Below are 229,824 nucleotides of genomic sequence, written 5' to 3' on the forward strand. Positions count from 1 at the left end.
CGTGCCAGCAGGTCCAGGCCACTGGCGCCGGGCATGCGAATGTCGGAAATGATCACGTCCGGGGCCTGGCGGGCCAGGCGGCTCATCACCCCATCGGCGCTGTCGAAGCTCTGGGTGGTCATCCCTTCCTGCTGCAAGGCTTTTTCCAGGACCCAACGGATAGAACGGTCGTCATCGACGATCCACACGGTTTCACTACGGCTCATGTCGATGGGGCTCCTTGTTCCAGTGGCAGAAAGATCGAGAACGTGGTGTGGCCGGGATGGCTGTCACATTCGATCAGACCCTGGTGCTGGCTGATGATGTTCTGGGTGATGGCCAGGCCCAGCCCGGTACCGTCCGGGCGGCCGCTGACCATGGGGAAGAAGAGGGTGTCCTGCAGTTCTGCGGGGATGCCCGGGCCGTTGTCGATGATCTCGATCTTGCTCACCAGGCGATGGCGCACGTGGCCGATGGTGAACTGGCGCATGGTGCGGCTGCGCAGGGTGATGCGCCCCAGGCGCATTTCATTCTGGCTGCTGATGGCCTGCATGGCGTTGCGCACGATGTTGAGCACCGCCTGGATCATCTGTTCGCGGTCGATCAGCACATCGGGAATGCTCGGGTCGTAATCGCGCACCAGGGTGATACAGCCCTGGCTTTCGGCTTCCACCAGGCTGCTGACCCGCTCCAGCACTTCATGGATGTTGGTCAGGGCCAGGGATGGCAGCTTGTTCGAGCCGAGCATGCGGTCCACCAGGTTCCGCAGGCGGTCGGCTTCTTCGATGATGACGTTGGTGTAGTCCTTGAGGCTTTCCTCGGGCAGCTCCCGGGCCAGCAACTGTGCGGCGCCGCGAATGCCCCCCAAGGGGTTCTTGATTTCATGGGCCAGGCCGCGCACCAGCATCTTGCTGGTTTCCTGCTTGGACAACTGGGCCTCTTCCTTGGTGATCCGCAGCAGCCGGTCCCGGGGGTGGACTTCCAGTAGCAGCAAGGTGTCGCCGTTGCTGAGGATCGGCGTCACCGCGTAGTCGACGGTCAGGGTCTGGCCGGTCAGTGCGGTGAGCATGGCTTCGCGCTTGGTGAAGGGGTGCGCCTGCTCCACCGCCTGGCGCAGGGAGCTCAGGGCCTCGGCGGATTCGGTGAACAGCTCGCTGATGAATTGCCCATGGCTGCGCTGGCCGCTGATGGCCAGGAGCATTTCCGCCGCCGGGTTCATGTACTCAAGGCGCAGGTCGGCATTGAGCAGGATGGTGGCGGTGGTCAGGTTGTCCAGAAGCAGGCGGTGCAGTGGGTCGCTGATGGTCATGGGTAGATGGTGACCTCTTTTGAAGCAAGACAATCCGGGGCCGGTCCCGAAGTGCGCGCGCGGCTAAGGCGCTGTGGTGGAGAAAATGCAAAAACCAAACCAAGGCTCCGAAAAGAAGCGCGCATGCCCTGAAACAGGCGTTTGAAGCCTGGTTCTGTGGCGTTTTGCCAGCTCTGGCGGGTATTTTCGAACCAAAATGGGCTGGTATTGGCACCTGAGTGCAAGGCATTGCACCAATATAGTGCATGAATCTAAGCGGCGCTCGATGGGCGCGCGTTGATAGAAGAATCAACGCCCGTTTTTCAGCGGCGCGGGGCAAAGGGCGGGTTTAGAGTGCTCGAACCCGATGCTTCAAGGTTTAGGATGCGGCCATGGAAAATGCCCCTCTGCTGTTCCAGCTTCCCGATGACGACACCCTGTACCAGGCGCTGCTGGCACGGGACCCGGCCTATGAAGGCTTTGCCTTTGTCGGGGTGAAGAGCACCGGCGTGTTCTGCCGCCTGACCTGCGCTGCACGCAAGCCCAAGCGCGAGAACACGGTGTTCTTCGGCTCCATCAAGGGTTGTGTCGAAGCAGGGTTCCGCGCCTGCCTGCGCTGTCGTCCGCTGGAGCGGGCCGGGGTCCAGGAGCCCTGGGTGCAGACCTTGCTCGAGCAGTTGGGCCGCGACCCGGAACGCCGTTGGTACGAGGACGACCTGGTCGCCCAGGGGCTGGACCCATCCACCGTGCGCCGTGCGTTCAAGCGCTATTTCGGCGTCACCTTCCTGGAAATGGCGCGCCTGCGTCGCATGGGCCAGGGCATGCAGCAACTGGCCTCGGGAGAGCCGGTGATCGAGGCGCAGATCAGCGCCGGCTTCGACTCCGACAGCGGCTTTCGCCACGCCTTCAGCCGCCTGGCGGGCCAGCCGCCGTCGAACCTGCGGGGGCGGGAACTGCTCAAGGTCGATTGGTTGCAGACCCCGATCGGCGTGATGCTGGCGGTGGCCGACGCCCAGGTCCTGCATCTGCTGGAATTCTTCGACCGCCCGGCACTGGCCAATGAGTTGCAGAACCTGCAGAAGAGCAGCGGTTCGAGCATAGGTTTCGGGCGTTTTGCCCCCATCGACCAGATCGAGGCCGAACTGCAGCGTTACTTCGCCGGCGAGGCGGTGCACTTCGCCACACCGCTGGCGATGAGCGCCTCGCCCTTTACCCGTACCGTCTGGCAGGCGTTGCGGGCCATTCCCCTGGGTACCACCTGCAGCTACGCCGAGGTGGCGCGGCAGGTCGGCTCGCCCTCAGCGGTGCGCGCGGTGGCCCGGGCCAATGCCGCGAACCAGATTTCCATTGTCATTGCCTGCCACCGGGTGATTGGCGCCGATGGCTCCCTGACCGGCTATGGCGGTGGCCTGTGGCGCAAGCGCTGGCTGCTGGAGCATGAGCGGCGCCTGCACCACTTGCAGGGTGCATCAGCGAGCGGGCTGTAGCTCGCTGCCGGGCACCGGGTCGGGCCGGGAAACCTTGTCCACAGGTGGCTGGGCGCCAGTCTGGCGCGCCAGTTCGTCGGCATCCGCCTGTTCCGCCGTGGACAGTTCGGCGGCGTTATGGCCGATGCGCTTGAGCAGGGCCAGCATGCATGCCAGCGAGACCAGGGCGTAGCAGGCCGAGGCGATGGCCACGCCGATGATGCTGCCGGTGCCATTGAGGATGCTCTGGGCCAGCACCGGCGTGGCGCCGCCCACCAGCAGTGAACACAGCTGATAGGAGATCGACAGCCCGCTGTAGCGCACCCGGGTCGGAAACGCCCGCGCCAGGATGCCGCCCACCGCGCCATAGAACATCGAGTGCGGCACCGTGGCCAGGCACATGCCCAGCACCGCGATCCAGTAGTGCCCGGTCTCCACGGCGAAGAACATCGCCGGCATCAGCAGCAGCTCGGGCACCACCATCAGCACCATGGCCTTGCGCATGTCCATGCGTGAAACCAGCACCGCACCCAGGGGCTGGGTGATGAACTGCACCACCAGGGCGATGACGATCACGCTGAGGAAGCTGCCCTGGCTGTAGCCCAGCTCCTTGGTGGCCCAGGACAGGGCGAAGGTGCTCTTGAAATAGGTGACGTGGATGATCGGCAGCACCCCGGCCCCCAGCAGTACCAGGCGCCAGTGGTCGCGCAGGACTTCGAGAATCGGCAGCTTGACGGTCTTTTTCTGCTCCATCAGGCGCTTCATGTCATCGGATTCTTCCAGCTTGAGGCGGATGACCATGCCGATGATCACCAGCACCGCCGACAGCAGGAACGGAATGCGCCAGCCCCAGAGCAGAAAGTCCGGAGTCGGCAGGGCGCTGAGGCCGAAGAACACCAGGGTTGCCAGCAGGTTGCCGGCCGGCGAACCCTGCTGGGCGAAGGCGGCATAGAGAATGCCCTTGCCCTTGGGCGCGCTTTCGCTGGCGATGAGGATCGCCCCGCCCCATTCACCGCCCACCGCGATGCCCTGGATGATGCGCAGGGTCACCAGGGCAATGGGGGCCCAGACGCCGATCTGCAGGTAGCTGGGCAGCAGGCCGATGCAGGTGGTGGCCAGGCCCATCATGATCAGGGTGATCACCAGGGTGGTCTTGCGGCCGATCTTGTCGCCCATGTGGCCGAAGATGATGCCGCCGACGGGGCGGGCGATGAACCCGGCCCACAGGGTCAGGAAGGACAGCAGGGTGGCCGTGCCGGGGGGCAGGTCGGCGGGAAAGAACACCTTGCCGAACACCAGGGCGGCGGCGATGCCGTAGGCGTAGAAGTCATACCACTCGATGGTGGTGCCGATGAATGAGGCGATACCCGCCTTGCGGGCTCTCTTGTGGGCAGCGGCATCCTGGGCAGCGTTCATGTTCAATTCCTGCGTTTTTATTGTTATATGCGCCCCTGATCGGGCGCATGGGCCTCTGGCAAGGTCCGACCGCTGGGAGCCTATACAGGCAGGAATCGAAAAATATAATGATTAAATCTTATGGTTTGATACGTGATTGCGTATCGCGCCCCAACGCTCAGCGCCCTCCGGCGGCCGGTTTGATCAGGGACTTGAGCAGCCCGAGAAAGCTTTCGGCCGCCGCCGAAGGCTTGTCCTCCAGGCGGATCGCCTGGATCTGCGAAGGCGCGCCGGAGCCTTCGAGCTCGCCGTAATGCACGCCCGGCTGGCCGAGCATGGCCAGGGTCTGTGGCACCAGCGCCACGCCCATCTCGTGGGCCACCATTGCCACCACCGTTTGCCATAGCCGCGTCTCGTGGCGAATGCGCGGGCTGAACCCGGCCGCCACGCAGCGGGAAATGATCAGGTCGTGGTAGTGCGGCGAGACCGCCCGCGGAAACAGGATGAAATCGTCATTGGCCAGTTGCGCCAGGTCGATCCGCGCCTGGGTGGCCAGCGAGTGGCTCTGGGGCAGGCAGCAGAGGAACGGCTCGGCCAGCAGCGGTTCGCTGTGGATGCCGGCGGCAAAGGTGCTGCCATGGACGAAACCGATGTCGATCTGGCCGCGTTGCAGGGCCTGGGTCTGGTCGGCACTGTTCATTTCCATCAGCACCACTTCGGTTTCCGGGTATTGCTGTTCGAAGGCCTTGACCGCCTCGGGCAGCCCGCGGTGCAGGATCGAATTGACGAAACCCAGGCTCAGGCGCCCGGCAAAGCCTTCTGCCGAGCGCTGGGTCAGGTGCCGCGCCTGGTCGGCACGCAGCAGCAGGTAGCGGGCCTCGTCCAGCAGAACCTGGCCGGCGTTGGTCAGGCTCACGGACTTGTTGTTGCGATTGAGCAGTTGGACTTCCAGTTGCCCCTCAAGCTTCTTGATGTCGAAACTCAGGGCCGGCTGGGAAATGCACAGACGGTTCGCGGCCCGCCCGAAATGCAGTTCTTCGGCTACCGCGACGAAGTAGCGCAACTGTTTGAGGTCCATGGCGACTCCGGTTCTACGATATGGATTTCTTATCGTAGTTGATTGATTTTGTATTAGATACTTATCGATGGCGGCTCTAGTCTCGGCCTACAAAAAACAGGAGACGCGCCATGACCGCCGAGCCCCGCCCCATTGAAGACAGCCTCAACATCCCCGACAGCCGCGGCATCAACCTGTTCGAGTGCGACGCCGGCCTGGCCGCGCTGCTCCAGGTCTACCTGCCCTCGGCGGTCTACCAGCAGTGGTTGCCCACCTTGCAGCGCCTGGGCGCCCGGGCCGGTGGCGAGCTGGATGTGCTGGCCCTGAGCGCCGACAAGAATCCCCCGGTGCTGCAACCGCGTACCCGCCGCGGCGAGAACCTGCAAAGCATCGCCAAGCATCCGGACTACGTCACCCTGGAACGGGTGGCCTTTGCCGAACTGGGGCTGGCTGCCATGAGCCACCAGCCCGGAGGCCCGCCGCCGCTGATCAAGTACGCCCTGACCTACCTGTTCGTCCAGGCCGAGTTCGGCCTGTGCTGCCCGGTGAGCATGACCGACTCCCTGACCCGCACCCTGTGCAAGTTCGGTACGCCGGAACTGGTGGCGCGCTACCTGCCGCAGTTGCAGTCCCAGGAGTTCGAGACGCTGTTCCAGGGGGCGATGTTCATGACCGAACAGGCCGCCGGTTCAGACGTTTCACGCACCGAAACCCGGGCCCGGCTGGAAGATGGCCAATGGCGCCTGTTCGGTGAGAAGTGGTTCTGCTCCAACCCGGATGCCGACCTGGCCATGGTCCTGGCGCGCCCGGAAGACGCACCACCGGGCATGGCCGGGGTGACCCTGTTCCTGTTGCCCAAGGTGCTGCCCGACGGCTCGCGCAACCACTACCGGATCCAGCGCCTGAAGGACAAGCTGGGCAGCCGCTCCATGGCCAGTGGCGAGATCACCCTGGAAGGCGCCACGGCCTACCTGATCGGTGAGGTCGGCCGCGGTTTTCAGCAGATGGCCGACATGATCAACATGTCGCGCCTGTCCAATGGCGTGCGCGCGGCGGGGCTGATGCGCCGGGGGCTGAGCGAGGCGTTGTACATCGCCCGCCAGCGCCGGGCCTTCGGCAAGCACCTGATCGAAATGCCGCTGATGCAGCGCCAGTTGCTGAAGATGATGCTGCCCACCGAACAGGCGCGCTCGATGTTCATGCAGATCGCCAGCTTGCTGCCCCGGGCCGATGGCGGCGATGAGACGGCGCGCAAGTGCGTGCGGATCCTCACGCCGCTGATCAAGTTCCGCGCCTGCCGTGATGCCCGCCGGGTGACCGGCGATGCCATGGAAGTGCGCGGCGGGGTTGGCTATATCGAGGAGTGGAGCGATGCCCGGCTGGTGCGCGATGCGCACCTGGGGTCGATCTGGGAGGGCACCAGCAACATCGTCGCCCTGGACATTGCCCGGGCGGTGACTCGGGAGCAGGCGCTGGAGCCGTTGCAGGGCTATCTGGCCGGGCTGCTGGCCGAGGCCGATTTGCCACCGGCGAGCCGCCGGCTGTTCGATTCGGCCCTGTTGCGCACCGTGACCGGCTTCCATGCCGTGGCGCAGCAGCGCCGGGACGAGCAGGTACGGCAGGTGGGCAGCGTTCTCTATCACCTGGCCAGCGCCATCTTCATGGCCTGGGAGGCCGCGCGCCAGGGTGCGGACCATCGGCGCCTGGCCCTGGCTCACCTGGTGCTGGTGCACAAGGTATTGCCGCGCGATCCGTTGGGCCTGGAGCCGGTGATCGATGCCGAGCTGCTGGCGCGCCTGGCCAATGAAAGCCCGCTGTCCCAGGCCCAGGCCATGCAATTGCTGCCGGCCTGAATGGCCGTCCTTGTCCGATCTGCCGGAGTACATCCATGACGTTTGCCCAAGGCGCCCTGGCGGGCGTGAAAATCATCGATCTCAGCCGTGTGCTGGGCGGCCCCTACTGCTCCCAGGCCCTGGCCGACCACGGCGCCGAGGTGATCAAGCTGGAACCTTTGAGCGGTGATGAGACCCGGGGCTGGGGGCCGCCTTTCGAAGGTGATGACGCGGCGTATTTTCGCGGCATCAACCGTAACAAGCAGGGGATCGCCGTCGACCTGTCGCGCCCCGAAGGCCTGGAACTGCTGATGCAGTTGCTGGAAGGCGCCGACGTGCTGATCGAGAACTTCAAGCCGGGCACCCTGCAGCGTTGGGGCATCGGTTACCAGGAGGTGCTGAGCCAGCGTTTTCCGGCGTTGATCCACTGCGGGATTTCCGGCTTTGGCGCCGATGGCCCGCTGGGCGGGCTACCGGGTTACGACGCGGTGATCCAGGCCATGGCCGGGCTGATGAGCGTCAACGGCGAAGGCGACGGCGGGCCGTTGCGCATCGGCCTGCCGATTGTCGATATGGTCACCGGCCTGAATGCCCTGGCGGGGATTCTCCTGGCCCTCAACGAGCGCCAGCGCAGCGGCCTCGGGCAGTCACTGGACATCTCCCTGTACGACTGTGGCGTGTCCCTGCTGCACCCGCACCTGCCGAACTACTTCGCCGCCGGCAAGACGCCCAAACGCACGGGCAACGCTCATCCCAACATTGCTCCCTACGACAGCTACCGCACCGCTGGCGAGCCGATTTTCCTGGCGGTGGGCAACGACCGCCAGTTCGCCCGGCTGTGCCAGGAACTGGGGGCCGGCGCGTTGCTGGAGGACCCGCGCTTTACCGACAACGGCAAGCGCTCGGTCAACCGCGAGGCCTTGAAGCAGCAACTGGAGCATTACCTGTCGGCGCACGACGGCGCGTTGCTGGCCCCGCGGCTGATCGGCCAGGGGGTGCCTTGTGGTTCGATCGCCACCGTCGACCAGGTGGTGGCTCATCCCCACACCCGGCATCGCGGGCTGCTGGTGGAACTCGATGGCTACCGGGGCATAGGTTCGCCGGTGAAGTTGTCACGCACGCCGGCCAGCTACCGTACGGCGCCGCCGAGCCTGGGGCAGGACACCCGGGCGGTATTGCAGGGGCTGGGCCTGGATGACCCGACCATCGCCGCTCTGCTGGCCAGTGGAGTGGTGCACGGTTGAGGCTCAGGGGCGGCGGGCCCGCAGCAGAGTGAAGCTGATGGCCGGGCTCTGTTGCAGGACCTTGTCGCCAGCCAGCACCTGCACCGCCAACCGGTGCTGGCCACGGTCGATATTCACCAGCTGCAGCTCGGGCCCCTGGCCGGCCTGGCCATAGGGCTGGCCATCCAGCAGCAGGCGCAGACGGTGGCCGGGCCGCAGGCTGGGCTGCAACTCCACCTGCACGCTGAAACTGCCGTTGTTGGCGCGCAAGGCACCGTGCTCCGGTACGCCGCTCAGTTGCAGCCGTTCGTAGGCCAGAAGGGTGCTGGCAGGTTGTGCTGCCGGCGTATGTGGCGCCGGTGTGGCCGGGCTGGGGAGGCGATTCGGCGCGGGTGTTTCAATCTGCCGGTACGAGGTTCCCGGCGGCTGGTCGCTATAGGCGCGATTCCCGGCCGAATCGGTGTACTGGTAGATCTGCGCGCCGGCTGGCAATGCGCTGATCCACAGCAGGCAAGCAATGAAGAGGTGCATCTCGCAGATCCTGGCGGGTGCCTGAAAGGCTCCAGCATAGGGCGCTGCTGCGCGTGGCGCAGGCGCCGTTAACCTTTGAACACACATAACTCTGCCGTGGCACGAACCATCGCCAGTCGTCGCAGTGGGTCGCTGCTGCTGGCCTGATTGGCCCGGGCCAGCCATTGCGGGCATTGGCGGTCGGTGCGCTGCGGGCTGAAGTCGGCCAGTTGCTGCAGCAGGCGTTTTTGTAACTGATCAAGTTGGGGGCGGATCTGCCCGGCCAGGTCCTGGCGCGGAGTGTCCGGTGCCCTGCCTTGCAAGTGCCAGGCCGAGAGTCGGGCGTATTGCACCAGCTTGTTGGCTTCGATCTGGGCGGCGAAGAACTGCCCAACCGTTTCTTCGCTCAAGTGATAGGTTGCGGCCTGGGCGGTTGCCCCGGCGATCACCTGTTGTTCCCGCGGGCGGTCTTCCACGGCCTTGTGGCTGTCCCATTTGCTCAGGGCCACCTGATCGGCAATCGCCAGGCGTTCGCCGATGCTCTGCAGCAGCGGGGCGAGGGCGGGCGGGGCGTCACTGGCGCAGGCGGCGGTGGCGAACAGGCTGCAAGTCAGGGCGAGGCACAGGTTGAGGCGCGAAGTCATGGGCGGGCTCGGCTGCTGATGGGGAGACGGCGCCCATGATGCACGCAACCACCCCGGGCAGGGCAAATGCGCGGGCATAAAAAAGGCCTCCCGAAGGAGGCCTCTTGATCACGCGGCTTGCGCCGGTGCTACCGGATCAGCAGCTGTAGTACAGCTCGTATTCCAGTGGGTGTACGAAGGTACGTACCTTGATTTCTTCTTCGCTTTTCAGGGCGATGTAGGCGTCGATGAAGTCGTCGCTGAAAACGCCGCCTTTGGTCAGGAACGCACGACCTTTGTCCAGCTCTTCCAGGGCTTCCTTCAGGCTGCCGCAAACTTGTGGGATCTCTTTGGCCTCTTCAGGCGGCAGGTCGTACAGGTTTTTGTCAGCAGCGTCGCCAGGGTGGATCTTGTTCTGGATACCGTCCAGGCCGGCCATCAGCAGGGCAGCGAAGGCCAGGTACGGGTTGGCAGCCGGGTCCGGGAAACGGGCTTCGATACGGCGGGCCTTAGGGCTCGACACGTAAGGAATACGGATCGAAGCGGAACGGTTGCGCGCCGAGTAGGCCAGCATGACCGGGGCTTCGAAGCCTGGCACCAGACGCTTGTAGGAGTTGGTCGCCGGGTTGGTGAAGCCGTTCAGGGCCTTACCGTGCTTGATGATGCCGCCGATGAAGTACAGGGCGGTATCGGACAGGCCGGCATAGCCTTCACCTGCGAAGGTGTTCTTGCCGTCTTTCCAGATCGACATGTGGACGTGCATGCCCGAGCCGTTGTCGCCGTACAGAGGCTTGGGCATGAAGGTGGCAGTGCGGCCGTAGGCGTCAGCCACGTTGTGCACCACGTACTTCAGGGTCTGGGTTTCGTCGGCCTTCTTCACCAGGGTGTTGAACTTGACGCCGATTTCGTTCTGGCCGGCAGTCGCCACTTCGTGGTGGTGAACTTCGACGGTCAGGCCCATTTCTTCCAGTGCGTTGCACATGGAGGTACGGATTTCGTGGTCGTGGTCGAACGGTGGAACCGGGAAGTAGCCGCCCTTGACGCCTGGACGGTGGCCCTTGTTACCGCCTTCGATGTCCTGGTCGGACATCCACGAACCTTGTTCGGAGTAGATCTTGAACATGGAGCCGGAGATGTCGGACTTGAATTTCACCTGGTCGAAGATGAAGAACTCTGGCTCTGGGCCGGCGAATACGGTGTCGCCGATACCGGTGGCTTTCAGGTGCTCTTCGGCGCGCTTGGCGATGGCACGTGGGTCACGATCGTAACCCTGCATGCTCGAAGGTTCGATGATGTCGCACACCAGGATCAGGGTCGGTTCTTCGGTGAACGGGTCCAGTACGGCGGTTTCGTCGTCCGGCATCAGGATCATGTCGGAGGCTTCGATGCCTTTCCAGCCAGCGATGGAGGAGCCGTCGAACATCTTGCCAGCTTCGAAGAAGTCTTCATCCAGCGCATCACGAGCCGGCATGGTCACGTGATGTTGAGTGCCCTTGGTGTCAGTGAAGCGCAGATCAATCCATTTGACGTCATGATCTTTGATGAGTTGAACCGACTTCGACATAGTGTCCTCCGGGTGGCTTCGGGCTTGGTGTTGGAGTGCCCTTAGAATGTGGGTGATGCCGGCGCGAATACTCTGCCATGGCAACCTGCCTCACAAGGGAGCAAATTGCATGCCAGTGCCCCGAGATGGGTTTTCTGCCCCAAAATCACGCTTTCTGCGCCGTATTGGGTTGAATGCCGGCATTCGACGCACTGCAATGTAGCGTCTTTGCCAATAAATGACCCGTTTTGGTGCATCGAAAACCTTCTGCACATAAACTGGTTAAACCTTGAGCAATTTCCGCTATAATCCGCGCCCCCCTTTTTCGGCTGGCCCAGCGCGCGCTGTTTTCATGAAACTAATCGTTAAAGTTTTCCCGGAAATCACCATCAAGAGCCGCCCGGTTCGGACGCGTTTCATCCGTCAGTTGGCGAAGAACATCCGTGCCGTGCTCCGCGACCTGGACCCGGCCGTGGTGGTCAATGGTGTGTGGGACAACCTCGAGCTGGAAACCGCCGTCAGCGAGCCCAAGGCCCTGAAGGACATGACCGAGCGCCTGAGCTGCATGCCCGGCATCGCGCATTTCCTGCAGGTCGACGAGTACCCTCTGGGCGACTTCGACGACATCGTCGCCAAGTGCAAGCAGCACTTTGGCGAAGCCCTCCCGGGGAAGGTTTTTGCCGTGCGCTGCAAGCGTGCCGGCAAGCATGAATTCAGCTCCATGGACGTGGAAAAATACGTCGGCAGCCAACTGCGTCGGCAGTGCGGCGCCGCCGGAATTTCCCTGAAAGAGCCTGAAATCGAAGTGCGGATGGAAATTCGCGACCAACGGTTGTTCGTGATCCACAGCCAGCACAACGGCATCGGCGGCTACCCGCTGGGCGCCCTGGAACAGACCCTGGTCCTGATGTCCGGCGGTTTCGATTCCACGGTGGCGGCGTACCAGATCATGCGCCGCGGCCTGATGGGGCATTTCTGCTTCTTCAACCTGGGCGGGCGTGCCCATGAACTGGGCGTGATGGAAGTCGCGCACTATATATGGAAGAAGTACGGCAGCTCCCAGCGCGTGCTGTTCGTCAGCGTGCCGTTCGAGGAAGTGCTCGGGGAAATCCTCGGCAAAGTCGACAACAGTCATATGGGCGTCATTTTGAAGCGTATGATGTTGCGTGCCGCGTCGAGCATCGCCGACCGCCTGCACATCGATGCGCTGGTGACCGGCGAGGCGATTTCCCAGGTGTCCAGCCAGACCCTGCCGAACCTGTCGGTGATCGACTGCGTGACCGAGAAACTGGTACTGCGCCCCCTGATCGCCAGCCACAAGCAGGACATCATCGACCTGGCCGTGGAGATCGGCACCGCCGACTTCGCCAAGCACATGCCGGAGTACTGCGGGGTCATCTCGGTGAACCCCAAGACCCATGCCAAGCGCCATCGCGTCGAGCATGAAGAGAAAGAATTCGATATGGCGGTGCTCGAGCGTGCGATCGAGCGGGCCAAACTGGTGCCGATCGATCGAGTGATCGACGAGTTGGGCCAGGATGTGCAGATTGAAGAAGTCAGTGAAGCGCTGGCCGGTCAGATCGTCATCGACATCCGTCATCCGGATGCCGAGGAAGACCAGCCGCTGGAGCTCGCGGGCATCGAAGTAAAAGCGCTGCCGTTCTATGCATTGAACGCCCGCTTCAAGGAACTGGACCCTACGCGCCAGTACCTGCTGTATTGCGACAAAGGCGTCATGAGTCGCCTGCATGCTCACCATCTGCTCAGTGAGGGACATGCCAATGTGCGCGTTTATAGACCGAGCTAAGTGCCCGGGGATGTTCGCCTGTGGCTTGCGTCACCGGCCCCCCGACGCCGCCGTCCAGCTGTAACGGCCAGGCCTGAATCTATTGTTAATCGCTGCCAGCATTTGTCAGCACACCGAATCCTCTGATCGAGATACACAAGTGATCGAAAATCTACGCAACATCGCCATCATTGCCCACGTTGACCATGGTAAGACCACCCTGGTAGACAAACTCCTGCGTCAATCCGGCACCCTGGAGCGCAACGAGCTCAACGACGAGCGCGTGATGGACTCCAACGACCAGGAAAAAGAGCGCGGCATTACCATCCTGGCGAAAAACACCGCCATCAACTGGAACGGCTACCACATCAACATCGTGGACACCCCGGGCCACGCCGACTTCGGCGGCGAAGTTGAGCGCGTAATGTCCATGGTCGACTCCGTGCTGCTGCTGGTCGACGCTCAAGACGGCCCTATGCCGCAAACCCGTTTCGTGACCAAGAAGGCTTTCGAAGCCGGCCTGCGTCCAATCGTGGTGATCAACAAGGTCGACCGTCCGGGCGCGCGTCCTGACTGGGTTCTGGACCAGATCTTCGACCTGTTCGACAACCTCGGCGCCACCGAAGAACAGCTGGACTTCAAAGTCGTCTACGCCTCGGCCCTGAACGGCATCGCCGGTCTGGACCACACCGAAATGGCCGAAGACATGACCCCGCTGTACCAGTCGATCGTCGACAACGTGCCAGCGCCAAGCGTTGACCGTGACGGTCCGTTCCAGATGCAGATCTCCGCTCTGGACTACAACAGCTTCCTGGGTGTGATCGGCGTTGGCCGTATCGCTCGCGGTCGCGTCAAGCCCAACACCCCGGTAGTGGCCATCGACGTCGACGGCAAGCGCCGCAACGGTCGTATCCTCAAGCTGATGGGCCACCACGGTCTGCACCGCGTAGACGTTGAAGAAGCAGCTGCCGGCGACATCGTCTGCATCAGCGGTTTCGACGAGCTGTTCATCTCCGACACCCTGTGCGACCCGACCGCTGTTGAAGCGATGAAGCCGCTGACTGTCGACGAGCCAACCGTTTCCATGACCTTCCAGGTCAACGACTCGCCATTCTGCGGTAAAGAAGGCAAGTTCGTGACCTCCCGTAACATCAAGGAGCGTCTGGACAAGGAGCTGCTGTACAACGTTGCTCTGCGTGTCGAAGAAGGCGACTCGGCCGACAAGTTCAAGGTTTCCGGCCGTGGTGAGCTGCACCTGTCGGTACTGATCGAAACCATGCGTCGCGAAGGTTTCGAAATGGGCGTTGGCCGTCCTGAAGTGATCATCCGTGAAGTTGACGGCGTGAAGCAGGAACCGTTCGAAAACGTCACCATCGACATCCCTGAAGATTCCCAGGGCAAGGTCATGGAAGAAATGGGCCTGCGTAAGGGTGACCTGAGCAACATGGTTCCGGATGGCAAGGGCCGTGTACGCCTGGAATACAACATTCCAGCCCGTGGTCTGATCGGTTTCCGTAACCAGTTCCTGACCCTGACCAACGGTGCAGGCATCCTGACCTCGATCTTCGATCGCTACGCTCCGATGAAGTCCGGCCACATGTCCGGCCGTCAGAACGGCGTACTGGTATCGGTAGAAACCGGCAAGGCCCTGACCTACTCCCTGGAAACCCTGCAGGCGCGCGGCAAGCTGTTCGTCGAGCACGGCCAGGAAATCTACAACGGTCAGATCGTTGGTCTGAACAGCCGTGACAACGACCTGGGTGTGAACCCAACCAAAGGCAAGAAGCTCGACAACATGCGTGCTTCGGGCAAGGACGAAACCATCGCCCTGGTTCCGCCGGTCCGTTTCACCCTGGAACAGGCTCTGGAATTCATCCAGGACGACGAGCTGTGTGAAGTGACTCCTAAGTCCATCCGTCTTCGCAAGAAGATCCTGGACGAAGGCGAGCGTACTCGCGCTGCCAAGAAAGCCAAGAACTGAGTCTTTAGTTCCGGCTGAATGAAAACGCCCCCGGCCTTGCGGCCGGGGGCGTTTTTTTTGATCTGTGAAAAAGCTCGGGTCCTGTCGCCACTGCCGAGCCTGCGAGGCTGCGCTCGACCGCGTAGCGGTCGTAAAGCGGTGTATCTGAAACTCTGCAGTAGCCCGTACTGCGGCGGCTTTGCAGCCGTTCGCAGCCTCGCCAAGGCTCGGCTGCGGCTACAGGGCGGCAGGGTTACATGGGGAACGGGGTTGCAGGCGCAGGCCGGGGCTCAGAAACGTTCCAGGGTCCGGCTGCTGGTATTGGTCGGGCGCACCTGGGGCTTGGGCTTGTAAGCGCAGTAACCCGGGCGCGGGCCGATCTTCGGATGGTTGCGGCAGGTGTCCGGGCGCTTGTCATAAATGGTGCACAGGCGGCTTTTACGATCCAGATACAGGCAGTCGTTGTTGCTCATGCGCTGCAGGGTGAAGATTTCCGACTTCTGGTTGTAGCGCTCGACGATGCCTTCCTTCTGCAGGCGCTTGGCGATGTTCTTCGCCGGCTCGCCGCGTTCGAACTCATCGACGATGCCGATGCGGATCAGGTCCTTGATCTTCACTTCCACCGGCAGTGTGCAGCAGCTGGACATGCAGGAGCCGCACATGGGGGCGGTGTACTTGGCCCAGGTATCGAGACGATCGATTTCCGCGGCGGCGATCAGGTTGGACTTCATCAAGGTCATTTCCGGCAGGTGTTCCAGGGCGCGCGATCATACCGGGACTGGTGGATTTTTGAACGACTTTAGGTCGGATTTTTCTTCATGTGGCGCCGAACAATACCTGGCGGCACGGCAACTGCATCCTTTTCTCCCGCTGGCGCAGAAGACTCCCTGTTTAGCCGAGCCATTTGAAATAGCGCCGAACCAGAGCCTTCGCCTCGTGTCAGACCGACTAGGCTCAGACAATTCCATGCTCACTGTGTATCTCGTCAGAGGTCGTATCGATGACTCAGGAACCCCTTGTTCGCGACGCTGAGGTGGCCGCTTTTCGCGAAGCCGTCTTGACCAAACTCACCTACGCGGTAGGCAAAGACCCGGATCACGCCTTCGACCACGACTGGTTCGAAGCCATTGCCCTGGCCGCGCGGGACCACATGGTCGACCACTGGATGGATCACACGCGGCAGATCTACCGCAAGGGCCAGAAGCGGGTGTACTACCTGTCCCTGGAGTTCCTTATCGGCCGCCTGCTGTTCGACAGCCTGAGCAACCTCGGGCTGCTGGAGGTGGCCCGCGAGGCCCTCACCGACCTGGGGGTGGACCTGGAGCGCATCCGCCTGCTGGAGCCCGATGCGGCTTTGGGCAACGGTGGCCTGGGGCGCCTGGCGGCGTGCTTCATGGAAAGCATGTCGACCCTGGGCATCGCCGGCCACGGCTACGGCATCCGCTACGAACACGGCCTGTTCCGCCAGGCCATCGTCGATGGCTGGCAGCAGGAGCAGACCGAGCACTGGCTGGATTTCGGCAACCCCTGGGAGTTCGAGCGCCCCGAGGTGATCTACTCCATCGGCTTTGGCGGCAGTGTCGACACCGTGACCGACGAGGCGGGCAACACCCGGCAGGTCTGGTGGCCGGCGGAAACGGTGCGCGCTGTGGCCTACGACACCCCGGTGGTGGGCTGGCGCGGGGCCAGCGTCAACACCTTGCGCCTGTGGCGGGCACGAGCCATGGAAGACCTGCACCTGGAGCGCTTCAATGCCGGTGATCACCTGGGCGCGGTAGCCGAAGTGGCCCGGGCCGAGAGCATTTCCCGGGTGCTGTACCCGGCCGACAGCACCGAGGCCGGCCAGGAGCTGCGCCTGCGCCAGGAATATTTCTTCGTCTCGGCGTCGCTGCAGGACCTGCTGCGCCGCCACAAGAACATGCACGACTCGGTGCTCAGCCTCGGCGAGCACGCGGCGATCCAGCTCAATGACACCCACCCGTCGATCGCCGTGGCCGAGCTGATGCGCCAATTGGTCGACCTGCACGGCATCGCCTGGGACGCGGCGTGGCAGATCACCGTGGAAACCCTCTCCTACACCAACCACACCTTGCTGCCCGAGGCCCTGGAAACCTGGCCGGTGGGCCTGATGGAGCGCATGCTGCCGCGGCACATGCAGATCATCTACCTGATCAATGCCCAGCACATCGACTCGCTGCGGGCCAAGGGCCTGCACGATTTTGACGTGCTGCGGGCGGTGTCGCTGATCGAGGAAGACAACGGCCGCCGGGTGCGCATGGGCAACCTGGCGTTTCTCGGCTCCCACAGCGTCAACGGCGTGTCCGGGCTGCACACCCAGCTGATGCGCAGCACGGTGTTCTCCGAGCTGCACAAGCTGTACCCCGAGCGCATCAACAACAAGACCAACGGCATCACCTTCCGCCGCTGGCTGTACCAGGCCAACCCGCAACTCACTGAAATGCTGGTGGAGGCCCTGGGCCTCGAACTGCTGGACAGCCCCGAGGAACTGCTCAGGGGGCTCGAACCCTTTGCCGAGAAACCGGCCTTTCGCAAACAGTTCGCCGAGCAGCGCCTGCACAGCAAGCGGGCCCTCGCGGCGATCATCCATGAGCGCCTGGGAATCGCGATCAACCCGGCGGCAATGTTCGATGTGCAGGTCAAGCGCATCCACGAATACAAGCGCCAGTTGCTCAACCTGTTGCACACCGTGGCGTTGTACCAGGCGATCCGCGCCGAGCCGGAAACCGACTGGGTGCCGCGGGTGAAGATCTTCGCCGGCAAGGCTGCCGCCAGCTATCACCAGGCCAAGCTGATCATCAAGCTGACCAACGACATCGCCCGTACGGTGAACAATGACCCCACGGTGCGCGGCTTGCTCAAAGTGGTGTTCTTGCCCAACTACAACGTCAGCCTGGCGGAAAGCATCATTCCTGCCGCCGACCTGTCGGAGCAGATCTCCACCGCCGGGTTCGAGGCCTCGGGCACCAGCAACATGAAGTTCGGCCTCAATGGCGCGTTGACCATCGGCACCCTGGACGGCGCCAACGTGGAGATGTGCGAGCAGGTCGGCGCGGAGCACATGTTCATCTTCGGCCTCAGTGCCCAGCAGGTGGAGGCGCGCAAACGCAATGGCGAGTTCAGCGCGGTGCCGGATATCGCCGCCTCCCATCGGCTGAACGACGTGCTGCAGGCGATTCGCGGCGGGGTGTTCTCCCCGGACGATCCGTCGCGCTATACCGCGCTGATCGATTCGCTGATCGATTACGACCGGTTCCTGGTCTGCGCCGATTTCGACGCTTACTGGAACGCCCAGGCTCGGGTCGAGGAGCGCTGGCACGACTCCAAGGAATGGTGGCGTTCGGCGGTGCTCAACACTGCGCGCATGGGCTGGTTCTCTTCGGACCGGACCATCCGTGAATACGCCACGGAGATCTGGAAGGCCCTGGAATGAGGCCCCTGAGAAAATTCTAGAAGTGTGCACAAGGCCCAGCGTTTGTTGGGCCTTGCCGATATACTGGGCAGCGTTTTGCTTCCCCGGCGGTGTCTTTTGGCTGGTGTCCGGCTTCCAAGCGGGGAGGGGCCTTTACCGGTTTACCGGCGCGGGCACCCATACGGTTGCACCCGTCCGTCAATGGACTGCTTAGGGATATCGACACATGCAATGGATATTCATGCTGCTGGGAGGGGGACTGGGCTGGCTCCTTGACGAGTCCTTCAGCGACGCCCTGATTGGCGCGGTTTCGGGCTTGGCCATCGGCCTGGCGATTCGTTCCGACGCCTTGCATCGACAAGTTGTCGACCAGCATCGTGAGCTGGAGAAGGCAAAGAAGGCCCTCGCTACCCTGGGCCAGCGCCTTGCCCTGCTGGAAAGCATCGGCGGCCCCGCTGCTGAACCCGCCTCAGAACCCCAGGCCAGCGCCCCGCTGGCCGAGGCAGGCAGCGGCATGAGCGCCGCGCCGGAACTTGCAGACCTTCCCGAATTCATTCTTGAGGAAGTCCAGCCCGTGGAGCCGGCGCCGGCTGCCCCCGAGCTGGTCTGGGAATTGCCCGCGGCAGCGAGCCCTGCCGCCTCCGTGGAGGCCAGCCAGCCGGTGCCGGAGTCGGTGTGGCAACCCCAGCCCCAGGCGCCGGCCCGTGAGTCCGTAGCTGCGCCTCGGGAACCCAACCTGATCGAGCGCGCTCTGAGCGGCGCGCGCAACTGGCTGTTTGGCGGCAACACTGTGCTGCGGGTCGGCGTGGTGCTGTTGTTCCTAGGCCTGGCTTTCCTTCTGCGCTACGCCACCGAAGGCATGGTGGTGCCGCTGGAGCTGCGCTACGCCGGGGTTGCGGCCTGCTCCCTGGGCCTGCTGGGCCTGGGCTGGTGGTTGCGGCGGCGCAACAGCAACTACGCCCTGATGCTCCAGGGCACCGGTATCGCCGTGCTGTACCTGACGGTGTTCGCGGCGATGCGCCTGCATCCGTTGCTCGACCCTTCCGCGGCCCTTGGCCTGTTGGTGGCGGTCACGGTGTTTTCGGCGATCCTGGCCATTACCCAGGACGCCCTCAGTCTGGCGGCCGCTGCAGCCCTGGGCGGCTTTGCCGCACCGATCCTGACGTCCACCGGCGCCGGCAGCCATGTGGCACTGTTCAGTTACTTCGCCCTGCTCAATGCCGGCATCCTGGCCATTGCCTGGTTCAAGGCCTGGCGCCTGCTGAACCTGATCGGCTTTGTCGGCACCTTCGGTATCGGCTTTGCCTGGGGCCTGCGCTCCTACACGCCGGAGCTGCTGTGGAGCACCGAGCCCTTCCTGATCCTGTTCTTTGTCATGTACCTGGCCATTGGCCTGCTGTTCACCCGGCGCAAGCTGCTGGAAATGCCCGACGCACCGGCGGATGACAGCCGCCAGGCGCTGCTGCACTGGTCTGCGCGCAAGGGTGACTACGTCGACGGCAGCATGCTCTTCGGCCCGCCCCTGGTGGGCTTCGGCCTGCAACTGGCGCTGGTCCAGCACCTGGAGTTCGCCGCTTCCTTCAGTGCCCTGGCCCTGGGCCTGACCTACATGGTCCTGGCCCGGCTACTGATGGGCGGCCGCGCCCTGTTGCTGGGTGAAACCTGCCTGGCCCTGGGCGTGATCTTCGCCAGCCTGGCGATCCCTCTAGGCCTGGATGCGCGCTGGACCTGCGCTGCCTGGGCCGTGGAAGGGGCGGGAATCTTCTGGCTCGGCCTGCGCCAGCAACGGCCGCTGGCCCGGGCGTTCGCCCTGCTGCTGCAACTGGGGTCGGCCCTGGCCTTCCTCAGTAAGCTGCAGCCCGGCGCTACCAGCCTGCTGGACGGCGCGCCGCTGGGGGCGTTGCTGCTGGGCGTCGCGCTGCTGTTCAGCTTCGATCAGTTGCGGCGGGCGCAGAAGACCCAGGTAGCGAGCTGGGAGCAGGGCATTGCGCCGATCCTGGCGGTGGCCGGGCTGGCTTTCCTGTACCTGCTGGCGCCGTTGTTCCTGTTCACCCAGGGCACCGCCATCAGCTGGGCGGTGGCCGGGTTGGCGACGCTGTTTGTCGGCCTGCGCCTGCAATCGCGGACGTTCCTGTTCACCGCCTTCGCCGTGCAGCTGTTGGGCGGTGCGCTGTTCCTGATGCGCCTGCAAGGTGCGGACGGCGATGCCGGTGCGGTGTTCAACGCCGGCTGGAGCGGGCTGATGAGCGCTTCGCTGATTGGCCTGGCGCTGATCGGCGGCATGCTCCTGGCGGCCCGCAATGACATGGTGCGCAGTGATCCGCGGCTGCTGCGGGGCTTGTCCCTGGTACTGCTGGCCGGCCTGATGATGATCAACCTGGCGGTGCTGTTCGTCCTGCCCTGGAGCACGGCCAGCGGCGTCTGGGCCGCCAGTGGCCTGCTGATCATCTGGCTCAGCCTGTATCTGCAGCAGCGGGCCAGCTTTGTCTTCGGCCTGGTGCTCCAGGTGATTGGCGGCAGCACTTTCCTGCTGGCCGGTTCGGGTTGGTATTTCGTGACGGCGGACGCTGCGCGGCCTCTGGCCAATGGCGATTTCTGGACGCCGATGGTCCTGGCCCTGGCGGCCCTGGTGGGCGCCTGGCGCCTGCAGCGGGGCAACCATGGTTCGGCCTTCGATACCTTGAGCCTGGGCCACCTGTCCGATCTGTTGCTGGCCTGGGGCGCCTGCTGGTGGGCCTTTACCTGGCTCAAGGAAGTGCTGCGCTTCGCCCCGGCCCATTGGCAGGCCAGCCTGCTGTTGCTGATCAGCGCGGCTAGCGTGTTGCTCTGGGCGCTGCTGGCGGTACGTTTGAAATGGTCGTCCCTGGGCCTGTTGTGCAGCCTGTTGATACCGGCCGCGGGTCTGGTACTGCTGGCTTCCTGGGCTCCGCGCTATCACCCGGCGGCGGATTTCGGCTGGCTGGCCTGGTCCCTGTTGTTCGCCGTGCACTTCTTCAGCCAGCGGCGCCTGGTGTCGCAGCTGCCGGCACGGGTGGCGAGCATCGCCCATGTGCTGGGCTGCTGGTTGCTGATCGACGTGCTGGCGCTGGAGCTGCGTTATGGCCTGCTGCTGTTGTCCGAGCAGTACAACGCCTGGCGCTGGCTGGGCTGGGCGATCCTGCCGAGCCTGTACCTGGTGGCGATGGCCGCGCCGCGCGCCTGGCCGTGGCCGGTTTCTGCCCACTCCCGCGAGTACCGCCTGTATGCCGCGCTGCCCCTGGCGGTGCTGATGCTCGGCTGGTTCTGGCTGGCGAATATCTTCAGCGATGGCCGGGCCGAACCACTGCCTTACCTGCCGCTGCTCAACCCGCTGGAACTGGGGCTGCTGTTCGCGCTGTTCGGCGTCTATGTCTGGTCGCGCAGCGCGGTGCGGGAACTGGCGATCCGTGCCGACTATGCCGAGCGTGCCACGCAACTGGTGGCGGGGCTGTCGCTGTTCGCCTTCTTCACCGTGCTGGTGATGCGGGCGGCCCACCATTGGAGCGGCGTGCCGTTCCAGGCGGATGCGTTGCTGGAATCGATGATGGTCCAGGCCGGGCTGTCCATCGTCTGGACCCTGATTGCCCTGAGCCTGATGATCGGCGGCCACCTGCGTCATCGCCGTGAAGTCTGGCTGATCGGCGCAGTGCTGATTGCCGTGGTGGTGGCCAAGCTGTTCCTGGTGGAGTTGAGCAACCGTGGCGGGCTGGCGCGGATCGTCTCGTTCATCGGGGTGGGAGTATTGCTGCTGGTGGTGGGCTATTTCGCCCCATTGCCGCCCAAGCGCGCCGAGGCGCAAGCCGAGCCCGGCAAACCGTTGAATGAAGGAGTGTCATCGTGAGTGCGAAGCTGAGCCTGGGCTGGTTGGGGGCTGTGGGCCTGTGTGTGGCGTTGTCCGCCGTGGCCCAGGACAAACCGGGGGACTTCAAGTCCCTGGCACCCCTGAGCCTGAGCGGCGAGGGGCCCTGGTATCGCCTGGAACTGCCGTTGGCGGTGCAACTGCACGCCAGCCAGACCGACCTGCGGGATATCCGTGTGTTCAACGCTGCCGGTGAGCCCCAGGCCTATGCCCTGGCGCGCCAGCAGGCGCAGACCACCGAGCAGCACACGCTCAGCGATGTGAAGTGGTTCCCGTTGTACAGCTCGGCAGATGCCGCCGACAGCACCCCCAGCGTGCGGGTGCAATCCACCACCAATGGCACGCTGGTGGAGGTTCAGCCCTCCACTCAACTGGAGGCCGGCGAGGAGGTCCTGCGTGGCTGGTTGCTGGATGCCAGCGCAATCAAGGCACCGTTGCAGCAACTGGTGCTGGACTGGACCAGCGAACGCGACGGCTTCCAGCGGTTCAGCATCGAAGCCAGCGACGACCTGCAGCACTGGCAGCCCTGGGGCGAAGGCCAGGTGGCGCGCCTGTCGTTCGCCGACGAGCGGGTCGAACAGCATGAAGTGGCGTTGCCCGGGCAGACGGCGCGCTACCTGCGCCTCTTGTGGAACACCCCGCAAACGGCGCCGGTGCTGACTTCGGCGCAATTGCAAAGCAGTACCACCAGCAGCCTGCCCTCGCCGCTGGTGTGGTCGCAGCCCCTGAAGGGCAGCAGTGCCAAGGCCGGCGAGTACACCTGGCAGCTGCCCATGGGTTTGAACCTGGAACGGGTGCGCATTGCCCTGACCCAGGCCAACAGCCTGGCTCCGGCCACGCTTTATGGGCGCCGAGAAAGCAGCCTGCCGTGGCAGCCCCTGGGCAATGGCCTGCTGTACCGCCTGACCCAGAATGGCCAGGACGTGCAGCAGAACGAACTGCAACTGCCGGGGCAGACCGTGCAGCAACTCAGGCTGGTGGTGGATGAGCGTGGTGGCGGCCTGGGCGCCGAGGCCCCGAGCCTGGAGTTCGCCGTGCGTGGCACCCAACTGGTGTTCCTGGCTCGGGGAGCCGGCCCTTACACCCTGGCCCTGGGCAACCCCACCGCGAGCGCGGCCAACCTGCCGCTGGCGACCCTGATCCCCGACTACAGTGCGCAACGCCTCAAGCAGTTGGGCCAGGCCAAGGTCGAGGGCGCGGCGCAACTGGCCTCGGCCACTGTCGCTCCTGCCGCTGCCGTGGCGGCAGGCGGGCCGGACTGGAAGAAGATCGGCCTGTGGGCCGTATTGCTTCTCGGGGTGCTGGCCCTGGCCGGCATGGCCTTCAGCATGTTGCGCAAGCCCGCGGCCTGAGGCGGGCAGGTGTGGCGAGGGAGCTTGTTCCCTCGCCACCAAGGTCCATCGTGCCCGGGGTTTTTGACTACGCTGGAACCGGCGCCTGAACTCTAACTGGCGGTTCCCTGTCTGAGAGGAGGAAATGCGCCCCGACTCGCGTTAAACTGCGCGGGTTTTTAGCCCCCCATTCCTCCGGAGCCTTCCATGTCCCGCGTTACCCTGAGTCGCTATTTGATTGAGCAGACCCGCAGCAACAACACTCCTGCCGATCTGCGCTTCCTGATCGAAGTGGTGGCGCGTGCTTGCAAGGAGATCAGCCACGCCGTTTCCAAGGGCGCCCTGGGCGGTGTCCTGGGCAGCATGGGCACGGAAAACGTGCAGGGCGAAGTGCAGAAGAAGCTCGACGTGATCTCCAACGAGATCCTGCTCGAAGCCAACGAATGGGGCGGCCACCTGGCCGGCATGGCGTCCGAGGAAATGGACAATGCCTACCAGATCCCGGGCAAGTACCCCAAAGGCGCCTACCTGCTGGTATTCGACCCGCTGGACGGCTCCTCGAACATCGATATCAACGCACCGGTCGGCACCATTTTCTCGGTACTGCGCTGCCCCAACGAGTACCTGAGCCAGAACGAAGCCCTGAATGAAAAGGCCTTCCTGCAGCCGGGCACCCAGCAGGTCGCCGCCGGTTACGCCATCTACGGCCCGCAGACCATGCTGGTGCTGACCCTGGGCGACGGCGTCAAAGGCTTCACCCTGGACCGCGAAATGGGCAGCTTCGTGCTGACCCACGAAGACATCAAGATTCCGGAGTCCACCCAGGAATTCGCCATCAACATGTCCAACGAGCGTCACTGGGAAGCCCCGGTCAAGCGCTACGTGGAAGAACTGCTGGCGGGCGACACCGGCCCGCTGAAAAAGAACTACAACATGCGCTGGGTCGCGGCGATGGTGGCTGACGTGCACCGTATCCTGACCCGGGGCGGTCTGTTCATGTACCCACGTGACAGCCGCGAGCCGGAAAAACCGGGCAAGTTGCGCCTGATGTACGAAGCCAACCCGATGTCGTTCCTGGTGGAACAGGCCGGCGGCGCGTCCACCGATGGTCACAAGCGCATTCTCGACATTCAGCCTGAAGGCCTGCACCAGCGTGTGGCGGTGTTCCTCGGCTCGAAGGAAGAAGTGGCCCGCGTGACCGGCTACCACAAGGAATAAGCCATGAGCGCGCCCTGGCAGCCTCTGCTTGATTGGTGGTTCGGTTCAGCCGAAAAGCCGGCGGAGATTGTCGCTGCCAAGGGCCGGTTGTGGTTTGGCAAGCGCGACAGCCAGGACCTCGAAGCGCGTCAGCGTTTCGCCGGCCTGGTGGAGCAGGCCCTGGCTGGCGGTTTGACCGAATGGGCGCAAAGCCCCCAAGGTTGGCTGGCCATGGTGCTGTTGCTCGACCAACTGCCACGGATGATCTATCGCGACACTCCCAAGGCATTTGCCGGCGACCTGTGTGCCCAGGCACTGGTGGCCCAGGGTATCGCCGCGGATTTTGACCGGCGCCTGCCGGCCATGCAGCGCTGCTTCATCTACCTGGTGTTCGAGCACTGCGAAAACCTGGCGGTGCAGAACGAGAGCGTTTCACGCTTTACCGCCCTGCACGATGAACAGCCAGCGGACGAGCGTGCAGTGTTTGCCGACAACCTGGACTACGCCGAACGGCACCAGAAAGTCATTGCCCGCTTTGGGCGCTTCCCCCATCGCAATGCCATCCTGGGCCGCGAATCCACGGCCGAGGAACTGGCTTTCCTGCGCGAGCCCGGTTCGCGTTTTTAAGGGCACTTTCGCCGGCAAGCCGGCGAAGCTGTTACTCAGATACGGAAACTGCCCACCAGATGCTGCAGGCGCTTGGCCTGCTGCTCCAGGTCGGCGCAGGCGCGCAAGGTGGCCTGGAGGTTTTCCACGCCTTCCTGGTTGAGGGTGTTGATCTCGGTGATGTCGACGTTGATCGACTCCACCACGGCGGTCTGCTCCTCGGTGGCGGTGGCCACCGACTGGTTCATGCCGTCGATCTCGCCGATGCGCTGGGTCACGCTGCCCAGGCGCTCGCCGGCCTGGTTGGCAATGCCCACGCTGTTCTCGCTCTCGCGCTGGCTTTCGGTCATGGTGCCCACCGCTTCACGGGCGCCTACCTGCAGTTCCTCGATCATCTTCTGCACTTGCTGCGCCGAATCCTGGGTGCGGTGGGCGAGGTTGCGCACCTCGTCCGCTACCACTGCGAAGCCGCGCCCGGCTTCACCGGCGCGGGCGGCTTCGATGGCGGCGTTGAGGGCCAGCAGGTTGGTCTGCTGGGAGATGCTGGTGATCACTTCCAGAATCTGCCCGATGTTCACCGTGCTGCTGTTGAGGGTTTCGATGTTGTCGCAGGAGCTGCTGATCTTGGCCGACAGCTGGTGCATCGCGGCGATTGTCTTGTCCACTACCTGCTGGCCGTCTTCCGCCAGGCTGCGGGCGTCGCTGGAATGCTGCGAGGCCAGGGCTGCGTTCTGGGCGATTTCCTGGGCGGCGGCGCCCAGCTGGTTGATGGCTGCGGCCACGCTGCTGGTGCGCGAGGCCTGCTGGTCGGAGTTGAACATCGACGAGTTGGAGGCAGCCACGACCCGCAGGGCCACTTCGTTGACCTGGCCGGTTGCCGAGGACACTTCGCGGATCGAGCTGTGGATGCGTTCGACGAAACGGTTGAACGACACTCCCAGGGTGCCGAATTCGTCGTGGCCGTGGATCACCAGGCGTTTGGTCAGGTCGCCTTCACCTTCGGCGATATCGTGCATGGCCCGGCCCATCAGGTGCAGGGGCTGCATCAGCATGCGGATCAGCATGCCCAGCAGGCTGATGATGATCACCACGGCAATGGCCATGGCGATGATGGCCGAGGTGCGGAACTCGCTGAGCATGGCGAAGGCGGTGTCCTGGTCCAGGACCAGGGCCACGTACCAGTCGGCCGAGGGCACGCCATTGACGTGGGTGAAGGAAATGAACTGGGTCTTGCCGCCCTGCTGCACTTCTTTCAGCCCTGGGCTGACGTTCGGCGCTGCGTTGGGGTAGGCCTCGCTCAGGTTCTTGAGCACCAGCTTGCTGTCAGGGTGGATGAGGATCTTGCCCTCGGCACTGACGATGAAGGCATGGCCGTGGCCGCCGAAGTTCAGTGAGTTGATGATGGCGCTGACGCTCGACAGGTCGATGTCGGCACCGGCCACGCCGATCATCTGGTTCTGGTGCTGTACCGGGGTGGCGACAGTGATCACCAGCTTGCCCGACGAGGCGGCGATGTAGGGTTCGGTGACGATGGTCCGCTGGGCGCCGGTGGCTGCCTTGTACCAGCCGCGGGCGCGGGGGTCGTAATCGGCGGCGCGGTTGCCGGCCGGTACCGAGAACATCACGCCGTCCTGGCCCCCGAAGTAGCTGAGCTGGAAGTTGCCGGTGTAGGCGGGCAGGCCGACGCTGCGTTTCAGGCTATCGGCGCCGCTGCCGTCCACGGCGATCTGCTGGGCCAGGGATTGCAGGAGCTGGATGCGGCTTTCCAGCCAGGTCTGGATGTTGCTGGTGGTCAGGCTGCCCAGTTCCTGCATCGAGGCTTCGGTGCTGCTGCGCAGGGCCTCTCGCTGTCGATAGTCGTTGAACAGAATAAAACAGGCGAACGCAACGGCAACCACAAGGGCGGCTGCGAGCAGGATCTTGTGGCTGAACTTCATATTTCTGGTCATTAAATGAACTACCGCGAGGGGCTGGTCAACGAGGGGCGTCAATTTGCCACAGTGGAGGGCTTTGCGCTGCATCTTATGTCGACTGGCCACCACTGAAAATGAGGGGCAGATGCACAAAGCCGACGAACTGTCAGGTGCGGCAAAAAGGTCCTTGATTTACGAGGCAATTGCCCGGTTTGCCAGGCAAGAAATACCCGTCTCCCCGGGGAACCAGAAGGGGGTTTTCTCTTCTAAGCTTCTGGTTGGCTGACAGGCCTTCCCCCTTTTGTTCAGGAGTTCACCATGTCCCTGCGTTCTCTCGCTCTGTTGTCGTTCTGCGTGCTGCTGGCCGCGTGCAGCAAGGTCAATCAGGAAAACTATTCCAAGCTGTCGGCGGGTATGCCCAAGGCCGAGGTCGAACAACTCCTGGGCAAGCCGACTGACTGTTCGGGCGCGCTGGGCATGTCCAGCTGCACCTGGGGTGACAAGAACAGCTTTATCAGCGTGCAGTACGCCGGTGACAAGGTTCTGATGTTTTCCGGGCAAGGCCTGAAGTAAAAAAAACCGGGGCTTCGGGCCCACGGGAGAAAAATAATGATGCGTTTTGTTGTCACTCTTCTGGTCGGCCTGCTCTTGGCCGGCTGCGCCACGTCCCGGGACGATTCGCTGGCGCCCAAGACCGTCAACCACGTCGATCTCAAGCGTTATCAGGGCACCTGGTACGAGCTGGCGCGGTTGCCCATGTACTTCCAGCGCAACTGTGCGCAATCCGAGGCTCGTTATACCCTGCTGCCGGAGGGCAACGTGGCGGTGCTCAATCGCTGCCTGACCCCGGAATGGAAATGGGAAGAGGCCCGTGGTACGGCCACGCCTCAAGTGCCGGGCAAGACCGACAAGCTGTGGGTGGAGTTCGATAACTGGTTCTCGCGGCTGCTGCCGGGCGCTACCAAGGGCGACTACTGGGTGTTGTACGTCAGCGATGACTACAAGACCGCGATTGTCGGCAACCCGAACCGCCGTTACCTGTGGCTGCTGTCGCGGACCAAGGAGGTCAACGAAACGGTGCGCGAGGAACTGCTGAGCAAGGCTCGCCAGCAGGGGTATGACACCACGCGGCTGATCTGGCGGGTGTCGGACTCGGCCATGGCCAAGACCTCGAAATAAGCTCATCCGCAGGAGCCGGCTGGCCGGCGAAGGCGCTCGTGAGAATGCTTTCGCCGGCCAGCCGGCTCCTACAGGTCGGGATTAGTTGAGCAGGTCACGCAGGACCTGGGTAAAGGCCCGGCTGCTGTCTTCTTCGGCGGCGTGACGCCCGTCGCGCACGACCCACTGCCCACCCACCATCACATCGCGCACCTGACGGTCGCCGCCGGCGAACAGCCAGCGGTTGAGAATCCCGTCGCCGTCGGCGGTGGCCAGGTAGGGGTCGTTGCCATCCAGCACCAGCCAGTCGGCGCGGGTACCCACGGCCAGGGCGCCAATGCCTTGTCCCAGGGCCTGGGCACCGCCATCCAGCGCGGCGTCGTACAGGGTCCGGCCGACCATGGGCTGGTCGGCGCGGTACAGGCGGTTGCGGCGCTGGTCCCGCAGGCGCTGGCCGTACTCCAGCCAGCGCAGTTCTTCCACCACGCTCAAGGACACATGGCTGTCGGAGCCGATGCCCAGGCGCCCGCCCTGGGCCAAGAAGTCCACCGCCGGGAAAATACCGTCGCCCAGATTGGCCTCGGTGGTCAGGCACAGGCCGGCGATGGCCCGGCTGCTGGCCATGAGGCTGACTTCCTCGGGGTTGGCGTGGGTGGCGTGGACCAGGCACCAGCGCTGATCCACCGCGACGTTTTCATACAGCCACTGCAATGGACGCCGGCCGCTCCAGCTCAGGCAGTCGTCGACTTCCTTCTGCTGCTCGGCGATGTGGATATGCACCGGGCAATGGCGATCACTGGCAGCCAGCACTTCGCTGATCTGCTGTGGCGTGACCGCTCGCAACGAGTGAAAGCACAGGCCCAGTTGCTGGTTGGCCTGCTGCGCCAGCAGCGGCTGCAAGTGCTGTTGCAGCTTGAGGTAGTTTTCCGTGCTGTTGATGAAGCGGCGCTGGCCGTCATTCGGTGCCTGGCCACCAAAGCCTGCGTGGCTGTAGAGCACTGGCAGCAGGGTCAGGCCGATACCGCTGCCGGCGGCGGCCTGGCTGATGCGTCGGGACAGTTCGGCGGGGTCGGCGTAGGGCTTGCCGTCGCTGTCGTGATGCACGTAGTGGAATTCAGCTACCGAGGTGTAGCCGGCCTTGAGCATTTCGATATACAGCTGGCGGGCGATGACTTCCAACTGCTCGGGATTGATCTTGCCCACCAGGCGGTACATCAGGTCGCGCCAGGTCCAGAAGCTGTCATTGGGGTTGCCGGCCACTTCCGCCAGCCCGGCCATGGCCCGCTGGAATGCATGGGAGTGCAGGTTGGGCATGCCCGGCAGCAGCGGGCCCTTGAGCCGTTCCGCGCCGTCTGCGCTGGCGTTGGCCTGGATCTGTGTCAGTTGGCCGTTAGCGCTGACTTCAAGGCGTACATGGTTGGCCCAGCCATCAGGCAGCAGTGCACGTTCGGCGAAAAAGGCGGACATGGTTCAAGCACCCTATCGTTTGTTATTTGTATATACATATACAGACGTTTGCCTGCCCGGTAAACTCCGGCAAGCTAGCCACCTTTATCGATCAACAAGGATTTCCTGTGCCGACTCCGCCTGCCAAATCGCCGCTGGCTGCCCACTTGGGCGATAGTCCGGCGCCCTTGTACGCCCGCGTCAAACAGATGATCACCCAGCAGATCGAGAGCGGAAACTGGCCGCCGCACTACCGTGTTCCCTCGGAAAGCGAGCTGGTCAATCAGCTGGGTTTCAGCCGCATGACCATCAACCGCGCGCTGCGCGAGATGACGGCCGAAGGCATGCTGGTGCGGATGCAGGGCGTGGGCACGTTCGTCGCCGAACCCAAGAGCCAGTCCGCCCTATTCGAAGTGCACAACATTGCCGACGAGATCGCGTCCCGCGGTCATCGCCACACCTGCCAGGTGATCACCCTGGGCGAGGAAGCCGCCGGTTCCGAGCGTGCCCTGGCCCTGGACATGCGTGAAGGGCAGAAGGTCTTCCACTCGCTGATCGTGCATTTCGAGAACGACATCCCGGTGCAGATCGAGGACCGTTTCGTCAACGCCCTGGTGGCGCCGGAGTACCTCAAGCAGGACTTCACCCTGCAGACTCCCTACGCCTATCTGTCCCAGGTCGCGCCCCTGACCGAGGGCGAGCATGTGGTGGAGGCGATTCTCGCCGAAGCCGAAGAATGCCGGCTGCTGCAGATCGAGCGGGGCGAGCCTTGCCTGCTGATTCGCCGTCGCACCTGGTCCGGGCGCCAGCCGGTGACCGCCGCGCGGCTGATCCACCCCGGTTCCCGTCATCGTCTGGAAGGGCGCTTTCACAAATGATCCAGCTCACCCATCTGCGTGCCGCCGACTACCCACGCATGCCCTGGAAAAACGGTGGAGGCAGCACCGAAGAGATTGCCCGGGATACCGGTGACGGCCTGGACGGTTTCGGCTGGCGCCTATCGATTGCCGATATCGCCGAGTCCGGCGGGTTTTCCAGTTTTGCCGGTTACCAGCGGGTCATCACCGTGCTCCAGGGCGCGGGCATGCAACTGACCATCGATGGCGAGGATGTGCGGCCGCTGTTGCCTCTGGACGCCTTTGCCTTCAGCGGCGCCAGCCAGGTCGATTGCACACTGCTGGAGGGGGCGATCCGCGACTTCAACCTGATCTATTGCCCACAGCGCTACGTCGCCCGTTTGCAGTGGCTCGATGGCCAGCAGCGGTTTTTCACCCAGGCGCACACCTTGTTGCTGTTCAGTGCTGCCGAGCAAGCCTGGGTGGATACCGGTAGCGCACCGGTGCAAGCACTGGGGCGTTATGACTGCCTGCGCCTGGAAGGCAATCGCGGGCTGCTGGAAGTCGCCCTGGACGGGCTGTGCTGCGTGATCGAACTCACCGCCCGCTGATTCATCGCGTCTTGCCGCAGGCCGGGATACGGCCTGCGGATGCTGCAAACCTCCTTTCTTTATTCGTGCTTGGTTGCCCTCGGCTTCGTGCGGGGTCCTGCGTGCCTGCGCCGGCGCGCCTGCTGTTTCTTGCGCGCACTCATTTGTTACCGAACGCCCCAGCTCGGCGCAAAAGCCCATCCTGGTAACAGCTGCGCGCGTGGCCAAAAACCTTCGCTGAAAATTTATCTTTGGTTGAGAGCCCCGTTCTACAAGGCCTGCGATGTGTTCGTCAGGTTTGTGAGAATGATCTTGAGGGAGTTGGCCGCTTGATTGCATATGCTTGTATGTACAAGTAAATATGTGTGCGTAAGAGTCGATGGAATCCTCTTCGCACCTTGGACTCATCGCCGAGGAGTTTTTCCGTGACCGACAGCAAGCCAACTAAATACCGTAACGTCGAAATCCGTGCTGCACGCGGCAACAAGCTGACCGCCAAGAGCTGGCTGACCGAAGCGCCGCTGCGCATGTTGATGAACAACCTCGACCCGGAAGTTGCCGAGAACCCCAAGGAGCTGGTGGTGTACGGCGGCATCGGCCGCGCGGCGCGCAACTGGGAGTGCTACGACAAGATCGTCGAGGCCCTGACCCATCTGAATGACGACGAAACCCTGCTGGTGCAGTCCGGCAAGCCGGTGGGCGTGTTCAAGACCCACAGCAACGCCCCACGGGTACTGATCGCCAACTCCAACCTGGTGCCGCACTGGGCCAGCTGGGAACACTTCAACGAACTGGATGCCAAGGGCCTGGCCATGTACGGCCAGATGACCGCCGGCAGCTGGATCTACATCGGCAGCCAGGGCATCGTCCAGGGCACCTATGAAACTTTCGTCGAAGCCGGCCGCCAGCATTACGATTCCAACCTCAAGGGCCGTTGGGTGCTGACTGCCGGTCTGGGCGGCATGGGCGGTGCCCAGCCACTGGCCGCGACCCTGGCCGGAGCCTGCTCGCTGAACATCGAGTGCCAGCAGACCAGCATCGACTTCCGCCTCAAGACCCGCTACGTCGACGAGCAGGCCACCGACCTGGACGACGCCCTGGCGCGGATCAAGAAATACACCGCCGAAGGCCGTGCCATCTCCATTGCCCTGTGCGGCAACGCTGCCGAGATCCTGCCGGAACTGGTACGCCGCGGCGTGCGCCCGGACATGGTCACCGACCAGACCAGCGCCCACGACCCGCTCAACGGCTACCTGCCCAAGGGCTGGACCTGGGAGCAGTACCGTGACCGCGCCCAGACCGAGCCGGCGGCGGTGATCAAGGCGGCCAAGCAGTCCATGGCCGTGCACGTACAAGCCATGCTGGACTTCCAGAAAATGGGGGTTCCGACCTTCGACTACGGCAACAACATCCGCCAGATGGCCCAGGAAGAGGGCGTGGAAAACGCTTTCGACTTCCCCGGCTTCGTCCCGGCCTATATCCGTCCGCTGTTCTGCCGTGGCATCGGCCCGTTCCGCTGGGCGGCGCTGTCCGGCGATCCGCAGGACATCTACAAGACCGACGCCAAGGTCAAGGAACTGATCCCCGACGACGCCCACCTGCACAACTGGCTGGACATGGCGCGCGAGCGCATCAGCTTCCAGGGCTTGCCGGCACGGATCTGCTGGGTTGGCCTGGGCCTGCGCGCCAAGCTCGGCCTGGCCTTCAACGAAATGGTCCGCAGCGGCGAGCTGTCGGCACCGATCGTCATCGGTCGCGACCACCTGGACTCCGGTTCCGTGGCCAGCCCGAACCGTGAAACCGAATCCATGCAGGACGGTTCCGATGCCGTATCCGACTGGCCGCTGCTCAATGCCCTGTTGAACACCGCCAGTGGCGCGACCTGGGTTTCCCTGCACCACGGCGGCGGCGTCGGCATGGGCTTCTCCCAGCATTCGGGGATGGTGATCGTCTGCGACGGCACCGATGAAGCGGCCGAGCGTATTGCCCGGGTGCTGCACAACGACCCGGCCACCGGGGTGATGCGTCACGCCGATGCCGGTTACCAGATCGCCATCGATTGCGCCAAGGAACAGGGCCTGAATCTGCCGATGATCACCGGCAAGTAACCACCGTTCTCTGTAGGAGCCAGCTTGCTGGCCAAGCATGCACCGCGGTGCATCAGGCACACCGCCTCGCGAGCCCGCTCGCTCCTACAGGGGAAATCGTCTGCAGTGCCCACTAGAGGTTCGACGTCCATGGCTTTAGCGAATGATCGTGCAAGCAACAAACCGTTGATCGAAAGGCGTTCGATCGACTACATCCCGGAAGCGGAAAGACACGGTCGTCTCTTGAGTCAATTCACCCTGTGGTTGGGCGCCAACCTGCAGATCACCGCCATTGTCACCGGCGCCCTGGCAGTGGTCCTGGGCGGTGATGTGTTCTGGTCGCTGATCGGCTTGCTGGTCGGTCAGTTGCTGGGGGGCGGGGTCATGGCCCTGCATGCCGCCCAGGGCCCGCAACTGGGGCTGCCGCAGATGATCTCCAGCCGCGTGCAGTTCGGCGTGTACGGTGCGGTGATTCCCCTGGTGCTGGTGTGCCTGATGTACGTCGGCTTTTCCGCCAGCGGTTCGCTGCTGGCGGGGCAGGCGGTGGCGCAACTGCTGCACGTCGAAGACTGGGCCGGCATCCTGCTGTTCGCCGGCTCGATCATGGTCTTCACCATTTTCGGCTACCGGGTCATCCACGGCATCGGGCGGATCGCCAGCGTGCTTGGCGTGGTGGCCTTCATCTACCTGTTCTACAAGCTGCTGGCAGGCAACGACATCGCGGCCCTGCTCGGCAACAAGCATTTTTCCCTGGCCAGCTTCCTGCTGGCGGTATCGCTGTCGGCTTCCTGGCAGATCGCCTTCGGCCCTTATGTGGCGGACTACTCGCGCTACCTGCCGCGCAGCACCTCGGCGGCGAAAACCTTCTGGGCCGTAGGCCTGGGTTCGGTGATCGGGGCCCAGGCCGCGATGGTCTTCGGGGTCTTCGCGGCGGCCCTGGCCGGGTCCCAGTTCGCCCACCACGAGGTGTCGTTCATCGTCAGCCTCGGCGGTACCGGTATCGTCGCCGGCCTGCTGTATTTCGCCGTGGCCTTCGGCAAGGTCACGGTGACCACGCTGAATGCCTACGGCAGCTTCATGTCGATCGCCACCATCATCAGCGGCTTTCGCGGCAGCCGGCATATCGGCAGCGGTGTGCGCCTGTTCTACATCTTCATCATGGTCTCGCTTGCCGCCACCCTGGCACTGTTGGGCAAGGATTCGTTCCTCAAGGATTTCTCCGCCTTCATCCTGTTCCTGCTGGCGTTCTTCACACCCTGGAGTGCGATCAACCTGGTGGATTTCTACTGCATTACCAAGGAGCGCTATGACATCCCCGCGCTGTCCAATCCGGACGGTCGCTACGGCCGCTGGAATGTCATGGGCATCAGTATCTATGTGTTCGGCGTGCTGATTCAGATGCCGTTCATTTCCACCCACTTCTACACCGGCCCCCTGGTGGCGAGCCTCGGAGATACCGACATCTCCTGGATCATCGGCCTGGTGGTGCCCGCGGCGTTGTACTACGCCTGTGCGAAGAAGTGGCATGGCGCGGTGCCCGAGCACCTGATCCTGCCAGTAGAGCAGGGCGCGCCCACCGAACAAAAAACGAGTGGGACCACCCGCGCTGCAGCGGTATGAGTCTTGATTGGACGTGGACAGGGCTGGATGCCTCTTAACTGCCGTAAGCCAACTCATGATTAGGAGCGTCACACAATGAAAATGCATAAGACCCTGCTGACCACGTTGCTGTCCATGGGCCTGCTGGCCGCTTCCGGCGCCCAGGCCGCGGGCTGGTGCGAGTCGGGCAAGGCGGTGAAGTTCGCCGGCCTGAACTGGGAAAGCGGCATGTTGCTGACCGACGTGCTGCAGCTGGTCCTGGAGAAGGGCTACGGCTGCAAGACCGACAGCCTGCCGGGCAACTCCATCACCATGGAAAACGCCCTGGGCAGCAATGACATCCAGATCTTCGCCGAAGAGTGGGTGGGCCGCAGCGAGGTGTGGAACAAGGCCGAGAAGGCCGGCAAGGTGGTGGGCGTCGGCGCGCCGGTGGTGGGTGCTGTCGAAGGCTGGTACGTCCCGCGCTACGTGATCGAAGGCGACGCCAAGCGCAAGCTCGAAGCCAAGGCCCCGGACCTGAAGAACATTGCCGATCTGGGCAAGTACGCCAGCGTGTTCAAGGACCCGGAAGAACCGAGCAAGGGGCGTTTCTACAACTGCCCGGCGGGCTGGACCTGCGAGCTGGACAACAGCGAGATGCTCAAGAGCTACGGCCTGGAAAGCAGCTACACCAACTTCCGCCCGGGCACCGGCCCGGCCCTGGATGCGGCGGTACTGTCGAGCTACAAGCGCGGCGAGCCGATCCTCTTCTACTACTGGTCGCCGACCCCGCTGATGGGCCAGGTGGACCTGGTCAAGCTCGATGAGAAACCTGGCGTCGACAAGAGCGTGAGCATCAAGGTCGGCTTGTCCAGAGTCTTCCACGACGAGGCCCCGGAGCTGGTGGCGGTACTGGAAAAGGTCAACCTGCCGATCGACCTGCTCAACCAGAATCTGGCGCGCATGAGCCGTGAGCGCATCGAGTCGCCGAAACTGGCGAAACTCTTTCTCAAGGAACATCCTGAAGTCTGGCACCCATGGGTCAGTGAAGAGGCCGCCGGGAAAATCGACGCGGCCCTGTAGCCCGGGCTTTTCCGGCGGCTCCAAGGGCCGTCGGCAACCGGACAGCAACCTCCTTTGAGCGAGAGTTTCCTATGTTTCCAGAAAGCTTCACGTTTTCCATCGCCGATTGGGTCAACGGCTGGGTTGACGCCCTGGTGACCCATTATGGCGATGTGTTCCGGCACATTTCCGACACCCTGCTGTGGGCCATCGTCAACCTCGAAGGCCTGCTGCGCATGGCGCCCTGGTGGCTGATGCTGGCGATTGTCGGCGGTATCGCCTGGCACGCCACCCGCAAGCTGCTGACCACCGCGGTGATCGTCGGCCTGCTGTTCCTGGTGGGCGCGGTGGGGCTGTGGGACAAGCTGATGCAGACCCTGGCGCTGATGCTGGTGGCGACCCTGATCTCGGTGCTGATCGGCATCCCCCTGGGGATCCTCTCGGCCCGCAGCAACCGCCTGCGCTCAGTGCTGATGCCGCTCTTGGACATCATGCAGACCATGCCCAGCTTCGTGTACCTGATCCCGGTGCTGATGCTGTTCGGCCTGGGCAAGGTGCCGGCGATCTTCGCTACGGTGATCTACGCCGCGCCGCCCTTGATCCGCCTCACCGACCTGGGGATCCGCCAGGTGGACGGCGAGGTGATGGAGGCGATCAACGCCTTCGGCGCCAATCGCTGGCAGCAACTGTTCGGTGTGCAACTGCCCCTGGCCCTGCCGAGCATCATGGCCGGGATCAACCAGACCACGATGATGGCCCTGTCGATGGTGGTGATCGCCTCGATGATCGGTGCCCGTGGCCTGGGCGAGGATGTGCTGGTGGGGATCCAGACCCTCAACGTCGGGCGCGGCCTGGAAGCGGGGCTGGCGATCGTGATTCTGGCGGTGGTGATCGACCGCATTACCCAGGCCTACGGTCGTCCGCGCCATGAGGTGAGCAAATGAGCAGCGCTGCCATCAGCAAGATCGAAGTGAGGAACGTCTTCAAGATTTTCGGCAGTCGCCCTGCCGATGCCCTGGCGATGATCCGCCAAGGCAAGGGCAAGGACCAGGTGCTGGCCGAGACCGGCTGTGTGGTCGGGGTCAACGACCTGTCCCTGAGCATCGGCACCGGCGAGATCTTCGTCATCATGGGCCTGTCCGGCTCTGGCAAGTCGACCCTGGTGCGCCACTTCAACCGCCTGATCGACCCCACCAGCGGCGCGATCCTGGTGGACGGCGAGGACATCCTGCAATACGACATGGAGGCCCTGCGCCAGTTTCGCCGGCACAAGATCAGCATGGTGTTCCAGAGCTTCGGCCTGCTGCCCCACCGCAACGTGCAGGACAATGTTGCCTACGGCCTCAAGGTGCGCGGCGAGAGCAAGGCACTGTGTGCCGAGCGTGCCTTGCACTGGATCAACACCGTGGGCCTCAAGGGCTACGAGAACAAGTACCCGCACCAGCTGTCCGGCGGCATGCGCCAGCGGGTCGGCCTGGCCCGGGCCCTGGCGGCGGACACCGACATCATTCTCATGGACGAGGCCTTCAGCGCCCTCGACCCGCTGATCCGCGCAGAAATGCAGGACCAGTTGCTGGAGCTGCAGAAGACGCTGCACAAGACCATCGTCTTCATCACCCATGACCTGGACGAGGCCGTGCGCATCGGCAACCGCATCGCGATCCTCAAGGACGGCCGCCTGATCCAGGTGGGCACGCCCAGGGAGATCCTGCATTCACCGGCGGATGAGTACGTCGACCGTTTTGTCCAGCGTCGTGCCGCGACGGTGTAGTTCAACAGCCCACAAGCCCCGGGCCCGTAGAGCTGGCTTGCCAGCGAAGAGGCCCCCGGATTTCACCACGAGGTTAACGATGTTCCAGGCTGAAAAGATCGTAATCGCCGACGCCCCCCTGGGTTGGCAGGATGTTGTCGCCGTCGCCCGCCACGGTGCTGAGCTCGAACTCTCGGAGCAGGCCTGGGCGCGGATCGACAATGCCCAGGCCATCGTGCGCAAAGTGGTGGACAGCGGCGAGCGCGCCTATGGCATCAGCACCGGCCTTGGGGCCTTGTGCAATGTGTTGCTGGCCGGCGAGCAGCTCAGCCAGCTGTCGCGCAATACCCTGCTCAGCCATGCCTGCGGAGTTGGCCCGGTGCTGGCCGACGAACAGACCCGGGCGATCATCTGTGCGGCCATCATCAACTACAGCCACGGCAAGTCCGGGATCCACCGGCAGGTGGTCCAGGCGCTGCTGGCGCTGCTCAATCGCGGGATCACCCCGCAGGTGCCGTCGCAGGGTTCGGTGGGCTACCTGACCCACATGGCCCATATCGGCGTGGCGCTGCTCGGCGTCGGTCAGGTCAGCTATCGCGGGCACATCGTCAGCGCCGAGCAGGCCCTGGCCGAGGAAGGGCTGCAAGCGGTGCAACTGGGGGCCAAGGATGGTCTGTGCCTGGTCAACGGCACGCCGTGCATGACCGGCCTCGGTTGCCTGGCCCTGGCCGATGCCAGCCGCCTGTTGCAGTGGGCCGACGTGATCGGCGCCATGAGCTTCGAGGCCCTGCGCGGCCAGATCGCCGCCTTTGATGCCGAGATCATCGCCCTCAAGGCACACCCCGGCATGCAGGTGGTGGGCAGCAACCTGCGGGCCTTGCTCGACCGCAGCGAGGTGATCGCTTCCAGCAAGGGCATCCGTACCCAGGACGCCCTGAGCATCCGCTCGATTCCCCAGGTGCACGGTGCTGCCCGGGATCAACTGGCCCACGCGGTCAGGCAGGTGGAAACCGAGCTCAATGCCGCCACCGACAATCCGTTGCTGCTGGGCACCCCGGACAACTATCGGGTGGTGTCCCAGGCCAACCCCCACGGCCAATCGGTGGCCCTGGCGGCGGACGTGCTGGCGATTGCCATGGCCGAGATCGGCTCCATCGCCGAGCGCCGCCTGGACCGCCTGATCAACCCCCATGTCAGTGGCCTGCCGGCGTTCCTGGTGGCCGAGCCCGGGGTCAACTCCGGGATGATGATCGTGCAGTACGTGGCGGCCTCGCTGTGCGCGCAGAACCGCCAGCTGGCACAGCCGGCGGTGCTCGACAACTTCGTCACCTCGGGCCTGCAGGAAGACCACCTGAGCCTGGGCACCAACGCCGCCCTGAAGCTGCTGCAGGTGCTGGAAAACTGCACCCAGATCCTCGCCATCGAGTACCTGCTGGCGGCCCAGGCATTCGAATTTCTCAAGGAGCAGCGCTTCGGCACCGGCACCGGCATTGCCTGGTGCCTGCTGCGCGAGCGGGTTCCGGCCTACGACCAGGACCGCTGGCTGGCCCCGGATATCGCCAGCGTGGCGGCCTTGCTCAAGGACCCGCGATTGCTCAACAAACGCTTTTCCAAGGTGCAATAAAACGGATTTCCCCATCGCCAGCGTGCCAAGGCGCCACCTGCTCAAGCTGCGGGTGGCGACGGACAACGGAAGCTTCCGGAGCGACTGGCTAGTTATTACAAAACTCTCAAAAGGAGCATGAATGTGACTGCGCTAAACCTGATTCCCGGCCAACTGACCCTGGCCCAACTGCGGGCCATCTATCAGCAGCCGCTGACCCTGACCCTGGATGGCAGCGCCTCGGCGCAGATCGACGCCAGCGTCGCCTGTGTCGAGCAGATCCTCGCCGAGAATCGTACTGCCTATGGCATCAACACCGGTTTTGGCCTGCTGGCCTCGACCCGCATTGCCAGCGCCGACCTGGAAAACCTCCAGCGCTCGCTGGTGCTGTCCCACGCCGCCGGTGTTGGCGAGCCTATCAGCGATGACCTGGTACGCCTGATCATGGTGCTCAAGGTCAACAGCCTGAGCCGTGGCTTCTCCGGGATCCGCCGCCAGGTGATCGACGCCTTGATCGCCCTGATCAACGCCGAGGTCTACCCGCACATCCCGCTCAAGGGCTCGGTGGGTGCTTCCGGCGACCTGGCGCCTTTGGCCCACATGTCCCTGGTGCTGCTGGGCGAGGGCAAGGCGCGCTACAAGGGGCAGTGGCTGGAAGCGACAGCGGCCCTGGAAGTGGCCGGCCTCAAGCCGTTGACCCTGGCCGCCAAGGAAGGCCTGGCGCTGCTCAACGGCACCCAGGTTTCCACCGCATACGCCTTGCGCGGTCTGTTCGAGGGCGAAGACCTGTTCGCCGGCGCCCTGGTGTGCGGCGGCCTGACCGTGGAAGCGGTGCTGGGTTCGCGCTCGCCATTCGACCCGCGGATTCACGCCGCTCGTGGTCAGTGCGGGCAGATCGATACCGCCGCGGCCTATCGCGCGTTGCTGGGGGACAGCACCGAGGTATCCGCGTCGCACAAGAATTGCGACAAGGTCCAGGACCCGTATTCCCTGCGTTGCCAGCCACAAGTGATGGGCGCCTGCCTGACCCAGTTGCGCCAGGCTGCCGAAGTGCTGGTGGTGGAAGCCAACGCCGTGTCGGACAACCCGCTGGTGTTCGCCGCCGAAGGTGACGTGATTTCCGGTGGCAACTTCCACGCCGAGCCGGTGGCCATGGCCGCCGACAACATGGCCCTGGCCATCGCCGAGATCGCCTCCCTGAGCGAACGGCGGATCTCGCTGATGATGGACAAGCACATGTCCCAGCTGCCGCCGTTCCTGGTGGCCAATGGCGGGGTCAACTCCGGCTTCATGATCGCCCAGGTCACCGCCGCGGCCCTGGCCAGCGAGAACAAGGCCCTGGCCCACCCGCACTCGGTGGACAGCATCCCTACCTCTGCCAACCAGGAAGACCACGTCTCCATGGCCCCGGCCGCCGGCAAGCGCTTGTGGGAAATGGCCGAGAACACCCGTGGTGTCCTGGCTGTGGAATGGCTGGCGGCCTGCCAGGGGCTGGACCTGCGCGAAGGCCTGAAAACCTCGCCGACCCTGGAAAAGGCCCGTGCCACCTTGCGCGAGAAAGTGGCGTACTACGAGAAGGACCGCTTCTTTGCACCGGACATCAACGCCGCCAGTGAGTTGCTGGCTTCGCGTTGCCTGAACGGGCTGCTGCCAGCCCGGTTGTTGCCGAGCCTGTAATGCACGCCGGGCCGCCAGGCAGCTTCGCGCTCGGCGTGGAGCTGCGGCCCGTGCTGGTTGGCTTTACCTGCAAGACAGGCGCGGAGCGTCTGCTTCCTTCGCCCCGCACCCCTGCGCGGGGCGGACTTGTCCGATAACAATAAAAGGGACGATGACATGCAATCGCAAGACAGTGGACTACGCCGAGGGCTGACAGCCCGCCATATACGCTTCATGGCCTTGGGGTCGGCCATCGGTACAGGATTGTTCTACGGTTCGGCCTCGGCCATCCAGATGGCCGGGCCCGCCGTGTTGCTGGCCTACCTGATCGGTGGCGCGGCGGTTTTCATGGTGATGCGCGCCCTCGGGGAGATGGCCGTGCACAACCCGGTGTCCGGTTCGTTCGGGCATTACGCCAGCCAGTACCTGGGGCCGTTGCCGGGCTTCATCCTGGGGTGGACCTACGCCTTCGAGATGTTGATCGTGTGCCTGGCGGACGTGACTGCCTTTGGCATCTACATGGGCTTCTGGTTTCCCGAAGTGGCGCGCTGGATCTGGGTGCTGGGCATCGTGCTGTTCATCGGCGGCCTGAACCTGTGCAACGTCAAGGTGTTCGGCGAGATGGAGTTCTGGCTGTCGCTGCTCAAGGTCGGGGCGATCGTCGCGATGATCCTGGGGGGCCTGGGCATCATGCTCTTCGGTATCAGCAGCGCCGCGCAGGACCAGGCCACTGGCGCCGCCAACCTCTGGGCCCACGGCGGCTTCATGCCCAATGGCATCAGTGGGGTGATCGCCTCGTTTGCCGTGGTGATGTTTGCCTTTGGCGGCATCGAGATCATCGGGGTCACTGCGGGCGAGGCCCAGGATCCGAAGCGGGTCATTCCCAAGGCGATCAATGCCGTGCCGCTGCGTATCCTGCTGTTCTACGTGCTGACCCTGTTCGTGCTGATGTCGATTTTCCCCTGGCCGCAGATCGGTACCCAGGGCAGCCCGTTCGTGCAGATCTTTGACAGCCTGGGCATCAGTTCGGCCGCCACTATCCTCAATATCGTGGTGATTTCGGCGGCGGTATCGGCCATCAACAGCGACATCTTCGGCGCTGGCCGGATGATGTATGGCCTGGCCCGGCAAGGGCAGGCGCCCAAGGGCTTTGCCCAGGTGTCCAAGCACGGGGTGCCGTGGATGACTGTGGTGGTGATGGCCGTGACTCTGTTGATCGGGGTGGTGCTGAACTACCTGATCCCGGAAAACATCTTCCTGCTGATCGCGTCCCTGGCCACGTTCGCCACGGTCTGGGTGTGGCTGATGATTCTCCTGACTCACGTGGCCATGCGTCGTTCGATGACCGCCGAGCAGGTGGCCCAGTTGCAGTTCAAGGTGCCATTCTGGCCTTGGGCCCCGGCGGCGGCTATTGCCTTCATGCTGTTCATCTTTGGCGTGCTGGGCTATTTCCCGAAAACCCAGGGAGCGCTGATCGTCGGCGTAGTGTGGATCGCTCTACTGGTCGTGGCCTATATGCTGTGGGTCAAGCCCATGGCGGGGCAGGCCCAGGCGATCATGAGCGACGCTCCTTTACCTACTGACCATTAATGGAGGTTGGATGAAAACTCTTTGGCAACACTGCAACGTCGCCAGCATGGCCTCGGGTGTTTACTCGATCATCGAGGATGCGGCCATGGTGACGTCAGGGGCGCACATCGAGTGGATCGGCCGGCGCTCGGAGGCGCCGGCCGGCGACTACGCCCAGGTCAATGACCTGGCTGGAGCCTGGGTAACCCCGGGCTTTATCGATTGCCACACCCACACGGTATTTGGCGGCAACCGCAGTGGTGAGTTCGAGCAGCGCCTGCAAGGGGTGAGCTATGCCGAGATCGCCGCTGCCGGCGGTGGTATCGCCAGTACCGTACGGGCTACTCGGGCCGCCACCGAGGAGGAGCTGTTCGGCAGCGCCCGCAAGCGTCTGCTGAGCCTGTTGTGCGATGGCGTGACCAGCGTCGAGATCAAGTCCGGCTACGGCCTGGACCTGGCCAGCGAGCGCAAGATCCTGCGGGTGATCCGTCGCCTGGGCGAAGAGTTGCCGGTCAGCGTGCGCAGCACCTGCCTGGCGGCCCACGCCCTGCCGCCGGAATACGCCGAGCGCAGCGATGCCTACATCGAGCATATCTGCAGCGATATGCTCCCGGCCCTGGCGGCCGAGGGGCTGGTGGACGCGGTGGATGCCTTCTGTGAATACCTGGCGTTCTCCCCGGAGCAGGTGGAGCGGGTGTTCATTGCCGCGCAACAGCTCGGCCTGCCGGTCAAGCTGCACGCCGAGCAACTGTCGTCGCTGCATGGTTCGAGCCTGGCGGCCCGCTACCATGCGCTGTCCGCCGATCATCTGGAGTTCATGACCGAGGAGGATGCAATAGCCATGGCGGCGTCCGGGACCGTGGCGGTGTTGCTGCCGGGGGCCTTCTATTTCCTCCGGGAAACCCAGCTGCCGCCAATGGAAGCCCTGCGCAAGCACGGGGTGAAGATCGCCGTGGCCAGCGACCTCAATCCCGGTACGTCACCGGCGTTGTCGCTGCGGCTGATGCTGAACATGGCCTGTACCTGTTTCCGTATGACCCCCGAGGAGGCCCTGGCCGGGGTTACCCTGCATGCGGCCCAGGCCCTGGGCATGGAAAAGACCCATGGTTCGCTGGAGGTGGGCAAGGTGGCGGACTTCGTCGCCTGGCAGATCGATCGTCCTGCCGACCTGGCCTACTGGCTGGGCGGCGATCTGGAAAAGCGCGTCGTGCGACACGGCGTTGAAGTGACTGTGTAGGAGAAGGGTTGTGGATAAGGTTCTGAATTTCAAACAAGGCCGGGTGCCGCTGCTGATCAGCATGCCTCACGCCGGTACGCGCCTGACCCCGGCGGTGGCGGCCGGGCTGGTGCCCCAGGCGCAGAGCCTGCCGGACACCGACTGGCACATTCCACGGCTGTACCAGTTCGCCCAGGAGCTGGGGGCCAGTACCCTGGCGGCCGAATATTCGCGTTTTGTCATCGACCTGAACCGCCCGTCCGATGACAAGCCCCTGTACGTGGGGGCCACCACTGGCCTGTACCCGGCCACCCTGTTCGACGGCGAGCCCTTGTTCGTCGAAGGTCAGGCGCCGTCCAGTGAGGAGCGCGAGCAGTACCTGCACGAGGTGTGGGGGCCTTACCACCGCACCCTCCAGGAAGAGCTGGCGCGGCTGAAGGCCGAATTCGGCTATGCCCTGCTGTTCGATGCCCACTCCATCCGCTCGCTGATCCCGCACCTGTTCGAAGGCAAGCTGCCGGACTTCAACCTCGGCACTTTCAATGGCGCCAGCTGCGATCCGCAACTGGCCAGCCGGCTGGAGGAGATCTGCGCCGGCCACGGCGGCTACACCCATGTGCTCAACGGGCGCTTCAAGGGCGGGCATATCACCCGCCACTACGGCAACCCGGCCGAGCATATCCATGCCGTGCAACTGGAGCTGGCACAGAGCGCCTACATGGAAGAGTTCGAACCGTTCCGCTATCGCGAGGATCTGGCAGCACCGACCCAGGTGGTGCTCAAGGAATTGCTCCAGGGGCTGCTGGCCTGGGGGCAGGAACGTTACGCCTGACAGCAAGCGCTCCTACAGCGGGTACACGCCTTTGTGTAGGAGCGCGCTTGCTCGCGAAGCGCCTTCGACCCCCGCGCAAAACCTGCAAACAACCCTGTTTTCTCCAAGGACATGCTCATTGCGTAATTCGGGTTTATGATGCCGGACGGCAGAATAAATGTAGTCCCCGCCAGGGATGAACCCGACCTCCACGGAGCGCGTAATGCAGACTTTGTACCCGCAGATCAAACCCTATGCCCGGCACGATCTGGCCGTCGACGAGCCGCACGTGCTGTATGTCGACGAAAGTGGTTCACCGGAAGGTTTGCCGGTGGTGTTCATTCATGGCGGTCCGGGGGCGGGCTGCGATGGGGCCAGCCGCTGCTACTTCGACCCGAATCTGTATCGCATCGTCACGTTCGACCAGCGCGGTTGCGGGCGTTCCACCCCTCACGCCAGCCTGGAAAACAACACCACCTGGGACCTGGTGGCGGACCTTGAGCGCATTCGCCAGCACCTGGGCATCGACAAGTGGGTGCTGTTTGGCGGCTCCTGGGGTTCGACCCTGGCCCTGGCCTATGCCCAGACCCACCCGGAGCGCGTGCTCGGCCTGATCGTGCGGGGCATCTTCCTTGCCCGGCCCCAGGAGATCCAGTGGTACTACCAGTGTGGCGCCAGCCGCCTGTTCCCCGACTACTGGCAGGACTATGTGGCGCCGATTCCCCTGGAAGAGCGGCATGACCTGGTCAGCGCCTTCCACAAGCGCCTGACCGGCACCGACCAGATCGCCCAGATGCATGCGGCCAAGGCCTGGTCGGGCTGGGAAGGGCGCACCGCGACCCTGCGCCCCAACCCGTTGGTGGTGGACCGTTTCTCCGAGCCGCAGCGGGCGCTGTCGATTGCCCGGATCGAATGCCATTACTTCACCAACAACGCCTTCCTCGAACCTGACCAGCTGATCCGCGACATGGGCAAGATCGCCCATCTGCCTGGGGTCATCGTCCATGGCCGCTACGATGTGATCTGCCCGCTGGACAACGCCTGGGAGCTGCATCAGGCCTGGCCCAACAGCGAGCTGCAGGTGATCCGCGACGCTGGCCACGCCGCCTCCGAGCCGGGCATCACCGATGCTCTGGTACGCGCCACCGACCAGATGGCGCGCCGTCTGCTCGACCTGCCGCCCGAAGAAGCATGAAGGGCCTGTTGCAGCGCGTGCGTGGCGCGCGGGTGGAAGTCGCCGGGGAAATAGTCGGCGCGGTGGACCAGGGATTGCTGGTACTGGTGGCGGTGGAGCCCGAGGACACCCGGGCCAGTGCCGACAAACTCCTGCATAAGCTGCTTAACTATCGGGTGTTCAGTGATGCCGAGGGCAAGATGAACCTGTCCCTGGCGGATGTGCAGGGCGGCTTGCTGCTGGTGTCGCAATTCACCCTGGCGGCGGACACCAAGAGCGGGCTGCGCCCGAGCTTTTCCACAGCCGCGCCGCCGGCCCTTGGCGAAGAGCTTTTTGACTACCTGGTAGTGAAGGCGCAACAGTTGCATGGCAAAGTGGCATCAGGGCGTTTTGGCGCGGACATGCAGGTGCACCTGGTCAATGATGGCCCGGTAACCTTCCTGTTACAGACCTGAAAACGCCTGAAACAGCTTTTTCCACCGATTTGGGCCGGAAACTGCTGTTTTTCGCGATAAATACTTTGTTACCCCTGATGCGTTGTAACGCGGGCTACTAGATAATCGCGCGCTACGGGGATCAGCGTTCGTTGGTCCATTTTGACTTAAGTAGAGACTTGTCCACGGCCGTTTGGGGAATCATTTAGCCCCATCGGAGTCGGAACAATGCTCGCCAACCTGGCATATAGATAGCTGGCCGTTGGTTTTTTGATCTGTTTTCGGCGAGGGTTGCTCGTGATTGTTAGTCCCTGTAATGCACCAAACTTGTTTGCCAAACGGTTACGAAACGCACTGGTGACGGGCTCTGCGCTGGTCTGCCTGCTCGGCGCCGGTCAACTCATGGCATTCAATCTGGATGATGTATCGGTCAAGGCCAAGGACCTGGCCGGGCAGAAGTACGAGGCCCCGCGCAGTAACCTGCCGAACGAGTTCCGTGAGATGAAGTTCGCGGATTACCAGAAAATCCGCTTCCTCACCGAAAAAGCCGAATGGGCCGACCAGAAGACCCCGTTCAAGCTGTCGTTCTACCACCAGGGCATGCACTTCGACACGCCGGTGAAGATCAACGAGATCAGCGCCAACACCGTTACCGAGATCAAGTACGACCCGAACCGTTTCGATTTCGGCGACGTGAAGTTCGACCCCAAGGCCACCGAGAAGCTCGGCTACGCCGGTTTCCGCGTGCTGTACCCGATCAACAAGGCTGACAAGCAAGACGAGATCATGACCATGCTCGGCGCGAGCTATTTCCGCGTCGTTGGCAAGGGCCATACCTATGGCCTGTCCGCCCGGGGCCTGGCAATCGACACCGCCCTGCCATCCGGCGAGGAATTCCCGCGTTTCAGCGAGTTCTGGATCCAGCAGCCCAAGGCTACCGACAAGCACCTGGTGATCTACGCCCTGCTGGATTCGCCACGGGCCACCGGCGCCTATCGCCTGACCCTGCGGCCGGGCGCCGACACCATTGTCGACGTCAAGGCCCGGGTGTTCCTGCGTGACAAGGTCGGCAAGCTGGGCCTGGCCCCGCTGACCAGCATGTACCTGTTCGGCGCCAACCAGCCGTCGAAGGTCCTCAACTACCGTCGCGAACTGCACGACTCCAGCGGCCTGTCGATCCACGCCGGCAATGGCGAGTGGATCTGGCGCCCGCTGAACAACCCGAAACATCTGGCCGTGAGCAACTTCTCGGTGGAGAACCCGCGTGGTTTCGGCCTGCTCCAGCGTGGCCGCGACTTCAGCCACTATGAAGACCTCGACGACCGCTACGACAAGCGCCCAAGCGCCTGGATCGAGCCCAAGGGCGACTGGGGCAAGGGCACCGTCGACCTGGTAGAGATCCCGACCGCGGACGAAACCAACGACAACATCGTGGCGTTCTGGAACCCGGAAAAGCAGCCTGAGCCAGGCCAGCCGCTGGATTTCGCCTATCGCCTGCACTGGACCATCGACGAAGCCGCCCTGCATTCCCCTGACAGCGCCTGGGTACAGCAGACCCTGCGCTCCACCGGTGACGTCAAGCAGTCCAACCTGATCCGTCAGCCCGACGGCAGCGTGGCCTACCTGGTGGACTTCGAAGGCCCGTCCCTGGCGGCATTGCCGGAAAACGCCGACGTTCGCAGCCAGGTCAGCGTGGGTGACAACGCCGAGCTGGTGGAAAACAGCGTTCGCTACAACCCGGAAACCAAGGGCTGGCGCCTGACCCTGCGGATGAAGATCAAGGACGCGAGCAAGTCCACCGAGATGCGTGCCGCTCTGGTCCGCGACATTGCGCAGCCCGAGCCGGCCAAGGCCTCGACGCCGAACTCCAACTCCTCCATCGCCAAGGCCGACAAGATCGCCGCCAAGCAGCAGGAGAAGAAAGAGAAGGAAGCCGCAGCGGCAGCCGCCAAGCAGGCGCAAGCCCAGCCGGGCAAAGAGGCTAAAGACGCCAAGAACGCCAAGGACAAGGACCACAAAGACGCCAAGCAGCCTGCTGCTGCGGACGCGGCCCCAGCCACACCGGAACCGGTTAAAACGGAGCAAGTCCTGACCGAGACCTGGAGCTATCAGTTGCCTGCCGATGAGTAACTCTCAACTACAGCCAGAGTCTCTTGCCGAGTACCTGGCGCATTTGCCGATGTCGGACCAGCAGCGCGCGGAACTCGCGGGCTGCCAGTCCTTCAGCGAATTGCACCAACGCCTGTCGTCCAGCACCTTCGATGGCCCCACCGATGCCGCCCAGGTCTCGGTGGGCCAGCGCCTGACACTGAGCACCGCCGCTGAGCTGGAAGAAGCGGAAATGCTCGCGGTGGACGCCGAGGGCCGGGTCTGCCTCAAGGCCACGCCGCCGATCCGCCGCACCAAGGTGGTCCCGGAGCCGTGGCGCACCAATATCCTGGTGCGCGGCTGGCGGCGCCTGACCGGGCGTACCAACCCGCCAGCGCCGAAGAAGGACGAACGGGTACTGCCGGCCGCTCGCTGGCGTACCGTCGGTTCGATTCGCCGCTACATCCTGCTGGTGCTGATGCTCGGCCAGACCATCGTCGCCGGCTGGTACATGAAAGGCATCATGCCGTACCAGGGCTGGTCCTTCGTCGACCTGGAAGAGGTCATGCACCAGCCGCTGATGCAGACCGCCCAGCAAGTGCTGCCCTATGCCCTGCAGACCAGCATCCTGATTCTGTTCGGGATCCTGTTCTGCTGGGTCTCGGCAGGTTTCTGGACCGCGCTGATGGGCTTCCTGGAACTGCTGACCGGCCACGACAAGTACCGCATCTCCGGGGCCAGCGCCGGCAACGAGCCGATTCCCAAGGATGCGCGCACCGCACTGGTAATGCCGATCTGCAACGAAGACGTGCCCCGGGTGTTTGCCGGCCTGCGCGCGACCTTCGAGTCGGTGGCGGCCACCGGTGACCTGGACCGCTTCGACTTCTTCGTCCTCAGCGACAGCAACGACAGCGATATCTGCGTGGCCGAGCAGCAGGCCTGGCTGGATGTCTGCCGCGAAGCCAAGGGCTTCGGCAAGATCTTCTATCGCCGCCGTCGCCGCCGAGTGAAGCGCAAGAGCGGCAACCTCGACGACTTCTGCCGTCGCTGGGGCGGTGACTACAAGTACATGGTCGTGCTCGACGCTGACAGCGTGATGAGCGGCGAATGCCTGACCAGCCTGGTACGCCTGATGGAAGCCACGCCGGACGCGGGGATCATCCAGACCGCGCCACGGGCCTCGGGCATGGACACCCTGTATGCGCGCATGCAGCAGTTCGCCACCCGGGTCTACGGCCCGCTGTTCACCGCCGGCCTGCACTTCTGGCAGTTGGGGGAATCCCACTACTGGGGGCACAACGCGATCATCCGCATGCAGCCGTTCATCGAGCACTGTGCCCTGGCGCCGTTGCCGGGCAAGGGTGCCTTCGCCGGTGCGATCCTCTCCCACGACTTCGTCGAAGCAGCGCTGATGCGCCGTGCCGGCTGGGGCGTGTGGATTGCCTACGACCTGCCGGGCAGCTACGAAGAGCTGCCGCCGAACCTGCTGGACGAACTCAAGCGTGACCGGCGCTGGTGCCACGGCAACCTGATGAACTTCCGCCTGTTCCTGGTCAAGGGCATGCACCCGGTGCACCGCGCGGTGTTCCTCACCGGGGTGATGTCCTACCTGTCGGCGCCGCTGTGGTTCTTCTTCCTGGTGCTGTCCACGGCCCTGCTGGCGGTCAACACCCTGATGGAGCCGCAGTACTTCCTCGAGCCGCGGCAGCTGTATCCGCTGTGGCCGCAGTGGCACCCGGACAAGGCCATCGCGCTGTTCTCCACCACCATCGTGCTGCTGTTCCTGCCCAAGCTCTTGAGCATCATCCTGATCTGGGCCAAGGGTGCGAAAGAGTTCGGTGGCAAGTTCAAGGTGACCCTGTCGATGCTCCTGGAGATGCTGTTCTCCATGCTGCTGGCGCCGGTGCGGATGATTTTCCACACCCGTTTCGTACTGGCCGCGTTCCTGGGCTGGGCCGCGACCTGGAACTCGCCACAGCGTGACGACGACTCCACGCCGTGGAGTGAAGCGGTCAAGCGCCACGGTCCGCAGACCCTGCTGGGCTTCTGCTGGGCGCTGCTGGTGATCTGGTTGAACCCGAGCTTCCTCTGGTGGCTGGTACCGATCGTCGGTTCGTTGATGCTGTCGATCCCGGTGTCGGTGATCTCCAGCCGCGTGGGCCTGGGCCTGAAGTCCCGTGACGAAAGCCTGTTCCTGATCCCCGAGGAATACGCTCCGCCACAGGCGCTGCTGGCAACCGACCAGTACACCCATGAAAACCGCTGGCACGCGCTCAACGACGGCTTTGTCCGGGCCGTGGTGGATCCGCAGCAGAACGCCCTGGCCTGTGCCCTGGCGACCTCGCGCCACACCCAGGCCGAGCCCATCGAGTGGCTGCGCCAGGAGCGTGTACGGCATGCCCTGAAAGTCGGCCCGGCGGCCCTGAACAACAGCGAGCGGCTGGCGCTGTTGAGCGACCCGGTAGCCCTGGGGCGCCTGCACGAGCAGGTCTGGAGCGAGGGGCACAGCGAATGGCTGAGCGCCTGGCGCCAGTCGGTGGATGCCGATCCCCATGCACCGCTGCTGCCGTTGCAGCCGTTGAACGCGGCGCCGCAACCGGCCTGAAGCCAACGCCCTTGAGCTCTTGCTCAAGGGCGTTTTGCTTTATGGCGCCAATGGCCGCCTACGCCTTGCCGGAGGCTGTGGCAGCGGCCACCGGTCGCTCCCCCTGAAACAACAAAAATCCTTGTGCAAATGGCCGAGTGCGTTAGCATCGCACCCGCAAATTTCTGCGCGCAATCGACAACGGCCTGCCATTCGAAGCACTCAAGCAGATGACCGCCGTGCGCAGACACCACAATAAAATGGCTTCAGGGGACTTGAGATGAAGAAGTATCTTTCGCTGCTGCTGGCGGGTGCCGCGGCCCTGCTGGCGGTCAACACGGCCCAGGCCGGCGCTATCGACGACGCGGTCAAGCGCGGCACGCTGAAAGTCGGCATGGACCCGACCTACATGCCGTTCGAGATGACCAACAAGCGTGGCGAAATCATCGGTTTCGAAGTCGACCTGCTCAAGGCCATGGCCAAGTCCATGGGGGTCAAGCTGGAGATGGTTTCCACTGGCTACGACGGCATCATCCCGGCCCTGCTGACCGACAAGTTCGACATGATCGGCAGCGGCATGACCCTGACCCAGGAACGCAACCTGCGCCTGAACTTCAGCGAACCCTTCATCGTGGTCGGCCAGACCCTGCTGATCCGCAAGGACCTGGAAGGCACCATCAAGTCCTACAAGGACCTGAACAGCGCCGACTACCGCATCACCTCCAAGCTGGGCACCACCGGTGAGATGGTCGCCAAGAAGCTGATCGCCAAGGCCAAGTACCACGGCTACGACAACGAGCAGGAAGCGGTGCTGGACGTGGTCAACGGCAAGGCCGACGCCTTCATCTACGACGCCCCGTACAACGTGGTGGCCGTCAACAAAGTGGGCAATGGCAAGCTGGTATTCCTCGACAAGCCGTTCACCTACGAGCCCCTGGCCTTCGGTTTGAAGAAGGGCGATTACGACAGCATCAACTTCATCAACAACTTCCTGCACCAGATCCACGAAGACGGCACCTACGATCGCATCCATGACAAGTGGTTCAAGAGCACCGAGTGGCTCAAGGACATGGAATAGGTGTCAGGCAACTGACTTCTGGTTGATCGCGAGCAAGCTCGCTCCTACAGGGCGCATAGCGTTTTTGTAGGAGCGAGCCTGCTCGCGACAATGCCCACCCGGGCTCTGCCGAACCTCCCCGCTGCAAACCGCTGGAACCTGCAAAGTGAACAAACACAAGAAAGCCCAATGGCCCTGGCACGTGCTGACCGTGCTGGTGCTGATCGGTCTGGCTGGCGCGCTGTACTACGCCACCTCGTTGATGTCCTACGAGTGGCGCTGGAACCGTGTCCCCCAGTACTTCGCCTATCAGGCCGAAGAGTCCCAGCGGGCGGCGGAAATCTCCACCGTCGCCGAGGTGGTGCGCCAGGGCGGCAAGGCACAAGTCACGCTGCGCGGTGACTCGGGTGCCGAGCAGCATCTGAGCGTCGATGAAAGCAGCTTGCAGGTGGCTAGCGGCGATGACGTGGCCGAAGGCGATGTCATCGGCGTGACCCGGCACTGGGCCGCGGGCCCGCTGTTGTGGGGCCTGTGGACCACCTTGTGGCTGTCGGTGGTGTCCGGCGTGCTGGGGCTGCTGATCGGCCTGGGTACCGGCCTGTGCCGGTTGTCCAGCAACCCGACCCTGCGCGACCTGTCGACGATCTATGTCGAACTGGTGCGAGGCACGCCGCTGCTGGTGCAGATCTTCATCTTCTATTTCTTTATCGGCACGGTGCTCAATCTGTCCCGGGAGTTCGCCGGGATCGCCGCGCTGTCGCTGTTTACCGGGGCCTATGTGGCGGAAATCGTTCGCGCCGGGGTGCAGTCCATCGCCCGCGGGCAGAACGAAGCCGCTCGCTCCCTGGGGCTCAGCGCCGGCCAGTCGATGCGCCATGTGGTGCTGCCCCAGGCCTTCAAGCGGGTGCTGCCGCCGCTGGCCGGGCAGTTCATCAGCCTGGTCAAGGACACCTCCCTGGTGTCGGTGATCGCCATTACCGAACTGCTCAAGAGCGGCCGGGAGGTCATCACCACGTCGTTCTCGCCATTCGAGATCCTGTTCTGCGTGGCAGGCCTGTATTTGTTGATCAACCTGCCGCTGTCGAAGATGGCCAGCCGGCTTGAGCGGAGGCTCGCGCAAAGTGATTGAAGTCCGCGATCTGGTAAAAGTCTTCGACACCCGCGGCCAGGTGGTGCGCGCGGTGGATAACGTCACCACCCAGGTGGCCAAGGGCGAGGTGCTGGTGGTGATCGGCCCGTCCGGCTCCGGCAAGTCGACCTTCCTGCGTTGCCTCAATGGCCTTGAAGAGTTCGATTCCGGCTCGGTGAGCATCGACGGCCTGCAACTGGCCGACCCGAGGACCGATGTGAACGCCTACCGCCGGGAAGTCGGCATGGTGTTCCAGCACTTCAACCTGTTCCCGCACATGACCGTGCTGGAAAACCTCTGCCTGGCGCAGAAGGTGGTACGCAAGCGCGGCAAGCAGGAGCGCGAGGCCAAGGCCCTGGCGTTGCTGGAAAAGGTCGGGATCGCCCAGAAGGCCCACGAGTTTCCTTCGCGGCTTTCCGGTGGCCAGCAGCAGCGTGTGGCCATCGCCCGGGCCCTGGCCATGGAACCCAAGGTGATGCTGTTCGACGAGCCGACCTCGGCCCTGGACCCGGAAATGGTCGGCGAGGTGCTGGATGTGATGAAGACCCTGGCCCTGGAAGGCATGACCATGGTCTGCGTGACCCACGAAATGGGCTTTGCCCGGGAAGTGGCGGATCGGGTGCTGTTCTTCGATCACGGCAAACTGCTGGAAGACGCGGCGCCGCAGGTGTTCTTCGACGCGCCGCAAGACCCGCGGGCCCAGGCTTTCCTGCGCCAGGTGCTGTAAGGCCGGCTCCTGCATTTCCCGGTAGGAGCCGGCTTGCCGGCGAAGCGGCTCAGACCCGGAAACGCCCCACCAGGCTTTGCAGGTGAATCCCCAGCCGCGCCAGCTCGGCGCTGGACGCGGCGGTTTCCTCGCTGGCCGATGACGTCTGTTCAGATACATCCCGCACATTCAACACGCTGCGGTTGATCTCTTCCGCCACCGCGCTCTGCTGCTCTGCTGCCGCGGCGATCTGCTGGTTCATCGCCTGGATCGCCGACACGGTACGGGTGATGTTTTCCAGGGAACCACCAGCCCGGCGTGTCAGCTCGACACTGCTGTCGGTCAGGCTGCGGCTGGTATCCAGGGTGCTGGCCACCTGCTGGGTGCCGCTTTGCAGGCCAACGATGAGTTCAGCGATTTCTTCGGTGGATTGCTGGGTACGTTGCGCCAGGCTGCGTACTTCATCCGCCACCACGGCAAAACCCCGCCCGGCTTCACCGGCCCGGGCGGCCTCGATGGCGGCGTTCAGGGCCAGCAGGTTGGTCTGCTGGGCCACCGACTTGATCACATCCAGGACGCTGCCGATCTTGTCGCTTTCCTGCTTGAGATGGCCCATGGCCTCGGTGGAATGGCCCACCTCGCTGGCCAGGCGCTCGATCTGGGCGATGGCTTCGTTCACCACCCGGTCACCCTCGCGGGCCTGCTGGTCGGCCGCCACAGCGGCCTCGGAGGCCTCCTCGGCGTTGCGCGCCACTTCCTGCACGGTGGCGGCCATTTCGTTCATGGCCGTGGCCACCTGGTCGGTCTCGACTTTCTGGCTGTTGACCCCGGCGCTGGTCTGCTCGGTCACCGCGGACAGTTGCTCGGCGGCGCTGGCGATCTGGGTCACCCCGTCGCTGATGCCGCCGATCAGTTCCCGCAGGCTCACCGTCATGCGCTGCATGGCTTTCTGCAGTTGGCCCAGTTCGTCGCGGCGCTCCACGGCGAGGTTCTGGCTCAGGTCCCCGGAAGCCACGCGCTCGGCGGCCTTGAGGGTCTGCTGCAGCGGCTGGGTGATCTGCCGGGTGATGGCCCAGGCGGCGATCAGGCCGAACAGCATGGCCAGCAAGGTGGCGATCAGCAGGGTGCTCTTGGCCTGCGCGGCGTCGCTGTCACGCTTGGTGGTCTGGGCCACGGTCAGCTGCTTGCTCAGGTCCATCAGCCGGTCGCCCTGGGCGGCCATGCGCTTGAGCGCAGCCGCGCTGGCTTCTTCGGCGTCGCTGTAGGCGCTGACGGCCATCCGGTAGGCCTTCAGCGAGTCGCTGGCCTGTTGCAGGTTGGCAACGTGCTGCTCGGGCAGGCGCGAAGGCAGGCTGGTGAGGTTGTTCAGGGCGTTGTCGATGGCGTCCAGCGCCGGCTGCTTGGCCTCGGGCTTGGCGCTGTAGGTGTAGCCGCGTACCTGGAAGCGTGCCTGCTGGATCAGCTTGGACAGGTCGATCACGCTATTGAACTGCGCCACGCTGTCGCCTTGCAGCAGTGAGTTCTCAACCTCCGCGACCCGGGCCACGGCATTGTCCGCGGTGGCGCCAAGCTGGGACCTCGCGGCCTCGCGGTTGGCGGTGGCGCGAGTCATGTCGGCAAAGGCCTTCTGGTATTCGGCCACGGCGTCCAGTTGCTGGTCGACCATGGTGATGCTTTCCGGTTGCTGCAGTTGCGCGCGAGCGTCCTGCAGGCCGTCGTTGAGTTGCTTGAGGAAGTCGTTGACCGCGGCCGGGCCGTGTTCACCGCGGCTCATCTCGTAGTTGAGGCGGGCGATGCGCAGGTCCTTGGTCAGGGCGTAGATAACGGAAATATTGCCCAGTTTGTCGCCCCGGTCGATCACCCGGCCCAGGCCGGTCCAGCCGGTGGCGGTGATCAGCAGGGTCAGGAGCAGTACCAGGCCGAAGCCGATACCCAGCTTGAGGCTGACGCTTACGTTTCCCAGGTTTCTGGCTAGCCAACGGTACATTCTGCGAACTCCCTTTTAGCAATGTGCGCTTAACCATAGGCTATCGGCGGGAGTGGGGGATTCTGTAGCTTGACTGGCTAGTTGCCATTACGACCGTGAGGTCCGGCTGGCCACTTGGCCAGCACGCACATGGGGGCTCAGAACAGGCGCGAAAGCAGTGCGGTGACCGCGGTTTCGACCCGCAGGATGCGTTCTCCCAGTTGCACCGGTTGCAGGCCGGCCTTGCCCAGAAGATCGATCTCGTAGGGAATCCAGCCGCCTTCCGGGCCAATGGCCAGGGTGACGGCCTGGTCCAGCCCGCGAGGGCAGGGCGGATATGGGCCAGGGTGGCCCACCAGCCCCAGGGTGCCAGCGCTGAGGGCCGGCAGGCGGTCTTCGACGAAGGGCTTGAAGCGTTTTTCGATCAGGACGTCGGGCAGCACGGTGTCACGGGCCTGTTCCAGGCCGAGCACCAGGTGTTCGCGAATCGTTTCGGGTTCCAGGAACGGGGTCTGCCAGAAGCTCTTTTCTACCCGGTAGCTGTTCACCAGCACCAGCCGCGGCACGCCCATGGTCGCTATGGTCTGGAACACCCGGCGAAGCATTTTCGGGCGCGGCAGGGCCAGCACCAGGGTCAACGGCAGCTTGGCCGGTGGCGGCTGATCGAGGGTCACTTGCAGTTCGGCTTCAGCAGGCTCCAGGCGCAGTACCTGGGCACTGCCCATCAAGCCGCCAATGCGCCCGACCCGCAGGCTGTCGCCGACCGCCACCCGATGCACGTCCTGCATGTGGGTCAGGCGTCGGTCGCGCAGCACTACCCGGTCGGCCGCAATGAAATCGGCCTCTTCCAGAAGCAGCAGGTTCACGCTTGGGTCGCTGGCGGCTGGTCGTTGTGGTCGTCGGCCGGTTCATCGTCCGGGTGCTCGCCACGTTTGCTGATCAGCCCGCCGAACAGTACGCCGATCTCGAACAGCAGCCACATGGGCACGGCCAGCAGGGTCTGGGAGAAAATGTCCGGCGGGGTGAGGATCATGCCCACCACGAAGCAGCCGATGATCACGTAAGGGCGGATCTTGCGCAGGTACGCCACGTTGACCACGCCTATCCACACCAGCAGGACCACGGCCACCGGGATCTCGAAGGCCACGCCGAAGGCGAAGAACAGGGTCATGACGAAATCGAGGTAGCTGGTGATATCGGTCATCATCTCCACGCCGGCCGGGGTGGCGGCGGCGAAGAACTTGAAGATCAGCGGGAACACCAGGAAGTAGGCGAACGCCATGCCGATGTAGAACAGCAGGATGCTCGACACCAGCAAGGGCACGGCAATGCGCTTTTCATGCTTGTACAGGCCGGGGGCGATAAAGCCCCAGATCTGGTGCAGGATCACCGGGATTGCCAGGAACAGCGAGACCATCATGGTCAGCTTCAGCGGCGTCAGGAACGGCGAGGCGACGTCGGTGGCGATCATCGTCGCGCCGACCGGCAGGTACTGGCGCAGCGGTGTGGAGACGATGGTGTAGATCTGCTGGGTGAAGGCGAACAGCCCGGCGAAGATGATGAAGATCGCCGCTACGCAGCGCAGCAGGCGGGTGCGCAGCTCGGTGAGGTGCGACACCAGCGGCATGTGTTGGTCGTTCTCTGGGATATCGCTCATGGTGCTCGCGGCGGCAAGGTGGAGTCGTGGGGGGGCGTGGTGGCGGGTGTTGCCACTGGGGCTGCGGGCTCTGCGGTCGGTGCCGGTGCTGGTGTCGATGGCAGAGGCGCGGGCACTTCGCTGGCTGGCGGCGCTTCGGCGACCGTAGCGGCGCCTGGCGCGTGAATCGTCTGCTCGGCCACAGGCTCTACCGGAGTCGGTTGCTGCTGGGTCGGGGCGAGGATTTTCCGCGCTTCCTGCTCCAGGGACAGAATGTGCTCGTTGTGCAGTTGCCGGCGGATCTCGTCGGCACCGATTTCACGTTCAACTTCCTGTTTTATCGCGTTGAAGCTGCGCTTGAGGCGCCCGACCCACAGGCCGGCGGTGCGCGCAGCGCCGGGCAGGCGCTCGGGGCCGAGCACCAGCAGGGCCACCAGGCCCACCAGCAGCAGTTCAGAGAAGCTGATACCAAACATTAGTCAGTGCTCACGAGTCTTTGCGGGTCGGCTCTTCGACTTTCTGCGCCTGCACATCGATGGTGTGCGGCTGGTTCAACGGCGCGCTCTGCTGCGGCTGAACCGGTGGCACAGGCTGCGCCGCTGGCGGGACCACGGGTTCGGCAGGCTTTTCGTCGTCATTCATGGCCTTGCGAAAGCCCTTGATCGATTCGCCGACGTCGGTGCCCAGGTTCTTGAGCTTCTTGGTGCCGAATACCAGTACCACGACCACCAGGATGACGATCCAGTGTTTCCAGTCAAAAATGCCCATGCTGCGTTTCCTCTTAGAAAGTTGTTCAGGCGGACGGACGCGAGGCTTTCTCGGCGTGTCCGGACAAACCGAAGCGGCGGTCCAGCTCATCGAGCACGGCCTGGGGATGCTGCCCCAGCTGCGCCAGCATGACCAGGGTGTGGAACCACAGGTCCGCGGTTTCGTAGATCACATCGCTGCAGTCGCCGCTGATGGCAGCGTCCTTGGCGGCGATGATGGTTTCCACCGATTCTTCGCCGACTTTTTCCAGAATCTTGTTCAGGCCCTTGTGGTACAGGCTGGCGACGTAGGAGCTGTCGGCTGCGGCGTCTTTACGCTCTTCCAGCACCTGGGCCAGACGGGTGAGGGTATCGCTCATGTCAGTGTCCTGCAGAATAGATCGCGTGCGGGTCCTTGAGGACCGGTTCGACGGTTTTCCACTCGCCATCTTCATAGACGCGGTAGAAACAGCTGTGGCGGCCGGTATGGCAGGCGATGTCGCCGATCTGCTCAACCATCAGGATGATCACATCGGCGTCGCAGTCCAGGCGCATTTCATGAAGCTTTTGCACGTGCCCGGATTCTTCGCCCTTGCGCCACAGCTTGCCACGGGAACGTGACCAGTAGATGGCGCGATTCTCGGCAGCGGTCAGGCTCAGGGCCTCGCGGTTCATCCAGGCCATCATCAGTACGCGCCCGGTCTTGTGATCCTGGGCGATGGCCGGCACCAGGCCGTCCGCATCCCATTTGATCTGGTCCAGCCAATCTTTCATTTTCGACTCCGACAACCGGGCTCTACCCGCTGGTGACGCCTCGGCGATTTCGACAGTTTGCCAGCAGGTCGCGCCACTGGCTATCGGCGAACGATCAGATACAAACCGACCGCAATCATGATGCCAGCAGGCCAGTGCCCCAGCTCATGCAATGGACCGCCGGCGGCCAGGACCGCGCCACCGCCCAGGTGGGCAGTGCCCAGCAGGCGCAGGAACCAGTCGTCCTTGCGCTTGTGCCAGGGCGCCGGCGGATCGGCGGCATGGGGCTGCGACATGCGCTCCAGCAGGTCGCGGGTCATGTTGGCCAGGTGCGGCAACTGTTCGATCTGGCTGTGGATGTTGCCGAGCACGGCCTTGGGGCTGACCCGTTCGCGCATCCAGCGTTCGAGGAAGGGTTGTGCGGTGTTCCACAGGTCCAGGTCCGGGTACAGCTGGCGGCCCAGGCCCTCGATGTTGAGCAGGGTCTTCTGCAGCAGCACCAGTTGCGGCTGCACTTCCATGTTGAAGCGCCGGGCGGTCTGGAACAGGCGCATCAGCACCTGGCCGAAGGAAATATCCTTCAGCGGTTTTTCGAAGATCGGCTCGCACACGGTGCGGATCGCCGCCTCGAATTCGTTGAGCTTGGTTTCCGCCGGGACCCAGCCGGAATCAATGTGCAACTGGGCCACGCGGCGGTAGTCGCGCTTGAAGAAGGCAAACAGGTTGCGGGCCAGGTAGTCCTGGTCTTCCGGGGTCAGGCTGCCGACGATGCCGCAGTCGATGGCGATGTACTGCGGGCTCCAGGGCTGCACGGTGCTGACGAAGATGTTGCCCGGGTGCATGTCGGCGTGGAAGAAGCTGTCGCGGAACACCTGGGTGAAGAAGATCTCCACGCCACGCTCGGCGAGCATCTTCATGTCGGTACGCTGGTCGGCCAGGGTGGCCAGGTCGGTGACCTGAATGCCGTAGATGCGCTCCATCACCAGCACTTTGGGCCGGCACCAGTCCCAGTAGACCTGGGGTACATAGAGCAGCGGCGAGCCTTCGAAGTTGCGCTTGAGCTGGCTGGCGTTGGCCGCCTCGCGCAGCAGGTCGAGCTCGTCGTAGATGGTTTTTTCGTAGTCGCTGACCACGTCCACCGGGTGCAGCAGGCGCGCGTCGGCGGAGAGCTTTTCCGCGGCCCGGGCGAGGATGAACAGCCACGCCAGGTCCTGGGCGATGATCGGCTTGAGCCCGGGGCGGATCACCTTGACCACCACTTCTTCGCCGGTCTTGAGCTTGGCGGCGTGCACCTGGGCCACCGACGCCGACGCCAGGGGCTCGATGTCGAAGCGGCTGAACACGTCGCTGATCTTCTTGCCCAACTGCGCTTCGATCAGGGCCACGGACTTTTGCGAGTCGAACGGCGGCACCCGGTCCTGCAGCAGCATCAGCTCGTCGGCGATGTCTTCCGGCAGCAGGTCGCGGCGGGTCGAGAGGATCTGCCCGAACTTGATGAAGATCGGCCCCAGGTCCTGCAACGCCAGGCGCAGGCGTGCACCGCGGCTCAGGTCCAGCGGCTTGCGCGGGAACCAGCGCCAGGGCAGGGCGAAGCGCAGGGCCAGGAGGAACCAGGGCAGGGGCAGGTCGAACAGCAGGTCATCGAGGCGGTAGCGGATCACGACGCGCTGGATGCGCAACAGACGGCGGACGGCAAGCAGCTTCATGCGTTATCGCTTGGGTCAAGGGATCGGGAAAGGCGCTCCAAGCGCGCCTCGAGACGTTCCAGGTCGAGTTTGGCCTGATCCAGCTCGCGAAAGCGCGCTTCGGCTTCGCGCTGACCCACCAGGGTCCGCGATTCTTCGGCGAGGAATTCGGCGAGGTTCTGGTTGAGGCTGGCAAATCCTTGCTGATACCAGCGGGCGCGGCTGCGCACATGGCCACTGAACAGCTGGGTGGCCACGGGGCCCAGCCAGCGCGAGAGCTCGTATTCCCAGTCCAGCTCCAGGTCCTGAAGGGTTGCTGCCAGGTCCAGCAGCACGCCGCTATCGCCTTCCAGTTCCACTTCGGGGCCGTGCAGGACCGCGGTCTTGTCCTTGCTCAGGGCCAGGCGCAGCAGGCTCGAGGCCGGTGCGCGCAGGTTGCAGTCTGGGTCCGCGGCCCACTGGCTGGCGAGCATCAGGCCTTCATCGCTGGGCAGGATGAACAGCTGCAGCGCCGGGTTGCGGCATTCCACGGCGATCACCTTGCCATTGAGGTGCTGCAGGCGCGGCAGCGCCGTGCTGTCCAGACGCAGCACCCGATTGATGCCGGTCTCGACGCTGGCGAGCAGGCCGCTGAGCAACATCAGGGCTTGATGCCGCGGTGCAGGGCGACGATGCCTGCGGTCATGTTGTGATAGGTCACGCGGTCGAAACCGGCCTCGACCATCATCGACTTCAGGGTTTCCTGGTTGGGGTGCATGCGGATCGATTCGGCCAGGTAGCGGTAGCTTTCCGAGTCGTTGGTGATCAGCTTGCCGGCCAGGGGCATGAAGGCGAACGAGTAGGCGTCGTAGACCTTGGACATCAGCGCGTTGGTGGGCTTGGAGAACTCCAGCACCAGCAGGCGACCGCCGGGCTTGAGCACCCGCAGCATGGAGCGCAGGGCGTCTTCCTTGTGGGTCACGTTGCGCAGGCCGAAGGCAATGGTCACGCAGTCGAAATGGTTGTCCGGGAACGGCAGTTTTTCCGCATCGGCCTGGACGAACTCGACGTTGCCGGCCACACCCAGGTCCAGCAGGCGGTCACGACCGACCTTGAGCATGGATTCGTTGATGTCGGCCAGTACCACTTGGCCGGTCGGGCCCACCAGGTGGGAGAAACGCCTGGTCAAGTCACCCGTGCCGCCGGCGATGTCCAGTACGCGATTGCCGGCGCGCACGCCGGACAGCTCGATCGTGAAGCGTTTCCACAGGCGGTGCATGCCACCGGACAGCACGTCGTTCATCAAGTCGTACTTGGCCGCTACCGAGTGGAACACCTCAGCGACTTTTTCCGCTTTCTGGCTTTCAGGAACATTCTTGAAGCCGAAGTGAGTGGTGGGTTCGGCATCGCTGCCTTTGCGCTGATCAGTCATATCGCTGTCACCAAAAGAGAATGCGGGACATTCTAATGCCGGTGGCGGTCTTTGTCTTGGCAAGGCTGAATGTAAGATAGCGATCCGCCGGGACGTTTTGACGCACGCAGGGTCAAGATGCTTCAGGCAAGTCCCGAAACAGCAGGAGACCTTCAATGGCCCGTATTAGTGTTGAACGTGCCCATGGCCTGGGCAAGCAGGCAGCCCGTGAAAAGGCCGACAAACTGGCGCAGAAACTCGCCGATCAATATGGCCTGGAGCCGCAGTGGGCAGGCGATACCCTGAACCTCAAGCGCTCGGGCGTCAAAGGCGCGGTGCATGTGGGTGAAGAGTCGATCCGCATCGACGTGGAACTGGGGATGTTGATGTCGGCCATGAGCGGCACCATCAAGTCGGAAATCGAAAAGGCTCTGGACAAGGCTCTGGTCTGAACCGGCTCCTACATGAATTCATGACAGTCGTTAGGGTGCCGATTCTAATTTTTCTCTCTAGGTTGTGCCTCAGGTCCTCTTTCCGAGGGCAGTTCCTCAAACCTTCTGCGCGTGAGGTGCACCATGGCCAAAGTAATTCTGAAGAAAAAAGTTGATGCCCAATCGACTGCTCTGAGTGAAGTCAAATCCTATGCCCGCAAGATCTGGCTGGCAGGCCTGGGGGCCTACGCCAAAGTCGGTCAGGAAGGCAGCGAGTACTTCCAGGAGTTGATCAAGGCTGGTCAATCCGTTGAAAAGAAAGGCAAAAAAGTTGTCACTGAACAACTTGAAGCAGCCAACAGTCAGATAGATGGCGTTAAAGGGGATGTCAGCACTCTTAAAGGCAAAGTCGAAGTGCAACTGGACAAGGTCGAGAAGGCTTTTGACACGCGCGTCGCCAGTGCCTTGAATCGTATCGGCATTCCGTCTAAACATGACGTTGAGACACTCTCTGCTAAGCTCGATGAGCTGACGGCGTTGCTCGAACGTGTCGCGCGTAAACATTAAGGAGAACGGGATGGCTGGTAAAAAGAATACTGAAAAAGAAGGCAGCTCGTGGATCGGGAAAGTCGAAGAGTACTCCCGTAAAATTTGGCTTGCTGGTTTAGGCGTGTACTCGAAAATCGACTCTGACGGCAGCAAGCTTTTCGAGACATTGGTCAAAGATGGTGAGAAAGCCGAGAAACTGACTAAGAGCGTAGTCGGCAAGAAAGTTGATGCGGCCAAAGATTCCGCAACTTCGGCCAAGTCGCGTATCAGCGACGTCAAGGATCGCGCCCTGGGTAAGTGGGATGAACTGGAAGGCGCTTTCGACAAGCGCTTGAACAGCGCCATCTCGCGTCTGGGCGTGCCTAGCCGCAACGAAGTCAAGGCCCTGCACGACAAGGTCGATACCCTGACCAAGCAGATTGAAAAACTCACAGGTGCCAAGGTTGCGCCGGTTGCAGCCAAAACTGCGGCTGCCAAACCTGCTGCAAAACCCGCAGCCAAGCCTCTGGCCAAGCCTGCCGCTAAGCCTGTCGCCAAGGCCGCCGCTAAACCCGCAGCCAAGCCGGCCGCGAAAACCGCAGCCGCCAAACCAGCGGCCAAACCGGCTGCCAAGCCTGTAGCGGCCAAGCCAGCAGCCAAGCCCGCGGCGAAAACCGCAGCGGCCAAGCCAGCGGCCAAACCGGCCGCCAAGCCTGCAGTGGCGAAAAAGCCTGTGGCCAAGAAGCCTGTGGCTGCCAAGCCAGCGGCCAAGCCAGCGGCCAAACCAGCAGCCAAGCCCGCTGTTGCGGCCAAGCCTGCAGCCCCGGCCCCGGCCAGCTCGGCGAACTCCGCCGCAGCCCCGAGCCCGGCTGCAACCCCGACTGCCGCGCCAGCTCCAGCGACGCCAAGCAGCCAGTCCTGATCCCATCAGGAACAAAAAAACGCCCGGCCTGGGAAGGCCGGGCGTTTTTTATTGAGGCGTTCTAGCCCTGCTCATCCAGGTAGCGCAGCGCCATCTGTTCGGTGGCCATCTTTGCCGGCGGCAGCAGGTGTGGCGCCACCAGCATCATGATCTGGTAGACCACCAGCCGGACTTCGCCTTCGCGATCGAGAATCCGCTGGTAATCCAGAGAGAACAGCAGGGTCATGGTGATCTGTTCCACCAGCTGCCCCAGGGCCTGGGTGCCGCTGACCAGTTGCCCCTGAGCCTTGAGCCGGGCCAGCAACGAGGCCAAGGTGCGTTTCAAGGCATTGAGCAGGTTGCGAATGCCCTTGGCCAGTTTTGGCAGGCGCCCGGCCAGGTTGGACAGGTCCTGAAACAGAAAGCGGTAGTGGGCCAGGCGCTCGACGATCAGATGCAGGAACAGCCAGTAGTCTTCCGCCGCCAGCTGGACGTCGGACGGTGGGTCCAGCAACGGCGTCAGTTCGTTCTGAAAGCGCTCGAACAGGCCGAGCACCAGCGGCTCCTTGCCATGGAAGTGGTAGTAGAGGTTGCCGGGGCTGATCCCCATTTCATTGGCCACCTCCATGGTGGAGACATTGGGCTCGCCCTTTTGATTGAACAGTTGCAGGGCACATTCGAGTATCCGGTCGCGGGTCTTCATCCTGACTTCTTGTCGGTCCATTGAAGGGGCACGGCTCCGGCGTGGAACCGTGGTGCAAAGTGTCTTCAGCGCACGCGCACGTAGGTGCCGGGCGCAGCCTCCATCGGCGGATAGTTCTGGTTGCCCAGGGTGGTGAGGGTTTCCCGCTGCGCCCCCGAGCGCTCCTGGACCCAGGTCAGCCACTGGCTCCACCAGCTGCCGTCCACATGCTCGGCGTCGTAGTACCAGGCCCGCGGGTCGCTGCTGAGCTTGCGGTTCTCCACGTAGTTGGCCTTGGGATTGCTCGGCGGGTTGAGGATGCTCTGCACGTGGCCGCTGTTGGACAGCACGAAGCGCCGTTCGCCGCCCAGCAGCAGGGTCGAACGGTAGACCGCGTCCCAGGGCGTGATGTGGTCGTTGATCCCGGCCACGCTGAAGCTGTCCACCGTGACCTTCTGCAAATCGATCGGCGTGCCGCAGACTTCCAGCCCGCCGACATGGCTCAGGGGGTTGTGCTTGAAGAAGTCCAGCAGATCGCCGTGCAGGGCGGCCGGCAACCGGGTGCTGTCGTTGTTCCAGTAGAGAATGTCGAAGACCGGCGGCTCCTTGCCCAGCAGGTAGTTGTTGACCCAGTAGTTCCAGATCAGGTCGTTGGGGCGCATCCAGGCGAACACCTTGGCCATGTCGCGACCGTCCAGTACCCCTTGCTGATAGGAGCGACGCTTGGCCGCTTCGAGGGTCTTCTCGTCGGCGAACAGCGTTGCCGGGCTGTCCATCTGGCTGTCCAGCAGGCTCACCATGTAGGTCGCGCTGGATACCCGGCGCAGCTGGCGCTTGGCCTGCAGATGGCCTTGCAGGGCGGCGATGGTCAGCCCTCCGGCACAGGCTCCCACCAGGTTGACTTCGCGACTGCCGGTAATCGCCCGGGTGACGTTCAGCGCTTCTTCGGCCGCCTCGACGTAGGTCGACAGGCCCCACTCGCGGTGCCGCACATCCGGGTTGCGCCAGCTGACCATGAACACCTGCAGGCCGTTTTTCAGCGCGTACTGGACGAAGCTGTTGGTCGGGCTCAGGTCGAAAATGTAGTACTTGTTGATTTGTGGCGGCACGATCAGCAGCGGCTTGGCGTACTGTTTTTCGCTCATGGGGCTGTACTGGATCAGCTCCAGCAATTCATTGCGAAACACCACTGAGCCCGGGGTGACCGCCAGGTTCTTGCCCACCTCGAAGGCGTGCTTGGTCACCTGGCTGGGCAACCCGTTGTTGTGCAGCAGGTCATCCAGCAGGTTGCCGATGCCCCGCACCACGCTGTTGCCCCCGGTGTTGAAGATCTCCTTGAGGGCCAGGGGGTTGAGCAGGGTATTGGAAGGCGCAACGGCATCATTGAGCAGGGAAAAGGCAAAGTGTGCCCGGGCCCGGTCGTCTTCGCTCATGCCGCTGTCGTCGATCCAGTGGCGCACCTGCTTCTGCCAGCTCAGGTAGGCCTGCAGGCCGCGCCGGTAGAAGGGGTTGAGGCTCCAGGCCGGGTCGGCGAAGCGGTTGTCCTTGGGGTTGGTCTTGTGCAGGGTTTCCCCCAGCAGCACACGCCCCAGCTGGCCGCCCAGGGCCAGGGTATGCCGGGCACTGTGCAACGGATTGCGCAGGCTGTGGGCCGCCAGGCTGCGCAAGGTGGAGAACAGATCCCGGCCGCGCAGGCCGGTGATCGCGCTCTGCGCATTGATATACGCGGCGGGTGACGGCAATGAGCCCGTCGCAGGTTTGTCTTGCATGAGTCAACACTCCTTCGTCAAACCACTAACAAGCAGACCAATCCAAGACAGACAACATAGTCGGTCCTGGCCCTTCTTGCGCGCGACGATCCTGTCGACAGGTATCTTTTACTTGGTAGGGCGCACAGGTTCGGGATGCGGGTGCATCACCGCCCTTTGGCGTTCTTCCTGGAGGAACTTCATGATGATCGGGGCGACGGCCTCGGCCCGGGTGATCAGGAACAGGTGGCCATCATCGATGATGTGCAACTGGGCATTGGGTATGCGCCAGGCCAGCATGCGCATGTTGATCAGGGGAATCAGCGGGTCGTCATCGCCGGCCAGCACCAGGGTCGGCTGATGGATCTTGTGCAGCCAGTGAATGCTGGTCCAGCCCAGGCCCGCGAACAGCTGCCAGTAATAGCCGAGCTTGCCGGCCGAGCGCACCTTGGCTGCGTGTTCCGCTGCCAGGCTCGGGTCGCGGCGGAAGGAGCCGCCATAGATCAGCGGCGCAATGCGCATCACATGGGAGGGCTGCACGTAGCGCCGTGGGCTGGCCATCATCCACAGCACCTTGGGTTTGCCCGGGACCATGAACGCCCCGGCCGCGGTGGCGGCCAGCACCAGCTTCTTGCAGCGCTCGGGGTAGTCGTAGGCGAACTGCTGGGCCAGCGCGCCGCCCCAGGACACACCCACTGCATTGACCTGGCCGTAGTCCAGGTAGTCGAGCATCCGCGCGGTCAGCTTGGCCAGCCCGGGAAAGCGGTAGGGCCGGCTCGGCGTGGAGGAGCCGCCGACACCGGGGACATCGAAGGCGATCACCTCGAGGTCCGGATCCAGGGCCTGGACAAAGGGAAACACCAGCTCCAGGTTGGCGCCGATGCCGTTGAAGATCAGCAGCGGCGTCAAGTGCGGCTTGCCTGGGCGTACCGCGGTGCGGATGGTCTGGCCATCCAGGTCGACGGTGCGGAATATGAATGAGTGTGGCATGCCGTAGCCCTGTGAATTAAACCGTCGCAGCCGCCATCCCGGGCGTCCTGCGGATTTCCTGAGGCCGAGCCTCTTGTCAAGAATAGGGCTTGGCGGAGCCTCCTGGCGCCGCCGTGTCGATGGCCGGGGCTCAGCGCTCGTGGACGTAGGTCCCGGGCGCCGCCTCGGCGGCTGCGAACTTCTTGTTACCCAGGCTGGTGGGCGCCGGCTTCAGGTCACCTGAGCGTTCCGCCTGCCAGGCCTGCCAATGCAGCCACCAGGAATCAGTGTGCTTGATCGAGTTTTCCTGCCACTGGTCGGGGCAGGCCGGAATGTCGGTGCTGGTCATGTAGCGCGCCTTGGGGTTGCCAGGCGGGTTGAGGATGCTCTGGATATGGCCGCTGCTGGAGAGCACGAACTCGACGTTGCCGCCAAACAGCTGCGCCGACTTGTAGCAGGACTTCCACGGGGTGATGTGGTCGTTGGTGCCGGCCAGGGAGAAGATATCGGCGGTCACCTGCTTGAGGTCGATCGGCGTGCCGCACACTTCCAGTGCATTGGCGCGCACCAGCGGGTTGTTCTTGAACATTTCGATCAGGTCGCCGTGGAAGGCGGCAGGCAGGCGGGTGGTGTCGTTGTTCCAGAACAGGATGTCGAACACCGGCGGCTCGTTGCCCAGCAGGTAGTTGTTGACCCAGTAGTTCCAGATCAGGTCGTTGGGGCGCATCCAGGCGAACACCTTGGCCATGTCGCGCCCTTCCAGGACTCCGGCCTGATAGGAGTGGCGCTTGGCCGCTTCCAGGGTCTGCTCGTCGACGAACAGCGCTACCTGGGTGTCCAGGGTGGTGTCCAGTACGCTGACCAGCAGGGTCAGGGCGTTGACCTTCTTCTGCCCCAGCGCCGCGTAGTGGCCCAGCAGCGCGGTGCAGGTGATGCCGCCGGAGCAGGCACCGAGCATGTTCACGTCCTTGCTGCCGGTGATCGCGGTCACTACGTCGACCGCTTCTTTCAGGGCTTCGATGTAGGTGGACAGGCCCCATTCGCGCTGGGCCTTGGTGGGGTTGCGCCAGCTGACGATAAAGGTCTGCACGTTGTTGCGCAGGCAGAAGCGCGCCAGGCTCTTGTCCGGGCTGAGGTCGAAGACATAGAACTTGTTGATCTGCGGTGGCACCACCAGCAGCGGGCGCTCATGCACCTGCTCGGTGATCGGCCGGTACTGGATCAGCTCCAGCACGTCATTGCGAAACACCACCGCGCCTTCACTGGTGCCCAGGTTCTTGCCCACTTCGAAGGCGTCCATGTTGACCTGGCTGGGCATGCCGCCGTTGTGCACCAGGTCCTTGGCCAGATGGGACAGACCGTCCAGCAGGCTCTTGCCGCCGGTTTCGAAGAAGCGCTTTACCGCTGCGGGGTTGGCCGCGCTGTTGGTCGGGGCCATGGCTTCGGTCATCAGGTTGATCACGAAGTGGCCGCGGCTGATGTCCTGCTCGGACAGGCTGCTGTCGTCGATCCAGTCGTGGAGTTCCTTGCGCCACGCCAGGTAGGTTTGCAGGTAGCGTTTGTACAACGGGTTCTGGCTCCACGCGGGGTCGTTGAAGCGACGGTCGTCGCTCTCCGGCTGCAGGGTGGATTTGCCGAACATCACGTTCTTAAGTTCGATGCCGAAATGGGCGACGTGCTTGACGCTGTGGATGGGTTGTTTGATGGCCTGGGCAAGCACCATTCGAGCGGAAGTAAGCAGGTCCTTTCTACGCAAGCCAATGACCGGATTGAGCCCCAGGGTGTTTTCCGAGGCTTGGCGTTTCAGGTCATCGTTATTCTTGTTACTCATCTACGACGCTCCATTGTCCTGAGACGAGTACCGGACCTGCTGTGCAGTCACACAGCACGATGCCAGGTACTACTGCTCGGGTGACCGTTGATTGCGCACCGCTGCTTTTTTGTTCCTAAAGCTCTGCAGGGAACTTGCCAGCTCCATTGGTTACCCGAGTTTAATTTTTTCCGCAAGCAGGCCATTCATTGGCCATACAGCCAAGCATTCAAACAGATGAAATTAGAAAATGCCCTCTAAACCATCGGAGCCTTGAGCTAGAGCATCAGCTTGACGATGGACTCGTTCGGATCGCGGGATTTTCCGGCAGCCTTGAGCTCCGCCAGATAGTCGTTCCACAGCTCGTCCTGGCGCAGCGCCAGTTGGTAGAGGTAGTCCCAGGTGAACAATCCGCTGTCATGACCGTCGTCGAAGGTCAATTTCAGTGCGTACTGGCCCGCCGGTTCAACCTTGGTCAGGCCGACGCCGAGCTTGCCGAATTGCAGGATGGGTTTGCCGTGGCCCTGGACCTCGGCGGAGGGGGAATGCACCCGCAGGAGTTCTGCAGGCAGGTGATAGACCTCGTCCGGCCCATAAGTCAGGGTCAGGGTTTTCGAGGCTTTGTGCAGGTTGATACCGGTGGGAAGTTTGCTCATGACCTGTAGTCCTTCCGGCAGGAGCCGGCTTGCCGGCGATCGGGGGAGGCCCTATCGCTGGCAAGCCAGTCCCTGCATGGGTGGCGAAGGTTTACAGGATATAACGGGAAAGGTCTTCGTTCTGCGCCAATTCGCCCAGGTGGCTGTTGACGTAGGCGGCGTCGATGCGGATCGGCTCTTCGCTGTGGGCGCTGGCCAGGTCACCGGCACTGAACGACACCTCTTCCAGCAGGCGCTCGAGCAGGGTGTGCAGGCGACGGGCACCGATGTTCTCGGTCTTCTCGTTGACCTGCCAGGCGATTTCCGCCAGGCGCTTGATGCCTTCGGGCAGGAACTCGATGTTCAGGCCTTCGGTCTTCAGCAGCTCGCGATATTGCTCGGTCAGCGAAGCGTGCGGCTCGCTGAGGATGCGCTCGAAGTCTTCCGGCGACAGCGCCTTGAGTTCCACGCGGATCGGCAGACGGCCTTGCAGCTCCGGTACCAGGTCGCTGGGCTTGCTCAGGTGGAAGGCACCGGAGGCAATGAACAGGATGTGGTCGGTCTTGACCATGCCCAGCTTGGTGTTGACGGTGCAGCCTTCGATCAGCGGCAGCAGGTCACGCTGCACGCCCTCGCGGGAGACGTCCACACCGCCGGCGTTGCCGCGCTTGGCCACCTTGTCGATCTCGTCGATGAACACGATGCCGTGCTGCTCGACGGCTTCCAGGGCCTTGGCCTTGAGTTCTTCGTCGTTGACCAGGCGGCTGGCTTCTTCGTCGCGTACCAGTTTCAGCGCTTCCTTGACCTTGAGCTTGCGGTTCTTGCGCTTGCCCTTGCCCATGTTGGCGAACAGGCTCTGCAGCTGGTTGGTCATTTCTTCCATGCCCGGTGGCGCGGAAATGTCGACGCCTGCAGCTTCCGCCACTTCGATCTCGATTTCCTTGTCATCCAGCTGGCCTTCGCGCAGGCGCTTGCGGAACAGCTGGCGGGTGTTGGAGTCCTGGGCCGGAGCCGCGTCGTCGCTGTTGAAACCGGTGCGTGCCTGGGGCAGCAGGGCATCGAGGATGCGTTCTTCGGCGGCGTCTTCGGCGCGATGGCGAACCCGGATCATTTCCTGTTCGCGGAACATCTTGATCGCCGCGTCGGCCAGGTCGCGGATGATGGATTCAACGTCGCGGCCCACATAGCCGACTTCTGTGAACTTGGTGGCCTCGACCTTGATGAAGGGCGCATTGGCCAGCTTGGCCAGGCGGCGGGCGATCTCGGTCTTGCCGACGCCGGTCGGGCCGATCATCAGGATGTTCTTGGGGGTCACTTCAACGCGCAGCTCGGCCGGCAGTTGCATGCGGCGCCAGCGGTTGCGCAGGGCGATAGCGACGGCGCGCTTGGCATCGTCCTGGCCGATGATATGGCGGTTGAGTTCGTGGACGATTTCGCGGGGTGTCATGGACATAGTAGTTGGCGGTCCTCAAGCAAGAATGAATGCCGTGGCGCAAGCGCCGCAACAGGCTTATTCCGCGAGATCCTGCTCCTCGATGGTTTGAGTGTGGTTGGTGAATACACAGATGTCGCCGGCGATGCCGAGTGCGGTCTCGACGATTTCACGGGCCGACAGGTCGGTCTTTTTCAGCAGGGCGCTGGCAGCGGCCTGGGCATAGGCGCCACCGGAACCCATGGCGATCAGCCCGTCCTCGGGTTCAACCACGTCGCCATTGCCGGTGATGATCAAGGACGCATCCTTGTTGGCCACGGCCAGCATGGCTTCCAGGCGGCTCAGGGAGCGATCGGTGCGCCATTCCTTGGCCAGCTCTACGGCGGCACGGACCAGATGGCCCTGGTGTTTCTCCAGTTGGCCTTCAAAGCGCTCGAACAGGGTGAAGGCGTCGGCGGTGGCCCCGGCAAAGCCGGCGATGACCTGGCCGTGATAGAGGCGGCGGACTTTTTTCGCGTTGCCTTTCATCACGGTGTTGCCGAGAGAAACCTGGCCGTCGCCGCCCATGACGACTTTGCCGTGGCGGCGGACTGAAACGATGGTGGTCAAGGGGGGAGTCTCCACACAGCGGGGCGAAAGTGCCCTGATGGAAACTCATATGGGGGTGGTCGGGCGTTTTTCAACCGGAGGCTGCAGCGAGGGACCGGCGGTCATTGTTGCATGCTGCAAGCGCTTCGCGGGCAGGCCCGCTCCTACGGGGGGCCATGTAGGAGTGGGCTTGCCCGCGATCAATCGCGTAGCGGTCGGCTTAGCGGCTCTGGCGCTGTTGTAACAGCAGGTTGCTGAAGCCGGCGCCGGCCAGTTGCTTCTGCGCCACGGTCAGCTGTTCGCGGTTGCTGAACGGGCCTACCAATACCCGGTACCAGGTTTCATCCTTCACCGTGCCGGATTCCACCGAGACCGACTGGCCCAGCAGGATGATCTGCGCCCGGACCTTGTCGGCATCGGCTTCCTTGCGGAACGAACCGGCCTGGAGGAAGAACTTGGTCACCGGCGCCGCCTTGGCCACGGGTGGCGCTGGTGGCGGGGTGATCCCGGCCAGGGCTGCCTGGGCACGGGCGGTGTCGATCTTGGCCGCTTCCGCCGGGGTTACCGGGGTGGTGGGCACAGGTGGCACCTGTGGCGTCGGCAGGGTTTTTTCCGGCACCGCTTCCGGCGGCACGATGACCTCCGATTCCGGCAACAGGGTGTAGAAGTCGTATTTCGGCTTCACCGGTTGCTGGGGGCTCGGCGGGGTCTTGTTGGCCTCGGCGATCTTGGTGGCTTTCTGCTGTTCGATCTTCTCGCGCTTGACGCTGTCGCCGCCCTTGCCGGGCTCGAGCTTCATCAGGAACACGATGAAGGCACCGATGGTCAGGCCGATGGCCAGCCACAACCAGCCCGGAATCGGCTTCTTGGCCGGGGCCTGGTAACGGCTGGCGCCACGCTTGGGTGCAGGTTTTTTCTTGGCAGCCAACTTACATTTGCTCCAGGACTTTGAGGCCCAGCAGTTCCAGACCTTGCTTGAGGGTGCGCCGGGTCAGCTCGGTGAGGCGCAGGCGGCTGTGCATCTGGGTCGGCGTCTCGGCTGCCAGGATCGGGCAGTTTTCATAGAAGCTGGAGAACAGCCCGGCCACGTCGTACAGGTAGGTGCAGAGGATGTGTGGCGTGCCCTTCTCGGCGACGTTGTTGAGAATCTCGCCGAACTGCGCCAGCTTGGCCGCCAGCTCCAGTTCCTGGGCCGCGTGCAGTTCGATCTGCCCGCCGACTTCGCTGAAGTCCTTGCCCAGCTTGCGGAACACACCGGCGGCGCGGGTGTAGGCGTACAGCAGGTACGGCGCGGTGTTGCCTTCGAAGTTGAGCATCAGGTCGAAGTTGAAGCTGTAGTCGCTGGTGCGGTGCTTGGACAGGTCGGCGTACTTCACCGAGTCGATGCCCACCACCTTGGCGATGCTGCGCAGGTCGGCTTCCGGCAGTTGCGGGTTCTTTTCCTTCACCAGGGCGTAGGCACGCTCTTCGGCTTCGGTCAGCAGGTCGATGAGCTTCACGGTGCCGCCGTCGCGGGTCTTGAACGGACGGCCGTCGGCGCCATTCATGGTGCCGAAGCCCATGTGCTCCATTTCCATCGGATGGGTCACGAAACCGGCCTTGCGGGCCACGGCGAACACTTGCTGGAAGTGCAGGGCCTGGCGCTGGTCGACGAAGTACAGGGCGCGATCGGCCTTGAGCTTGCCGCTGCGGTAGCGCACGGCCGCCAGGTCGGTGGTGGCGTACAGGTAGCCGCCGTCAGCCTTGACGATGATCACCGGCAGCGGCTCGCCTTCGGCGTTCTTGAACTCGTCGAGGAACACGCACTGGGCGCCGTTGCTCTCCACCAGCAGGCCCTGGGCCTTGAGGTCGTTGACCACGTTGATCAGGTCGTCGTTGTAGGCGCTCTCGCCCATCACGTCGGCCATGGTCAGCTTGACGTTGAGCAGCTCGTAGATCTTCTGGCAGTGGGACAGGGAGATGTCCTTGAACTTGGTCCACAGCTCCAGGCAGTCCGGGTCGCCGGCCTGCAGCTTGACCACCAGGCCGCGGGCGCGGTCGGCGAAGGCTTCGGACTCGTCGAAGCGCTGCTTGGCGGCGCGGTAGAAGTTCTCCAGGTCCGACAGCTCGTCACTGGTGATGGGGTTTTCTTCCAGGTAGGCCATCAGCATGCCGAACTGGGTGCCCCAGTCGCCCACGTGGTTCTGGCGGATCACGGTGTCGCCGAGGAACTCCAGGACCCGGGCCACGCCGTCGCCAATGATGGTGGAGCGCAGGTGGCCAACGTGCATTTCCTTGGCCAGGTTGGGCGCCGACATGTCGATCACGGTGCGCTGCGCCGGGCCGGCCTTGCGTACGCCCAGGTGGGCGTCGCCAAGAGCGGCGTCCAGGCGCGCGGCCAGGGCCTGGGTGTTCTGGAAGAAGTTGATGAAGCCGGGGCCGGCGATTTCCGCCTTGCTCAGGTCTTCATGGGCCGGCAGGGCGGCGATGATTTTCTCCGCCAGGTCGCGCGGCTTCATGCCGGCCGGCTTGGCCAGCATCATGGCGATGTTGCTGGCGAAGTCGCCGTGGGTCTTGTCGCGGGTGTTTTCGACCTGGATCGCCGGCGTCAGGCCTTCTGGCAACACACCTTCGGTGACGAGTTGGGTGATGGCTTGCTGGATGAGCTGGCGAATGGTGTCTTTCATGGTCTTCTCTTTCGACCGCTGGTGCGGCGGCGCTTCGGTGCGCAGGTGGAAAAACTGGGCATTATCCGTTGCTGGAACGGGCTTGCCAACTATAGAGGACTGCTTGGGGATCGATGGCGGCATTCGATTGCCTTCGCCGGCAAGCCGGCTCTTGCAGGTTTGATGCTGCCCATTGTAGGAGCGGGCTTGCCCGCGAAAGCACGACCTCGATCAATACAGATCCACGGGATCCACATCCAGCGACCAGCGGACCTGCCGCCCGCTGGGCATCTGTTCCAGCACCAGCAGCCAACTGCTGAGCAAACGATGCAAGGGCGCTCTGGCATTGGCCTGCAGCAGCAATTGCGCGCGATAACGTCCGGCGCGCCGCTCCATCGGAGCCGGCACCGGGCCCAATAGTTCGATGCCCCCCAGGTTCTGTTCCGCCAGCAGGCGCTCGGCCTCGCTGCAGGCTTCATCGAGGAACCCCTCGGCCTGGCCCGGTTTGTGGGCTTCGGCCCGCAGCAGCGCCAGGTGGGCGAAAGGTGGCAGGCCGGCGGCGCGGCGCTCGCTCAGGGCCTGTTCGGCGAAGGCGAAGTAGCCCTGCTCGGTCAACTGCACCAGCAACGGGTGGTCGGCGAGGTGGGTCTGGATGATCACCTTGCCCGGCTCTTCGGCCCGGCCGGCCCGCCCGGCGACCTGGACAATCAGTTGCGCCATGCGCTCGCTGGCGCGGAAGTCGCCGGAGAACAGGCCGCCATCGGCATCGAGGATCGACACCAGGGTCACCCGGGGAAAGTGATGACCCTTGGCCAGCATCTGGGTGCCCACGAGGATGCACGGCTGGCCTTTCTGGATAGTGGCGAACAGCTGGTTCATCGCATCCTTGCGCGAGGTGCTGTCGCGGTCCACCCGCAGCACCGGGTAGTCGGGAAACAAGATGCCCAGGCGCTCTTCCGCCCGCTCGGTGCCGGCGCCCACGGGGCGCAGGTCGACCTTGCCGCATTGCGGGCAATGGCGCGGAACCCGCTCCACATGGCCGCAGTGGTGGCAGCGCAGCTCACCGGAACGCTGGTGCACGGTCATGCGTGCGTCGCAGCGCTGGCACTCGGACATCCAGCCGCAGTCGTGGCAGAGCAGGGTCGGGGCGAAGCCGCGGCGGTTAAGGAACACCAGGACCTGCTGGCCGGCGGCCAGGGTCTGGCCGATGGCTTGCTGCATGGGGCCGGAAATGCCGCTGTCCAGCGGGCGGCTCTTCACGTCCAGGCGCAGGAAACGCGGCTGCTTGGCGCCGCCGGCCCGCTCGTTCAGGCGCAGCAGGCCGTAGCGGCCGGTGTAGGCGTTGTGCAGGCTTTCCAGGGACGGCGTGGCCGAGCCCAGGACGATGGGAATGTTTTCCTGGCGCGCACGCACCAGAGCCAGGTCGCGGGCGTGGTAACGCAGGCCTTCCTGCTGTTTATAGGACCCGTCGTGCTCTTCGTCGATGATGATCAGCCCGGGGTTCTTCATCGGCGTGAACAGGGCCGAGCGGGTGCCGATGATGATGTCGGCCTCGCCGTCCCGGGCAGCCAGCCAGGCGTCCAGGCGTTCGCGGTCATTGACCGCCGAGTGCAGCAGGGCGATGCGGGCGTTGAAGCGTTGCTCGAAGCGCGCCAGGGTCTGCGGGCCGAGGTTGATCTCCGGAATCAGCACCAGGGCCTGCTTGCCGGCTTCCAGGGTTTCGCGGATCAGTTGCAGGTAGACCTCGGTCTTGCCGCTGCCGGTGACCCCGGCCAGGAGAAACGCGTGATAGCTGTCGAACCCGGCGCGGATGGCTTCATAGGCGGCGCGCTGCTCGCTGTTGAGCGGCAGTTCGGGCTGGGCCAGCCAGTGTTCGTGGCGTACCCCGGGCGCGTGCTTGCGCACCTCCACCTGCACCAGGTCCTTGGCCAGCAGCAGGTCGAGGCTGTCCTTGCTCAGCATCAACTTGCTCAGCAGGGTATGGGGCACGCCGTGTGGGTGCTGGGCCAGGGTTGCCAGGGCTTCGCGCTGGCGTGGGGCGCGAGCGATGCGCGGGTCGTCGAGCCGGGCCCCGGGGGCGATCGACCAGAAGCGTTCCTGGCGGGCCTCGGCCAGCTCGCCCTGGCGCAACAGCACTGGCAATGCCCAGCTCAGGGTGTCTCCCAGGCTGTGCTGGTAGTACTGGGCGGTCCACAGGCACAGCTTGAACAGGGCCGGCGGTAGCGGAGGCGTGGGATCCAGCAGGGCCAGGGCCGGCTTGAGTTTTTCCGCCGGGACCTCGCTGTGATCCGCCACCTCCACCAGGATGCCGATCATTTCCCGGCGGCCGAATGGCACCCGCAGGCGCATGCCGGGGTGCAACTGGGCACGCAGCACCCCGGCCGGAGCACGGTAGTCGAACAGGCGGCGCAGGGGCGAGGGCAGGGCGAGGCGCAGGATGGCGTCGGGCACGCGGGACAATCTCGTTGAGCAGAGGGTAAATAGGCCCCGGAGCCTAACAGAGCAGCGGTGGAGTGTCCTGTATAAGCGTGCGTGGCCCCTGTACCTGCGGGGTCTGCCCGGGCATGGAGCCGGTTTTTCAGTTCAGGGGGTGGCAAAGCCTGGGCTGTCAAGGTCGCACCGGCTTTTTCTGATGGGCTGCACTCAGGATCGCTTGCGCGTTTGACGCGGTCTGGTAGAATTCGCGCCCTAATTCGTGCGGTATTCAACAATAGTGTTGGGTGGCGGCACGCTAGCCTGAGGAATACACCATGAAAGCCGATATCCATCCAGTATACGAAGCCATTACCGCTACCTGCAGCTGCGGTAACGTCATCGAAACTCGCTCCACCCTGGCCAAGCCTCTGAGCCTGGACGTGTGCAACGAGTGCCACCCGTTCTACACCGGCAAGCAAAAGACTCTGGACGTTGGCGGTCGTGTCGACAAGTTCAAGTCGCGCTTCGGTGCTTTCGGCGCAACGAAGAAGGCCTGAGGCTGATCGTTCTGGAAAGCCGATACCGACTTTCCTCGCTGATGAAAAAGGCGTCCCTAGTGGGCGCCTTTTTTGTGGGCGCGATTTGGCTGACAGCGGCCGAGGCGTTTTGCCCGGCGCCCAAGGGGCTGTTGCCGGCAACGGTGCTCCGGGTGGTGGACGGCGACACCCTGCACCTCAAGGATGGCCGCAGGTTGCGCATGATCGGCCTCAATGCCCCGGAGCTGGCGGGCAAGGGGCGCCCTGCCGAGCCCTTCGCCGAGGCGGCGCGGCAGCGCCTGCGACAACTGGTGGCACAGAGTGGTGGGCGGGTCGGCCTGCTGCCGGGGCGTGAAAGGCAGGATCGCTACGGTCGTGTCCTGGCCCATGTCTATGGCGTCACTGGTATCAACTTCGAAGCCCGGTTGATCGCGGAAGGCTTGGCCTATCGGATTGCCGTGCTGCCAAACGTCGCCCTGGCGAGCTGCCAGAAGGCTGCCGAGAACCATGCGCGCCGAGCCGGGCTGGGGCTTTGGCGACGTTCACCTGTACTCAAGGCGCAGCAGATCCATCGCGCGGGCTTTGCCCTGTTCGAAGGGCGAGTGAGCAGGCTGCAGCGCAATCGCGGTGGTCTTTGGATCACATTGCAGGGGCAGGTTGTATTGCGCATTGCACCCAATGTCCTGCGGCGCTTCGATCGCCGGCTGCTCAGTGGACTTTCGGGGCGCCGGATCGAGGCTCGCGGCTGGGTTGTCGATCGCTCGCGTCAGCCTGGCCGGCAATCTGCACATCCGCGCTGGATGTTGTCCGTGACTGACCCTTCCATGCTCAGACTTATCTGATAAAGAAAAATTGTAGACATTTTTTTAATGGATTGTGAACAGTTGAAAGCCTTGTACCCCGCGGCTCTTGGCCCAAAGTCGTACGCTAGGGGCCTTGACAGGGGTGACTGGGCAGTCTTGTGGGGACTATGCGACACGAGTATCCTCGGCGGTCCGTCTGTCCAACAGCAAAAAGCGGAATGCCCACATGTCTGATTTGAAAACTGCCGCTCTCGAATACCATGCCAATCCTCGTCCAGGAAAGCTGAGTGTCGAGCTCACCAAGGCCACTGCTACCGCTCGTGATCTGGCGTTGGCCTACAGCCCCGGCGTAGCCGAGCCGGTACGCGAAATCGCTCGCGATCCGGAACTGGCCTACAAGTACACCGGCAAAGGCAACCTGGTTGCCGTCATTTCCGATGGCACCGCGATTCTCGGCCTGGGTAACCTCGGCCCACTGGCCTCCAAGCCAGTGATGGAAGGCAAGGGCGTGCTGTTCAAGCGTTTCGCCGGCATCGATGTATTCGACATCGAAGTCGACTCCGAAAGCCCGCAGGCTTTCATCGACACCGTCAAGCGCATTTCCATCACCTTCGGTGGCATCAACCTGGAAGATATCAAGGCACCCGAGTGCTTTGAGATCGAGCGCGCTCTGATCGAGCAGTGCGACATTCCGGTGTTCCACGATGACCAGCACGGCACCGCGATCGTTACCGCCGCCGGCATGATCAACGCCCTGGAAATCGCTGGCAAAACCCTGGCCGACGCCAAGATCGTCTGCCTGGGTGCCGGTGCTGCCGCCATCTCCTGCATGAAGTTGCTGGTGAGCATGGGTGCGCAGATCGAAAACATCTTCATGGTCGACCGTACCGGCGTGATCCACTCCGGCCGCGATGACCTGAACCAGTACAAGGCGGTGTTCGCCCACGCCACCGACAAGCGCACCCTGGCCGACGCCCTGCAAGGCGCCGACGTGTTCGTCGGTCTGTCCGGCCCGAACCTGCTGAGTGCTGAAGGCCTGAAATCCATGGCGCCGAACCCGATCGTGTTCGCCTGCTCCAACCCTGATCCGGAAATCGCCCCGGAACTGGCGCACGCCACCCGCGACGACGTGATCATGGCTACCGGCCGTTCGGACTACCCGAACCAGGTGAACAACGTCCTGGGCTTCCCGTTCATCTTCCGTGGTGCCCTGGACGTACGCGCCAAGCGCATCAACGAAGAAATGAAGATCGCCGCGGCCAACGCCCTGCGTGACCTGGCCAAGCTGCCGGTTCCTCAGGAAGTGTGCGACGCCTACGGTGGCATCAAGCTGGAATTCGGCCGTGAGTACATCATTCCCAAGCCAATGGATGCCCGCCTGATCACCGTGATCTCCGATGCCGTGGCCAAGGCCGCCATCGAGACCGGCGTGGCTACCCTGCCGTATCCGAAGAACTACCCGCTCAAGAGCGTGGATGATGTGTTCAACGGTTAAGCGTTCGTAGCGTCATGCAAAAAGCCCCGGCTCGCGAGAGCCGGGGCTTTTTTGTGGGCGCTTGCCCGCTGTAGGAGCGGGCACGCCGGCGAAGGTTGCCGCGTTCGCGGCTCCCCTGGCGCTAGAACAGATCGATCGGCGCCGCTTCGTCCGCGGGCAGCGGGCTGCCTGGTACGGCGCCATTGCCCAGTTCGTTGACCGAGGGCGGAGTGTCTTCGCTCTTGAACAGTTCGAAGTAGGCATTGGGCGTGCCGGGTGTGGCGGCGCGGCCGCTGACCGGGTCTACCCGCAGGCTGAGAATGCCTTCCGGCTCTGGCTGGGTGTGTGGCGGCTTGTCCTTGAGGGCGGCGCCCATGAAGCTCATCCAGATCGGCAGTGCCACGGTGCCGCCGTATTCGCGGCGCCCGAGGCTTTCCGGCTGGTCGAAACCGGTCCATACGGTAGTCACGTAGTCGGCGTTGTAGCCGGAGAACCAGGCATCCTTGGACTCGTTGGTGGTACCGGTCTTGCCCGCCAGGTCGGTACGGCCCAAGGCCAGTGCGCGGCGTCCGGTACCCAGCTTGATCACGTCCTGGAGCATGCTGTTGAGGATGTAGGTGGTACGGCCATCGATGATCCGCTCGGCAACCGCCGGGACTTGCGTCGCTGCCGGAGCCGAGGTTTCACCGGCCACGTTGTTGATCGTGAAGTTGTGCTCAGGGGCGGCGATGCCGCTGGTGGCCGTATTGCCGGTGGGGGCGCTTGGCGGGTTGGCGCTGAACAGCAGTTCGCCGTTGCGGCTTTCGATCTTGTCGATGATGTACGGGGTGATCTTGTAGCCGCCGTTGGCAAAGGTGCTCCAGCCGGTGGCGATTTCCATCGGCGTCAGGGTTGCGGTACCCAGGGCCAGGGACAGGTTGCGCGGCAGGTCCTGCTTGTTGAAGCCGAACTTGCTGATGTAGTCGATGGTGCGGTCCACGCCCATGCTCTGCAGCAGGCGGATCGACACCAGGTTGCGCGACTTGTACAGCGCCTCGCGCATGCGGATCGGGCCTAGGAAGGTGTTGGTGTCGTTCTTCGGGCGCCAGACCTTGTCCAGGTATTCGTCGACGAACACGATAGGTGCGTCGTTCACCAGGCTGGCCGGGGTGTAGCCGTTATCCAGGGCGGCGCTATAGATGAACGGCTTGAAGCTGGAGCCGGGCTGGCGCTTGGCCTGCATCGCACGGTTGTAGTTGCTCTGCTCGAAGGCGAAGCCGCCCACCAGGGCGCGGATCGCACCGTTCTGCGGGTCCAGCGTCACCAGGGCGCCCTGGGCGACCGGGATCTGGCTGAACTTCAACGAGTTGTCCGCCTGGCGCTGCACGCGGATCAGGTCGCCGACCTGGGCCACGTCCGCCGGTTGGCGCGGGACCGGGCCCATGCTGTTGGTATTGAGGAACGGCCGGGCCCATTTCATGCTGTCCCAGGCCACATGTTCTTCGCCGTTGCGGGTCAGCACCTGGAGGCCATTCTTCTCTACCAGGGTGACGATCGCCGGTTCCAGGCCGCTGATGGTCCGCTGCTTGGTCAGTTCGCTGGCCCAGGCCGCCTGGGTCTTGCCTGGCAGGCGCGATTCCGGGCCGCGATAGCCGTGGCGCTGGTCGTAGGTCATCAGGCCTTCATGGACCGCGGTGTTGGCCATTTCCTGCAGATCGCTGGGCACCGTGGTGGTGACCCGGAAACCTTCGGTGTAGGCATCGCTGCCATAGCGGCCGACCATTTCGGCCCGGGCCATCTCGGCGATGTACGGGGCGTTCACTTCCGGAGTCGGTACGTGATAGCTGGCGTTCAACGGTTCGTTGATTGCCTCGGTGTAGGCCGCTTCGGTGATCTTGCCGAGCTTGTACATGCGCCCCAGGATCCAGTCGCGACGTTCCTTGCTGCGTGCCGGGTTGGCCAGGGGGTTGAAGCGCGAAGGCGCCTTGGGCAGGCCGGCGATCATCGCCATCTGCGCCAGGCTCACGTCACGGATGGACTTGCCGTAATACACCTGGGCCGCTGCCTCGATTCCGTAGGCACGGTTGCCCAGGTAGATCTTGTTGACGTACAGCTCGAGGATCTCGTCCTTGGTCAGCTGCCGTTCGATCTGCAGAGCCAGGAGGATCTCGGTGGTCTTGCGCGAGAAGCTGCGCTCGTTGGTCAGGAAGAAGTTCTTCGCCACTTGCATGGTGATGGTACTGCCGCCGGACTGGATGTGTCCGCTCTTGACCAGCTGGGTTGCGGCACGCATCAGGCTGCTGGGGTCAACCCCGTAATGGTTAGCGAAGTTGTCGTCTTCAGCACTTAGTAACGCATTGATGAAGTTGGGCGGAATGTCGGCGAAACGTATGGGAGTACGGCGCATTTCACCGAATTCAGCGATCAGTTTGCCGTCGCTGCTGTACACCCGCAGGGGAATCTGCAACTGGATGCTTCTCAGGGCCTCAACCGACGGCAAGCCGGGACTAAGATAGAGAAACGCACCGGAGAGGGCGAGGAGGAGCCCGCAGAACACCGCGACGATGGACCACCCGAAAAACTTCAGCAGACGAATCAAGGCTTTTGGATTTCCAGAGAAAGGAATGAATTAGGCGTCAGGGCATTCACGGACATCAGGGGCCGGCCCACGCAGCAGGTAAAAGCGGAAAAAAAACGCTGGGCATTATAAGCATTTTCCGCCGAGAGCGTCATTTGCCCGTCTGTCAAGACGTGACCATTGAACGCAATGCAGCTTAAGCAGTCCGTAAGTCACGGATAGTCATAGGGAATTGGTCGTGCTTGGACTCTTCAGCAAAAAGCCGAGTTCCCTTATGGGGATCGATATCAATGCGACATCGGTCACGCTTCTGGCCCTGGGGCGCCAGGGGCAGGGGTACCGGGTCGAGGCCTACGCCAGGGAGCCCCTGGCGCCCAATACTGTGCTTGACCAGCACATTGCCGACCCCGAGGCCCTGGCCGCGGCCCTGTCCCGCGCCTGGCTCAAGACGGGCAGCCGGCTCAAGGGGGCGGCGGTAGCGGTGGCCGGCGAGGCGGTGATCAGCAAACTGATCGATATGCCGGCGGGCCTGCACACCGACGAACTGGAGCAGCAGGTCCGGCTGGAAGCCGGCCAGTACATTCCCTATCCCCTGGAAGACGTGGCCCTGGATTTTGAAGTGCAGGGGCCGGTGCCCGGTTATCCGCAGCGGGTTCAGGTGCTGCTGGTGGCCTGTCGCAACGAGCGGGTAGAAGCCCTGGAAACGGTATTGGGCCTGGCCGGCCTGACAGCCCGGGTGGTGGATACCCAGCCCCTGGCTCTGGAGCGCTGCCTGTTGCTGCTGGCGGCGCACCTGCCGCTGGCGACTCCTGGCGCCGTGGCGTTGCTGGATATAGGCCCGGCCCTCAGCCGTTTCAGCGTCCTGCACGGCCAGCGAGTGATCTATAGCCGTGAGCAGCTTTTCGGTAGCGGGCCTCTGATTGAAGCGCTCCAGCGTCGATACGGGCTGACACTGGAGCAGGCATTGCTGGCGCAGAGCCAGGGCTGTTTGCCACAGGGCTGCGCCGAAGAGTTGCTGCAACCCTTCGAGCAGGAGGTGCTGCAACAGGTCAGCCGTTCCCTGCAGCAGTTCGCCACCTCGCCTCAGCAACAGCCCCTGGTGCAACTGCTGCTGGCCGGAGACGGTAGCGGCCTGGCCGGCCTGGAGCGGCGGGTGGAGGGCGAGACAGGCATCGATACGTCGCTGGCCAATCCTTTCCGGGCCATGCCGATGGGGCCTCGAGTCGACCCCCAGGTATTGAATGAACAGGCGCCGAACCTGCTCCTGGCCTGTGGCCTGGCCCTGCGAGGGTTCGACTGATGGCGCGGATCAACCTGTTGCCCTGGCGCGAGGCCTCGCGCGAACTGAGGCGTCGGCGTTTCCTGCAGATGCTGGCGATGATGGTCGTGCTCGGGGCCGGGGTCATTCTGTTGGCCGACGCCTATATAAGCCGGGTGATCGAGCGCCAGCATTTGCGCAACCAGTATCTGGGCCAGGCGACGGCACGCCTGGATGAGCAGATCGCCAGCATCCAGGGGCTCAAGGCGCAACGACAGCAGTTGCTCGAACGCATGGGCATCATCGAAGAGCTGCAGGGCAACCGCTCCAACAGTGTGCGGATTTTTCAGCAGTTGGCCCGCAGCCTGCCTGATGGCGTGTACTTCACCGAGGTGGATCTGCAGGGGCAGAACCTTGGAATCAGCGGTGCCGCCGAGTCAAACAACAGGGTGTCCGACCTGATGCGCAATCTGCAGGCTGCCGAGGGTTTTGCTGCCCCCAGCCTGACCGAGGTGAAGAACGCGGTGGACGCCCAGCAAGGGCTGGACAACCTGTTCCGGCTGAATGTCGGGCAGACGCCCGGGCCAACCGGGGAGCTTCGGCAATGACCCGCCGACAATGGCTGGCAGAGTTGCGGCGTATCGATCTGCGGGAGCTGGAGCTGGCCAACCTGGGCTCCTGGCCCGGGCCGGCCAGGAGTCTGGTGGCGGCCCTGCTTCTGCTGCTGGTTCTGCTAGTGGGCTACGGCTTTTACCTGAGCCCGCACCTGGAGCAACTGGAGCGCCAGCGCCAGGAGGAAACTCGTCTCCGGCAGGAGTTTGCCGGCAAGGCGCGCCAGGGAGCCAATTTGCCGCGCTACCAGGAGCAGTTGGCCGTCATACGCAACAGCTTCGACCTGCTGTTGCGTCAGTTGCCCAGCGACACCGAGGTCCCCGGCCTGCTGGAGGACATCAGTCGCGTGGGGCTGGGCAGTGGCCTGGCCTTCGAGGAAATCAGGCTGCAACCGGAGGTGGCCAGGCAGTTCTACGTCGAGTTGCCGATCCAGATTACTGTCACGGGGGCCTATCACGACCTGGCGAGCTTCGTCAGTGGCGTCGCCGGCCTGCCGCGCATCGTCACCTTGCATGATTTTCGCATTCAGCCTGTGGCGGTGGGCAATCCGGCGCTGTTGCGCATGAGCATCGAGGCGCGCACCTACAGGTACGACGCTCCGGAGCCGCACTCATGAGGCGCCTGCGCTGGGCGGTGCTTGGCTGCCTTTGTGCCGGGCTGTGGGGGTGTGGTGGCGCCGACGACGACTTTGCCGACCTGGACGCCTACATGAACCAGATGCGCCTGCAAGCGCCCGGGCCGATTGAACCAATGCCGGTAATCCGGTCTTACCCCTCGTTCACCTATGACGCCAGCGCATTGCGTAGTCCGTTCCAGCCGCCGCAAAGGCTTGACCTGGCGGCCCGTCGGCAAGGGGCCAGTGCGGTCCGGCCCGACCCGCAGCGAGCCCGGCAATACCTGGAGGGGTTCGATATCGAGCAGTTGCAAATGGTCGGGACCCTGTCCAACGCCTCCGGGAGCTTTGCCCTGTTGCGCGGCGCGGGTGGCGTCCACCGCTTGCAGGTGGGCGACTACCTGGGGCGCAACGAAGGCCGGGTTGTGACCATCAGCGAATCGCAGATCGAGGTGGTGGAAATTGTTCCCGATGGAGCGGGAGCCTGGCTGGAGCGGCCGCGAACACTGGCGCTGAAAAAACACTCTTAAGTGGAATCTGGAAAATGAACAGGACTGTTTCAGCCCTCGGTGTAGCGCTATGGATAGCGCTGCTGGCACCGCTGGTCGGCGCCGCCGAGCCCAAGCCCGCTGCTCCGGGGACGGCAGCTCGGGCGCCTGCAAAGCCGCGGGCAGTGTCCGGGTCGATACGCGGCGTGGATTTTCAGCGCGGCGAGGAGGGCGAAGGCAATGTGCTGATCGACCTGTCCGACCCGCGCATCGCTGTCGATGTCCAGCGGCGCGAGGGCCGGATTGTCCTCGATTTTGCCCGTACCCAATTGCCCGAGGCGCTGCGGGTTCGCCTGGACGTCAAGGATTTCGCCACCCCGGTGCAGTACATCACTGCGGATACGGCTGCCGGGCGTACCACCGTCACCCTGGAGCCCAAGGGCGCCTTCGACTATTCCACCTTCCAGACCGACAACCGCCTGACGGTCAGTGTCCGCCCCCTGGCCGAGAGCAGCAGCAGGGCGGCTGCGGCCCGACCTGCCTACAAGGGGGAAAAGCTCTCGCTGAACTTTCAGGACATCGAGGTGCGCTCGGTGTTGCAACTGATCGCCGATTTCACGGGCCTCAACCTGGTGGCCAGCGACACGGTGCAGGGCGGCATCACCCTGCGCCTGCAGAACGTGCCCTGGGATCAGGCCCTGGATCTGGTGCTACGGACCAAGGGCCTTGATTCGCGCAAGATCGGCAATGTGCTGCTAGTGGCTCCGGCGGATGAGATTGCCGCCCGGGAGCGTCAGGAACTGGAGTCACAGAAGCAGCTGGAGGACCTGGCGCCGTTGCGTCGGGAGCTGCTGCAGGTCAACTACGCCAAGGCGACGGACATCGCCAAGCTGTTCCAGTCGGTGACCCGTGCCGAGGAAAAAGCCGATGAGCGTGGCTCGATCACCGTGGACGAGCGCACCAACAGCATCATTGCCTACCAGAGCCAGGAGCGCCTCGACGAACTTCGGCGCATCGTCTCCCAGCTGGATGTTCCGGTGCGCCAGGTGATGATCGAAGCGCGCATCGTCGAGGCCAACGTTGACTACGACAAGAGCCTGGGCGTGCGCTGGGGCGGCTCGGTGCAGAACCAGGGCAACTGGAGTGCCAGCGGGGTGCAGAACGCTGCCAGCGGTTCCAGCAGCATCGGCGCTCCGGGCAGCGGCGGCAGCAACTCGCCCTTTGTCGATCTGGGGGCTAGCGCCCATACCTCGGGCATCGGTATCGCCTACATCACCGACAACGTGCTGCTGGACCTGGAGTTGACAGCCATGGAGAAGACCGGCAACGGCGAGATCGTTTCCCAGCCCAAGGTGGTCACCTCCGACAAGGAAACCGCAAAGATCCTCAAGGGCACCGAGATCCCCTACCAGGAAGCCAGCTCCAGCGGCGCTACCTCGGTGTCCTTCAAGGAGGCGTCGCTGTCGCTTGAAGTGACGCCGCAGATCACCCCGGACAACCGCATCATCATGGAGGTCAAGGTCACCAAGGATGAGCCGGACTACCTGAACAAGGTCCAGGATGTACCGCCGATCAAGAAGAACGAGGTCAATGCCAAGGTACTGGTCAACGACGGGGCGACCATCGTCATCGGCGGGGTTTTCTCGAATACCCAGAGCAAGGTTGTAGATAAAGTGCCATTTCTTGGCGATGTGCCGTATCTTGGCCGCCTTTTCCGGCGTGACGTGGTGTCGGAGAAAAAATCCGAGCTGCTGGTATTTCTCACTCCGCGTATCATGAACAACCAGGCGATTGCTGTGAGTCGTTGATTCTGTGCGAAATTTGATTCTTGTTGGGCCGATGGGGGCTGGAAAAAGCACCATCGGTCGCTTACTGGCCAAAGAGCTGCGCCTGCCATTCAAAGATTCCGATAAGGAAATTGAACTGCGTACAGGCGCAAATATCCCGTGGATCTTCGATAAGGAAGGCGAACCGGGCTTTCGTGATCGCGAACAGGCGATGATCGCCGAGCTCTGTGGCACTGACGGCGTGGTCCTGGCCACTGGCGGTGGTGCAGTGATGCGCGAGGCCAATCGTCGGGCGCTGCACGCTGGCGGACGAGTGGTGTATCTGCACGCCTCGGTCGAGCAACAGGTGGGGCGCACCGCCCGGGACCGCAATCGTCCCCTGCTGCGCACCGCCGATCCGGCCAAGACCCTGCGCGACCTGCTGGAAATCCGCGACCCGCTTTATCGGGAAATCGCCGATCTGGTGGTGGAAACCGATGAGCGGCCGCCACGAATGGTGGTGCTGGACATACTGGAGCGCCTGCAGCAGCTGCCACCCCGTTAATGCGTCGAGCGAAATGCGCTATTCTCGGCGTCGCGCCAGACCGCCAAGGTGTGGCGCAGAGCTATCGGGCTGCGTCAGAAGACCAGGCGAGGCCCATCGTCAATGCAGGGCACAATGCCTGCTTCCATCTTCACTGTGGGGACACATGCAGACACTTAAGGTCGATCTAGGCGAGCGCAGCTACCCGATTCACATTGGTGAAGGTCTGTTGGACCAGCCCGAGCTGCTGGTGCCGCATATCGCCGGGCGGCAAGTGGCGATCATTTCCAATGAGACCGTCGCGCCGCTTTACCTTGAGCGTCTGACCCGCAGCCTGGGGCAGTTCTCGGTGATCTCGGTGGTCCTGCCCGATGGCGAGGCCTACAAGAACTGGGAAACCCTGCAGTTGATCTTCGATGGCCTGCTCACTGCGCGCCACGATCGACGCACTACCATCATCGCCCTCGGTGGCGGCGTGATCGGTGATATGGCCGGCTTTGCCGCGGCCTGCTACCAGCGGGGCGTGGATTTCATCCAGATTCCTACCACCCTCCTGTCCCAGGTGGACTCTTCGGTGGGTGGCAAGACCGGTATCAACCACCCGCTGGGCAAGAACATGGTCGGCGCCTTCTACCAGCCGAACGTGGTGCTGATCGATACCACCAGCCTTAACACCCTGCCCAGCCGCGAGCTGTCGGCAGGTCTGGCGGAAGTGATCAAGTACGGCCTGATCTGCGACGAGCCCTTCCTTACCTGGCTGGAAGAGAACGTCGACCGCCTGCGGGGCCTGGACCAGCAGGCCCTGACTTACGCCATCGAGCGCTCCTGTGCGGCCAAGGCCGCGGTAGTGGGTGCCGACGAACGTGAATCGGGAGTGCGGGCCACCCTCAACCTGGGGCATACCTTCGGCCACGCCATCGAAACCCACATGGGGTACGGTGTGTGGCTGCACGGTGAGGCGGTGGCTGCTGGCACCGTAATGGCCCTGGAAATGTCCGCGCGCCTGGGCTGGATCACCAGCCAGGAGCGTGACCGCGGTATTCGCCTGTTCCAGCGCGCGGGCTTGCCGGTCATCCCGCCAGAGGAAATGAGCGAAGCGGATTTTCTCGAACACATGGCAATTGACAAGAAAGTGATCGACGGTCGTTTGCGTCTGGTGCTGTTGCGCCGCATGGGCGAAGCCGTAGTGACCGACGATTATCCGAAAGAGGTTTTACAGGCCACGCTGGGAGCGGACTACCGCGCCCTGGCTCAGCTTAAAGGTTAATAAGATCCCGATGACTAGTTTGCACGCCGACGAGGCTTTCCTCGGCCATTACCAGTTGAGCCACGATCCTTTCACTCCCCGGGTCCCTGGCTTCAAGTTCTTTCCTGCCCAGCGCAAGCCCGTGCTGGGGCAACTGCATCACCTGGCTCGATACAGCCAGTTGCTGCTGGTGGTCACCGGGCCTCAGGGCAGCGGCAAGACCCTGCTGCGCCAGGCGCTGGTAGCCAGTACCAACAAACAATCGGTGCAGAGCGTGGTGGTGTCGGCCCGCGGTGCCGGCGACGCTGCCGGCGTGCTGCGCCAGGTGGCCCAGGCGCTGAATGTGGCCGAGGCCGAAATCGGCGCGATCCTCGCCCAGATAGTGCAGCTGGCCCTGACCGGTCAGGAAGTCTATCTGCTGGTGGATGACGCCGAGCAGCTCGACGAGTCCGCCCTCGAGGCCCTGCTGGCCCTGGCGGCCGGCGCTCCGGAAGGTCGTCCCCATGTGTTCCTGTTCGGCGAGTCGTCGCTGATCGCCGCACTGGACCAGCTCAATACCGAGGAAGAGCGCTTCCACGTCATCGAGTTGCAGCCTTATACCGAAGAGGAAACCCGCGAATATCTGGCCCAGCGGCTTGAAGGTGCGGGGCAGGGCATCGAACTTTTCTCCGCAGATCAGATCAGTGATATTCACGAAGGCTCCGATGGCTGGCCGGGCAACATCAACCAGGTCGCCAGGGATGCAATGATCGAAGCAATGATCGCCAGCCGCTCTGCGGTCAAGCGTCCAAGTATGGGGTTCAACATGCCGAAGAAACACGTATTGGCCATCTCCGCTGTCGTGGTGGTGGCCGTGGCCGCGGCCTGGTTGATGCCGGGCCGCAGCAAGGCTCCAACCACCGGCGCTCCGGCCAATGAGCAAGCGCAACTGCCTTTGGGGCAAACACCGACACCCAATGCCAATGGCAGCCCGTCAGTAGAGTTCGCCGGTTCGTCACAGCCAATGCCGCTGCCGTTGGTCGGCCAGTCGCAGCCCGTGATGCGCGGTCCTCTGGCCGAAGCCGCAGGGGGTATCAGCGAGGGTGACGACGGGGTGCCGGTTGAAGGCTCCAGCGCCGTTCCACCGACCGTGACCACCACCGCGCCGCCTGCTGGGGCTACGGCTGGCCCGACGCCGACTCCGGCAGCGCGTCCAACCCCGGCACCGACCCAGGTGGCCACGGCCAAGCCTGCACCTGCCGCCAAGCCGGCAGAAAAACCAGTGGCAGCCAAGCCTGCTCCGGCCAAGCCGGCCGAGAAGCCGGTCACCGTGGCCAAGGCCGCCGGTGGCAGCTGGTACGCTGGCCAGGCGCCAGGCAACTACGTGGTGCAAATCCTCGGCACCAGCTCGGAAGCCACCGCGCAGAACTTCGTCAAGGAACAGGGCGGCGAATACCGCTACTTCAAGAAAGTCCTCAACGGCAAGCCGCTGTATGTGATCACCTACGGCAACTTCGCAAGCCGCGATGCAGCGGTCAGCGCCATCAAATCCTTGCCAGCGAAGGTTCAGGCTGGTAAACCTTGGCCTCGCACTGTCGCTAGCGTTCAACAAGAACTGGCAACAACTCGCTGAAGATTCGGCGGCCTTACCCAGGCCGCCTCTCCCGGCAACCTCAAATTTCCGCATCGGCATGCTGCCTTACAGGCCGCGTGCCTTGTGGTGTCTGCGTCACAGTAGTTTTTGAGTCGCGGCAGTCAAAAGCAAAACTTTTTGACTAGCACAGCATATCGCTTTAAAACGTTCATAAATGCGACATGAATTTACGACAGATCGTCGCTAAATTTGTGGGGCTTTGTGTCGGTGTGTACAATGACCTCCCTTTTGCCCCCGCAAAGCTGGCGTACGTTCGGTGCGGAATGCAAGTGGTTGAATTGAAAAGAAATTTGCCTCTAAAAGAGGCAGCCTGGTGAGAAAGTGTCTATGAAAGCAGGTCTGTACCAACCAGATGAATTTAAGGATAACTGTGGTTTCGGCCTGATAGCCCATATGCAGGGCGAACCCAGTCATACCCTGTTGAAAACGGCCATTGAGGCCCTGACCTGCATGACCCACCGCGGTGGGATCAACGCGGACGGCAAGACCGGCGACGGTTGCGGTCTGCTGATGCAAAAGCCCGACCTGTTCCTGCGCGCAGTCGCCACGGAGCACTTCGGCATCGAGCTGCCCAAGCAATATGCGGTGGGCATGGTGTTCTTCAACCAGGACCCGGTGAAAGCCGAAGCCGCTCGCGAAAACATGAACCGCGAGATCCTCGCCGCCGGCCTGCAACTGGTGGGCTGGCGCAAAGTGCCGATCGATACCAGTGTGCTCGGGCGTCTGGCCCTGGAGCGCCTGCCGCAGATCGAGCAAGTGTTCATCGGCGGCCAGGGCCTGAGCGACCAGGATTTCGCCATCAAGCTGTTCAGCTCCCGTCGTCGTTCCTCGGTGGCCAACGCCGCCGACACCGACCACTACATCTGCAGCTTTTCCCACAAGACCATCATCTATAAGGGCCTGATGATGCCGGCGGACCTCGCCGCCTTCTATCCGGACCTGGGTGACGAACGCCTGCAAACCGCGATCTGCGTGTTCCACCAGCGCTTCTCCACCAACACCCTGCCGAAATGGCCGCTGGCCCAGCCATTCCGCTTCCTCGCCCACAACGGCGAGATCAACACCATCACCGGCAACCGCAACTGGGCCGTGGCCCGGCGCACCAAGTTCGCCAACGACCTGATCCCGGACCTGGAAGAGCTCGGCCCGCTGGTCAACCGCGTGGGTTCCGACTCCTCGAGCATGGACAACATGCTGGAGCTGATGGTCACCGGCGGCATCGACCTGTTCCGCGGCGTGCGCATGATCATTCCGCCAGCGTGGCAGAACGTCGAGACCATGGACGCCGACCTGCGCGCGTTCTACGAATACAACTCGATGCACATGGAGCCGTGGGACGGCCCGGCCGGCGTGGTCATGACCGACGGCCGCTACGCCGTCTGCCTGCTGGACCGCAACGGCCTGCGCCCGGCGCGCTGGGTCACCACCCAGAACGGCTTCATCACCCTGGCTTCGGAAATCGGCGTGTGGAACTACCAGCCCGAGGACGTGATCGCCAAGGGCCGGGTCGGCCCGGGCCAGATCTTTGCCGTGGACACCGAGACCGGGCAGATCCTCGACACCGACGCCATCGACAACCGTCTGAAGTCCCGTCATCCGTACAAGCAATGGCTGCGCAAGAATGCCCTGCGCATCCAGGCCACCATGGAAGACAACGACCACGGTTCGGCCTTCTACGACGTCGACCAGCTCAAGCAGTACATGAAGATGTACCAGGTCACCTTCGAAGAGCGTGACCAGGTGCTGCGCCCGCTGGGCGAGCAGGGCTACGAAGCGGTGGGTTCGATGGGCGACGATACGCCGATGGCGGTGCTGTCCCAGCGCGTGCGTACCCTCTACGACTATTTCCGCCAGCAGTTCGCCCAGGTCACCAACCCGCCGATCGACCCGCTGCGCGAAGCCATCGTCATGTCCCTGGAGATCTGCCTCGGTGCCGAGCGCAACATCTTCCAGGAGTCGCCCGAGCACGCTTCGCGAGTGATCCTCAGCTCGCCAGTGATCTCCCCGGCCAAGTGGCGTTCGCTGATGAACCTCGACCGCCCGGGTTTCGAGCGCCAGGTCATCGACCTCAACTACGACGAGAGCGTCGGTCTGGAAGCCGCGATCCGCAATGTCGCCGACCAGGCTGAAGAAGCCGCTCGCGCCGGCCGCACCCAGATCGTCCTCAGCGACCGTCATATTGCGCCGGGCAAGTTGCCGATCCACGCCTCCCTGGCCACCGGCGCGGTGCACCACCGCCTGACTGAAAAGGGCCTGCGCTGCGACTCCAACATCCTCGTGGAAACCGCCACCGCCCGCGATCCGCACCACTTCGCGGTGCTGATCGGGTTCGGCGCCTCGGCGGTCTATCCGTTCCTGGCCTACGAAGTGCTAGGCGACCTGATCCGTACCGGTGAAGTGCTGGGCGACCTCTACGAGGTGTTCAAGAACTACCGCAAGGGCATCACCAAGGGCCTGCTGAAGATCCTGTCGAAGATGGGCATCTCCACCATCGCCTCTTACCGTGGCGCGCAGCTGTTCGAAGCCATCGGCCTGTCCGAGGAGGTCTGCAACCTGAGCTTCCGTGGCGTGCCGAGCCGGATCAAGGGCGCACGTTTCGTCGACATCGAAGCCGAGCAGAAAGCCCTGGCGACCGAAGCCTGGAGCCCGCGCAAGCCGATCCAGCAAGGCGGCCTGCTGAAGTTCGTCCACGGTGGCGAGTACCACGCCTACAACCCGGACGTGGTCAACACCCTGCAAGCCGCCGTGCAGCAGGGCGACTACGCCAAGTTCAAGGAATACACCGCGCTGGTGGACAACCGCCCGGTGTCGATGATCCGCGACCTGTTCCAGGTGAAGACCCTGGACACGCCGATGGACATCAGCGAAGTCGAGCCCCTGGAGTCGATCCTCAAGCGCTTCGACTCCGCCGGCATCTCCCTGGGCGCCCTGTCGCCGGAGGCTCACGAAGCCCTGGCCGAAGCCATGAACCGCCTCGGCGCGCGTTCCAACTCCGGTGAGGGCGGCGAAGACCCGGCGCGCTACGGCACCATCAAGAGCTCTAAGATCAAGCAAGTGGCCACTGGCCGTTTCGGCGTGACCCCGGAATACCTGGTCAACGCCGAAGTGCTGCAGATCAAGGTGGCCCAGGGCGCCAAGCCCGGCGAGGGCGGCCAGCTGCCTGGTGGCAAGGTCAACGGCCTGATCGCCAAGCTGCGCTACGCAGTCCCCGGCGTGACCCTGATTTCGCCTCCGCCGCACCACGACATCTATTCGATCGAAGACTTGTCGCAGCTGATCTTCGACCTCAAGCAGGTCAACCCTCAGGCGCTGGTGTCGGTGAAGCTGGTGGCCGAAGCCGGCGTTGGCACCATCGCTGCCGGTGTGGCCAAGGCCTATGCCGACCTGATCACCATCTCCGGCTACGACGGCGGCACCGGCGCTTCGCCGCTGACCTCGATCAAGTACGCCGGTGCGCCGTGGGAACTGGGCCTGGCGGAAACCCACCAGACCCTGCGCGGCAACGACCTGCGCGGCAAGGTCCGGGTGCAGACCGACGGCGGCCTGAAAACCGGCCTCGACGTGATCAAGGCAGCCATCCTCGGCGCCGAGAGCTTCGGCTTCGGCACCGCGCCGATGATCGCCCTGGGTTGCAAGTACCTGCGCATCTGCCACCTGAACAACTGCGCCACCGGCGTGGCGACCCAGAACGAGAAACTGCGCAAGGATCACTACATCGGCACCGTCGACATGGTGGTGAACTTCTTCACTTACGTCGCCGAGGAAACCCGTGAGTGGCTGGCCAAGCTTGGCGTGCGTTCCCTGGAGCAACTGATCGGCCGGACCGACCTGCTGGAGGTGCTGGAAGGCCAGACCGCTAAGCAGCATCACCTGGACCTGACCCCGTTGCTGGGCAGTGACCACATTCCGGCGGACAAGCCGCAGTTCTGCCAGGTGGACCGCAACCCGCCGTTCGACAAGGGCCTGCTGGCCGAGAAAATGGTCGAGATGGCCCGCTCGGCGATCAATGACAAGAGCGGCGCCGATTTCGCCCTGGATATCTGTAACTGCGACCGCTCCATCGGCGCACGGATCTCCGGCGAGATCGCCAGGCTCCACGGCAACCAGGGCATGGCCCAGGCGCCTATCACATTCCGCTTCAAGGGCACTGCGGGGCAGAGCTTCGGCGTGTGGAACGCCGGCGGCCTGAACCTCTACCTGGAAGGCGACGCCAACGACTACGTGGGCAAGGGCATGACCGGCGGCAAGCTGGTGATCGTTCCGCCCAAGGGCAGCGTCTACAAGACCCAGGACAGCGCCATTATCGGCAACACCTGCCTGTACGGCGCCACCGGCGGCAAGCTGTTCGCCGCTGGCACCGCGGGTGAGCGTTTCTCCGTGCGCAACTCCGGTGCCCACACCGTGGTGGAAGGCACTGGCGATCACTGCTGCGAGTACATGACCGGTGGTTTCGTCTGCGTCCTGGGCAAGACCGGTTACAACTTCGGCTCAGGCATGACCGGCGGTTTCGCCTATGTGCTGGACCAGGACAACACCTTCGTTGACCGGGTCAACCACGAACTGGTGGAAATCCAACGGATCAGCGGCGAAGCGATGGAAGCCTATCGCAGCCACCTGCAGCGCGTGCTGAACGAGTACGTCGAGGAAACCGACAGCGAATGGGGCCGTAACCTCGCCGAGAACCTCGACGACTACCTGCGCCGTTTCTGGTTGGTCAAGCCCAAGGCTGCCAGCTTGAAGTCGTTGCTTTCCAGCACCCGTGCCAACCCGCAGTGATATGCGCCTGAAGAGTGTGATGAGGTTTTGATAATGGCTGAACGTCTGAATAACGACTTCCAGTTCATCGATGTCGGGCGCAAGGATCCGAAGAAGAAACTGTTGCGTCAACGCAAGAAAGAGTTCGTGGAAATCTACGAACCCTTCAAACCCCAGCAGTCGGCCGACCAGGCCCACCGCTGCCTGGGTTGCGGTAACCCGTACTGTGAATGGAAGTGCCCGGTGCACAACTTCATTCCCAACTGGCTCAAGCTGGTGGCCGAGGGCAACATCCTCGCCGCCGCCGAGCTGTCGCACCAGACCAACACCCTGCCGGAAGTCTGCGGCCGGGTGTGCCCGCAGGATCGCCTGTGCGAGGGTGCCTGCACCCTCAACGACGGGTTTGGCGCGGTGACCATCGGTTCGGTGGAGAAGTACATCACCGACACCGCCTTCGCCATGGGCTGGCGCCCGGACATGTCCAAGGTCAAGCCCACCGGCAAACGCGTGGCGATCATTGGCGCGGGTCCGGCAGGCCTGGGCTGTGCCGACGTGCTGGTGCGTGGCGGCGTGACCCCGGTAGTGTTCGACAAGAACCCGGAAATCGGCGGTCTGCTGACCTTCGGTATCCCCGAGTTCAAGCTGGAAAAGACTGTGCTGAGCAATCGTCGCGAAGTCTTCAGCGGCATGGGCATCGAGTTCCGCCTCAACACCGAGGTGGGCAAGGACGTGACCATGGAGCAGCTGCTCGCCGAATACGATGCGGTGTTCATGGGCATGGGCACCTACACCTACATGAAGGGCGGCTTTGCCGGTGAGGACCTGCCGGGCGTCTATGACGCGCTGGATTTCCTGATCGCCAACGTCAACCGCAACCTGGGCTTTGAAAAGTCGCCGGAAGACTTCGTCGACATGAAAGGCAAGAAGGTGGTGGTGCTGGGCGGTGGCGACACCGCTATGGACTGCAACCGCACCTCGATCCGCCAGGGCGCCAAGTCGGTGACCTGCGCCTATCGTCGTGACGAAGCCAACATGCCCGGCTCGCGCAAAGAGGTGAAGAACGCCAAGGAAGAAGGCGTGAAGTTCCTCTACAACCGCCAGCCGATCGCCATTGTCGGTGAAGACCGCGTCGAAGGCGTGAAGGTGGTCGAGACCCGTCTCGGCGAGCCGGACGCCCGTGGCCGCCGCAGCCCCGAGCCGATCCCGGGTTCTGAAGAGATCATCCCGGCCGACGCCGTGGTCATCGCCTTCGGTTTCCGTCCAAGCCCGGCGCCATGGTTCGAGCAGTTCAGCATCCAGACCGACAGCCAGGGCCGTGTCGTGGCCCCGGAACAGGGCCAGTTCAAGCACCAGACCAGCAACCCGAAGATCTTTGCCGGTGGTGACATGGTGCGCGGTTCTGATCTTGTGGTGACGGCGATCTTCGAAGGGCGCAACGCCGCCGAAGGCATCCTCGACTACCTTGGCGTTTAAGCTGCTGCGCTCGGCAATGCTGCGCGCTGCACGCCTGCGGCGCTACGCAGAAACAGACTCGGAATGCTCATTGACAGCAGTCAACTCCGCTTCCTCGTCTGTTTTCGCCTTGCCTTGCCTTCGCTCGCGACGCTTAAACAACTGCTTGTAGTCCGCGACAAATTGACCTGATACATAAAAGGCACGGCTCTTGCCGTGCCTTTTGTGTCGCGCTCTGAGAAAATGCCCCCACTTTTTTTCCGGATGCCGACATGACTGCCCTGAAGAACGACCGTTTCCTTCGTGCCCTGCTCAAGCAACCCGTAGACGTCACCCCGGTGTGGATGATGCGTCAGGCTGGGCGCTACTTGCCTGAATACCGCGCCAGCCGTGCCAACGCCGGTGACTTCATGAGCCTGTGCATGAACCCGGCGTTCGCTTGCGAAGTCACGCTGCAGCCTCTGGACCGCTATCCACAGCTGGATGCGGCGATCCTCTTCTCCGACATCCTGACCATCCCCGATGCCATGGGCCAAGGCCTGTACTTTGAAACCGGCGAAGGCCCGCGCTTCAAGAAAGTGGTCAGCACCCTGGCCGACATCGAAGCCCTGCCGATCCCCGATCCGCACAAGGACCTGGGCTATGTAATGGATGCGGTCAGCACCATTCGTCGCGAACTCAACGGCCGTGTGCCGTTGATCGGTTTCTCCGGCAGCCCCTGGACCCTGGCCACCTACATGGTCGAAGGCGGCTCCTCCAAGGACTTCCGCAAGTCCAAGGCCATGCTCTACGACAACCCGCAAGCCATGCACCTGCTGCTGGACAAGCTGGCCCAGTCGGTCACCGCGTACCTGAACGGGCAGATCCGTGCCGGCGCGCAGGCGGTGCAGATCTTCGACAGCTGGGGCGGCAGCCTCTCGGCGGCGGCCTACCAGGAGTTCTCCCTGGCCTACATGCGCAAGATCGTCAGTGGCCTGATCCGCGAACACGACGGGCGCAAGGTTCCGGTGATCCTCTTCACCAAGGGCGGCGGCCTGTGGCTGGAAAGCATTGCCGATGCCGGCGCGGACAGCCTGGGCCTGGACTGGACCTGTGACATCGGCGAAGCCCGCCGCCGGGTCGGCAGCAAGGTATCGCTGCAAGGCAACATGGACCCTACCGTGCTCTACGCCAACCCGCAGGCGATCCGCAGCGAAGTTGCGCGCATCCTCGCCAGCTACGGCAAGGGCAGCGGCCACGTGTTCAACCTGGGCCACGGCATCACTCCGGAAGTGAAACCGGAGCACGCCGGAGCCTTCCTGGAAGCGGTGCACGAGTTGTCGGCGCAATACCACGAATAAGCGCCCCCCTAAAAAACGCCCGGCACCTGCCGGGCGTTTTCATTGGCGGACACTTTTTGCAGGAGCCAGCTTGCTGGCGAAAGGGCCCTCAAGACCTGCGCCTGCCTGGCGGAGCACTTCGCCGGCAAGCCTGCTCCTACAAAGGGGGGAGTTTGGCGAGTTTCATGGCGATCAACAGGGCTCCGATCAGCAAGGCGCCGATAAACAGGCCGATGCCGTTCCAACCCGCCAGGTGCCAGAACACCCCGCCGGCGGTGCCGGCGATGCTCGAGCCGGCGTAGTAGCTGAACAGGTACAGCGACGATGCCTGGCCCTTGGCTTTGGTGGCGCGACGGCCGATCCAGCTGCTGGCCACCGAGTGGGCACCGAAGAAGCCGAAGGTGAACAGCAGCATGCCGATCAGCACCAGGGACAGCGGGGTCAGCAGGGTCAGGGCGATCCCCGCCAGCATCAGCACGATGGTGCCCCAGAGCACCCGGCGCCGGCCCAGCTGGTCGGCCAGGGCGCCGATCTTCGCCGAGCTGTAGATGCCCGAGAGGTACACCACCGACAGCATCCCGACCCAGGCCTGGCTCAGTTGGTAGGGCTCGGCCAGCAGGCGGTAGCCGATGTAGTTGAACAGGGTGACGAAGGCCCCCATCAGCAGGAAACCTTCGAGGAACAGCCAGGGCAGGCCGGCATCGCGAAAGTGCATGGCAAAGCCGTCCAGCAGGCTGCGCGGGTGCAGCGAACGGGGGCGGAAATTGCGTGATTCGGGAAGGATGCGCCAGAACACCGCGGCAGCGATCAGTGCCAGGCCGCCGATCACCAGCATCGCCGTGTGCCAGCTGACGAAGTCGATCAGCACCCCGGTGATCAGTCGCCCGCTCATGCCGCCGATGGCGTTGCCACCGATGTACAGGCCCATGGCCAGGCCGATGTGCTGGGGGTGGATCTCCTCGCTCAGGTAAGTCATGGCCACCGCTGCCAGCCCGCTCAGGGACAGGCCCACCAGCGCGCGCATCAGCAGCACCCCGTGCCAGCTCGGCATCAGCGCACTGGCGATGGTGCACAGGGCGGCGGCCAGCAAGGCGGCGACCATCACCGGCTTGCGACCGATGCGGTCGGAAACCGGCCCGGTGATCAACAACCCGATGGCCAGCATGCCGGTGGCGACCGAGAGAATCAGGCTGCTCTGGGCGGCATTGATGGAAAAGTCCCGGGACAGCAGCGGCATCATCGGCTGTACGCAATACAGCAGGGCGAAGGTGGCAAAACCGCCGGAGAACAGCGCCAGCACGGTGCGCATGAACATCGGCGTGCCTTTTTCGATATAGGCCTCGTTGAGCTGGGCGACCACCTCGTCCAGGGGCGTGGCAGGGGGTTCGTGGGCGGAGGGGGCAACAGCGGCAACAGCGGATTTCACGGGGGACCTCGGGGGGAACGCAGCCGGTCAGGCAATGGAAAAAGCATATAGCTGGCTAATGATTCTTTCCAATATATTGTTCGACCTGTTTGATAGGTTTTAAGACTTAATGAGGCCCTCATGGAACTGCGTCACCTGCGCTACTTCATCGCTGTCGCCGAAGAACTGCATTTTGGCCGTGCAGCCCAGGTGCTGGGCATCTCCCAACCGCCCCTGAGCCAGCAGATCCAGGCGCTGGAGCAGGAGGTGGGGGCGCGCCTGTTCGAACGCACCAATCGTCGGGTCGAGCTCAGCGAGGCCGGGCGCCTGTTCCTGGAAGAGGCGCGGCTGGTACTGGCCCAGGTGGACAAGGCGGCGGACGTGGCGCGGCGTGCGCAGCTGGGCGAGCTGGGGGAACTGAAGATCGGCTTCACCTCGTCGGCGCCCTTCAATTCGACCATTCCCCAGGCGATCTTCGCCTTTCGCCAGCGCTTTCCCGCGGTACACCTCAAGCTCAAGGAGATGAGCAGCACCCAGGTGGCCGAGGCCCTGGTGGACCAGGCGATCCAGGTCGGCATCATGCGGCCCTTGCCCCTGCCGGATTCGCTGTCGGTGGTGGAGCTGCTGCGCGAGCCGCTGGTGGCGGTGCTCAGTTCCAAGCACCCGCTGGCCAGTGGCAGTGAAGAGGGGCTGCACCTGGCGGAGCTGGCCCATGAGCCCTTTGTGTTTTTCCCCCGCAGCTATGGCAGCGGCCTGTATGCGCAGTTGCTGAGCCTGTCCCGGGATGCCGGCTTTACCCCGCATTTCGCTCAGGAGGCGGCGGAAGCCATGACCATCATCGGCCTGGTGGCGGCGGGGTTGGGGGTGTCGGTGCTGCCGGCGTCCTACCAGCGCATGCGCATCGACGGCGTGGTCTATCGCCGCCTGCTGGACCCGGCGGCGATGTCGGCGGTGTGGCTGGTGCAGCGCAAGGATCAGGCGTCGCCCATGGCCAAGGCCTTTGTCGAGCTACTGACGCGCAAGACCGGGGCTACGCCCTGAGGGGCTGTTGGGCCGCACCGGGGCTTGCAGGTTCACCAGGTCGCCGCGCAGGGCCACTCCGGCCATCAGTACCCCGGCATGGCATTCGTAGGTGTTGAGGTCCTTGCGCACGTGGTGCTTGTAGTAGCTGACGATATTGGTCACCGCGTTGGCGCCGACCCGCTTGGCCGCGGCTTGCAGGGTGATCAGGGCCGACTGCAGGGCCCATTCGCAGGCGGCGATATCGCTCTTGTTGAAAGCGTTGGTCTTCTTGTTGGTGGTGACTTCGGTGAGCCGCACCTGGAGCACCGGCGGAAGTGGGTTGCCGGCCAGATGGAAGCTCACGCTGCCATCCAGGCGCCCGGCGCGCTCGGCGTCGGCCACGACTTTCTCGAAGGGCATGTACATCAGGTTGGTGGCCTGGCTGGCGGGGCTCAGGGCCGTTAGCAGGGCCAGGGCAATCAGTGCTTTCACTTGCATGGTCGGCTCCTTGACGGACGTGAAAGGGGCGCCACTGTCACGCCGGCCGATGCCCGATCGCGCCACTTGGCTCCCGCAGGCGGCGGTGACCCGGCCTGCTGTTGCGAGTGTAGACGGCGATTGGCGCGCTTCCGGAAAAATCCCGGAAACGAAAAGGGCGCCCCAGGCGCCCTTTTCGTTGTCAGTCGCAGGTCACTGGACCTTGGACAGATCCCCGCGCAGCGCGACGCCAGCCATGATGGCGCCGGCATGGCACTCATAGGTGGTGGCGTCCTTGCGCTCGTGGCTCTTGTAGAAGCTGGCAATGTCGGTCACGGCGTTGGCGCCGACTTTCTTCGCCGCTTCATGCAGGGTGATCAGTGCCGACTGCAAGGCCCACTCGCAGGCCACTTGGTCGGCCTTGCCGAAGGCATTGGTCTTCTTGTTGGTCACGGCGCCGGGGCTCAGCACGCTGACCTTGCCGGCCGGCTTGTTGCCCGCCAGGTAGAACTTCACGCTGCCGTCGATCTTGCCGGTGCTGATGGCCTCGGCCACGACCTTGTCGAAGGGCAGATACAGGGTGGTATCGCGGGCCTGGCTGACGCCGGGCAGGGTGCACAGCAGCAGGGTGGCGGTGGCCGCCAGTGTCTTCAAACGCATCGCATTCTCCATGACATCAAAGGGGGTGAAGCAGCCCTGTGACCAGGGTCACAGGGAAGGGCTCATTGTGCGGCCGGGAAGCTCTTGGCCGCGGCATCCGACAGCTGTTGCGCGGCCCGCTCGTTCTGGTTGTCCCGCAGTTCGCGCAGGATTCCCTTGTCCAGCAGGCGCACCCAGCGGATGTAGTTCTTGTGGATCTTGCCGTCCTTGTAGTCCATGTCGCGGCTGTCGCGGTAGACGATCTTGTAGTAGCTGGCGGAGTACTGGATATCGATCTCCGCGTGGAACTGTTGACGCACGGTGATCTCGGCCTGGATCAGCTCCGGGCTGATGCGCTGTACGGTCCACTTGCGGGCTACGAGGTTCTTCAGGATCGCCTGCTTGACCTGCTCCTGGTCGGCCTGGATGGTGGCCGGGAGCACCCGGTTGGGGGTGTACATGCGCTTGCTGGTACAGGCGGTGACGCTCAGCAGGGCAAGGACGATGAGGGTGGCGCGAAACAGGGAAGACATTCCATTTCTCCAGTGAGGTGAGGCATCAGGACCAGCGGCGGAAGATCAACGAGGTGTTGACGCCGCCAAAGGCAAAGTTGTTGTTCATCACGTATTCGTGGCTCATGGCGCGAAAGCCTCCCTGCAGGTAGTCCAGCTCGCCGCAGCGGGGGTCGACCTGATCCAGGTTGCAGGTGTGCACATAGAGGTCGCGGTTGAGCATCTCGATGCTGAACCAGGATTCCAGCGCGCCGCAGGCGCCCAGGGTGTGGCCGAGGAAACTCTTCTGCGAACTGATGGGCATGCGGCTGCCGAACAGGCTGCTGGTGGCCAGGGTCTCGGCGATGTCGCCCTGCTCGGTGGCGGTGCCATGGCCGTTGACGTAGCCGATGGCCTCCGGGGCCAGGGCCCCATCCTCCAGCGCCAGCTCCATGGCCCGGCGCATGGTGCTCTGTTCGGGGCGGGTGGTGTGCTGGCCGTCGGCGTTGCTGCCGAAGCCGACGATTTCCGCGTGGATGCGCGCGCCACGGGCCAGGGCGTGCTCCAGCTCCTCGAGCACCAGCATGCCGCCACCTTCGCCGATCACCAGGCCGTCACGGCCGCTGTCGTAGGGGCGCGGGCTGGTGTGCGGCGCATCGTTCTTCAGGCTGGTGGCATACAGCGCGTCGAACACCATGGCTTCGGTGGGGCACAGTTCCTCGGCGCCGCCGGCGAGCATCAGCGGCAGGCGGCCGAACTTGATCGCCTCATAGGCGTAGCCGATGCCCTGGCTACCGCTGGTGCAGGCGCTGGAGGTAGGGATCAGGCGCCCGGTCAGGCCGAAGAAGATGCTGATATTGGCGGCGGTGGTGTGGGGCATCATGCGCACGTAGGAGTTGGCGTTGAGCCCCTCGGCCACCGAGTTGAGCAGCATGTTGCCGAAGGCCTTGATCTCGTCGGTGCTGCCGGTGGAAGAACCACAGGCCACGCCCATGCGTCCGTCCTTGATCGACGGGTCGCCCAGCAGCCCGGCGTCGGCCAGGGCCTGCTCGGCGGCGCCCACGGCCAGGCGCGAAACCCGGCCCATGCTGCGCAGCTGCTTGCGGGTCCAGTGCCCGGGCACCTGGAAGTCATCGATGGGGCCGGCCAGGCGGGTGTTGAGTTCGCTGAACCTGTCCCACTCGTCCATGCGCCGGATGCCGCTGCGGTTGGCGGCAAAGCGCTCGGCGATGCTGGCCCAGTCGCTGCCCAGGGAGGTGATGCCGGCCATGCCGGTGACGACCACACGTTTCATCAGCACAGGCCCCCGTTCACCGACAGCACCTGGCGAGTGATGTAGGACGCTTCGGCGGACATCAGGAAATTCACCGCGCCGGCCACCTCTTCCGGGGTGCCCATGCGCTGCGCGGGAATCATTTTCAGCAGTTCTTCCACCGGCACGTTTTCATCCAGCATGGCGGTGTCGATCAGCCCCGGGGCCACGCAGTTGACGGTGATCTTGCGCTTGCCCAGCTCGATGGCCAGGGCCTTGGCGGCGCCGATCACGCCGGCCTTGGAGGCGCTGTAGTTGACCTGGCCACGGTTGCCGATCAGCCCCGAGACCGAGGTGATGCAGACGATGCGCCCGGCTGCGCGGCGGCGGATCATGGGCATCATCACCGGGTGCAGGACATTGTAGAAACCGTCGAGGTTGGTGCGCAGCACCTGGTCCCAGTCCTCTTCGCTGAGGGCCGGGAAGGCGCCGTCGCGGGTCAGGCCGGCGTTGAGCACCACGCCGTAATAGGCGCCATGGGCTTCGACATCGGCCTCCAGGGCAGCCCGGCAGGCCTCCCGGTCCGATACATCGAATTGCAGGACGCGGGCGCTGCGGCCCAGGGCCTGGACTTCGCCCCTGACGGCTTCGGCTTCGGTGCGGCCGCTGCGGCAGTGCAGCACCAGGTCATACCCGGCCCGGGCCAGACGCAGGGCGATGGCACGGCCGATGCCACGGCTGGAGCCGGTGACCAGTACGGAGTCAGTCATGACGGTGTTCCTGTAGAAGAGGCAGGTGTTTCATGCAAGTAGTCGGCGGCCTGGGGCGGACGGAACACGTTCAGGCGCGCGCTGGCGGTGATGCCGGGGCCACTGAGGTGGCACTCGAACACGCCCATGCCGTTGTCGTCTTCCAGAGAGCGCAGGGCATGGATTTCCAGGGTGCTGCCGAGGGGGAAGTGCTCGACATTGCATTCGAATTTGCGGGTGCCCAGAAGAAAGCCCAGCTCCACCGGCAAGCCTTGCTGGCGGGCGCGGCAACCGGCGTAGGCGGCCACGCTCTGGGCCATCAGCTCGACGCCGACCCAGGCCGGCAGGCTGCCGTCGGGGCGGTTGAACAGGCCACCGGGGCGAACTTCGAGGCGGGTGCGGATCTGTTCTTCATCAAAGGCCAGGACCTGATCGATGAGGATCATGTCCCCGGCGTGGGGCAGCAACTCGGCGAGCGGCCAGTCAATCATGGGGCGTCTCCGATAATCAGGCTGACGTTGTTGCCGCCGAAGGCGAAGGAATTGCTCATCAGGCGGCGCGGTGCGTGGGGGGCCAGGCGATCGTCCGGGGTGACCCAGCGCAGTGGCGGCAAGGCCGGGTCGGCCTGGGCATCCCAGACATGGGGCGGCAGCGCCAGGCCGGGGTTGTCGGTACTCAGGGCCAGCCAGCAGAACGCCGCCTCCAGGGCCCCGGCGGCCCCCAGGGTATGGCCGCTCATGGGTTTGGTCGAAGAGCAGGGCACGCCTTCGGGGAACAGCTGGGCCACGGCCAGGCTTTCCATCGCGTCGTTGTGCTGGGTGGCGGTGCCGTGCAGGTTCAGGTAGTCGATCTGTTGTGGCTGCAGGCCGGCGCTGCGCAAGGCCAGGCTCATGGCCTGCAGGGCGCCGCGGCCATCGGGGGCCGGGGCGGAAATATGGTAGGCGTCGGAGCTGGCGCCACCGCCCAGCAGGGCAACAGGGGCGTCGCCGGCAGGCTCCCGGCTCATGAGGAACAGCACCGCCGCTTCACCGATGTTGATCCCGTCGCGGTTGCGGGAAAACGGGTTGCAGCGTTGCCCGGAGACCGCCTCCAGGGCTGTGAAACCATTGAGGGTCAGCTTGCACAGGCTGTCGACCCCGCCGCACAGCACGGCGTCGCACAGGCCCAGGTCGAGCAGGCGCCGGGCACTGATCAGGGCCCGGGCGCTGGAGGTACAGGCGGTGGAAATCACATAGGCCGGGCCGCAGAGTTGCAGCCATTGGGCGAGGAAGTTCGCCGGGGCGCTGAGCTCCTGCTGACGGTAGTCGTAGCCCGCCGGGAATTGCCGGTCCTGCAGGTAACGGGCGATGCCCCGGCTGGCCTCGTCGATGCCCGACGTGCTGGTGCCCAGGACGATGCCGATGCGGCCATGGCCGTAGCGCTGGATGGCCTGCTGGATGTCGCCTTCGATCTGCCGGGTGGCCTCCAGCAGCAGCTGGTTGTTGCGGCTGTTCTGGGCTTCGAGGCCCGCCGGCATGCCCGCCAGCGGGCTGCGCACTGCCGCCACCGGCAAGGTGCGCTCGGGCACCCAGTGGCTTTCGTCGCGCATGCCCGAGCAGTCGCCGGCAAACAGGCTGCGGGCGACTTCCTGGCGATTGCGGCCCAGGGCGCAGATCACCCCGAGGGCGTTGAGGTAAGCCGTCATGGCGTGGCCTCGGTGCTCAGAGCCGTGATGTGGTAGTGCGGGCCTTGGGGCAGGTTCAAGGTGAAATCCAGAGCGTGTTGATAGTCGACTCGCCAGCGCGGGCCGAGGGTACGTTGGGCGCCCTGTTGCCGGGCGTGCGGATAATTGGCCTGCAGTTCGGCCACAGGTGTCAGGGCGAACAGCAGGGCCGCGAACAGCTCCCGGGCCTCCGGGTTGGGTGGCAGCAGGCCGTCGGCCTGCCAGTGTCCGCCCACCAGGCGCTGACGGGCCTGGGGAATGCCCAGCGGGTCCATCAGCGACCAGCGCAGGTCCGGGCCTTCGGCCTGGATCACCAGCAGCCAGTCCTGGCGCTGGTCCTGAAGCTGGCGCTGTACGTGGAGCTGCAACGGCAGCACCAGCGAGGGCGTGCGCTCGGGCAGCGGAGCCTGACTGACGCAAGCGCTCAGCAACAGGACACAACCGAGCAGCAGGGCACGGATCATTCGGACGGACCTTCCTCGGCAACAGGGGGAGCGAGCGGCTTGCGGGCCACCACATTGACCAGGGTTTCCTCGCGCTGGCCCACCGGCGGCGGCTGGCGCAGGCCGAAGCGCTCCAGCAGGCCGAAGTCCTTGGCGCGACTCCACCACAGGTAGGGATAAGACACGTTCTGCGGGCCGAATTCAAAGCCCTGCTGACGAATCATCTGCAGGTACTGGGCGGCGCTTTTCTGCACATGCATCGGATGGCGGAACAGCCAGCGGATCACCCAGGTGTCGATATAGGCCTCGGTGGATTCGGCAAACAGCAGGTAACCCCCGGGCTTGAGCACCCGGTAGAACTCGGCCAGGGCTTTTTCCTGTTCCACCAGGTGGTGGAAGGTCTGGTGGCAGAACAGCAGGTCGACGCTGGCGTCGGCCAGTTCCAGGGTCGCGCAGTCGCTGCCGATCAACTCCACCTGCATCTGCTGGCGCCGGGCTTCCTCGGCGCTGAGCTTGAGGCTGTGGGGGTCGGCGTCCAGGCCGATCAGGCGCTGCGGGGCGAACACCTGGCGCAGGTACTGGAACGACTTGCCCTGGCCGCAACCGGCGTCCAGCAACACCGGATGCCGGGGCAGTTCGCCATCGAACAGCGAGCGCAGGTCATTGATCGCCACCCGCAGCACATGGTGCTGCCACGTGTGGCTGCGCAGGAACCAGAAGCCGAAGCGGGTTTCCTCGACGTAGCTGTCACTCAGGTACTGGCTGGTTTGCTCACTCATGTGCGGTCCCTCGCACAGACTTCCGAGAGGGCCTTGAGCCGGCGCTTGGGCTCGCTGACGAAAGGGTTGCGTTCATCCCAGGCATAACCGGCGAGGATCGAGCTGATCATGCGGCGGATTTCCGGGGAACTGCCCGGATGGTAGATCACGTCCTGGAAAGTACCGGCGTACCAGCCCTCGACGTAGCAGCGGAAGGTGTCCACGCCGCGTTTCAGCGGTTCGGCGAACTCCGTCGCCCAGTCGACGCCCTGGCCCTGCAACTGCCGGTGCAACACGGCGGCGGCCATGCTCGCGGAACGCATGGCGATGGTCACCCCGGAAGAGAACACCGGGTCGAGGAATTCCGCGGCGTTGCCCAGCAGGGCGAAGCCCGGGCCATGCAGGGTGCTGACGTTGGCCGAGTAGCCGCCGATGGTCCGTGCCGGGGTGTCCCACTCGGCGTATTGCAGCACCTTGGCCAGGCTCGGGGTTTCGCTGATGAAGCCCCGCAGGCAGGCGTCCAGGTCGCCATCGCGCCCGGCGAAATGCTCTTGGGCGGCCACCACCCCTACCGAGCAGCGGCCGTTGCTGAAGGGGATGCTCCAGAACCAGATGTCGCGGTGCTCGGGGTGGGTGGTGATGAGGATCTTGTTGCGGTCGAAGTGCTCGCAGTCGATGCGGTCTTCGACATGAGTGAACACCGCTCGGCGTACCGGAAAGTTCGACGGCGCTTCCAGTTCCAGCAGGCGCGGCAGGACCCGGCCGTAGCCGCTGGCGTCGAGGATGAAGTCGGCTTCGATGCGGTACTGGCTGCCGTCTTCACGGCGGCAGTCGAGCTGCGGCAAGGGCCGCTCCACCTCCACCGCGACAATCTCTTCGCCGTAGCGGATCTCCACCCCTTGCAGGGCGGCCTGGTCGGCCAGCAGCTTGTCGAAGTCGGCGCGCTGCACCTGGAAGGTGGTGGGCTTGCCATTGCTGAAGGTGTCGCCGAAATCGAAGGTGCTGTAGTGCTCGCCCCAGGCGAAGGCCGCGCCGTTCTTGAGCTGGAAGCCGGCGGCTTGCACCGCCTCCAGCATCCCGGCTTCCTCGACGAAATCCAGGCAGTGGGACAGCAGGCTTTCACCGATGGAGAAACGCGGGAAATGTTGCCGCTCGACGATCAGCACGTCGTGGCCCTGGCGCTTGAGTAGCGCGGCCGCGATGGCCCCCGAGGGGCCGGCACCGATCACCACGACTTGGCGACGTTCCATTTCAACTGTTGGCACTGGGGCTCCTTGCCGGTTTGGCGATGTTCAGGTTCAAGGGGGCAGCGTGGGGCGCCGCCTGGGGAGTTCGGTGCATTCCGGCCAGGGCCGGCAGCAGGGTGGCGATCAGGCCCATGAGCATCAGCGCGAAGTACAGCGCCGGGCTGATCAACTGTTGTTGCAGCAGCAGGTTGAGAAAGACGATCTCGCTCAAGCCGCGAATGTTCAGCAGCAGGCTTTCCCGCCAGCGGCTGGCGCCGGTAAAGGAAGCGCCGGCCCAGCCCAGGCCCAGCCAGTTGCCCAGCAGCTTGCTGGCAATCGGCAACAGCAGCAGGGCCGCCAGTTGCACCCAGCCGAGGCTGCCCATGGCGCTGTGCACATCGATCTGCACGATGCCGAAGGTCAGGATCAGCGGGATGGCGATGTAGGTCTGCAAGCGGTTCATCCAGGCAGCCTGTAACGGCAGCACCAGCGCCAGCTTGAGGGCGGCCATGCACAGCAGGTAGCCGATGCCGAAGATCAGCGCATTGAGCCGGTAGTGCTCGGCCACCACCAGCAGGCCGAAAAAGCCCAGGCTGTAGAGCAGCGGCTGGCGCAGGCCCAGGCCGCGCAGCACCAGGGGCAGGCAGGCACCGGCCAGGGGCAGCAGCAGGCTGCTCAGGTGCAGGCTGCCCTGGGCCAGGGCGAACAGGCTCCAGCAGGTCAGGTCGATGAGGATCGCGGTCTGCACCAGGCGCCGGGTGGCGGCGGGCGGGTACTGGATGTGCCGCAGGTACAGGTAGAGCACCGGGATCGCGGTGATGGCGAACAGCAGGCCGACCGCCAGGGAGCTGATCCAGGGTTGCGCCGGCAGCAGCCAGAAGGCGGTGGCCAGGCCGCAGGCGAAGGGAATGCCAAAGCTCGGCACGGCGATCTTCAGGCTCTGGCGGTCCAGGCGCAGGTCGATCACGTCACTGAGGATATGCCCCAGCAGCAAGGCAAAGCTCAGGCTGTACAGATGCTTGAGCCACTGCGGCGAAACCAGCTGCGCACCACTTAGCTGCCAGTGCGGTTCGATCCACAGCAGCATCAGCAGCGGCAGGCCGAAGGTCGCCAGCAGCAACTGGCTGACAATCGGGATCAGGCCCAGGCGCCGGCCGATGTGGGTGGCCAGGGCAAACAGCGCCAGGGCCAGTAGCCAGAACAGCAGGGTCAGCATGCTGCACGCTCTGCGTCGGGCGCCGGGTGCGGCCTGTGGCCGGCCCAGGGCGCGAGGATGAAGCTGAAGGCCAGCCCCAGGCTGACCGCCAGGCCGAAGTTGCTCACCGCCGGGGTGCTGGAAATGGCCAGCAGGCCGAACGACAGCCAGGTGGTTAGGGCCGCCAGCAGCGTGCCCAGCAGGCTCACCGCGGCGCCGCCGATCTGCTCGCGCATGAGGATCGCGTAGTCGACGCTGATGGCCGTCACCAGCAGCAGGCCGAACAGGCTGAACAGGGTCAGGGGCTGGCCCAGCCAGCCGAGGCTGGCCAGGCTGCACAGGGCTGCCAGCAGGGGCAGGGCCACCAGGCGCAAGGCGCCGCCGAGGCCGAAGGGCAGGATCAACAGCAGCACGATCAGCACGCAGGAGGCCAGCTTGAGTTCGGCGGCGCTGACCTGGGTGGCGGCGAATACCCGGTTCAGCTCACCCAGGCGGTCCACCAGTTGCACCCCTGGCAGATCATCGGCCTGGATTCGCAGCAGGGCGGCGTCGTTCAGCCCCTGCAGGCTGACCATGGCGGCCACGCCGTTGGCGTTGGCTCCCAGCCACAGCGGGCGATAGGGCTCGGCCAGCGGCCCGGAAAGCGCGGCGTCGAGGTCTTCCACCGGCAATTGCTGCAGCTGTTCCAGCTCCGCTTGCAGGGCGGCCAGGGGCACCCCCAGGTCCAGCAGCGGCTGCCAGAAACGCGGCAGCTGCTTGAGGGCTTCGCGCACCCGCTGTTGTTCGGTCGGTTGGCTGAGCAATTGGTTCAGCGACAGGTAGCCCTTGAGCTTGCCCAGGTTCACCAGCTGTTGCAGGCGCAGGTCCAGGGCCTCCAGGCGCTCCAGCAACTGCTGCTGATCGGTGGCGCGCACCAGGAAGAACTGGCTGGTGGGCTGATAGCCGGTGATCCGCGCAATGGCCTGGGCTTCCTGCAGCAGTTGCGGCGGCGCACCGACCCATTGGCGGATGTCGTTCTTGCTCTCGAGCTGCCACAGGCCGGCGGCGCAGAACAGCGCCAGCAGTACCAGCAGCACCGGGCTGGGCACATGTTTGAGCAAGGCCGCGCGGGCCTGCAGCAGGGCTTGGGCCACTTGCAGCGGCCATTGCGCCGGGCGCAGTTGCACCCCCTTGAGCAGTGCCGGCAGCAGGCACACCGCCGTCAGGTAGGCGCCCGCCAGGCCGGCGGCGGAGAACACGGCAATCTGGGTCAGGGCCGGGAACGGGGTCCAGGCCAGGGCCAGGTAGCCGATGCAACTGGTGGCCAGGCTCAGGCTCAGCCCCGGCAGGGTCAGGCGCAGGGCCGGCCAGCTGCGCCAGGGTTTCAGGCTCCAGCTCTTGGACAGGTAGTGCAGGGGGTAGTCGACGGCCACGCCGATCAGGCTCGACCCCAGCACCAGGGTCATGACGTGCATGCGGCCGAACAGCGCCACGCAGGCCACGGCGCCGAACAGCATGCCCACCAGCACCGGGACGAAGGCCAGCAGGGCACGCCAGCGGCGGAAGGCCAGCAGCAACAGCAAAAGGATGCCCAGGGTGGCGCCGCCGCCGACCCAGGTGATTTCCCGGGTGGCCTGTTGCTGGCCGTTGGCGGCGTACAGCAAACCGCTGGCGGCCAACAGTTGTACCTGTTGCTGGCTGGCCTGCTCACGGCTGTGGCGCAGCAGGTCAGCCACTTGCAGAGGCAGTTGCATGTCGAAGGCGTTGCCGCCGGTGCGGGCCCGCAGCAATACCCAGTGCTGGCCGTCGGCCTCGGCCACCAGGGCGCCGCTGCCGATGTCCAGCTGCACCGCGCCGTGTTGCGGCTGGCTGTTCTGGATGCGTCCGGTCAGGCCCAGCCAGTCATCCTGGCTGGGCACCAGGGTAAAGCCGCCGAACGGGTCGAACAGGCTCTGCACCCGTTGCTGGATAAACGCCTGGGGCTGCTGGGCCAGTTGCTCGCGATCCTTGGCCCCGAGCATCGCCAGGCGGCCCTGCAACAGTTGCTGGCGCAGCGCCGGCAGGTCGGCCTGGAGGTTCCACTGGACCTTCTCGAACAACCCGCTGGCCTGCCATTGCTCGGCCAGTTGCCGGGCCATGGCCACTGCCTGCTGACGTTCGGCATGCCCCACCAGCACCAGGATTTCCCGGTTCAGCGGTTCCTGCATGCGTTGCTCGGCCTGTTGCTCCAGGGCATCCGGGGCGGTGCCGGGTACCAGTTCCATGAGGTTGGCCGACAGCGGCGCGCCATGGCGCCATTGCCAGGCACCGAGGGCCAGGACCAGGGTCAGCAGAATCAGGAAAAACCGCGGCAGCCAGCGTTCACTCGGCAAAGTCATGTTGCTCCGTTTCACTGAGCGGCTGGGCGCTGCTGCTGTCCTGCATGATCAGCAGGGTGCGGTCGCCCTGGGCTTCCAGCAGTTCGATGCGCTGCACCAGCTCGCCGCCGTCGATATTGATCTGGTTGAAGATCTGTTTCAGCAGCAGGGAACGGGGGATCAGTTGCAACTGCCAGTTCTGCGCGCTGCCTTGCAGCTTGAGTTCGAAGTCCCGCTGCAGGCCGCTGCTGTCGCCTTGCAGCACAGCGAGGAACAGGCGGTTCTGCTCGGCCCCGGCGCTCTTGCCGGGAAGCATCTGCCAGCCGCCATCGCGCCGGGCGATGCCCTGGGCAGTGATGCGGTAGTCCTGTTGCAACGGGGTCTGCAGCAGCCACAGCAGGCCGTGGTTTTTCGCCAGGACAAAGTGGCCCTTGCTGGTCAATGGCTGGGGCAGGGCCCGCAGGTGTTTTTCCTGGATGAAACGACCGTGGATCACCTCCGGCCGCGACAGTTGATCGCTCAACTGTTGCAGGTCGAAGGCCTGGGCCAGCCCCGGCATACACCAGAGCACCAAGAGCGTGGGCGCGAGCTTGCTCGCGAACCGCTGCACCACGGTACGCAGCCTCATGCAGCTGGCAGACAGACCGACCCTCTTGGCGAGCAAGCTCGCTCCTACCTTCATGGCAAGGCCCTCGCGACGGCATCGGTGAAGACCTTGGGCGAGGCCAGTTGCATTTCCCGGCTGGCGATCTCCACGGCCACCTGCACCGAGCTGGCGCGGGTCATGCGCTCGCCCGTGGCCTGGTCGGTGATCAGGTAGTTGATCTTCAGCCGGCTTTCCCACTCCACCAGGCTGGCGCGCACGTTCAGGGTCTGGCCGAACACCGCGCCGCGCACGTAGCGCAGTTGCAGGTCGATCACCGGCCAGGCGTAGCCGGATTCGAGCATCTGCTGGTAGTTGTGGCCGAGCTTGTCCAGCAGGGCGCAGCGGGCGACCTCCAGGTATTTGACGTAATGCCCGTGCCAGACGACGTGCATGGTGTCGACGTCGAAGAAGGGCACCTGGATCTGGGTGTCGGCGTGGATCACTCCCTTGCTACGCATGCAGCCTCCAGTGTTGTTCGGCGATGCGTTGCAGGCACAGGCGCAGTTCGTGCTCCAGGGCGCGGTCTTCGATCACCGGTGCGAAGTCCTCGGCCAGTTGCCGGTGCATGGCATCCAGGGCTGGTGGCAAAGGCCGGGCATCGGCTTCCTGGCCGCGCAGCCAGACCCCCTGGTTGGCCGCCAGCAAGGTGGCGGCGGCCACTTGTTCGGTGAGCTCCAGCACGCGGATCGCGTCCCGGGCGGCGATGGTGCCCATGCTCACCTTGTCCTGGTTGTGGCACTCGGTGGAGCGCGAGAACACGCTGGCCGGCATGGTGTTTTTCAGGGCCTCGGCGGTCCAGGCGCTGGCGCCGATCTGCACCGCCTTGAAGCCGTGGTTGAGCATGGCGCGCTCGGCGCTGGCGCCGGAAAGGTTGCTTGGCAGGCCGTGGTTGTAGCGCACGTCCACCAGCAGGGCCAGTTGCCGGTCCAGCAGGTCGGCGACGTTGGCCACCAGGTTCTTCAGGCTGTCCATGGCGAAGGCGATGTGCCCGCCATAGAAGTGCCCGCCGTGCAGCACGCGCTCGGCCTCGGCGTCGATGATGGGGTTGTCGTTGGCGCTGTTGAGCTCGGTCTCGATGAAACCGCGTAGCCAGTTCAGGCTGTCGGCCAGCACCCCCAGCACATGGGGGGCGCAGCGCAGCGAGTAGCGGTCCTGCAGGCGATGCAGGGGCGCGGTTGGCGCGTCGATGGCCAGGTCCTGGCGTAGCCAGGCGGCCACTTGCATCTGCCCCGGGTGCGGCTTGGCGGCGAACAGGCGTTCGTCGAAATGTTCCGGATTGCCCTGCAGGGCCACCACGTTGAGGGCGGTGATACGGGTCGCCAGGCGCAGCAGGTAGTCGGCCCGGGCAAAGGCCAGGCAGGCCAGCCCGGTCATTACCGCGGTGCCGTTCATCAGCGCCAGGGCTTCCTTGGGCCGCAGCACCAGGGGTTCCCAGCCCAGCTCGCGATGCACGTCGGCGGACTCACGCCGCTCGCCGCGGAACATCACCTCGCGTTCCCCGGACAGGGTGGCCGCCACATAGGACAACGGCGTCAGGTCGCCGCTGGCGCCCACCGAGCCCTCTTCCGGGATCAGCGGCAGGATGTCCTGGTCGAGGAAGGCCTGCAGGCGCTCCAGCAGTTCCACGCGCACCCCGGAAACCCCGTGGCACAGCGACTGCAAGCGCGCCGCCAGCACCGCGCGGGTTGCCTGGGCGTCCAGCAGCTTGCCCAGGCCGCAACCGTGGAAGGTGTACAGATGGCGCGGCAGCGCCTCGACGTGCTGCAGCGGCACCGCCACCACGCAAGAGTCGCCGTAGCCGGTGGTCACGCCGTAGATCACCCCTTCCTTGTCCAGCAGGGAATCGAGGAACTGCGCGCCCTTGGCGATCCGCTGGCGCCAGGCGGCGTCGCCTTGCAGGCGCGTCGGCACCTGGCGGTTGGCCAGGGCCAGCACGTCTTCGATGCGCAGGGGGTGTTCGCCGAAGGTTACCGGCTCATGGGTCGAGGTCGTCATCGGTCTTCCAGAATGGGTAAAAGTTGAACCATTGTTGCGGGGCTTGCAGGCAGTACTGGCCCAGGCGCTCGGCGTAGCGGGCGGTCCACTGGGCGATCACCTGCTGGCGGTCATTGCGTTTCCACTGCACGGCGTCGGCGAAGGGCTCGAGGATCACCTGGTAGCGGCCTTGCTGTTTCAGGCACAGCAGCAGGTTGACCGGGCACTTGAGCAGCCCGGCCAGCAACCAGGGGCCCTGGGGGAAGGCGGCCGGGTGGCCGAGGAAATCCACCCGCACGTTGCGCCCGCCGTGCAGCGGCACGCGGTCCCCGGCAATCGCCAGCCATTCGCCACGATCCAGGCGCTGGCTCAGTTGCAGCATGATCGCCGGGTCCAGCTCGCTGACCTGGATCAGCCGCAGGTTGCTGGCCCCGGCTTCGCCCAGCAGGCGGTTGAAGCGTTCGGCGTGCTTGGTGTGCACCAGCACGTTCATGGTCACCTGCTCGCCCAGCTCGGCCAGGGCCCGGCACACTTCCAGGTTGCCCAGGTGCGCGCCCACCAGCATCTGCCCGCGTTCGCCGCGCAGTTGGTGGCGCAGTTGCGCCGGGTCGACGATCTCGATCTGTTCGATGCGCAGTTTGCCGTTCCACACGTCGAGCTTGTCCAGCAGGGCGTCGGCAAAAGCCATGAACTGGCCGAACACCCGCCCGTGGCTGGGGCGCAACTCGTCGCGCCCGCTCCATTGGGCCAGGTGCTGCTGGTACTGCCAGATGCTGCGCCGGGCCCGGCGGCCGAACAGGAAGAAGTAGAACACGATGGCGTACAGCACCGGGCTCAGCAGCCGGCGCCCCAGCACCCGCACGCCCAGGGCGGTGAGCTTCATCAGCCAGAAGCTGCCGCGCTCCTGATGGTCGGCCCAGTGTTCGTTGCCGGGCTCCTTGGGTTGCTCCTGGCTCATGGACGCCACCGGCGCCAGAGGATCAGCGGCAGGCGCGCCAACATGCCGAAGAACAGCTTGGCGTGCATCTTCGAGATCAGCGCGTTGTCATGGAACAGGCGAAAGTGCGAGAGGCCGTCCTGGGGATAGTGGACCCGGGTCGGCAGCCAGCGCATGGGCTGGTTGCGCCAGGCCAGGCGCACCAGGATCTCCGGATCGAAGTCCATGCGCCGGCCCAGTTGCACCGAGTCCAGCAGGGCCAGGGTCGGTGGCAAGGGGTAGACCCGGAAGCCGCACATGGAATCGGGAATCTGCAGTGACAGGCTGTTGATCCAGACCCACACGTGGGTCAGGTAGCGGGCATACAGGCGCCCCTTGGGCACGCTGGCGTCGTACTGTGGATAACCGCAGACCAGCGCCTCGGGGTGGGCCTGGGAGTGCTGGATGAAGTTATCCACATCCGTGAGGTCGTGCTGGCCATCGGCATCGACTTGCAGGGCATGGCTGAAGCCCAGCTGCGCGGCTTCGCGCAGGCCGGCCATGACCGCGCCGCCCTTGCCCTGGTTGATCGCCAGGCGGATCAGGAACACCTGGTCGAGGCCGGCCAGTTGCTCCAGCACCGCCGCGCATTGGGGGCTGCTGGCGTCGTCCACCAGGACACAGGGCAGGCCGCGGGCCAGGAGCGCCTCGACCACCGCCGGCACGGCGGTTTCATGGTTGTAGACCGGGATCACCGCGCAAGGCTTATGCATGGCAGCGGGCCCCTTCAGCGTAGACGCTGGCTTGCCAGCGAATCCCGGGCGCGACGCCGTACAACTTATCCACAGCTGGCCTCCAGGACGATCCGCCCGCTGGAGCAGGGAGCCCCGTCATTGAGGTAGGCGAAATACAGTTTCTGGCGCTGGGCATCGAAACGCAGGTTCAGCTGGATGCGGTCGCCGGGGCGTACCAGTTGCTGGAACTTCAGCACTTCCATGCCGGCGAAGCGGCCCGGCAGCTCCAGCAGTTGCTGGCCCAGGGCCAGGGCCCAGTCCACCTGCACCACCCCCGGCAGCACCGGGGTCTGGGGGAAGTGCCCACTGAAGTACGCCAGGTCCGGCGGAATGGCCAGTTGCAGCTGCCACTCCTCCTCGTGCTGCCGTTGCTCCAGCACTTCCGGGGCTTGCGGGCGTGGAGCCAGCAGCAGGGCCTGGACTTGCGCCTGGGGCAGCTTGCCCTGGCTGTTCAGCGGCAGTTGCCGCACCAGGCGCCAGCGCCGGGGCAGGGCCAGGGCTTCGCAATGCCCGGCCAGGTGCTGGCGCAGGGCCTGGGTCAGGTGGCGCCGGCCCTGGTTGCGCAGGGCATGCAGGCCGGGCTCGCTGAGCACCAGCAGGGCGCCGAGGTAGGCGCGGTTGTCTTCGATCACCCCGAGTCGCGCTTCCGCCACCCATTCGTGGCTGGCCAGGGCCTGCTCAAGCATGGGCAGGGAAATGCGTTTTTCTTCCAGCTTGACGATGCGATCCAGGCGCCCCAGCAGTTCGAAGCGCCCGTCGGCGGCGATCCGCGCGGCGTCGGCCGTGTGTTCCACATGCCCGGCCGGCAGGTAGGGCGAGGCGATCAACAGCGCGCCGTCGGAATCCTGGCTCAGCCGTACATCGGCGAAGGGCTGCCACAGGCCTGGCCCCTGGCGCCAGGCGATGCCGCCGGTTTCCGAGCTGCCGAGGATTTCCGTCGGCCATTGCTGCAGGCGCTGGTGCAGGCCGCTGGCCGCTTCGGCGGGCAAGGCGCCGCCGGAGGAAAATACCCGCCGTACCTGGCTCAGGGCCGGCCAGTCGAGGTTGTCGCCCATGCGCTTGAGCAGGGCCGGGCTCGCCACCCAGGCAAACGTCGGGCACTCGCGGCTGGCCCGTTGCAGGTCTTCGGGAAATGGCAGCTGGCGGCGTACAAAAGGCCGCCCGACGCACAGTGGCCAGAGCACGCGGAACAGCAGGCCGTAGATGTGCTGGGTGGCGACGCTGCCGATGATCCAGGCCTGGCCCAGGTCGGCGCCCCACAGGTGTTCCAGGGCGACGACCTCGTTGGCCAGTTGCCGCAGGTTCTTCTCGATGCGCTTGGGTTCGCCGCTGGAGCCGGAGGTGCACAGGCTCAACTGGCAGGTGTCCAGGTCCAGCTCGGCCGGGGCCAGGGGGCTGGCCTGCAACTGGTGCAGGAGCGTGTCCTGGTCGGTCAGCCACAGGTCGACTTCGCTCGACCAGCGCTGGCGGGTCTGGGCTTGCAGGTCGGCGGGCAACAGCACGCTGGCCCCGGCACGCCAGGCGCCGAGCAGGGCCACCGCCAGTTCCACGGCGTCTTCCAGGTGCACCGCCAGGCGCCGTACGCCACGGGCTTGCAGGGCAGCGGCCAGGCTCAGGGCCTGTTCCTGCACGGCCCCCAGGTCGATGGCCGGCGCGGCGCTGACCGCTCGCGGCGTATGTAGCTTGAGCAACAGCTGCTCAAGGGGAATCCAGTTCATCTACGGCCTCTTACCCGTTGTCGTAACAGCCATTCAATGGCAAACAGCAGGCCCATCAGCCCGTAGGCGATCAGGCCGTTGTACAACGTCCACCAGCTCAGCGGCGCCCACAGGGTCAGGGCCGCGGCGAGCATTCCGTTACAGAGGAAAAACACGCTCCAGGCGACGGTCACCTGGCGCGTATAACGTATGGCCTTTTCCGGCAATTGCGGCTCGCTGATGCGGGCCAGGCGCTCTGCCACCGGGGGGCCGTATTTCAGGCTCAGGCCGAACAGGCCGAGCATGAAGGCGCTGATCAGCACCGGGTACCAGCGCAGCAGCGCCGGGTTGTCGAACCAGGCCAGCAGCAGGCAGAACGCGATCGCCGCAATGGCCATCCACAGGCTGCCGGGGCGGCGTTCGCCGGTCAGCGCCCGGGCCAGCCACAGGCCGCCCAGCAGCAGGCCGAACTGCCACGGAGCGAAATGCTCCATGCCGAAGTACACCGCGAAGGGGTAGAGCAGGCCGGCCAGCAACAAGCCCAGGCCGATCAGCCGGCTCATGCGGCCGGCTGGACCAGACGGTAGACCGCCTCGACCACGTCGTTGACGGTGCGCACCGACTTGAATTCCTCGGCGGCGATTTTCTTGCCGGTCTGGCGCTTGATGTGGTCGATCAGGTCGACCGCATCGATGCTGTCGATTTCCAGGTCTTCGTACAGGTTGGACTCGAGGCTGACGCGCTCGGGCTCCAGTTCGAAGAGCTCGACCAGGGCATCGCGCAGGGTGTTGAAGATATCGTCACGGGTTTGCATGGTCGGTTCTCAAGCTGCCTGTTTTGCAGTGACGAACGCCGCAAGGCTCGCCACGTTGCTGAAGTGGTTGCGGGTGTCCTTGGCGTCGGCGTCGATCTTGATGCCGTACTTCTTCTGGATCGCCAGGCCCAGCTCCAGGGCATCCACCGAGTCCAGGCCGAGGCCTTCGCCGAACAGCGTCTGGTCGTTGCCGATGTCCTGGGCACTGATGTCTTCGAGGCCCAGTGCGTCGATGATCAGCAGTTTGATTTCAAGCATCAGGTCCGGGTGTGTATCGCTCATCTCTGGCGAGCTCCTTAATGAAAAAATGGTGCAAGTGCTCATTGAGCTTGCGCGAAGCCTGGGGCGCCGGGCCCTGGGCTGCAAAGGTCTGTGGGTCTATATCGGCACCGACGTGAAAACTGAAGTGCACACGGCGTTGCGGGATGCGGTACCAGGGCTCGGCCTTGGTCAGTGTGCTGGGGCTGACCCGGATCACCACCGGGGTGATGATCTTCGCACCGCGCAGGGCAATGGCCGCCGCTCCCCGATGAAAGGCTGGAGCGGCACCCGGCTGGGTGCGGGTGCCCTCGGGAAAGACGATCAGGGTCTGGCCTGCCTGCAGCGCCCCGCAGGCACTGTCGAGCATGTCCATGCTGCCGTCGTTGCTGATGTACTGGGTGGCGCGCACCGGGCCGCGGGTGAAGGGGTTGTTCCACAGGCTCTGCTTCACCACGCAGTTGGCGTCGCGGACCAGGCCGATGAGGAACACCACGTCGATCAGCGAGGGGTGGTTGGCGATGATCATCTGCCCCGGTCGCCCGAGCCGCTCGGCGCCCTGGACCTCATAGGTGAGCACGCCGCTCCTGGCCATGAAGCGGATAAACAGCCAGAACAGCCGGCTGACGGTCTTGCGCGCCCGCTGGCGCTGGCGCTGGGCGTCGCCGGGCAGGCAGGCGAGCAGGGGGAAAATCACCAGGCGCAGGCACAAACCACCTATTCCGAACAGTGCAAAGCTCAGCGCCGTGGCCGTCAGGCGCCAGTAGTAGGCATTGCGGCCCTTGGCGCTCAGTGGTTGCGTTGCCAGGTCCATACACGATTCATCCAGGCATGTTGGCAAAAGGTCTGCGCGCCCAGCAGGGTACGCAGCAGATTCAGGGCGTGGGGCCATTGGGCCCTGGGCGTTTGACCGTCATGGCTGCCCAGGGACAACTGCCAGTCGTCGCCGGGGGTCAGCAGCAGGCCCAGGGTATAGGGGAACGGCACGTCGTCGATCCAGCTGGCATAGGCCTCGGGCGGTTGTTCCTCGGTGATCACCAGCAGTACATGGGGGGCGCCGTCGGCCAGCAGCGTGGCCGCCTCCAGCAGGCCATGCTCAAGGCCATCGCCGGCAGCGGCCAGGGCCGTCATTTCGCTGGTTTCGCCGCGCATGATCGACCACAGGCCGATCACTGCATTGTGTACCGAGAGGCTGAACTGGGTGGGCGACAACGGCTGCTCGGCGGCCAGGTCGCTGAGAATCTCGAAGGTGCGCGGGGTTTCGCCATGCCGGGAGATGAACACCAGCGGCAGTTGTTCCAGGCCCTCGGCCAGGGGCCAGCCGACGCTGAATGCCATGCGCGCCAGTCGGCTGAGACGGCGCCGCTGCATGGCGGGGAGAAAGGATACATCGGGGGCGGCATCGCTGTTTTCAGGCAGGGCCGGTTGACGGCTCCAGGCCTGCCAGGCGTCCACGCTTTCGAGCCCAGGGGCCCACGCACGCCATTGAGCGATGTTGAACTTGATCACTTGATTTCATCCCGCCCCTGCGGGCTTCCTTGACGCGGCATATCGCTTCGAACGGCGATTGGCCTGAGTGACGCGAATGCGTCAGTGGCGCGCATTATCCCGGTGCGACTGGCTTGTAGCAAATGCTCCTTGGTCTGTTGGTCGCAAAAGCGAAAAATCCGACGCGATGCGAGGTGTCTTTTTGCCACTATCTGAAGTCTTTCAGTCCCAGGTCGATCTCGGGGCCGACATTGCCCGGTGTTTGTGCCAGGGCTGCGGGCAAGGAAAATCTGTGTGGCAGCAAGGTAGCTAAGGGGCCGCGTGGCCTACTACACTCGGTGATCTTTGATACAGGGAGGTCTAGACATGCGGCGTGTGGTGTTCAATCAGAAAGGTGGCGTGGGCAAATCCAGTATTGCCTGCAATCTGGCGGCGGTCAGCGCCAGCGAGGGCTATCGCACCTTGCTGGTGGACCTGGATGCCCAGGCCAACTCGACCCAGTACCTCACCGGCCTGACCGGCGAGGACATTCCCATGGGCATTGCCGATTTTTTCAAGCAGACCCTGTCGTCCGGCCCCTTCGCCAAGAAAAACCAGGTGGATATCTACGAGACCCCCTTCGACAACCTGCACGTGATCACGGCCACCGCCGAGCTGGCGGACCTGCAGCCCAAGCTTGAGGCCAAGCACAAGATCAACAAGCTGCGCAAATTGCTGGATGAGCTGGCCGAGGATTACGACCGGATCTACCTCGATACCCCGCCTGCCCTGAATTTCTACGCGGTATCGGCGCTGATCGCGGCTGATCGTGTGCTGATCCCCTTCGATTGTGACAGTTTTTCTCGCCAGGCCCTGTACGGCCTGCTGGCGGAGATCGAAGAGCTGAAGGAGGACCACAACGAGGGGCTGGAGGTCGAAGGCATTGTGGTCAACCAGTTCCAGGCCCGGGCCAGCCTGCCGCAGCAGATGCTCGACGAACTGATCAGCGAGGGCCTGCCAGTGCTGCCGGTGTACCTGGGCAGCTCGGTGCGCATGCGTGAATCCCACCAGGCCAGCATGCCGCTGATCCACCTGGACCCACGACACAAGCTGACCCAGCAATTCGTCGACCTGCACAGCCTGCTGGAAAACGCCTGACCCTCAAGAGGCCATGAGCACAGGGTTTGGCCTGCGGCTCTTGGCGCTGCGTCAAATCCCCTGGCTGCGCAGCCAGCTCAACAATTGCGGTAGTGGCAAGGCACCGCTTTGCCGGGCTACTTCCCGGCCGTTCTTGAACAGGATCAGGCTGGGAATCGAACGGATGCCCAATTGCGCCGACAACTGCGGGTTGGCCTCGCTGTCCAGCTTGGCCAGGCGGCACTTGCCACTGAGCTGTGCGGCGGCTTGCTGGAAGGTCGGTGCAAAGGATTTGCACGGCCCGCACCAGTCTGCCCACACATCCACCAGCAACGGCAGGTCGCCCTTGATCTGGCTGGCGTAGTCGCCCTGTTTCAAGTCAAAGGGTTTGCTCAGCAAGACCTCGGCCTTGCAGCGCCCGCACTTGGGGTGGTCCCCCAGGCGCTCGGCGGGAATGCGGTTGAGGCCGTTGCAGTGCGGGCAGGGGATCAGCAGTGGGTCGGACATGGTCGGGCTCCGCAAACAGGGTAGAGCGCCTTAGATGGCGGCGCCCGGGGGCAATATCAAGTCGCAGCGGTTGGCTTGGAGCCGTTGCGGCTCCAGGGCTCATGCGCTGGGCGGGGCCAGTTCGACGCTGACCAGGCGGTCCATGGAGCGGCCGATGTAGAAGGTAAAGGGCCGCCCCAGCGCCATGGCCATGCCCTCGCACCTGCCCATGAAGCCGATGTGTTGCAACGGGGAAATCTCCCCGTCCTCGTGGTACTGCAGGCCCAGGGAGCCGACGCTGAAGCCGAGGCGGTCGGCCCGGCGGTCCGCTCGCGTGCCCCAGGAGGTCTTGATCGCGGACAGCTGGATGCGGTTGTCGAACAGCATCTGGTTGAGCGTGGGGTTGGCGAAAGTGATGTTGCCGAACAAGTATTGCGCCGGTTCGCGCTTGCCGTCTTTCCACTCCAGATACAGGTTGTAATCCCCTGTGCCGCTACCGGCCTTGCTGCCCATCTGGCTGAACGGCATGCCCGGCGCCTGGAGGGTGGCCTGGTATTGGCAGAACGCCTCGTTGGGCGTTCCGGTGGCCGCGAGCTTGCCGCTGATCAACTCCTCCATCGAGTAATGAAACAGCACGTCGGCGTATTTCACCGGCTCCAGCGCCAGGGAGAAGCGTCGCGGCAAGGCCATGGCCCTTTTGCGGTACTCGGGGGTGGTGTATCTCCCGGTTTGCGGGGCGATCTCCAGAACGGCTTCGAAGGTGCCGGCTGCGCGTGCCTCGACAATTTCGCTGAACAGCGCTTGCAGGCGCTGGCGCTGGGGTTCGGGCACGCTGCTGTCCAGGCTGATATGCAGGGTCTTGTCGTCCTTGCGGTCCATTTCCAGGCCGATGGCGTCGGGTTCGATGCCGATCCCGGCGGCCATCTGAGTGATGGCCTCTGCGAAGTACGGCACTATCCGGGCCTGCTGGGGGTTGCCCACTTCTTCCTGGAAATGCAGGGTGAGGTAGGTCTGCTTGCAGCCGGTCAGCAGCATCAGCAACAGGGCGGCAGTGGAGAGACGTCGGTTCAATGGAAATCCTCGTCGCATAGTGGCTGTTAGCGGTAGTCGACGCTGGTCAGGCGATCCAGGGTCCGGCCCATGTGAAAGGTGAACGGCCGGCCCAGGGTCTGCATCTTCTGGTCGCACAGCGCTTGCAGCTCGTCCTTGCGGGTGTCGAAGGCCAGGGCCGAGGTCAGGGTCTGGACGCCGATGGAGCCGATGACGATGGCGAATTCGTCAAGGGGCACCGGGGCGGGCCGGGTGATCTTCGAGCTGGATGGCCAGGCCTGGACGGTTTTGTGCTGCAGGAGCCGGTTCAGGTCCGGGTCATCGAAATGCACCTTGAGTGGCACCTTGGCAATGCTGCCGCCGCGGGTCAGCAAGGAGATCAGGCCGCGCTCGCTGTTGTCCTGCTCAAGGGCTTCGTAGGCGATCAGTTTCAAGGGCCTGGGCATGGCCAGGCGCGCGGTGATCTTGCAACTGACCGGGCCTTCGATTTCGCTCGCGTTGACGATGGCCTGCATGCTGTCTTCATAGCTGCGGTCCAGCAGCATGCCGAACTCCGGCTCGAACGCCAGGGTGGCGTCGATGTTGTCCGGCAGGTCGCTGGTGCCGGAAGGGGTGACCTTGGCATGGGCGTTGTCCAGCTCCAGGCGCAGGTTCATCGAGCTGGCATTTCGCGCGCTGACGACCTGTTCGAGGATGGCCTTGAGGCTGCCCCGTTGTTCCGGGCTCAGGGAGTAGTCCACCAGGCGCAGGTGAATGACCTTGTCGTCCTCCTTGTCCCGCTCCAGGGCGATGGCATCCGGGTCCAGGCCCTGGGCGCCGAGCGCGGTGTAAATGCTGTGTTTGTACGCCTCGTGCACCAACTGGTCGGAGTATTGCGGGCCGGCCTTGGGGTCGGAGCGCACCGACTCCTGGAAGTGCAGGGTGGCGAAGTCTTCCTTGCACCCGGCCAGCGACAGCAGGAGGGGCAACAGCAGCAGGTAGCGACGTTTCATGGCGGACTCTTGCAGGGCAGCGATGGTGGCAGGGCTCGGGGCATGGGCGAGCGGTGAAGGTGGCAGCCAGGCCGCCAGTGCGTCATTGGGCCAGGCGATGCCCGTTGAGGCCGATAACCACGGCGAACTTCTTGGCGATCACCACTTCGGCCTGGTTGTTGTCGGCCAGGAAGCTTTCCATCGGGAAGGGAAATTCCACGGGAATACCGGCGATCGACATATGTTTCACCGACTGGACCTGCAGTTCCAGCCCGTCGCTCGCGGTGCCGCCGCTAATCAGATAGACGCTGTCGCTGATCGGCTTGTAGGACATGCCGCCGCTGCCCTGGATGCGTTGCAGGCTGGCGGTCTGTTTGGCCAGCTCGTCCAGTTCGGCCTGGGTAATGCTGCGGTGCGCCTTACCGTGCAGGTGCAGGTCCTGCAGGTTCATGCGGTACTTGGCGCGGCGGCTCAGGTAGATGACAACCGACACCAGGCTGAAGACGGTCAGGGCGAGGGTGGCCAGGGTGAAGAACAGGCTCATGTGCATCCTTGCAGGTACTGGAAATCAGGGCGCGCATTATCCCTGTCCGTCAGTGGCGGGTCCATGCGCAATCCCAGGTTGAGCCAGTGCTGGACGGCAAGCGCCTGCTCAACCTGCGGCAGGTCCGCAGGTTGGCCTAGGGCTTGAAGGTATCGATGGACAGCTTCGCCCGACTCAGGACGAACAGCTGATTTCCAGGTGCTTGCCCCACTCCGGCGGGCGTTCGGCGTAGCTGTCCATGCCGGGCTGTTCCTCGAAAGGCCGGCTCAGCACCTGATGCAGGCGGCGCACTTCGCTGTAGTCCCCGGCTTCTGCGGCGTCGATGGCTTTCTGCGCCAAATAGTTGCGCAGGATGTACAGCGGGTTGACCGCGTGCATGCGCTCGCGGCGCAGGTCCTGGCCCTGGATCGGATCGCGGGCGACCCGTTCCCGGTACAGCTCGGCCCAGGCGTCGAAGCCGTTGCGGTCGACGAAGTCGTCCCGCAGCCGTGCCAGCGCCTGCTCCGGGGCGTGCTCCCCCAGCCGGCGGAAGAACAGGCTGTAGTCGACGCCGCTGTTCTGCATCAGTTGCAGCAGGCGTTCCACCAGCTGCTGGTCGTCGTCCTCGGCCTGGGTGAAGCCCAGGCGCCGGCGCATCAGGTCCAGGTAGTGGGCCTGGTACAGCGGCAGGAACAGGCCCAGGCTTTCGCGCAGCGCCTCGACACTGATGAACGGCGTCAGGGCCTGGGCCAGGGCGCTGAGGTTCCACTGGCCGATGGGTACCTGGTTGCTGAAGGAGTAGCGCCCCTGATCGTCCGAGTGGTTGCAGATGAAGTGGGCGTCGAAATCGTCGAGGAAGGCGAAGGGGCCGAAGTCGAAGGTGATGCCCAGGATCGACATGTTGTCGGTGTTCATCACCCCGTGGCAGAAACCGTAGGCCTGCCATTTGGCAATCAGCTCGGCATTGCGCTCGACGATCTCGCGGAACATCGCCAGGTAGGGTTCAGGCAGCTCTTGGCACTCGGGGAAATGCAGGGCCAGCACATGCTCCCCCAACTGCTTCTGCTGCTCGGGTTTCTTGGTGTAGTAGAAATACTCGAAATGGCCGAAGCGGATATGGCTCGGCGCCAGGCGCAGGACCATGGCCCCGCGCTCCTGCTTCTCGCGCCAGACCGGAGTGTCCGAGCCGATCACGCACAGTGCGCGGCTGCTGGGAATGCCCAGGGCATGCAGGGCCTCGGAGGCAAGGAATTCGCGGATCGACGAGCGCAGCACCGCGCGGCCATCGCCCATGCGCGAATAGGGCGTCTGGCCGGCGCCCTTCAGGTGCAGGTCCCAGTGTTCTCCCGCCTGGTTGTAGACCTCGCCCAGCAGCAGCCCACGGCCGTCCCCCAATTGCGGGTTGTAGGAGCCGAACTGATGCCCGGAATAGACCATCGCCCGGGGCTCGGCCTCGGCCCACAGCTTGTGCCCGCCGAACAGTTCGGCGAACACCGGGGTTTCGGCCACGGCCGGGTCCAGGTCCAGCAGCGCCATGGCGCCAGGGCTGGCGGCCACCAGCCGCGGGTTGTCGAGGGGTTCGGGCAGTACGTGGGTCGAGAAGGCGTCGCCCAGGCGGGCGAAGCGGTTGTCGAAGATCAGTTCGTCGAGGGCTTTCAACGGCCATCTCCCAGCAGAATGTCCGAGTATTCTGCTGGGGAAAGAGGCCTTAGTCGAGTTTGCTGGCCGGCGGTTCCTGCAGCGGCTTGCCCTCGGCCACCGGGACTATGGTCTTGGCCTCGGGTTCGATGGGCACCATCTTGTATTCCTGGCCGTGGAGGTTCTTCAGGTAGACCTCCATCTGCCGGAACGAGATGTTGATGTGCTGTTTCTTGAACTCGCGGTTGATGAAGCGGTTGACCTCGTCGACCACCGGGTTGCGGTCCCCCAGCTCGCGCACGTGCATGCGCAGCTCATGGTCCAGGGTGCTTTCACCGAAGTTCAGGAAGTACACATGGGGTTCCGGCTCCTTGAGTACCCGCGGGTTCTCCCGGGCAGCCTTGAGCAGCAGTTCCTTGACCAGGTCCAGGTCCGAACCGTAGTCGACACCGAGCTTGAGGGTCACCCGGGTGATGGTGTCGGTCAGCGACCAGTTGATCAACTGCCCGGTGATGAAGGTCTGGTTGGGGACGATGATGTCCTTGCGGTCGAAGTCGGTGATGGTGGTGGCGCGGATGCGGATCTTGCTCACGGTGCCCGACAGGTTGCCGATGGTGATGGTGTCGCCGATCCGTACCGGGCGCTCGAACAGGATGATGATGCCGGAGATGAAGTTGGCGAAGATCGCCTGCATGCCGAAGCCCAGGCCCACGGACAAGGCGGCCACCAGCCATTGCAGCTTGTCCCAGCTGACCCCCAGGGTCGACAGGGTGGCGACGAAACCTATCCCGGCGATGGCGTAGGACAGCAGGGTGGTGGTGGCATAGGCGCTGCCCTGGGCCAGGTCCAGCTTGGACAGCACCAGTACCTCCAGCAGGCCAGGCAGGTTGCGCGCGAGGGCGAAGGTGATGCCGACGATGATCAGCGCGCCGATGACGTCGCCGATGCTGATGGGCACCATGCTCATGTTGGCGCCGGTGCCGCTGGTGTATTCGTAGAGGGTGACATTGTCCAGGTAGGAGAACACCGTGATCAGGTCCGCCCATACCCAGTACAGCGCCGCCATGAAGCCGCCCAGCAGGGCCAGGCGGATCAGGCGCAGGGATTGCTCGTTGACCTTCTCGATATCCAGGGTCGGCTCTTCCACCACCGCCTCGCCGCTTTCCCCGGCTTCCTTGGCGGCCTGGCGCTTGCTCAGCGCGCGCTGGTAGGCCAGGCGCCGGGCCGCCACGCTCAGGCCGCGGACGAAGGTGGCCTCGATCACCAGCCAGAACATCAGCAGGTACAGGGTGTTGATCAGCCGGTCGCTGAGTTTCAGGGCGGTGTAGTAGTAGCCGAAGCACACGGCGATGAACAGGGCGATCGGCAGCAGGGTGAAGAGCACGCCCACGGCCTTGCGGAACAGCGAGGTGTTCTGGTGGGTCGGGCTGCTCAGCAGCAGGCGGCTCAGCAGCCAGGCCATCAGTGCATAGCAGGTCAGCACCACGGCGATGCCCAGCACGTCCTCGGCCAGGGCCGCGGGTTGGTGCTCGGCCACCGCCACCACGGCCACCAGTGCCAGGACCACCAGCCCCAGGCGGCGGACCCAGCCCTGGAGGAATTCCACCTGGGGTTTTTCCCAGCGGAAATGCAGTTCCGCCACGCCGCCGGGGGCGAGGATCCGATAGGCGGTATAGAACACCAGCCAGGCCTGGGCGATCTGCAGCAGCGCGGCGCCGAGGTTGGCGTTCTGCCCACGGGCGTCGATCTGCAGGGCGTAGCCGCACAGGGCCAGGACCAGGGTCACCGGCATCGCCAGGAGGATGTTCACCAGGATCGCCAGCGGTGTGTGCCACTGGCTGTCGCGTTTGAAATGACCGATGTCCTTGTGCACCTTGTTCAGGCGCGCATACAGGGCCTTGCGCCGCCACAGCAGGGCGCCGAACAGCAGCGCCAGGGGCAGGAACAGCAGTGGCCGCTGGGCCAGGCCGTCAGTCAGTTCGCTGAGGCTGGAGGCCCAGGGCAGGGTAGTGACCTGGCGCTCCAGGCGCACGGGGACGCTTTGCAGCCACTCGGCGTCCAGCGGCTTGTTGCTGGGGATCCAGAACATCTGCTCGTCGAGGGTCGCTCGCAGGCTCTGGGAAGTGCTGAGCAGTTGCTTCTGGTTCAACTGCAGGGTGATGGATTCATTGAGCAGCGCGCTCAGCTCGCGGTTCAGGCGCTCCAGCAGGTCGGCGCGGGTGATGGCGAGATCGATCAGGGTCCGGCGCAGTTGTGGCGTGACCTGTTCCGGGGGTTGGTTCTTGAGCAGGTTGTCGACGTAGGTGCTGGGGCTGCCCAGCAGCTCGCGCTGTTGATTGACTTCGAACTGATAGAGGCGGATGTCGGCGATTTCGTCCGCCAGGTCGCGGTCCAGTTTCAGGCGCGGCAGGGCCTGCTTCTGTTTATAGAGGATCTTCGACAGCAGCAGGCTGCCCTTGAGCACGTTGATCTGCTCGTCCAGGGCCGCATCGCTCTGGGTCACGCTGTCCAGCTGCTGCTTGGTCAGCAGGTTCTGCTGGGTCAGTTCGTTGAGGCGGTCGGTGCTTTTGAGCAGGTAGTCGGAGAGCCTGAGGTTGCTGGCGCTCTCGGTGGCCAGCAGGCTGCTGCTCCCGGCCTTCTGCGCCTCGATGGACTGCTGGGTCACGGTTTCCTGGGACTGGGCCAGGCGCTTCTGGTTGATCAGGGTCTGCAGGTCCTGGATTTCCTGCTCCAGGCGCGCGGTCTTTTCCATCAGCAGGTCATGCTGGCTACTGCCCAGATCCTGCAATTGGCTGTTGCCGGCCAGTTCCTGGCGGCGCAGGGGGATCAGCGCGTTGATCGCTGCCAGCTCGGCGTTGAGCAGGTTGCGCTGGTCGGCGCTGAGCAGCTTGCCGCCGTCCTTGCCGGATTTGAGTGCGGCGTTGATCTGCAGGATGCGCGTCTGGCTGCTGCTGATCTCCGCCTGGGCGCGCTCGGGGCGGGTCTGGGCGGTAATGTCCAGGGTATTGGCGTCGGCCAGGGCCTTTTGCAGGTCGCCCTGCAGGCTGGTGCGCTCGGTCAGCAGCTGTTCGAGCTGCGATACCGGCAATGAGCCGTAGCGCTGGATCACCGGGACCACTTTGCTGGCTTTCAGGCGGGCCAGTTCGCGCTGGTTTTCCGATGTCTGGCGCGGGGCATTGCTCAATTGCTGCTTGAGATCGCTCAGGCGCTGCTCATAGTTCTGCTTGTTGGCCAGCTGGTTCAGGGTGTTCTGCAGCAGGGTCTGCAGGGCCTTCTGGTCGGCCTCCGGCAGTTTGCGCTCGGCGATCTTGTCCAGGCTCTGCTGGACCGCCTCGGCGCTGGGCGGGTCACCGCCCTGTACCGCGCCGACAGAGAGGCTCAGGCCCAGCAGGGCAACAGCGAAAAATTTACGCAGGATAGGCATAGAGGTCGGTCAAGCAAGTAGGAATAGGGGGCGCCATGCCGGGGGCTGACGCGTTCCGCAGTTTAGAGGAAGAGTCCGGGGCCGGGGCGACTTCCTTCGGGGAATCTGACGCCGACCTTGCCGATCTTGTTCCCGTCCATCACGGCCACGGTCCAGATGGTGTTGTTCCATTCCACCTGGTCGCCGACCACCGGTGCACCACCGACCTTCTGGGCGATGAAGGCGCCCAGCGGCATGTCTGCGTCCTGGCCGTCGAGCTTGAGCCCGTAGAGCGCCGAGACCGCGCCCAGCTGGGCATCGCCCTCGAGCACGAAGTCACCGAAGAAGCGCAGGTCCAGGCCGCGTTCCGGAGCCTGGCTGAAGAGTTTGCCCAAGGCCGGGAGGTTGTGTTCATGGCCGATCACGCACAGCAGATCGTCGGCTTCGAGCACCGTACTACCCGACGGATGGAGCAGTTGCTGGCCACGAAACAGTGCGGCGATGCGCGTGCCCTCGGGCATTTTCAGCTCCCGCAGGGCGGCGCCGATGCACCATTTCTCCGCCCCCAGGCGGTAGACGAACAGCTCCCACTCGCTGGTGACGTGGACTTCCAGGGCCGCCCGGGAGATCGGTGCCGGCTCCGGTGGAACCGTCACCTTCAGCCACTTGGCCACCCACGGCAGGCTGGTGCCCTGCACCAGCAGCGAGATCAGGACGATGAAGAACGCCAGGTTGAAGTACAGCTGGGCATTGGGCAGCCCGGCCATCAGCGGGAACACCGCGAGAATGATCGGTACCGCACCGCGCAGCCCGACCCAGGAAATGAAGGCCTTTTCCCGGCCATGGAAGGCCTTGAACGGCGCCAGGCCCACCAGCACCGACAGCGGTCGGGCGAACAGGATCATCCACAGTGCCAGGCCCAGGGCCGGCAGGGCGATGGGCAGCAGGTCGTGGGGGGTGACCAGCAGCCCCAGCACCAGGAACATGCCGATCTGTGCCAGCCAGGCCATGCCGTCGAGCATGTGCAGGATGCCGTGGCGGCTGCGTACCGGGCGGTTGCCGATCACCAGGCCGCACAGGTACACGGCGAGGAAGCCGCTGCCGTGCAGGGCGTTGGTCAGGGCGAACACCACCAGGCCGCCGGCCACCACCAGGATCGGGTACAGACCGGTGGCCAGGTGGATGCGGTTGACCAGTTGCAACATCAGCCAACCACCGCCCAGGCCGATCACCGCGCCGATGCCGAACTCGCGGATCAGGTCCGTCAGCAGGCTCCAGTGCAGGCCGGTGTGGCCGCTGGCGAGCATGTCGATCAGGGTCACGGTGAGGAACACCGCCATCGGGTCGTTGCTGCCGGATTCGATCTCCAGGCTGGCGGTGACCCGCTCGTTGAGGCCCTTGCCCCCCAGCAGCGAGAACACCGCGGCGGCGTCGGTGGAGCCGACGATGGCGCCGATCAGCAGGCCCTGGATCAGGTTGAGGTCGAACAGCCAGGCGGCTGCCATGCCGGTCAGGCCAGTGGTGATCAGCACCCCCACCGTGGCCAGGGACAGCGCCGGCCACAGGGCCACGCGGAAACTCGCGACCCGGGTACGCAGGCCGCCGTCCAGCAGGATCACGGCCAGGGCCAGGTTGCCCACCAGGTAGGCGGTCGGGTAGTTGTCGAAGATGATGCCGCCGCCGTCCACCCCGGCGGTCATGCCCACGGCCAGGATGATCACCAGGATCGGGATGCCCAGGCGCGATGAAAGTGAACTCACCAGAATGCTCGCACCTACCAGCAACGCGCCGATCAAGAACAGGCTGTTGATGGTCGTCGCATTCAAAGGCAGTACTCCAGGGCGAAAAAGGCGGGCGCAGGCTGACCATGCAGTCTGCGTGCCAGCGATTCTAACCTGTTGAAATACGCCACTGTCAAAAAGCTTTTGGCGACAGTGGCGGATTCCCCAGGTGCGAATTCCGGCGCCGTTTTACCGGCGCCATCCAGGGCTGGCGGGGTGTTTCAGAGGCGGAAGCGGGCAACCATGCCGTTGAGGTCCACGGCCAGGCGCGACAGCTCGTTGCTGGCTGCACTGGTCTGGTTGGCACCGGTGGAGGACTGCACCGACAAGTCGCGGATGTTCACCAGGTTGCGGTCCACTTCCCGGGCCACCTGGGCCTGTTCTTCAGCGGCGCTGGCGATCACCAGGTTGCGTTCGTTGATCTCGATGATGGCGCTGTTGATGGTGTCCAGGGACAGGCCGGCACCCCGGGCGATATTCAGGGTCGATTCGGCGCGTTCGGTGCTGTTGCGCATGGAATCCACGGCGTGCTCGGTGCCGCTCTGGATGCTGCCGATCATGCGTTCGATTTCGCTGGTGGACTGCTGGGTGCGGTGGGCCAGGGCGCGGACTTCGTCGGCGACCACGGCAAAACCGCGACCGGCCTCACCGGCACGGGCGGCCTCGATGGCGGCATTGAGGGCCAGCAGGTTGGTCTGGTCGGCCAGGCCGCGAATCACGTCCAGTACCTTGCCGATGTCCCGGGACTCGTTGGCCAGGTCGCCGATCAGGCTGGCGGTGCCCTGCACATCGGAACTCATGCGCTCGATGGCCGATACGGTTTCCTGCACCAGGTCGCGGCCGTCGCCGGCGGAGGCGGTGGCATTCTTCGAGGCTTCGGAGGTGCTCACCGCATTGCGCGCCACTTCTTCCACGGCGCTGGTCATTTCATTGACCGCGGTGGCGGCCTGTTCGATCTCGTTGTTCTGCTGGGTCAGGCCGCGGGCGCTTTCCTCGGTGACGCTGTTGAGCTCTTCAGCCGCCGAAGCCAACTGGGTGGCGGAACCGGAGATGCGCTGCAGGGTGTCGCGCAGTTTTTCCTGCATCTTGGCCATGGCCTGCAACAGGCGCCCGGCCTCGTCACTGCCATCGACCTTGATCGGCCGGGTCAGGTTGCCCTCGGCGATTTCCTCGGCGGCGCCCAGGGCGTTGGCGATGGGCTGGGTGATGCTGCGGGTCAGCAGCCAGGCGAAGAGGAAGGTCAGGCCAGTAGCCAGCACCAGCAGCGCCACCACCAGGTTGAAGGCCGAGGAGTACTGCTCGGCGGCTTGCTGGTTGGTGTCCACGGTCTGCTGGGTGTTGATCTCCAGCAAGCGGTTGAGCACGGTGTTCATGGCTTCGGAGTTGTTCAGCAGTTCGGTGTTGAGCAAGTTGCGCAGCTCATCCACCTGATTGTTGCGCGACAGGCTCTTCATCCGCTCTTCGATCTGCCGGTACTGGCCCAGCAGTTGGAGGTACTGCTCGTAGGCGGATTTTTCTTCCGGGCTGGTGATGAATTTTTCGTAGATGACCTGGGCGGCGCGGATCTGCTGGTTGCGCATTTCCAGCAGTTCGATGGTCTTTTGCTGCACGTCCGGCTCACGGTTCACCAGCAAGCGGTAGGACAGCACCCGCAGGCGCAGGGTTAGCTGGGTGAATTCGTCGAGGCTCTTGATGCTTGGCACGCTGCTCGACGTGATGTCTTCGGCGGCGCCGCGGATCTTGCTCATCTGGTTCAAGGCGAACACCCCGAGGATCAGCATCAAGCCGCCGATCATGGCGAAGCCGAGGAAGGCCCGCGGAGCGATATTCATATTACGAAGGGACATGGTAGGTACCAAAAAGGGCGCATCCGTGCGGGGCTTGAGACTGACTCTACCGTGACTTATCGGTCGTACGACTAAAGTCTTGAGTCTCGCCGTGGATTAAGCCTGTCCGGTACCTGTCTGCTGGGGTGCCTTGAACGCCACCCTCACCAGCCCCCACCGCTCAACGGCGGGAGCTGGAGCAGGGCGCAAGGGCTTCAGAGCTTGAATCGGGTGACCAGGTTGCTCAGGTCGACCGCCAGGCGTGACAGCTCGTTGCTGGCGGCCTGGGTCTGGTTGGCGCCGGTGGTGGACTGTACCGACAGGTCGCGGATGTTCACCAGGTTGCGGTCCACTTCACGGGCCACCTGGGCCTGTTCTTCAGCGGCGCTGGCAATCACCAGGTTGCGTTCGTTGATTTCGCTGATGGCGCTGTTGATGGTGTCCAGGGACTGGCCGGCCCCCCGGGCGATGCTCAGGGTCGATTCGGCGCGTTCGGTGCTGTTGCGCATGGAGTCCACGGCGTGCTCGGTGCCGCTCTGGATGCTGCCGATCATGCGTTCGATTTCGCTGGTGGACTGCTGGGTGCGGTGGGCCAGGGCGCGGACTTCGTCGGCGACCACGGCAAAACCGCGACCGGCCTCACCGGCCCGGGCAGCCTCGATGGCGGCATTGAGGGCCAGCAGGTTGGTCTGGTCGGCCAGGCCGCGAATCACGTCCAGCACCTTGCCGATGTCCCGGGACTCGTTGGCCAGGTCGCCGATCAGGCTGGCGGTGCCTTGCACGTCGGAGCTCATGCGCTCGATGGCCGACACGGTTTCGCGCACCAGGTCGCGGCCGTCGCCGGCGGAAGTGGTGGCGCTCTTCGAGGCTTCGGAGGTGCTCACCGCATTGCGCGCCACTTCTTCCACGGCGCTGGTCATTTCATTAACCGCGGTGGCGGCCTGTTCGATCTCGTTGTTCTGCTGGGTCAGGCCGCGGGCGCCTTCCTCGGTGACGCTGTTGAGCTCTTCGGCCGCCGACGCCAACTGATGGGCGGAGCCGGAAATACTCTGCAGGGTGTCGCGCAGCTTTTCCTGCATCGTGACCATGGCTTGCAGCAGGCGCCCGGCTTCGTCGCTGCCATCGACCGTGATGGGGCGGGTCAGGTTGCCTTCGGCGATCTCTTCGGCGGCCCTCAGGGCATTGGCGATGGGCTGGGTGATGCTGCGGATCAGGCGCCAGGCGAACAGCAGGGTCAGGGCGCTGGCCAGCACCAGCAGCCCCACCACCAGATTGAAGGCTCTGCGGTACTGAGCGGCAGCATCATCGTCGGCGACGGTGGCGTAATGGCTGTTGATCTCCACCAGTTGGTTGAGGACCGCGTTGATCTTTTCGGCGCTGTCCATCAGGTCGGTATTGAGCAGTTGTTGCATGGCCTCAAGCTGGTTGTTGTGCGACAGCTCGATCAGTTGGCTCTCCAACTGCCGGTGGTGGCTCAGCAGCGTGCCGTATTGCTCGTAGGCAAGGCGCTCCTCGGGGCTGCTGATGAGCTTCAGGTACTGGGCCCGGGCTTCTTCGATCTTCTGGTTGCGCTGGTCGATGGCATCCAAGGTCTGCTGCTGGGCCTGGGGTTCGCGGTTGAGCAGCAGTCGGTAGGCCTGGACCCGTTGGCGCAGGCTGAGCTGGGTGAACTCATCGACGCTCTTGATGCTCGGGATGGTGTCCTGGCTCATGCGCTCGGTGGCTGAGCGGATCTTGCCCATCTGATTCAGGGCGAACACCCCGAGAAACAGCATCAGGCAGCCGATCAGGGCAAATCCGAGGAAGGCCCTCGGGGCAATATTCAGGGAGCGCAGGGACATGGACATTACCTCGGGTGAGCGCTTTATTGCGCTGGCAGGATCAGGGACGTACCTGTCTATCGCGTTGAACAATGGCTTCTTGAACCGGCGGATGCAGTTTCAGAAATTTCTTATGCGTAACTGGGAAAGTTCATAAAAGTCCGAGACTCCGACGAGGCGTCAGGAACCGGAGCGCAGAATGACAGTCTCTAACAGCTCTCGCGGAAGGGTCATCGCCAGTAAAATCAAGGCTTTGCGCCTGGATAACCCTGGCATCCAGGGTGACTTTTCTTTATCGTACGCGCCCTTTGCAAAAAGCCCGGAAGATCAAAATGTTGGAAGCATCCCTCAGCCAATTGGAACAGCTGGTCAGCGACCTGGTGGTACAGAACCAGGAACTGCTCGGTACGAACGCAGCCCTCAAGGAACAACTGGACCAGGCCAAGGATGAAAACGAAAGCCTGCAACTGAGCCTGATGGAGCAGGAAGAAAAGCAAGGCGCCACCGCTGCCCGCATCCAGGCGCTGGTTGAGCGTGTCAGCGCGAGCCCGGCCAATCCATGAGACATCACATCGATGGAGTGAAGGTCGTTTCGATCCTGGGGGAGGATTACTCGATCAAGGCGCCGGCCGGGGAAGAACAGACCCTGATGGACGCTGCGCTGATGCTCAAGGCGGCCCTGGCCGACACCAAGAAGAAGTACCCGACGCTGATCGGCGAGCGCCTGCTGGTGCTGGCGGCGATGAACCTGTGCTCGCAGCAGATCGAGATGCAGAAGCGCCACGCCCAGGAACTGGAGCGCTATCAGGAGCAAGTGAGCGCCACCGTCGAGGTCATCGCCAAGACCATTCAACAGAACTGACGGAACTGCACACAGCCGCAGGGTTATAGGTTGGACAAACATAACTAATGTTTGTATACAACCTTCCGCGGCTGGCGCGACATTTCAGCCTCTTATACCAATAAGAAAGAGGTGTTCCATGCAATTCTGGCGACGCAGTATTCAATGGCAACTGGTCCTCAGCATGGGCTCGGCCCTGCTGGTCAGCCTGCTGGTGGTGGTGGCGGTCTACACCGTGGTGATCAACCACCTGACCCAGAACTACCTGGTGGACAAGGCGCTGCCTTCGAGCATCGAAGCCATGCGCAACGATATCGAACGCATCCTCGCCCAGCCGCTGACGGTCGCCCGGGACATTGCCAGCAACGGCATGCTGCGCGATTGGCTGGCAGGCGGCGAGGATCCGGCCCAGGCCCAGGTGTTCGTCGACTACCTGGAAGGCATCCGCGCCGAAAACCAGGCCTTCACCACCTTGATGGTGGGCACCGCGACCAACCACTACTACAACGAGAAGGGGCTGGATCGCACCCTCAGCCGTTCCAATCCGAAGGACGCCTGGTTCTACAGCTTCATCGATAGCGACAAGCCGCGGCTGCTCAACATCGACACCGATGTGGCCACCGGCGAGTTGGCGATGTTCATCGACATGCGGGTCAAGAAGGACGGCAAGCTGGTGGGGGTGGCCGGGCTCGGGCTGAAGATGCAGGCGCTGTCGCAACTGATCCATGACTTCAGTTTCGGCGAGCACGGCAAGGTCTATCTGGTGCGCGCCGACGGCTTGATCCAGGTTCACCCTGAGGCGCAGTTCAGTGGCAAGCGGCACCTGTCCGAGCAGATCGGCGAATCGGCCGCCCAGGCGGTCATGGGGCACGAGGGGCTGGCCAGCAGCCGGTTCGTGCGCGACGGCGAAGACTTTGTGGCCCTGAGCCTGCCACTGCGGGGCATGGGGTGGTCGCTGGTGGCCGAGGTGCCCGAAGCGCAGATCTACGCCGATGCCCGGCAAACCTTGTGGCTGACCACCGGTATCGGCCTGGCTATCGCCCTGGTCTGCCTGTTGCTGGTGATCTGGCTGGCTCGCGGCCTGGTGCGGCCGGTGCGCCAGGTGACCGCCGGGCTGGTAGCCATCGGCAGCGGTGGTGGCGACCTGACCCTGCGCCTGGATGCCAGCCGGGCCGACGAGCTGGGGGACCTGGCCCGGGGTTTCAATCGTTTTCTCGACAGCCAGCACGGCATGATCGGCGAAGTGCTGGCCACCACCGAGCGTCTGCGCTCATCCGTGGGGCAGGTGGCGGCGGTGGTGGAGAACACTGCCGAGCGCTCGGGGCGGCAGCAGGAAATGACCGACATGGTGGCCACGGCCGTGCACCAGATGGGGCTGACCGTCCAGGACATCGCACGCAACGCCGGGCAGGCGGCCGATGCGTCCCAGGCGGCCCGGGATGAGGCCCAGCTGGCCCAGGGGGTAGTGGACGGCTCGATCCGGCACATCGAAAGCATGTCCGGGGAAATTGCCCTGGCCGCCAGCGCTGTCAGTGAGCTGGCGCATCAGGTGGCCTCCATCGATCAGGTACTGGCGGTGATCCGCGGGGTCTCCGAGCAGACCAACCTGCTGGCCCTCAATGCGGCTATCGAGGCAGCCCGTGCCGGGGAAATGGGCCGTGGCTTTGCCGTGGTGGCGGACGAAGTGCGGACCCTGGCCCAGCGCACCCAGGCTTCCACCGACGAGATCCAGCAGATGATCCAGAGCCTCAAGCAGGGCGCGGAGAATGCCGTGGCCTCCATGCATGCCGGGCAGTCGGCCACCGGTACCGGGGTGCAGTCCAGCCAGCAGACCGGGGCTTCGCTGACAGCGATCACCGGGCAGGTTGAGCACATCAGCGACATGAACCAGCAAGTGGCCACCGCCACCGAGGAGCAATCGGCGGTGACCGAAGAAATCAACCGCAATGTCCAGGGCATCTCCGATCTGGCCCGGGCCACCGCGGCCGAAGTCCAGGCCTGCCGTGAAGACTGCCGGACCCTGCAGCGCCTCTCCGAGGACCTGGCCCGACAGGTGGGCGGCTTCAAGCTGCACTGACCGCCCGCCGCGGTGTGTCAGGCCGGGCGCCTTCGCCGGCAAGCCGGCTCCTACGGGGAGCAACGGTGCCTGGTGTAGGAGCTGGCTTGCCAGCGAACCATGCGCCGCGGTGTGTCAGGCCGGGCGCTTTCGTCGGCAGCCGGCTCCTGGGTGGCCTCAGAACCAGGCGTCCTGCATGCTCAGGCAGGTATCGTCCCGCGCTTCCAGCAGTGCCAGCTCGTGCTGGCAGCCTGGCACTTCCCAGGTCAGGAAGTAGCGCGCGGCCTGCAACTTGCCCAGGTAGAAATCCCGATCCGCCGCCACTGCCTGCGCCAGTCCTTCCTCGGCCCGGATGGCCTGTTCCAGCCAGCGCCAGCCGATCACCGCATGGCCGAAGGCTTTCAGATACAGCGCCGAGTTGGCCAGGGTGCTGGTGACCTTGCCGCTGGCCAGGTCACCCAGCAACCCCAGCGTCACGTTTTGCAGGCGCGTTACCAGTTGTTCCAGGGGCAGGCGCAGGGCGTCCAGTGATTGATGGGCGCGGGCCCGCTCGCCGGTCTCGGCAATCAGCCGTACCAGGCGCTTGAGCCCGGCGCCGCCGTTCTGCGCCAGCTTGCGCCCCAGCAGGTCCAGGGACTGGATGCCGTGGGTGCCTTCGTGAATCGGGTTCAGGCGGTTGTCGCGGTAGTACTGCTCCACCGGGTACTCCCGGGTATAGCCGTGGCCGCCGAGAATCTGGATCGCCAGTTCGTTGGCCTTCAGGCAGAACTCTGAAGGCCAGGACTTGACGATCGGGGTCAGCAGGTCCAGCAGTTCGTGGGCCTGCTGGCGCTCGGCCGCATCGGCCAGGGTGGTGGTGTCGTCGAACAGCCGCGCCGCGTACAGCCCCAGGTCGAAGGCGCCTTCGACGTAGGCCTTCTGGGTCAGCAGCATGCGCCGCACATCGGCGTGCTGGATGATCGCCACCGGCGCGGTGCTCGGGTCCTTGCTGTCCGGCAGGCGACCTTGCGGGCGTTCGCGGGCGTATTCCAGGGAGTACAGGTAGCCGGCGTAGCCGAGCATCACCGCACCCATGCCGACGCCGATCCGTGCCTCGTTCATCATCTGGAACATGTAGCTCAGGCCGTGATGGGGCTTGCCCACCAGATACCCCACGCACTGGCCGTTATCGCCGAAGTTCAGCGCGGTGGAGGTGGTGCCGCGCCAGCCCATCTTGTGGAACAGCCCGGCCAGCAGCACATCATTGCGCGGCCCCAGGCTGCCGTCGTCGTTGACCAGGAACTTGGGCACGATAAACAGCGAAATGCCCTTCACTCCGGGCGGCGCGTCCGGCAGCTTGGCCAGGACCATGTGCACGATGTTTTCCGACAGCGGGTGGTCGCCGCCGGAAATGAAGATCTTGTTGCCCTTGAGCCGGTAGCTGCCGTCGGCGGCCGGTTCGGCACGGGTGCGGATATCCGATAGCGACGAGCCGGCATGGGGCTCGGTCAGGGCCATGGTGCCGAAGAAGCGACCGTCGATCATCGGCTGCAGGAAGCGTTGTTTCTGTTCTTCGGTGCCGAAGCTCTCGATCAGGTTGGCGGCGCCCATGGTCAGGAACGGGTAGGAGGTCGAGGCCGCGTTGGCCGCCTGGAAGTGGGCGAAGCAGGCCTGGGACAGCAGGGTTGGCAGTTGCATGCCGCCGGCCTCGAAACTGCGGGCGGCATTCAGGAAGCCGGCTTCGAGGAACGCATCCACCGCCGGTTTCACTTCGGGGATCAGCACCGCCTGGCCGTCTTCGTAGCGTGGCTCGTGCTCATCGCCCTTGCGGTTGTGCGGGGCGAAGAACTTCTCGGCGATGCTGCGGGCGGTGCCTAGGGCGGCGTCGAAGGTTTCCCGGTTGTGCTCGGCAAACCGCTCGCGCTGGGTCAGGCCCTCGGCGTCGAGTACCTCATACAGTTCGAAGGCCAGATTGCGGGAACTGAGCAGCGTCTCGGACATGGCGGCATACCTGTGGGATTGGGGATGGGCCGAGTCTAGGCGCGTGAATGAAGGCTGGATAGCAAGATTGATGTGGGTGATAAAGATGCCAAACAGGCACAGCCCCTGTCGCCGCTGCGAAGGCTGCGATAAGTCCCGCAGGAACTTCGGCGGCAATGAAATCGCTACGGCCGTTCCGGCCGGTCGCAGCCTGCGGCAGCGGCTACAGGAAATGGCGTCGGGCAAAAAAAAGAGCGCCGCTGAGGGCGCTCTTTTCCAGGGTGCTGACTATCGGCTTCAGCCGATGGTCATCAGGCTGGCGTTGCCGCCGGCCGCAGCGGTGTTGACGCTCAAGGCGCGCTCGATCACCAGGCGCTCCAGGGCAATCGCGGTCTCGCCCTGGGACAGGCCCTGGACGCCGACGATGGCACCGGCACGCTGGGCCACCTGCTGGCAGACGCTGCGCAGCTGGTCGGAATCGCCGTGGTGCAGGACGGCGTCGAATACCACTTCGTCCTTGCTCCAGTCGGCCACGCGCTGGATGCGTGCCTGGACTTCCTTCGGCAAGCGGGCGAACAGCGCCTTGCTGATCTCGCTTTCCGGCCACACCGCCGAGCCACCGACGGCCAGCACGGCTGCCAGTTGGGTCAGCAGGTCACCCTCGACTTCCGCCAGGCACAGGACGTGCTCGCGGGGCAGGATGGCGTAGCTGTTGCGCTCGCCGGTAGGGCCGGTCAACTGCCGGGTGATGCCGCTCTGGGACTGGCCGGCGAACTGTTTGCACAGGATCGCCAGTTCCGCCAGCTTGCTGCTCTCGGCCCAGGCTTGCAGGGCGTTCAACGGCTTGCTGAGGACTTCGCGCAGGCGCAGGTCCGGGGCGTTCTCGGCGTCGCCACGGGCAAAGGACTGCTCGATGGCATCCACCGGGCGGGTCGACAGCAGGCGGTACAGGTACAGCGGGCCGCCGGCTTTCGGGCCGGTGCCCGACAGGCCTTCGCCGCCGAACGGTTGCACGCCGACCACGGCACCGACGATGTTGCGGTTGACGTAGACGTTACCGGCGTGGACGTTGTCCACCACCTTGGCGATGGTCTCGTCGATCCGGGTGTGCACGCCCAGGGTCAGGCCGTAGCCGGAAGCGTTGATCTGGGCGATCAGTTGGTCGATTTCCTTGCGCTTGTAGCGCACCACGTGCAGCACCGGACCGAAGATCTCGCGCTGCAGTTCGTCGAAGCTTTCCAGCTCGATCAGGGTCGGCATGACAAAGGTGCCGCGCTTGCATTCTTCGCCGTCGGCGATGGCCATCTGGTACACGTTGCGACCTTTGTCGCGCATGGCCTGGATGTGCTTCTCGATGCCGGCCTTGGCTTCGGCGTCGATCACCGGGCCGATGTCCACCGACAGGCGCTCAGGGTTGCCCAGGCGGTTTTCGGCCATGGCGCCCTTGAGCATTTCGATCACACGCTCGGCGGAATCTTCCTGCAGGCACAGCACGCGCAGGGCCGAGCAACGCTGGCCGGCACTGTCGAAGGCCGAGGACACCACGTCGATGACCACCTGTTCGGTCAGGGCCGAGGAGTCGACGATCATCGCGTTCTGGCCGCCGGTTTCGGCGATCAGCGGGATCGGCCGGCCCTGGTTGTCCAGGCGCCCGGCGATGTTGCGTTGCAGCAGACGCGCAACTTCAGTGGAGCCGGTGAACATCACGCCCTTGACGCGCTCGTCACCCACCAGGCGGGCACCGACGCTTTCGCCCTGGCCCGGCAGCAGTTGCAGCACGCCTTCGGGAATCCCGGCTTCGAGCAGCAGGCGCACGGCCTGGGCGGCTACCAGCGGAGTCTGTTCGGCCGGTTTGGCCAGGACCGGGTTGCCGGCAGCCAAGGCTGCGGCGACCTGGCCACTGAAGATTGCCAGCGGGAAGTTCCACGGGCTGATGCACACCACCGGGCCCAGTGGGCGGTGGGCGTCGTTGCTGAAGTCGTTGCGGGCCTGCACCGCGTAGTAGCGCAGGAAGTCCACGGCTTCACGCACTTCGGCGATGGCGTTGGCGAAGGTCTTGCCGGCTTCCCGGGCCAGCAGGCCCATCAGCGGCTGGATCTCGCCTTCCATCAGGTCGGCGGCGCGTTCCAGGATCGCAGCGCGTTCGGCCGGCGGCGTGGCCTGCCAGATCGGTGCGGCGTTGAGGGCGCACTGGATGGCGTTGTCGACGTCTTCGACCGTGGCTTCCTGGACGTGGCCCACCACATCGCGATGGTCCGAAGGGTTGAGTACCGGCGCCGGGGTTTCGCTGCTGGCGGCGCAACCGAGCATCGGTGCGGCTTTCCAGTTGTTGTGGGCGGTGGCCAGCAGTGCGCAGGACAGCGACGCCAGGCGGTGTTCGTTGGCCATGTCGATGCCGGCGGAGTTGGCCCGCTCGGCGCCATACAGGTCACGCGGCAATGGAATGCGCGGGTGCGGCAGGCCGAAGCCGCCTTCCAGGGTGGCCATCTGTTCGATCTGGGTCACCGGATCGGCCACCAGTTCCTGGATCGAGATCGACTGGTCGGCGATACGGTTGACGAACGAGGTGTTGGCGCCGTTTTCCAGCAGCCGGCGTACCAGGTAGGCCAGCAGGGTTTCGTGAGTGCCGACGGGTGCGTACACGCGGCACGGACGGTTCAGCTTGCCCTCGGCAACCTTGCCCACCACTTGCTCGTACAGCGGTTCGCCCATGCCGTGCAGGCACTGGAACTCGTACTGGCCGGGGTAATAGTTCTGACCGGCAATGTGGTAGATCGCCGACAGGGTGTGGGCGTTGTGGGTAGCAAATTGCGGGTAGATGACTTCCGGCACCGACAGCAGCTTGCGTGCGCAGGCGATGTAGGAAACGTCGGTGTACACCTTGCGGGTGTAGACCGGATAGCCTTCCAGGCCTTCGACCTGGGCGCGCTTGATCTCGCTGTCCCAGTAGGCGCCTTTCACCAGGCGGATCATCAGGCGGTGACGGCTGCGACGGGCCAGATCGATCACATAGTCGATCACGTACGGGCAGCGCTTCTGGTAGGCCTGGATCACGAAGCCGATACCGTTCCAGCCGGTCAGTTGCGGCTCGAAGCACAGGCGCTCCAGCAGGTCCAGGGACAGCTCCAGGCGGTCGGCTTCCTCGGCGTCGATGTTCAGGCCGATGTCGTACTGCTTGGCCAGCAGGGTCAGGGACAGCAGGCGCGGGTACAGCTCTTCCATCACGCGCTCGTACTGGGCGCGGCTGTAGCGCGGGTGCAGGGCCGAGAGCTTGATGGAGATGCCCGGGCCTTCATAGATGCCGCGACCGTGGGAGGCCTTGCCGATGGAGTGGATGGCCTGCTCGTAGGACGCGAGGTACTTCTGTGCGTCGTGCTCGGTCAGTGCGGCTTCGCCGAGCATGTCGTAGGAATAGCGGAAGCCCTTGGCTTCGAACTTGCTGGCGTTGGCCAGGGCTTCGGCGATGGTTTCACCGGTGACGAACTGTTCGCCCATCAAGCGCATGGCCATGTCCACGCCCTTGCGGATCATCGGCTCGCCGCTCTTGCCGATGATGCGGCTCAAGGAGGAGGTCAAGCCGGCCTCGTTGTGGGTCGACACCAGCTTGCCGGTGAGCAGCAGGCCCCAGGTGGCGGCGTTGACGAACAGCGATGGGCTGTTGCCCAGGTGCGGCTGCCAGTTGCCGGTGCTGATCTTGTCGCGGATCAGCGCGTCACGGGTGCCCTTGTCGGGGATGCGCAGCAGGGCTTCGGCCAGGCACATCAGCGCCACGCCTTCCTGGGACGACAGGGAGAACTCCTGCAGCAGGCCCTGGACGATGCCGGCACGGCCGCCGGCGCTCTTCTGGTTGCGCAGCTTCTCGGCGATCGAGGCGGCCAGTTTGTTCGCGGCTTCGGCGGTGGCGGCCGGCAAGCGCGCCTGCTCCAGCAGCATCGGCACCACTTCCGGTTCCGGGCGGCGGTAGGCGGCGGTGATCGAGGCGCGCAGCACCGACTGCGGGAGAATGCTTTCGGCGAACTCCAGGAAGCATTGGTGAGCGTGATCGGTCTGTACCTCGCCGGCATCCTCGCCGTCTTTGGCGGTGGCACTGCTCAGCTCGGTCAGGGTTGCACCACCCTCGAGTTTTTCCAGGTAATTGAAAATCGCCTGCTTGATCAGCCAGTGCGGCGTACGATCGATCGAGGCCGCGGCGGCCTTGAGGCGCTCGCGGGTAGGGTCGTCGAGTTTGACCCCGAGGGTGGTGGTAGCCATATTTTTATCCTCATGTTTGCCACGCACGTGTGGCATCAGCTGGCGGCAAGATTATCCGCGCACTGCAATAGGTGCAACCGGGTGCAACCCATTTTTAGCTGGAAAAAGAAGCAGCTTGTCAGGAATAAAATTCCTGCACGGAGTGGCTTGCCTCCTACTGGTGCCTTTACTTCTGAAAACGCCATTTTTTGCTCCAAAAAGGAGCAAAAGCGCCGTCAGCGACCAGTTTTTAGACAAGGTGCAACTGATTCGGCGCAAATTGGTTGCACCTTGTTCGTCTTGTTGCATAGGATTCGCGGCCAAGGTGCAACCGTCCTGCAGGACTGGTTCATCGGCTGATGGCTTTCCTGGGGAAACATCAGTCATAAATGCGCGGCCCGCCTGATCGTCTCCCAAGCGTCATCGTTTGGCGGCGGGTGGCAGTGGCCGCCGCACCATAAAAACAAAGCCAGGGCGTAACTCAATGAGTGCAAGCAATCCAACCTTGATCACCTTCGTGATCTACATCGCGGCAATGGTGCTGATCGGCTTCATGGCCTATCGCTCCACCAACAACCTTTCCGACTACATTCTTGGCGGCCGCAGCCTCGGCAGCGTGGTCACCGCGCTTTCCGCCGGTGCTTCCGACATGAGTGGCTGGCTGCTGATGGGCCTGCCGGGCGCCATCTACATGTCCGGTCTTTCGGAAAGCTGGATCGCCATCGGCCTGATCGTCGGTGCCTACCTCAACTGGCTGTTCGTGGCCGGCCGCCTGCGGGTGCAGACCGAACACAACGGCGACGCACTGACCCTGCCGGACTACTTCTCCAGCCGCTTTGAAGACAAGAGCGGCCTGCTGCGGATCATCTCTGCGGTGGTGATCCTGGTGTTCTTCACCATCTATTGCGCCTCCGGCATCGTCGCCGGTGCCCGCCTGTTCGAAAGCACTTTCGGCATGCCCTACGAGACAGCGCTGTGGGCCGGTGCGGCGGCAACCATTGCCTACACCTTCGTTGGTGGTTTCCTGGCAGTGAGCTGGACCGATACCGTCCAGGCCACGCTGATGATCTTCGCTCTGATCCTGACGCCGATCATCGTGCTGCTGGCGACCGGTGGCGTGGACACCACCTTCCTGGCCATCGAAGCCAAGGACCCGACCAACTTCGACATGCTCAAGAACACCACCTTCATCGGCGTGATCTCGCTGATGGGCTGGGGCCTGGGCTACTTCGGCCAGCCGCATATCCTGGCGCGCTTCATGGCCGCCGATTCGGTGAAGTCGATTGCCAAGGCCCGTCGCATCTCCATGACCTGGATGATCCTGTGCCTGGGCGGCACCGTGGCGGTGGGCTTCTTCGGTATCGCCTATTTCTCGGCGCACCCTGAGGTGGCCGGCCCTGTGACCGAAAACCCTGAGCGGGTGTTCATCGAACTGGCCAAGCTGCTGTTCAACCCATGGATCGCGGGTGTGCTGCTGTCGGCCATCCTGGCGGCAGTCATGAGTACCCTGAGCTGCCAGCTGCTGGTGTGCTCCAGTGCCCTGACTGAAGACTTCTACAAAGCCTTCTTGCGCAAGCACGCTTCCCAGTTGGAACTGGTGTGGGTCGGCCGCGCCATGGTGCTGGTGGTGGCGCTGATCGCCATTGCCATGGCCGCCAACCCGGAAAACCGCGTGCTGGGCCTGGTGAGCTATGCCTGGGCCGGGTTCGGCGCGGCCTTCGGCCCCGTGGTACTGATTTCGGTGATCTGGAAAGGCATGACCCGTGACGGCGCGCTGGCCGGCATCATCGTCGGTGCCGTCACCGTGATCCTGTGGAAGCATTTCGCTCTGCTGGGCCTGTACGAAATCATCCCGGGCTTCATCTTCGCCAGCCTGGCGATCCTGCTGGTGAGCAAGATGGGCACGCCGAGCGCCGGCATGGTCCAGCGCTTCGAAGCGGCCGAGAAGGATTTCAAGCTCAACCACTGAGTGCGCAAATCCTGCCCTGATTCCCCGGGGCGCTGAAGAACGGCCCGCTGCGTCACCGCAGCGGGCCGTTTTTTTTCGCGTCCCGTAGCCGCTGCCGCAGGCTGCTAACGAGGGGCGCTCGGAGGGACCGCAAGGCCCTGCGGGCTTTTGCGCAGCCTCGTCATGGCTCGGCAGCGGCTACAGGGTCAGTGCAGCTCGGTGTCGGGCTGGTTGAGGAATATCAGTACGCCAAGGATCGCCATGTAGAACTTGAACGCCGCGTCCTGGCCGTTCCAGGCCTTGGACTGCCACATCATGAACCACTCGCCGCCAACCACCATGAAGCCGAAGAACCAGACGCAGAAGCCCAGGCAGAAACCGGCGATGGCCCAGCGTTTGGTGCGGTTGAAGTAGCTGGCCACGCCGTGCCGGGCCAGCCACAGGCGCAGGGCGCCGAATGCCAGCAGCACGCCGGTCAGGGCTTCGCCGGCGATGATCAGCCAGTAACCGGCATTCCACAGCAGCGGCAAGGTCAGGGCGCGGTCGGTGGCGCTGTTGCCGGGGAAGACGCTGTCCATGCTCAGCACGTGCTGGACAAAGGCGAAGTTGGAACCGTAGTCGCTGATGTTGTTGTAGGCCACCAGCAGGGCGAAGGCCGCCACTGCCAGGGTCATGGTGATCTTGACGTAACGCACAATCATGTCGGGTTCCTTTGCGGGTGATTAAGGGTCCTGGAGGCTGGAGAGGGGAGTGGCGTGGGTGCCAACGCGCTAGGCAATGGCCCTGGCGCAGAACGCCAGGGCCGAGGGTCAGGCTTGTTGCAGTGCCTGGTCCAGGTCTTCGAGCAGGTCTTCGATGGCCTCGATGCCCACAGAGAGACGGATCATCTCCGGCTTGACCCCGGCCTTGGCCTGCTCTTCTTCGTTCATCTGCCTGTGGGTGGTGGACGCCGGGTGGCAAGCCAGGGACTTGGCGTCGCCGATGTTCACCAGGCGCTTGAAGATCTGCAGCGCATCGTAGAAGCGCACGCCCGCGGAATAGCCGCCCTTGAGGCCGAAGGAGAGGATCGCCGATGGCTTGCCCTGCATGTACTTGCGCGCCAGTTCATGGTGCGGGTGGTCGGGCAGGCCGGCGTAGCTGACCCAGGCCACCAGCGGGTGGGCCTTGAGAAACTGCGCCACCTTGAGGGCGTTGTCGGTGTGGCGCTCCATGCGCAGGGCCAGGGTTTCCAGGCCTTGCAGCAACAGGAAGGCGTTCATCGGCGCCAATGCTGCGCCGGTGTTGCGCAGCGGCACGGTGCGGGCCCGGGCGATAAAGGCGGCGGGGCCGAACTTCTCGGTGTAGACCACGCCGTGGTAGGCCGGCTCCGGGGTGTTGAGGCTGGCGAACTTCTGCGGGTGGTCGGCCCAGGGGAAGTTGCCGCTGTCGACGATCACCCCGCCCAGGGAGTTGCCATGGCCACCGACGTACTTGGTCACCGAGTGCACCACGATGTCGGCGCCGAACTGGATCGGCTTGCACAGGATCGGCGTGGCCACGGTGTTGTCCACCATCAGTGGCACGTTACGGGCGTGGGCGGCCTGGGCCAGGCCCTCGATATCGACGATGTTGCCCGCGGGGTTGCCGATGCTCTCGCAGTACACCAGCTTGGTCTTGTCGTCGATCAGCTCGGCAATGGCCTCGGCCGAGTCGTCCCGGGCGAAGCGTACTTCGACCCCGAAGCTTGGCAGCAGGTGGGCGAACAGGGTGTAGGTGCCACCGTACAGCTGGGGCGTGGAGACGATATTGTCCCCAGCCTGGGTCAGGGTCTGGATCGCGTAGTGGATGGCGGCACTGCCGGCGGCCACCGCCAGCCCGGCGATCCCGCCTTCCAGGGCGGCCATGCGCTGTTCCAGCACATCGTTGGTGGGGTTCATGATGCGGGTGTAGATGTTGCCGGGCACATCGAGGTTGAACAGATCAGCGCCGTGCTGGGCGTTGTCGAACTCGAAGGCGACGTTCTGGTAGATGGGCACGGCCACGGCCTTGGTGGTCGGGTCCGACTTGAATCCATGGTGCAGCGCAATCGTTGCGTCTTTCATAAATCCTCGACTAAGGGCTTGTCACCAAGCGGTAACAGACCCTGGCTAATCCATTAATGAGCACAGCCAGGCAGGTCGTGTGCCCGCGCAGCAGTCAGTGGTCCCGTGTGTCTGAGTCGCCAGCAACCGTTTGATGTGCCCGCCGCTTGGCCGCGGGCAGGCGCGTCAGTGTCCAATAGGCGCGGCGGATGGGCAAGGGCCCCGAGGTGCGGCAGGAAAGGGCCGGCCCTCCATGGCTGGCGGGCTGTTTCAGTGCGGCTGGGACCAGCCCTGGGAGCGCTTGACCGCGGCGCTGAAGGTGCAGCGCCAGGCGTCTGCCGTGGCCCGGTCGATACGCGGCCGGTAGTCGGTGCGGGTGTTGTCCAGCTCTGGCAACTCCAGCCCCAGGCCGCGGGCGGCGAGGGCGGCGCAGCCCAGGGCGGTGAGTTCATCGAAGCGCTGGGTGACGATGGTGCGTTGCAGGATATCGGCCAGGAACTGGGCGAAATACGGGCTGCGGGCCAGGCCGCCGTCAATCGACAACTGGTCGGTGACGTTGAGGTGATCGTCCATCGCCGTGATCACTTCGGCGCTTCGCAGGGCCACGCCTTCCAGTACCGCCTGGCACAGGTCCTGGCGAGTGGTGGCGGCGTTCATGCCGATCCACACCGCCCCGGCACTGCGGTCCCAGTGCGGGCAGGCAAGCCCGGACAAGGCCGGGACAAATGCCAGCTCGCGGGAAATCGCCGGTGGCTGATCGAAGGCTGCCAGTTCCGAGAAATCGCTGAACAGGCCCAGGCGCCCGGCCCATTCCACTGCGGCGCTGGCGTCGTACACGCCACCGTCCATGGCATACACCGGTTTGCCGTCGGCCTGCCAGGCGACGGTGGCCAGCAGGCCTTTCTCCGGGGCGCGAATGATCTGTTCGCCTGTGACTGTCAGGGCGAAGGCGCCGGTGCCGAAGGTGATCTTGGCGTCCCCCGGCTCCCGGCAGCCGTGACCGTACAGCGAGGCTTGCTGGTCGACCACCGAGGCGCTGATGGGGGTCTGGCCGATGCGTCCGAAGTCGCCGACCGTGGCGCGGATTTCCGGCAGGGCCTGCATGGGCACGCCGAACAGCTGGCACAACTGCGGGTCCCACTGGCCGGTGGCGAGATTCATCAGCGAGGTGCGCGAGGCGGTGGTGATGTCAGTGGCGTAGACCCCGGTCAGGCGATCGAGAAAGTAGGCATCGGTGGTGCCCAGGCGCAGGCGGCCGGCACTCAGGGCGGCCTGTGCCGCCGGCAGGTTGTCGACGATCCAGGCCAGCTTGCTGGCGGAGAAGTAGGCATCCAGGGGCAGCCCGGCCCGTTCCAGGGTCAGGGCTTCGGCGCCGCTGGCGCGCAGTTCTTCGATGCGCGCGGCGCTGCGGTTGTCCTGCCAGACGATCACCGGCGACAGCGGCGCGCCGCTGACGGCGTCCCAGGCCAGGCAGCTTTCACCCTGGTTGGCCAGGCCGATGGCGTCGACCCGGCCGGTGGCTTCCAGGCAGCGTTGCAGGTTGGCCAGCAGCTCCAGCGGGTCGTGTTCGACCCAGCCCGGGCGCGGGTGATGCTGCTGGTGGCGCAGTGCCAGTTGGATATCGGCACGGCCTTGCATGTCCACGACCAGTACGCGGGTGCTGGTGGTGCCCTGGTCAAGTGCGGCTATTCGCATGGTCATTTCTCTTGTTGTGGGACGGCCTGGTCGATGCAGATGTCCAGTTGGTCGAAATGTTCCGGCAGGTGCAGGTCCTTGATGGGGATCAGCAGGCGCCGTTCCGGCAGTGCCGAGACCGGTCGGCTCCAGAGCTCCAAGCCCTGGGCGCGGACCCGCAGGGTGCCACTGACCGCCTGGCTGACCCGCAACTGGATGTGCGCCAGGCCCGCCAGCTCGCCGCGCACCAGGCGGCCCGGCACGCCGAGCTTGATCGGGGCGGCGTACTTCAGGGTCAGGGCGTCATTGGCATCGGGTAGCTGGCCGCTCAGGGCCAGGGCCATCAGGCTGCCGATGCGCCGCCCTTCGCGGTAGGACCAGCCGGCCGTCTCGATCGGCCGCAGCAGGTTGCCGGCGGCAAAGTAGGCCGGGTCCGAACAGCGGCCGTACTGGTCGATCTTCGGCCCCCCGCTGCCATTGTCCAGTTGCAGGTGGCTCAGGCGCACCAGGCTCGACTCCGGGGTGAACTGGCCGGTGAGCAGCACGCCGTCGCAGGAAATGTCGCGAACCTGGCCGTCGGCCAGGCGCACCCGGGCCGACTCCACCCGGCCACACCCATTGATCGCCAGCAGCTCGGCGCCAAAGTGCATGGGGATGCCCAGCAACCTTGGGAACACCGACAGCGGCCAGCGGGCGGTGGCTCGTTCATTGGCTTCCAGCACCGCCACCGGACGGATACCGGCGCGTCGGCAACTGAGCACGGCAGACAGGCTGACCAGTTCGGTGCCGATGATCAGCGGCCGCTCGAAAGGCTTGAGGTGCTGCACATAGAGGAAGTTCTGCAAGGCCCCGGTGTTGATCACCCCCACCGGGCGGTCGCCGGACAGCAGGCGTGCCGAGCGCGGGGTTTCCCGGGCGCCGGTGGCGATCAGCACCTTCTGTGCCTGGATCTGCCGTGGCCCGTCTGGAGTGGCCAGGCGCAACAGGCCGCCGGGCTCCAGGCTGACCACCGTGTGTCGCGGCAGCAGGATCACGCCGGCTTTCAGCGCGGCTTCGACATTGCGCCGGGCATAGGCCGGGCCGCTGAGAAGGCGCTGGTACTCGCGCATGCCGAAGGGCGGGTGGGCACAGTGCCGGGGAATGCCGCCGGCTTCGCTTTCACGTTCGATGACAATCACCGGGCCGATACCCTGGCGCCGCAGTTCGATAGCCGCGGCCAGGCCCGCCGGGCCGCTGCCGATAATGGCCGCTTCGGCCTGAAGAAGTTCAGTGCTGTTCATGGCAACGACCTGTGGCAAGAGGGACGGCCAGTTGGCTGGCGCTGAGTTCGGCGACCTGGGCCGAGCAATAGAAACCCTGGCAGCGGCCCATGCAGGCGCGGGTGCGGCGCTTGAGCCCGCCCAGGTCGCCAGGGGGCAGGGGGCTGTGCAGGGCGCTTTCTATTTCGCGCCGGGTCACCAGTTCGCAATGGCAGACGATTTCGCCATAGCCGGGGCGCTGCCAGTCGCGGGGCAAGTGCTCCGCCAGATTGGGCATCTGTGGCCAGACCGGTTCGCGCACCGGCTGGTGCTGGCGGCGCTGGCTGTACAGGCCGTAGACATGCCGGGCAATACCCAGGGCGGCGGTGAGCCCGGTGGAGCGGATGCCGCCGACGGTGATCCAGTGCCGGGCGTGGTCGGCCTGGATCCGGTACTCCTTCTTTTCGCTGGCGGGGCGCAGCCCGGCGTAGGTGGCGGTGACCGGCATCCCGGCGAGGGCGGGAATCCGCTCCACGGCGGCATCGATCAGGCTTTGCAGGGTCGGGCCGTCGAGCCCTGCATGCACGCGGTCCTCCTGCTCTTCGGCGGTGGGGCCCACCAGCAGGTTGCCGTACACCGTGCGGGTCAGGACTATGCCCTTGGTGCGCTCGTTGGGTACCGGCAGGACGATGCGCTCCAGCAGTGTGGCCGCGGCCTTGTCGAAGACCACGAACTGGCCCTTGCGCGGCATGATGCGAAATTCGCTGTGGCCCAGCAGGTTGTGTTCCAGGGTGTCGCCGAACAGCCCGGCGCAGTTGATCACCTGGGCGCTGCGCAGGGTGCCCCGGTTGGTGTGCAGGGTCCAGGCGTCGCCATCGAACTGGCCTTGCTGCACCTCGCATTGCAACTGTACGCGGGCGCCATGGGCCATGGCCTGCTGCAGGTAACCCAGGGGGGCGGACCAGGGGTCGATCAGGTGCTCGTCGGGGACTAGTACCGCGCCCACGGCGTGATTGGCCAGGTGCGGCTCCAGGGCGAGGATCTCGCTGCGTTCCAGCAGGCGTACGTTGTCTACCCCATTGGCCTGGGCCTGGGCGAGGATCCCCGGCAGCCTGGCCTGGTCCTCGGCGTTCCAGGCCACTACCAGCGCGCCACTCTTGAGCAGTGGCAGGTTCATGGCCGAGTGGATTTCCAGGTATTCCTGGTAGCCGGCCTGCATGCACTGCAGTTCCAGGCTGCCACTGGGGGCGTCGAAGCCGGTGTGCAGGATGGCGCTGTTGGCCTTGCTGGCGCCGGAGAGAATGTCGCTGCCCTTTTCCAGCAGCACCACCCGTGCGCCTTCGAGGGCGAAGCGCCGGGCCATGGCGCAACCGACGACCCCGCCACCGACGATGGCCACATCGAAAGTCACATTGTTCGGATAAAGTTCGGTCATATAAATGCCTGTTTCCTGCGGTAACACCCAAGGATCTGTGCAGGAATCAAAGCATAATGCGGGCCATGATTGTTGTTTTTATTTTCTATTCGGTCATATATCGGTCATTTGGTTGTGGTTTTCGGTGATGGCCATCACCTGTGGCAACGGCCCTGGTTCAGGGCTGTGGCACCAGATGCACCTCCACGCCCGCTTTCTCCAGGGCCGCCAGCAGCTCCGGGCCGGGCTGGCGGTCGATCACCAGGCGGTCTATGCGCTCCAGCGGGAACACCTTGAACAGGCCGCGGCGTTCCAGCTTCGAGGAATCGGCGATCACCGTCAGCTGGCGGGCCTGGGCAATCATGGCGCGGGCCACTTCGGCTTCTTCGATGGAGAAGTCCATGGCGCCGTCTTCATTCAGTGCGCCAATGGTGATCACCGCGTGCTCGGCGTTGAAACGGGTGATCTGTTCCAGGGCCAGGGTGCCGACGTTCTGTGTCGAGTCGGGGCGATATTCACCACCGATCATGAACACCCGATTGCCCGACTCGCCAATGCAGCCGGCAATCGGCAGGGAGTTGGTGATCACCGTCAGGCGGGTGTGCTGCGCCAGTTCCCGGGCGAAGAACAGGGTGGTGGTGCCGGTATCGATGAAGATGCTGTCGCCCGCGCAGAACAGGCCGGCGGCGTAGCGGCCGATGGCGCGCTTCTCCTGGGCGTGTTCGTTCATGCGGGTCTGGAAGGTGTTTTCGTGCTCGCCGGTAGGGGGCAGGGCCGCGCCACCGTGGAACTTGGTGACCAGGCCGCTTTCCGCCAGGTCGCTGAGGTCGCGGCGGATGGTTTCCTGGGATGTGGCAGTGATGCGCGCCAGCTCTTCCACAGAAATCCGCTCCCGTTGCCGCAGGAGTTCGAGAATGTGCTGTCGTCGTTCGTTGGGGCGCATGGTGTTTTCCGTTTAGTGGTACTTCGCCACACAAATGGGCATTTTTTGTTACTTACGCACACTCCTGGTTCAGGAATGTGCTGATTCGGTCAATTTCGATGGAAAAGTTAAGCATTTACTTGCACGTTTCACAATGGCCTGCAGTCATGGGGTTGGCAAAGGAGCCACGGCAGGTCGGGCCAATGTTGCGAAGGTGCATTGACCGAAATATGGTTGTTTTAAAGTAAAAACCACAACTAATACACATTGTGGCACGGGATGTGCCCTGTGTTTCATCACCTGGTTCATCGTTCTCCTTGGCGATGAGTGACCAGAGCTGGCCTCGACAAGAACTTCCCCGGCGGGGGAAACCTATAAATGACGCTCAGAGAGATGAACCCACATGGCTGAATTTGGAAACTACGTCATTTACCTGATCATGCTCGGCGCCGTGATCGGCGCCCTGTCATCCATCATCAAGCCCGAGAGCGGGCTGGGTAAGGAGTTCGTCAACGGCATCCACTCCATCGGCCCGGTGTTCCTGGCCCAGGCCGGGATCATGGTGGCGATTCCCTACCTGTCCCAGGGCATTTCCCACGCCCTGGGGCCGTTCTTCAACGCCCTGGGTTCGGATGTCTCCATTGCGGCGCTGTCGATCATTGCCGTGGACATGGGCGGCTACCAGTTGGCCAACGCCCTGACCGCCAACCGTGACCTGTGGATCACCGCAATGCTGGTGGGCTACACCTCCGGGGCGACCATCGTCTACCTGATCCCGGTGGGCCTGACCATGCTCGAGCGCAAGGACCACAAGTACCTGGCCCTGGGTGCCATGGCCGGGCTGATCAGCATTCCGTTCGCGGTGCTGATGTCGCTGCTGATCATCACCGCTACCCACTTGCCGGTGCGGGACATCGTTTCCACCAACTCCGAGGCGCTGTACTACCTGTCCCTGGGCTTCGTCGACATGCTCAAGCTGCTGGCGCCGTTGTTCGTGTTCTGCTTCCTGCTGGCGGCGGGGCTGCGCTACCGGCCGCAGATGATGGTCAGGGGCTTCCTGGTGTTCGGCAAGATCATGGACGCGGCGATCAAGCTGATCCTGGCCCTGAGCATCGTCGAGCACTTCACCAAGTTCTTCAGCATCAACTTCGGCGGCTGGGGCTTCGACCCGATGTTCGCCGACGAAAAGGAGCTGTTCCGGGCGATCGAGATCGCCGGCTACATCGGCATCATGCTCGCCGGTACCTTCCCCATCTGCTACCTGTTCCAGCGCTACTGCAAGAAGCCCATGGAACTGCTGGGACGCCATCTGAACCTGTCCAGCACCGGTGCCGCGGGGTTCATCATGGTGTTTGCCAACATCATCGCCACCTTCCACCTGTTCAAGCACATGACCGCCCGCGACAAGGTGCTGTGCGTGGCCCTGGGGGTCTGCGCCCAGGCACTGATCGGCGACCACCTGGCGTTCACTGCGAACTTCCAGCCAAGCCTGATCCTGCCGATTCTGCTCGGCAAACTGTTCGGCGGCCTGCTGGCGGTGGCGATCGCCATCCGCATCTCGGTGCCGGCCGCCCAGCGCTATGAGCTGCAAGAGCAGGAACAGGCGGCAGCCTTTGCCCTGCAACCTGCGCGGGCCTGACGGCCCGCATCACCTATCCCTGAAATCGAGGTAACGATGCGCAAGATTTTCCTGGCCTGCCCCTACAGCCATTCCGAGCCGGCCGTCATCAACGAGCGTTTTCTCCAATGCAACCAGGTCGCGGCGCAGATACTGGAAGCCGGCCATGCGGTGTTCAGCCAGGTGAGCATGTCCCACCCGATCAACCTGTGCCTGGCGGGTAAGGACAATGCCGCCATCGGCAAGCTCTGGGCGCCGGTGGATGCGCTGTACATGGCGATGATGGAGGAGCTGATCGTGCTCGACCTGCCGGGCTGGAAGGACAGTGGCGGGATCAAGCGCGAGATCGAGGTGTTCGAAACGTCCGGGCGGCGGGTCAGCCTGTGGTCGCAAGTCAGTCACGAGTTTGTCTGAAACCCTGGCCGTGCCCGTCGTCGCCTGCGCCGGGTACGGCTCCGCTCTGAACTGACGACAGCCTGCGCACAGGGTAAACTTGCCCCCCTGCGCAGGAGCAACCATGAACTATCGTCACGCCTTCCACGCCGGCAATCACGCCGACGTCTTCAAACACCTGACCCTGACCCGCCTCATCGCCCTGATGTCGCGCAAGGAGCAGCCGTTCGCCTACCTCGACAGCCACGCCGGTATCGGCCTGTATGACCTCAAGGGCGACCAGGCCACGCGCACCGGCGAGTACCTGGAAGGCATCGCCCGCCTGTGGGGCGATGAGGACCTGCCGGCGCTGACCGCCGATTACATGCAGGTGCTGCACAAGATGAACCCCGATGGCGAGTTGCGTTACTACCCGGGCTCGCCGGAACTGGCTCGGCGCCTGACCCGTTCCCAGGATCGGGTGCTGCTCAACGAGAAACACCCGGAAGACGGCCTGCTGCTCAAGGACAACATGAAGGGTGACCGGCGGGTAGCGGTGCACCTGGGCGAGGGCTGGCACGTGGCGCGGGCCCTGCTGCCGGTGGCGGAAAAACGCGCGGTGATGCTCATCGACCCGCCTTTCGAGCAACTGGACGAGATGCATCGCTGTGCGGCATCGCTGAAGGAAGCCATTGGCCGCATGCGCCAGACCGTGGCGGCCATCTGGTACCCGGTCAAGGACCAGCGCGCCCTGCGACGTTTCTATCAGGACCTGGCCGGTACCGGTGCGCCGAAGCTGCTGCGGGTGGAGTTGCTGGTGCATCCGCTGGACACGCCCAACAGCCTCAATGGCTCGGGCCTGGCGATCGCCAACCCGCCTTGGGGCCTGGAAGAGGAATTGCGCGAGTTGCTGCCCTGGTTGTCGAAGAAGCTAGGCCAGACCCAGGGCGGCTGGCAGATGGACTGGTTGATCGCAGAGTAAGGGGTCGCTGGCCAGCCTGCTCCTGCGGAAGGTTGCAGGAGCCGGCAGGCCGGCGCATGGACTCAGATCGGGCAGGTCACGCCGGTGCCGCCGATCCCGCAATAGCCTTCAGGGTTCTTCGCCAAGTACTGCTGGTGGTAAGCCTCGGCGAAGTACACGGTCGGCGCTTCTTCGATTTCCGTGGTGATGGTGCCCAGGCCGGCCTTGGTCAGCTCCGCCTGGAACACGTCCCTGCTGTGCAGCGCCTGCTCCAGCTGGGTCGGATTGGTGGCGTAGATCACCGAGCGGTACTGGGTGCCGATGTCATTGCCCTGGCGCATGCCCTGGGTCGGGTTGTGCAGTTCCCAGAACATCGCCAGCAATTCCTTGTAGCTGACCTTTTCCGGCTCGTACACCACCAGCACCACTTCGGTATGCCCGGTCAGGCCCGAGCAGACTTCTTCGTAGGTCGGGTTCGGGGTGAAGCCGCCGGCATAACCCACGCACGTGCTGAACACGCCTTCGCGCTGCCAGAAGCGCCGTTCGGCACCCCAGAAACAGCCCAGGCCGAAGATGGCGAAATCCACATTGCCCGGAAACGGGCCCAGCAGCGGGTTGCCGTTGACGTAGTGTTCGGCAGGTAGGGCCATGGGGGTTTCACGGCCAGGCAGAGCTTGTTCTTTGGTTGGAAGCACGTTTTTGTTCACCAGGATTTCCGAGCGCAAGACCATGTTGCAGTCCTCCAGTCAGGTTGGGGAGTCAGTCAGTCGATAGACACGCAGTTTGCCCGAGTGTTACAGCGCTGTCAGGCAATTGGGCCACGAGGATAACGCTTGAGCTTGGCAATCAGCTCGGAGCCGGGAATCGGCCGGTCGAACAGGTAGCCCTGGCCCACGTCGCAGCGGTGGCGGCGCAGGAAGGCCAGTTGCTCGGCGGTCTCGATGCCTTCGGCGACCACCTTGATCTTCAGGTTGTGGGCCATGGCGATCACCGCGGAGGTGATTTCCATGTCGTCCTGGTTGTCGGGGATCTCGTGGATGAAGCTGCGATCGATCTTGATGATATCGATGGGGAATTTCTTCAGGTAACTCAGGGACGAATAGCCGGTGCCGAAGTCGTCCATGGCCAGGGTCAGGCCGAGTTTTTTCAGTTGTTCGAGCTGCTGGTGGGTGTCGTCGGTGGCTTCCAGCAGCAGGCCCTCTGTTAGCTCAAGCTCCAGCAGCGAGGAGGGCAGTTGTTCTTCCTTGAGGATGCTGGCGATGGAGGCCACCAGGTCCGGGTCGGAAAACTGCTTGGGCGACAGGTTGATGGCCACGTGCAGGTTGCCCATGCCGGCGGCGGTCAGTTGCTTGCTCATGCGGCAGGCCTGGCGGGCGATCCACTTGCCGATGGGGATGATCAGGCCGGTTTCTTCCGCCACGCTGATGAACTGGTCGGGGCGGATCATGCCCTTTTCCGGATGGTTCCAGCGCAGCAGCGCCTCCATGCCCAGCAGGCGGCCGCTGCGCAGGCACAGCTTGGGCTGGTAGAACACGTCCAGCTCGTTCTGGGTCAGGGCGCGGCGCAGGTTGTTCTCGACGAACAGTTTGTAGCTGGCCTCGGCGTTCAGCGCCTCGGTGAACACCTGCACCTGGTGCTTGCCGTTGGCCTTGGCCTTGTGCAGGGCCAGGCCGGCGTTGCGCATCAGGGTCTGCGGGTCACGGCCGTGCAGCGGCGCGCTGGCCAGGCCCACGGAGCCGGTGACGCTGATCAACTGGTTGTCGACGAACATCGGCTTGTCCAGGGTCATCAGCAACTGGCTGGCGATCTGTTGCCCGGTTTCCAGGTCGGTGTTGTCCAGCAGCACGGCGAATTCGTTGCTGGCGAAGCGCGCCAGGCTGCCGCTGGGGCTCAGGCTGTTGCGCAGGCGCCGGGCCAGGCTGATCAGCAGTTTGTCGCCGGTCTGGTGGCCGAGGCTGTCGTTGATCCGCTTGAAATTGTCGATGTCCACCAGCAGCAGGCTGATCGGGGTATCGCTGTCTCGGGCAAAGCGTTCATCGAGGTTGCGGATGAAGGCGGGGCGGTTGCCCAGGTTGGTCAGGTTGTCGGTGTAGGCCAGGCGCTCGATGCGCTGCTGGGCGAGCTTGGTCTGGGTGATGTCTTCGTAGATACCGATGTAGTGGGTCAGCTCGCGGTTGTCGCCATACACCTTGGAGATCGACAGTTGGCCCCAGTAAGGCTCCAGGTTCTTGCGCCGGCTCTTGAACTCGCCCTGCCAGCTGTTGCTCTTGGCCAGGCTGGACGGAGCGTCGAACAGCAGCTCGCTGAGGTTTTCCAGGGCCGGCAGTTCGGACAGGCGGTGGCCATGGACCTCTTCGGTGCTGTATTGGGTGATCGCCGTGAAGCTGGGGTTGACGTACTCCACCACGCCGTCGCAATTGACCAGCAGGAAGGCGTTGGCGCTCTGCTCCACGGCGCGCTGGAACAGGTGCAGGGCGCTGGTGGCGGCCCGCCGGTTGTGATTGTTGATGACCTGGGCGAACTGGTCTGCCAGTTCGCCGGCGAAGGCGATCTCGTCGGACTGCCAGGCCCGGGTCATGCCGGTCTGTTCCAGGCACAGCACGCCGACCACCTGGCCGTCGATGCGGATGCTGGCGTCGAGCATGGCGTTGACGTCCCGCGGGCGCAGGCTCTCGGCCATCTCCCGGGTTCGCGGGTCGCGCATGGCGTTCTGCGCGTCGATGGCGCGGCAGCTGTGCAGGGCTTCCAGGTAGTCGGGAAAGCTGCTGGCGTCGATGGACTCCGGCATGCGGTATTCCTGGGGGCCGCGGTGATAGGCGGCAATCGGCACCAGTTGCTGGTCTTCCAGGTTCCAGATGCTGGCGCAGTCGATCTGGTAGATGTCGCAGGCGCTGCGGGTAATCAGTTCGGCAGCTTCCTTCAACGAATTGCCGGTGCTGTAGCGCTGGCGGGTCAGGAGCAGGATCAAATCCTGCTGCGCACGCACCCGTTCCAGGTGCTGCAATTGCTCCTGCTGGGCCCGCTGGTTGAGTTCCAGGGCGATCTGCAGGCGGGTGTTCTGGGTTTCCAGATCCAGTGCCGGCAGCGCCGAAGCATCGCTGAACAGCCCTTCGACCACCAACAGGTAGCCGCGCAGCAGGTGCCGGTTGTGCTGTTTGTAGGCTTCGCCCAGCTCGAGGATGCTCAAGGGCCCCTGGGCGGTGTGCAGGGTATAGCGGATCAGGTAATGGGAGCTGTTGCTCAGTTGCTGCTGGATGGTGTCGTGCAACTGATAGCGGGCTTCGGGCTCCATCAGGCTGGCATAGGGCGAGCCGACCAGGGCGCAGAGTTCGACGGCGGGCAGGCCGAACTGGCGTTCGCAATTGGGATCGAGAAACAGCAGCGCCCAGCTCGCTTCATTCAGCCGTTCGAAACGCAACATGCCGAGCCGCGAGGGCACAGGCAACTGCGTCACTACCTCGGCCGCCATACGGCTGGCGGCATCGGGTTGGCTTTTCATGGGGAAACTCGCTTCGAAATTGCTGATCGCGCCGGGCTCACGCCCTCTTTACTGTTGCCTGCGGCAAGGTTGCATCATGGCGCATCGACTGACAAGTAAGATGAAGGCTAAGTGCTATAAACCTGTATCGGCAGGCAGAAGGATTTCTGCAAAGTAACTTTTTTGCTGTTTGGCGTCGTGCACTGACGGGCAATTGGCGACGTTTTTCTGGCAAAAAAAGCCCCGCCAAATTGACGGGGTTGAGGTACGAGCGTGGCGCTCGGAAAGCGTGCGCTACCGGCCCGCCCATGACAGGAGGGCCGGTACGCGGGTTACAGCAGAATGGTGCGAATGTCCGCCAGCAGGTCGCTCAGGCGCTTGGTGAAGCGTGCGGCGGCCGCGCCGTTGATCACACGGTGATCGTAGGACAGGGACAGTGGCAGCATCAGTTTCGGCTGGAAGGCCTTGCCGTCCCAGACTGGCTGGATGGTGGCCTTGGAAACACCGAGGATCGCCACTTCCGGCGCGTTGACGATCGGCGTGAAACCGGTGCCGCCAATGTGCCCGAGGCTGGAGATGGTGAAGCAGGCGCCTTGCATCTCGTCCGCGGAGAGCTTCTTGGTGCGGGCTTTTTCCGCCAGGGAAGCCGCCTCGGCCGCCAGTTGCAGCAGGCTCTTCTGGTCGACGTTCTTGATCACCGGTACCAGCAGGCCATCCGGAGTGTCCACGGCGAAGCCGATGTTCACGTACTTCTTGCGGATGATCGCCTTGCCGCTTGGCGCCAGGGAGCTGTTGAAGTCCGGCAGTTCCTTGAGCAGGTGGGCACAGGACTTGAGCAGCAGCGGCAGGATGGTCAGCTTGACGCCGGCCTTCTCGGCCACGGCCTTCTGTGCAACGCGGAAAGCTTCCAGCTCGGTGATGTCGGCCGAGTCGAATTGAGTCACGTGTGGCACGTTCAGCCAGCTGCGGTGCAGGTTGGCGGCGCCGGCCTGCATCAGGCGGGTCATCGGCACTTCTTCGATTTCGCCGAAGCGGCTGAAGTCCACGACCGGAATCGGCGGGATGCCCGCGCCACCGGTTGCACCGCCAGCAGCTGGCGCTTCCTTGGCCTTCTGCATCATGGCCTTGACGTAGACCTGCACGTCTTCTTTCAGGATGCGACCGTGCGGGCCGCTGGCGCCGACAGCGCTCAGCTCGACGCCGAATTCACGGGCCAGTTGACGCACAGCCGGGCCGGCGTGAACTTTCGCGCCTGGCTTGGCAGGTGCGGCGGCCGGGGCGGCAGCAGGTGCAGCGGCAGCCGGGGCAGCAGCGGCGGCTGGAGCCGGAGCGCTTGGCGCCGCAGCCGGAGCCGGGGCAGCAGCAGGCGCTGCGCCTTTGACTTTCAGCTTGAGGATCAGATCGCCGGTGCCGACTTCGTCGTCCAGCTTGATGGAAACGCTTTCCACCACGCCAGCGGCAGGCGATGGAATTTCCATGCTCGCCTTGTCGGATTCCAGGGTAATCAGCGACTGGTCGGCTTCAACGCTGTCGCCAGCCTTGACCAGCACTTCGATGATCTTGGCCTTGCCGGCCGAACCGATGTCCGGAACGTGGATGTCCTGAACACTGTCAGCCACTGGAGCAGCCGGGGCTGCTGCAGGAGCAGGCGCAGCGGCAGCGGCCGGAGCAGCAGCCTGGGCCGGAGCGGCGGCAGGAGCCGCAGCACCCGCCACTTCCAGGTCCAGGATCAGGTCGCCGGTGCCGACTTCGTCGTTGAGCTTGACGCTGATGGCCTTGACCACGCCAGCGGCAGGCGACGGGATTTCCATGCTTGCCTTGTCGGATTCCAGGGTGATCAGCGATTGATCAGCCTCGACCTTGTCGCCGACCTTGACCTGGATCTCGATGATCTGGGCCTTGCCCGACGAACCGATGTCCGGCACGTGCACTTGCTGAACCGAAGCGGCAGCAGGGGCTGCGGCTGGGGCTGGCGCTGCGGCAGGAGCAGCCGCCGGTTTGGCTTCAGCTTTTGCCGCAGGAGCAGCCGCCGGGGCCGCAGCAGCGGCGCCCTCGACTTCCAGCTCGAGCAGTTCGTCGCCTTCTTTCAGACGGTCGCCCAGCTTCACCTTGAGGCTCTTGATGACGCCGGCTTTCGGGGCCGGCACTTCCATGCTGGCCTTGTCCGATTCCAGGGTCAGGATGCTCTGGTCGGCTTCGATACGGTCGCCGACCTTCACAAACAGTTCGATTACTTCACCTTCACCGCTGCCGATGTCAGGTACGCGAATGAGTTCGCTCACAGAAAGTCTCCTCAGCAGTCCAGTGGGTTGCGTTTTTCCGGGTTGATACCGAACTTGGTGATGGCTTCAGCCACGACCTTAGGTTCGATGTCACCACGGTCAGCCAAGGCTTCCAGGGCTGCCAACACCACGAAATGACGGTCTACTTCGAAGAAGTGACGCAGTTTCTTGCGGCTGTCGCTGCGGCCGAAACCGTCGGTGCCCAGGACTTTGAACTCCTTGGATGGGACCCACTGGCGGATCTGTTCGGCGAACAGCTTCATGTAGTCGGTGGAGGCGATGACCGGACCCTTGCGGCCGTTCAGGCACTCTTCGACGTAGCTCAGCTTCGGCTTCTGGCCAGGGTGCAGGCGGTTGCTGCGTTCCACGGCCAGGCCGTCGCGGCGCAGTTCGTTGAAGCTGGTCACGCTCCAGACGTCGGCAGCGACGTTGAACTCGTCACGCAGGATCTTCGCGGCTTCGCGAACTTCGCGCAGGATGGTGCCGGAGCCCATCAGTTGCACGTGGTGCGCGGCCTCGCGGGTGTCTTCTTCCAGCAGGTACATGCCCTTGATGATGCCTTCCTCGACACCGGCCGGCATGGCTGGCTGCTGGTAGGACTCGTTCATCACGGTGATGTAGTAGAAGACGTCCTGTTGCTCTTCGGTCATCTTCTTCATGCCGTCCTGGATGATCACCGCCAGCTCGTAGCCGTAGGTCGGATCAAAGGTGCGGCAGTTCGGGATGGTCCCGGCCAGCATGTGGCTGTGACCGTCTTCGTGCTGCAGGCCTTCCCCGTTGAGGGTGGTGCGCCCGGCAGTACCGCCGATCAGGAAGCCGCGGGTACGGCTGTCGCCGGCAGCCCAGGCCAGGTCGCCGATACGCTGGAAGCCGAACATCGAATAGAAGATGTAGAACGGCAGCATTGGCTGGTTGTGGCTGGAGTACGAAGTACCGGCAGCGATGAAGGAGCTCATGGCGCCCGCTTCGTTGATGCCTTCTTCGAGGATCTGGCCCTTCTTGTCTTCGCGGTAGAACATCACCTGGTCTTTATCGACTGGCTCGTAGAGCTGGCCGACGGAGGAGTAGATGCCCAACTGGCGGAACATGCCTTCCATACCGAAGGTGCGGGCTTCGTCCGGGATGATCGGCACGATGCGCTGGCCGATTTCCTTGTCCTTGACCAGCTGCGCGAGGATCCGCACGAAGGCCATGGTGGTGGAGATTTCACGGTCGCCCGAGCCGTCGAGGATGGCCTTGAGGGTATCCAGTGGCGGAGTCGGGACGCTGAAGCTCTTGGCGCGACGCTGCGGCACGAAACCGCCCAGTGCGGCACGACGCTCGCTCAGGTAGCGGGCTTCGGCGCTGCCTTCTTCTGGTTTGAAGAACGGCAGGTTCTCGATGTCGTCGTCTTTCACCGGAATGTCGAAACGGTCGCGGAACAGCTTCAGGCTGTCGACGTCGACTTTCTTGGTGTTGTGCGCGGTGTTCTTCGCTTCGCCGGCGCCGGTGCCATAACCCTTGATGGTCTTGGCCAGGATGACGGTCGGCTGCTCTTTGTGGTTGACCGCCTCGTGGTAGGCCGCATAGACCTTGTACGGGTCATGGCCGCCACGGTTGAGTTTCCAGATCTCGTCGTCGGACAGATCGGCAACCATCGCCTTGAGTTCAGGGGTGTTGAAGAAGTGCTCGCGGACGAACGCGCCGTCCTTGGCCTTGTAGTTCTGGTACTCGCCGTCGATGACTTCGTCCATGCGGCGCTGCAGGATGCCGTCGACGTCCTTGGCCAGCAGTGGGTCCCAGAAACGGCCCCAGACCACCTTGTTGACGTTCCACTGGGCGCCACGGAACACGCCTTCGAGTTCCTGGATGATCTTGCCGTTGCCGCGAACCGGGCCGTCGAGGCGCTGCAGGTTGCAGTTGATGACGAAGATCAGGTTGTCCAGCTTCTCGCGGCCGGCCAGGGAGATCGCGCCCAGGGATTCCGGCTCGTCGCACTCGCCGTCGCCCATGAAGCACCAGACTTTCTGTTTGCCGGCAGGGATGAAGCCACGGGCTTCCAGGTACTTCATGAAGCGCGCCTGGTAGATCGCCTGGATCGGGCCCAGACCCATGGAAACGGTCGGGAACTGCCAGAAGTCAGGCATCAGCCAAGGGTGCGGGTAGGACGACAGGCCGTTGCCATCGACTTCCTGGCGGAAGTTGTTCATCTGGTCTTCGGTGATGCGGCCTTCCATGAACGCACGAGCGTAGACGCCTGGCGATGCGTGACCCTGGAAGTAGATCAGGTCGCCGCCGTGTTCGTCGGTCGGGGCCTGGAAGAAGTAGTTGAAGCCGATGTCATACAAGGTGGCGCTGGAGGCGAAGCTGGAGATGTGACCGCCCAGGTCAGAATCTTTCAGGTTCGTACGCATGACCATGGCCAACGCGTTCCAACGTACCAGCGAGCGAATGCGGCGTTCCATGAACAGGTCGCCAGGCATGCGTGCTTCGTGGGTGACGGGAATCGTGTTGCGGTACGGCGTGGTGATGGCGTAGGGCAGTTGCGAGCCGCTGCGGGTCGCGAGTTCGCCCATACGGGTCATCAGATAGTGAGCACGGTCTTCGCCTTCTTTGTCGAGAACCGATTCCAGGGCGTCCAGCCATTCCTGGGTTTCGACGGGATCGAGGTCTTGCATGGCTTGCTCCAGGGCGGAAAGGCTTCCAGAATCGGTTGCCTGAGTTTGCGACTGGCCTTTTGGGCAGACGATTATAAATTCTTGGATTGCCGGAGGTTGATCCAGCGGCGTGTAGTTTTACTACAAATCGTCGGCCATTTCAGCCTTTCGAATGTATATACGAGTAGTAAAACTACAGAAGAGCGGCTTGTGGCCTCCTGCTGCGTTGTGAGAATAATCGTTACTGTTGGTCGATGACTAACGGGAATAGGTAATAAATTAATGCCGGCTGCTAAAAAAAACCTATTTTCAGCTATTTCTAACTTTTGTTCGACAGTCCATCAGGCGACCTGCCCGCGACATCCGTCCCCGCCCGCATTTTCCACGCCGATCAAGGATAGCCCATGAGCCTGCCCGCGCTTGCCCCCGTCCCCGCGATTCTCTTGCCATTGGTCAGCCGCGCAGAGCAGTCGTTGCGTGGCGCCGTCGCGGCCCTGGAAGGCGATCCCGGGTTGGCCGACTGGAGCGCCGAACGCTGGGCGGAGTTCGCCCGGGTGGGCGCCGCCAGCGACTTTGTCATTGAACAGAGCCTGCGTGACCCTTTGATGTTGCTGGAGCTGGTGCGCAGCGGCGAGCTGGACCGCCCATTCGCGCCTGGGGAGTTGTGCACGCAAATTGCCGCCGCGGTGCAGGCGGCCGAGAGCGAGGATCAATTGGGGCGCGTGCTGCGGCGCCAGCGCACCCGTCAGCAGGTGCGGATCATCTGGCGCGACCTGACCCGCCAGGCGGATCTGGTGCAGACCTGCCGCGACCTTTCCGATCTGGCCGACGCCTGCATCGACCAGGCCTATCAATGGTTGTATCTGCGTCACACCCAGCAGTTCGGCGTGCCCACCGGCGGGCGCAGCGGCGAGCCGCAGCAGATGGTGATCCTCGGCATGGGCAAGCTGGGGGCGGTGGAACTCAACCTGTCGTCGGACATCGACCTGATCTTCGCCTACCCCGAAGGCGGCGAGACCGTCGGCGTCAAGCGGCCCCTGGATAATCAGGAATTCTTCATTCGCCTCGGGCAGCGCCTGATCAAGGCCCTGGACCCGATGACCGTCGACGGGTTCGTGTTCCGCGTCGACATGCGCCTGCGGCCCTATGGTTCTGCCGGTGCCCTGGTGTTGAGCTTCAATGCGCTGGAGCAGTACTACCAGGATCAGGGGCGCGACTGGGAACGCTACGCCATGATCAAGGCCCGGGTGGTGGCAGGGGATCAGGCCGCCGGTGCGCAGTTGCTGGACATGCTGCGGCCTTTCGTCTATCGCCGTTACCTGGACTTTTCCGCCATCGAGGCGCTGCGCACCATGAAGCAGCTGATCCAGCAGGAAGTCCGGCGCAAGGGCATGGCCGACAATATCAAGCTGGGCTCGGGGGGGATCCGCGAGGTCGAGTTCATCGCCCAGGCTTTCCAGCTGATCCATGGCGGACGCGACCTGAGCCTGCAGCAGCGTCCTCTATTAAAGGTGCTGGGCACTCTGGAAGGGCAGGGCTACCTGCCGCCTGCCGTGATCAGCGAGCTGCGCGAAGGCTATGAGTTCCTGCGCTATACCGAGCACGCGATCCAGGCCATCGCCGATCGCCAGACGCAGATGCTTCCGGACAATCCCCAGGATCAGGCGCGGATCGCCTTCATGCTGGGCTTTGCCGACTGGAACGCCTTTCACGAACAGTTGATGCACTGGCGCGGCCGGGTAGATTGGCACTTCCGCCAGGTCATCGCCGACCCGGATGAGGATGAAGGCGCCGAAAGCGAAGTGGTGGTGGGTGGCGAATGGCTGCCGCTGTGGGAGGAAGCCCAGGACGAGGAGGCCGCCTGCCGCCAGTTGCAGGAGGGCGGCTTCGTCGATGCGCCCAAGGCCCTGCGTGCCCTGGCCGGTCTGCGGGGCAGCCCGCAGCTACGTGCCATGCAGCGCCTGGGGCGCGAACGTCTGGATGCCTTTATTCCGCGGTTGCTGGCCCAGGCGGTGGAGCACGCCAATCCGGACCTGGTGCTGGAGCGAGTGCTGCCGCTGGTGGAAGCCGTGGCGCGGCGTTCGGCCTATCTGGTGCTGCTCACCGAGAACCCGGGGGCTCTACGTCGTCTGCTGACCTTGTGCGCCGCCAGCCCGTGGATCGCCGAGCAGATCACCCGCTTCCCCCTGCTGCTGGATGAACTGCTCAACGAAGGGCGCCTGTTCAAGCCGCCCCTGGCGCCGGAACTGGCTGCCGAGTTGCGCGAGCGCCTGACGCGCATTCCCGAGGATGACCTGGAGCAGCAGATGGAAGCCCTGCGCCACTTCAAGCTGGCCCACCGCCTGCGAGTGGCCGCCTCGGAGATCGCCGGCAGCCTGCCTTTAATGAAAGTCAGCGATTACCTGACCTGGCTCGCCGAAGCGATCCTGGAGCAGGTGCTGGCCCTGGCCTGGCGCCAGACGGTGTCCAAGCACGGTGCACCGCTGCGTACCGACGGCACCTTGTGCGACCCGGGCTTCATCATTGTCGGTTACGGCAAGGTCGGCGGCATCGAACTGGGCCACGGTTCCGACCTGGACCTGGTGTTCATCCATGATGGCGACCCCCAGGCGGAAACCGACGGGCCCAAACCCATAGACGGTGCGCAGTTCTTCACCCGGCTGGGGCAGCGCATCATTCACCTGCTGACCACCCAGACCAACTCCGGCCAGCTCTATGAAGTGGATATGCGCCTGCGGCCTTCCGGCGCTTCGGGGTTGCTGGTGAGTTCCCTGGGGGCCTTTGCCCGCTATCAGGAAAACGAGGCCTGGACCTGGGAGCACCAGGCGCTGGTGCGGGCGCGGGTGCTGGTGGGCAGCCAGGATGTGGGCCAGGCCTTTGAAAAGGTCAGGGCCGCGGTGCTGGGGAAAAAACGCGACCTGCCCAAGCTGCGCCAGGAAGTCAGCGAGATGCGGGCCAAGATGCGCGACAACCTGGGCAGCCGCCTGACCGCCGCCGGAACCGCAGCCAATGCCTTCGAAGCCACGGCGCCGTTCGACCTCAAGCAGGACGCCGGAGGTATCGTCGATATCGAATTTATGGTGCAATACGCGGCCCTGGCGTGGTCCGAAGAGCACCCGTCACTGCTGCGCTATACCGATAACATCCGCATCCTGGAAGGTCTGGAGCAAGTCGGGCTGATGCCCGCGAGCGATGCCAGCCTGCTGCGCGAGGTCTACAAGGCCTACCGTTCCGCGGCTCACCGGCAGGCATTGCAGAATGAGGCCGGAATCATTACCGGTGATCAATTTGTGACCGAACGACGGGAAGTGTTACGAATTTGGCGTGAGCTGGGGCTAAGCTAAGCGGCCTGAGAAGGCCAACCATGTATTCGGCGGGCCTTGCCGGCTCGCCCAAACTGAACCGGCGGTGAAGGCCGCGGTGCTGGATTCTCGAGGCGGGGAGGCGTATGCCTCCCCGGTTCGTTTATGGAAACCACATGAATATTCTGATCGTTGGGCCCAGTTGGGTCGGTGACATGGTGATGGCGCAGACACTCTTCGAGTGCCTGAAACAGCGTCATCCACAATGCGAGATCGACGTGCTGGCCCCCGAGTGGAGCCGGCCGATCCTCGAACGCATGCCCCAGGTGCGTCGGGCCCTGAGCTTTCCCCTGGGCCATGGCGCCCTGGAACTGGCGACCCGCCGGCGGATCGGCAAGTCCCTGGCTGGCCAGTACGATCAGGCGATCCTGCTGCCCAACTCGCTGAAGTCGGCGCTGGTGCCGTTTTTTGCTGGCATTCCCAAGCGCACCGGCTGGCGCGGCGAGTTCCGCTACGGCCTGCTCAATGACGTGCGCAAGCTCGACAAGGAGCGCTACCCGCTGATGATCGAGCGTTTCATGGCCCTGGCCTATGAGCCGGGGGCCGAGCTGCCCAAGCCTTATCCGCGCCCGAGCCTGCAGATCGATCCACAAAGCCGGGAAGCGGCCCTGGCCAAGTTCGGCCTGAGCCTGGACCGCCCGGTGCTGGCACTGTGCCCGGGGGCGGAGTTCGGCGAAGCCAAGCGCTGGCCGTCCGAGCACTACGCCCAGGTCGCCGAGGCGAAGATCCGCGAAGGCTGGCAGGTCTGGCTGTTCGGCTCGAAGAATGACCATGCTGTGGGCGAAGAGATTCGCGGGCGGCTGATTCCTGGCCTGCGCGAGGAGTCGAGCAACCTCAGTGGCGAAACGTCCCTGGCCGAGGCCATCGATCTGCTGTCCTGCGCCGATTCGGTGGTGTCCAACGATTCCGGGTTGATGCACGTGGCTGCGGCGCTCAATCGCCCGCTGGTGGCGGTGTACGGCTCCACTTCGCCGGGCTTCACCCCGCCCCTGGCCGATCGGGTCGAGGTAGTACGGCTGGGGATCGAATGCAGCCCGTGCTTTGACCGCACCTGCCGCTTCGGCCATTACAACTGTCTGCGCCAGTTGTTGCCGCAGCCGGTGAACGAAGCCCTGCAGCGCTTGCAGGGCTCCCCGGTCGAGGTTCAATAAGTTGCGGGTACTGTTGATCAAGACATCCTCCCTGGGTGATGTGATCCATGCATTGCCGGCCCTTACCGATGCCGCGCGAGCCATCCCCGGGATCAAGTTCGACTGGGTGGTGGAAGAGGGCTTTGCCGAAATTCCCACCTGGCATCCGGCGGTAGGCAAGGTGATACCGGTGGCGATCCGTCGCTGGCGCAAGAACATCTGGCAGACCATCAAGAGTGGCGAGTGGCGGCGCTTCAAGCAGAGCGTGCGCTCGACCAAGTACGACCTGGTGATCGATGCCCAGGGCCTGCTCAAGAGTGCCTGGCTGACCCGTTACGTGCGTGCCCCGGTGGCTGGGCTGGACAAGAACTCGGCCCGCGAGCCTCTGGCTTCACGCTTCTATTCCCGGCGCCTGGCGGTGGCCCGTGGGCAGCACGCGGTGGAGCGCGTGCGCCAACTGTTCGCCGTGGCCCTGGGCTACGACCTGCCCCAGGGCCTGGGCGACTATGGCCTGAACGTCGAAAAACTCGTGGAGTTGCCGCGCAAGAAGCCCTTCGTGCTGTTCCTGCATGGCACCACCTGGGACACCAAGCACTGGCCCGAGGCCTACTGGCGCGAGTTGACCGAACGCATGGGCATGCTTGGCGTCGAGGTCAAGCTGCCCTGGGGCAACCCCGCGGAAAAGGCTCGAGCCGAGCGCATCGCCAGCGGCCTGAAAAACGCCACGGTGCTGCCGAAGCTGAACCTGGCCGGGGTCGCCAAGGTCCTGGCCGATGCCCAGGCCTGCGTGGCCGTGGACACCGGGCTGGGCCACCTCGCCGCGGCACTGGATGTACCGACCATCTCACTGTTCGGGCCGACCAACCCGGGGCTGACCGGCGCCTATGGCCGGGTGCAGATCCACCTGGGCAGCAACTTCCCGTGCGCGCCGTGCCTGCAGAAGAAATGCACCTATCAGCCCACCGCTGTGGACCAGCAGCGTTATGACCTCAAGCGCGAGTGGCCGCTGTGCTTCACTCGCCTGAATCCCGAGCGTGTCGCCAGCCGACTGAGCACCCTGTTACTGGCTGAGGAGCCGCGCTGATGCAATTGGCTTTTGTCCTTTATAAGTATTTCCCCTTCGGCGGCCTGCAGCGCGATTTCATGCGCATCGCCCTGGAGTGCCAGCGGCGCGGGCATCAGATCCGTGTCTACACCCTGATCTGGGAAGGCGATGTCCCTCCCGGTTTCGAAGTGCTGGTGGCGCCGGTCAAGGCGCTGTTCAACCATCGTCGCAATGAAAAGCTCAGCGCCTGGATGGAGGCCGACCTGGCCAAGCGCCCGGTGGACCGGCTGGTGGGTTTCAACAAGATGCCGGGGCTGGATGTGTACTACGCCGCCGACGGCTGTTTCGAGGACAAGGCACAGAACCTGCGACACTCCCTGTACCGGCGCTGGGGCCGTTACCGGCACTTTGCCGAGTACGAGCGCGCGGTGTTCGCCAAGGACGCCAAGACCGAGATCCTGATGATCTCCGAGGTCCAGCAGCCGCTGTTCATCAAGCACTACGACACCCCGCTGGAGCGCTTCCACCTGCTGCCGCCGGGGATCGCCCAGGACCGCCGGGCACCGGCCAACGCCGCCGAGATCCGGGCGGATTTTCGTCGCGAATTCAAGCTCAAGGATGACGACCTGCTGCTGGTGCAGATCGGTTCCGGGTTCAAGACCAAGGGTGTGGACCGCAGCCTCAAGGCCCTGGCGGCATTGCCCTCGGCGCTGAAAAAACGCACCCGGCTGTTTGTAATCGGCCAGGACGACCCCAAGGTATTCCAGGTGCAAAGTGCTGCGCTGGGGTTGAGCGACCAGGTGCAGTTCATGAAGGGCCGCAGTGATATCCCGCGGTTCCTGCTGGGCGCCGACCTGCTGATTCACCCGGCCTACAACGAAAACACCGGCACCGTATTGCTGGAGGCCCTGGTGGCCGGCCTGCCGGTGCTGGTCAGCGCGGTCTGCGGTTATGCCCATTACATTGCCGAGGCCCAGAGCGGCCTGGTGCTGGATGAGCCGCTGGAACAGGCGCAGCTCAATCAATACCTCACCACCATGTTGACCGACGATGCTGCACGCGCGACCTGGAGCCGAAATGGCCTGGCGTTCGCCGAGACGGCCGACCTTTACAGCATGCCGCAGCACGCTGCGGATGTGATTCTGGCGGAGCAACACCGATGAAGTTGATGCTTGCCGAACCCTTCAAGAGCCTCTGGGCCGGACGCGATGCGTTCGACGCCGTCGAGGGCCTGAAGGGCCAGGTCTACCGTGAGCTGGAGGCGCGTCGTACCTTGCGTACGGAAGTCGACGGCCGCGGCTATTTCGTGAAGATCCATCGTGGGATCGGCTGGGGCGAGATCGTCAAGAACCTGGTTACCGCCAAACTGCCGGTGCTCGGCGCCGGCCAGGAATGGCGGGCCCTGGAGCGCCTGCATCAGGTGGGCGTGCCCACCATGACCGCCGTGGCCTACGGCGAGCGTGGGGCCAATCCGGCAGACCAGCATTCGTTCATCGTCACCGAGGAACTGGCGCCGACCGTCAGCCTCGAAGATTTCAGCATCGACTGGGTCAAGCAGCCGCCGGCGCCTGCGCTCAAGCGCGCGCTGATCGCCGAAGTAGCGCGCATGACCGGCATGATGCATCGCGCCGGGGTCAACCACCGCGACTGCTATATCTGCCACTTCCTGCTGCACACCGATCGGCCTGTCACTCCCGAAGGGCTCAAGCTCTCGGTGATCGACCTGCACCGGGCCCAGACCCGGCCGAAGATCACTCAGCGCTGGCGCAACAAGGATCTGGCGGCGCTGTATTTCTCGGCCCTGGATATCGGCCTGACGCGCCGCGACAAGCTGCGCTTTCTCAAGGGCTACTTCCAGCAGCCGTTGCGGCAGATTCTGGCCGAGGAGGGCGCACTGCTGGCCTGGCTCGAAGGCAAGGCGGAAAAGCTCTACGCCCGCAAGCAACGGTACGGAGATGCACTCTGATGGCGAGCTGGAACCTGGACCCGGCCTATCAGGCGTTGGCGGAGGATTTCGGCAGTCTGGAAGCGGTGTTTGCCCTGCAGGGCGAGCACCTGACCCGGGATCCGTTGTCCGAGGTCATCCGCGTCGAGCGTGGTGGCGTCAACTATTACGTCAAGCGTTATACCGGCGCCGGCAAGAATCTGCGGCGCTACCTGGGCAAGCCCCGGGTCAAGTTCGAGTGGCAGAACCTCAAGCGCTTCGCCAAATGGGGCATTCCCACCGCCGATGTGGTGGCCTGGGGCCTGGAGCGTCGCTGCCTGGCCTATTCCCGGGGGGCGATGATCACCCGGGAGCTGCCGCGTACCGAGGATCTCTCGGTGCTGGCCGAACGCAACGACCCGCGTCTGAAGGACCGTCGTTGGGTGGATGGCGTCAGCCGCCAGTTGGCGGCCTGTACCCGGGTCATGCATGACCACCGCTTTACCCACAACGATCTGAAGTGGCGCAACCTGCTGGTCGACGACCAGGACCGGTTGTACCTGATCGACTGTCCGAACGGTGATTTCTGGCGTGGCTTCTGGCTCAAGTACCGGATCACCAAGGACCTGGCCTGTCTGGATAAGGTAGCCAAATACCATCTGTCGGCCACCCAGCGCCTGCGTTTCTACCTGCAATACCGTCAGCGTGATCACTTGAGTGCCGCCGACAAGGAGCGTATTCGCCACGTGGTGAGATTTTTCGAGGGGCGTGAATGACTGATTTTCTGGCATCCGAGGAGCGTGCGCTGCTGGAGCGCAATGGCCTCGGCACTTTCGACCAGCTGTGGGCCACCCAATTGGAAGCGGTGGATGAACCCAATACCGGTCGTGGCGGCAGCAGCAGTGTGTTTCGCCTGGATGTGGAAGGGCAGGGGTTCTACCTCAAGCGCCAGACCAACTACCTGACCCGGACCCTGCACCGGCCCTTTGGCGAGCCGAGTTTCGCCCGTGAATTTCGCAATATCCGCCGCTACCAGCAGTTGGGCATTCCGGCCTTGCAAGCGGTGTTCTTCGGTATGCGCAAGGTCGATGGCGAGTCCCGGGCGATCCTGGTGACCCGGGCCCTGGATGGCTGGGATGACCTGGATGCGCTGCTGTTGCAGTGGGACCGGCTCAGCGAGCATCAGCGGCAGGCGGTGCTCCAGGCTTGCGGGCAACTGGCCCGGCAGCTGCACGGCTTGCGCCAGGTGCATGGCTGTTTCTATCCCAAGCATATTTTCCTGCGGGCCGCGGGCGATGGGTATCAGGCGCAGTTGATCGACCTGGAAAAGACCCGGCCCCTGCTGTTTGGCCAGCGTGATCGGGTCAAGGATCTGGAACCATTGCTGCGCCGGGCTTCGGTGTGGAGCGGCGATGAGGTACGCAGCCTGCTGGCGGCCTATGTGGGCCAGCCTCAGGACAGCTCCCTGGTGGATGACTGGGTGGCGCGGCTCAGTGCTCGGCGCAGCCACAAGGGGGCACGCTGATGCGCCTGTCCGAACTGAAGAACAGCGGGCGCAGCCCGACGCTGCCCTTGAGCCTTGAATTGGCGGACGCCGCGGGCCCGGCACAATTGCAGTTGCTGAGCCTGCTGCGGGTGCTGCCGGGGCAGCGTTACGTGGGGGCCGGGGTGTGGCGCGGGCGTCCGGTGCTGGCCAAGCTGCTGGTGGGCTCCAAGGCCGCTCGGCATTTCCAGCGAGAATTGCAGGGTGTGCGCCTGCTGGCAGAACAAGGGCTGACGACGCCCTTGCTGCTGGCGGACGGTTTGCAGGAAGGCGAGGGCGGCTGGCTGCTGTTCGAGTTACTGCAGGGCGCACAAAGCCTGGGCGACGCCTGGAAGCAGGTGGAAGCTTTGCCGGTGCTGGCCGACGAGCAGGCTGAGGTACTGGCCGAGGCCCTCGGGGCTATCGGCCAGTTGCACGCCAAGGGCCTATGGCAATCGGACCTGCACCTGGACAATCTGCTGCGCCATGATGGCCGGCTGTATTTGATCGATGGGGCGGGGATTTGTGTCGAAGAGGCGGGCAAGCCCCTGTCCCGGCAGAAGGTCCTGGAGAACCTCGGGGTATTCTTCGCCCAGTTGCCCAAGAGCCTGGAGCCGTTCACCGAAGAGTTGCTGGTGCACTACCTGTTGAGCAACGCCGAGCATGCCTTGCCCCTGGAAGCCCTGCAGAAGCAGGTGAACAAGGTCCGGGGCTGGCGCCTGCGGGACTTTCTCAACAAGGTCGGCCGCGAGTGCACGCTGTTCAGCGTGCAGCGCGGTCCGTTCGCCTTGCGCGCGATCCGCCGTGAGGAAGAGGCGGCGATGCTGCCGGTGCTGGAGCAGGCCGACGCCCTGCTGGATCAGGGCCATCTGTACAAGACCGGTGGCGCGGCCAGTGTGGGGCGGGTCGAGGTTGCGGGCCGGCCGCTGGTGATCAAGCGCTACAACATCAAGGGCTTTGCTCACTGGCTCAAGCGCTTCTGGCGTCCGAGCCGGGCCTGGCATTCCTGGCGCGAAGGCAATCGCCTGGCGTTCCTGGGCATCGCCACGCCCAAGCCTCTGGCCTTGCTGGAGCGGCGTTTCCTGTGGCTGCGGCGCAGCGCCTACCTGGTGACCGAGCATCTGCCAGGGCCGGACATCATCGAGCGCTTTGCACCCTTCGTGGACAGCGGGCAAGCCCCGGAGCCGGAATTGCTGGCGCTGGACCAGCTGTTTGCCGAGCTGATCAAGGAGCGCATCAGCCATGGTGACTTCAAGGGCCACAACCTGTTCTGGCAAGAGGGGCGTTGGGCGCTGATAGACCTCGACTCCATGTGCCAGCACTCCAGCCTGAGCAGCTTTGCCCCGGCTTATGCCCGTGATCGCGCACGATTCATGCGCAATTGGCCGCAAGACAGCAATTTGTATCAAGTGATTGACCAGCGCCTGCCCAAGACGGCCCAGGGCGCCGAGGCCTGACCTGCGACCCATGGCCGCTGCCTGCGCCGCGGCCACGGCGCACGGTGGGTGCCAACCCAGGCTTGGCGCTCGCCGCTAGAGGCTTGCACCTGCTTTTACGTTATAATCCCGCCCTTTCGTTGTTTCTCGCCCCTTGCGAGCACACTTCATTTTCAAGGCGCATCGCGCCCGCATGCAGACTAAACGAGGCTAGACCCCTGTGGCATTGACGATTCTTGGCCTGTCCGGCGCCCTTAGCCATGATCCTTCAGCGGCCCTGTATATCGACGGCAAGCTGATTGCCGCCGCTGAAGAAGAGCGTTTCGTGCGCGACAAACATGCAAAGAACCGCATGCCCTACGAGTCGGCGAAATTCTGCCTGGAGCAGGCCGGGATCAAGCCTTCCGACGTTGACGTAGTCGCGATTCCGTTTGCCCCGATCAGCCTGTTCGGCAAGGCTCGCTGGCACTACGCCAAGCGCTACTGGTACGCCCCGGACCGCGCCCTGGACGCGATCCTGATGGGCAACCGTCGTTACAAGCGCTACCGCAAGAAGATCGTCTGGTGCCTGGAACAACTGGGCTTCGACCCGAAAAAGGTCAAGATCGAGCCGGTGGAGCACCACCTGGCCCACGCCTCCAGTGCCTACCACTGCTCGGGCTTTACGGAGAAGACCGCGATCCTCGGGATCGACGGCAAGGGTGAGTACGCCACCACCTTCTTCGGCTACGGCGAAAACGGCAAGATCCACAAGATCAAGGAATTCTTCGACCCGGACTCCCTGGGCGGCCTCTATGGCGCGATCACCGAGTTCCTCGGCTTCGAGATGCTCGACGGCGAGTTCAAGGTCATGGGCATGGCGCCGTACGGCGATGCCAGCAAATACGATTTCTCGCGCCTGGCCAGTTTTGAAAATGGCGAGCTGGTGATCAACACCGATTACGCCAACGTCATCGGTCTGCGTCGCTACAAAGAGAAGGGCAAGGGTTTCTACTTCTCGCCAAAACTCATCGAGTGGCTGGGTCCCAAGCGCGAAGGCGACATCGCCGACGAGCCGTACATCCACTACGCGGCGAGCATGCAGGCACTGTTCGAGAAGCTGGCCCTGCAGATGATCGACCATTACCTGGGCGACATCCTCAAGGAAACCGGCAAGCTGGCCTTCGCCGGCGGCTGTGCGCTGAACGTCAAGCTGAACCAGAAGATCATTGCCCGTCCCGAGGTCAAGGAGCTGTTCGTGCAGCCGGCTTCCGGCGACGCCGGTACCGCCGTTGGTGCCGCAGCTTACGTTTCCCATGCCCGTGGGGTGCCGGTAGAGAAGATGGAGCATGTCTATCTCGGCCCGTCCTACAGCAACGAAGACGTGATCGCGGCCTGTGCCCGCCACCCGAACAAACCAGCCTGGCGGCAGATCGACAACACCCCGGAGCGTATCGCCAAGATCATGGTGGATGGCAACCCGGTGGCCTGGTTCCAGGGCCGCATGGAGTTCGGTCCGCGTGCCCTGGGCGGCCGTTCGATCATTGGTTGCCCGAGCGCCACTGGCGTGGCCGACCGGATCAACGAACAGATCAAGTTCCGCGAGCGCTGGAGGCCTTTCTGCCCGTCGATGCTCGACACCGTCGGCCCGCAGATGATCAAGGTCGATCACCCGGCGCCGTTCATGACCTTCACCTTCGAAGTGGCTGAAGAGTGGAAGACCCGGGTACCGGAAGTGGTCCACGAGGACGGCACGTCCCGGGCCCAGGTGCTCAAGCGCGAATACAACCCGCGCTACTACGACATGATGAAGGCCCTGGAAGTACTGACCGGCAACGGCGTGTCGCTGAATACCTCGTTGAACCGCCGTGGCGAACCGATGATCTGTTCGCCCACCGATGCCCTGAACATGTTCTACGGGTCCGACCTGCAGTACCTGATCATGGAAGACATTCTGGTGGTCAAAGACGGCGTGGACCCTTATGACACGCTCGGCTGAACGCCATGTGCTGCAGTTCTGCCACGGCTATGACGGGCCGTTCCTGGACTGTGCCCGGCAATACGCCAACCTGTTCGCGGGCAGCGGCTATCGAGTGACCACGGTGTTTCTCACCGGGGCCGCCGATGCCGATGTCGCCGCGGGCTGCGCGTCTGATGAAGTGCTGTTCATGGAATACAGCTCCAAGGCCATCCGCGGCCTGAAGCTGGGCGCCATCCGCGACCTGCGCAAGATCGCCGCGTCACGCAATTTCAGCTTCTGCATCGCTCACCGCTTCAAGCCGATCTATATCGCCTTGCTGGGCACCGGCTTGCCGGTGATCGGTGTCCATCATGCGTTTTCCGATTACAAGCGCGGCAGCCGCAAGCTCTTTGCCCAACTGTTCCGTAAGCGCCTGAGCCTGCTCGGGGTGTCCGATGCGGTGCGTGACGACATGCGTGCCTGCCTGCCGAAATGGCCGGCGCAGCGCATTCAGACCCTGTACAACCGTATCGACCTTGAGGCACTGCAGGCCGAGCAATTGAACGCTGCCCAGGCGCGCAGCGAGCTGGGCCTGTCCGCCGATGCCTGGATTGTCGGCAACGTCGGGCGCCTGCATCCGGACAAGGACCAGGCCACCTTGCTGCGCGGCTTTGCCGCGGCCTTGCCGCAATTGCCGCTGCACAGCCAACTGGCGATTCTCGGAACCGGGCGTCTGGAAAAAGACCTGAAGTCCCTGGCCCGCGAGCTGGGGATTGCCGATCGCGTGCTGTTCCTCGGACAGGTGCCTCAGGCCCGACGCTATTTCCGCGCCTTCGATGTGTTTGCCTTGAGCTCCGACCACGAGCCTTTTGGCATGGTCCTGCTGGAGGCCATGGCCGCCGGCGTGCCGCTGCTGGCCACCGCCTGTGGCGGTGCCCGGGAAGTGGTCGAGGGGGTGGGCATCCTGTTCCCCCTGGGCGACGTTGAACATATGGCCCAGGGGCTTCAGCATCTGGCCGCGATGGACGATCACCAGCGCCGGGTCTGTGCCGAGCTGATGCTCGACCGCCTGCGCGAGCGCTTCTCCGACCGTGCTGTACGCGACGTATTCTGGCGTTTGCCGCAAGTCACCGATCTGACCGCGAGGGGCTGATGCTCAATCGATTTCAAGGCTGGCGCGAACGTGGCTGGTCAGTCATTGACGCATCGACCTACGCCGATGCCTGGCAGCGGTTCGGTGGCAGTGTGGCAACCCATCCCCTGGTGGTGGAGCAGTTGGCGGACCTGGCGCAGATCCCGGTGCGCTACCTGGCCTGGGAGCGCAACGGCCAATTGCAGGCGGCCATTGCCACCTGGGGGCGCGACCTGGCGCTGTCCAAGGACGTGCTCAAGCGGGCCGGCAAGAAGGGCCTGTTCGATATCGGCAATGCCGAGATGATCCTGCCCGCCGCTGCCGATGCACAGGCGGTGTTGCGCCATCGTGGGCGTTACCTGTCCGCATTGAACGAGGGGCGCCTGACCGGCCTCAAGCCCCAGGCTGAACAGCTGGCCATGGCCAGGACGCCGGAAGAGCTGTCGAAGAAGTTTCGTTACAACCAGCGTCGTGAGCTGCGCCTGCTGGAAGAGGCGGGCGGAGTTGTACGCCCGGTCAGTGATTTCAGCAGCCCCGAGCTGGCGGCGATCTACTGCGACCTGTTCCAGCGCCGCTGGGGCTTTGCCGCCACTGGTGCCGAGCGTATGGCCGAGGTGCTGGAGCGCCTGCGCGAGCTGCTGATCGGTTCGGTGATCTTCCTCAACGACGCGCCGATTGCCGTGCAACTGATTTACCGGGTCGAAGCGCCGGAGTGGATCAGCGTCGAGTACGTGAACGGTGGGGTAGACCCCGAGACCCGTGAGTTCAGCCCCGGCAGTGTGTTGAGTTTTCTCAACACCCAGAGTGCCTGGGAACAGGCCCGTGCCCTGAACAAGCCGCTGCGCTTCTCCTTTGGTCGTGCCGACCGTGAATACAAGGACCGTTGGTGCAACCCTGTGCCGGTTTTCCAGGTGTGAGTCAGCCCATGAGTCGCAAGCAACAACTGCTCAAGCGCCACCGGCGCAATAAACGAATTGCTCTGTTGATCGGGCTGGTGCTGCTATTGGTGGTCGGCATCCTGGTGGCCTGGTGGGCGCCGGTATTGCTGGCGGTATTAGCCTGGCTGGCCCATGAAGCCTGGTTTGCCGATCATCTGTTCTATTCGCCCAAGGATGATTACTGCTACGACTTCGGCAGCGATGCCCAGCAGGCCGCTGTGCGCCTTGAAGCGGGGCGCCTGTTGCTGGAGGCGCCGCTGGCGCTGGCTGGGGATGAAACCCTGGTTCTGGGCGTGCACGTCAAGAGCTCGTGGCTGGGACGTTTTCTCGACCCGGCTGTTGAGGTGTCTGGCGGTCCGCTTGCCGATCGTCAGGTGTTCGAGCGCGGGGTCAACGGACTGCGCTACCTCAACCTCAGCGGCCTGGCCAGTTCCCTGGTCAGTGGCGAGCTGAGGTTGCGCGGGCGCTTCTGTCGGCTGCGCATCCAGCCGCAACTGATGTTCTGGCGGGATCCCGACTACCGGCGCCAGCGGGTGATGGTGATCGCTCCCCATGCCGACGATGCCGAGTTGGCAGCCTTCGGTCTGTACAGCCAGGCCGACGAGGCCTGGATCGTGACCCTCACCGCAGGCGAAATCGAGGCTGAGCATTACCAGGCCATGGGCATGAACCCGGCAGACGCGGCGCGGATCAAGGGGCGCTTGCGGGCCTGGGACAGTATTACTGTGCCGCGCTGGGCCGGGGTGCCTGAATCCCATTGCGTGCAGCTGGGCTATTTCTGCCTGCAGCTGCCTGCCATGCAGGCAGCCCCTGAACAGCCGGTGGCCTCTCGCGAGGCGCAACTGAGCGATATCCGCTTGTTCCGCCAGTTCAATCCATTCCCGCTGCCCGCCGACCAGGACGGGTTGCCGACCTGGAACAATCTCCTGGCCGACCTGCGCGAGCTGCTGCTCAAGGCGCGCCCTGAAGTGATAGTGCTGCCGCACCCGACGCTCGACCCTCATCCCGACCACATCTGTGCTCGCGAGGCGGTCATGCAAGCCCTGGAAGGGCTGGCCTGGCAGCCGGCCACCATCCTCGGCTACGCCAATCACCTGCATGACAACGACCGCTGGCCCATGGGGGACTCGGGCGCAGGCATTGCGTTGCCGCCGGTGTTCGAGTCGACGGCGGTGTTGCGTCCCTGGTGCTTGTCACTGTCCCAGGGCGAGCAGTATGACAAGGCCATGGCCTTGGGCATGATGCATGACCTGCAACCGAAAATGCCGTTCAAGCGACGCCTGCGCAGGTCGATACAATGGCTTATGGCCAGCAGGGTGCCTTCGGCACTGGGGGAGAATGAGTTCTTTCGCAAGGCGGTCAGACGCCATGAGCTGTTCTGGCTATTGCAACAGCGATAAACCGACATAACCATGGGGGCGTTTTGTAGCCCCAATCCGACAGTGAGTCCTTTGTGATCAATCCTCGCCCGCGAATCTTGTTTCTCATGCCCTACTTCGGGCGTTGGCCATTCTGGATGCCGTTTTTTCTCGAAAGCTGCCGCCGGAATCCGGATATCGACTGGCTCTTTTTCAGCGACTGCGGGACCCCGGACAATCTGCCGCCGAACGTCAAGCTTGAAAGCATGAGCTTTGCGGAGTACTGCGCTTTGGTATCCCGGCGCCTGGAGATCGACTTTGCGCCCAATGCGGCCTACAAGCTCTGTGATATCAGGCCGGCAATGGGGTACATCCATATTGATCGTCTGGAGGGCTACGACTTCTGGGCCTTCGGCGATATCGACCTGGTCTACGGTGATCTGCGGGCTTATTTCACTCCGGACCGCCTGGCGGGGTATGACCTGTTCTCCACCCATGAACGGCGTGTCGCCGGGCACTTGTGCCTGATACGCAATACCGCCCGTAAGCGTGAATTGTTCAGGCAGATCAAGGATTGGCAGAAGCGCTTTACCGACCTGCAGCACCATGCACTGGATGAGGGAGCCTTCAGTCGGATTTTCCTCTGGCGCAAGAATTTTCCGGAGCCGCTGTTCAAGCTGGTGGGCAAGTTCAATCCATGGCGCCGCCGCAGTGAGTTCACCGAGGCCTTCAGCACGCCGGGTGGAGTCATCAAGTGGCATGACGGCAGCCGTGATTTTCCGACGCGCTGGTACTGGAAGGATGGGCGTCTGACCAATGACCGCGACGGCGACCGCAGTTTCCCGTATTTCCACTTTGTGTGCTGGAAGCGCAATGAGTGGTCGCAGTTGCCGGAGCAGGATGCGCAGTCGCTCCAAGCCCTGGCCAATGAGCCGTCCTGGATCATCGATGCCACAGGTTTTCACCGGGGATAGTTATGAACCAGCGCTTCAAGGTCCTGCAGTTGCAGCCGGACTACAACGTCAAATCCCACGACTTCGCCGACCTCGCCGAGCAGATCGTCAAGGCCTTGCCGGCCGAGCGTTACGAAGTCACCGCAGCGTTCCTGCGGGGCCGCCCCGGGCCGAACGATCCGGTGAGTCGCGCCGCGCATTCGGTGTACTTCGAGTTTTCCGACCAATCCCTCAAGGGCATGCGCCTGCGGGCCATGTGGCGGCTGTATCAGTTCTGCCGCAAGGAACAGTTCGATGTGGTGATCTGCAACCGCTTCAAGCCGGTAAACATGATGCTGGCCCTCAATCGCTGGTTGAAGGTGCCGTTGTGCATCGGAATTTCCCACGGTTTCGGTGAGTACGACCGGCTTTACCGGCGCCGCCAGACCCAGCGTCTGATCGATCGGCATTGGCGCTTTGTCGGTGTGTCCCCGGCCGTCAAGCAGTACCTGCTCGATTGCCAATGCGGTTTCACCGACCAGAACACCTGGGCTATCACCAACGCCATCGATATCGAACAGGCAGAGGCCTTGCAGCATTCCCGCGAGCGCTCCCGAGAGTTGCTGGGGCTGGCCCCCGATGTGCGTCTGATTGGTGCCTTGGGCCGCCTGGTGCCGGTCAAGGGTCATACCTATTTGTTGCAGGCTTTTGCTCAACTCAAGGACAAGTACCCGCAAACTCAGTTGGCAATCATTGGTGCCGGTCGTGAGGAAGCCAATCTGCGCGCTGAAATCGAGCGCCTGGGGCTGCAGGGCCGTGCTCACCTGCTGGGGTTCAAGGAGAACGCCCTGCAATACGTGCGGGCCTTCGATATCTGGACCATGCCGTCGCTGGCCGAGGGGCTGGGCCTGGCCTTGCTTGAAGGCATGAGCGGGCAGTTGCCGGTGATCGCCTCGAACGTGCCGGCCATGCTGCCCCTGATCGAGGGGGCTGGCGGACTGGCCGTGGAGCCGGCCAATGTACCGGCGCTGGTAGCCGCACTGGATGCCTATCTGGGGCTGTCCGACGAGGATCTGGCCGCCAAGGGCCAGCAAGCCTATGCCTATCTGCAGAAAGAACACGATATCGAGGTGTTCCGCGAGGAGTACCGGCAATTGATCGACTCCGGCTTGAGTCAAGCGGGCAAGAGGCAGTAATGACAGACCAGCAACCTGTGGTGACGGTGATCATCGCCTCCTACAACCACGCGCCCTACATTGAGCAAAGCATTCTCAGTGTGCTTAATCAGACCTATTCGAACATCGAGCTGCTGGTGGTGGATGACGGTTCCAGCGATGACAGCGTCGAGCGTATCCGGCGCCTGCAGGAGCAGCATGGCTTCGACTTCCGGGTCCAGCAGAATCAGGGCCTGACCAACACTCTCAATGGTGCCATTGCACGGTCCAGGGGCAGCCTGATCGTGCCCTTCGGCTCCGACGACATCATGCTGCCCGAGCGCATTGCGACTCAGGTGGCCTACATGGATGGCAAGCCTGAGGTGGGGATCTGCGCGGGCAATATCGAGCTGATCGACAGCGACGGCAACCTGTTTCCCGAGAAGCGCCAGCGCCGTGACGTGCCGTTCCGACGCCTGGACTTCGACGACATGTTCCTTGAGCGCAAGCCCTATCCGCCAGCTCCGACCCTGATGATTCGTCGTGAGGCCCTGGAAAAGGTCGGCGGTTTCGATCCGAATATCCGCCTTGAAGACCTGCTGATCGAGTTGAAGATCACCCGGGCCGGCTATTTCATTGATGGCTTGAACGTGTTGATGGCGCGGTATCGCAAGCACGCCACCAACTCCTACAAGAACCACCGGTTCATGATCGACAACATCCTGCGTTCCTACGCCCTGTTCAGCGACCACCCGCTGTATGACGAGGTGCGCTACAAGTTCCTCAGTTCGATGTTCCTCAAGGTTTCCAATCGGGATCGCAAGCTGGCGCGCGAGTTGCTGGCACAGATCCCGTTCAAGGCCTGGAACAAGAAAACCTGGCGTGGATTGGGCCGCCTTTATTTTTCTCCACTGGAAAAAGACTGAAGAGACGCCGGAGCATGGGCTGGATTCAACGTTTTCTGGAGAAGCGCGCCAAGCGTGCGATCCGCAAGCTGCCGAAAATCGAGCGCGGCGTGGTGCGTTTTCAGCAGAGATATCCAGGTTACAGCATCGGGCGTGGCAGCTATGGCTTGCCCGAGGTGCATGACTGGCAGGAGGGCTCGACCCTGAGCATCGGGGCGTACTGCTCGATTGCCGAAGGGGTGCAGATATTCCTCGGTGGCCACCACCGAGCGGATTGGGTCACCACTTATCCCTTCCCGGCCATGCTGCCTCAGGCCGCGCACATCAGTGGCTACGCCGGGACCAATGGCGATGTCCGGGTGGGCAGTGATGTGTGGCTGTGTTCCAACAGCACGCTGTTATCCGGTGTGACCATTGGCCATGGTGCGATTGTCGCGGCGGGAGCGCTGGTCACCAAGGACGTCGAGCCTTATGCGGTCGTCGGTGGCAACCCGGCGCGTTTCCTGCGCTGGCGCTTTCCTGAGGAGCAGCGCCAGCAACTCTTGCAGAGTGCCTGGTGGGACTGGCCGGAGGCTGAGTTGCACGGGTTGGCCGACAAGCTCTGCTGCGATGATATCGACGGCTTCCTGGCCTACGCCCGGCAGCGCTCAGCCTGACCGCTCGCTGTTTAATCCCTTCCGAACCTGTTCCAGGCAGCCTTGTGTAGCTGTCATGGAACAGGTGCGTGCGCAGGGATCAGCGAGCCACCTGGTGCAGGTCATTCGCCGGTAGCGGCTTCAGCAGTCCGGTGGCCAGGGGCATCGAGGTGTCCAGGGCGTAACCGGCCTGCAGCGCGTCCAGATGCTCCAGGAACAGCCAGCCACAATCCTCGGCATAGCGCTGCATATGGCGCACATTGCGCTGGCGCAGCGACTTTCTCAGTGAGGAGGGATAGATCCGCAGGTCTGCAAGATCGATCAGCCCGAACTCGCCATTTTCCAGTACCAGCACATTGGCCAGGTGCAGTGAGCGGAAATAGACCCCTTGCTCATGCAGGTTGGCCATGAAGGCGCCAAAGCGCTTGATCAACTTGGCACGCTCGTCGCCAGAGCTTGCCGATTGCAGACTCTGGCGCAGAGTCTGGCCGGGCAGCGGTTGGTAGCGCACTGCGTTGCTGCCGTCGGCAAGACGATACAGTCCGAGAATTTGCGGGGTGGTGATGCCCAGATCGCGCAGTTGCTCGCTATTGGTGGCAAACCGCGTGGAGTAGGGATTGAACCCGCCGGAGGTGTACCAGCGGCGAGGGCGAAACAGCTTGAGGAAGCTGCCGTCGTCAAGACACAGGACCTTGGGACCCAGGCCGTCGGCCTCGATAACCCGGGCATTGGCCATCAGATTGTCGGCGTCGGTCTGGGTGAGCGACTCCACCGGGTGGCTGGGTGAGCGTCGTGCACGTTGGTTGATACACAGTGCAGCGATCAGGGCCAGGGGAATCCACAGCAGGAACCAGTGCTCTTTGGGGCGAGATAGAATCCCGCCGCCTTCGGTCAGGCCTGCGCCAATGCCGAACATCAGCCAGGTCGAGGCCAGGATCAGTAGTGGTTCGGCCCGCAGTTGCCAGCTTTTGAACAGGGCCCAGGCCTGCATGAACAGCCACGGCAGCAGGCCGACGATGCCCACATAGTAGAGCACGCCCAGGGCGAAGTTATGGGGCTCTTGCAGCAGGAAGCCGATGCCGGGGTCCAGGGATAGACTGGCGTTATAGCCGTGGCCGATCCACGGGTGGTTGGCAATCTGTTCCAGGGCTAGGCGCCAGAGATCGAAACGCGACGAGCTGCCCCGTTCCAGAAGCATCTGCGAGAATAGCGCAACGACGACTATACCGCCTGCCAGCATGCCGCCCAGCAGCATCAGCGAACGACGGTTCCAACTAATGAAGCTCAGCCACAGTGCCGCCAGGGTCAATGCCACCAGAGGCGTTCTGGAGCCCGTGGCGATCAGCGCGGCGACCATGACGACCAGTGCCGGAACGCTCAGCCAGAGCATCTGGTAACGACGGCAGTTCATGCTCAGGCACAGCCAGTAGACACAGAAGAACCCAAAGACATGGGAGCTCAGCAGCGGGTTGTCAAAGGCGCCCGCGCCGACCATTCGCAGTTCGGGGGTGTGGTATCGAGCGAAGACGTACAGGTTGAAGATCGAGGCGATGAGAGCAACGATCGCAGCGCAGAAGACCAGAGGCTGTAGCACCTCCCCGCGGTAGCGAACCAGTAGCATGCAGCCGGCGAACAGCATCAGGGTGTGCAGAGGGGTCTTGATTTCCCCCAGCACGCTGTCCACCGGAGGGCTCCAGGCCAGGCTGACAATGGCCCAGGTGCAGAACAACAGCATGGCGATGAAGACAGGTTCGCGCAGAAGGCTTTTCAGTTCGCTGGGGCGAGTACACAGCGCGATCAGTGTCGGGATGCTGAACAGTCCGTAGTACAGCTTGTGCAATCCACTGCGCCCCGGAAGGAAGAACATCGCACAGAGAAGCAGTAGATAACCGATCGGCAGAATCCACAGGCAAATGAAATCGAATACTCGATTGGCCGTATTGTGAAGGGCATTGGGTTGCATGCTTGAACGTTCATCCCGGAAGTTAAGCTGGCAATCATAACGACTAATGGCTGGCGGTGTCGTTGGTCAGCTGAACAAACTCGGGCCTATGGGAGTGCCAGTACCGCGAACAAGCTGTGCTAAAGTCAGCCTCCTTTTTGACGACATTCGCGTGATATGACCGACTCCAGTCCTGACGCAAGCCCCTCGAGCTTGAAAATCTACTTCCGTCTGCTCGGCTATGTGCGGCCCTATATTGGTCTGTTTCTCATCAGCATCGTCGGGTTTCTGATCTTCGCTTCGACTCAGCCCATGCTCGGCTACATCCTCAAGTATTTCGTCGACGGCCTGTCCAACCCTCAGGCGGTGCTGTTTCCCGGTGTGCCTTATCTGCGCGACATGCAGTTGCTCCAAGCTGTGCCGCTACTGATCGTGCTGATCGCTGCCTGGCAAGGCCTGGGCTCCTACCTGGGCAACTACTTCCTGGCCAAGGTATCCCTGGGGCTGGTGCACGATTTGCGGGTGCAACTGTTCAACAACCTGTTGACCCTGCCCAACCGTTACTTCGACAAGCACAACTCCGGGCACCTGATCTCGCGTATCACCTTCAACGTGACCATGGTCACGGGGGCGGCGACGGACGCGATCAAGGTGGTGATCCGCGAAGGCATGACCGTGATCTTCCTGTTCGGCTCGCTGTTGTGGATGAACTGGCGCCTGACCCTGGTGATGATCGCCATCCTGCCGCTGATCGCGGTCATGGTCCGCACCGCCAGCAAGAAATTCCGCAAGCAGAGCAAGAAGATCCAAGTGGCCATGGGTGATGTGACCCACGTTGCCTCGGAAACCATCCAGGGCTATCGCGTGGTTCGCAGCTTTGGCGGCGAGACCTATGAGCAGCAGCGTTTTCTTGCTGCCAGCCAGGGCAACACCGACAAGCAACTGCGCATGACCCGTACCGGCGCCATCTACACCCCACTGTTGCAACTGGTGATCTACAGCGCCATGGCGGTGCTGATGTTCCTGGTTCTGTATCTGCGCGGTGATGCTTCTGCCGGTGAAATGGTGGCCTATATCACCATGGCCGGTCTGCTGCCCAAGCCGATCCGCCAGCTGTCCGAAGTCAGCTCAACGATCCAGAAAGGCGTGGCGGGTGCGGAGAGCATCTTCGAGCAGCTGGACGTCGAGCCTGAGGTCGATCGCGGCACCGTCGAGCGCGCCAGCATCAATGGGCACCTGGAGGTGCGCAACCTGAGTTTCACCTACCCGGGAACCGAACGGCAGGTGCTCGATGACATCAGCTTCAGTATCGAGCCCGGGAAAATGGTGGCGCTGGTGGGGCGTTCCGGCAGTGGCAAGTCGACCCTGGCCAACCTGATTCCGCGGTTCTATCACCACGACAAGGGCCAGATTCTTCTGGATGGCACCGAGGTCGAAGACTTCCGCCTGCTGAACCTGCGTCGGCATATTGCTCAGGTTACCCAGCACGTCACGCTGTTCAGTGACACCGTGGCCAACAACATTGCCTACGGTGACCTGGCCGGTGCGCCGCGTGAGGACATCGAAAAGGCCGCCGCCGATGCCTATGCCATGGACTTCATTGCCCAGTTGCCCGAAGGCCTGGATACCCAGGTAGGGGAGAACGGCGTACTGCTTTCAGGTGGCCAGCGCCAGCGCCTGGCGATTGCCCGGGCCTTGCTGAAGAACGCCCCGCTGCTGATTCTAGACGAGGCCACTTCGGCCCTGGACACCGAATCCGAGCGGCACATCCAGGCCGCACTGGACAAGGTCATGAAGGGCCGCACCACCCTGGTGATTGCCCACCGCCTGTCGACCATCGAGAAAGCCGACCTGATCCTGGTCATGGACCAGGGGCGGATTGTCGAGCGCGGCAGCCATACCCAGCTGCTGGCACAGAACGGCTACTACTCGCGGCTGCATGCCATGGGCCTGGAAGAGCCCGCGCCCAGCGGAATCGCCTGACCTGTTCCGGGGAGCGAGCTGGCTCGCTCCTCGGGGCCTTGGTGTGCAAGGCACCTTGGCATCATTTGTAGCCGCTTCCTTACAGTCTTGACCAAGCCTAAATAATTCTGCGTTTCCCGCTTGTTATGGTTCCCGCCTGAATCTTTGAACAGATCGAGGGGGCCATCCCTCTCGCGTGGGTAGCAGAATGTTGCAACGCTTTGTGTGGAAGTTATTACCCAAGACCCAGCGCAATTTCCTGCTTGGGCGCCTGTCGGTGGTGGATCGCCAAGTGGTGAACAAGTCCATGTCGGCCAATGTGCGCTTTCCTGATGCTTTCTCCCGGCACTCCTGCCTGTTCATTCATGTCCCCAAGTGCGCGGGCAGCAGCATCTGTTCGGCATTGTTCGACGGTTGGATGCCCGGGCACCTGCCGTTGTACTGGTACGAGCAGCAGTTTCCCCAGGCCTTTTCCAGCAGCTTCAAGTTTGCCTTCGTGCGCGATCCCCTGGAGCGCGCCTACTCGGCCTACGCTTTCCTGCGGGGCAATCGCCTCGGCCGACGGGACCAGGCAGCCCAGGCGCTGGTAGGGCATTACCGCGACTTCGATGACTTTGTCGGCCGCTGGCTGCATCCGGAAACCATCCACAAGCAGATGCACTTTGCTGCCCAGAGCGATTTTCTCACCGACTCCCTGGGCCGCCTGGCCCTGGATTTCGTCGGCTATCAGGAGCACCTGCAGCGGGATTTCCAACTGCTGTGCGAGCAGTTGCAGGTCCAGACCCGATTGCCCCATGTCAACAGCACCCAGCAGCGCCATAGCACCCCCGTCAGGGATATCTGTTCGGTACGCACCCGGCGCCTGGTGCGCCGGGTCTATCAACGCGACTACGAGATGCTCGGTTATGAATAAGCTTGCCTGTGTACCGCTGGAACGCCCGCAAATCCGTCCCTACAGCCTGTCGTTGTCCACCGAGGCCCGGGCCGCCCTCAAGCAGCAGCAACCCTGCTGTCTTTGGCTGACCGGATTGTCGGGGGCCGGCAAGTCGACCCTGGCCAATCTGTTGGAGCTGCGGCTCAACGAGTTGGGTATGCACACCTTCGTCCTCGACGGCGACAACGTTCGCAGTGGCCTGTGCAGTGACCTGGGTATGGGGGCCGAGGCGCGCAAGGAGAATATCCGCCGCATGGCCGAGGTGGCACGGCTGATGGTGGACGCCGGCCTGCTGGTCATAGTGTCGGCAATCTCGCCGTTTCGCGCCGAGCGCGATGCCGCCCGCGCGCTGTTCGGCCCGGGGGAATTCATCGAGGTGTACGTCAGTACACCTTTTGACACCTGTGCCCGGCGTGACCCCAAAGGGTTGTACCAGGCTGCGCTGGAGGGGCGGATCAAGGACTTCACCGGGCTCGACAGCCCTTATGAAGCGCCGTTGCAGGCCGATTGCGAGATCGACACGGCGACCGTGGCACTGCCGGAGGCGATCCGCCGCCTGCTGCAACTGCTGCCCCGTAAATAAGCGGCAAGAATTCTTCGTCGGCCCCATTCAAGGCATAGAACTAGGCGGCGCCAACCCTGTGTTAATATCGCGCCCCTGTTCATTTTGTATGTGGGATGCTCCATGAAGTTGTCCATGCCGCGATTCGATCAAGCCCCCGTCTTGGTGGTCGGCGATGTCATGCTCGACCGTTACTGGCATGGTGGTACCTCACGGATTTCCCCTGAGGCGCCAGTGCCGGTGGTCAAGGTCGAGCAAATCGAGGATCGCCCCGGCGGTGCCGCCAACGTTGCCCTGAACATCGCTGCCCTCGGCGCGCCGGCCTCCCTGGTGGGCGTGACCGGCGACGATGAAGCCGCCGACAGCCTGGCCAACAGCCTGCAAGGCGCGGGCGTGCGTGCGTTGTTCCAGCGCATCAAGCACCAGCCGACCATCGTCAAGCTGCGGGTCATGAGCCGTCACCAGCAGTTGTTGCGTATCGATTTCGAAGAACCTTTCGCCACCGACGCCCTGGCCCTGGCGGCCGAGGTTGATGCCCTGCTCGACGGGATCAAGGTGCTGGTGTTGTCCGACTACGGCAAGGGCGCGCTGCGCAATCACCAAGTGCTGATCGCCGCTGCGCGGGCCCGGGGCATTCCGGTACTGGCGGACCCCAAGGGCAAGGATTTCTCCATCTACCGCGGCGCCAGCCTGATCACGCCGAACCTCAGCGAGTTCGAGACCATCGTCGGCGGTTGCGCCGATGAGCACGACCTGGTGAGCAAGGGCGCGCAGTTGATGCATGACCTGGAGCTGGGGGCGTTGCTGGTGACCCGTGGCGAACATGGCATGACCCTGTTGCGCCCCGACCACCCGGCCATGCACTTGCCAGCCCGGGCCCGGGAAGTGTTCGACGTTACCGGTGCCGGGGATACGGTGATCTCCACCCTGGCGGCCGCCATTGCTGCTGGCGAAGAGCTGCCTCATGCAGTGGGCCTGGCCAATCTGGCGGCCGGCATCGTGGTTGGCAAGCTGGGTACCGCCGCCATCAGTGCTCCCGAACTGCGCCGGGCGATCCAGCGCGAGGAAGGCTCCGAGCGCGGGGTGCTGAGCCTCGACCAGTTGCTGCTGGCCATCGATGATGCCCGAGCCCACAACGAGAAGATCGTCTTCACCAACGGCTGCTTTGACATCCTGCATGCCGGGCACGTGACCTACCTGGAGCAGGCGCGAGCCCAGGGCGACCGGTTGATCGTGGCGATCAACGATGACGCTTCGGTCAGTCGCCTCAAGGGCCCTGGCCGTCCGATCAACAGTGTCGACCGGCGCATGGCGGTGCTGGCGGGGCTGGGGGCGGTGGACTGGGTAATCAGTTTCCCCGAAGGCACCCCGGAAAACCTCCTGTCCCAGGTTCGGCCGGACGTGCTGGTGAAGGGCGGTGACTATTCCATCGACCAGGTTGTAGGTGCCGATATAGTCGGTGCCTATGGCGGCACCGTTAAGGTGCTGGGGCTGGTGGAAAACAGCTCGACCACGGCTATCGTCGAGAAGATCCGCAAGACCGACAAGGCCGAGTAACGGCCTTGCGGTCCGCAAAAAAGGCGCCTGTTGCAGGCGCCTTTTTTTGGCCTCAGCCCTGGCGCCGGGCCTTGCCGGGGACGATCTTGCGCAGGATCTGCCGGGCCCGGCCGGTTAGCCGTGATAGCTTCGACGCCTTTTGCGGTGGCTCCAGGCCCCGCTGCCTGAGCCAGTCCTTCCAGCGAATCCGCTCGTCACTCACCACCCAGCCTTCCTGCTGGGCGAAGCTTTCCGCCAGGTACAGGCCGCGGGTGCTGGCCGGATGCAACTGGTCTTTCTTCAGGGTGTAGAGCTCGGCGCAGGGCTCGCCGTTGTCCAGGGGCATCAGGTACAGGTCCGGGCGCTTGCGGTCCAGCCGTGCCACCAGTTGGTCGCCCTCCAGGCGCTCGTCGACGTGGAACAGGCTCAGGGACTTGGCTTCCCTCGGCACGTCCAGGCGCAGGTCGTAGATCAACTGCAGCGAGGCGGTGGGCAGGTGCACATAGGCCCGGGGACGTTCCAGCAACTGCAGGTTGCCACAGCGTACCGGCAGCGCCGCCCCGGACAGCGGGGTCAGGCGAAAGGGCAGGGCCTCGCGATAGTGCAGGGCGTCGGCATAGGGCGCGGGCAGCCAGGTGTCGTTGAAGCGCCCACCGAGCCAGCCTTCGGGGGTTTCCAGCAGGCATTCCTCGGCAATTTCCTGGATCGCGGTATGCAGCGGCAGGTTGAGCTCGTGAGCCGGGACATAGCCGGAAATCAGCTTGAGCACTACATCGCCGCGATCCTGGCGGCGCTGGCGCACCAGCACCCAGTAGTCGCGGTTCTGCCAGTGCAGGGTCAGGCGCACCGAGACCCCGAGATTGGCCAGCTCCAGGGCGAAGCGCTGATTGTCGGCCACCGTCACCGCGCGCCGGCGCTGCAGGGTCTGGGCGAAGTTCAGCGGCATTCCGACGCTCTGGTAGCTCAAGCCTTCGGGAGTCGCTTCGACGAACAGGGGCAGGGTCTTGAAGTTGCTGGGGTTCTTTCTAATGAGCGGTCGCGACATCTCGGCTCCTTCTTGCGTCGGGGTCGGCCGCGTCGGCGGCATCAGTTCTTGCCAAGGACCTGCGCCACAGTCGACACGTTATGGGCCAGGTGCAAGGGATTGATGGTCCCGACAATAGCACTGGCGACACCGGGCCGGTCAAACAGCAGATCGAAGCTGGCCCGCACCGGATCGATGCCCGGGCTCAGGCAAACGTGGCCGCTGGCAAGCGCCTTTTTCACCAGGATGCCCTTGTGGTGAGCGGTAGCGTAGTCAATGACTGCCCGCTCGGCCTGTTCGTTCAGATTGTAGGTAACCATGGCGCAATCGCCTTGCTCCAGGGCCTTCAGGCCGCCGTCTACGGTCTTGCCGGAGAAGCCGAAGCCACGGATCTTGCCCTCCTGCTTGAGCTGCGCCAGGGCCTGGTAGACCTCGCACTGCTCGAGGATCGCCAGGTCGTTGCCGTCGGAATGCACCAGCACCAGGTCGATGAAGTCGGTTTCCAGGCGTTGCAGGCTGCGCTCCACGGACATCCGGGTATGGGCCGCGCTGAAATCGTGCCGCGACAGGCCATCGGCGAACTCTTCGCCGACCTTGCTGACAATCACCCATTCCTGGCGCTGGCCGCGCAGTAGCGGGCCCAGGCGCTCTTCGCTGCGGCCGTAGGCCGGAGCGGTGTCGATCAGGTTGATGCCCAGGTCGCGGGTCAGCTTGAGCAGCATGCGGGCCTCCTGGTCGTCGGGGATCTGGAAGCCGTTAGGGTATTTCACGCCCTGGTCGCGGCCCAGTTTCACCGTGCCCAGACCCAGGGGCGACACCAGCAGGCCGGTGCTGCCCAAGGGGCGATGCAGATCGTGCAGGGTTGGCTGGCTCATGGCAGCAGTTGCTCCCAGGCTGGTTGCGCCAGGGGCGGCTTGGGCAGTTCGGGCAGGGCCTGGGCGGCGGCGGGGTGAATGCCGTCGCGCTCCAGGGCAGCCAGGACCCGGTCGGCGAAGTCCGGTGCCAGGGCCAGCTTGGTCGGCCAGCCCACCAGCAGGCGATCCTGCTCGGCGAGGAAGGCGTTGTCCGGGCGGGCCAGGCCCGACTGTGCCGGTTCGGCGCGGTCGACCCGCAGGGTGGCCCATTGCGCCTGGCTCAGGTCGATCCAGGGCAGCAGTTGCGCCAGTTCCTTCTGGGCTGCGGCAATCTGCGCTGCCGGTTCCCGGGCCACGCCCTCGGCTTCGGCGATATCGCCCCCCAGGTACCAGACCCACTGGCCGTCGGCGGCCGGGTGAGTGGTGACGGTGATCCGTGGTTTTGGCCCGCCGCCCAGGCAGTGGGCGTACAGCGGTTTCAGGCTCGGGCCCTTGACCAGCACCATGTGCAATGGTCGCCGTTGCATGGCGGGCTGGCTCAGGCCGGCCGCTTGCAGCAGCTCGGCATTGCCGGCTCCGGCGCTGAGGACAATGCGTTGCGCGCGGATTTCCCGGCCGTCGACCCGCAGGCCCAGCAGTTGGCCGTTCTCCAGCAGGGGCTCGATCTTCTGCCCGGCCAGCAGGCTGTCTCCCGCCAGGTGCGCGAGGCGCTCGATCAGGCTCGGCACATCCACTACCAGTTCGGCGAGGCGGTAGACCTTGCCCTTGAAGCGCTTGTCCTGCAGGGCCGGGGGCAGTTGCTCGCCCTTGACCTGATCGACCCGCCCGCGTACCGCCTTGCTGGCGAAGAAGCTGGTGAGGTTGCCGGCCAGGGTGCCGGGGGACCAGAGGTAGTGAGCCTCGGACAGCAGGCGCACGCCGGACAGGTCCAGCTCGCCATTGCCCGCCAGGGCTTCGCGCCAGCGTCGTGGCATGTCGGCAATGGCCTCGGAGGCGCCAGTGAGGGCGCCGTGCAGGGCGTATTTGGCGCCGCCGTGGATGATCCCCTGGGATTTCACGCTCTGTCCGCCGCCGAGGCTGGCGCTTTCCACCAGCACGGTGGAAAAACCCAGGCGTTGCAGGCGAGCGTTGAGCCAGAGACCGGCGACGCCTGCGCCGACAATCAGCACATCGGTGGAAATAGCGGATGGCATGCAGCGACCTCGGTAAGTAAAACGAAGCCGCAAGTTTCAAGCCTCAGGCCTCAAGCTGCAAGCTTGGCGCTCACTCTGGCCGCTTGAGGCGTGTGGCGTGAGGCTGCTTTCTAGTGCCCGGCGGTTTTCGAGAACAACTGGATCACCACCACGCCGAGGACGATCAGCGCCATGCCCAGCATCGCCGGGATATCCAGCTTCTGGCCGTACAGAAACAGCGCGGCGATGCTCACCATGACGATGCCCATGCCGGCCCATACCGCGTAGGCCACGCCCACCGGCACCGTACGCACCACCAGGGTCAGCATCCAGAAGGCCACGCCGTAGCCGACGATGATCAATGCCAGGGGCAGCGGAGTGCTCAGGCCCTTGACCGCTTTCATTGAAACAGTGGCGATCACTTCCGCGCAGATGGCGATAGCCAGGTAGTAGTAAGCGTTCATGGGAGGGTTCCTCGGGGCTGGGACTGCTTTATGAGGTCGGCATTCTAGAGAAAGTTCAGATGGGGTAAAGTCATTACCTATCTGGATGCTAGATAGGTTGTGCCGTGAACATGCAATGGAACCTGGAGCAGTTGCGCCTGTTTGTCGGGGTCGCCGAACTGCGTTCGTTTTCTGCCGTGGCCCGCCATCAGCGCAAGGCGCAATCGGCCATCAGCAGTGCCATCGCCCAGCTGGAGGATGACCTGGGAGTGAGCCTGTTCGAACGCAGCAGTGGCCGCCAGCCAAGGCTGACGGAGGCGGGCAGTGCACTGTTGCAGGAAGCGCGGGAGATCCTGCGCCAGTGCGACCGCCTCAATGGCCGGGCGCTGGCCTTGATGCGCGGCCAGGAAGCGCGGTTGCGCCTGGCCCAGGACGAGGCGATGCCCTATCAGCCGGTGCTCGACAGCCTGGAGGCCCTGGCGGAACACTTTCCCAGCCTGGAGGTGCAACTGGCCAGCGGGGCCCAGGGCGACGTAGCGCGCAAACTGGTGGAGCGCCGGGCCGACCTGGGGTTGCTGTTTCACCATGAACAGATGCCGGAAACTTTGGAGCGCCGGGCCCTGGGCAGTGTGGAGATGGTCACTGTCTGCGCCGTGGGGCATCCGCTGGCCCATGAAAAAAGGGTCAACCGCCAGTTGCTGGCGCTACACCGGCAGTTGCTCATCGCTCCGCAAGCCAGTGGCTACCCCGGTGGTGAGCAGGTCAGCCCCCAGGTCTGGCGGGCTGACAGCTTCTACGTCCTGGCCGAATGGCTGATGCGCGGGCTGGGCTGGGCCTGGCTGCCACGGCATGTGGTGCAGTACCCGGCCTATCAGAACCAGATGGTGGAGCTGGCCAGTCAGTGGACGCCCCCGGCACTGGTGGTGGAGCTGGCCTGGCGCCGTGACGAACCTCTGGGCCCCGCGGCGCACTGGCTGGCAGAACGTTTTGCCGTGCACCTGAAGGCGATCGGCTAAAAAACCGATAAACTCCGCCGCCATGAATAGAACTCTCTATACCGCATTGTTTTACCTGGGGCTGCCGTTGGTAGCGATCCGCCTGTGGCTGCGCTCGCGCAAGGCGCCGGCTTATGCCAAGCGCATTGGCGAGCGTTTCTCTCTCGGCTTGCCGAGCATGCAACCCGGTGGCATCTGGGTGCATGCGGTGTCGGTGGGCGAGAGCATCGCTGCCGCGCCGATGATCCGGGCGCTGCTGGCGCGTTATCCACAGCTGCCGATTACCGTGACCTGCATGACTCCCACCGGCTCCGAGCGCATCCACGCGCTGTTTGCCAACGAGCCGCGGATCCAGCACTGCTACCTGCCCTACGACTTGCCTTGCGCCGCGGCGCGGTTTCTCGATCGGGTGCGGCCCAAGTTGGCGGTGATCATGGAAACCGAACTGTGGCCCAACCATATCGACCAGTGTGCCCGGCGCGGGATTCCGGTGGCCCTGGCCAATGCCCGGTTGTCCGAGCGTTCGGCCAAGGGCTATGGGCGTTTTGCTCGGCTGACCGCACCGATGCTGGCGCAGATGAGCCTGTTCGCGGTGCAGACCGAAGCCGAGGCCCAGCGTTTCCTCCGGCTTGGGGCCCGCCCAGAGACTGTGCAAGTGACCGGATCGATCAAGTTCGACCTGAGCATCGACCCGCAGTTGCTGCAGCGGGCCACTGAGCTGCGCCAGCAATGGCAGGCCATGGAGCGCCCGGTGTGGATCGCCGCCAGTACCCACGAGGGCGAAGACACGGTGGTGCTCGATGCCCATCGGCAACTGCTGGGCAGTTACCCCAATGCCTTGCTGATCCTGGTGCCGCGGCACCCGGAGCGCTTCGACTCGGTGCATGAGCTGTGCCGGCAGCAGGGTTTTGCCACGGTGCGCCGTTCTGCAGCCGAGCCGGTGCTTGCCACCACCTCGGTGCTGCTGGGGGACACCATGGGCGAATTGCTGTTCCTCTATGCCCTGGCCGACAGCGCCTTTGTCGGCGGCAGCCTGGTGCCCAACGGTGGGCACAACCTGCTGGAGCCGGCAGCCCTGGCCAAGCCGGTGATCAGCGGGCCGCATCTGTTCAACTTCCTGGAAATCGCCGCGATGCTGCGTGAGGCCGGAGCCTTGCAGGAAGTGGACGATGCCGAGGGGCTCGCGGTGGCGGTGCAGCGTCTGTTCGAGCTACCCCAGGATGCGCGCAAGATGGCCGACGCCGGGCTCAAGGTGCTCAAGGCCAACCAGGGCGCCTTGCAACGGCTGCTCGACGGCCTTGGCCGCCTCCTGGGCAGGCACTGATCGTCGCCTTCTGTAGCCGCTGTCGCAGGCTGCGCAGTGGCCGTAAAAGGCCGTTACACCGCCATGAAAAAGGCCACCGCAATGGTGGCCTTTTTCATGCCTGCGACCTTCAGGGGCGGGCCCTGAGCTGCTCCTGGGCGGCCTTGGCCAGGTCTGGCGGCAGGAAGTCGCGATCCGGGTTGTAGTCGGCCTTGAGATAGCGCGACAGGTCCTGCAGGTCCCCCGGGTTGAGGGTGCCGGCCGCCTGTTTCAGGCGCAGGTTGTCGAGGATGTAGTCGTAGCGGCTGTTGTTGTAGTTGCGCACCGAGGTGTACAGCTGGCGCTGGGCGTCGAGCACATCGACGATATTGCGCGTGCCCACCTGGTAGCCGATCTCCGTGGCCTCCACTGCGCTCTGGTTGGAAATGATCGACTGGCGCCGGGCCTGGACCTGCTCGACATCGGTGTTCACCGCGCGGTGCAGGTTGCGGGTGTTTTCCACCACCTGGCGGCGCAGGGATTCACGCTGTTGCTCGGTCTGGCTCAGGCGCGAGTAGGATTCGCGCACCTGGGAGCTGGTCAGGCCGCCGCTGTAGATCGGAATGTTCAGTTGCAGGCCGATGGAGCGCTGTTCGACGTCGCTGCCATAGCGCGTCAGCGGGTTGGGGTTGCTGAAGCCCAAAGCATCGTTGTCGCCTTTCTTGTACTGCGCCACTGCGTCCAGGGTCGGGGCATGCCCGGCCTTGCGCTGCTTGAGGGTTTCCTCGGCGGCGCTGACTGCGTAGTTGCTGGCCAGCAGGTTGAGGTTCTGCTTGGCGGCGGTGTCCACCCAGGCCTTGGCGTCGTTGGGGGTCGGCGCCAGCACTGGCAGGGTATGGACGATGCCCTGGATCGAGTTGTACTCGCGGTTGGTCAGGGTGATCAGGGCCTCGAAGGCATCATCCACCTGGCGCTGGGCAAGGATCCGGTTGGCCCGGGCGGTGTCGTAGCTGGCCTGGGATTGCAGGACGTCGGTCTTGTCCGACAGGCCCACGTCGAAGCGTTCGTTGGATTGGTCCAGCTGACGCTTGAAGGCCGCTTCCTCGGCCTTGGTCGAGGCCAGGTTGTCCTGGGCGCGCAACACCGCGAAGTAGTTCTCCGCGCTCTGCAGGATCAGGTTCTGCTCGGTGGCCGAGAGTTGCAGGGAAGCCTGTTCGTTGATGTCCTTGGCCGCCTGCAGCTGGAACCAGCGGTCGGCCCGGAACAGTGGCTGGGCCAGGGTCGCCTGGTAGACGTTGCCGCTGCGGGTAGAGGTCATCGACGGTTCGTCGAACTTGGTGCGGGTGTTGTTCATGTCCGCGCCGGCCGAAAGGTTAGGCAGCAACCCGGCACGAGCCTGGGGCACCACTTCCTTCTGGGCACCGTACTGGGCGCGCGCAGCGGCCAGATCGGCGTTGTTGTCCACCGCTTCCTGGTAGACGCTGACCAGATCGGTCTTGGTGGTCAAAGGCGCTTCTGCTGCCCAGGCCATTCCATTGGACGCACAAGACACGGCAACAGCCAGTGAGAGTTTGCGCAGCATTCGGCGATCCCTAGAGTTGATATTACGGCAATAATTCAGGCGCCAAGGCTAAGGCGCGACCCACGGAGCGTCAAGGTTCGACACAGGGCAACGAGTGTAGATGCGCTGGGGGGTGGCAACAATCCTGCAATTACGCCATTCATCATGCTGATCGTACGGGGGGTTGGCGTTCTGCTGTGGCTTTGTCTAGACTGGCCCGGTTCTTGTCGGGGTGCCTTGCTATGAGGCTGAGATCGGATAATCCGGATCCCGTTGAACCTGATCAGGTTAGCGCCTGCGTAGGGAACAAGATTTCTCGTCACCCGGCGAGTCCTCTTGTGCTTCGTCCGGGATGTTGTTCGACAATCGAACACCCCTCGAGTACCAAGCACTGCACTCAACTAGTTGCCTAGCCAGGGTGCGTCCGTCCGTTACAGGTTCGCTCCGACAAAAATCCACTGCCTGGATGCTGTCTGGAGAGCCCGTGATGACTACAAAATTAAAAAACGCTAGCAACCTCAGTGAGTCGGCCCAAGTCGACCAACAATCGGTTCAGCCCTTTACCCGCTCGCAAAAAGTCTATGTCCAGGGTTCGCGCCCGGACATCCGCGTGCCCATGCGCGAAATCACCCTGGACGTGACCCCCACCGACTTCGGCGGCGAGATCAACGCCCCGGTGACCGTGTACGACACCTCCGGCCCCTACACCGATCCGAACGTGGTGATCGATGTGCGCAAGGGCCTGGGCGATGTGCGTTCGGCCTGGATCGAAGACCGTGGCGACACCGAGCGCCTGGCCGGCCTGAGCTCCAACTTCGGCCAGCAGCGCCTGGCCGACCCGGAGCTGACCAAGCTGCGCTTCGCCCACGTCAACAACCCGCGCCGGGCCAAGGCCGGGGCCAACGTCAGCCAGATGCACTACGCGCGCAAAGGCATCATCACCGCCGAGATGGAATACGTCGCCATCCGCGAAAACATGAAGCTGCAGGAGGCCCGTGCCGCCGGCCTGCTGAAGCAGCAACACGCCGGCCACAGCTTCGGCGCCAGCATTCCGAAAGAAATCACCCCAGAGTTCGTCCGCGAGGAAATCGCCCGTGGCCGCGCGATCATCCCGGCCAACATCAACCACGTCGAACTGGAACCGATGATCATCGGCCGCAACTTCCTGGTGAAGATCAACGGCAACATCGGCAACAGTGCCCTGGGTTCCTCGATCGAGGAAGAAGTGGCGAAACTGACCTGGGGCATCCGCTGGGGTTCGGACACGGTGATGGACCTGTCCACCGGCAAGCACATCCATGAAACCCGCGAGTGGATCATCCGCAACTCGCCGGTGCCGATCGGTACCGTACCGATCTACCAGGCCCTGGAAAAGGTCAACGGCGTGGCCGAGGACCTGACCTGGGAGCTGTTCCGCGACACCCTGATCGAGCAGGCCGAGCAGGGCGTGGACTACTTCACCATCCACGCAGGCGTCTTGCTGCGTTACGTGCCGCTGACCGCCAAGCGGGTCACCGGCATCGTGTCCCGGGGTGGCTCGATCATGGCCAAGTGGTGCCTGGCGCACCACAAGGAGAACTTCCTCTACACCCACTTCGACGAAATCTGCGAAATCATGAAGGCCTACGACGTCAGCTTCTCCCTGGGAGATGGCCTGCGCCCGGGGTCGATTGCCGACGCCAACGACGAAGCCCAGTTCGGCGAACTGGAGACCCTCGGCGAGCTGACCAAGATCGCCTGGAAGCATGACGTGCAGTGCATGATCGAAGGTCCGGGCCACGTGCCGATGCAGTTGATCAAGGAGAACATGGACAAGCAGCTGGAGTGCTGCGACGAGGCGCCGTTCTACACCCTCGGCCCGCTGACTACCGACATTGCCCCCGGCTACGACCACATCACCTCCGGTATCGGTGCGGCGATGATCGGCTGGTTCGGCTGCGCCATGCTCTGCTACGTCACGCCCAAGGAACACCTTGGCCTGCCGAACAAGGATGACGTGAAGACCGGGATCATCACCTACAAGATCGCCGCGCATGCTGCGGATCTGGCGAAAGGTCATCCGGGCGCGCAGATCCGCGACAACGCCTTGTCCAAGGCGCGTTTCGAGTTCCGCTGGGAAGACCAGTTCAACCTCGGCCTGGACCCGGACACCGCCCGTTCGTACCACGACGAGACCCTGCCCAAGGATTCGGCCAAGGTCGCGCATTTCTGCTCCATGTGCGGGCCGAAGTTCTGCTCGATGAAGATCACCCAGGAAGTGCGTGAGTACGCAGCCAACCAGCGTATCGAAGCGGTGGATGTGGATGTCGCCAAGGGCCTGGCGGAACAGGCCGAGCGCTTCAAGCAGGAAGGCAGCCAGTTGTACAAGAAAGTCTGACCCCTCTCTGCAGGAGCGGGCTTGCCCGCGAACCTGGCGCCGCGCTCTCGACAAGGTGGCGCTTTCGCCGGCAACCCGGCTCCTGCAGACCTTATTCCTTCGAGATATCAACCTTGAGCAGTCCAATCAGTACCTACTCTCCCAATCTCGCGGTACCGGCCGACAAGCGCGTGTTTGGCGCCCGCGATCTGTTTTCCCTGTGGTTTTCCCTCGGTATCGGCCTGATGGTGCTGCAGACCGGCGCCTTGCTGGCGCCAGGCCTGGGGCTGGCCCATTCGCTGCTGGCGATCCTACTCGGCACCGCGGTCGGCGTTCTGCTGCTGGCGGCGGTGGGGGTGATCGGCAGCGACACCGGCCTGTCGTCCATGGCTGCGCTCAAGCTCAGCCTGGGCCGGCGCGGCGCCAGCCTGCCGGCGCTGTTGAACCTGTTGCAACTGGTGGGCTGGGGCTCGTTTGAAATCATCGTCATGCGCGATGCCGCGAGCCTCCTGGGCAGCCGGGCCTTCAGCGAAGGCAGCCTACTGGCCAACCCGTTGCTCTGGACCCTGTTTTTCGGTGCCCTGGCCACCTTGCTGGCGGTCAGCGGGCCCTTGACCTTCGTCCGGCAGATCCTGCGCAAATGGGGAATCTGGTTGTTGTTGGCCGCCTGCCTGTGGCTGACCTGGAACCTCTTCGCCCGAGCCGACCTGGCGGCGCTCTGGGCCCAGGCCGGGGACGGCTCGATGCCGTTCGCCGTGGGCTTCGATATCGCCATCGCCATGCCCTTGTCCTGGTTGCCGCTGATCGCCGACTACTCGCGGTTCGGCAAGCGCGCCAAGAGCGTGTTCGGCGGCACGGCCCTGGGCTTTTTCATCGGCAATTTCTGGTTGATGAGCCTGGGCGTCGCCTACACCCTGGCCTTCGCTCCCAGTGGTGAAGTGAATGCCTTGCTGCTGGCGCTGGCCGGGGCCGGGCTGGGGATTCCGTTGCTGCTGATTCTGCTGGACGAATCGGAGAATGCCTTTGCCGATATCCATTCGGCGGCGGTTTCCAGCGGCGTCCTGCTGCGCCTCAAGGTCGAGCACCTGGCGCTGGCCATAGGCGTGCTCTGCACCCTGATCGCCTGCCTGGCGCCGTTGGCCCAGTACCAGAACTTCCTGTTGCTGATCGGCTCGGTATTCGCGCCGCTGTTTGGCGTGGTGCTGGTGGATCACTTCATCCTGCGTCGGCGCTCGGGGCAGAACCCGGCGTCAGCCTTGCGCTGGCCGGCGCTGCTGGCCTGGCTGGGTGGGGTGAGCACCTATCATCTGTTGGCCAATCTGTACCCGGATATCGGCGCAACCCTGCCGTCACTGGTGCTGGCAGGGCTGCTGCAATGGCTGTTGGGCCGGGCTTTCAGTTACCGCCAGGAAACAGCTCGGGCTTGAGCACGCCCTTGAGGCGGTCGTAGGGGATCTGCAGTTCGATGTGGCCCAGGACCGAGGGCGCGATGGTGGTGACGTCGTACTTGAGGGTCACGGCGTTGCGGGTCAGCGCTACGTTCTGGGTCTTCTGGAAGGGCCAGCTCTTCACGAACTCGGCCTCGCGATCCAGGTGAGTGCTGATCAGCCAGTTGTTGTGGGCGACCCGCGCGGCCTTCCAGAACATCTCTTCCTGGCCGGGCAGGAGCATGTCCGCCAGGTTCAGGGCCTTGTGCTGCTGGCGTGAATAGTTGACGAAGCCACGGCCCGGGGTGCCATTGGCGGCGCCGGTGTCCAGGTAACTGGCCAGTTCGATGATCACCAGGCCGTCATGCTGCTCGCGTAGCTTGGATTGCAGGTACATGCCGTGGCGGTCCGGCGCGCTGCGCAGGAACTGCTCGCGATAGGCCGCAAGGCTGGCCGGCAGCGCAGCATCGGGGCTGGTGCGGGTCATTTGCAGCAGGCGCTTTTCAATGATGGCATCCAGCTGCGGTTCGGCGGGGAAGTGCACGGTGTCGAGGTTGACCAGCGGGCAGTCGGCGCCGCTGCAGCCGGGCTTGAGTTGTTCGGACTTGTCCCGGGTGGTTTCCAGCGGGGTCATGTAGCTGGGTTGAAACAGGCTTTGGCAGGCACCCAGGGTCAGGGCGATACAGGCCACGGAGGCGATTTTGACAAGCGACATGGGCGTCCTTCATAAACCAGGGGGAGGCAAAAGTTACCGGCTTCGACTGCCTGCGAGGCAGTCGGTTCGCCACTAAGCTCAATAGAGGCAATTAGAGTAGGTTTAGCCCCTCGCCGTCTATCCCGCTGAGGGTAAAGGGGCTGCATGATCAGCTGCGAGCGCGTTAGGATGGCGCGAAGTCGAGGGGGATCCTCGGATTGAACGTGCTGTACACGAGGATTGTTATGACTGACTTTGCCAACTCCACGCCGAGTGCCGTCGAGATCATCCGGCGCGAAAACTGTTTCCAGGGTTTCTACCGGCTCGATCGCCTGCAACTGCGTCATGAGCTGTTCGCCGGTGGCATGGGGCGTGAAATCAATCGTGAAGTCTTTGTTCGTCACGATGCGGTCTGCGTACTGCCGTACGACCCGCAGCGCGATGAGGTGGTGCTGATCGAACAGTTCCGCGTCGGTGCCATGGGCAAGACGGCTTCGCCCTGGCTGGTGGAACTGGTGGCCGGGCTGATCGACAAGGACGAGCAGCCGGAACAGGTTGCCCGCCGCGAGGCGCAGGAGGAAGCTGGCCTGGACATCTCGGCGCTGTGGCCGATGACCCGGTACTTCCCGTCGCCCGGTGGCAGCACCGAATTCGTCCATCTGTACCTGGGGCGTTGCGACAGCAGCGCCGCCGGTGGGCTGCATGGGCTGGAGGAAGAGGCGGAAGACATTCGGGTGTGCGTGATGGCCTATGAGGATGCCTTGCAGGCCATGCGCGACGGGCGGATTTGCAATGCCGCCAGCATCATTGCCTTGCAGTGGCTGGCGCTCAATCGCGCGGAAGTGAGGGGGTTATGGTCGTAAACAAGGTACGCGACCGCTATCGGGTGGATCTCGCGGGGCTGCAAGCTTCCTGCGAGGCCAACTACGCCCGGCTGATGCGCCTGCTGCCCGACATGCGCAACCAGCCCGTGGCGCGGCGTATCGCCGTGACCCAGGGCGACCAGATGCTCGGCGTACTGGCCCTGGAGGTGGTACTGGCCTGCCCGTATACCACCACCTTGCAGGTGCGCCAGGAGCACAGCCTGCCCTGGCTGCCTGTGCCGCAGCTGGAAGTGCAGGTCTATCACGACGCGCGCATGGCGGAAGTCATCAGTGCCGAACATGCCCGGCGTTTTCGCAGCATCTATCCCTATCCCAATGCCTTCATGCACCAGCCTGATGAAAAGGCCCAGCTGAACGTGTTCCTCGGCGAGTGGCTGAGCCACTGCCTGGCCTGCGGTCACGAGTTCGAAGCCGTGCGCTAGATGTGAACTGGGTCCGCTTCCCAGGTTTCCTCTTTTTCACTTCCCCCAGCATAATTGCCCCCTTCTTCACGCTTTGTGATCTTGCTCCGGGAGAACGCCGTGCCAAGCGTATCCGCACTGACTGCCGCCGACCCCGTGTTGCTGGTGCAGCTGTCCGATAGCCACCTGTTTGCCGAGACGGACGGCACGCTCTTGGGCATGAACACCGCCGACAGCCTGCAACGGGTCATCGACCTGGTGCTGGCGCAGCAGCCACGGATCGACCTGATGCTGGCCACCGGCGACCTGTCCCAGGACGGCACGCTGGAGTCCTATCAACGCTTTCGCCAACTGACCCGGCAGATTGCCGCCCCAGGCCGCTGGCTGCCGGGCAACCACGACGAGCCGCAGGTCATGGAGCAGGCCGCCAGCGGCAGTGACTTGCTGGACCCGGTGGTGGACATCGGTAGCTGGCGCATCACCCTGCTGGACTCGGCGGTGCCGGGTTCGGTACCGGGTTATCTGCAGGATGAGCAGTTGCAACTGCTGACCCGCTCCCTGAGCGAAGCACCAGAGCGGCACCACCTGGTCTGCCTGCATCACCATCCGGTGTCCATCGATTGCGCCTGGATGGAGCCCATCGGCCTGCGCAATGCCCAGGCGCTGTTTGCCGTGATCGACGCTTTCCCCCAGGTGCGCGCCGTGCTCTGGGGGCATGTTCACCAGGAGATCGATCGCCTGCGGGGCGACGTGCGGCTATTGGCCTCACCTTCCACCTGCATCCAGTTCGAGCCCTTGAGCGACGACTTCAAGGTCGAGGAGCAGGTGCCGGGCTACCGTTGGTTGCGGCTGCAGCCCGATGGACGGCTGGAAACCGGCGTGCAGCGGGTCGAAGGCTATGAATTCACCATCGACTACGGTAGCGAAGGCTACTGAAGCGGCTGCGTAACCTGGCCCCATCCCTGTAAACTGCGGCTTTTGCCCAGGTGCACAGGGAGCTCGCATGTCCGGTTCGATCCTCTATATCCACGGCTTCAACAGTGCTCCGGCATCGACCAAGGCCTCCCAGTTGCGCCAGGTCATGGAGCAGCTCGGCCTGGCCGGGCAACTGCGGGTGCCGGCCCTGCATCACCATCCGCGCCAGGCCATTGGCCAGCTGGAACAGGCGATTGCCGAACTCGGTCGTCCATTGCTGGTCGGCAGCTCGCTCGGCGGCTACTATGCGACTCACCTTGCCGAGCGCTATGGTCTGAAGGCCCTGCTGATCAACCCTGCTGTCAGCCCGCACCGGATGTTCGACGGTTATCTGGGCACGCAGAAGAACCTGTACACCGACGAGACCTGGGAGCTGACCCACGACCATGTCGCGGCCCTGGCAGCGCTGGAAGTGGCGCCGCCCCAGGACCCTGAGCGTTATCAGGTGTGGTTGCAGACCGGGGACGAGACGCTGGACTATCGCAGCGCCGAGCGCTACTACCGCGCCTGTGCCTTGCGCATACAGGCCGGCGGCGATCATAGTTTCCAAGGTTTTGCCGGACAATTGCCGGCGATGTTGAATTTTGCCGGCATCACTGCCGATCAGTACCAGGCGATCGACTTCACTGCACTGTGAGCCTTCGCCCCATATTCATTGAACGACTAACGACGAGAACCCATGGCCACTCCCAGCGCTAGCTCTTATAACGCAGACGCCATCGAAGTCCTCTCGGGACTCGACCCGGTGCGCAAACGCCCGGGCATGTACACCGACACCACGCGGCCCAACCATTTGGCCCAGGAAGTCATCGACAACAGCGTCGACGAAGCCCTGGCCGGCCATGCGAAGTCGATACAGGTCATCCTGCACGCCGACCATTCCCTGGAAGTGTCCGACGACGGCCGCGGCATGCCCGTGGACATCCACCCGGAAGAGGGCGTGTCCGGGATCGAGCTGATCCTCACCAAGCTCCACGCCGGCGGCAAGTTCTCCAACAAGAACTACCAGTTCTCCGGCGGTCTGCACGGGGTGGGCATCTCCGTGGTCAACGCCTTGTCGAACCAGGTGCGGGTGCGGGTCAAGCGCGACGGCAACGAATACCAGATGACTTTCGCCGACGGCTACAAGGCCACCGAGCTGGAAGTGGTCGGCACCGTGGGCAAGCGCAACACCGGCACCAGCGTGTACTTCGCTCCGGACCCAAAATACTTCGACTCGCCGAAATTCTCCGTCAGCCGTCTCAAGCACGTGCTCAAGGCCAAGGCCGTACTCTGCCCGGGGCTGCTGGTGAGCTTCGAGGACAAGTCCAGCGGCGAGAAGGTCGAGTGGCACTACGAAGATGGCCTGCGCTCCTACCTGGTGGATGCGGTCAGTGAATTCGAACGCCTGCCGGCCGAGCCGTTCTGCGGCAGCCTGGCAGGGAACAAGGAAGCGGTGGACTGGGCCCTGTTGTGGCTGCCCGAAGGCGGCGACAGCGTCCAGGAAAGCTACGTCAACCTGATCCCCACGGCCCAGGGCGGCACCCATGTCAACGGCCTGCGCCAGGGCCTGCTGGATGCCATGCGCGAGTTCTGCGAGTTCCGCAACCTGCTGCCCCGCGGCCTGAAGCTGGCCCCGGAAGACGTCTGGGAGCGCATTGCCTTTGTCCTGTCGATGAAAATGCAGGATGCGCAGTTCTCCGGCCAGACCAAGGAGCGCCTGTCTTCCCGCGAGGCGGCGGCGTTCGTTTCCGGTGTGGTCAAGGACGCCTTCAGCCTGTGGCTCAACGCCAACCCCGAGCTGGGCATGCAACTGGCGGAGCTGGCCATCAGCAACGCCGGGCGCCGCTTGAAGGCCAGCAAGAAGGTCGAGCGCAAGCGCATTACCCAGGGCCCGGCACTGCCAGGCAAGCTGGCGGACTGTGCCGGCCAGGACCCGATGCGCTCCGAGCTGTTCCTGGTGGAAGGTGACTCCGCCGGTGGTTCGGCCAAGCAGGCGCGGGACAAGGAGTTCCAGGCGATCCTGCCGTTGCGCGGCAAGATCCTCAACACCTGGGAAGTGGACGGCAGCGAGGTCCTGGCCAGCCAGGAAGTGCACAACATCGCCGTGGCCATCGGGGTCGATCCGGGCGCCGAGGACATGAGCCAGCTGCGCTACGGCAAGATCTGCATCCTCGCCGACGCCGACTCCGACGGCTTGCACATCGCTACCTTGCTGTGTGCCTTGTTCGTCCAGCATTTCCGTCCGCTGGTGGATGCCGGTCACGTCTACGTGGCCATGCCGCCGCTGTACCGCATCGACCTGGGCAAGGAGATCTACTACGCCCTGGATGAAGCCGAGCGCGACGGCATTCTCGACCGCCTGGTGGCCGAGAAGAAGCGCGGCAAGCCACAGGTCACTCGATTCAAGGGGCTGGGTGAAATGAACCCGCCGCAACTGCGCGAGACCACCATGGACCCGAACACGCGGCGCCTGGTGCAGTTGACCCTGGACGACGTCGAGGCCACCGCGGAAATCATGGACATGCTGCTGGCCAAGAAGCGCGCCGGTGATCGCAAGTCCTGGCTGGAGTCCAAGGGCAACCTGGCCGAGGTGCTGGCCTGATGCACAGAGGTTTTGCCCTGGCCCTGGCGCTATTGGCAACCTCGGTGGTGGCCGCGCCGGCGCCCGAACTGAAACTGCTGTCCGAGCATCCTGTGCAAGGCATGCGCGGCGGCAATCTGTCCGGGCTGGCGCTGTGTGGTCAGGAACTCTGGACCGTCTCCGATCGCGACGACGAGCAGATCTACAGGCTCGATACCCGGAACACTGTCTGGCAGGCCGAGACCGTCGGGATCGAGGTGCCTGCGGTGCCGGATTCCGGCTTGCCCTGGGGCTTGAAGGTGCGGACCTGGGCGGCGTCCTTCGTGCGTGGCGGCGACCTGGATTTCGAGGGCATCACCTGTGATGCCGCCGGCAACAAATATGTGATCAGCGAAGCCCATGCCGCGGTGCTGCAGGTTCCGGCGCAAGGCGCGCCGGCCTGGTTGAAGATTTCCCCGATCATGGTGCGCGAAGCCCGTGCCAGCGGCATGCTGCTGCACTTCAATGCCCTGTTCGAAGGGCTGGCGGTCAACCCTGCCGGGGATCGGATCTGGCTGGCGGCGGAACGCGAGCGGCGCGGGCTGCTGTTGATCAAGCGTGGCCAGACCGCCTGGGACTGCGATGGCGGTTGCGTGCTGCTCAGTGAAGCAGGGGCGCTAATGCAGCCTGAGCAGGTGCCCAACGCCAAGGCCGTATCCCGTGACTTCGCCGACCTGTCGCTGTTTGACGGCAAGCTGTTCACCCTGGAGCGCAACGCCTATCAGATCTGTCGCCGTGACGCGCTGAGCGCCAAGGTCGAGCAGTGCTGGTCGTATGCTGGCGAAGCACTGGTGGAGCATCGGCGTTATCCACAGCCCTATGGGTTGGCGGAAGCCCTGGTGGTGGACGCCAAGGGCGCCTGGATTGGCCTGGACAACAACAACGGTGCTCGCGCCGACGGCGAGGCCCGACCGATCGTCTGGCGTTTTGCAGCTCCCGAAGGCGGCTGGAGTGCCAAGCCGTGAGCCAGCAACCGGGCAAGAGTGCCGGGCGGGTGATGCTGATCATGGCCTGGGCGGCGGCGCTGTTCCTGGCCACGCGGTTCTTTGCCGACTGGGAAGCGCACCAGGAGAACCCCAACACTGTCGTCAGTTCGCAACAACATGAGGGTTACATCGAAGTGCAACTGGCGGGCAATCGCCAGGGGCATTTCGTCGCCAGCGGCCATATCAACGGGCGGCCGGTGCAATTCATGCTCGACACCGGGGCCACCGATGTCTCGGTACCTGCGGATCTCGCTGAACGTCTGGGCCTGGAGCGCGGTGCGCCGGTCACCCTGAGCACGGCCAATGGGCGCAGCGAGGGTTATCGGACCCGTATCGAACTCCTGCAGCTGGGGGATATCGTGCTGCGGGACGTGGCCGCGCTGGTGGCGCCGGGGCTCGACGGCGACCAGGTTCTGCTGGGCATGAGCGCTTTGAAAAAACTTGAATTTACTCAGCGCGGCGGCAGCATGCTGCTGCGCCAGACTACGAACCAATGAGGCCCGCATGAGCGACTCCCTTGATCTCAGCCTGGATGGCGTAGAACGCCGGTCACTGGCTGACTTCACCGAAAATGCCTACCTCAACTACTCCATGTACGTGATCATGGACCGTGCTCTGCCGCATATCGGCGACGGCCTGAAACCGGTACAGCGGCGTATCGTCTACGCCATGAGTGAGCTGGGGCTGGATGCCGATTCCAAGCACAAGAAATCCGCGCGTACCGTGGGTGACGTGCTCGGCAAGTTCCACCCGCACGGCGATTCGGCCTGCTATGAGGCCATGGTGCTGATGGCCCAGCCTTTCAGTTACCGCTACACGCTGGTGGACGGCCAGGGCAACTGGGGTGCGCCGGACGATCCCAAGTCCTTCGCTGCCATGCGTTACACCGAGGCGCGCCTGTCGCGCTATTCCGAAGTGCTGCTCAGCGAACTGGGCCAGGGCACTGCGGACTGGGGGCCGAACTTCGACGGCACGCTGCTGGAGCCGCTGGTACTGCCGGCACGCCTGCCGAACATCCTGCTCAACGGCACCACCGGCATCGCCGTGGGCATGGCCACCGACGTGCCGCCGCACAACCTGCGGGAAGTGGCTTCGGCCTGCGTGCGTTTGCTGGATGAGCCCAAGGCCACGGTCGAGCAGCTCTGCGAGCATATCCAGGGGCCGGACTACCCCACCGAAGCCGAGATCATCACCCCGCGTGCCGACCTGCTGAAGATCTACGAAACCGGCCGTGGCTCGGTGCGCATGCGCGCCGTGTACCGGGTCGAGGACGGCGACATCATCGTCACCGCGCTGCCGCACCAGGTCTCCGGGGCCAAGGTGCTGGAACAGATCGCCGGCCAGATGCAGGCCAAGAAGCTGCCGATGGTGGCCGACCTGCGTGACGAGTCGGACCATGAGAACCCGTGCCGCATCGTGATCATCCCGCGCTCCAACCGGGTCGACGCCGATGAGTTGATGCAGCACCTGTTCGCCACCACCGAGCTGGAATCCACCTATCGGGTCAACATCAACATCATTGGCCTGGACGGCAAGCCGCAGTTGAAGAACCTGCGGGCCCTGCTGGTGGAGTGGCTGGAGTTCCGGGTCACCACCGTGCGTCGCCGGCTGCAGTTCCGCCTGGACAAGGTCGAGCGTCGCCTGCATCTGTTGGACGGTTTGCTGATTGCCTACCTCAACCTGGATGAAGTGATCCACATCATCCGTACCGAGGAGCATCCACGGGCCAAGCTGATCGAGCGTTTCGCCCTGAGTGAAATCCAGGCCGACTACATCCTCGACACGCGCCTGCGCCAATTGGCGCGTCTGGAAGAGATGAAGCTGCGGGCCGAACAGGATGAGTTGCTCAAGGAGCAGGCCAAGCTGCAAGCCTTGCTCAACAGCGAAGCCAAACTGAAGAAGCTGGTGCGCACTGAGTTGCTGCAAGACGCAGAAACCTACGGCGATGACCGCCGTTCGCCGATCGTCGCCCGGGCCGAGGCCAAGGCGCTGTCGGAAAACGAGCTGATGCCTACCGAGCCGGTGACTATCGTTCTGTCGGAAAAAGGCTGGGTGCGTTGCGCCAAGGGGCATGATATTGACGCCACTGGTCTGTCCTACAAGGCCGGCGATGGCTACAAGACCGCCGCGCCCGGGCGTTCCAACCAGTTCGCGGTGTTCATCGACTCCACCGGGCGCAGTTACTCGGTGGCGGCCCATACGCTGCCATCGGCCCGGGGTCAGGGCGAGCCGCTGACCGGCCGTCTGACGCCGCCGCCGGGTGCGACGTTTGAATGCGTGCTGCTGCCGGATGACGATGCCTTGTATGTGATCGCTTCTGACGCTGGCTACGGCTTCGTGGTCAAGGGCGAGGACCTGCAGGCCAAGAACAAGGCGGGCAAGGCGCTGTTGAGCCTGCCGAACAATGCCAAGGTGCTGGCGCCGCGGCCAGTGGCCGATCGCGAACAGAACTGGCTGGCTTCGGTGACCACCGAAGGGCGCCTGCTGGTGTTCAAGATCAGCGACCTGCCGCAGCTGGGCAAGGGCAAGGGCAACAAGATCATCGGCATTCCCGGTGAGCGCGTGGCCAGCCGCGAAGAGTACGTCACCGATATCGCGGTGCTGCCGGACGGCGCGACCCTGGTGCTGCAGGCTGGCAAGCGCACCTTGTCGCTCAAGGCTGACGATCTGGAGCACTACAAAGGCGAGCGCGGGCGCCGTGGCAACAAACTGCCTCGCGGCTTCCAGCGGGTGGATGCGTTGTTGGTAGAGCCTCTCAGTTAAGGGCGGGCTAGAGCGTTCGATCTGCGATTTAAGCGCAGGATCGACGCTACAACACTGGAGTCAGGGCGCATATTCACGGATGATATGCGCTTTCAAACGCTGGCGTGGCCGGGCGTTATTCAGGTTTTTTTGAGTATTTACACTGTGGCTAGCCTTGTGGCCGCCACCTGGATGGGATGATGACTGCTCTGCGCCTTCCTCTTGTTTTCTTGCTCGCCGGCGTTCTTGGCCTGGCGGGTTGCAGCGTACACCAGCCGGTGTCGCTGTATCAGCTGGACAGCGGAAGTCCAGCTCAGCCGGCCAGTGCCGGCATGTCGGTATTGCTGGGGCCGGTGTTGATTGCCGACTATCTGCAACGTGAAACCCTCCTGCAGCGTCAGGATGATGGCAGCCTGCAGGCCTCCACTGATGGTCGCTGGGCCGGCAGCCTGTCTTCGGACATCGACCAGTTGCTGTTGCGCCAGGTGGCCGGTCATCTCGACAGCCAGCGGGTTGTATTGGCTCCGGCCACCAGTGGCTTCACTCCGGATGTCCAGGTGCTGCTGTCGATCACTCGCCTGGATTCAGGCAAGTCGCAGCCGGCGGTGCTGGATGCGCAATGGCGCCTGATCGACCGTCGTGGCCAGGTGCGGGACAACCGCATCGTTCATCTGCAGGAGCAGCACGCGGGAACCACAGCGTCCCAGGTCCAGGCCCAGGGCGTGCTGTTGCAGCGTCTGGCGGAACAGTTGTCGGGTGCCCTCAAGCCTCTGGCCAATCAGCCGGCGGTGGCGGAGGTGCCACGCAAGGCGGCCCCGGCTCCTGCGCCCAAGCCTGCCGAGCAGGAAAAGCAACCGAAGATCCCGATGGCCACGCCGATCCGCACGGATATGGAAGTGTTCAGGTTCTGAGTTGACATGCCGCGAGACAAGGCCCGCCCAACAGCGGGCCTTGTCGTTTCTGGCTCTGGCCAACGCAATCTCCTGTAGCCGTTGCCGAAGGCTGCGAGCGGGCCGCAGGCACGCAGCGATATCACCAGCGTTGAAGCCCCTGCGGGGCTTGTCGCAGGCTGTGCCAGCGGCTACACGAAGCTCATGAAAAAGCCCGCACTGGGCGGGCTTCTTTTGGCGGGTCAGCCTTACAGCTTGGCCCGTGTTTCATGCATGCGTGCCAGTTGCCGCTCCAGCATCGACGGGTAGGGCTCCATCAGGCGTTCCACGCAGCAGGCACCTTCCGGGCTGGCGATCGGGCGGATACGTGCCCGCTGGCGCAGCAGCGGGTCGTCATTGACCTTGCGCTCCACCAGCAGCAGGTTGCGGCTGTGCTGGGACAGGGCCAGGGCATCCTGGGCGGTTTCGGTGAGCAGCAGGTCGATCTGGCTCAGGCCGAACAGTTCGTCGCCCAGGGTCAGGCCCAGTTGCAGTTGCAGGGTGATGCCGCTGTCCGCCACTTCGATCTGCAAGGCATGGCCCAGGGCGCGCAGCAACTCGCCGCAGCAGATGGCGTTGGTCAGGTAGTCGTCACCGCTGTCTTCGCTGTGGAACAGCATCAGCGTGCTGCCATCGTTCAGGGTATGCAGTTCGCTCTGGTACAGCGAGGCGGCCTGGTCGAGGCAATCGCGGTAGCGTTCCAGGAGTTCCATCAGGCGTGCGCGGGGCAGGCGTCGCAGTTGCTCCTGGGCACCGAGTTGCACCGCCAGTACCGCACTGTGCTGGGGCTGGGCCGGAACCTGTGGTTGCGGTTGTGGCTTGGCAGCAGGCGTCGATGAGCTGTCCCGCAGGTCGGCGAAGGGGTCTTCCTCGTCCAGTTCATCTTCTTCGGCGTGAACCAGGTGCCGGGGTGCAGGCTTCAGGCCTGCTACCGGAGCGCTTTCGTCGAAGCTCGGGTCCCGCAGGTTGCGCACTTCGAATGCCGGCTCATCGTCCTCGTCGTCTTGCACTTCAGCCTCGGGCTGCGGTGCCGGTTCGGGCTTCTCCGGCACCAGGCGGGCATGCAGCTGACGCGCCAGATCGCCGATTTCGTCCTGGCGCTGGGTGGCGGGAGTGTGTTCGTCCAGGTCACGCAGCCAGACCCTCAGTTGCAGCAGCGGAGTTGAGATGTGCCGCCCCAGGCGCAGACTCAAGGCCAGGGCCAGGGCCAGCAGGATGGCGCTGAGGATGCCCATGCTTTGCAGGCTGATGGTCATCGGCTGCTGGAATTGCGCCATGTCCAGGCTGATTCGCAGGTTGCCCGCGGTCACGTCCTGGAAGGTGATCTTGGTCTGGTACACGCCCTCGGTTTCACCCAGCAGGCTGCTCTTGGGGCGCTGGCCGGCCTCGGCGAGGATGCGGTTGTCCACGCTGTAGATGGCCGCGTGGGCCACCAGCGGGTTCTTGGTCAGATTGTTGAGCAGGACGTTGAGGCTGAGAATGTCGTTGGACACCAGCAGCTCGGTGGCCGAGGTGGCGGTCTGGGTGGTCAGGCTCTGACCCAGGGCGTCGGCTTGTTCGTGCATGGCTTGCTTGAACTGCAGGCCCATCACGCCGGCATAGATCACCAGGGCCAGGGCGACCAGGATCACGTTATGGCTGGCAATGCGCAATGCAATCGGCACACGGCGGTGGCGCAGTGCACGGAAGATCAGCAGGAAGAAGTTATCGGTTTTAACTGGCGTGGGCCGGTTCACTGAGCTCGGCTCTTTTGTCCGTGAAGTTGACGCGCAGTATAGCGACAGGCCCTAGACCGGCAAAGCGCTGGCTGTGCCCGATGGTCACCGAAAGTGGGTAGAATGCGCTTTTTTTCCACCTCGGGGGTGCGCCTTGCGCGAAATTGTCCTGATAAACATCACCGGCGAAGATCGTCCCGGTCTGACTGCGGCCATTACCGGCGTTCTGGCCCAGGGTGGTGTGAACATTCTCGACATCGGTCAGGCGGTGATCCACGACACCTTGTCGTTCGGCATCCTGGTTGAAATTCCCAGCAACGAGCAGAGCTCGTCGGTGCTCAAGGACATCCTGTTCACCGCCTACAAGCTCGACCAGCAGGTGCGCTTCACGCCGGTGTCCGAGGAGGATTACCAGCAGTGGGTCGCCGGGCAGGGCAAGAAGCGCCATATCGTGACCCTGCTGACGCGCAAGGTTACCGCCGAACAGTTGCAGCGCGTGAGTTCCATCACCGCCAAGTACGGCCTGAACATCGACCATATCGATCGCCTGTCCGGGCGCATGCCCCTGGATATGCCTGCCGACCAGGGCAAGGGCTGCATCGAGTTCTCGGTACGTGGCGAAGCCGCCGATCCGCAAGCCCTGCGGGCCGAGTTCCTCAGCGTGGCCCAGGAGCTGAACGTGGATATCGCCTTCCAGGAAGATTCGCTGTTCCGCCGTAACCGGCGCCTGGCGGTGTTCGACATGGATTCGACGCTGATCGAGGCCGAAGTCATCGACGAGCTGGCCAAGGCGGCCGGTGTCGGCGATCGGGTCGCGGAAATCACCGAGCGGGCGATGGCCGGCGAGCTGGACTTCCGCGCCAGTTTCAAGGAGCGCCTGGCGTTGCTCAAGGGCCTGGACGTCAATGTGCTGGACGCCATCGGCGCCTCCCTGCGCCTGACCGAGGGCGCCGAAACCCTGTTCGCCGAGCTCAAGCGCCTGGGCTACAAGACCGCGATCCTCTCCGGCGGCTTCACCTACTTTGCCAAGCAGCTGCAAGCCAAGCTGGGTATCGACTACGTGTTCGCCAACGAGCTGGAAGTGGTGGACGGCAAGGTCACTGGCGTGGCGGTGGAGCCGATTGTCGACGCCCAGCGCAAGGCCGATCTGCTACGTGAGCTGGCGCACAAGGAAGGCCTGCGCCTGGAGCAGACCATCGCTGTCGGCGATGGCGCCAACGATCTGCCGATGCTCGGCATTGCCGGCCTGGGCGTGGCATTCCGCGCCAAGCCGCTGGTCAAGCAGTCGGCCAAGCAGGCGATCTCGACCCTGGGCCTGGATGGCGTGCTGTACCTGCTGGGGTTCCGTGACCGCGACGGGCAGCTCTGAGCCGCCGGAAAATCCCCGCCCAAAAAAAACGCCGCTGATCAGCGGCGTTTTTTTATGTCCGGCATTCAGGCCTCAAGCCTTGGGCAGGCCCAGGCCCTGGCCCATCCGCACGGGTGAGCCGGCAGCCAGCTCTTGGGCCCACTTAACCTGGTCCGGGCCAAACAGCACGATGGCCGTGGAGCCCAGCTTGAAGCGGCCCATTTCGGCGCCTTTCTCCAGGTGGATCGGAGCGCGGGCGGCTTCGTCGTAGCGCACGGTCTTGAGTTCGCGCTTGGGCGGCGTTACCAGGCCGGCCCAGACGGTTTCGATCGAAGCGACGATCATTGCGCCCACCAGCACCAGCGCCATCGGGCCGCGCTCGGTATCGAAGATGCACACCACGCGCTCGTTGCGGGCGAACAGCTCGGGTACGTTTTCAGCGGTAGTCTGGTTGACCGAGAAGATCCGGCCCGGCACATAGACCATTTCCCGCAGGGTGCCGGCCAGGGGCATGTGCACCCGGTGGTAGTCCTTGGGGGAGAGGTAGATGGTGGCAAAGTCGCCGCCCATGAACGGCTGTGCCAGGGTCGGGTCACCGCCCAGCAGTTCCAGCACGCTGTAGCTGTGGCCCTTGGCCTGGAACACTCGACCGTGTTCGATCGGGCCCAGTTGGCTGACCGCGCCGTCGGCAGGGCTGAGCACCGCGCCCGGGGTCGGGTCCAGCGGCCGCGCGCCGTCTTTGAGGGCGCGGGTGAAGAAGGCGTTGAAATGCTCGTAGGCGGTCACGTCCTCGACCTGGGCCTCGGACATATCCACTTGATACTGCTTGGCGAACCAGCGGGTGAAGGCATTCTTGAACCAGCGCACGCGGCACTCGGCAATGCAGCCGGCCAGGCGCGACAGCAGGTGATGAGGCAGCAGGTACTGGCTGATGATGAACAAACGCTTTTTCATTGGGTGTCCTTAAAAACCTTAAATCTCTACGGGCGTATCGGGATGATTGCCCCATTCGCCCCAGGAACCGGCGTAGCCCTTGACCCGTGGGTAGCCCAGCGCCTTGGCCACCAGATAGGTGAAGCCGGAGCGATGGTGGGTCTGGCAGTGGGTGATCACTTCTTTGTCTTTGCTGATGCCCAGGTCCGCAAGGATCTGTGGCATGTCGCGGCGGATGCGCAGGTGGCGTGCCTGATCCATACCGGCGGTCCATTCGAAATTCACCGCGCCGGGGATATGCCCGCCCTTGGCTGCCAGGACTTTTTCGCCGGAGTACTCCAGCGGTCCGCGGGCGTCCCAGATCACCAGGTCCGCCGCGCCGAGACGGCTTTGCAGGTATTCGCGGGTGGCAGTGGGCTCGTCATGCAGGGCCAGCGCCACGGGGCCGCCGACCGCGGCCGGCACTTCGGTAGACACGGGCAGGCCTTCCGCCAGCCAAGCCTGCAAGCCGCCGTCGAGGTAGTGGTAGCGTTGGTGGCCGATCACGTCCAGCAGCCAGATGAAGCGCCCGGCCCAGCCGCCGCCTTCATCGTCGTAGACCACATAGACCGCGTCCGGGTTGTGCCCGAGTTCGCCGAACAGCGTTTCAAGCGCCGCTTGCGGTGGCAGCAGCCCGGGAGCCGGCGCCTGGCCCAGCTGAGTGCGCTTGGGGTCGATGAAGCGTGCCCCGGGAATATGCCCGGTGGCATAGCGGGCAGCGCTGGTCAGGTCGACGAGGATCAGTTCGCGGGCGTTCAGGCGGGCGAGCAGGTCGCTCGGTTCAATGACCAGCGGCAAGCCAGAGAAGTCAGACATGTCAGGTCCCCAGGGCGCAAAGGGAAGGATTGTAGCGCAAGCGTCATTGGCTGCGGTTGGTAAAGCTGTGCAAGGCTTTTTCGATGCACTGGGCGGTCTTGCCGAAGGCCTGGACGCTGATTTCCGAGAACGGCACGCCGCCCTGGTCGGCGATCGCCAGCATCAGTACCCGGCCATTGCACGACAGTGAGCGGATCAGCAGGTGTTCGCCGCGAAACAGCTGGCGCAGCGAGCTTGGCAGGTGAGGGGCGAACTGGGCCCGGTTGGCCGGGGTCAGGCGGATCTGCGCGGATTTTTCCAGCAGGCGTTGCAACAGGGGGCTCTGCTTGGCCTGCAGGGTGAGGCTGGCCGCTTCCCCGGGCAGGCCGTAAAGCTGTTGCACTCGCAGGTGGCTCAGGCTGCGATCGACCATCAGCAGCATGACCCGGTGCATGCCGCACGCCGCCAGGGCATCCCGGGCAAAGCCGGTAAGGTGCACGGCGTTGGTAAAGGGGCTGGGGTCCAGCAACAGTTCGCCGCAGAGCTTGCGCCACTTGGCCAGTTCCAGTGCGGTGGGCGCCGGGGCTGGTTGCTCGCCGTGATGCAGGCGTCGGGCATCCCAGGGCCAGAGCAGGGCCTGGGCCGGGTGCCAGAGGTCGGGCTGGGTGTCGTTGCGGGCGCTTTGTACGGCCTGTTGGTGCAACTGTTGCTGGACCTGGTCCAGGGGGATCTGCAGATAAAGAGCGGTAAGGTTCTGCCAGCGCCGGCCATGGGGGCTGTTCCAGGACTGTTGCGCCGCCAGCGCCAGGCCGTTGGCCAGCAACACGGTGTTGGCCGGCTGGTTCAGCCAGCGCCGCAGGTCCGGTTCAGCGTCCAGGCGTTGTTGCTGGCGCAGCGGGTTGTCGCTGTCGCGGGCAATCAGCATGACCTTGGCCAGCAGGTGCTGCTCCTGGGTCAGCAGGCGATAGCCCTGCTGGACCCAGATCGGCAGGTGCCAGGCCAGGACCAGGGCCTGGCACATTTCCATCAGCCGCACTCCGAACAGTTGCAGTTCAACGTCGTGTGCGGATTCGTGCTTGTAGATGACCCGCAGTTCCCACTCTTCCAGCAGCTTGGGATAGACCAGGGCCATGGCCCACAGCGGCGAGAGAAACAGCAGGCTGCCCCAGTGGATGTCCTGCCAGAGTCGCGCCAGGCGTCCGGCAAAGAAGCCGTTGGCTTGCTGGCTGGCGTGCTGGCTGATCAGCTGGAACTGGCGCAATGCCTGGGGGATCTGCTCTTCAGGCAGCGTCGGCAGTTGCTCGAGCAACTCCTCGGTACGCTTGAGGCCCAGGCGGTTGACCGCGATCTCCAGGTTTTCCGCCGGTTCGCTCATGCTGCCGTGGGAATGCCGGTTGGCTTCGCGGATCACGCTCAAGGCCAGTGCCGGGCTGTTTTGCATCAGATCGACAATCTCCCGCAGCGAGCTGCGGTTGTTGGCAATGGCGCGGCAGACCCGGTCATGGCTGGCCTGGGGCACCGGCAGGCGCACGCCATTGAGGAGCTTTACCCAGGCGTCGAGAGAGGCGGGCGGAGAATGTGGGACGCTGGTTTCATTAGACATGGTCGGGCGCAATCATCGTCTGCTGTGAACACGCCCAGAGCGGGCCAAACTGGCTTTTCGCCTTAACTGGCTATAGTCTGGCGCAGTTTTGCCGATAAGTAGAAGAAGAGTTTTAAGAACTTCCGAATATGACCTTGAACCCGACTCAATAAGTACTCCCCTACCTATGGCTAAAATTATCGGCATCATCGTCGTATTCGCGAGCGTGCTCGGCGGATACGTGCTTTCCCACGGCAAAATCGCGGCGTTGATCCAGCCTTTCGAAGTGCTGATCATCGGTGGCGCAGCCTTTGGCGCATTCCTCCAGGCCAACCCGGGCTATATGACGATGCACGTCGTCAAGAAATCCCTGGGCATGTTCAGTTCGCGCTTCACCCACACCTTCTACCTGGAAGTGCTGGGCCTGATCTACGAGATCCTCAACAAGAGTCGTCGCGAAGGCATGATGGCCATCGAAGGTGATATCGAGGACGCCGCGGCCAGCCCGATTTTCGCCAAGTACCCGGCGGTGCTCAAAGATGAACGCATGACCGCCTTCGTCTGTGACTATCTGCGCATCATGTCCTCCGGCAACATGGCTCCCCACGAGCTGGAAGGCCTGTTCGACATGGAGCTGTTCAGCCTCAAGGAAGACCTTGAGCATCCATCCCATGCGGTCAACGGGATTGCCGACGGCATGCCCGGTTTCGGTATCGTCGCGGCGGTATTGGGGATCGTGGTGACCATGGCTTCCCTGGGCGATGGCGACCAGAAGTCCATCGGCCTGCACGTAGGTGCGGCACTGGTGGGTACTTTCTTCGGTATTCTCGCGGCCTATGGTTTCTTCGGCCCGCTGGCCCACTCCCTGGCCCACGACGCCAAGGAAGAACTGAACGTCTACGAAGCCATCAAGGCGTCGCTGGTGGCCTCGGCTTCCGGCATGCCGCCGTCCCTGGCCGTGGAGTTCGGGCGCAAGGTTCTGTACCCGGCGCACCGTCCTAGCTTCGCCGAGCTGGAACAAGCGGTTCGCGGTCGCTAAGTCATGGAAAATAATCAGCCGATTATCATCAAGCGCGTCAAGCGCTTCGCTGGCGGACATCACGGGGGCGCCTGGAAAATCGCCTTCGCCGACTTCGCCACGGCGATGATGGCGTTCTTCCTGGTGTTGTGGCTGCTGTCCACGGCCACCCCGGAACAGAAGATCGCCATCGCCGGTTACTTCAAGGACCCGATCGGCTTCTCGGAAAGCGGTACGCCCTACATCATCGACCTGGGCGGCTCCCCTGAGCTGGCGCCGGACAACACCCTCAACCCCGAGATCAAGTCCCAGCCACAACCGGACAAGGTCACGGTGGATGCCGATCAGGTGGAGGGCATGGCCGAGCAGGTCGAGCGCGAGCGTCTCGAGTTGCTGTTGCAAGAGTTGCAGAACAAGGTTGACGAGAACCCGCAACTGCAGAAGTTCAAGGACCAGATCCTCTTCGAGATCACCCCGGACGGCCTGCGGATCCAGATCATGGACGCCGAGAACCGGCCGATGTTCGACTCTGGCAGTGCACGTCTGAAGCCGTATTTCGAAGACATCCTGCTGGCCATGGCCGACACCATCAAGACCGTGCCGAACAAGATCAGCATCAGCGGTCACACCGACGCCAAGCCCTATTCGGGCACTGGCGACTTCGGCAACTGGGAGCTGTCGGCCAACCGGGCCAACGCTGCGCGTCGGGCGCTGGTGGCGGGTGGTTATCCTGATCCGCAAGTCGCGCGTGTGGTGGGCTTTGCTTCGTCGGCTCTATTCGATCGCAAGGACCCGTTCAACCCGGTCAACCGGCGCATCGATATCGTCGTGCTGACCAAGAAGGCCCAGCGTGCCATCGAGGGTGAGCAGACCGATCCCAATGCTCCGGTACCGACCCAGGGTAGCGGTGCGCCCGGTGAAGTACCGGGGGCGGCAGCCGACCCGAATGCCTTGCCGCCCGGTAGCGAGCCGCTGCCAGCGCACGAGGTGCGTCAACGTATGAATATCTTCGAGGACGGTGTGCTGAAGATGGACGAGCAGGGTGCGGCGGGCCAGTCTTCCGCTCCAGCTCCAGCTCCAGCTCCCACTGCTCCGGTGACGCCGCCCGCTACGCCGGGCACGGCGAAGTGACAAACGACAAGGCCGCGAAGATCGCGGCCTTGTCGTATCTGGGTCAGGTCAATCAGTAACTGTTGTCTGGCAGGCTGGCGAGGATCGAGCGGTAGCTGTTCATCCGTTGCTGCTGGATGCGCCCATCTTCCAGGGCCTTGAGCAAGGCACAGCCCGGCTCGCGATCGTGCTTGCAATCGCGGAAGCGGCAAGTGCCCAGCAGGTCATTGAACTCGATGAACCCGGCCTCGACATCGGCGCGGCTGACATGGCCGAGGCCGAACTCACGGATACCGGGAGAGTCGATCAGCTCACCGCCACCGGGGAAGTGGAACAGGCGCGCGGTCGTGGTGGTGTGAGTGCCCTGGCCGGAGAACTCCGACAGCGGGCCGACGCGGGTTTCGACTTCCGGCAGCAGGCTGTTGACCAGGGAAGACTTGCCCACCCCCGACTGGCCGACGAATACACTGATGCGCCCGTCCAGCAGGGCTTGCAACTGCTCCATGCCGTCGCCGTGATGAGCCGAGACCTCCAGCAGCGGGTAGCCCAGCTGGCGGTAGACCGCGAGCAGGGCGTTGAGCGCAGGGGCGTTCTGCTCATCGATCAGGTCGGCCTTGTTCAGCAGCAGCAACGGCCGGATTCCAGCATGCTCGGCGGCTACCAGGTAGCGGTCGATCAGGTTGGCGTGGGGCTCGGGCATGGGTGCAAACACGATCACGATCATGTCGACGTTGGCGGCCACCGGCTTGAGTTGGCCGCGGCTGTCCGGGCGGCACAGCTCGGTGCTGCGCGGCAGTTGCGCGACGATCACCCCGATGCCCTGGTTGCCGGCGCGCCAGACCACCTGGTCGCCGGTCACCAGGGCCGGCAGGTTGGCCCGCAGGTAGCAGCGGAACACCTGGCCGGCCGTTTCGCCTTCGCGAGCCTCGACTTCGACCTGGACGCCGAAGTGGGCGATGACCAGGCCGGTCTGTTCCGGGCCCAGGTCGCCACCTTCCAGCGCCTCGACGGCAGAGGACTCGCGTTTGGCGGCGCGGGCGGCGCGCTCACCCTGGATCTTTTCGATGCGCCAGTTTTGGCGGCGATTGAGCTGGCGTTTGGCCATTGGTGTTCCGTGTCGATAATTACGGCGGATAGGTAAAACGGCGGCGAGTTTAGCACGCCGGGCAGGCCCTCTAGGCTAAACTGCGCAACTACGCCGAGGAGCCCACCCATGCAAAACCCGCAGAACCTGATTTGGATCGACCTGGAAATGACCGGTCTGAACCCTGACACCGACGTCATCATCGAGATGGCCACCATTGTCACTGACAGCAACCTCAACACCTTGGCTGAAGGACCGGTCATCGCCATCCACCAGAGCGACGAGATTCTCGCCGGCATGGATGAATGGAACACCCGCCAGCACGGTGGTTCCGGTCTGACCCAGCGGGTTCGCGAAAGCCGCATCAGCATGGCCGAAGCAGAAGCCCAGACCATTGCCTTCCTGGAGCAGTGGGTACCCAAGGGCAAATCGCCGATCTGCGGCAACAGCATCTGCCAGGACCGGCGCTTCCTGTACCGCCACATGAAGGCTCTGGAAAGCTACTTCCACTACCGCAACCTGGACGTCTCGACCCTCAAGGAACTGGCCGCCCGCTGGGCGCCGGACGTGCGCGACAGCTTCAAGAAAGGCAGCACCCACCTGGCCCTGGACGATATTCGCGAGTCCATCGCCGAGCTCCAGCACTACCGCAAGCACTTCATCAAGTTCTGACCCGCAGGCGCCGGCTTGCCGGCGAACGGGCGCCCGCTGCGACTCGGCGCCCGTACCCGCCCCCTTTTGGTGCCCGCTTCAACTGAGTAGACTGCGCGCCTTCCTGCAAGGACCGCCATCATGCTGTTGATGCTTTATCTGATTGCCATTACCGCCGAAGCCATGACCGGCGCCCTGTCTGCCGGCCGGCGCGGCATGGACTGGTTCGGTGTGGTGCTGATTGCCTGCGTCACCGCACTCGGCGGCGGTTCGGTGCGTGATGTACTGCTGGGCCACTACCCGCTGACCTGGGTCAAGCACCCGGAATACCTGGTGCTGACCTCGGTGGCGGCATTGGTGACGATCTTCATCGCGCCCTTGATGCGTCACCTGCGCTCGCTGTTTCTGGTGCTCGACGCCGTGGGCCTGGTGGCCTTTACCCTGATCGGCTGCATGACTGCCCTGGAAATGGGCCACGGCATGCTGGTGGCTTCAGTCAGTGGGGTGATCACCGGGGTCTTTGGCGGCATCCTCAGGGACATCTTCTGCAACGATATCCCGCTGATCTTTCGCCGCGAGCTGTACGCCAGCGTGTCCTTCGCCGCGGCCTGGTGCTACATGCTGTGCATCTACCTGCAACTGCCCAGCGAGCAGTCGATCCTGGTCACCCTGTTCGGCGGCTTTCTATTGCGCCTGCTGGCGATCCGTTTTCACTGGGAAATGCCCAAGTTCGTCTACAACGACGAACACTGACGGTTGGCGTGCTGGTCCAGGGCCCATTGCACATGTTCGCGAACCAGTTCCGAGGGGTAGTCCTGGCGGGCCTTGAGGGCTTCCAGCACCGGAATGCTAGAGGGTGCGTTGCCCAGGCCCACCGCCAGGTTGCGTAGCCAGCGCTCGTAGCCGGCGCGGCGCAAGGGTGAACCTTCGGTATTGCTGAGGAATTTGTCCTCGTCCCACATGAACAGCTCTGCCAGTTCGGCATTGTCCAGGTTGTGCCGGGGCTTGAAGTCGCCCTCGGCCGTTGAGCGGGCGAAGCGATTCCAGGGGCAGACGATCTGGCAGTCATCGCAGCCGAATACCCGGTTGCCGATCAGCGGGCGCAGGTCTTCGGGGATGGCGCTTTTGAGCTCGATGGTCAGGTAGGAAATGCAGCGTCGGGCATCCAGCACATAGGGGCCGACGAAGGCGTTGGTCGGGCAGATGTCCAGGCAAGCGGTGCAGCGGCCGCAGTGTTCCGTGGCGTGGGGCGCGTCCACCGGCAGGGGCAGGTCGACGAACAGTTCGCTGAGGAAGAAGTAGCTGCCGGCTTTGCGATTCAGCACCAGGGTGTTCTTGCCGATCCAGCCGAGCCCGGCCTGTTCGGCGATGGCTTTTTCCAGCACCGGAGCGCTATCGACGAAGGCGCGGTAGCCAAAGGGGCCGATGGCTTGCTGGATGCGCTCGGCCAGTTGCTGTACGCGCTTGCGGATCAGCTTGTGATAATCGCGCCCCAGGGCATAGCGCGAAACATAGGCCTTGGAAGGCTGGGCCAGGCGCTGGGCCATCTGGGTGTCGCCGGGCAGGTAGTCCATGCGCAGCGAAACCACCCGCAGGGTGCCAGGCACCAACTGGTCGGGATGGGAGCGTTTGCTGCCGTGGGCGCCCATGTATTCCATCTCGCCGTGGTAGCCGGCGGCGAGCCAGCGTTCCAGGTGCTGCTCATGCTCGGCCAGGTCCAGGCCGCTGATGCCGACTTGTTGAAAGCCCAGTTCGCGGCCCCAGTCCTTGATCGATTGGGCGAGAGCGGGAAGATCCTGGGTAATAGCGGGCATGAGGCGAGAGAAACCGGGGCTGAGGTGCGTATAATTCTGCCAGACATCGGAGCTCGAAGACGCATGCCGCAGACAAAACACCCTCTACCTGACGTTCAGTTGCTGACTTCTGGCCATTTGCCGCATCTGAATGGACGACTTCGCGATGCCCACAAGGGCCAGTTCGGCCACCTGTTGCTGATTGGAGGCGATCGAGGTTTTGCCGGCGCCGCCCTGCTGAGTGCGGAAAGTGCCTTGCGCAGTGGCGCGGGGCTGGTGTCCCTGGCGACCCGCAGTGAGCATGTGGCTGCCGCTGCGGCGCGCTTGCCGGAGGTCATGACCCAGGGCACTCATTCGGCCAACCAGTTGGTGGGGGTGCTGGCTCGGGCCACGGTGCTGGTGGTCGGGCCGGGGTTGGGGCAGGGCGCCTGGGGGCGCAGTCTGCTGTCGGCGGCGGCCAATGCGCCGTTGCCCCAGGTGTGGGATGCCGATGCCTTGAACCTGCTGGCCGAGGGCGGGCTGCAACTGCCTGCCGCGAGTGTCATCACTCCCCATCCGGGAGAGGCGGCGCGGCTGCTGGGTCTCTCCAGCGCCGAGGTGCAGGCGGATCGCCCGGCAGCGGCCCTGGCGTTGAGCAAAAAATACGCAGCGGTTGCGGTACTCAAGGGGGCCGGTAGCCTGATCGCCACTGCCGATGGGCGGCTGGCCCGCTGTGACGCCGGGCATCCGGCGATGGCCACGGCAGGCTTGGGTGATGTGCTGGCTGGCCTGATCGGCGCCTTGCTGGCGCAAGGCTTGTCGGCATTCGATGCCGCCTGCCTGGCGGTCTGGCTGCATGCCAGCGCGGGCGAGCAGCAAGGCAAATTGGGCCGAGGGCTGGCGGCCAGTGATCTGATTCCAGCCATTCGTCAGTTGTTGGAGGAACAATCACCGTGTCTGAGTTAACCCTTTTTCTGGCCGACGAACAGGCCATGGTGGAATTTGGTGCACGTATTGCCCAGGTGACCCAAGGCGTGGGGGTGATCTTCCTCGAGGGCGACCTGGGAGCGGGCAAAACCACCTTGTCGCGAGGGATCATCCGTGGCCTGGGGCACGCGGGGGCAGTGAAGAGCCCGACCTTTACCCTGGTCGAACCGTACGAGATCGGCTCGGTGCGGGCTTTCCACTTCGACCTGTACCGCCTGGTGGATCCTGAAGAGCTGGAGTTCCTGGGGATTCGCGACTACTTCGAGGGCGATGCTCTGTGCCTGCTGGAGTGGCCCCAGCGTGGTGCAGGCTTTTTGCCAAAGCCTGACCTGACCATTACCATTACCCCGCATAACAATGGGCGTTCTGTGCATCTGTTGTCTCAAGGCTCGCGTGGCGAGTCCTGGTGTGCCGCTTTGGCGTTGGAATTCAAATAATTGATGGGGTTAGGTATGCGCATTCGCGCGTTGGTTGCTGTCGTAGGACTGTTGCTTACGGCATTGGCCGTCGATGCTGTGGCCGCTACACAGGTTCGCAGCGTCCGCCTGTGGCGGGCACCGGATAACACGCGACTGGTATTCGATCTGTCCGGCCCGGTTCAGCACAGCGTCTTTACCCTGACGGCCCCGGATCGTCTGGTGATCGATATCAATGGCGCGACCCTAGGCGGTCCGCTGAACGTTGCCACGGCCAATACACCGATTACCGCCATGCGCTCGGCACAGCGCACGCCCAGTGACCTGCGGGTGGTCATCGACCTGAAAAAGGCCGTCACGCCGAAGAGCTTCACCCTGGCGCCCAACGCTCAGTACGGCAATCGCCTGGTGGTCGATCTGTTCGACAACCCGGCTGACGCCGCGCCGCCTGCTGCGCCGCCACCTACTGTGGCCACTGTCCCAGCAGTGCCCGTCACTCCGGCGGAGCCGGCGATCAAGCTGCCGCCAGCCCCGGCGGGCAAGCGCGACATCATTGTGGTGATCGATGCCGGCCACGGCGGCGAAGACCCGGGTGCCTCCGGCTCCCGCGGGCAGCATGAAAAAGACGTGGTGCTGGCCATTGCTCGCGAATTGCAGCGTCAGGTCAATGGCCTCAAGGGTTTCCGCGCCGAATTGACCCGTACCGGCGACTACTTCATTCCATTGCGCGGTCGTACCGAGATCGCCCGCAAGAAGGGCGCCGACCTGTTCGTCTCGATCCACGCCGACGCTGCGCCTTCGGCCGCGGCCTTTGGCGCGTCGGTGTTTGCCTTGTCTGAACGTGGTGCCACGTCGGAAACCGCGCGCTGGCTGGCGGACAGCGAGAACCGTTCCGACCTGATCGGCGGGGCTGGCAACGTCAGCCTGGATGACAAGGACCGGATGCTGGCCGGGGTGCTGCTGGACCTGTCGATGACAGCGTCCCTGACCTCCAGTCTGAATGTCGGGCAGAAAGTCCTGAACAACATCGGCCGGGTTACTCCGTTGCACAAGCAGCGGGTGGAACAGGCCGGGTTCATGGTGCTCAAATCTCCGGATATTCCGTCGATCCTGGTGGAAACCGGCTTTATCTCCAACTCCAACGAGGCCTCGAAGCTGGCCACCGCCAGCCATCAGCAGGCCCTGGCGCGCTCCATCAGCAGCGGCGTGCGGCAGTTCTTCCAGCAGAACCCGCCACCGGGCACCTATATTGCCTGGCTGCGCGATTCCGGGAAGATCGCCCAGGGTCCGCGTGATCACCGGGTCAATCCGGGGGAAACCCTGGCCATGATCGCCGTGCGCTATCAGGTCTCCGCGGCCACGCTACGCAGTGCCAACAACCTGAAAAGCGATGAATTGAAAGTGGGGCAGGTGTTGACCATCCCCGGTACAGAACTGGCGGCCAAGGAATGAGTGAATCGGTAATCAGTAGCGCGCGCATCGAGCTGCTCAGCCCGCGCCTGGCCAACCAGATTGCCGCGGGCGAGGTGGTCGAGCGCCCGGCTTCGGTGATCAAGGAGCTGTTGGAAAACAGCCTGGACTCCGGCGCCAAGCGCATCGATGTGGATGTGGAGCAGGCCGGGGTCAAGCTGCTGCGGGTACGTGACGACGGTAGCGGCATTTCCTCCGACGACTTGCCGCTGGCCCTGGCCCGGCACGCCACCAGCAAGATCCGCGACCTGGAGGACCTGGAGCGGGTGATGAGCCTGGGGTTCCGCGGCGAGGCCCTGGCTTCCATCAGCTCCGTGGCGCGCCTGACCCTCACGTCCCGTACCCGGGATGCCGAGCAGGCCTGGCAGGTGGAAACCGAAGGTCGGGACATGGCACCAAGGGTGCAGCCGGCGGCGCACCCGGTAGGCACTTCGGTGGAAGTCCGCGACCTGTTCTTCAATACGCCGGCACGACGCAAATTCCTCAAGGCTGAAAAGACCGAGTTCGATCATCTGCAGGAAGTGATCAAGCGCCTGGCCCTGGCGCGTTTCGACGTGGCCTTCCACTTGCGGCACAACGGCAAGAGCATCCTCAGCCTGCACGAGGCCAAGGACGACGCCGCTCGTGCCCGTCGTGTGGCGGCGGTGTGCGGTTCGGGCTTCCTGGAGCAGGCGTTGCCCATCGAGGTCGAGCGCAACGGCTTGCATCTGTGGGGCTGGGTGGGCTTGCCGACCTTCTCCCGCAGCCAGGCGGACCTGCAGTACTTCTACGTCAACGGTCGCGCAGTACGGGACAAGCTGGTGGCTCACGCGGTACGCCAGGCTTATCGCGATGTTCTGTTCAACGGTCGACACCCGACCTTTGTACTGTTTTTCGAAGTCGACCCGTCGGTGGTCGATGTCAACGTGCACCCGACCAAGCACGAAGTGCGTTTTCGTGACGGGCGCATGGTGCACGACTTCCTTTATGGCACCTTGCACCGGGCCCTGGGTGATGTGCGGCCCGAGGATCAGTTGGCGGCGCCGGCGGCGGTCGCCGGCATCGTGCGCCCGACAGGTATCGAGGCCGGTGAGTTCGGGCCTCAGGGTGAGATGCGCCTGGCCGCGAACCTGGCTCTGGAGCAGCCCCAATCCCAGCCGAGCTTCAATGCACCGGGCGCGGGAGCCGGCAGTGGCTATCAATATCAGTACACGCCACGGCCACAGCCAGTGTTGCCGGCCGCCGAGAGCCAGGGCGTGTACCGCGAGTTCTTTGCCCCGTTGCCGGGGGCGCCAGCGGCGGCCTTGCCGGACGGCCAGGAGGACATTCCGCCCCTGGGCTATGCCCTGGCCCAGCTCAAGGGGATCTACATCCTGGCGGAAAACGCCCTGGGTCTGGTGCTGGTGGACATGCACGCGGCTCACGAGCGGATCATGTACGAGCGCTTGAAGGTGGCCATGGCCAGCGAAGGCCTGAGCGGCCAGCCGCTGCTGGTGCCGGAGTCGATTGCCGTCAGCCAGCGTGAGGCCGATTGCGCTGAAGAACACATGAGCTGGTTCCAGCGCCTGGGCTTCGAGCTGCAGCGTCTGGGCCCGGAATCCCTGGCGATCCGCCAGATCCCGGCATTGTTGAAGCAGGCGGAAGCCAATCGCCTGGTGCACGACGTACTGGCGGACCTTATGGAGTACGGCACCAGTGACCGGATCCAGGCCCACCTCAATGAGCTGCTCGGCACCATGGCCTGCCACGGCGCTATCCGCGCCAATCGACGCCTGGCCCTGCCGGAAATGAACGCCTTGCTGCGGGACATGGAAAACACCGAGCGCAGTGGCCAATGCAACCACGGTCGACCGACCTGGACCCAAATGGGCCTGGACGATCTGGACAAACTCTTTCTGCGCGGCCGTTGATGACCCAGCTTCCTCCAGCGATTTTCCTGATGGGCCCGACCGCTGCGGGCAAGACCGATCTGGCCATCGAACTGAGCAAGGTGCTGCCTTGCGAGCTGATCAGTGTCGACTCGGCGCTGGTCTACCGCGGCATGGACATTGGCACCGCGAAGCCTTCCAGGGAACTGCTGGCGGAGTTTCCCCATCGCCTGATCGATATTCTCGACCCTGCCGAGAGCTACTCGGCGGCGGATTTCCGTACCGATGCGCTGGCGGCCATGGCCGATATCACCGCCCGGGGCAAGATCCCGCTGTTGGTGGGCGGCACCATGCTGTATTACAAGGCGCTGCTTGAAGGCCTGGCGGACATGCCCGCGGCGGATCCGCAGGTACGTGCCGAGCTGGAGGACGAGGCTGCACGCCTTGGCTGGCAGGCCCTGCACGACCAGCTGGCGGCGGTGGACCCCGAGTCGGCGGCGCGGATCCACCCCAACGACCCCCAGCGTCTGACCCGAGCGCTTGAGGTCTATCGGGTCAGTGGCCTGACAATGACCGCCCATCGCCAGCGTCAATTGGCGCAAAGTACTGAAGCAGGCGCATCGGGACGCAGTCAATTGCCCTATACTGTCGCCAATCTGGCCATCGCTCCGGCGAATCGTCAGGTACTGCACCAGCGTATTGCACAAAGATTCACACAAATGTTGGAACAGGGATTCATTGACGAGGTCGTAGCTCTGCGTTCCAGAAGTGACCTGCATGCCGGGTTGCCGTCTATACGTGCAGTGGGCTACCGCCAAGTCTGGGATCATCTGGATGGCAAGCTGACGTCAGCCGAAATGCAGGAGCGGGGCATCATTGCCACGCGCCAATTGGCGAAACGCCAGTTCACCTGGTTACGTAGTTGGGCTGACCTGCAATGGTTGGACAGCCTGGATTGCGACAATCTGCCACGCGCCTTGAAATACTTGGGGACGATCTCCATATTGAGCTGAGTCCTTGCAATTGCCGTCTATCCTTGGGGGTGTGACGGCTTTGGCCATCTGTTTTCTGATTTTTATTATTGATCCTTAAAGGAGTGCGGCACATGTCAAAAGGGCATTCGCTACAAGACCCTTACTTGAATACATTGCGTAAAGAGAAGGTTGGGGTTTCCATCTATCTGGTCAACGGGATCAAGCTGCAAGGTACGATCGAGTCTTTCGACCAGTTCGTCATCCTGCTGAAAAACAC

The 229,824-nt window shown here is 63.9% G+C and carries 190 protein-coding genes, 6 pseudogenes and 1 riboswitch (2 of these 197 only partly in view); of the genes and pseudogenes, 103 read left to right on the top strand and 93 right to left on the bottom strand.

What is annotated here, in order from left to right; genetic code table 11:
- Both ntrC and glnL read right to left on the bottom strand, forming a co-directional pair.
- Nucleotides 1–206: the 5' portion of a nitrogen regulation protein NR(I) gene (ntrC, locus tag AC1RL5_RS18750; protein WP_047283560.1), read on the bottom strand. 1,231 nt of this gene lie to the left of the window's left edge; the window shows 206 of its 1,437 coding nt (coding positions 1–206); the start codon lies at nt 204–206; its stop codon lies off the left edge, out of view.
- The gene (gene glnL, locus AC1RL5_RS18755) at nt 203–1,288 is read right to left on the bottom strand and encodes a nitrogen regulation protein NR(II) (protein WP_011058753.1); all 1,086 of its coding nucleotides are present in this window, start codon (nt 1,286–1,288) and stop codon (nt 203–205) included. Before glnL ends, ntrC begins: the two co-directional genes overlap by 4 nt.
- Nucleotides 1,289–1,659: 371 nt before the next feature.
- On the opposite strand from glnL, the gene AC1RL5_RS18760 reads away from it, so the two are divergent.
- Nucleotides 1,660–2,754: a bifunctional transcriptional activator/DNA repair enzyme AdaA gene (locus tag AC1RL5_RS18760; protein WP_011058754.1), complete on the top strand. Its 1,095-nt coding sequence runs from the start codon at nt 1,660–1,662 to the stop codon at nt 2,752–2,754.
- On the opposite strand, the gene AC1RL5_RS18765 is transcribed toward AC1RL5_RS18760, so the two are convergent.
- Together AC1RL5_RS18765 and AC1RL5_RS18770 are read right to left on the bottom strand one after the other, a co-directional pair.
- Nucleotides 2,737–4,149: an MFS transporter gene (locus AC1RL5_RS18765; RefSeq protein ID WP_072452104.1), complete on the bottom strand. Its 1,413-nt coding sequence runs from the start codon at nt 4,147–4,149 to the stop codon at nt 2,737–2,739. The genes AC1RL5_RS18760 and AC1RL5_RS18765 overlap by 18 nt on opposite strands.
- A 157-nt stretch (nt 4,150–4,306) precedes the next feature.
- Nucleotides 4,307–5,206: a LysR family transcriptional regulator gene (locus AC1RL5_RS18770; protein WP_011058756.1), complete on the bottom strand. Its 900-nt coding sequence runs from the start codon at nt 5,204–5,206 to the stop codon at nt 4,307–4,309.
- Between the two features lie 110 nt (nt 5,207–5,316).
- On the opposite strand from AC1RL5_RS18770, the gene AC1RL5_RS18775 reads away from it, so the two are divergent.
- Entirely contained in the window at nt 5,317–7,038 is a 1,722-nt protein-coding gene (locus AC1RL5_RS18775) for an acyl-CoA dehydrogenase family protein (protein WP_072452103.1), read from the top strand.
- Between the two features lie 35 nt (nt 7,039–7,073).
- On the top strand, nt 7,074–8,261 hold the full coding sequence (locus tag AC1RL5_RS18780; RefSeq protein ID WP_492589514.1) for a CaiB/BaiF CoA transferase family protein: 1,188 nt from the start codon (nt 7,074–7,076) through the stop codon (nt 8,259–8,261).
- Nucleotides 8,262–8,264: 3 nt separating this feature from the next.
- Here AC1RL5_RS18780 and AC1RL5_RS18785 read toward each other — a convergent pair whose 3' ends face one another.
- From AC1RL5_RS18785 to glnA, 3 genes are all read right to left on the bottom strand, one after another.
- On the bottom strand, nt 8,265–8,771 hold the full coding sequence (locus tag AC1RL5_RS18785; protein WP_185021751.1) for a DUF4124 domain-containing protein: 507 nt from the start codon (nt 8,769–8,771) through the stop codon (nt 8,265–8,267).
- A gap of 68 nt (nt 8,772–8,839) precedes the next feature.
- On the bottom strand, nt 8,840–9,394 hold the full coding sequence (locus tag AC1RL5_RS18790; RefSeq protein ID WP_072452100.1) for a chorismate mutase: 555 nt from the start codon (nt 9,392–9,394) through the stop codon (nt 8,840–8,842).
- A 136-nt stretch (nt 9,395–9,530) separates the two neighbouring features.
- A complete protein-coding gene (gene glnA / locus AC1RL5_RS18795; RefSeq protein ID WP_011058761.1) occupies nt 9,531–10,937 on the bottom strand; it encodes a glutamate--ammonia ligase in 1,407 nt (468 codons plus the stop codon).
- Between the two features lie 331 nt (nt 10,938–11,268).
- Here glnA and thiI point away from each other — a divergent pair, with 331 nt between their 5' ends.
- Both thiI and typA read left to right on the top strand, forming a co-directional pair.
- Nucleotides 11,269–12,723 (top strand): tRNA uracil 4-sulfurtransferase ThiI, encoded by a 1,455-nt coding sequence (gene thiI, locus AC1RL5_RS18800; protein WP_011058762.1) that lies wholly within the window; start codon nt 11,269–11,271, stop codon nt 12,721–12,723.
- Between the two features lie 139 nt (nt 12,724–12,862).
- On the top strand, nt 12,863–14,683 hold the full coding sequence (typA, locus tag AC1RL5_RS18805) for a translational GTPase TypA (protein ID WP_019093868.1): 1,821 nt from the start codon (nt 12,863–12,865) through the stop codon (nt 14,681–14,683).
- A gap of 269 nt (nt 14,684–14,952) precedes the next feature.
- On the opposite strand, the gene AC1RL5_RS18810 is transcribed toward typA, so the two are convergent.
- On the bottom strand, nt 14,953–15,393 hold the full coding sequence (locus AC1RL5_RS18810) for a YkgJ family cysteine cluster protein (RefSeq protein WP_026020056.1): 441 nt from the start codon (nt 15,391–15,393) through the stop codon (nt 14,953–14,955).
- Between the two features lie 269 nt (nt 15,394–15,662).
- Between AC1RL5_RS18810 and AC1RL5_RS18815 the strand changes: the two genes are divergently transcribed.
- The 5 genes from AC1RL5_RS18815 to AC1RL5_RS18835 all read left to right on the top strand — a co-directional run bounded on the left by AC1RL5_RS18815 (nt 15,663) and on the right by AC1RL5_RS18835 (nt 25,124).
- Entirely contained in the window at nt 15,663–18,113 is a 2,451-nt protein-coding gene (locus tag AC1RL5_RS18815; RefSeq protein ID WP_072452099.1) for a glycogen/starch/alpha-glucan phosphorylase, read from the top strand.
- Nucleotides 18,114–18,318: 205 nt separating this feature from the next.
- On the top strand, nt 18,319–21,951 hold the full coding sequence (locus tag AC1RL5_RS18820) for a DUF2339 domain-containing protein (RefSeq protein WP_492589515.1): 3,633 nt from the start codon (nt 18,319–18,321) through the stop codon (nt 21,949–21,951).
- Nucleotides 21,948–23,321, top strand: a complete 1,374-nt coding sequence (locus AC1RL5_RS18825) for a DUF3999 domain-containing protein (protein WP_072452097.1) — start codon at nt 21,948–21,950, stop codon at nt 23,319–23,321. The genes AC1RL5_RS18820 and AC1RL5_RS18825 overlap by 4 nt, the downstream gene beginning before the upstream one ends.
- 186 nt (nt 23,322–23,507) lie before the next feature.
- Nucleotides 23,508–24,518 carry a class 1 fructose-bisphosphatase gene (locus AC1RL5_RS18830; protein ID WP_011058768.1) on the top strand — a complete coding sequence of 337 codons (1,011 nt, stop codon included), beginning with the start codon at nt 23,508–23,510 and terminating at the stop codon, nt 24,516–24,518.
- Between the two features lie 3 nt (nt 24,519–24,521).
- Complete coding sequence (locus tag AC1RL5_RS18835) at nt 24,522–25,124, top strand: DUF924 family protein (RefSeq protein WP_072452096.1); 603 nt, start codon at nt 24,522–24,524, stop codon at nt 25,122–25,124.
- A 35-nt stretch (nt 25,125–25,159) separates the two neighbouring features.
- Here the strand turns inward: AC1RL5_RS18835 and AC1RL5_RS18840 are convergent, their stop codons facing one another.
- Together AC1RL5_RS18840 and AC1RL5_RS18845 are read right to left on the bottom strand one after the other, a co-directional pair.
- The gene (locus tag AC1RL5_RS18840; RefSeq protein WP_370059460.1) at nt 25,160–25,924 is read right to left on the bottom strand and encodes a methyl-accepting chemotaxis protein; all 765 of its coding nucleotides are present in this window, start codon (nt 25,922–25,924) and stop codon (nt 25,160–25,162) included.
- A gap of 93 nt (nt 25,925–26,017) precedes the next feature.
- Nucleotides 26,018–27,124 (bottom strand): annotated as a pseudogene (locus AC1RL5_RS18845) (HAMP domain-containing protein); the annotation flags it as partial.
- 210 nt (nt 27,125–27,334) lie between these two features.
- Between AC1RL5_RS18845 and AC1RL5_RS18850 the strand changes: the two are divergent.
- Together AC1RL5_RS18850 and AC1RL5_RS18855 are read left to right on the top strand one after the other, a co-directional pair.
- Nucleotides 27,335–27,589, top strand: a complete 255-nt coding sequence (locus AC1RL5_RS18850; protein WP_011058771.1) for a hypothetical protein — start codon at nt 27,335–27,337, stop codon at nt 27,587–27,589.
- A 36-nt stretch (nt 27,590–27,625) separates the two neighbouring features.
- The gene (locus tag AC1RL5_RS18855) at nt 27,626–28,195 is read left to right on the top strand and encodes a lipocalin family protein (RefSeq protein WP_072452095.1); all 570 of its coding nucleotides are present in this window, start codon (nt 27,626–27,628) and stop codon (nt 28,193–28,195) included.
- An 81-nt stretch (nt 28,196–28,276) separates the two neighbouring features.
- On the opposite strand, the gene AC1RL5_RS18860 is transcribed toward AC1RL5_RS18855, so the two are convergent.
- On the bottom strand, nt 28,277–29,641 hold the full coding sequence (locus tag AC1RL5_RS18860) for a formimidoylglutamate deiminase (protein WP_019093926.1): 1,365 nt from the start codon (nt 29,639–29,641) through the stop codon (nt 28,277–28,279).
- A gap of 107 nt (nt 29,642–29,748) precedes the next feature.
- On the opposite strand from AC1RL5_RS18860, the gene hutC reads away from it, so the two are divergent.
- The 19 genes from hutC (at nt 29,749) to AC1RL5_RS18955 (ending at nt 53,571) form a co-directional block, all read left to right on the top strand.
- Complete coding sequence (gene hutC, locus AC1RL5_RS18865; RefSeq protein ID WP_011058774.1) at nt 29,749–30,498, top strand: histidine utilization transcriptional repressor HutC; 750 nt, start codon at nt 29,749–29,751, stop codon at nt 30,496–30,498.
- On the top strand, nt 30,495–31,067 hold the full coding sequence (locus tag AC1RL5_RS18870) for a HutD/Ves family protein (protein ID WP_011058775.1): 573 nt from the start codon (nt 30,495–30,497) through the stop codon (nt 31,065–31,067). Before hutC ends, AC1RL5_RS18870 begins: the two co-directional genes overlap by 4 nt.
- A 404-nt stretch (nt 31,068–31,471) precedes the next feature.
- The gene (gene hutU, locus AC1RL5_RS18875) at nt 31,472–33,154 is read left to right on the top strand and encodes a urocanate hydratase (RefSeq protein WP_011058776.1); all 1,683 of its coding nucleotides are present in this window, start codon (nt 31,472–31,474) and stop codon (nt 33,152–33,154) included.
- A 129-nt stretch (nt 33,155–33,283) separates the two neighbouring features.
- Nucleotides 33,284–34,753, top strand: a complete 1,470-nt coding sequence (locus AC1RL5_RS18880) for a purine-cytosine permease family protein (RefSeq protein ID WP_011058777.1) — start codon at nt 33,284–33,286, stop codon at nt 34,751–34,753.
- 75 nt (nt 34,754–34,828) lie between these two features.
- Nucleotides 34,829–35,794, top strand: coding sequence for an ABC transporter substrate-binding protein (locus AC1RL5_RS18885; RefSeq protein WP_011058778.1), 966 nt, complete (start codon nt 34,829–34,831; stop codon nt 35,792–35,794).
- 71 nt (nt 35,795–35,865) lie between these two features.
- A complete protein-coding gene (locus AC1RL5_RS18890) occupies nt 35,866–36,717 on the top strand; it encodes an ABC transporter permease (protein ID WP_011058779.1) in 852 nt (283 codons plus the stop codon).
- Nucleotides 36,714–37,544, top strand: coding sequence for a quaternary amine ABC transporter ATP-binding protein (locus tag AC1RL5_RS18895; RefSeq protein ID WP_011058780.1), 831 nt, complete (start codon nt 36,714–36,716; stop codon nt 37,542–37,544). The genes AC1RL5_RS18890 and AC1RL5_RS18895 overlap by 4 nt, the downstream gene beginning before the upstream one ends.
- Nucleotides 37,545–37,623: 79 nt before the next feature.
- Nucleotides 37,624–39,147, top strand: a complete 1,524-nt coding sequence (locus AC1RL5_RS18900) for an HAL/PAL/TAL family ammonia-lyase (protein ID WP_019095430.1) — start codon at nt 37,624–37,626, stop codon at nt 39,145–39,147.
- Between the two features lie 117 nt (nt 39,148–39,264).
- Nucleotides 39,265–40,803: a histidine ammonia-lyase gene (gene hutH / locus AC1RL5_RS18905; protein WP_093407058.1), complete on the top strand. Its 1,539-nt coding sequence runs from the start codon at nt 39,265–39,267 to the stop codon at nt 40,801–40,803.
- Between the two features lie 156 nt (nt 40,804–40,959).
- On the top strand, nt 40,960–42,372 hold the full coding sequence (locus AC1RL5_RS18910) for an amino acid permease (protein WP_011058783.1): 1,413 nt from the start codon (nt 40,960–40,962) through the stop codon (nt 42,370–42,372).
- A gap of 10 nt (nt 42,373–42,382) precedes the next feature.
- On the top strand, nt 42,383–43,588 hold the full coding sequence (gene hutI, locus AC1RL5_RS18915) for an imidazolonepropionase (RefSeq protein WP_492589517.1): 1,206 nt from the start codon (nt 42,383–42,385) through the stop codon (nt 43,586–43,588).
- Nucleotides 43,589–43,598: 10 nt separating this feature from the next.
- Nucleotides 43,599–44,399 (top strand): N-formylglutamate deformylase, encoded by an 801-nt coding sequence (gene hutG / locus AC1RL5_RS18920; protein ID WP_011058785.1) that lies wholly within the window; start codon nt 43,599–43,601, stop codon nt 44,397–44,399.
- Between the two features lie 202 nt (nt 44,400–44,601).
- On the top strand, nt 44,602–45,573 hold the full coding sequence (gene pip, locus AC1RL5_RS18925; RefSeq protein ID WP_011058786.1) for a prolyl aminopeptidase: 972 nt from the start codon (nt 44,602–44,604) through the stop codon (nt 45,571–45,573).
- Entirely contained in the window at nt 45,570–46,007 is a 438-nt protein-coding gene (gene dtd, locus AC1RL5_RS18930) for a D-aminoacyl-tRNA deacylase (RefSeq protein ID WP_015633852.1), read from the top strand. The genes pip and dtd overlap by 4 nt, the downstream gene beginning before the upstream one ends.
- 276 nt (nt 46,008–46,283) lie before the next feature.
- Complete coding sequence (locus tag AC1RL5_RS18935) at nt 46,284–48,116, top strand: glucan biosynthesis protein G (protein WP_011058788.1); 1,833 nt, start codon at nt 46,284–46,286, stop codon at nt 48,114–48,116.
- On the top strand, nt 48,109–50,679 hold the full coding sequence (mdoH, locus tag AC1RL5_RS18940) for a glucans biosynthesis glucosyltransferase MdoH (RefSeq protein WP_103407673.1): 2,571 nt from the start codon (nt 48,109–48,111) through the stop codon (nt 50,677–50,679). Before AC1RL5_RS18935 ends, mdoH begins: the two co-directional genes overlap by 8 nt.
- 259 nt (nt 50,680–50,938) lie before the next feature.
- The gene (locus tag AC1RL5_RS18945; protein WP_019095754.1) at nt 50,939–51,736 is read left to right on the top strand and encodes a transporter substrate-binding domain-containing protein; all 798 of its coding nucleotides are present in this window, start codon (nt 50,939–50,941) and stop codon (nt 51,734–51,736) included.
- A gap of 145 nt (nt 51,737–51,881) precedes the next feature.
- Complete coding sequence (locus AC1RL5_RS18950) at nt 51,882–52,844, top strand: amino acid ABC transporter permease (protein WP_011058791.1); 963 nt, start codon at nt 51,882–51,884, stop codon at nt 52,842–52,844.
- Complete coding sequence (locus AC1RL5_RS18955; protein WP_011058792.1) at nt 52,837–53,571, top strand: amino acid ABC transporter ATP-binding protein; 735 nt, start codon at nt 52,837–52,839, stop codon at nt 53,569–53,571. Before AC1RL5_RS18950 ends, AC1RL5_RS18955 begins: the two co-directional genes overlap by 8 nt.
- A gap of 49 nt (nt 53,572–53,620) precedes the next feature.
- On the opposite strand, the gene AC1RL5_RS18960 is transcribed toward AC1RL5_RS18955, so the two are convergent.
- The 11 genes and pseudogenes from AC1RL5_RS18960 to ubiE all read right to left on the bottom strand — a co-directional run bounded on the left by AC1RL5_RS18960 (nt 53,621) and on the right by ubiE (nt 61,747).
- Nucleotides 53,621–54,493, bottom strand: a complete 873-nt coding sequence (locus tag AC1RL5_RS18960) for a methyl-accepting chemotaxis protein (RefSeq protein WP_370059461.1) — start codon at nt 54,491–54,493, stop codon at nt 53,621–53,623.
- A pseudogene (locus tag AC1RL5_RS18965) lies at nt 54,476–55,537 on the bottom strand (methyl-accepting chemotaxis protein); the annotation flags it as partial. The pseudogene AC1RL5_RS18965 and the gene AC1RL5_RS18960, both read right to left, overlap by 18 nt.
- Before the next feature lie 137 nt (nt 55,538–55,674).
- Nucleotides 55,675–56,382 carry a 16S rRNA (uracil(1498)-N(3))-methyltransferase gene (locus AC1RL5_RS18970; RefSeq protein ID WP_011058794.1) on the bottom strand — a complete coding sequence of 236 codons (708 nt, stop codon included), beginning with the start codon at nt 56,380–56,382 and terminating at the stop codon, nt 55,675–55,677.
- Nucleotides 56,379–57,173, bottom strand: coding sequence for a twin-arginine translocase subunit TatC (gene tatC, locus AC1RL5_RS18975; protein ID WP_011058795.1), 795 nt, complete (start codon nt 57,171–57,173; stop codon nt 56,379–56,381). Before tatC ends, AC1RL5_RS18970 begins: the two co-directional genes overlap by 4 nt.
- Nucleotides 57,170–57,628, bottom strand: coding sequence for a Sec-independent protein translocase protein TatB (tatB, locus tag AC1RL5_RS18980; protein WP_492589518.1), 459 nt, complete (start codon nt 57,626–57,628; stop codon nt 57,170–57,172). The genes tatC and tatB overlap by 4 nt, the downstream gene beginning before the upstream one ends.
- Before the next feature lie 10 nt (nt 57,629–57,638).
- Nucleotides 57,639–57,920: a twin-arginine translocase TatA/TatE family subunit gene (locus tag AC1RL5_RS18985; protein ID WP_011058797.1), complete on the bottom strand. Its 282-nt coding sequence runs from the start codon at nt 57,918–57,920 to the stop codon at nt 57,639–57,641.
- A 25-nt stretch (nt 57,921–57,945) separates the two neighbouring features.
- Nucleotides 57,946–58,278, bottom strand: coding sequence for a phosphoribosyl-ATP diphosphatase (locus AC1RL5_RS18990; RefSeq protein ID WP_011058798.1), 333 nt, complete (start codon nt 58,276–58,278; stop codon nt 57,946–57,948).
- 1 nt (nt 58,279) lies between these two features.
- Nucleotides 58,280–58,672, bottom strand: coding sequence for a phosphoribosyl-AMP cyclohydrolase (hisI, locus tag AC1RL5_RS18995; RefSeq protein WP_011058799.1), 393 nt, complete (start codon nt 58,670–58,672; stop codon nt 58,280–58,282).
- 80 nt (nt 58,673–58,752) lie between these two features.
- Entirely contained in the window at nt 58,753–60,357 is a 1,605-nt protein-coding gene (gene ubiB / locus AC1RL5_RS19000; protein ID WP_011058800.1) for a ubiquinone biosynthesis regulatory protein kinase UbiB, read from the bottom strand.
- On the bottom strand, nt 60,354–60,977 hold the full coding sequence (locus AC1RL5_RS19005) for a ubiquinone biosynthesis accessory factor UbiJ (RefSeq protein WP_492589519.1): 624 nt from the start codon (nt 60,975–60,977) through the stop codon (nt 60,354–60,356). Before AC1RL5_RS19005 ends, ubiB begins: the two co-directional genes overlap by 4 nt.
- Nucleotides 60,977–61,747, bottom strand: coding sequence for a bifunctional demethylmenaquinone methyltransferase/2-methoxy-6-polyprenyl-1,4-benzoquinol methylase UbiE (gene ubiE, locus AC1RL5_RS19010; RefSeq protein ID WP_053148653.1), 771 nt, complete (start codon nt 61,745–61,747; stop codon nt 60,977–60,979). Before ubiE ends, AC1RL5_RS19005 begins: the two co-directional genes overlap by 1 nt.
- A 155-nt stretch (nt 61,748–61,902) precedes the next feature.
- On the opposite strand from ubiE, the gene AC1RL5_RS19015 reads away from it, so the two are divergent.
- The 3 genes from AC1RL5_RS19015 to AC1RL5_RS19025 all read left to right on the top strand — a co-directional run bounded on the left by AC1RL5_RS19015 (nt 61,903) and on the right by AC1RL5_RS19025 (nt 63,607).
- The gene (locus tag AC1RL5_RS19015; RefSeq protein WP_011058803.1) at nt 61,903–62,178 is read left to right on the top strand and encodes a polyhydroxyalkanoic acid system family protein; all 276 of its coding nucleotides are present in this window, start codon (nt 61,903–61,905) and stop codon (nt 62,176–62,178) included.
- A gap of 123 nt (nt 62,179–62,301) precedes the next feature.
- A complete protein-coding gene (locus AC1RL5_RS19020; protein ID WP_011058804.1) occupies nt 62,302–62,724 on the top strand; it encodes a phasin family protein in 423 nt (140 codons plus the stop codon).
- A 10-nt stretch (nt 62,725–62,734) separates the two neighbouring features.
- Nucleotides 62,735–63,607, top strand: a complete 873-nt coding sequence (locus AC1RL5_RS19025; protein WP_093407048.1) for a phasin family protein — start codon at nt 62,735–62,737, stop codon at nt 63,605–63,607.
- A 61-nt stretch (nt 63,608–63,668) separates the two neighbouring features.
- On the opposite strand, the gene AC1RL5_RS19030 is transcribed toward AC1RL5_RS19025, so the two are convergent.
- The 10 genes from AC1RL5_RS19030 to AC1RL5_RS19075 form a co-directional block, all read right to left on the bottom strand.
- Nucleotides 63,669–64,289 carry a TetR/AcrR family transcriptional regulator gene (locus AC1RL5_RS19030; RefSeq protein WP_011058806.1) on the bottom strand — a complete coding sequence of 207 codons (621 nt, stop codon included), beginning with the start codon at nt 64,287–64,289 and terminating at the stop codon, nt 63,669–63,671.
- Between the two features lie 65 nt (nt 64,290–64,354).
- Nucleotides 64,355–66,037: a class II poly(R)-hydroxyalkanoic acid synthase gene (gene phaC / locus AC1RL5_RS19035; RefSeq protein ID WP_011058807.1), complete on the bottom strand. Its 1,683-nt coding sequence runs from the start codon at nt 66,035–66,037 to the stop codon at nt 64,355–64,357.
- A gap of 108 nt (nt 66,038–66,145) precedes the next feature.
- Complete coding sequence (phaZ, locus tag AC1RL5_RS19040) at nt 66,146–67,006, bottom strand: poly(3-hydroxyalkanoate) depolymerase (RefSeq protein WP_011058808.1); 861 nt, start codon at nt 67,004–67,006, stop codon at nt 66,146–66,148.
- A gap of 130 nt (nt 67,007–67,136) precedes the next feature.
- Nucleotides 67,137–68,816 carry a class II poly(R)-hydroxyalkanoic acid synthase gene (gene phaC, locus AC1RL5_RS19045; RefSeq protein WP_015633859.1) on the bottom strand — a complete coding sequence of 560 codons (1,680 nt, stop codon included), beginning with the start codon at nt 68,814–68,816 and terminating at the stop codon, nt 67,137–67,139.
- A gap of 257 nt (nt 68,817–69,073) precedes the next feature.
- Complete coding sequence (locus AC1RL5_RS19050; RefSeq protein ID WP_011058810.1) at nt 69,074–69,451, bottom strand: gamma-butyrobetaine hydroxylase family protein; 378 nt, start codon at nt 69,449–69,451, stop codon at nt 69,074–69,076.
- Between the two features lie 91 nt (nt 69,452–69,542).
- Complete coding sequence (gene hslU, locus AC1RL5_RS19055; RefSeq protein ID WP_077933229.1) at nt 69,543–70,883, bottom strand: ATP-dependent protease ATPase subunit HslU; 1,341 nt, start codon at nt 70,881–70,883, stop codon at nt 69,543–69,545.
- A gap of 57 nt (nt 70,884–70,940) precedes the next feature.
- Nucleotides 70,941–71,471 (bottom strand): ATP-dependent protease subunit HslV, encoded by a 531-nt coding sequence (gene hslV, locus AC1RL5_RS19060; RefSeq protein WP_003186641.1) that lies wholly within the window; start codon nt 71,469–71,471, stop codon nt 70,941–70,943.
- 199 nt (nt 71,472–71,670) lie between these two features.
- A complete protein-coding gene (locus AC1RL5_RS19065; protein ID WP_011058812.1) occupies nt 71,671–72,378 on the bottom strand; it encodes an SPOR domain-containing protein in 708 nt (235 codons plus the stop codon).
- Between the two features lies 1 nt (nt 72,379).
- On the bottom strand, nt 72,380–74,116 hold the full coding sequence (argS, locus tag AC1RL5_RS19070) for an arginine--tRNA ligase (RefSeq protein ID WP_072452088.1): 1,737 nt from the start codon (nt 74,114–74,116) through the stop codon (nt 72,380–72,382).
- A gap of 210 nt (nt 74,117–74,326) precedes the next feature.
- Nucleotides 74,327–76,546, bottom strand: coding sequence for a primosomal protein N' (locus tag AC1RL5_RS19075; protein WP_011058814.1), 2,220 nt, complete (start codon nt 76,544–76,546; stop codon nt 74,327–74,329).
- 299 nt (nt 76,547–76,845) lie between these two features.
- Between AC1RL5_RS19075 and rpmE the strand changes: the two genes are divergently transcribed.
- The 3 genes from rpmE to AC1RL5_RS19090 all read left to right on the top strand — a co-directional run bounded on the left by rpmE (nt 76,846) and on the right by AC1RL5_RS19090 (nt 79,344).
- Nucleotides 76,846–77,067 (top strand): 50S ribosomal protein L31, encoded by a 222-nt coding sequence (rpmE, locus tag AC1RL5_RS19080; protein ID WP_011058815.1) that lies wholly within the window; start codon nt 76,846–76,848, stop codon nt 77,065–77,067.
- Nucleotides 77,068–77,108: 41 nt separating this feature from the next.
- Entirely contained in the window at nt 77,109–77,888 is a 780-nt protein-coding gene (locus AC1RL5_RS19085) for a thermonuclease family protein (protein ID WP_072452087.1), read from the top strand.
- Nucleotides 77,889–78,075: 187 nt separating this feature from the next.
- Nucleotides 78,076–79,344: a malic enzyme-like NAD(P)-binding protein gene (locus tag AC1RL5_RS19090; protein WP_011058817.1), complete on the top strand. Its 1,269-nt coding sequence runs from the start codon at nt 78,076–78,078 to the stop codon at nt 79,342–79,344.
- Between the two features lie 121 nt (nt 79,345–79,465).
- Here the strand turns inward: AC1RL5_RS19090 and AC1RL5_RS19095 are convergent, their stop codons facing one another.
- A complete protein-coding gene (locus AC1RL5_RS19095; RefSeq protein WP_492589557.1) occupies nt 79,466–81,898 on the bottom strand; it encodes a penicillin-binding protein 1A in 2,433 nt (810 codons plus the stop codon).
- Nucleotides 81,899–82,118: 220 nt separating this feature from the next.
- Between AC1RL5_RS19095 and pilM the strand changes: the two genes are divergently transcribed.
- The 11 genes and pseudogenes from pilM to hemE all read left to right on the top strand — a co-directional run bounded on the left by pilM (nt 82,119) and on the right by hemE (nt 97,587).
- On the top strand, nt 82,119–83,180 hold the full coding sequence (gene pilM, locus AC1RL5_RS19100) for a type IV pilus assembly protein PilM (protein ID WP_492589520.1): 1,062 nt from the start codon (nt 82,119–82,121) through the stop codon (nt 83,178–83,180).
- On the top strand, nt 83,180–83,746 hold the full coding sequence (locus AC1RL5_RS19105; protein ID WP_072452084.1) for a PilN domain-containing protein: 567 nt from the start codon (nt 83,180–83,182) through the stop codon (nt 83,744–83,746). The genes pilM and AC1RL5_RS19105 overlap by 1 nt, the downstream gene beginning before the upstream one ends.
- Entirely contained in the window at nt 83,743–84,366 is a 624-nt protein-coding gene (locus AC1RL5_RS19110; RefSeq protein WP_072452083.1) for a type IV pilus inner membrane component PilO, read from the top strand. The genes AC1RL5_RS19105 and AC1RL5_RS19110 overlap by 4 nt, the downstream gene beginning before the upstream one ends.
- On the top strand, nt 84,363–84,893 hold the full coding sequence (locus AC1RL5_RS19115) for a pilus assembly protein PilP (RefSeq protein WP_072452082.1): 531 nt from the start codon (nt 84,363–84,365) through the stop codon (nt 84,891–84,893). Before AC1RL5_RS19110 ends, AC1RL5_RS19115 begins: the two co-directional genes overlap by 4 nt.
- Nucleotides 84,894–85,003: 110 nt before the next feature.
- A pseudogene (locus tag AC1RL5_RS19120) lies at nt 85,004–86,659 on the top strand (type IV pilus secretin PilQ); the annotation flags it as partial.
- 4 nt (nt 86,660–86,663) lie between these two features.
- Nucleotides 86,664–87,182 (top strand): shikimate kinase AroK, encoded by a 519-nt coding sequence (gene aroK, locus AC1RL5_RS19125; RefSeq protein WP_011058824.1) that lies wholly within the window; start codon nt 86,664–86,666, stop codon nt 87,180–87,182.
- Nucleotides 87,183–87,327: 145 nt separating this feature from the next.
- On the top strand, nt 87,328–88,428 hold the full coding sequence (gene aroB, locus AC1RL5_RS19130) for a 3-dehydroquinate synthase (RefSeq protein WP_072452080.1): 1,101 nt from the start codon (nt 87,328–87,330) through the stop codon (nt 88,426–88,428).
- A gap of 10 nt (nt 88,429–88,438) precedes the next feature.
- Nucleotides 88,439–90,019, top strand: coding sequence for an SPOR domain-containing protein (locus AC1RL5_RS19135; protein ID WP_492589521.1), 1,581 nt, complete (start codon nt 88,439–88,441; stop codon nt 90,017–90,019).
- Between the two features lie 348 nt (nt 90,020–90,367).
- Nucleotides 90,368–94,816, top strand: coding sequence for a glutamate synthase large subunit (gltB, locus tag AC1RL5_RS19140; protein WP_492589522.1), 4,449 nt, complete (start codon nt 90,368–90,370; stop codon nt 94,814–94,816).
- Nucleotides 94,817–94,849: 33 nt separating this feature from the next.
- Entirely contained in the window at nt 94,850–96,268 is a 1,419-nt protein-coding gene (locus AC1RL5_RS19145) for an FAD-dependent oxidoreductase (RefSeq protein ID WP_011058828.1), read from the top strand.
- A 251-nt stretch (nt 96,269–96,519) separates the two neighbouring features.
- On the top strand, nt 96,520–97,587 hold the full coding sequence (hemE, locus tag AC1RL5_RS19150; protein WP_041115348.1) for a uroporphyrinogen decarboxylase: 1,068 nt from the start codon (nt 96,520–96,522) through the stop codon (nt 97,585–97,587).
- A 136-nt stretch (nt 97,588–97,723) separates the two neighbouring features.
- Here hemE and AC1RL5_RS19155 read toward each other — a convergent pair whose 3' ends face one another.
- A complete protein-coding gene (locus tag AC1RL5_RS19155) occupies nt 97,724–98,992 on the bottom strand; it encodes an MFS transporter (protein ID WP_053148680.1) in 1,269 nt (422 codons plus the stop codon).
- A 120-nt stretch (nt 98,993–99,112) separates the two neighbouring features.
- On the opposite strand from AC1RL5_RS19155, the gene AC1RL5_RS19160 reads away from it, so the two are divergent.
- Nucleotides 99,113–100,012, top strand: coding sequence for a LysR family transcriptional regulator (locus AC1RL5_RS19160; RefSeq protein WP_011058831.1), 900 nt, complete (start codon nt 99,113–99,115; stop codon nt 100,010–100,012).
- On the opposite strand, the gene AC1RL5_RS19165 is transcribed toward AC1RL5_RS19160, so the two are convergent.
- The 23 genes from AC1RL5_RS19165 to AC1RL5_RS19275 form a co-directional block, all read right to left on the bottom strand.
- Nucleotides 99,980–100,471, bottom strand: a complete 492-nt coding sequence (locus AC1RL5_RS19165) for a hypothetical protein (RefSeq protein ID WP_053148683.1) — start codon at nt 100,469–100,471, stop codon at nt 99,980–99,982. The genes AC1RL5_RS19160 and AC1RL5_RS19165 overlap by 33 nt on opposite strands.
- A gap of 192 nt (nt 100,472–100,663) precedes the next feature.
- Nucleotides 100,664–101,110, bottom strand: a complete 447-nt coding sequence (locus tag AC1RL5_RS19170; RefSeq protein ID WP_015633874.1) for a hypothetical protein — start codon at nt 101,108–101,110, stop codon at nt 100,664–100,666.
- Between the two features lie 62 nt (nt 101,111–101,172).
- Nucleotides 101,173–101,622 carry a hypothetical protein gene (locus tag AC1RL5_RS19175; RefSeq protein WP_011058834.1) on the bottom strand — a complete coding sequence of 150 codons (450 nt, stop codon included), beginning with the start codon at nt 101,620–101,622 and terminating at the stop codon, nt 101,173–101,175.
- Between the two features lie 25 nt (nt 101,623–101,647).
- Nucleotides 101,648–102,874 carry a beta-ketoacyl-ACP synthase gene (locus AC1RL5_RS19180; protein WP_011058835.1) on the bottom strand — a complete coding sequence of 409 codons (1,227 nt, stop codon included), beginning with the start codon at nt 102,872–102,874 and terminating at the stop codon, nt 101,648–101,650.
- The gene (gene fabG / locus AC1RL5_RS19185) at nt 102,874–103,602 is read right to left on the bottom strand and encodes a 3-oxoacyl-ACP reductase FabG (protein ID WP_011058836.1); all 729 of its coding nucleotides are present in this window, start codon (nt 103,600–103,602) and stop codon (nt 102,874–102,876) included. The genes AC1RL5_RS19180 and fabG overlap by 1 nt, the downstream gene beginning before the upstream one ends.
- Complete coding sequence (locus tag AC1RL5_RS19190) at nt 103,599–104,072, bottom strand: hotdog family protein (protein ID WP_011058837.1); 474 nt, start codon at nt 104,070–104,072, stop codon at nt 103,599–103,601. Before AC1RL5_RS19190 ends, fabG begins: the two co-directional genes overlap by 4 nt.
- Nucleotides 104,069–105,265: a beta-ketoacyl-[acyl-carrier-protein] synthase family protein gene (locus AC1RL5_RS19195; RefSeq protein WP_093407022.1), complete on the bottom strand. Its 1,197-nt coding sequence runs from the start codon at nt 105,263–105,265 to the stop codon at nt 104,069–104,071. Before AC1RL5_RS19195 ends, AC1RL5_RS19190 begins: the two co-directional genes overlap by 4 nt.
- Nucleotides 105,262–105,747, bottom strand: coding sequence for a hypothetical protein (locus AC1RL5_RS19200; RefSeq protein WP_015633878.1), 486 nt, complete (start codon nt 105,745–105,747; stop codon nt 105,262–105,264). The genes AC1RL5_RS19195 and AC1RL5_RS19200 overlap by 4 nt, the downstream gene beginning before the upstream one ends.
- Nucleotides 105,744–106,505: a class I SAM-dependent methyltransferase gene (locus tag AC1RL5_RS19205; protein WP_019095190.1), complete on the bottom strand. Its 762-nt coding sequence runs from the start codon at nt 106,503–106,505 to the stop codon at nt 105,744–105,746. Before AC1RL5_RS19205 ends, AC1RL5_RS19200 begins: the two co-directional genes overlap by 4 nt.
- Complete coding sequence (locus tag AC1RL5_RS19210) at nt 106,502–107,749, bottom strand: NAD(P)/FAD-dependent oxidoreductase (protein WP_103291200.1); 1,248 nt, start codon at nt 107,747–107,749, stop codon at nt 106,502–106,504. The genes AC1RL5_RS19205 and AC1RL5_RS19210 overlap by 4 nt, the downstream gene beginning before the upstream one ends.
- Complete coding sequence (locus AC1RL5_RS19215; protein WP_072452077.1) at nt 107,736–108,926, bottom strand: cation:proton antiporter; 1,191 nt, start codon at nt 108,924–108,926, stop codon at nt 107,736–107,738. Before AC1RL5_RS19215 ends, AC1RL5_RS19210 begins: the two co-directional genes overlap by 14 nt.
- Nucleotides 108,920–111,262: an MMPL family transporter gene (locus AC1RL5_RS19220; protein ID WP_207239946.1), complete on the bottom strand. Its 2,343-nt coding sequence runs from the start codon at nt 111,260–111,262 to the stop codon at nt 108,920–108,922. Before AC1RL5_RS19220 ends, AC1RL5_RS19215 begins: the two co-directional genes overlap by 7 nt.
- The gene (locus AC1RL5_RS19225; protein ID WP_207239947.1) at nt 111,246–111,923 is read right to left on the bottom strand and encodes an outer membrane lipoprotein carrier protein LolA; all 678 of its coding nucleotides are present in this window, start codon (nt 111,921–111,923) and stop codon (nt 111,246–111,248) included. Before AC1RL5_RS19225 ends, AC1RL5_RS19220 begins: the two co-directional genes overlap by 17 nt.
- Nucleotides 111,920–112,345: an acyl-CoA thioesterase gene (locus AC1RL5_RS19230; protein WP_011058845.1), complete on the bottom strand. Its 426-nt coding sequence runs from the start codon at nt 112,343–112,345 to the stop codon at nt 111,920–111,922. The genes AC1RL5_RS19225 and AC1RL5_RS19230 overlap by 4 nt, the downstream gene beginning before the upstream one ends.
- Entirely contained in the window at nt 112,338–113,882 is a 1,545-nt protein-coding gene (locus AC1RL5_RS19235) for an HAL/PAL/TAL family ammonia-lyase (protein ID WP_065364852.1), read from the bottom strand. The genes AC1RL5_RS19230 and AC1RL5_RS19235 overlap by 8 nt, the downstream gene beginning before the upstream one ends.
- Nucleotides 113,863–114,819 (bottom strand): lysophospholipid acyltransferase family protein, encoded by a 957-nt coding sequence (locus tag AC1RL5_RS19240; RefSeq protein ID WP_072452073.1) that lies wholly within the window; start codon nt 114,817–114,819, stop codon nt 113,863–113,865. The genes AC1RL5_RS19235 and AC1RL5_RS19240 overlap by 20 nt, the downstream gene beginning before the upstream one ends.
- The gene (locus tag AC1RL5_RS19245) at nt 114,816–115,550 is read right to left on the bottom strand and encodes a glycosyltransferase family 2 protein (RefSeq protein WP_015633886.1); all 735 of its coding nucleotides are present in this window, start codon (nt 115,548–115,550) and stop codon (nt 114,816–114,818) included. Before AC1RL5_RS19245 ends, AC1RL5_RS19240 begins: the two co-directional genes overlap by 4 nt.
- Nucleotides 115,551–115,615: 65 nt before the next feature.
- Nucleotides 115,616–117,289, bottom strand: a complete 1,674-nt coding sequence (locus AC1RL5_RS19250; RefSeq protein WP_492589523.1) for an ApeI family dehydratase — start codon at nt 117,287–117,289, stop codon at nt 115,616–115,618.
- A complete protein-coding gene (locus tag AC1RL5_RS19255; RefSeq protein ID WP_011058849.1) occupies nt 117,286–117,831 on the bottom strand; it encodes a COG4648 family protein in 546 nt (181 codons plus the stop codon). The genes AC1RL5_RS19250 and AC1RL5_RS19255 overlap by 4 nt, the downstream gene beginning before the upstream one ends.
- The gene (locus AC1RL5_RS19260) at nt 117,828–118,082 is read right to left on the bottom strand and encodes an acyl carrier protein (RefSeq protein WP_011058850.1); all 255 of its coding nucleotides are present in this window, start codon (nt 118,080–118,082) and stop codon (nt 117,828–117,830) included. The genes AC1RL5_RS19255 and AC1RL5_RS19260 overlap by 4 nt, the downstream gene beginning before the upstream one ends.
- Nucleotides 118,083–118,091: 9 nt before the next feature.
- Complete coding sequence (locus AC1RL5_RS19265; protein WP_011058851.1) at nt 118,092–118,364, bottom strand: phosphopantetheine-binding protein; 273 nt, start codon at nt 118,362–118,364, stop codon at nt 118,092–118,094.
- The gene (locus tag AC1RL5_RS19270) at nt 118,333–119,154 is read right to left on the bottom strand and encodes a lysophospholipid acyltransferase family protein (RefSeq protein ID WP_011058852.1); all 822 of its coding nucleotides are present in this window, start codon (nt 119,152–119,154) and stop codon (nt 118,333–118,335) included. Before AC1RL5_RS19270 ends, AC1RL5_RS19265 begins: the two co-directional genes overlap by 32 nt.
- Nucleotides 119,130–119,849, bottom strand: coding sequence for a beta-ketoacyl synthase chain length factor (locus tag AC1RL5_RS19275; protein ID WP_401023852.1), 720 nt, complete (start codon nt 119,847–119,849; stop codon nt 119,130–119,132). Before AC1RL5_RS19275 ends, AC1RL5_RS19270 begins: the two co-directional genes overlap by 25 nt.
- A gap of 345 nt (nt 119,850–120,194) precedes the next feature.
- Here AC1RL5_RS19275 and AC1RL5_RS19280 point away from each other — a divergent pair, with 345 nt between their 5' ends.
- On the top strand, nt 120,195–120,965 hold the full coding sequence (locus tag AC1RL5_RS19280) for a ParA family protein (RefSeq protein ID WP_072452071.1): 771 nt from the start codon (nt 120,195–120,197) through the stop codon (nt 120,963–120,965).
- A 51-nt stretch (nt 120,966–121,016) separates the two neighbouring features.
- Here the strand turns inward: AC1RL5_RS19280 and trxC are convergent, their stop codons facing one another.
- From trxC to AC1RL5_RS19335, 11 genes and pseudogenes are all read right to left on the bottom strand, one after another.
- The gene (gene trxC, locus AC1RL5_RS19285; RefSeq protein ID WP_072452070.1) at nt 121,017–121,451 is read right to left on the bottom strand and encodes a thioredoxin TrxC; all 435 of its coding nucleotides are present in this window, start codon (nt 121,449–121,451) and stop codon (nt 121,017–121,019) included.
- Between the two features lie 99 nt (nt 121,452–121,550).
- Nucleotides 121,551–122,501: a hypothetical protein gene (locus AC1RL5_RS19290; protein WP_239690691.1), complete on the bottom strand. Its 951-nt coding sequence runs from the start codon at nt 122,499–122,501 to the stop codon at nt 121,551–121,553.
- A 26-nt stretch (nt 122,502–122,527) separates the two neighbouring features.
- Nucleotides 122,528–123,472, bottom strand: coding sequence for a hypothetical protein (locus AC1RL5_RS19295; protein ID WP_072452068.1), 945 nt, complete (start codon nt 123,470–123,472; stop codon nt 122,528–122,530).
- Between the two features lie 82 nt (nt 123,473–123,554).
- Entirely contained in the window at nt 123,555–123,995 is a 441-nt protein-coding gene (locus AC1RL5_RS19300) for an IgaA/UmoB family intracellular growth attenuator (protein ID WP_492589525.1), read from the bottom strand.
- Between the two features lie 174 nt (nt 123,996–124,169).
- Nucleotides 124,170–125,633 carry a protein adenylyltransferase SelO gene (gene selO / locus AC1RL5_RS19305; protein WP_492589526.1) on the bottom strand — a complete coding sequence of 488 codons (1,464 nt, stop codon included), beginning with the start codon at nt 125,631–125,633 and terminating at the stop codon, nt 124,170–124,172.
- Between the two features lie 49 nt (nt 125,634–125,682).
- On the bottom strand, nt 125,683–129,036 hold the full coding sequence (mscK, locus tag AC1RL5_RS19310; RefSeq protein WP_011058860.1) for a mechanosensitive channel MscK: 3,354 nt from the start codon (nt 129,034–129,036) through the stop codon (nt 125,683–125,685).
- Nucleotides 129,037–129,098: 62 nt separating this feature from the next.
- Entirely contained in the window at nt 129,099–130,841 is a 1,743-nt protein-coding gene (locus AC1RL5_RS19315) for a potassium/proton antiporter (RefSeq protein ID WP_011058861.1), read from the bottom strand.
- A gap of 176 nt (nt 130,842–131,017) precedes the next feature.
- Complete coding sequence (locus AC1RL5_RS19320) at nt 131,018–131,890, bottom strand: methyl-accepting chemotaxis protein (protein ID WP_370059463.1); 873 nt, start codon at nt 131,888–131,890, stop codon at nt 131,018–131,020.
- A 30-nt stretch (nt 131,891–131,920) separates the two neighbouring features.
- Nucleotides 131,921–132,643, bottom strand: a pseudogene (locus AC1RL5_RS19325) (MCP four helix bundle domain-containing protein); the annotation flags it as partial.
- Nucleotides 132,644–132,837: 194 nt separating this feature from the next.
- Nucleotides 132,838–133,710 carry a methyl-accepting chemotaxis protein gene (locus AC1RL5_RS19330; RefSeq protein WP_373366092.1) on the bottom strand — a complete coding sequence of 291 codons (873 nt, stop codon included), beginning with the start codon at nt 133,708–133,710 and terminating at the stop codon, nt 132,838–132,840.
- Nucleotides 133,693–134,469, bottom strand: a pseudogene (locus tag AC1RL5_RS19335) (MCP four helix bundle domain-containing protein); the annotation flags it as partial. The gene AC1RL5_RS19330 and the pseudogene AC1RL5_RS19335, both read right to left, overlap by 18 nt.
- A gap of 305 nt (nt 134,470–134,774) precedes the next feature.
- Between AC1RL5_RS19335 and AC1RL5_RS19340 the strand changes: the two are divergent.
- From AC1RL5_RS19340 to AC1RL5_RS19355, 4 genes and pseudogenes are all read left to right on the top strand, one after another.
- Entirely contained in the window at nt 134,775–135,005 is a 231-nt protein-coding gene (locus AC1RL5_RS19340; RefSeq protein ID WP_015633896.1) for a hypothetical protein, read from the top strand.
- Nucleotides 135,002–135,304 (top strand): cell division protein ZapA, encoded by a 303-nt coding sequence (locus tag AC1RL5_RS19345; RefSeq protein ID WP_011058865.1) that lies wholly within the window; start codon nt 135,002–135,004, stop codon nt 135,302–135,304. Before AC1RL5_RS19340 ends, AC1RL5_RS19345 begins: the two co-directional genes overlap by 4 nt.
- Before the next feature lie 280 nt (nt 135,305–135,584).
- Nucleotides 135,585–136,493: pseudogene (locus tag AC1RL5_RS19350) on the top strand (cache domain-containing protein); the annotation flags it as partial.
- 135 nt (nt 136,494–136,628) lie between these two features.
- Nucleotides 136,629–137,360, top strand: a complete 732-nt coding sequence (locus tag AC1RL5_RS19355; RefSeq protein WP_370059465.1) for a methyl-accepting chemotaxis protein — start codon at nt 136,629–136,631, stop codon at nt 137,358–137,360.
- A 156-nt stretch (nt 137,361–137,516) separates the two neighbouring features.
- Here the strand turns inward: AC1RL5_RS19355 and AC1RL5_RS19360 are convergent, their stop codons facing one another.
- Nucleotides 137,517–139,319, bottom strand: coding sequence for an acyl-CoA dehydrogenase (locus AC1RL5_RS19360; RefSeq protein WP_103407682.1), 1,803 nt, complete (start codon nt 139,317–139,319; stop codon nt 137,517–137,519).
- Nucleotides 139,320–139,595: 276 nt separating this feature from the next.
- Complete coding sequence (gene putA, locus AC1RL5_RS19365) at nt 139,596–143,549, bottom strand: trifunctional transcriptional regulator/proline dehydrogenase/L-glutamate gamma-semialdehyde dehydrogenase (RefSeq protein ID WP_492589527.1); 3,954 nt, start codon at nt 143,547–143,549, stop codon at nt 139,596–139,598.
- 81 nt (nt 143,550–143,630) lie between these two features.
- On the opposite strand from putA, the gene AC1RL5_RS19370 reads away from it, so the two are divergent.
- Nucleotides 143,631–143,888 (top strand): hypothetical protein, encoded by a 258-nt coding sequence (locus AC1RL5_RS19370; RefSeq protein ID WP_143061824.1) that lies wholly within the window; start codon nt 143,631–143,633, stop codon nt 143,886–143,888.
- A 124-nt stretch (nt 143,889–144,012) separates the two neighbouring features.
- Complete coding sequence (gene putP, locus AC1RL5_RS19375) at nt 144,013–145,497, top strand: sodium/proline symporter PutP (RefSeq protein WP_011058869.1); 1,485 nt, start codon at nt 144,013–144,015, stop codon at nt 145,495–145,497.
- Nucleotides 145,498–145,682: 185 nt separating this feature from the next.
- On the opposite strand, the gene AC1RL5_RS19380 is transcribed toward putP, so the two are convergent.
- The 6 genes from AC1RL5_RS19380 to AC1RL5_RS19405 all read right to left on the bottom strand — a co-directional run bounded on the left by AC1RL5_RS19380 (nt 145,683) and on the right by AC1RL5_RS19405 (nt 152,805).
- Complete coding sequence (locus AC1RL5_RS19380) at nt 145,683–146,177, bottom strand: DUF2165 family protein (protein ID WP_103407684.1); 495 nt, start codon at nt 146,175–146,177, stop codon at nt 145,683–145,685.
- Between the two features lie 108 nt (nt 146,178–146,285).
- Complete coding sequence (locus AC1RL5_RS19385; RefSeq protein ID WP_103407685.1) at nt 146,286–147,557, bottom strand: O-acetylhomoserine aminocarboxypropyltransferase/cysteine synthase family protein; 1,272 nt, start codon at nt 147,555–147,557, stop codon at nt 146,286–146,288.
- 249 nt (nt 147,558–147,806) lie between these two features.
- A complete protein-coding gene (locus AC1RL5_RS19390; protein ID WP_011058872.1) occupies nt 147,807–149,231 on the bottom strand; it encodes a glycerol kinase in 1,425 nt (474 codons plus the stop codon).
- Between the two features lie 2 nt (nt 149,232–149,233).
- Nucleotides 149,234–150,490, bottom strand: a complete 1,257-nt coding sequence (locus AC1RL5_RS19395) for an NAD(P)/FAD-dependent oxidoreductase (protein WP_072452060.1) — start codon at nt 150,488–150,490, stop codon at nt 149,234–149,236.
- A complete protein-coding gene (locus AC1RL5_RS19400; RefSeq protein ID WP_015633904.1) occupies nt 150,477–151,883 on the bottom strand; it encodes an NAD(P)/FAD-dependent oxidoreductase in 1,407 nt (468 codons plus the stop codon). The genes AC1RL5_RS19395 and AC1RL5_RS19400 overlap by 14 nt, the downstream gene beginning before the upstream one ends.
- A gap of 157 nt (nt 151,884–152,040) precedes the next feature.
- Complete coding sequence (locus AC1RL5_RS19405) at nt 152,041–152,805, bottom strand: DeoR/GlpR family DNA-binding transcription regulator (RefSeq protein WP_011058875.1); 765 nt, start codon at nt 152,803–152,805, stop codon at nt 152,041–152,043.
- Nucleotides 152,806–153,187: 382 nt separating this feature from the next.
- Here AC1RL5_RS19405 and eutH point away from each other — a divergent pair, with 382 nt between their 5' ends.
- From eutH to AC1RL5_RS19420, 3 genes are all read left to right on the top strand, one after another.
- Nucleotides 153,188–154,423, top strand: a complete 1,236-nt coding sequence (gene eutH, locus AC1RL5_RS19410) for an ethanolamine utilization protein EutH (RefSeq protein WP_011058876.1) — start codon at nt 153,188–153,190, stop codon at nt 154,421–154,423.
- Between the two features lie 36 nt (nt 154,424–154,459).
- A complete protein-coding gene (locus AC1RL5_RS19415) occupies nt 154,460–154,816 on the top strand; it encodes a DUF1937 family protein (protein WP_011058877.1) in 357 nt (118 codons plus the stop codon).
- 103 nt (nt 154,817–154,919) lie between these two features.
- Complete coding sequence (locus tag AC1RL5_RS19420) at nt 154,920–155,756, top strand: 23S rRNA (adenine(2030)-N(6))-methyltransferase RlmJ (RefSeq protein ID WP_492589528.1); 837 nt, start codon at nt 154,920–154,922, stop codon at nt 155,754–155,756.
- Between the two features lie 62 nt (nt 155,757–155,818).
- Here the strand turns inward: AC1RL5_RS19420 and msrA are convergent, their stop codons facing one another.
- The 4 genes from msrA to aceE all read right to left on the bottom strand — a co-directional run bounded on the left by msrA (nt 155,819) and on the right by aceE (nt 164,152).
- On the bottom strand, nt 155,819–156,466 hold the full coding sequence (gene msrA, locus AC1RL5_RS19425; protein WP_011058879.1) for a peptide-methionine (S)-S-oxide reductase MsrA: 648 nt from the start codon (nt 156,464–156,466) through the stop codon (nt 155,819–155,821).
- A 74-nt stretch (nt 156,467–156,540) separates the two neighbouring features.
- Nucleotides 156,541–159,234 carry a sensor domain-containing phosphodiesterase gene (locus AC1RL5_RS19430; protein ID WP_011058880.1) on the bottom strand — a complete coding sequence of 898 codons (2,694 nt, stop codon included), beginning with the start codon at nt 159,232–159,234 and terminating at the stop codon, nt 156,541–156,543.
- 311 nt (nt 159,235–159,545) lie between these two features.
- Nucleotides 159,546–161,495 carry a dihydrolipoyllysine-residue acetyltransferase gene (gene aceF / locus AC1RL5_RS19435; RefSeq protein ID WP_072452058.1) on the bottom strand — a complete coding sequence of 650 codons (1,950 nt, stop codon included), beginning with the start codon at nt 161,493–161,495 and terminating at the stop codon, nt 159,546–159,548.
- An 11-nt stretch (nt 161,496–161,506) separates the two neighbouring features.
- Nucleotides 161,507–164,152, bottom strand: a complete 2,646-nt coding sequence (gene aceE / locus AC1RL5_RS19440) for a pyruvate dehydrogenase (acetyl-transferring), homodimeric type (RefSeq protein WP_011058882.1) — start codon at nt 164,150–164,152, stop codon at nt 161,507–161,509.
- A 383-nt stretch (nt 164,153–164,535) separates the two neighbouring features.
- Between aceE and glnE the strand changes: the two genes are divergently transcribed.
- The 16 genes from glnE (at nt 164,536) to AC1RL5_RS19520 (ending at nt 183,564) form a co-directional block, all read left to right on the top strand.
- On the top strand, nt 164,536–167,475 hold the full coding sequence (gene glnE / locus AC1RL5_RS19445; RefSeq protein WP_093406953.1) for a bifunctional [glutamate--ammonia ligase]-adenylyl-L-tyrosine phosphorylase/[glutamate--ammonia-ligase] adenylyltransferase: 2,940 nt from the start codon (nt 164,536–164,538) through the stop codon (nt 167,473–167,475).
- 134 nt (nt 167,476–167,609) lie between these two features.
- On the top strand, nt 167,610–168,644 hold the full coding sequence (waaF, locus tag AC1RL5_RS19450; RefSeq protein ID WP_072452057.1) for a lipopolysaccharide heptosyltransferase II: 1,035 nt from the start codon (nt 167,610–167,612) through the stop codon (nt 168,642–168,644).
- Between the two features lies 1 nt (nt 168,645).
- Nucleotides 168,646–169,707 (top strand): lipopolysaccharide heptosyltransferase I, encoded by a 1,062-nt coding sequence (gene waaC / locus AC1RL5_RS19455; protein ID WP_011058885.1) that lies wholly within the window; start codon nt 168,646–168,648, stop codon nt 169,705–169,707.
- Entirely contained in the window at nt 169,707–170,831 is a 1,125-nt protein-coding gene (locus tag AC1RL5_RS19460) for a glycosyltransferase family 4 protein (RefSeq protein ID WP_011058886.1), read from the top strand. Before waaC ends, AC1RL5_RS19460 begins: the two co-directional genes overlap by 1 nt.
- Nucleotides 170,828–171,634 (top strand): lipopolysaccharide core heptose(I) kinase RfaP, encoded by an 807-nt coding sequence (gene rfaP / locus AC1RL5_RS19465; protein ID WP_065364866.1) that lies wholly within the window; start codon nt 170,828–170,830, stop codon nt 171,632–171,634. Before AC1RL5_RS19460 ends, rfaP begins: the two co-directional genes overlap by 4 nt.
- Nucleotides 171,634–172,368, top strand: a complete 735-nt coding sequence (locus tag AC1RL5_RS19470) for a lipopolysaccharide kinase InaA family protein (protein ID WP_093406944.1) — start codon at nt 171,634–171,636, stop codon at nt 172,366–172,368. Before rfaP ends, AC1RL5_RS19470 begins: the two co-directional genes overlap by 1 nt.
- The gene (locus tag AC1RL5_RS19475) at nt 172,365–173,117 is read left to right on the top strand and encodes a lipopolysaccharide kinase InaA family protein (RefSeq protein ID WP_072452055.1); all 753 of its coding nucleotides are present in this window, start codon (nt 172,365–172,367) and stop codon (nt 173,115–173,117) included. Before AC1RL5_RS19470 ends, AC1RL5_RS19475 begins: the two co-directional genes overlap by 4 nt.
- Nucleotides 173,117–174,571: a lipopolysaccharide kinase InaA family protein gene (locus tag AC1RL5_RS19480; RefSeq protein ID WP_072452054.1), complete on the top strand. Its 1,455-nt coding sequence runs from the start codon at nt 173,117–173,119 to the stop codon at nt 174,569–174,571. Before AC1RL5_RS19475 ends, AC1RL5_RS19480 begins: the two co-directional genes overlap by 1 nt.
- Nucleotides 174,572–174,770: 199 nt before the next feature.
- Nucleotides 174,771–176,528 carry a carbamoyltransferase family protein gene (locus tag AC1RL5_RS19485; protein WP_072452053.1) on the top strand — a complete coding sequence of 586 codons (1,758 nt, stop codon included), beginning with the start codon at nt 174,771–174,773 and terminating at the stop codon, nt 176,526–176,528.
- Entirely contained in the window at nt 176,512–177,642 is a 1,131-nt protein-coding gene (locus AC1RL5_RS19490) for a glycosyltransferase (RefSeq protein ID WP_072452052.1), read from the top strand. Before AC1RL5_RS19485 ends, AC1RL5_RS19490 begins: the two co-directional genes overlap by 17 nt.
- On the top strand, nt 177,642–178,538 hold the full coding sequence (locus AC1RL5_RS19495) for an antimicrobial resistance protein Mig-14 (protein ID WP_093406935.1): 897 nt from the start codon (nt 177,642–177,644) through the stop codon (nt 178,536–178,538). The genes AC1RL5_RS19490 and AC1RL5_RS19495 overlap by 1 nt, the downstream gene beginning before the upstream one ends.
- Nucleotides 178,539–178,546: 8 nt before the next feature.
- On the top strand, nt 178,547–179,959 hold the full coding sequence (locus tag AC1RL5_RS19500; protein WP_072452051.1) for a PIG-L deacetylase family protein: 1,413 nt from the start codon (nt 178,547–178,549) through the stop codon (nt 179,957–179,959).
- A gap of 53 nt (nt 179,960–180,012) precedes the next feature.
- A complete protein-coding gene (locus AC1RL5_RS19505) occupies nt 180,013–180,891 on the top strand; it encodes a DUF6625 family protein (RefSeq protein WP_072452050.1) in 879 nt (292 codons plus the stop codon).
- A gap of 2 nt (nt 180,892–180,893) precedes the next feature.
- Nucleotides 180,894–182,045 (top strand): glycosyltransferase, encoded by a 1,152-nt coding sequence (locus AC1RL5_RS19510; protein ID WP_093406926.1) that lies wholly within the window; start codon nt 180,894–180,896, stop codon nt 182,043–182,045.
- Nucleotides 182,045–182,929, top strand: coding sequence for a glycosyltransferase (locus AC1RL5_RS19515; RefSeq protein ID WP_072452048.1), 885 nt, complete (start codon nt 182,045–182,047; stop codon nt 182,927–182,929). The genes AC1RL5_RS19510 and AC1RL5_RS19515 overlap by 1 nt, the downstream gene beginning before the upstream one ends.
- Nucleotides 182,930–182,943: 14 nt before the next feature.
- Nucleotides 182,944–183,564, top strand: a complete 621-nt coding sequence (locus tag AC1RL5_RS19520) for a CatB-related O-acetyltransferase (protein ID WP_072452047.1) — start codon at nt 182,944–182,946, stop codon at nt 183,562–183,564.
- A gap of 79 nt (nt 183,565–183,643) precedes the next feature.
- Here AC1RL5_RS19520 and AC1RL5_RS19525 read toward each other — a convergent pair whose 3' ends face one another.
- Nucleotides 183,644–185,506, bottom strand: a complete 1,863-nt coding sequence (locus AC1RL5_RS19525) for an O-antigen ligase family protein (RefSeq protein ID WP_492589529.1) — start codon at nt 185,504–185,506, stop codon at nt 183,644–183,646.
- A 156-nt stretch (nt 185,507–185,662) separates the two neighbouring features.
- On the opposite strand from AC1RL5_RS19525, the gene msbA reads away from it, so the two are divergent.
- The 4 genes from msbA (at nt 185,663) to hldE (ending at nt 190,500) form a co-directional block, all read left to right on the top strand.
- Nucleotides 185,663–187,468: a lipid A export permease/ATP-binding protein MsbA gene (gene msbA, locus AC1RL5_RS19530; protein ID WP_072452045.1), complete on the top strand. Its 1,806-nt coding sequence runs from the start codon at nt 185,663–185,665 to the stop codon at nt 187,466–187,468.
- A 187-nt stretch (nt 187,469–187,655) separates the two neighbouring features.
- Nucleotides 187,656–188,360: a sulfotransferase family 2 domain-containing protein gene (locus AC1RL5_RS19535; protein ID WP_072452044.1), complete on the top strand. Its 705-nt coding sequence runs from the start codon at nt 187,656–187,658 to the stop codon at nt 188,358–188,360.
- Nucleotides 188,353–188,964 carry an adenylyl-sulfate kinase gene (cysC, locus tag AC1RL5_RS19540; protein WP_011058902.1) on the top strand — a complete coding sequence of 204 codons (612 nt, stop codon included), beginning with the start codon at nt 188,353–188,355 and terminating at the stop codon, nt 188,962–188,964. The genes AC1RL5_RS19535 and cysC overlap by 8 nt, the downstream gene beginning before the upstream one ends.
- 102 nt (nt 188,965–189,066) lie before the next feature.
- Nucleotides 189,067–190,500 (top strand): bifunctional D-glycero-beta-D-manno-heptose-7-phosphate kinase/D-glycero-beta-D-manno-heptose 1-phosphate adenylyltransferase HldE, encoded by a 1,434-nt coding sequence (gene hldE / locus AC1RL5_RS19545; RefSeq protein ID WP_072452042.1) that lies wholly within the window; start codon nt 189,067–189,069, stop codon nt 190,498–190,500.
- 52 nt (nt 190,501–190,552) lie between these two features.
- On the opposite strand, the gene AC1RL5_RS19550 is transcribed toward hldE, so the two are convergent.
- The 4 genes from AC1RL5_RS19550 to AC1RL5_RS19565 form a co-directional block, all read right to left on the bottom strand.
- Complete coding sequence (locus AC1RL5_RS19550; RefSeq protein WP_072452041.1) at nt 190,553–191,524, bottom strand: metal ABC transporter ATPase; 972 nt, start codon at nt 191,522–191,524, stop codon at nt 190,553–190,555.
- A gap of 41 nt (nt 191,525–191,565) precedes the next feature.
- Nucleotides 191,566–192,378, bottom strand: a complete 813-nt coding sequence (locus AC1RL5_RS19555; protein WP_492589530.1) for an aldo/keto reductase — start codon at nt 192,376–192,378, stop codon at nt 191,566–191,568.
- Nucleotides 192,375–193,550 carry an NAD(P)/FAD-dependent oxidoreductase gene (locus tag AC1RL5_RS19560; protein WP_072452040.1) on the bottom strand — a complete coding sequence of 392 codons (1,176 nt, stop codon included), beginning with the start codon at nt 193,548–193,550 and terminating at the stop codon, nt 192,375–192,377. Before AC1RL5_RS19560 ends, AC1RL5_RS19555 begins: the two co-directional genes overlap by 4 nt.
- A 110-nt stretch (nt 193,551–193,660) precedes the next feature.
- Entirely contained in the window at nt 193,661–193,993 is a 333-nt protein-coding gene (locus tag AC1RL5_RS19565; protein WP_011058907.1) for a DMT family transporter, read from the bottom strand.
- Nucleotides 193,994–194,103: 110 nt separating this feature from the next.
- Here AC1RL5_RS19565 and AC1RL5_RS19570 point away from each other — a divergent pair, with 110 nt between their 5' ends.
- Entirely contained in the window at nt 194,104–194,988 is an 885-nt protein-coding gene (locus AC1RL5_RS19570; protein ID WP_176876776.1) for a LysR family transcriptional regulator, read from the top strand.
- 22 nt (nt 194,989–195,010) lie between these two features.
- Nucleotides 195,011–196,291, top strand: coding sequence for a lipid IV(A) 3-deoxy-D-manno-octulosonic acid transferase (gene waaA, locus AC1RL5_RS19575; RefSeq protein WP_103407042.1), 1,281 nt, complete (start codon nt 195,011–195,013; stop codon nt 196,289–196,291).
- 109 nt (nt 196,292–196,400) lie between these two features.
- Here waaA and AC1RL5_RS19580 read toward each other — a convergent pair whose 3' ends face one another.
- A complete protein-coding gene (locus AC1RL5_RS19580) occupies nt 196,401–197,831 on the bottom strand; it encodes a TolC family outer membrane protein (RefSeq protein ID WP_011058910.1) in 1,431 nt (476 codons plus the stop codon).
- A 197-nt stretch (nt 197,832–198,028) separates the two neighbouring features.
- Nucleotides 198,029–198,133, top strand: a riboswitch (TPP riboswitch).
- Between the two features lie 164 nt (nt 198,134–198,297).
- On the opposite strand from AC1RL5_RS19580, the gene thiC reads away from it, so the two are divergent.
- Together thiC and cytX are read left to right on the top strand one after the other, a co-directional pair.
- Nucleotides 198,298–200,187 carry a phosphomethylpyrimidine synthase ThiC gene (thiC, locus tag AC1RL5_RS19585; RefSeq protein ID WP_011058911.1) on the top strand — a complete coding sequence of 630 codons (1,890 nt, stop codon included), beginning with the start codon at nt 198,298–198,300 and terminating at the stop codon, nt 200,185–200,187.
- 113 nt (nt 200,188–200,300) lie between these two features.
- Nucleotides 200,301–201,593, top strand: a complete 1,293-nt coding sequence (gene cytX, locus AC1RL5_RS19590; RefSeq protein ID WP_072452037.1) for a putative hydroxymethylpyrimidine transporter CytX — start codon at nt 200,301–200,303, stop codon at nt 201,591–201,593.
- Here cytX and AC1RL5_RS19595 read toward each other — a convergent pair.
- A complete protein-coding gene (locus tag AC1RL5_RS19595; protein ID WP_207239953.1) occupies nt 201,562–202,308 on the bottom strand; it encodes an RsiV family protein in 747 nt (248 codons plus the stop codon). The two genes, cytX and AC1RL5_RS19595, sit on opposite strands and share 32 nt — an antisense overlap.
- Nucleotides 202,309–202,532: 224 nt before the next feature.
- Between AC1RL5_RS19595 and AC1RL5_RS19600 the strand changes: the two genes are divergently transcribed.
- From AC1RL5_RS19600 to AC1RL5_RS19640, 9 genes are all read left to right on the top strand, one after another.
- On the top strand, nt 202,533–203,150 hold the full coding sequence (locus AC1RL5_RS19600; RefSeq protein ID WP_123577354.1) for an NUDIX domain-containing protein: 618 nt from the start codon (nt 202,533–202,535) through the stop codon (nt 203,148–203,150).
- On the top strand, nt 203,141–203,593 hold the full coding sequence (locus AC1RL5_RS19605) for a DUF1249 domain-containing protein (protein ID WP_011058915.1): 453 nt from the start codon (nt 203,141–203,143) through the stop codon (nt 203,591–203,593). Before AC1RL5_RS19600 ends, AC1RL5_RS19605 begins: the two co-directional genes overlap by 10 nt.
- A gap of 99 nt (nt 203,594–203,692) precedes the next feature.
- Nucleotides 203,693–204,508: a 3',5'-cyclic-AMP phosphodiesterase gene (gene cpdA, locus AC1RL5_RS19610; RefSeq protein WP_145713729.1), complete on the top strand. Its 816-nt coding sequence runs from the start codon at nt 203,693–203,695 to the stop codon at nt 204,506–204,508.
- 67 nt (nt 204,509–204,575) lie between these two features.
- The gene (locus AC1RL5_RS19615) at nt 204,576–205,184 is read left to right on the top strand and encodes a YqiA/YcfP family alpha/beta fold hydrolase (RefSeq protein WP_015633927.1); all 609 of its coding nucleotides are present in this window, start codon (nt 204,576–204,578) and stop codon (nt 205,182–205,184) included.
- 42 nt (nt 205,185–205,226) lie between these two features.
- Nucleotides 205,227–207,131, top strand: a complete 1,905-nt coding sequence (gene parE, locus AC1RL5_RS19620; RefSeq protein WP_011058918.1) for a DNA topoisomerase IV subunit B — start codon at nt 205,227–205,229, stop codon at nt 207,129–207,131.
- Nucleotides 207,131–208,114, top strand: coding sequence for an esterase-like activity of phytase family protein (locus tag AC1RL5_RS19625; RefSeq protein WP_103407040.1), 984 nt, complete (start codon nt 207,131–207,133; stop codon nt 208,112–208,114). Before parE ends, AC1RL5_RS19625 begins: the two co-directional genes overlap by 1 nt.
- The gene (locus AC1RL5_RS19630; protein ID WP_011058920.1) at nt 208,111–208,632 is read left to right on the top strand and encodes a retropepsin-like aspartic protease family protein; all 522 of its coding nucleotides are present in this window, start codon (nt 208,111–208,113) and stop codon (nt 208,630–208,632) included. The genes AC1RL5_RS19625 and AC1RL5_RS19630 overlap by 4 nt, the downstream gene beginning before the upstream one ends.
- A gap of 7 nt (nt 208,633–208,639) precedes the next feature.
- Nucleotides 208,640–210,898: a DNA topoisomerase IV subunit A gene (parC, locus tag AC1RL5_RS19635; protein WP_492589531.1), complete on the top strand. Its 2,259-nt coding sequence runs from the start codon at nt 208,640–208,642 to the stop codon at nt 210,896–210,898.
- A 179-nt stretch (nt 210,899–211,077) separates the two neighbouring features.
- On the top strand, nt 211,078–211,788 hold the full coding sequence (locus tag AC1RL5_RS19640) for a PqiC family protein (RefSeq protein ID WP_026019966.1): 711 nt from the start codon (nt 211,078–211,080) through the stop codon (nt 211,786–211,788).
- A gap of 227 nt (nt 211,789–212,015) precedes the next feature.
- On the opposite strand, the gene AC1RL5_RS19645 is transcribed toward AC1RL5_RS19640, so the two are convergent.
- Entirely contained in the window at nt 212,016–213,542 is a 1,527-nt protein-coding gene (locus tag AC1RL5_RS19645) for an AhpA/YtjB family protein (protein ID WP_015633930.1), read from the bottom strand.
- Nucleotides 213,543–213,675: 133 nt separating this feature from the next.
- Here AC1RL5_RS19645 and serB point away from each other — a divergent pair, with 133 nt between their 5' ends.
- Complete coding sequence (gene serB, locus AC1RL5_RS19650) at nt 213,676–214,890, top strand: phosphoserine phosphatase SerB (RefSeq protein ID WP_011058924.1); 1,215 nt, start codon at nt 213,676–213,678, stop codon at nt 214,888–214,890.
- A 72-nt stretch (nt 214,891–214,962) separates the two neighbouring features.
- Here the strand turns inward: serB and asd are convergent, their stop codons facing one another.
- From asd to AC1RL5_RS19665, 3 genes are read right to left on the bottom strand one after another with little or no spacing between them, the layout of a single operon-like run.
- Nucleotides 214,963–215,823, bottom strand: coding sequence for an archaetidylserine decarboxylase (gene asd / locus AC1RL5_RS19655; protein ID WP_103407038.1), 861 nt, complete (start codon nt 215,821–215,823; stop codon nt 214,963–214,965).
- Nucleotides 215,824–215,841: 18 nt separating this feature from the next.
- A complete protein-coding gene (locus tag AC1RL5_RS19660) occupies nt 215,842–216,657 on the bottom strand; it encodes a rhodanese-like domain-containing protein (RefSeq protein WP_207239954.1) in 816 nt (271 codons plus the stop codon).
- Between the two features lie 43 nt (nt 216,658–216,700).
- Complete coding sequence (locus tag AC1RL5_RS19665) at nt 216,701–218,239, bottom strand: HDOD domain-containing protein (RefSeq protein ID WP_041115449.1); 1,539 nt, start codon at nt 218,237–218,239, stop codon at nt 216,701–216,703.
- A 166-nt stretch (nt 218,240–218,405) separates the two neighbouring features.
- On the opposite strand from AC1RL5_RS19665, the gene motA reads away from it, so the two are divergent.
- Both motA and motB read left to right on the top strand, forming a co-directional pair.
- Nucleotides 218,406–219,257, top strand: a complete 852-nt coding sequence (gene motA / locus AC1RL5_RS19670; protein ID WP_011058928.1) for a flagellar motor stator protein MotA — start codon at nt 218,406–218,408, stop codon at nt 219,255–219,257.
- 3 nt (nt 219,258–219,260) lie between these two features.
- Nucleotides 219,261–220,367: a flagellar motor protein MotB gene (gene motB, locus AC1RL5_RS19675; protein ID WP_103407036.1), complete on the top strand. Its 1,107-nt coding sequence runs from the start codon at nt 219,261–219,263 to the stop codon at nt 220,365–220,367.
- Nucleotides 220,368–220,419: 52 nt separating this feature from the next.
- On the opposite strand, the gene rsgA is transcribed toward motB, so the two are convergent.
- Nucleotides 220,420–221,451, bottom strand: coding sequence for a small ribosomal subunit biogenesis GTPase RsgA (gene rsgA, locus AC1RL5_RS19680; RefSeq protein ID WP_011058930.1), 1,032 nt, complete (start codon nt 221,449–221,451; stop codon nt 220,420–220,422).
- 108 nt (nt 221,452–221,559) lie between these two features.
- Between rsgA and orn the strand changes: the two genes are divergently transcribed.
- Together orn and AC1RL5_RS19690 are read left to right on the top strand one after the other, a co-directional pair.
- Nucleotides 221,560–222,102, top strand: coding sequence for an oligoribonuclease (gene orn, locus AC1RL5_RS19685; protein WP_011058931.1), 543 nt, complete (start codon nt 221,560–221,562; stop codon nt 222,100–222,102).
- Between the two features lie 117 nt (nt 222,103–222,219).
- Entirely contained in the window at nt 222,220–222,834 is a 615-nt protein-coding gene (locus AC1RL5_RS19690; protein WP_169893104.1) for a trimeric intracellular cation channel family protein, read from the top strand.
- Here AC1RL5_RS19690 and queG read toward each other — a convergent pair.
- A complete protein-coding gene (gene queG / locus AC1RL5_RS19695) occupies nt 222,816–223,895 on the bottom strand; it encodes a tRNA epoxyqueuosine(34) reductase QueG (protein ID WP_011058933.1) in 1,080 nt (359 codons plus the stop codon). The genes AC1RL5_RS19690 and queG overlap by 19 nt on opposite strands.
- 63 nt (nt 223,896–223,958) lie before the next feature.
- On the opposite strand from queG, the gene AC1RL5_RS19700 reads away from it, so the two are divergent.
- The 6 genes from AC1RL5_RS19700 to hfq form a co-directional block, all read left to right on the top strand.
- Nucleotides 223,959–224,819 carry an NAD(P)H-hydrate dehydratase gene (locus AC1RL5_RS19700; RefSeq protein WP_492589532.1) on the top strand — a complete coding sequence of 287 codons (861 nt, stop codon included), beginning with the start codon at nt 223,959–223,961 and terminating at the stop codon, nt 224,817–224,819.
- The gene (gene tsaE, locus AC1RL5_RS19705; protein ID WP_015633937.1) at nt 224,807–225,277 is read left to right on the top strand and encodes a tRNA (adenosine(37)-N6)-threonylcarbamoyltransferase complex ATPase subunit type 1 TsaE; all 471 of its coding nucleotides are present in this window, start codon (nt 224,807–224,809) and stop codon (nt 225,275–225,277) included. Before AC1RL5_RS19700 ends, tsaE begins: the two co-directional genes overlap by 13 nt.
- A 3-nt stretch (nt 225,278–225,280) precedes the next feature.
- Entirely contained in the window at nt 225,281–226,708 is a 1,428-nt protein-coding gene (locus AC1RL5_RS19710) for an N-acetylmuramoyl-L-alanine amidase (protein WP_198409248.1), read from the top strand.
- Nucleotides 226,705–228,615: a DNA mismatch repair endonuclease MutL gene (mutL, locus tag AC1RL5_RS19715; RefSeq protein ID WP_011058937.1), complete on the top strand. Its 1,911-nt coding sequence runs from the start codon at nt 226,705–226,707 to the stop codon at nt 228,613–228,615. Before AC1RL5_RS19710 ends, mutL begins: the two co-directional genes overlap by 4 nt.
- Complete coding sequence (miaA, locus tag AC1RL5_RS19720) at nt 228,615–229,586, top strand: tRNA (adenosine(37)-N6)-dimethylallyltransferase MiaA (protein ID WP_401261781.1); 972 nt, start codon at nt 228,615–228,617, stop codon at nt 229,584–229,586. Before mutL ends, miaA begins: the two co-directional genes overlap by 1 nt.
- A 92-nt stretch (nt 229,587–229,678) precedes the next feature.
- Nucleotides 229,679–229,824: the 5' portion of an RNA chaperone Hfq gene (gene hfq, locus AC1RL5_RS19725; RefSeq protein WP_007921378.1), read on the top strand. 115 nt of this gene lie beyond the right edge of the window; only the first 146 of its 261 coding nucleotides appear in the window; it begins with the start codon at nt 229,679–229,681; its stop codon lies off the right edge, out of view.

It is taken from the genome of Pseudomonas sp. GW822-FHT06D10 (assembly GCF_058799535.1).

What these genes read in the sequence shown, in the direction of transcription:
- AC1RL5_RS18860 (WP_019093926.1), bottom strand. Translation starts at nt 29,641, where the DNA reads ATGTCCGCCTTTTTCGCCGAACGTGCACTGCTGCCTGATGGCTGGGCC.
- AC1RL5_RS19405 (WP_011058875.1), bottom strand. Translation starts at nt 152,805, where the DNA reads ATGCGCCCCAACGAACGACGACAGCACATTCTCGAACTCCTGCGGCAA.
- AC1RL5_RS19270 (WP_011058852.1), bottom strand. Translation starts at nt 119,154, where the DNA reads ATGGACCTGGCAACGCAACCACTGAGCGCCAAGGGCCGCAATGCCTAC.
- AC1RL5_RS18810 (WP_026020056.1), bottom strand. Translation starts at nt 15,393, where the DNA reads ATGAAGTCCAACCTGATCGCCGCCGCGGAAATCGATCGTCTCGATACC.
- putP (WP_011058869.1), top strand. Translation starts at nt 144,013, where the DNA reads ATGAGTGCAAGCAATCCAACCTTGATCACCTTCGTGATCTACATCGCG.
- phaC (WP_011058807.1), bottom strand. Translation starts at nt 66,037, where the DNA reads ATGCAAGACAAACCTGCGACGGGCTCATTGCCGTCACCCGCCGCGTAT.
- AC1RL5_RS18945 (WP_019095754.1), top strand. Translation starts at nt 50,939, where the DNA reads ATGAAGAAGTATCTTTCGCTGCTGCTGGCGGGTGCCGCGGCCCTGCTG.
- AC1RL5_RS19400 (WP_015633904.1), bottom strand. Translation starts at nt 151,883, where the DNA reads ATGACCGAACTTTATCCGAACAATGTGACTTTCGATGTGGCCATCGTC.
- AC1RL5_RS19490 (WP_072452052.1), top strand. Translation starts at nt 176,512, where the DNA reads ATGACACGCTCGGCTGAACGCCATGTGCTGCAGTTCTGCCACGGCTAT.
- AC1RL5_RS19395 (WP_072452060.1), bottom strand. Translation starts at nt 150,490, where the DNA reads ATGAACAGCACTGAACTTCTTCAGGCCGAAGCGGCCATTATCGGCAGC.
- rpmE (WP_011058815.1), top strand. Translation starts at nt 76,846, where the DNA reads ATGAAAGCCGATATCCATCCAGTATACGAAGCCATTACCGCTACCTGC.
- AC1RL5_RS19280 (WP_072452071.1), top strand. Translation starts at nt 120,195, where the DNA reads ATGCGGCGTGTGGTGTTCAATCAGAAAGGTGGCGTGGGCAAATCCAGT.
- AC1RL5_RS19495 (WP_093406935.1), top strand. Translation starts at nt 177,642, where the DNA reads ATGCTCAATCGATTTCAAGGCTGGCGCGAACGTGGCTGGTCAGTCATT.
- hslU (WP_077933229.1), bottom strand. Translation starts at nt 70,883, where the DNA reads ATGTCCATGACACCCCGCGAAATCGTCCACGAACTCAACCGCCATATC.
- AC1RL5_RS19205 (WP_019095190.1), bottom strand. Translation starts at nt 106,505, where the DNA reads ATGAGTGAGCAAACCAGCCAGTACCTGAGTGACAGCTACGTCGAGGAA.
- AC1RL5_RS19570 (WP_176876776.1), top strand. Translation starts at nt 194,104, where the DNA reads ATGCAATGGAACCTGGAGCAGTTGCGCCTGTTTGTCGGGGTCGCCGAA.
- AC1RL5_RS19320 (WP_370059463.1), bottom strand. Translation starts at nt 131,890, where the DNA reads ATGGCCAAGATGCAGGAAAAACTGCGCGACACCCTGCAGCGCATCTCC.
- AC1RL5_RS18765 (WP_072452104.1), bottom strand. Translation starts at nt 4,149, where the DNA reads ATGAACGCTGCCCAGGATGCCGCTGCCCACAAGAGAGCCCGCAAGGCG.
- AC1RL5_RS19085 (WP_072452087.1), top strand. Translation starts at nt 77,109, where the DNA reads ATGAAAAAGGCGTCCCTAGTGGGCGCCTTTTTTGTGGGCGCGATTTGG.
- thiC (WP_011058911.1), top strand. Translation starts at nt 198,298, where the DNA reads ATGACTACAAAATTAAAAAACGCTAGCAACCTCAGTGAGTCGGCCCAA.
- AC1RL5_RS19015 (WP_011058803.1), top strand. Translation starts at nt 61,903, where the DNA reads ATGGCCCGTATTAGTGTTGAACGTGCCCATGGCCTGGGCAAGCAGGCA.
- rsgA (WP_011058930.1), bottom strand. Translation starts at nt 221,451, where the DNA reads ATGGCCAAACGCCAGCTCAATCGCCGCCAAAACTGGCGCATCGAAAAG.
- AC1RL5_RS19345 (WP_011058865.1), top strand. Translation starts at nt 135,002, where the DNA reads ATGAGACATCACATCGATGGAGTGAAGGTCGTTTCGATCCTGGGGGAG.
- hutI (WP_492589517.1), top strand. Translation starts at nt 42,383, where the DNA reads ATGAAAACTCTTTGGCAACACTGCAACGTCGCCAGCATGGCCTCGGGT.
- parE (WP_011058918.1), top strand. Translation starts at nt 205,227, where the DNA reads ATGGCCACTCCCAGCGCTAGCTCTTATAACGCAGACGCCATCGAAGTC.
- AC1RL5_RS18855 (WP_072452095.1), top strand. Translation starts at nt 27,626, where the DNA reads ATGATGCGTTTTGTTGTCACTCTTCTGGTCGGCCTGCTCTTGGCCGGC.
- AC1RL5_RS19470 (WP_093406944.1), top strand. Translation starts at nt 171,634, where the DNA reads ATGGCGAGCTGGAACCTGGACCCGGCCTATCAGGCGTTGGCGGAGGAT.
- waaF (WP_072452057.1), top strand. Translation starts at nt 167,610, where the DNA reads ATGAATATTCTGATCGTTGGGCCCAGTTGGGTCGGTGACATGGTGATG.
- AC1RL5_RS19330 (WP_373366092.1), bottom strand. Translation starts at nt 133,710, where the DNA reads ATGGTCACGATGCAGGAAAAGCTGCGCGACACCCTGCAGAGTATTTCC.
- thiI (WP_011058762.1), top strand. Translation starts at nt 11,269, where the DNA reads ATGAAACTAATCGTTAAAGTTTTCCCGGAAATCACCATCAAGAGCCGC.
- AC1RL5_RS19195 (WP_093407022.1), bottom strand. Translation starts at nt 105,265, where the DNA reads ATGACGGCTTACCTCAACGCCCTCGGGGTGATCTGCGCCCTGGGCCGC.
- mscK (WP_011058860.1), bottom strand. Translation starts at nt 129,036, where the DNA reads ATGCCTATCCTGCGTAAATTTTTCGCTGTTGCCCTGCTGGGCCTGAGC.
- AC1RL5_RS19190 (WP_011058837.1), bottom strand. Translation starts at nt 104,072, where the DNA reads ATGATTGACTGGCCGCTCGCCGAGTTGCTGCCCCACGCCGGGGACATG.
- AC1RL5_RS19355 (WP_370059465.1), top strand. Translation starts at nt 136,629, where the DNA reads ATGGTGGCCACGGCCGTGCACCAGATGGGGCTGACCGTCCAGGACATC.
- AC1RL5_RS19215 (WP_072452077.1), bottom strand. Translation starts at nt 108,926, where the DNA reads ATGCTGACCCTGCTGTTCTGGCTACTGGCCCTGGCGCTGTTTGCCCTG.
- AC1RL5_RS18840 (WP_370059460.1), bottom strand. Translation starts at nt 25,924, where the DNA reads ATGTTCAACTCCGACCAGCAGGCCTCGCGCACCAGCAGCGTGGCCGCA.
- AC1RL5_RS19710 (WP_198409248.1), top strand. Translation starts at nt 225,281, where the DNA reads ATGGGGTTAGGTATGCGCATTCGCGCGTTGGTTGCTGTCGTAGGACTG.
- parC (WP_492589531.1), top strand. Translation starts at nt 208,640, where the DNA reads ATGAGCGACTCCCTTGATCTCAGCCTGGATGGCGTAGAACGCCGGTCA.
- eutH (WP_011058876.1), top strand. Translation starts at nt 153,188, where the DNA reads ATGGCTGAATTTGGAAACTACGTCATTTACCTGATCATGCTCGGCGCC.
- AC1RL5_RS19430 (WP_011058880.1), bottom strand. Translation starts at nt 159,234, where the DNA reads ATGAAAAGCCAACCCGATGCCGCCAGCCGTATGGCGGCCGAGGTAGTG.
- AC1RL5_RS19300 (WP_492589525.1), bottom strand. Translation starts at nt 123,995, where the DNA reads ATGAGCCTGTTCTTCACCCTGGCCACCCTCGCCCTGACCGTCTTCAGC.
- tatB (WP_492589518.1), bottom strand. Translation starts at nt 57,628, where the DNA reads ATGTTTGGTATCAGCTTCTCTGAACTGCTGCTGGTGGGCCTGGTGGCC.
- AC1RL5_RS18835 (WP_072452096.1), top strand. Translation starts at nt 24,522, where the DNA reads ATGAGCGCGCCCTGGCAGCCTCTGCTTGATTGGTGGTTCGGTTCAGCC.
- motB (WP_103407036.1), top strand. Translation starts at nt 219,261, where the DNA reads ATGGAAAATAATCAGCCGATTATCATCAAGCGCGTCAAGCGCTTCGCT.
- AC1RL5_RS19460 (WP_011058886.1), top strand. Translation starts at nt 169,707, where the DNA reads ATGCAATTGGCTTTTGTCCTTTATAAGTATTTCCCCTTCGGCGGCCTG.
- AC1RL5_RS19390 (WP_011058872.1), bottom strand. Translation starts at nt 149,231, where the DNA reads ATGCGAATAGCCGCACTTGACCAGGGCACCACCAGCACCCGCGTACTG.
- AC1RL5_RS19360 (WP_103407682.1), bottom strand. Translation starts at nt 139,319, where the DNA reads ATGTCCGAGACGCTGCTCAGTTCCCGCAATCTGGCCTTCGAACTGTAT.
- AC1RL5_RS19380 (WP_103407684.1), bottom strand. Translation starts at nt 146,177, where the DNA reads ATGATTGTGCGTTACGTCAAGATCACCATGACCCTGGCAGTGGCGGCC.
- AC1RL5_RS19550 (WP_072452041.1), bottom strand. Translation starts at nt 191,524, where the DNA reads ATGTCGCGACCGCTCATTAGAAAGAACCCCAGCAACTTCAAGACCCTG.
- AC1RL5_RS19005 (WP_492589519.1), bottom strand. Translation starts at nt 60,977, where the DNA reads ATGTTGCTCAGCGGCCTGCTCGCCAGCGTCGAGACCGGCATCAATCGG.
- AC1RL5_RS19230 (WP_011058845.1), bottom strand. Translation starts at nt 112,345, where the DNA reads ATGCGTAGCAAGGGAGTGATCCACGCCGACACCCAGATCCAGGTGCCC.
- miaA (WP_401261781.1), top strand. Translation starts at nt 228,615, where the DNA reads ATGACCCAGCTTCCTCCAGCGATTTTCCTGATGGGCCCGACCGCTGCG.
- AC1RL5_RS19600 (WP_123577354.1), top strand. Translation starts at nt 202,533, where the DNA reads ATGACTGACTTTGCCAACTCCACGCCGAGTGCCGTCGAGATCATCCGG.
- msrA (WP_011058879.1), bottom strand. Translation starts at nt 156,466, where the DNA reads ATGGTCTTGCGCTCGGAAATCCTGGTGAACAAAAACGTGCTTCCAACC.
- AC1RL5_RS19165 (WP_053148683.1), bottom strand. Translation starts at nt 100,471, where the DNA reads ATGCAAGTGAAAGCACTGATTGCCCTGGCCCTGCTAACGGCCCTGAGC.
- AC1RL5_RS19520 (WP_072452047.1), top strand. Translation starts at nt 182,944, where the DNA reads ATGGGCTGGATTCAACGTTTTCTGGAGAAGCGCGCCAAGCGTGCGATC.
- AC1RL5_RS19535 (WP_072452044.1), top strand. Translation starts at nt 187,656, where the DNA reads ATGTTGCAACGCTTTGTGTGGAAGTTATTACCCAAGACCCAGCGCAAT.
- AC1RL5_RS18850 (WP_011058771.1), top strand. Translation starts at nt 27,335, where the DNA reads ATGTCCCTGCGTTCTCTCGCTCTGTTGTCGTTCTGCGTGCTGCTGGCC.
- AC1RL5_RS19295 (WP_072452068.1), bottom strand. Translation starts at nt 123,472, where the DNA reads ATGAAACGTCGCTACCTGCTGCTGTTGCCCCTCCTGCTGTCGCTGGCC.
- AC1RL5_RS19580 (WP_011058910.1), bottom strand. Translation starts at nt 197,831, where the DNA reads ATGCTGCGCAAACTCTCACTGGCTGTTGCCGTGTCTTGTGCGTCCAAT.
- AC1RL5_RS19110 (WP_072452083.1), top strand. Translation starts at nt 83,743, where the DNA reads ATGACCCGCCGACAATGGCTGGCAGAGTTGCGGCGTATCGATCTGCGG.
- aroB (WP_072452080.1), top strand. Translation starts at nt 87,328, where the DNA reads ATGCAGACACTTAAGGTCGATCTAGGCGAGCGCAGCTACCCGATTCAC.
- waaA (WP_103407042.1), top strand. Translation starts at nt 195,011, where the DNA reads ATGAATAGAACTCTCTATACCGCATTGTTTTACCTGGGGCTGCCGTTG.
- putA (WP_492589527.1), bottom strand. Translation starts at nt 143,549, where the DNA reads ATGGCTACCACCACCCTCGGGGTCAAACTCGACGACCCTACCCGCGAG.
- AC1RL5_RS19560 (WP_072452040.1), bottom strand. Translation starts at nt 193,550, where the DNA reads ATGCCATCCGCTATTTCCACCGATGTGCTGATTGTCGGCGCAGGCGTC.
- AC1RL5_RS19245 (WP_015633886.1), bottom strand. Translation starts at nt 115,550, where the DNA reads ATGCATAAGCCTTGCGCGGTGATCCCGGTCTACAACCATGAAACCGCC.
- AC1RL5_RS19665 (WP_041115449.1), bottom strand. Translation starts at nt 218,239, where the DNA reads ATGTCTAATGAAACCAGCGTCCCACATTCTCCGCCCGCCTCTCTCGAC.
- orn (WP_011058931.1), top strand. Translation starts at nt 221,560, where the DNA reads ATGCAAAACCCGCAGAACCTGATTTGGATCGACCTGGAAATGACCGGT.
- AC1RL5_RS19050 (WP_011058810.1), bottom strand. Translation starts at nt 69,451, where the DNA reads ATGAGCAAACTTCCCACCGGTATCAACCTGCACAAAGCCTCGAAAACC.
- AC1RL5_RS19640 (WP_026019966.1), top strand. Translation starts at nt 211,078, where the DNA reads ATGACTGCTCTGCGCCTTCCTCTTGTTTTCTTGCTCGCCGGCGTTCTT.
- AC1RL5_RS19225 (WP_207239947.1), bottom strand. Translation starts at nt 111,923, where the DNA reads ATGAAGGTAGGAGCGAGCTTGCTCGCCAAGAGGGTCGGTCTGTCTGCC.
- AC1RL5_RS19220 (WP_207239946.1), bottom strand. Translation starts at nt 111,262, where the DNA reads ATGACTTTGCCGAGTGAACGCTGGCTGCCGCGGTTTTTCCTGATTCTG.
- tatC (WP_011058795.1), bottom strand. Translation starts at nt 57,173, where the DNA reads ATGAGCGATATCCCAGAGAACGACCAACACATGCCGCTGGTGTCGCAC.
- trxC (WP_072452070.1), bottom strand. Translation starts at nt 121,451, where the DNA reads ATGTCCGACCCACTGCTGATCCCCTGCCCGCACTGCAACGGCCTCAAC.
- glnL (WP_011058753.1), bottom strand. Translation starts at nt 1,288, where the DNA reads ATGACCATCAGCGACCCACTGCACCGCCTGCTTCTGGACAACCTGACC.
- rfaP (WP_065364866.1), top strand. Translation starts at nt 170,828, where the DNA reads ATGAAGTTGATGCTTGCCGAACCCTTCAAGAGCCTCTGGGCCGGACGC.
- AC1RL5_RS19525 (WP_492589529.1), bottom strand. Translation starts at nt 185,506, where the DNA reads ATGCAACCCAATGCCCTTCACAATACGGCCAATCGAGTATTCGATTTC.
- AC1RL5_RS19415 (WP_011058877.1), top strand. Translation starts at nt 154,460, where the DNA reads ATGCGCAAGATTTTCCTGGCCTGCCCCTACAGCCATTCCGAGCCGGCC.
- AC1RL5_RS19500 (WP_072452051.1), top strand. Translation starts at nt 178,547, where the DNA reads ATGAGTCGCAAGCAACAACTGCTCAAGCGCCACCGGCGCAATAAACGA.
- AC1RL5_RS19030 (WP_011058806.1), bottom strand. Translation starts at nt 64,289, where the DNA reads ATGAAGACCCGCGACCGGATACTCGAATGTGCCCTGCAACTGTTCAAT.
- AC1RL5_RS18990 (WP_011058798.1), bottom strand. Translation starts at nt 58,278, where the DNA reads ATGAGCGATACCCTCACCCGTCTGGCCCAGGTGCTGGAAGAGCGTAAA.
- AC1RL5_RS18820 (WP_492589515.1), top strand. Translation starts at nt 18,319, where the DNA reads ATGCAATGGATATTCATGCTGCTGGGAGGGGGACTGGGCTGGCTCCTT.
- AC1RL5_RS19265 (WP_011058851.1), bottom strand. Translation starts at nt 118,364, where the DNA reads ATGAGCGATACACACCCGGACCTGATGCTTGAAATCAAACTGCTGATC.
- AC1RL5_RS18760 (WP_011058754.1), top strand. Translation starts at nt 1,660, where the DNA reads ATGGAAAATGCCCCTCTGCTGTTCCAGCTTCCCGATGACGACACCCTG.
- fabG (WP_011058836.1), bottom strand. Translation starts at nt 103,602, where the DNA reads ATGACTGACTCCGTACTGGTCACCGGCTCCAGCCGTGGCATCGGCCGT.
- AC1RL5_RS18785 (WP_185021751.1), bottom strand. Translation starts at nt 8,771, where the DNA reads ATGCACCTCTTCATTGCTTGCCTGCTGTGGATCAGCGCATTGCCAGCC.
- AC1RL5_RS18960 (WP_370059461.1), bottom strand. Translation starts at nt 54,493, where the DNA reads ATGCAGCGCATGACGGTGAGCCTGCGGGAACTGATCGGCGGCATCAGC.
- queG (WP_011058933.1), bottom strand. Translation starts at nt 223,895, where the DNA reads ATGCCCGCTATTACCCAGGATCTTCCCGCTCTCGCCCAATCGATCAAG.
- glnA (WP_011058761.1), bottom strand. Translation starts at nt 10,937, where the DNA reads ATGTCGAAGTCGGTTCAACTCATCAAAGATCATGACGTCAAATGGATT.
- asd (WP_103407038.1), bottom strand. Translation starts at nt 215,823, where the DNA reads ATGAAAAAGCGTTTGTTCATCATCAGCCAGTACCTGCTGCCTCATCAC.
- AC1RL5_RS19515 (WP_072452048.1), top strand. Translation starts at nt 182,045, where the DNA reads ATGACAGACCAGCAACCTGTGGTGACGGTGATCATCGCCTCCTACAAC.
- AC1RL5_RS18775 (WP_072452103.1), top strand. Translation starts at nt 5,317, where the DNA reads ATGACCGCCGAGCCCCGCCCCATTGAAGACAGCCTCAACATCCCCGAC.
- AC1RL5_RS19615 (WP_015633927.1), top strand. Translation starts at nt 204,576, where the DNA reads ATGTCCGGTTCGATCCTCTATATCCACGGCTTCAACAGTGCTCCGGCA.
- AC1RL5_RS19240 (WP_072452073.1), bottom strand. Translation starts at nt 114,819, where the DNA reads ATGAGCCAGGAGCAACCCAAGGAGCCCGGCAACGAACACTGGGCCGAC.
- AC1RL5_RS19090 (WP_011058817.1), top strand. Translation starts at nt 78,076, where the DNA reads ATGTCTGATTTGAAAACTGCCGCTCTCGAATACCATGCCAATCCTCGT.
- AC1RL5_RS18830 (WP_011058768.1), top strand. Translation starts at nt 23,508, where the DNA reads ATGTCCCGCGTTACCCTGAGTCGCTATTTGATTGAGCAGACCCGCAGC.
- AC1RL5_RS19175 (WP_011058834.1), bottom strand. Translation starts at nt 101,622, where the DNA reads ATGTCTTCCCTGTTTCGCGCCACCCTCATCGTCCTTGCCCTGCTGAGC.
- AC1RL5_RS19160 (WP_011058831.1), top strand. Translation starts at nt 99,113, where the DNA reads ATGGAACTGCGTCACCTGCGCTACTTCATCGCTGTCGCCGAAGAACTG.
- AC1RL5_RS18815 (WP_072452099.1), top strand. Translation starts at nt 15,663, where the DNA reads ATGACTCAGGAACCCCTTGTTCGCGACGCTGAGGTGGCCGCTTTTCGC.
- phaZ (WP_011058808.1), bottom strand. Translation starts at nt 67,006, where the DNA reads ATGCCACACTCATTCATATTCCGCACCGTCGACCTGGATGGCCAGACC.
- AC1RL5_RS19135 (WP_492589521.1), top strand. Translation starts at nt 88,439, where the DNA reads ATGACTAGTTTGCACGCCGACGAGGCTTTCCTCGGCCATTACCAGTTG.
- aceE (WP_011058882.1), bottom strand. Translation starts at nt 164,152, where the DNA reads ATGCAAGACCTCGATCCCGTCGAAACCCAGGAATGGCTGGACGCCCTG.
- argS (WP_072452088.1), bottom strand. Translation starts at nt 74,116, where the DNA reads ATGAAAGACACCATTCGCCAGCTCATCCAGCAAGCCATCACCCAACTC.
- AC1RL5_RS19250 (WP_492589523.1), bottom strand. Translation starts at nt 117,289, where the DNA reads ATGAACTGGATTCCCCTTGAGCAGCTGTTGCTCAAGCTACATACGCCG.
- AC1RL5_RS18770 (WP_011058756.1), bottom strand. Translation starts at nt 5,206, where the DNA reads ATGGACCTCAAACAGTTGCGCTACTTCGTCGCGGTAGCCGAAGAACTG.
- AC1RL5_RS19475 (WP_072452055.1), top strand. Translation starts at nt 172,365, where the DNA reads ATGACTGATTTTCTGGCATCCGAGGAGCGTGCGCTGCTGGAGCGCAAT.
- AC1RL5_RS19115 (WP_072452082.1), top strand. Translation starts at nt 84,363, where the DNA reads ATGAGGCGCCTGCGCTGGGCGGTGCTTGGCTGCCTTTGTGCCGGGCTG.
- hldE (WP_072452042.1), top strand. Translation starts at nt 189,067, where the DNA reads ATGAAGTTGTCCATGCCGCGATTCGATCAAGCCCCCGTCTTGGTGGTC.
- AC1RL5_RS18900 (WP_019095430.1), top strand. Translation starts at nt 37,624, where the DNA reads ATGTTCCAGGCTGAAAAGATCGTAATCGCCGACGCCCCCCTGGGTTGG.
- AC1RL5_RS19565 (WP_011058907.1), bottom strand. Translation starts at nt 193,993, where the DNA reads ATGAACGCTTACTACTACCTGGCTATCGCCATCTGCGCGGAAGTGATC.
- AC1RL5_RS19625 (WP_103407040.1), top strand. Translation starts at nt 207,131, where the DNA reads ATGCACAGAGGTTTTGCCCTGGCCCTGGCGCTATTGGCAACCTCGGTG.
- AC1RL5_RS18780 (WP_492589514.1), top strand. Translation starts at nt 7,074, where the DNA reads ATGACGTTTGCCCAAGGCGCCCTGGCGGGCGTGAAAATCATCGATCTC.
- AC1RL5_RS18910 (WP_011058783.1), top strand. Translation starts at nt 40,960, where the DNA reads ATGCAATCGCAAGACAGTGGACTACGCCGAGGGCTGACAGCCCGCCAT.
- AC1RL5_RS18870 (WP_011058775.1), top strand. Translation starts at nt 30,495, where the DNA reads ATGATCCAGCTCACCCATCTGCGTGCCGCCGACTACCCACGCATGCCC.
- AC1RL5_RS19700 (WP_492589532.1), top strand. Translation starts at nt 223,959, where the DNA reads ATGCCGCAGACAAAACACCCTCTACCTGACGTTCAGTTGCTGACTTCT.
- motA (WP_011058928.1), top strand. Translation starts at nt 218,406, where the DNA reads ATGGCTAAAATTATCGGCATCATCGTCGTATTCGCGAGCGTGCTCGGC.
- AC1RL5_RS19200 (WP_015633878.1), bottom strand. Translation starts at nt 105,747, where the DNA reads ATGATCCGTGCCCTGCTGCTCGGTTGTGTCCTGTTGCTGAGCGCTTGC.
- AC1RL5_RS18885 (WP_011058778.1), top strand. Translation starts at nt 34,829, where the DNA reads ATGAAAATGCATAAGACCCTGCTGACCACGTTGCTGTCCATGGGCCTG.
- AC1RL5_RS19105 (WP_072452084.1), top strand. Translation starts at nt 83,180, where the DNA reads ATGGCGCGGATCAACCTGTTGCCCTGGCGCGAGGCCTCGCGCGAACTG.
- cysC (WP_011058902.1), top strand. Translation starts at nt 188,353, where the DNA reads ATGAATAAGCTTGCCTGTGTACCGCTGGAACGCCCGCAAATCCGTCCC.
- AC1RL5_RS18790 (WP_072452100.1), bottom strand. Translation starts at nt 9,394, where the DNA reads ATGACTTCGCGCCTCAACCTGTGCCTCGCCCTGACTTGCAGCCTGTTC.
- AC1RL5_RS19340 (WP_015633896.1), top strand. Translation starts at nt 134,775, where the DNA reads ATGTTGGAAGCATCCCTCAGCCAATTGGAACAGCTGGTCAGCGACCTG.
- AC1RL5_RS19255 (WP_011058849.1), bottom strand. Translation starts at nt 117,831, where the DNA reads ATGAGCCGGCTGATCGGCCTGGGCTTGTTGCTGGCCGGCCTGCTCTAC.
- ubiB (WP_011058800.1), bottom strand. Translation starts at nt 60,357, where the DNA reads ATGAAGCTGCTTGCCGTCCGCCGTCTGTTGCGCATCCAGCGCGTCGTG.
- hemE (WP_041115348.1), top strand. Translation starts at nt 96,520, where the DNA reads ATGACTGCCCTGAAGAACGACCGTTTCCTTCGTGCCCTGCTCAAGCAA.
- gltB (WP_492589522.1), top strand. Translation starts at nt 90,368, where the DNA reads ATGAAAGCAGGTCTGTACCAACCAGATGAATTTAAGGATAACTGTGGT.
- ubiE (WP_053148653.1), bottom strand. Translation starts at nt 61,747, where the DNA reads ATGACTGATCAGCGCAAAGGCAGCGATGCCGAACCCACCACTCACTTC.
- hisI (WP_011058799.1), bottom strand. Translation starts at nt 58,672, where the DNA reads ATGAAAGATTGGCTGGACCAGATCAAATGGGATGCGGACGGCCTGGTG.
- AC1RL5_RS18985 (WP_011058797.1), bottom strand. Translation starts at nt 57,920, where the DNA reads ATGGGCATTTTTGACTGGAAACACTGGATCGTCATCCTGGTGGTCGTG.
- AC1RL5_RS19170 (WP_015633874.1), bottom strand. Translation starts at nt 101,110, where the DNA reads ATGCGTTTGAAGACACTGGCGGCCACCGCCACCCTGCTGCTGTGCACC.
- hutH (WP_093407058.1), top strand. Translation starts at nt 39,265, where the DNA reads ATGAATGTGACTGCGCTAAACCTGATTCCCGGCCAACTGACCCTGGCC.
- AC1RL5_RS19145 (WP_011058828.1), top strand. Translation starts at nt 94,850, where the DNA reads ATGGCTGAACGTCTGAATAACGACTTCCAGTTCATCGATGTCGGGCGC.
- AC1RL5_RS19555 (WP_492589530.1), bottom strand. Translation starts at nt 192,378, where the DNA reads ATGAGCCAGCCAACCCTGCACGATCTGCATCGCCCCTTGGGCAGCACC.
- mdoH (WP_103407673.1), top strand. Translation starts at nt 48,109, where the DNA reads ATGAGTAACTCTCAACTACAGCCAGAGTCTCTTGCCGAGTACCTGGCG.
- dtd (WP_015633852.1), top strand. Translation starts at nt 45,570, where the DNA reads ATGAAGGGCCTGTTGCAGCGCGTGCGTGGCGCGCGGGTGGAAGTCGCC.
- AC1RL5_RS19020 (WP_011058804.1), top strand. Translation starts at nt 62,302, where the DNA reads ATGGCCAAAGTAATTCTGAAGAAAAAAGTTGATGCCCAATCGACTGCT.
- AC1RL5_RS18880 (WP_011058777.1), top strand. Translation starts at nt 33,284, where the DNA reads ATGGCTTTAGCGAATGATCGTGCAAGCAACAAACCGTTGATCGAAAGG.
- AC1RL5_RS19660 (WP_207239954.1), bottom strand. Translation starts at nt 216,657, where the DNA reads ATGTCTGACTTCTCTGGCTTGCCGCTGGTCATTGAACCGAGCGACCTG.
- AC1RL5_RS19510 (WP_093406926.1), top strand. Translation starts at nt 180,894, where the DNA reads ATGAACCAGCGCTTCAAGGTCCTGCAGTTGCAGCCGGACTACAACGTC.
- AC1RL5_RS19420 (WP_492589528.1), top strand. Translation starts at nt 154,920, where the DNA reads ATGAACTATCGTCACGCCTTCCACGCCGGCAATCACGCCGACGTCTTC.
- pip (WP_011058786.1), top strand. Translation starts at nt 44,602, where the DNA reads ATGCAGACTTTGTACCCGCAGATCAAACCCTATGCCCGGCACGATCTG.
- AC1RL5_RS18890 (WP_011058779.1), top strand. Translation starts at nt 35,866, where the DNA reads ATGTTTCCAGAAAGCTTCACGTTTTCCATCGCCGATTGGGTCAACGGC.
- AC1RL5_RS19025 (WP_093407048.1), top strand. Translation starts at nt 62,735, where the DNA reads ATGGCTGGTAAAAAGAATACTGAAAAAGAAGGCAGCTCGTGGATCGGG.
- AC1RL5_RS19260 (WP_011058850.1), bottom strand. Translation starts at nt 118,082, where the DNA reads ATGCAAACCCGTGACGATATCTTCAACACCCTGCGCGATGCCCTGGTC.
- AC1RL5_RS19605 (WP_011058915.1), top strand. Translation starts at nt 203,141, where the DNA reads ATGGTCGTAAACAAGGTACGCGACCGCTATCGGGTGGATCTCGCGGGG.
- AC1RL5_RS19385 (WP_103407685.1), bottom strand. Translation starts at nt 147,557, where the DNA reads ATGAAAGACGCAACGATTGCGCTGCACCATGGATTCAAGTCGGACCCG.
- phaC (WP_015633859.1), bottom strand. Translation starts at nt 68,816, where the DNA reads ATGAGTAACAAGAATAACGATGACCTGAAACGCCAAGCCTCGGAAAAC.
- AC1RL5_RS19595 (WP_207239953.1), bottom strand. Translation starts at nt 202,308, where the DNA reads ATGTCGCTTGTCAAAATCGCCTCCGTGGCCTGTATCGCCCTGACCCTG.
- glnE (WP_093406953.1), top strand. Translation starts at nt 164,536, where the DNA reads ATGAGCCTGCCCGCGCTTGCCCCCGTCCCCGCGATTCTCTTGCCATTG.
- AC1RL5_RS19235 (WP_065364852.1), bottom strand. Translation starts at nt 113,882, where the DNA reads ATGACGACCTCGACCCATGAGCCGGTAACCTTCGGCGAACACCCCCTG.
- mutL (WP_011058937.1), top strand. Translation starts at nt 226,705, where the DNA reads ATGAGTGAATCGGTAATCAGTAGCGCGCGCATCGAGCTGCTCAGCCCG.
- AC1RL5_RS18895 (WP_011058780.1), top strand. Translation starts at nt 36,714, where the DNA reads ATGAGCAGCGCTGCCATCAGCAAGATCGAAGTGAGGAACGTCTTCAAG.
- AC1RL5_RS19180 (WP_011058835.1), bottom strand. Translation starts at nt 102,874, where the DNA reads ATGAAACGTGTGGTCGTCACCGGCATGGCCGGCATCACCTCCCTGGGC.
- msbA (WP_072452045.1), top strand. Translation starts at nt 185,663, where the DNA reads ATGACCGACTCCAGTCCTGACGCAAGCCCCTCGAGCTTGAAAATCTAC.
- AC1RL5_RS19480 (WP_072452054.1), top strand. Translation starts at nt 173,117, where the DNA reads ATGCGCCTGTCCGAACTGAAGAACAGCGGGCGCAGCCCGACGCTGCCC.